The sequence below is a fragment of the Amycolatopsis sp. NPDC049252 genome, assembly GCF_043197175.1.
Lineage (GTDB): Bacteria > Actinomycetota > Actinomycetes > Mycobacteriales > Pseudonocardiaceae > Amycolatopsis.
This window is the reverse complement of the sequence record NZ_JBICSQ010000013.1, coordinates 1-166,609: the sequence shown is the minus strand read 5'-3', so window position 1 is coordinate 166,609 and position 166,609 is coordinate 1. Positions and strand designations below refer to the sequence as shown.

Sequence of the window (166,609 nt, the reverse complement as noted above, 5' to 3'; positions counted from 1 at the left end):
ACGCCTTGGGTGCACCGGAAGCAGCGGTTCCAGCCGCTCCCACAGCTGATCGGTCAGGACCTCCTCACGCATACCAACATTCTGGAAAGCTCTGCCTGTCAGGCAAGACGACACGCCGACTCATTCTGAACTGCCCCCTAAGCGGTCTTGCCCAGCTCTCCGGCTTCGTCGGCCGCTTCGGCGATCAGAGATCCGCCGGCTGTCTCGTAGCGGCTCGCGAACAGGGTCGGGTGCGCCGACCGGATGCCCTCGACCACGAGTTCGTACGGGAAGTCGTCAAAGTCGCCGTAGTCGTGCAGGAACTCCATGTACCTGCGGCCCTTGCTGTCGTACGGGTGCGACATGCTGTCCGCCGTGCCGTCGAACTCGAGGGGGGTGATGCCGTACAGCCGGCACAGCAGCTTGTTGAACACCGGCGTGGCGCGGACCCACTTGCCGTCCAGGTACACCGAGTTCAGCGCGTGGAAGCGGAACACGTCCCCGCCCACCAGCTCGCGCAGCCTCGGGGAGGCCAGGTGGTTGCGGACATCCGTCAGCGCGATGCGGCTCGGGACGCCCGCCGCTCGGCAGACCGCCGCGTACACGATCGACTTGTGCACGCAGAAACCCCGGCCCCGGCTGATGATCGCGCTGGCCTTGAGGCCGGTGCGGCTCAGTGCCGCGCCGTAGACCTCGTAGTGCAGCTTGTCGCGGACCGCGTAGTACAGCGCGACCGCCTTCTCGGTCTGGGTGCGCTCGGCTTCGCCGAGCGCCTGCTCGACGAACTCCCGCACGACCGGGTGGTGGTAGTCGAGGAACTGCGTTACCCCGAGCAGGTCTTGCGGGGGCGTCTCGGCCGCCATGTCGTCCTTCTTCCGGTTTCCGGCGCTGTCAGCGCACTCCGAGCATTCTGGCGACCTTGTCCCGCTGGACCTCCGACGTGCCCGAGTAGATCGTGCCGCCGGTGGCGTCGCGCAGTTCCTTCTCGATCCCGAACTCGCTGAGGTAGCCGCGACCGCCGAAGATCTGCACGGCGTTGGTCGCGGACCGGACGTTGGCCTCGCTGGCCAGCACCTTCGCCATGGCCACGTCGACCATCACGTCCTCGCCGGCCTCGAACCGCCGCGCGGTGTCGTAGAACCAGTTGCGGGTGGTCTCCAGGTCGATCTTCATTTCCACGATCTTGGCCGCGATCAGCTGGCAGGACGCGATCGGCGCCCCGAACTGCTTGCGGGTCTTCGCGTAGTCGATGCTCTGCTCCAGGCGGAACTCCATGGCGCCCAGGCTGATCGCGAAGGACAGGAGCACCTCCCACTTCATCACGTAGTCGAGCAGCAGGAAGCCCTTGCCCCGGCGGCCGACCATGTTCGCCGCCGGCACCACGCAGTCGGTGAACGTCAGGTTCCCCAGTGGCGACGTGCGCAGGCCCATCTTGTCGACCGGCGGGCCGGCCTCGAACCCCGGCGTGCCCCGCTCGACGGCGAACACGCTGATGCCGAGCGGGCCGGTGCCCGGCGACGTCCGGGCGTACACCAGGACGACGTCGGCGACGGGGCCGTTGGTGATGAAGGACTTCCGGCCGTTGATGACGTAGTCGTCGCCGCGGCGCTCCGCCGTGGTCTGCATGGCGGCCGCGTCGGAGCCACCGTGCGGCTCGGTGATCGCGTGCGCGCAGATCACCGAGCCGTCGACCACCCGCGGCAGGAACCGGTCCTTGACCTCCTGGCTCCCGAAGCGCTGGATCGGCACGCCGGTGCTGACCAGCTGGGTCGAGATGGAGAAGTTCAGCCCGCCGTCGCGGCAGTGGTAACCGAGGCCTTCCAGGGCGTGCATGGTGGTCGGCAGGTCGTGCCCGCCGCCACCGTGCTCGGGGCCGAAGGGCAGGCCGAACAGCCCCGACGCGCCGATCTCCGGCCAGAGCCCGCCGGCGAACTCCGCCTCGCGGTCGCGCCGGAGGTGGTCGGCGCCCCACGCCCGGAAGAGCTCGGTGTAGCCGTCCCGCAGCGCCTGCTGCTTGTCGGTCCACTGCTGCATCGGGGGAGCTCCGGGTCAGTAGTTGGAGTACTCGGACTCGAGGTCGTGCGATTCGTCGCCGATCAGGGCCGGCGTGAACACGCAGACCAGCACCATGTCCTCGTGCGGCGACGCGATCAGGTGGTGCGGGTCGTGCTTGTCGAGGGCGTAGATCGTGCCGACCTCGATGACGTGCTCGTCACCCGCGGAGTCGATGACCTTGCCGCTGCCGCCGATGCAGTAACACGCCTCGAGGTGGTTCCGGTACTCCAGCGCCGAGTCGCTGCCGGCCCGTACGACGGTGTGGGTGACGGTGTAGCCCATGCCGTCGCGCAGCGTGAGGAAGCGGTGGCTCAGGCCGTTGCCCCACTCGACGCCTTCGGTCTCGGAAAGTTTACGGATGATCACGGTTCAGGCCGCCTTTCCGAGATAGTCCACATCGGACCGACCGGCCGCCGAATGCAGCTCGACGAACCGGGTGATCGAGGTGAGGGAGGTGAAGTCCTGCTCGACGAGCTCGACCTCTTCCATCGGGATCTCGAACGTGGCCTCCAGCCAGGTGACCACGCGCAGCAGGCCCAGGCTGTCGATCACGCCGTTGGCGCGCAGGTCGTAGTCGTCCTCCAGCTCCTCGGGGCCGACGCCCGGCAGGAACTCGTCGAGGACGTACTGCTTGATCCGGTCGGAACAGCTCATGTCAGCTCCCGTTCAACAGGTCTCGGATGACGGCTTTGCGGTCGGTCTTGCCCGTCGACGTCGTGGGCAGCGGGTCGTCGACCACGCGGATCGTGGTGGGCAGCGCCGCCCGCACCAGCCGCTGACGGCAGAACTGCCGCAGCGCGAGCACCCCGAGCGGCTCGGTCGTGTCGCGGCGGACGACCGCGTGGATGACGAGCCCCGCGACGTCGTCGGGCACCGCGACCACCGCCGCGCCGGCGATCCGCTCGTGGCCGAGCAGGACCTGCTCGATCTCCTCGAGGTTGACCCGCACGCCGCGGACCTTGACCTGGGAGTCGTTGCGCCCCACGAGGGTGAACACGCCGTCGGCGTCGCGGTGGACGAGGTCACCCGACCGGAAGTAGACCCGGCCGTCGGCGCGTTCGACGAACTTGTCCGCGCCACCGCCGACGGCGTACCCGGCCGTCTGGAACGGCGTCGACACGAACAGCTCACCGGTGGCCGGGCCGTCGACGACCACGCCGTCGGCGTCGAGCACCAGCGCCTCGACGCCGGGCAGCGGACGGCCGATCGGCAGCGGGCCCGCGGCGGTCAGATCGCCGGTGATCTCGTGGATGAAACTGTCGTTGGTCTCGGTGGCGCCGTAGATGTTGTAGTACCGGGCGTTCGGGAACAGCCGCGGCAGCTCCGGCAGCAGCTTCGCCGGCATCTTGTCACCCGTCACGATCACGTGCCTCACCGTCTCGAACGGCTCGCCGTCGTAGGCGTCGGCCAAGAGCCGGTAGAGCATCGGGACGGACTGGACGACCTCGACGGACTCGGCGCGGATCAGCTCCGCGAGGTGCTTGCCGTTGGTCGCCCGCTCGGGCTCGACCAGCACCGTCGTACCGCCGGCCTTGAACGTCGCGCGCACGTCGAGCAGGCACAGGTCGAAGTTGAACGGCGCGTAGTTCAGCACCACGGTGCCCGGCCGGAGGCGGAACTTCGTGACCGCCCACTCGGTGAACCGTTCCACCGCCTGAAAACTCAGCGGCACCACCTTCGGCAGCCCGGTGGAGCCGGACGTCGTGAAGATGAACGACGTCGCGTCGGGGCTGACGTCGGGACCGGTGATGCCGTCGAGCCCGGCGAGGTCGCCGTCCGGCGGGACGGCGGTGGTGTCGATCTTGTGCACCCGCAGCCCACCGACGTCCGCGCCGGGCTCCGTGGTCAGCACGTCGGTGCAGTCCGCCTTCTCCAGCAGCTCTACCAGCGCCGTCGCACCGAGCTCGGTGGAGGGCAGCATGAACGGGCGGCGCGCGAGCAGGCAGGCGACGATCAGCGCGACGGTGCGCGGTGTCTTCGCGGCGTGCAGCGCGACGCGGGCGTCGGACGGCAGCTGCAGCGCCGTGAGCGCGTTGTAGGCCGACATCGTCATGGCGCACAGTTCGGCGTTCGACACCCGGTCGCCGCCCATGACCAGCGCGGCCGACTCCGGCCGGTTGCGGGCGAACTCGGCCAGACAGCCGAGCAGCGAACGCGAGTACGGCACAATGGTCTCCAACCCAGCCGGGCGCGCGGCGACCACCGTCACGCGCCAACCAGTCACCCCAGCTCCCCCACGGGGAGTCCACTTAGAACTCCGGCGGCGCCCGGCCCGGGCACCGCGTGGACACCACCGTAGCTTCGCGCCGGAGTGACTGGCTTCTCGCGCAGTGCGGCTCCGCTCGGCCCGGTGAAGTCCCGTGTAGACCGTCTGACCAGGAGTCCCGCCGCCCACGTCGAAGAGCAGTTCCGGGCGTTGCCGACGGTTTCCGTCGCGTCCCGGGATCACGGTTACCGATCAGGGTGCGGTCTTATCCCTCTTCTTCCCAACGCAGCATGGCCGGCATCGTCGCCAGCGTGACCAGTGCCGACAGCACGCCACCCACGATCCAGGGCGCGATCAGGCCGAATTCCTTCGCGATGAAGCCACCGCACAACGCGCCGAGCGGGATGGCGCCGAACGTCAGCATGCGGCTGGCGCTGGTCACCCGGCCCATCAGCGAGTCGGGGATCAGCCGCTGCCGCGCCGAGAGCGCCACGACGCTCCACAGGGAGATCGCGATCGAGAACGCGGTGAACAGCAGCACGACGGTCACCGGGTCCCGGCCCACCGTGCCGATGGCGATCCACGCCACCGGGCAGACGACCTGCGCGCCGATCGCCACCTGGCGGGCGCCGAACCACCGCACGACGCGCCCGCTGAGCAGGCCGCCGATGACACCGCCGATCGCCATGGCCCCGAGCAGGAGGCCGAAGCCCTGGTCGCCGAGGTGCAGCACCTGGCTGGAGAACAGCACCAGCACCGACAGCGCCATCCACTCGCAGAAGTTGCCGGCGCCGGCGCTCAGCGTGAGCACGCGTGGCAGGCGGTGCCGGACCAGCCAGCGCAGGCCCTCGCCGATCTCGTGTGCCATCGACCGCCGGCCGTCGCCCACCGGCGGGCCGACCCGCCGCATGCGGGAGATCAGCAGCACGGAGACGCCGAACGTCACGGCGTTGAGCCAGAACGGCAGTGGCACGGCGAACGCGAACAACGCACCGCCGATGGGTGGGCCCAGGAACTGCTTCGACACCGTCTGCGTCGTGATGAGCCGGCCGTTGGCCGCCTCGAGGTGCTCCCGGCCCACGACCGTCGGCACGAAGGCCTGGCTCGACGCGGTGAACAGCACCTCGGCCGCGCCGATGCCGAACGCCAGCAGGTACAGCATCCACAGCTCGGTCAGCCCGGTCGTGACGATGACGGCGATCAGGGCCACCAGGGCCATCTGCACCAGCTGCGCGCCGTTCATCAGCAGGCGGCGGTCGTGCCGGTCGACCACGACGCCGGCCACCAGCGCCAGCAGCCACGGCACGGTGCCCGCGGTGGCCACCCCCGCGATCAGCTGCGGGTCGTCGCTCAGCGACTTGGCCATCAGGGGCAGCGCGGCCAGCAGCACCCCGTCACCGAGCGTCGCGATCAGGCTCGCCGACCAGAGGAGGTGGAACTGACCGGGCAGCCTCGTCTTCGGACCGGGCCGAGGAGCCGTCTGCGTCATGAGGTCTCCCTGGTGTGGAAGACGCCCGCGGAACGGACGCTTCCGTTGGTGGTGAGCCCGATGACCGCGCTGCGCTCGATCGGCGCGACCCGGGCGTGGATGCCCGCGAAACCCGTTGGCGTGTAGTAGAACCCGTACACGGCGTGCCACGGCAGCTGCTCGCCGGTCGTCTCGTCGACGACGAGCTCGGTCCGGGGCACCACCCGGCGCTGGACGATGGCGGTCGTCGACGCCGACGCGCGGAGCGCCTCGTCCCACTCGTCTTCCGGCGTCTCCCAGCCGGGAACGACCCCGTGCCCGCCGAACAGGCCGGCGGGCTTGAGGATCAGCCGCTCCCGTTCCGCGCGGCACCGGTCGAGCAGGTCGGGGTCCGCCCGCAGCGACGGCTCGCTGAGCAGGCGCGTCCACGGGATCACCCGGTCGATCAGCGCCCGCTCCCCCGCCGAGAACGCGGCCGGGTCGTGGTCGGACAGCAGGGCCAGGCACCCCTTCTCAACGAAGAGGTTGGTCTCCAACGGAGTCCAGAGCACCACGTCGCCGGTCTCGTGCATCTTGAAGATCCGCTCGGCCAGCGCGAGCGCGTCCGGGTCGTCGACGATCTGGTCGGTGTCGAAGCACCGGTAGACGACGTCGACCCGGTCACCCTCGATGGACAACCGGCCGTCACGCACGCTGAGGTCGCCCAGCTCCCCCAGGTGGCAACGGATCCCGCAACCGCGAAGCGCGTCGCGCACCGGTTGCCACGCGCCGTTCAGCTCGGCGAGCGCGCCGGGTCCTTCGACCAGCGCGACGACCGGGTCGCCGCCGGCGAGCCGGCGCAGCTCACGCGCGAGCTCCGCCGGGCTGTAGGTGTAGTCGAGCCCGTGCTCCTCGGCGAACGCGGCGAACGCCCGGTCCCGCAGGAAGGCCCGCGGCACCTCGCCGCTGCGGTCCCAGCCGCCGTGGTCGCTGCCGATGCCGAACTCCAGCAGGCGGTAGGCATCGCCGTCGTGGTAGACGTCCGCGCGCCCGACCGAGGGCGGGGTCACCCCGAGCCGCCGCATGAGCGCGCCGCGCTCGCCGTCCACGCCGACGGCGGCGCCGAACCGTTCGAGGTCACCGTCGAACAGCCGCTCCGGCAGGCTGAGCAGCAGTCCGAGCAAGCCGTGCAGATCGTCGCCGAACGCCCGCATCTCGGCCCCGTCGACGAACAGCGGACGGTTGAGGAACTCTCCACCCCAGGCGGCCAGTGAGGCCGCGTTCCGCACCTGGGCCACGGCCTGCCCGAGCCGGGAACCCGGCTCGGCCGCGGCCGTCAGGTACGCACGAGTCGCGCGCTCCCATCGCATCCGGACATTATTGTCCACCGGGCACGATGCCGGTTCTCCCACGGTGCTCGATCACGGCCGGAGAAACGGTGCCCAGGCGTGCTCGTCGAGCGCGTCCGCCGTCACCGGAATGGCCTTCAACTTGGCGTAGCCGCCGGTGTTGTGCGCGCGGATCGCCTCGCCGGCGTCGGCGAGCACGCTGTCCTCGGTGAGGTCGACCAGCCACAGTGGACGGAGCCGCGCGCCGCGGATCGCCTTGGCGTCCTCGGCGTCCACCCCCGCGTGCAGCCACCGGATGCCGAGCTCGGCGGCGCACTGGATCTGCGCGTAGTAGCAGAGGGAGAAGTACTCGCGGCCGCCGACGAGCCGGTCGTAGTCGAGTCCGACCCACCGCAGGAAGGCCGTGTCCTGCCAGACGTAGTAGAGGCAGAACCCGACCAGCGCACCGTCCGAGCGGTACAAGAGCACGGTGCGTGCGGCGCCCCCCATCCGGACCGCGTGGTTGCGCAGCGACTTCAGCTCGATCTCGGGTGTGGTGTGGTGCCCGTACTTCCGTTGGGTCGCACTGGCGATCTCCCCCAGCCGCTCCCAGCACTCCGTCAGGAGCGTCTGTTCGACGCGGTAGCCGGCGCCCCGGAACTCGCGAACGTCGCGGCGCACCATCTTGCGCCGGTTCTTCGACAGCCCGGCCTCCCACGCCGACCAGTCGCTGTCCGGCACCTCGATCCACGCGTCCGCCTTGAGCAGGACCGGCGTCGTGGTGACGCCGGCACGACGCAACGCGAGCACGTCGTCCGTGGTGACGTACATGGCGACGCAGGGTTTTCCGCCGGCCGCCGTCCTCAGCTGGGCCACGACGTCGGCCACCTCGTCCGGGCTCGCCGTGGCCGCGCCGAGGAAGTGGGTCTGGTAGCCCTCGCGCGGGCCGACGAGAACGCCGTCGCCGTCCGGCGCCGGAAGACCGGCGGCGGCCAGCCTGTCGTGCCAGCGGTAGGAACCGAAGAGCGTCTCGCTCGTCCGCGCGTAAGGCACCGCGCACACCGGCTCGCCGTCGCGGTAGCCGACCGCCGCGGCGCTCTCCCCGCCGAAGTCGGCGGTGCAGAAGCCGAGCCAGTCGGCGGAGGAATAGAACCGAGACCCGGCGAAGGCGTCCCATCTCGCCGTGTCCAGACCGGCTAATCGCTGGTCGACGTCCGTGTCAATGCTCATAGCGCACTATCCCGGCAGCGCGGCGAAGGAGACTTCTCCTCCGTTGCCGATCCGGAACAGCACGAATGAAGACGGCTGCCACAAACAGGCAGAGCACTCTGGTGATTGACGAGTTCTACGCGAGCCAGGGACACGAAACCAGCGGCAAGACGGAGCACCATGACCGAGCCAGGTGATTTCCCGTCCGACGCGATCGACGCGCCGTCATGGCGCGCCGCGTTGTCGGAGTCGATCGAAGACGTTGTCGCGACGCAGGTCGCCGATCTGCGGGAGGGATTCGACACCTGCCTGCGGGAGCTGCGGGCCACCCGGCGGGAGATCGAGGCCTACGCCGCGTACTGCGCGCAGAACGACCTGCCGGTGGACGGTCTGGCCCTCGCGCACATGACGACGTCCGCGGAGCAGGTCTGGCTGCGGCTCACCAGAGCACAACGCATACTGGACGAAGTGTCCATCGCGGACTCGGCGGCGCAGCTGTCGGCCGCCGAGGCGGTGCTGCGGTTCGGCCTGTCCACGCTTTCCTACGTGCGCAACGGTCTGGAGTGGACGGCCAAGTCCTACGGCCAGTCGCGGCAGGTGCAGTTCTTCGGGACCCAGGAGGAGACCTGGCCCACGATGAACTACGACCGCAACGGCTCGCACGCGTCGGTCACCCGGGTGGAGCGCCAGCTGCTGGACGTGCTCGGCCTGTCGGACGAGGACTACGGCATCGGCGTCACGTCGTCCGGCATGGCGGCGTTCACGTGGATCGAGGCGTTCCTGCTGCGCTACCGGCTGAACGCCGGCGACAGCATCCTCCTGGCGCCCTACATCTACTACGAGGTGGCACAACAGCTGACCGCGCTGCCGCACATCAGGTCGGAGCGCGCCGGCGGCTACCTGGTCGAGGAGATCGTCGCCGACGTCGTGCGGCACCGGCCCAAGGTGGTCTTCGTCGACCCGCTGGCCAACAACGTGCGGCAGCGGATGTTCGACCTGCCGGAGCTCTACCGGCGCCTGCGCGAGGTGGTGACCGACCGCCTCACGGTCGTCGTCGACGGCACGATGATCGGCGCGTCACTGCAGACGGAGCTCTTCGCGAGCGACGACCGGCTCGAGATCATCTACTACGAGAGCTGCACCAAGTACCTCCAGCTGGGCATGGACTTCGCCCTCGGCGGGCTCGTGGTGTACCCCACGGAGCTGACCGAGCTGTTCGACATGCTCCGCCGCAACACCGGCGCGGTTCTGGCGCGGCACAACGCCGAGCTGTTCCCCCGGTACGAGACCGCCCTGCACCGACGCCGGATGCGCCGGATCTGGGCGAACGCCGAGCGGCTGGCCAAGCTGCTGCTGGCCGACCCCCGGGTCGCCGCGGCGGGTGAGGTGCACCATCCGGCGCTGGCGCATCACCCGGACGTGCTGCTCGCGCACAGCCTGCCCTACGGCAGCGGGATCGTGACGTTCCTTTACCACGAGCGGGACCGCAACGACTGGAACAACCTCAACGCGGTGGTCGACCAGATCCTCGTGCACGCGCAGAAGTCCGGGGTGCAGGTCACCAAGGGGGTCAGCTTCGGCTACTCCGTGCCGCGCGTCTGGGCGCAGGACGTGGGGACGACCGAGGCGGAGCGCAAGTACGTGCCGGCGACGGACGACGAGCCGCTGTTCCTCCGGCTCTACATCGGCGACCGGGCCGTCCAGCTCGCGGGCCTGGCCGACGCCATCGCCTCGGCAATCGCCGGCTGAGCAGCCAATTACCCGCGGGTGCCTGGCGCGCAGCGCCCGGCACCCGCTCGCCGTTTCGGGGTGACCTCCAGGGCAGTCAGGCGTCGACGGGCTCGCGTGTGGCGAGGAGCCTGCCCGGCAACTTGCGCAGCAGGGCGACGCCCACGGCCGAGACGGCCGCGACCACGGCCATGACGAGGAACGCGGGCGTGCCGAGGCCGGCGTACGCGACGGCGCCCAGCACCGGCCCGAGGATGAACCCGATGTCGGACACCAGGCCGAAGGCGCCGAACGCGCGCCCGAGCTGGTGCCTCGGCACGAGGTTCACGCCCTGCCGAGCCACCAGGTACAGCACGGGCTCGGCCGTCATGAACAGCAGCAGCCCGGCGCACATCGCCACCACGCCGTCGAACAGCCCGACCGCGGTCAGCCCGATCGCCTCGGCGCCGAACGCGTACGCCGAGATCACCAGCAGCGGCCGGGACTCCACGAACCGGGCGCACGTCATGGCCACGGTCATGAACACCGCCAACCCGGCGGTGTAGAGCACCGACGTGTAGGCGACGCCGTTGCCCGTCACGTCGTCGAGGTGCAGGGGAAGCACCGGCTCGAGGGCCGCGAACAACGCGTTGTTGACCAGGTCGACGACCGCGAACAGGCCGACCAGCACCACCAGCGTCCGCACGGCGCGACCACGGCCGGCCGGTACCGGCGGCGGAGCCACGGGCTCCGGGGCGACCCGCAGACCCAGCAACAGCACGCCGCCGGTCATGGTCACCGCCGCGCCGGCCAGGAAGACGCCCGTGAAGCCCAGGAACGGGTGCAGCAGGCCGACGACCGCGGGCCCCAGCACCATGCCGGCCGTGCAGCAGCCGCCGAACCAGCCCATGACCCTGGCCGTGCCGAACCGCGACCTGGCGCCCAGTGAGCTGGCCAGCTGGTACAGCACCGGCATCGTGAGGCCCTCGGCCACGCCCCACGCGAGCCGCCAGCTCAGCACCTGCCAGCCCGCGGTGGCGAAGGCCAGGCCGACCACCGTCACGGCTGTCAGGGTCAGGCCGACGAAGCCGATGACCTGCGGCCGGGACGTGCGGTCGACCAGGATGCCGCCGATGGGCTGCACCAGCGCCTTGGCCAGCGCGAACCCGCTGAAGGCCGCGGCGACCTCCAGTGCCGACATGTCGAACCGGCCGGTCAGTTCGGGCACCAGCGGCACCAGCATCGTGTACGCGACGTTCATCATCGCCGCGGACAGCAGCAGGGCCGCTGTTCCCGACTGCCGTGGGGCAGTCACGGCCGCTGCTCCAGCCCTTCGTAACCGGCCACGGTGACCAGGCCGTCGTGCACCGCCGTCAGCCGTGGGCCGTAGACCTCGACGTCGCCCGGCTCGGCCGAGTACCACAGGCCCCACAGATGCAGGCCGCCGAAGCCGTGCTGCTTCTTGAACCGGTCGTTGCCCCGGCCGAACTCGACGACGTCCCAGCCGCGGTCGACGCCCTGCGCGAGGATCTCGTACAACATGAACGGGTACGCACTGACCTCGCCGTACACGGACGGGTCCGTGCCGCCGGCCCACAGGTACAGCCTGCGGTCGTACTCCAGCGCGACGAACGCGCCGATCGTCGCGCCCTCCCACTCGGCGCGGATCACGCTGGCGTACGGCGTGGCCAGCACGGCCGCCAGCGTCGGGGCGTCGTACAGCCCGGGCCAGCCGTGCTTGACCGCCGAGCCGTTGCACAGTTCGAGCACCCGGTCGATGTGCGCGGCCGCGGCGGGACCGGTCTCCTCGACCAGCTTGACGTTCTTCTCCGTGGCCCGGCGCCAGCGGCGGCGCCAGTCGGTGCGCTTCCGGCCCGGCACCTCGCCCATCACCGGGTCCGGCCCGCTGCCCGGGTTCTTGTAGTACGCGGTGTCCAGCCGCGCGAAAACGTCCGGCCGGCGGACGGCGGCCCACTGGCGGGCCGGCTCGGGCGGCAGGTTGAACACCAGCACGCCGGCCGCGCCCAGGTCCCGTGCCTGCGCGCGGGCGTCATCGACCAGGGTCGCCACGGCGGCGCTGTCGCCGGCCAGGTACGCGGGGCCGTAGACCGAGTAGACCGAGCCGATCGTGAGGACCGGGCGGTCGAACACCAGCCCGCTCCCGGTCTCGTCCTCGTAGCCCTGCCAGAACGGGGAGTGCTCGAGCAGGTAACGCGGTGCGCGGCCGGGGTCGATCACGCGCTGCCGCTCGATGGTCGCCCGCGTCCACGCGTCCAGCCACTCTTCGGTGTCGAACACCGTGGGCGGATGCGGCTGGGCTTCAGGTTTCCGGGCGAGCGTCATCGAAGCTCCTCCGTGCGGCGGACATTCCTCATTCGACGGTAGGCCCGCACGGCATCCCGAGCGAGGGTTGACCCCAGGAACGCATTCTCGGAGAAGCGATGACAACCCGCACGATTAAAGGTGCCCAGACGTTCGATGGCCTGCGACGCTCGGCGCATGACGCGCTCCATCGCCTGGCAGGACGGCACCATCGAGGCCGTCGACCAGTGCGCGCTGCCGCACGAGTACCGGATGCTGCGACTATCCACTGTGGACGAGGTGATCGACGCGATCCAGCGCCTGGCGATCCGTGGCGCGCCCGCCATCGGCGTGGCCGGCGCCCTGGCCGTGGCGCTCTCGGCCCGTGCGCACACCCGCGCCGGCGTCTGCGACGAGATCGCGGTCCGTGCCGAGGCGCGGCGGATCGCCGACGCGCGGCCGACCGCGGTCAACCTGAGCTGGGCGGTGCGCCGGGTCGTCGCCAAGCTCGACGGCGGCGCGGACGCCGTGCTCGCCGAGGCCGTCGCCATCCTCGTCGAGGACGAGGAACGCAACCGTGCCGCGGCGGGCGAGGCCGCGAACCTCGTGCGGCGGTTGTGCGGGCCGGAGCCGCTGCGGCTGCTGACCCACTGCAACACCGGCAGGCTGGCCACGGTCGCCTGGGGCACCGCGCTGGGCGCCATTCGCCTGCTGGCCGGTGCAGGACACGTGACCGAGGTGCTGTTCGGCGAGACCCGGCCGCTGCTGCAGGGCGCGCGGCTCACGGCGTGGGAGCTGGCCGAGGCGGGCATCCCGCACCGGATGCTGGTCGACTCCGCCGGGCCGGCCGCGCTTGCCGCCGGCATGGTCGACTGCGTGCTGGTCGGCGCCGACCGCGTGTGCGCCAACGGCGACGTCGCCAACAAGATCGGCACCTACTCGCTGGCGCTGGCCGCGGCGCGGGCCGGGGTGCCGTTCGTGGTCGTCGCCCCGGAGTCCACTCTGGACACGACGTTGCGGAGCGGCGCGGACATCGTCATCGAGGAGCGCTCTCCGGCCGAGGTCACCGCGTTCGGCGGTATCGAGGTCGCCCCGCCGGGCACCGGGGTGTTCAACCCCGCGTTCGACGTCACACCCGCCGAGCTGGTGACCGCCGTGGTCACCGAGTCCGGCCTGTTCCGTCCTACCGGGACGCTCGAGGAGCGGGCGTCATGAGCGGCGCGGAGCTTGCCGAGACCGCCGCCGGGCTCTACGCGCGCGGCTGGCTGGAAGGGACCGCCGGGAACCTGTCGGTCCGGCTGCCCGGTGACCGCGCGTTGATCACCGCGAGCGGCGTCAGCAAGGGAAAGATCACCGCGGCCGACGTGGTCGAGGTCGGCATCGCCGACTCGCGGCCGGTGCGCGAAGGCGCGCCGCGTCCGTCCGCCGAGACCACGATCCACACGGCGCTGTACCGGTTGTCGCCCGGCTCGCACGCCGTCGTGCACGCGCATCCGCCCTACGCCACCGCGATCGCGATCCTGTCCGCGCGGCGCGGCGCCGGCACCGTGACGTTCACCGACCTCGAGATCATCAAGGGGCTCGGGCTGACCGATCCGTCCAAGGTGGTCGTTCCGGTCTTCGAGAACCACGCGCACGTGCCCGCCATCGCCGACGACGTCACCGAGCGGCTCACGGCCGACGCGCCACCCGTCATGCTCATCGGCAACCACGGTGCGACCACGTGGGGGCCGACGCTGGACATCGCCCGCAACCGCATGGAGTGCCTGGAAGCGTTGTGCCAGCTGACGTTGCTGGTCGACCGGACCATTCCCTGACAAGGAGACCACGATGACCCTGCTCCAGGTCATGCCGGCGAACGATGCCGCGAACGTGCTGGTGCGCACCGAGGACATCACCGAGATCGCCGCGGAGCTCGCCCCGCACGGCATCCGGCTCGAGCGGTGGGCGACCGTGCCGCTCGACGGCGAGGCCGGGCAGGAGGAGGTGCTCGCCGCCTACGCGTCCGAAGTGGAGCGTGTGTCGGCGGAAGGCTCGTACCCGCTCGTCGACGTCGTGCGGATCGTGCCGGACGACGCCGACCCGGAGTGGCCCGCCAAGGCCGAAGCGGCCCGGACGAAGTTCCTCGACGAGCACACCCACGACGAGGACGAGGTGCGGTTCTTCGTCGAGGGCAGCGGTTGCTTCTACCTGCACCTCACCGGCAAGGTGTACGCCGTGGTCTGCACCGCCGGCGACCTGATGTCCGTGCCGGCCGGCACGACGCACTGGTTCGACATGGGCACCAAGCCGTACTTCTGCGCCATCCGGTTCTTCCAGGAGGAGGACGGCTGGGTCGCCGGCTTCACCGGCGACCAGATCTCCGCCAGGATGCCGACGCTCGAAGAGCTCGTCGCACCGGAACCGAGCTCGTGACCCAGGCGGTCGTTCTCGACATCGAGGGCACGGTCAGCCCGCTGTCGGCCGTGCACGACGTGCTGTTTCCCTATGCGCGCGAACGTCTCGAGAGCTGGGTACGCCAGGAGCGGCCCGGCACGCAGGCCGTCGTCGACGGTGTGCGGGCGATGCTCGGCGGGCAGGCCGGTCTCGACGACGTGGTGCGGACTCTGCTCGAGTGGCACGACGACAACGCGAAGCACAGTCCACTCAAGACACTGCACGGACTCGTCTGGGAACGGGGTTTCCTCGGCGGCGAGCTGTCCGGCGTGGTATACCCGGACGTGCCACCGGCGCTGGCCGAATGGCGCCGGCGTGGGACACGGTGCTGGATCTACTCCTCCGGCTCGGTGCTCGCCCAGCGGCTGTGGTTCTCCCACAGCGACCACGGGGATCTCCGGGGTTACCTGGCCGGCCACTTCGACACCCTGACCGGCGGACCGAAGCGGGATCCCTTTTCCTACCACCGAATCGGGCGGGCGATCGGCACACCGGCCCGCGATGTCCGCTTCCTGTCCGACAGCCGGGCCGAGCTGGACGCCGCCAGGACCGCGGGCTGGGAGACCGTCGGCGTGCGCCGGCCGGGCTGCGCCACCGACTTCGGCACGCACCGGGTGATCGCCGACCTCGCCGAGTTCGGCACCGCACGGGAGGCGTCATGATCAGCGAGGACCCGCTCGTCGGAAAGTTCGCCCCGTTCCGCAGCACGATCTTCGCCGAGATGACCGCGCTCGCCCACCGCACCGGCGCGATCAACCTCGGCCAGGGGTTCCCGGACAGCGACGGGCCGCCGGAGCTGCTCGCCGCCGCCGCGGAGGCGGTGCTCTCCGGACACAACCAGTACCCGCCGCTGCCCGGCGTGCCCGCGCTGCGCACCGCCATCGCCGAGCAGCGTGCCGCCGACTACGGCACGCCGTACGACCCCGAGACCGAGATCCTCGTGACCGCGGGCGCGACCGAGGCGATCGCCGCCGCCATCGCCGCACTGGTCCCGGCCGGCGACGAGGTGCTGGTGTTCGAGCCGTACTACGACTCCTACGGCGCGGCCATCGCGCTCGCCGGCGCCGTCCGCCGGACCGTGCGGCTGCGCCCGGTCGGCGACCGGTTCACGTTCGACCCCGGTGAGCTGGCCGCCGCGGTGACGCCGCGTACGCGGGCGTTCCTGGTGAACACCCCGCACAACCCGACCGGAACGGTGCTGTCGGCCGCCGAACTGGCGGTCATCGCCGAGATCTGCGAGCGGCACGACCTGATCGCCATCACCGACGAGGTCTACGAGCACCTGGTCTTCGACGGGGTCCGGCACATCCCGCTGGCCTCGCTGCCCGGGATGGCGTCACGGACGCTCACGATCTCATCCGCCGGCAAGACCTTCAACGCCACCGGCTGGAAGGTCGGCTGGATCTGCGGGCCGGCGCCGATGGTCGCGGCCGTGCGGACGGTGAAGCAGTACCTCACGTTCGCCGGTGGCACGCCGTTCCAGCACGCCGTCGCGGCCGTGTTGCCCGACCGGCACCGGTGGCTGGACAGCCTGCGTGCCCGGCTGACCGCCGCCCGCGACACCCTGCGGGACACGCTCACCGCGACCGGCTGGCGGTGCTTCGCGTGCCAGGGGACGTACTTCCTGCAGGTGGACGCCAGGTCGGTCGGTTACGGCGACGGCACCGCACTGTGTCACGACCTGGCCACCCAGGCCCGGGTGGTCGCCATCCCCAGCGGGGCGTTCTACGCCGATCCGGCGAGCGGGCGGGAGCTCGTTCGCTTCGCGTTCTGCAAGAGTCCCGCGGTGATCGCCACCGCGGCCGGCCGGCTGGCCGGATTCGCCGCCAACACACATCGGGAAGGAGCGGCGTGATGGGCAACTCGCCAGTCGGGGTGATCGGTGGCAGCGGACTGTACGAACTGCTGGAGGACGCCTCGTTCGTCGACGTCTCGACGCCTTACGGTGAGCCGTCCGATTCGCTGGTGCGCGGGGCGGTCGGCGGGCGTGAGGTGGTGTTCCTGCCTCGGCACGGTCGCGGCCACCGGCATCCGGCGCATGTGATCAACTACCGGGCCAACATGTGGGCGTTGCGGTCGCTCGGGGTGCGGCAGGTGCTCGGGCCCTGCGCTGTCGGATCGCTCCAGGCCGCGCTTGGTCCGGGGACCTTTGTCGTGCCGGACCAGGTGGTCGACCGGACGTCCGGGCGGGTCTCGACGTACTTCGACACCGGGGCGGTGCATGTCGGGTTCGCCGACCCGTACTGCCCCGACGGGCGTGCGACCGTGGTGAAGACCGCCGGAGAGCTGGACCAGGCCGTGGTCGACGGCGGAACCATGGTGGTGATCAACGGGCCGCGGTTCTCCACCCGTGCGGAGTCGGTCTACTACGCTCGGCAGGGGTGGTCGTTGATCAACATGACCGGGTTGCCCGAAGCTGCGCTGGCCCGCGAGTTGGCCATGTGCTACACGTCCATCGCGCTCGTCACGGACCTGGACGCCGGGCTCGACGAGGAGACCGCGGTGGAGCAGGAGTCGGTGTTCCGGGTGTTCTCGGAGAACATCTCGCGGCTGCGGGAGCTTGTGCTGCGGACTGTTGCTTCACTGGGTGCGCAGGAGGACTGCCGGTGTGCGCACGCGCATGATGGGCTCGAGATCCCTACAGACCTGTTCTGAGGAGAATGTGTTGGACTACAGCCAGTTCGTCAAGAGTTTCGACATACCGGACGGGTCCGTGCCGGTCAAGCTGAGCTTCGAGGACATCGAAATTCGAGCGATAACCCGCGCGGACCTGTCCGAGGACGTGCGCGGGATCAACGCCAGCTTGGACATCATCCGCCGGACTCGGGGCGGAAAGTGGCCCACCGAGGCCGTCACCGAGGAGTTCAACTACGTCGATCTCGTGTGGCACGAGTGCGAGTTCCGGGACATGGGGTCTTTCGCCTACTGCATCTGGGATTCGGACAACAGGTACCTCGGGTGTTGTTACCTCTATCCCATGGGGCGGCGGACGAAGCTGACCGAGGAACTGCTCGGGTACGACGTGGACGTCAGCTGGTGGGTCACCCCGGATGCTTACGACAAGGGGTACTACGAGAAGTTGTACCGCGCGCTGAAGCAGTGGATGCCCGAGTTGCCGTTCAAGCAGCCCTACTACTCCAACAAGCAGATTCCTGAAGACTGAGCGGATCGGCCCCACCCCCTCCTCGGCTTCGCCGTTGGAGGAGGTGGGGTCTGTCTCTTGATCGGCGTTCCGGCCTTGTCGTTCACTAGGTTTCGGCCAGCGGTCCGTGCCGGTGCTGCGCTGGTTCCTGGACGACACCCGGATGCCGGCCCTGGCTGCACGGGACGCTGCCGTCGGCCAAGGCCGCCGTGGACCTCGGACGTGCGGCCCGGCCGCGAGCACGACACGCACTGGCGGACCTGGGCCACGATCGTGAACCTGACACGTTCACGATCGTGGCCCAAGACCAGCTACAGCCTAGTGATCGTTGAGGTAGTAGTGGTTGCTCAAGTGCTGGTGGTTCGGACCCAGGAAGACCGCGACGCCGATGCTCGCGTGTTCCGGGAGGTCGTGCGTGCCGCCATCAGAAGCCCTGGCCGTGGCGCAAGATCCCACCCCACCGGAGGCGACGAGCTGGTAATGGAGGTAGTAGGTGTTCGGAACCTCCTCGACGGAGATCTCGACCCGGGCGGCCAGTCCGTCGGCCGCCGAGTCGCAGACGGACACGACGTCGCCGTTCTCTTCGACGTAGACAGTGCCACCCTTGTTGGCGTCCGTGGTGGTCCACGTGTGGTCCCAGCTGCCGCCGGGCGGGTCCACAGTTGCCGACGCCGACGTCGCGGTCAGAAGGGTCCCGCCGGCGACGAACGCAGTCGTCGCGACCAAGGCCGCGATCTTGTTAGGCATCGTATGACTCCCATTCTCATACTCGCCCAGGAAAACCTGGGCGAGCTGTATTTGATTTCTGTCCGCCGCAGGTCGGCGCCATACGTCTCCGATGGGGTGGGTTCAGCACTCGGCAGGATCACTTCTTCACCGCGAAGAAATCCGTTTCCGTGCCGTTCGTCGCGGTGCCCCGTCTCGGTGCGAACGGCGCGGTTTCCTTCGCCAGGTCACGCAACAACAGAAGCGCGTCGGCGTGCAGGCGCCCGGTTCGTCGTCGACGGCGACGGCGAGGCGCGGTCACTCCGGCCTTGGTTCCTCGCCATCCAGTCTTCCGCCTTCCCCCGTGAATCAACCCCAGCTGCCGAGAGTGCCGGAATCGTCACTTCTGCCAACCCAATCGGGTGAGACGCTCTCGCCAGGCCGACCGTGCCAGGCGTGACTGGACGGGGTCAAGCGGCCCCGAAACGTTTTACCCCTGCCCGAAGGGTCTCTGAAAAGGGGAACCTCCGCGCGTTGTGCCGCGGCCTGCGAAGCCCGGTGCGCCGCCGCCGACCACCGATATCCGGCGATTGTCCACAATGGTGCAAGAGTCCGGCTGACTGCCACATCGTACGAAGCCCCTTCGTTGCAGCCTCTCTGGCTGGTCGGAGGGGGTTTCCGCGTTCCGGGTTCGCCCTCGGTGATCACCTTGGGACGTGATCTTGTGCTCCCGATGGGGCGAAACCGGACGCTTGGGGCGTTTCACCAGGCTTGATCCGCGTGTCGGGTCGGTTCTACTCTTCAGCGTCGATGATTGCCGAGGAGGACCCATGCGAGGCGTCAACCGTAGCCGTGGCCGTTTGGTGGTCATCTCCTGTGTGCTGTTCGGCGGTCTGCTGGCCGCGGGCAGCCCGGTGGCGGACGCCGCGCCGCGGTTCTCGCCCGGGGCGCCGGGTGCCGGGGATCCGTACTTTCCCGACATGGGCAACGGCGGGTACGACGTCGGCCACTACGACATCCGGCTGGCGTTCAGCCCCGCTACCCAGGCGATCGACGCGACCACGACGATTCTCGCCACGGCCACCCAGGATCTCTCCCGCTTCGACCTGGACTTCCAGGGGCCGCTGACGATCAGCAGGCTCACGGTGAACGGCCTGAACGCCGGCTTCACCCGCAGCGGCGCCCAGGAGCTGGTGATCACCCCGCCGTACGGGCTGCGGAAGGGCAGCCCGTTCGTCGTCTCGGTGTCCTACGCCGGCGTGCCGCAGAAGATCGACGACCCCGCGCTCGGCCTCTCCGGCTGGGTCGCCACCAAGGACGGCGCGGTCGCGCTCAACCAGCCGATCGGCGCGGCAACCTACTACCCGGTCAACGACACCACCGACGACAAGGCGACCTACACCCAGACCATCACCGTGCCGACCGGGCTCACCGTGCTGGCCAACGGCGAACCCGGGCCCACCACCACGCACGGTCACCAGACCACCTTCCGCTGGTCGATGAACCGGCCGATGGCCAGCGAGCTGAGCATGCTCGCGATCGGCGACTACGACGTCACCCGCGGCGTGGCGGCCGGCGGCCTGCCGAACATCACCGCCATCGGCAAGTCGATCGACACCAAGCCCGGTCAGGGCCAGGTGTTCAACCAGACCACGGCGCAGGTCATCCAGTGGGAATCCTCGGTGTACGGGCGGTACCCGTTCGACTCGACCGGCGGCATCATCGCCGACGTCGGCGTCGACTACGCCCTCGAGACGCAGAGCCGGCCGGTCTACGACCAGAGCACCAGCGACGTCGACGGCGACCTGCTCGCCCACGAGCTCGGCCACCAGTGGTTCGGCGACAGCCTCACCCCGGTGCACTGGTCGGACATCTGGCTCAACGAGGGCTTCGCGACCTACTCGGAGTGGCTCTACCAGGAGAAGTTCAACCACGTCCCGGTGCAGCAGACCTTCGCGAAGGTCTACGCCGACGAGCAGGACTGGACCGGCGAGGTCGCCGATCCCGGACGTGACCACATCTTCGACGACCTGGTCTACAACCGCGGCGCGATGGCCCTGCAGGCGCTGCGCACCAAGATCGGCGACCGCGCCTTCTTCGACGTGCTCACGCAGTGGCCGACGGCGCACCGCTACGGCAACGTCTCGACGCGGCAGTTCACCCAGTTCGTCGAGCGGCTGACCCGCCGCGACCTCGACTCGTTCTTCCAGACCTGGCTCTACCAGCCGGGCAAGCCGGCCCTCTGACCCCTCGGGCGGCGCTGTCCTACGGCCCCGGGTATTCCGCGTGGATCTCGCCGTCGAACAGTCTCCAGTAGAAGGCGTTCATCTTCGCGGCCGCCGGCGCGTGCCGGGCCAGGATCGCGGCTACGGCTGGTGGCACGTCGTCCGGAATGTGACCGGCGGCGCACTGACGGACGTACTCGTTGCGGGCGACCGGGCCGCCGCCGGCCGGTACCGGTACCCCGCACACCGCGGTCACCAGCCAGTTGACCAATCGCATGGCGGCGTAGCCTTCGTCGTGGGTCGCGTGGCGTTCGGCGAAGGCACGCTCGGCGGGCGACAGGTCGAAGTGCGGCGAGGTGGCCAGCCCGAAGTCGGTGAGGTGGATCCGCTTCCCGTCGGTGCGCATGTTGCCGAGGTGCCCGTCCATGTGCAGCAGCTGCCGGCCGCGCAGGAACGTCACGATCTCGGAAAACTGCCGCTCGACCGCGGTGGCCTTGCCCGCGGGGTTCTCGCCCAGCCAGTCCGGTACCGGGTACGGGATGTATTCGCTGAACAGCACCAGGCTGCACGAGGCCGCGGCCAGCGCTTCGAAACGGGCACGCACGGCCGCGCTGCCGCCCAGGGCGGCCACCGCCGTGTCGATGTCGGCGTGCTCGGCCGCGACCGGTGACCGGCCGGGCAGCACCCGCCAGTGGTGGAGCATCGGGAACGACTGCGTCTCGCCGGCCAGCACGGCGTCGGTGACGAGCACGTTCGCGGCCAGCTCGCGCCACGCGTTGAAGCCGGGGCTGACGACGCCGTACTGGCAGTACACCGGCAGGTCGAACAGGTTCGCGGTGGAGCCCGGGTGCGCGAGCTCGAGGTCGGTCAGCGGGACGCGCTTGGCGAACACCGGCTCGCCGTCGACGTCGAGGACAGCCGAGCCGCCACCCACACCCACGCTGGTGGCCTCCCCCGTGCCGACGAGCACGGCGAGCTCGTCAGCACTGTGGGACGCCAGGAAAGCCGAGAGTCTGCCATGACGGTCGTGCCTGGCCGTGCTCACCGCCCCTCCAGCTGCGTCCGGATCCGGGCGAAGTACAGGTGCGCGAGCGGGACGGGCGCGAGCGAGCCCACCAGCCCGACGAAGAACAAGGGCCACACCAGGTCCAGCGAGAAAAGCACGACACACGACGTGATCAGCACGGAGTACCAGCCCGCCATCGCGATCAGGAACCGGCGGAGCCCGCGTTGCGCCAACGCCGTCTGCTCGGGGTCCTCCGGGACGGGCGCCGCCGCGGGCTTCGCGGCGGTCCGCAGGTTCAGTGCGTAGGCCGGGACGGCGAAGGGCGGCTCACGCCAGCGTCCGTGGGGGAAGAGGACCACCATGTCGCGGTCGGTGCCGCCGATCCAGGCCCGCCGGTTCGGCTCGTGCTTCAGCGGCACCGAGCCGTGTGACGACGTGGCCGCGCGCAGCGTGATCCGGGTGCCGTCGCGGTAGGCGACCTCGATGTCCGGCATGTGCCTGCCCTTGCGGACCGGGTAGTCCGGCACCACGGTCACCGACGCGATCCGCCAGCCGGTGGCGGAAACCGCGCGGTGGCGGCGCCGCCAGTTCACCGCGGCGATGACCGAAAACACGAGCCCGCTCGCTCCGGCGATCATCCCGATCAACAGCACCCACAGCCAGGTCTCGTCGTCGTTGGTTTCGTCCGGCGTGCGCACCCGATCGGGGTCGGCCTGGTCGTAGACGACCGTGATCTGCTGCCCCTTGGTGTACTGCCGGCCGGAGTCCCAGACGATGTCGGCGTAGCGCAAGTGGCCGTCGCCCACTGGATAAGCCACGTAAATCGTGTCGCTGCTGCGCCTGTGCTGGTAGACGCCCAGCACCTCACCGGTCACGCGCGTCCCGGTCTTCAGCAGGTGATCGGCCGACGCTCTCATCGCGACGAAACCCGCGACCACCCCGGCGAGCACGGCCAGCCACACGAACGCGAGGCCGACCGAACGCAGTACCAACGGCCGCAACCGGGCGGTCTCGACGTCGAGGTCGACCTGCCCTCGGCCGCCGCGTTCGGCCGGCCCCGGCAGCCAGCGCTCGTGCTCGGCGACCAGAGCGGCGCGCCGCCGGTCGTGCCGCCGGCCGAGAGCCACGCAGCCGAGCACCAGGGCCGCGGCCAGGACGAAGGCCATGAGCTCGCCCGCGAACTCGCCGACCTCGAAGACGTGTCCGGGCGCGGTCAGCGCGAAGACCGTCCCCGCCGCGACACCGAGCGCGGCGAAGCCGAAGACGATCGCTCCCGCCAGAAAGGTGTTCTGCCACTGGCGATGCGTCGTCGTGTCCCGGTCCATCCCCAGCGTCATCGCGTCAGCGTAAACCCGGAAAACCCGCCGCAACATGCGATCAAGCAGACACCGGACGAAGGCAACCGACCGGGCTCGCCAAGCGTGCAAGCGAGCAATGCCACCACTGGTGGCGGTTCCTACTCCGGTGCCTGGAAGCCGCCGATCCGCCGTTCGAGCAGTTCGGCCAGCCGCAGCGGGGTGCGATCCTCGAACATCGGGCCGATGAGCTGCACTCCGACCGGCAGGCCCTCGGGGGACCGGCCGGCGGGCACGGCGGTGGCGGGCAGGCCGGGCATGGTGGCCAGGCCCGCCCAGACGAGCTGGTCGAAGTACGGGAATTCGACGCCGTCGATGGTGATGCGCCGCTCCAGCGGATGGGGGTTGTGGTCGTGCGGGAACGCGGGCGTCGGCGTGATCGGGCACACCACGGCGTCGAACTCGGCGAACAACCGCCGCCAGCCGTGGCGGTGGACCTCGCGGCGGCTGTTCGCCTCCAGCCAGTCACGGTGGCTGAACACCATGGCGCGCCACCGCTCGGCGTCCAGGCTCCGGTCGTCCGCGCCCAGTCCGGCGACGCGGGTCCGCAGCCGCTCGGGCGATTCGACGGGAAAACGTGCTACGGAGCCCGAAATCAGCAACCGCATGTAGAGCGTCGCGGCTTCGGTCAGGTCGGGCAGCAGCGGACTGTGCCGGACGACGCGGGCGCCGCCGTCGGCGAGGGCGGCGGCCACCCGGTGCACACCCGCCCGCACGGCAGCCCCGGTCGGGATGAGCGGATGCTCGTCGAGGACCAGGACCCGGAAGCCGGAGAGCCGCTCGTGGCGGGCGGGCGGCAGCGTCAAGCCGTACGCGACGCCGAGCGTCAGCGGGTCCGGCCCGGCCATCACGTCGAGCAGGAGCGTGAGGTCGCGGGCGGTGCGCGCCATCGGTCCGACGACGGCGAGGTCGAGGTCGGCCGGCAAGGTCGGCTCGGCCGGCGGGACCATGCCGCGGCTGGCCGCCAGTCCGAGGGTCGGCTTGTGCGCGTAGACGCCGCAGAAGTGCGCGGGGGTGCGCAGCGAGCCGGCGATGTCGGAGCCGAGAGACAGCGCGCCGAACCCGGACGCCAGGGCCGCCGCCGACCCGCCGGAGGACCCGCCCGGCGTGCGGCCGGGATCCCACGGGTTGGTGGTGGTGCCGTGGATCTCGTTGAAGCTCTGGATGTCCTGCAGCCCCAGCGGCACGTTGGTCTTGCCGAGCACCACCGCGCCCGCGGCCTTGACGCGCGACACCTGGACCGCGTCCTCGGCCGGTACGTGGTCCCGGTGCTGCGGCATGCCCCAGGTCGTGGGCAGCCCGGCGATGTTGTAAGACTCCTTGACCGTCACCGGAATCCCGAGCAGCGGCCGGTCCTCACCACGCGCGCGGGCCCGGTCGGCATCGTGGGCGGCGGCCCGCGCCCGGGCGAAGTCCGGCACGCAGATCGCGTTGACCACCTCGTCGTCTCGCTCGATACGGGCGATCGCCTCGTCGGTCAGTTCCACCGAGGTCACCGCACCGGCGCGCATCGCGGTCACGAGTTCTTCGGCCGATCGAAAGCTCCATTCCATGAATCCGAAGCTATCGGCATGCACCAGGGGGCACGAAATTCCTTTTCGTGCCACAGGATGGATGCTTGGATTCCTCGTCGCCAAGCGAGGCCGGCGGCGGTCCTCATCGGACTCGCCGCCGACCTCGCCGGGGTCAGCCCGCGAACGGGCTCGCGTCGATCGTGCAGGTCTTGCCCGCGGCCGGGAACGCGCCGGAAATCAGGTAGTCCCGCTTCACCTGCTCGGTGCACGTGCTCGGCACGTACATCGACGAATGCCCGTACCCCTCGGTCACGAACACCCGGGCCCGCGCCAGTTCCGCGGCACCGTCCCGCGCGCCGGGCAGCGGCGTCGACGGGTCGTAGTGGTTGTTCAGCACCAGGATCTCCGCCGACGTCGGGCGGTTCCACGGGCCGGTGTACCGGTCGGTGTCCTTCGCCTTCCAGAACGCGCAGCTCATCATGTCCAGCACCGCGATCCGGCCGAAGTACGGGACGCGCTGGTCCTCGGACTCCGCGTACCGGCTGTAGATCGCCGGGTCGGTCGGGACGTCACTGTCGCTGCACTGGATCGCGTTGAACGCCTCGGTCCGGTTGGACGTGTACGGCTCGCCCGCCTTGAACGCGGAAACCGCGCGGGGAGCGTCGTACAGGCGCTGCAGCAGCGACGCGATGTCCGGCCAGCCACGGGAGTCCGAGAGGTCGGCCGCCGCGTTGATGATCCCGGAGTAAGTCCAGGTTTCGCCGTCCACGGTGATCGGCGCCTGCTTGGCGCGGGCCGTCAGCGCGGCCCACTTCGCCTTCGGGTCGCCCGAAGAGAACGCGCACTTCGGGCCGGCTTCGGTGCACAGGCGCAGGAACTGGTCGAACGTCTGCGAGATGCCGGTGGCGACGTCCTGCCGGGTGTCCAGCGGAACGCTCTTGCCGCTGCCGTCGTGCCCGGTGGCGTTGCCGGCGAAGTCCATCGTGCCGTCGAACACCATGGCGCGGATGCGGTTCGGGAACAGGTTGGCGTACGTGGCGCCGAGCTGGGTCCCGTAGGAAATGCCGTGGTAGGTGAGCTTCGGGTCGCCGACCGCGCGGCGCAGCAGCTCCAGGTCCCGTGCGGTGTTGGCCGTCGAGACGTGCTCGAGGATCTCCCCGGCGTTCGCCGAGCAGCGGTCCGCGAGCTCCTTGGACTTGGCGTAGAAGGCCGCGTTGCCGCTCGGGTCGCCGGGCATCTCCGGGAACGAGCCGAAGAACGACTCCTGCTCGGCCAGCGTGCCGAAGCAGCGGACGGCGGTGCTGTTGCCGATCCCGCGCGGGTCCCAGGACACGACGTCGAACCGGGCGCGCAGCTGGTCGGAGAACAGCCACGGCCACTTCCCGCGCTCCCGCAGGCGTTGCAGGCCGGAGGCGCCCGGGCCGCCGAAGTTGACGAACAGCGTGCCGATCTTGTGCGCGGGATCGGTGGCGGGCTCCTTGATGAGCGCGAGGTCGATCTTCGCGCCGGCGGGCCGGTCGTAGTCCAGCGGCACCGACGCGGTGGAGCACTGGAACCCGTCCGCGCAGTCGGTCCAGCTCAGGTTCGGGGTGGGAACGCTGTCGACGGAGGCCGAGGCCACCGCCGGCGCCGCCACGACGGCCGTCGAGACCCCGAGCGCGACGACCAGGCCGCGCAGGAGACCCAGGTGGGGAACAGAACGCACGAATAGTCCTCACTGTGGTAGGGAAAGGGTGGTGGGGAAAAGGGTTACAGCAGGGCGGATTTGGTGCGCCAGGTGTCCCAGGAAACCGCCCAGTCGAAATAGTCGAACTCAGGGTTCCGCGTGCTCGCTTCGACGGTCTGCTCGCGGCCGATGGTGAACGACGCCGAGACGTCGTTCGCGCCGAACAGCCCACCGCCGAGGGAAACCCCGTACAGGTCGGCGACGACCTTCACCCGGGTGTCCGGCTGCCAGTACTCCTTGGGACGCCAGTGGACCGCGCTGTCGCTCAGCCACGCCCACGCCCCCTCGGCGGGCATGGAGGTCTCCACCTTCAGCGCTCGCTCGACCGACGCCTTGTCCTTGACGAAGACCTCCGCACCGGCCGAGTCCTGGAAGGACACCTTGATCGGTATCGCGACACCGTAGGCCGCGCCGTCGACGACGTTCACCTTCGCCTTCCGGGTACCTTTCGGTTGCACGGTGCCGAAAGAGCCGCTGAGGTGTGTCCGTTCTCCGTCGCGGCCGATCGCGGTGCCCGACCACGTGTAGGTCTGGCCGAAGCCCAGGTGCTCGCCGGCGGACCACGTCTTCCCGTCCCCGGACAGGGTCCCCTTGACCGTGACCTTCTCGCCGGTGAGCCGGACTTCGGTGAAGGTGCCGTCCTTCACGGACAGGACGATCGGGCCGCCCGGGTTCGCGTCGGTCACGCCGTTGGGAGGCTGCGCCGTCACGGACGGAGTGGTCGGCTCCGCGGTGCCCGGGAGAGGGCGGCCGTCCGCGCTGCACGCCGTCAGCCCCAGTGCCACGACGATCAGCGAAGCGGCAACGCGATTCCCTCTTTTCACAGCCTTCATGACGAAGGACGCACAGGGGACGTTGGCCGGCGGAGGTGCACCTCCGGACCTTTCGATCAGGAACGAAAGGTCCGGTGCCGAGCGAACCGCGGGGCTACTGCCTCGCGAGCGCCCACGGCATGAGCTTGCCGGCGAGCGCCCGGCTGTACGGGCGCACCAGGGCCTGCAGCTCGGTGCAGGCGGCCTCGCCGATGTGGGCGTAGGGGGTCACGCTGTTCTGGTCGGTCGCCTTCTCGAGCTCCGCTCGGCGAGCCGCGCCGGCCGGGGTGAACGTCGGGGCGGCATCGCCGGTGAGCCAGTCGCGCTCGCGGAGGCCGGTGACGGCCGCCGTCCAGTCGTCCTCGGGCCAGGCCCGGGACGTGCGCAGGGTTTCGGCGGGCACGGCGCCGGAGGCGGCGTGGGTGACGAGGGCTTCGATGCCGCTCAGGCCGGCCGTCAGCAGGGCGGCCACGTGGGCGTCGCCGCGGTACTCGCGCAGCAGGGTCTGCGCGTGCCACAGCACCAGGTGGGGCTCGGCCGGCCACGGCAGGGCCGTGTGGGCGGCGAAGAGCGGGCGGCCGGTGACGTCGTCGGCGACCGACTCGGCGGCCGCGCGGAGGAGGTCGGCGGCCCGGCGCATCCCGGGTGAGCCGATCGCGTCGCCCAGGATGCCACGCAGGGCCTGGTCGGCCGCGGCGTAGCGGGCGGCGAGGACCGCGGCCGGCTCGGTCACGGACCAGGCGGTGGTGATCGACTCCCGGACGAGCACCGGGTTGAAGTTGTAGAAGGTCGCGACCACCACCGGTGCCGGGACCGCGCCGAGCGCGGCCGACCTCGACGCGAAGTAGCCGGCGCGGCCGGTGAGACCGAGCTCCGCGTACGCGGCGGCGGCCTCCGGGGCGAAGTAGATCATTCCGTGGTACGGCTCAAGGAATCGCCAGGTCCGGTGCGCCTCTTCGATCACCGGCGCAACATACCATCCGGTCGGTACGGAGTGACCCGCTCGCGGCGGGCCGTGGATGGTTCGAGCAGGCGTCGGCCACCTTCTTGACGTGCGACGATACGGCGGCCGGCGGGGTCGGCCGTGTCTCGGCGAAAATTTCTTCGAGGCCGTGTCGATCCGCGGGCCGGCCGTTCGACCTGAGGGCGCACCAGGCCGAAAGACGGTCTCAGCGGACGAGGAGCACACGATGAAGTACATGCTGATCATGCGGGGCACCGACGAGTCGAACGCGGCCATGATGGCCGACATCGACGAGATGATGGTCACCAGCCGCCAGTTCATCGAGGACCTGTTCAAGGCCGGCGTCTACGTCGCGGCCGAAGGGCTGGACGACCCGAGCACCGGCGTCGTCGTCGACTTCAGCGGCGAAGCGCCGGTGGTCACCGACGGGCCGTACGGGGAGACCAAGGAGCTCTTCGGGGGCTTCTTCCTGATCGACGTCGCCTCGAAGGAAGAGGCGGTCGAGTGGGCCAAGCGGGTGCCGGCGGCTCCCGGGGCCAAGGTCGAGGTCCGGCGCGTGCCCGGTGCGGACGAAGTCCCGCCGGGCAGCGAGCGCAACTGATGGGTGCGGCCGACGTCGAGGCCGTCTGGCGGATCGAGTCGGCGCGGATCGTGGCCGCGCTGACCCGGTTCACCGGCGACTTCGGGCTGGCCGAGGACGCCGCCCAGGAGGCGGTGGCCGAGGCGCTGGTCTCGTGGGCGGTCACCCCACCGGCCGATCCGGCCGGCTGGCTGATGACCACGGCGCGGCGGCGGGCGATCGACGCGATCCGCCGCCGCGCGGCCCTCAAGGACCGGTACGCCCTGCTGGCGGCCGACGAGGAAGCCGCTCCGGAAGACGCCGACCCCGACCGGATCGACGACGACGTGCTCGCGCTGATGTTCGTCAGCTGCCACCCGGTGCTCTCCCGCGAGTCCCGGGTGGCGCTGACCCTGCGCGTCGTCGGCGGCCTGACCAGCGAGGAGATCGCGCGCGCGTTCCTCGTCCCGGTGCCGACCGTGCAGGCCCGCATCACCCGGGGCAAGAAGACGATCGCGGCGGCCGGGGTGCCGTTCGAGCTGCCGCCGGCCGCCGAGCGCCGGGAGCGGCTGGGCGGTGTGCTCAGCGTCCTCTACGTGATCTTCACCGAGGGGTCGACGGCCACGTCGGGTGATCGGCTGGTGCGTCCCGAAGTCGCGTACGAGGCGATCCGGCTGGCCCGGACGCTGGCCGCGCTGCTGCCGGACGAGCCGGAGGTGCACGGCCTGCTCGCGTTGTGCGAGCTGACGGCCGCGCGTTTCCCGGCCCGGACCGGCCCGGACGGCGAGCCGGTCCTGCTCGAGGACCAGGACCGGCGCCGCTGGGACGTCTCGGCGATCCGCCGCGGGCTGGACGCGCTGGCCAAGGCGTCGGCCCGCGGCCTCGGTCCCTACGGCCTGCAGGCCGCGATCGCCGCCACCCACGCGGCCGCCCCCTCGGTCGAGGAGACCGACTGGGACCGGATCGTGGTGCTCTACGAGGCACTGGGCCGGGTCGCGCCCTCCCCCGTGGTCGAGCTCAACCGGGCCGTCGCCGTCGCCATGGCTTCCGGTCCGGAGCCGGCTCTGGCCATGGTGGACGAACTGGTCGCGACGGACCGGCTCCCGGGTTCGCACCTGGTCCCGACCGTGCGCGGGGAGCTGCTGGCCCGCCTCGGACGGCACCAGGAGGCGCGCGCCGAGCTGGAGCTGGCCGCCCGGCTGTGCGCCAACCAGCGCGAACGCTCGGTGCTGCTGCGCAAGGCGGCCGCGCTGGGCTGACGCCTCAGTCGCCGCAGATGCCTTGTACCGCAGCCGGTCCCTGCCGGCCGCGTCTTCCGGCGCCGTCACCTGGGCCACCCGGAAGCCGACCCGCAGCCGGCGATCGTTCCCGGCGACAGCTCGAACGCGCCCGCCTCGTGGCTGCCGCGGCCACCGGGACAGGAGGCACACCGTGACACCGGCCGTCGACAACCCGGCGACCGCGGCGACCGGCGGTCCACTTCGGACGGCCGATCCCGTATGGGTGATCCCCTCGCGCCACGACACCGACCTGCGGTCCGTGCGGACGCGCGCCTGGTTAGGTCTGGCCCTTGGGCGGCCCGGGTGGGCCGCCTTTCGCCGGGAAGGGAACGGGCCGGGAACTCATGGCCGATCGGACATCGGTGCTCATCGCCGGCGCGGGGCCGGCGGGGCTGGTGCTGGGGAACCTGCTGCGCGCCGCCGGGATCGACACGCTCGTCCTCGAACGCGGCAGCCGGGAACAGGTGCAGGCCAGGGCACGGGCGGGCTTCCTCGGCGCGAACAGCGCGCGGGTGCTGACCGAGCACGGCCTCGGCGCCGGGATGCTGCGCGACGGCAGCACGCACGGCACCTGCGCCTTCCGCGACGAGGACGGCGAGTTCACCCTGCGCTACGACCGGCTCGGCCGCGGCGAGCAGCACACCGTCTACCCGCAGCAGCGGCTCGTCGGCGACCTCGTCGCCGAATACCTCGCCCGCGGCGGGGAACTGCGGTTCGGGGTGACGGTCACGGACGTCGACGCCGCCACGGCGTCCGTCGGCTATCGCGACGACCAGGGCCGCACCGGCCGGGTGGACGCCCGGTTCCTCGCGGGGTGCGACGGCAGCAACGGCGTCACCCGCCACGCCGTCCCGGCGCCGGCCCGCTGCGCCCGCGACCACGGCATCTCCTGGCTGGCCGTGCTCGCCGAGGCGCCGCCGAGCATGCCGGCGGTCACCTACGCCCTGCACGAGCGCGGGTTCGCCGGTCACATGGCGCGCAGCCCGCAGGTGACCCGCTACTACCTCCAGGTCCCGCCCGGCGACGACGCCGGCGCCTGGACCGACGAGCGGATCTGGACGGAGCTGGCCGTCCGGATGCGCACCGGGGAGTTCGGCGCGCTGCACCAGGGTCCGGTCACCGAACGCCGGATCGTGCGCCTGCGCTCCGACGTCGTCGATCCCCTGCGGCACGGCCGGTTGTTCCTCGTCGGCGACGCCGCCAGCCTGATCAGCCCGTCGGCTGCCAAGGGCGCCAACCTGGCGATCATGGCGGCCGAGGTGCTGGCCGCCGCGCTCGTCGACGCGCTGCGGCGGGACGACGAGCGCGGTCTCGCCGCGTACTCGCGCACCTGCCTGCCCCGCATCTGGCGGGCGCAGGAGTTCTCCCACTGGATGATCGGCCTGCTCCACGACCAGGCCGGCGCCGGGCCGTTCGGGTCCGCGCTGCGGCGCACCCGGCTCGGCAACCTGCGCGAATCCCGCGCGCACCAAGACTTCTTCGCCGAAAACTACGTCGGCATCTGATCAGCTGGAGTGCTCATGACCGCGACGATCGCCCCCGCGCTCGCCCCGGAGGACCTCGACCGTCTCACCACGGCGAGGGATCTCGTCCGCAGCAACGACACCGCCTCGGTGCTCGCGGCGGCCCTGCCCGCCCTGCCCGCCGCCGAGCGCGCGGCGTTGGCGGCGCACGCGCCCTTCTCCCACTTCGCGCTGCTCGTCTTCCCGAGCACCCTCGACGGGCTCGGCGAGGAACTTTCCCGCCACGGCCTCGAAACCGGGCTGATGAGTCCCAGCGTGGTCGTCCGGGCGCGGCTCGCCCGCCGCTACGGCGTGCCCGCCGAGGACCTGACGGCGGGCATCCTGCGCGCCCCGGTGACCGACCGCGCCGGGCGTCCGTGCGCGCTGGAGATCTTCGTCCTGGTCACGCCGCCGGAGCTGGCCCACATCGCCGCCGACGAACGCGAACACGGCCACGAGGACCACTTCGCGCTCGCGGTGCCCCGGGCCGACCCGATCGTCCTCAATGGACTGCGCACGGCGGTCGCCGGGCGGCTGCGCCCGGACGGTGGCGGGTACAACAACCACGAAAACGCCACGGTGCTGTACTTCCGCGACGCGCACGCCGCCCCGGCCTACCGGCGGCTGGAGCTGCTCTGCGCGGGTGCGTTCCCGCAGGTGCTCGCCGCGCACCAGCGGGCGTCCGAGCCCGGCACGGAACTGCTCGGGCTGCTGACCGGCGCGTGGGCCACGCAGGCCGTCGCCACGGCCGTCGAGCTGCGGCTGCCGGACCACCTGGCCACGACCGCCGACCTCGGTGCCCTGGCCGCGGCGACCGGCACCGACCGCGAGAGCCTGGGCCGGCTCCTGCGGTACCTGGCCACCCTGGGTGTCGTCCGCGCGACGGCCGCGGGGCACGTGCTCACCGAGGTGGGTGCGCTGCTGCGCTCGGACGTCGAAGGCGCCATGGGCGCGCTCGCCCTGATGTACGGCGGCCCGTTCTACCGCTCGTTTTCCGCGCTCACCGAGGCCGTCCGCACGGGTGAGGAGTCGTTCGCGAAGGTCTTCGGCGCGCACCACTTCGCCCACCTGGCCGCGAATCCCGAGCTGGCCGACCTGTTCCACCGGTCGATGGCGGCCAGCAACGCGATGTTCGCCGAGCTCACCCGCGTAGCCGACCTTTCGGCCGCCCGGGTCGTCGTCGACGTGGCCGGCGGCAACGGCGCGCTGCTGTCGTGCGTCCTCGACGCGCACCCGGCGGTCACCGGTGTGCTCATGGACCGCCCGGAGGCCCTGGCGGTCGCCGGGCCGGCGCTGGCGAAGCACGCGACGCGCTGCACCCTCGTGCCCGGTGACTTCACGAAGGGCGTCCCCGGCGGCGGCGACGTCTACCTGCTGTCCCGCGTCCTGCACGACTGGGACGACGAGCGGTGCCACACGATTCTCACGACCTGCGCGTCGGGCATGCCAGGCGGCGCGGAACTGCTGATCATCGAGCGCCTGCTGCCCGAGGAGAGCGGGACCGCGTCGCTGGCCGTGCCGTGGGACATCCACATGCTCTGCAACGTCGGCGGCCGTGAACGCACCGAGTCCCACTACCGGGCGCTGCTGGCGGGTGCGGGGTTCGCGCTGGTCGACGTGCGTCCGCTGGCGTTGGACGCCTTCGTGCTGCGTGCGGTCAGGCGCTGACCGGATTTCTGCATCGATCGATGCAGAAGAGGTACAGTGCCCGGATGGAGACCAGGCAGCGCCGTCCGGCCGGGCGGCCGCGGGGGTTCGACGTCGACGAAGCGCTCGAGCGCGCCCTGCTGGTGTTCTGGGAACAGGGCTACGAGGGGGCCAGCCTGGCCACCCTGACCGGCGCGATGGGCATCTCCACGGCCAGCATGTACGCCACCTTCGGCAACAAGGAAGAACTGTTCCGCAAGGCCCTCGAGCGCTACACGGAGGGCCCGAGCGCGTACCTGGCCCGCGCCCTGGACGAGCCCACCGCCCTCGGCGTCGCCACCGCGATCCTGGCCGGCACCATCCGGACCACCACGCGCCCGGCCGGCCCGAACGGGTGCCTGGGCGTCCAAGGGGCGCTGGCCACCGGCGACGCCGGCGCCGAGGCTCGTGACCTCCTCGTCGCGTGGCGCGACGACGGCTACACCGCCATCCGGGCCCGGTTCGAGCGGGCCGCCGACGACGGCGACCTGCCGGCGGAGGCCGACCCGGCGCTGGTCGCCCGCTACGTCACCGCCCTGGGTTACGGCATCGCCGTGCAGGCCGCCAGTGGCGTCGGCCGCGATGAGCTGCAGGACATGGCCGACGCCGCCCTGCGCGCCTGGCCGCCCGCCTGACATTTCTGAAGTGATCGATGCAGAACGTGCTACAGTCGAATTCTGCATCGATCACTTCAGAAAGGGGATCCGGTGTCCGACGGTGACCTGCGCGCGTTCTACCGGCGCTACCTCGAGGAGCTCAACGCCCACCGGTTCGACCGGATGGACGAGTTCATCGGCGACCGGACCACCCTGAACGGGGAGCCGGCCACCCGGGACGACCTCCTCGCCGTCCAGCAGGCCGACGTCGACGCGGTGCCGGATCTCCACTGGGAGCTCAAGGAACTGCTCTTCGACGGCGACCGCCTGGCCGCGCGCCTGGTCAACACGGGCACGCCGGCGAAGGAATGGCTCGGCGTGGCGCCGACCGGCGCGTCGTTCGAGATCGCCGAGTTCGCCGTCTACGAGGTCCACAATGGACGCTTTGTCCACATGACCGCGCTCCACGACGCCCGCGAGCTGCTGCGGCAGCTCACCGCGAAAGGAAACTCATGACCGTCACCCTGGTCACCGGCGCCAACAAGGGCATCGGATTCGAGACCGCCAAACAACTCCTGGCGCAGGGGCACACCGTCTACATCGGAGCGCGTGACGTCGAGCGGGGCGAGAAGGCCGCCGCGGACCTCGGCGCGCGGTTCGTGCGGCTCGACGTGACCGACGACGCCTCGGTGCGCGACGCGCTGGCCACGATCGGCTCGGCCGAAGGACGGCTCGACGTGCTGGTGCACAACGCGGGCGTCCTCGGCAGCGAAGCGCTCGACGGGCCGACGGCCCTGCGGGTCTTCGACACCAACGCCGTCGGGATCGTGCGCGTCACGGAAGCGGCGCTTCCCTTGCTGCGCAAGTCCTCGAACCCCACTGTGGTCACCGTTTCCAGCAGCGCCGGTTCGTTCTGGGCGGTGACCAACCCCGAGCGGCCGGAGTTCCAGCTGCCACTTGCGCTCTACTCCGCGTCCAAGGCGGCGGCCACCATGCTGACGGTCCAGTACGCCAAGGCCCAGCCGGGCATCAAGTTCAACGCCGTCGAGCCCGGCACCACCGCCACCGACATGACGGCGGCCTTCGGGATCGGCCGGTCACCGGAGGAGAGCGCCCGGACCGTGGTGGAGCTGGCCACGCTCGGCGTGGACGGCCCGACCGGCACCTTCCGCGACGAAACCGGCGAACTGCCCTGGTGACTCCGGCGATCGCCGGACGATCCGGCCCCGCCCGCCGACGCACCGCCGGCCCGGAAGCGTACGACCGGATCCGGCGCGGGCACCGGGCTCGGGACACGGACGGGAAGAGGTTTCCGTCGCGACCGAAGGATCAGCGCGGCGGTCGTCGAGACTGATGCCGAACGCTTCCGGAGCCGCCCTGAGCTGACAGCGCTTTCCCGAGTTGCTTGAACGCACAACCAGATGCGGGTACTAGTGGTGACAGGACCGGCACGGTCCGTCCACTCTCAGGGGAGTACTCCATGCGTCTTGGTTTCAGCCTTCCGGTGTTCGGCAAGGCGGCGGCCACACCGGGCGGGATCGCGCGGTTCGCGCGCGAGGCCGAACGGGCCGGGGCAGCCGGTCTGTGGGTCGGCGACCGGCTGCTCTCGCCGGTCGCGCCGGTCGTGCCCTACCCGGGTTACGAAACCATGCCCGAGGAGTTCCGGACCGTCCACGACCCGTTCGCCGCACTGGCCGTCGCCGCCGCGGTGACCGAGACCGCGGTCCTCGGTTCCAGCACGATCAACGCGACCCAGTACCAGCCCGCCAACCTGGCGCGGATGCTGACCAGCATCGACGTCGCGAGCAACGGCCGGCTCCTGTCGGGCCTGGGGATCGGCTGGTCGCCGGACGAGTACGCGGCGGTCGGCATCCCGATGTCCGAGCGCGGCAAGCGCCTCGACGACCTGCTCGACCTGCTGGACACCTGGTGGGGCAAGGACATCGTGGCGCACGAGGGCATCGGCTACACGATCGCGGAGTCCCACGTCGACCTCAAGCCCGTCCGCAGGCCACCGGTGTACCTGGCCGGCTTCGGCGAGAAGTCGCAGCGCCGGGTCTCCGAGCGCGCCGACGGCTGGCTGCCGGCCTGGTCGGTCCCCGAGGCGTTCCCGGCGGACGTCCTCACCACCACCCTCGCCAAGATCCGCGCGGACGCCGGGAAGGCCGGCCGCGACCCGCAGGCGCTGGGCGTGGCGCTGCGGGTGAACGCGAACCCGGGCACGGCTTTGGAGACCGTCGCCGAATCGGTGGTGAAGATCGTCGCGGCGCTCGAGCCGGACCACACGTTCGTGGACCTCAGCTACCTGGCCGGCAGTGTCGACGAACTGCTCGACCTCACGGGCCGGGTGCTCGAGCTGACCGCCAAGGGCTGAGGCCGGTCCGGACGCCTGGCCGCAGGTTCGGCCAGGCGTCCGGTCCGTCAGCCGGTGCCCAGAGTCCGCCCGAGCAGCGCCAGCAGGCGATCCCCATGCCGCCGCACACCCGCGGCGTCGTACGCGTCCGTGTCGGACATCGTGAAGCCGTGGACCGTGCCCGGGTAGATCTCCGTCGTGTGGCTGACTCCCGCGGCGTCCAACGCCCGGGTCAGCTCGCCCAAAGCCGCAGCCGACATGTCGTTCTCCGACAGCCCCAGGTGGACTTCGGCGGTGAGCCCGGCAAGCAGGCGGTGCGGGCTGTCGGGCGCGTCGGTGACCAGGAAGCCCGGGTGGAACCCGGCGACGGCGGCCACCCGGCCGGGGTTGGCCGCCGCCGTGCGCACGGCCAGGGCGCCGCCGATGCAGTAGCCCAGCACGCCGACCGGTCCGGCGCCTACCTCGGGCTGCGCGGTGAGAAAACCCAGGTAGGCGTCGGCGTCGCGCAGGATGCGCTCGGGGGTGTGCTCCTCCAGCAACGGCAGCAGCCCGGCGATGACCGCGGGCCGGACGTCTTCCCCGATGTGCTCGGGCAGGTCGGGCACCGGGGCCGGGCCGTGGCGGTAGTAGAGGTTCGGGACGAGCACGTAGTACCCGTGCCCGGCCAGCTCCTGGGCTTTCTTCTCCAGTTCGGGACGCACCCCGAACGCGTCCGGGTACAGCAGCACCCCCGGGTGCCGCGTGCCGTCGCCGGGGAAGGCGGCGTAGGCGTCGGCTCGGCCGTCGGCCGTCGGGATGTGCAGGGTCTTCGTGGGCATGATTCCTCCAGTCGTGGTTGACAACGAGTGATCAACCCGACCGGGCGGAGCCCGCGCGGCGCTCAGAAGAGCACCGGGTCACCGATCTGTGAGTGGCACAAGGCCGTCCCGGTAGTCATCACCGCCCAGCCTAGGCGACGCCGTCGCGGAGCGCGTCGAAAAGCCGCTCGAGACGCGAACTGTGGTCGTCCACCACACCATCACGGGGCTCTTCGGCGATGAGGCGGCGCGCGGTCTCCACCAGCACCGTCGTGTACCCCGCGATGAAGAACGCGGCGAGCAGCGTCCCGTCCCCCTCGAAGGCCGGGTCGTGGTCCAGTTCCTCGGCGAGGGTCCGCTGCAGCTCCGAGGCGATCTCCCGGGCGCGCGCGATCAGCGCGGGTGAGCCGGCGACGGTCCGGAAGAAGGGCACCGACCGGTCTTCGACGCCGGACAGCGGGTGCCGGACCTCGACGAGACCGCGCATCGCCTCGTGCAGTGACGCCAGTACGTCGACGCCGGCAGCACGATCACGCACCGACGAGCGCAGCAGCTCGGCGGCGTCGTCCGCGCGGTCCAGGAAGAGGTCCTCCTTGCGCGGGAAGTGCTTGAAGACCGTCACGCTCGAAACGCCCGCCTCCCGCGCGATCTCGGCGACCGTGACGTTCTCGAACCCGCGCTCGAGGAACAGCCCGCCCGCGACCTCCGCGATCCGCGCCCGCGTCTGCGGCCCGCCGCGCTCACTCGTCCTGGGCATCCACCCTCACTTCCTTGTGTAACTAAACTTAGTCAGTTAACCTAGTCTCATGTCCCTCACCCAGACCACCCCCATTGTCCGGTCTCCCGGCTCTCCCCGATCGCTGCGGGAGGCGTGGGTCGCCCTCGCCGGCCTGTCCGCCGTGTTCCTCTTCGAGATGCTGGACAACTCCATCCTCAACGTCGCGCTGCCCACGATCGGCCGCGAACTGCACGCCTCGACGACCGCGCTGCAGTGGGTCACCGGCGCGTACGCCGTCGTGTTCGGCGGCCTGATGCTGGCGTTCGGCGCGGTCGCCGACCGGTTCGGCCGCCGGCGGGTCATGCTCGCCGGGCTGGTCCTGCTCGGCGCCGCGAGCCTCGCGACCGCCTTCGTCGGCACCGCGACCGAGCTCATCGCCGTCCGGGTGGCGATGGGCGTCGCGGCCGCGATGACGACCCCCGGCTCGATGGCCCTGGCCTTCCGGCTCTTCGACGACGACGGCCTGCGCGTCCGGGCCACCACCCTCATCTCGACCGTCGGCCTGGTCGGGCTCGCGGTCGGCCCGACCGCGGGCGGGTTCGTGCTCGCGGTCGCGCCGTGGCAGCTCCTGCTGCTGGTGAACGTGCCGATCGCCGCGCTCGCCTTCGCCGGGGTGCGGGCCGGCATCACCGCCGACGACCCGGCCGACCTCCACCGCGATCCCGTCGACGTCCTCGGCGCGGTGCTGGGTACGGCGACGATCGTGCTCGCCCTCGTCGCGCCGACGCTGTTCGTGCACGAAGGCACCGGCTCCTGGACGCCCTGGGCGGCCACCGCCGCGGCCGTCGCGGCGGCGATCGCCTTCGTCCTGCGCGAGCGTTCGGCCACCTACCCGCTGCTCGACCTCAAGCTCCTCGCCCGCCCGCTCGTCTCCAGCGGCCTGGCCTACAAGGCCGCCGCCGGGCTGGCGACCGCCGGCCTCGGTTACCTGGTGACACTGCAGCTGCAGCTCGACTGGGGGTGGCCGCCCGCGCTCGCCGCCGCCGGGATGCTGCCGCAGGTCGTCGTCCTTGTCGCGGGCGGCTCGCTCGTCAGCCCCTTCGTCCGCCGGGTCGGGCTCGACCGGGCCGCCTGGCTCAGCTCCGCGGCCGTCGTGTCCGGGCTCGCCTGCTACGCCGCGCTGGGCCGGCTCGGCTACGCCTGGGTCGCGCTCGCCCTGGCGCTCGTGGCCGCCGGGCTGCGCGTGGTCGGCGTCGTCGCCGGGGTCAACGTGCTCCGCGGCCTGCCGGAGAACCGCACGACGATCGGCGCGGCGCTCGTCGACACCGCGTCCGAAGTCACCTCCGGAGCCGGCATCGCCGCCGCCGGCACCATCCTCGCCGCCCTGTTCACCGGCAGCATCGCGACGGCGCACTGGAGCGCCGCGCAGACCGCGCAGTTCCGGGACGCCGTCACGATCGCGGGTGTCACGCTGACCGTCGTGGCCGCGGCCCTCGTCGCCTTCGGGATCGTCCGGACCCGACGCGCCGCGTGAGGATCGCCGGTGTCAGGGCGGTGTCAGGTGCGTGTCAGGTCCGCCCCCGAAGGTGGTGACATCCACCGCGAAAGGACCTCCGATGACCCAGACCGTTCCCGTTCCGCAGGGCCTGCCCATGGAGCGCGACGCCGGCCCGTTCGACCCGCCCCGGGCGATCACCCGGCTGCGCGAGGCCCGCCCGGTCAGCCCGATGCTCTTCCCCGACGGGCACGAGGGCTGGCTCGTCACCGGCTACGACGCCGTCCGGCAGCTGCTGGCCGACACCCGGTTCAGCTCGCGGCAGGACATCGGCGTGCTGCACGTGCCGTACGAGACGCCCGGCATGCCCGCCGCCACCGAGCCGTCCCCGCAGCTGCCGGGCCTGTTCATCGCCATGGACCCGCCGGACCACGGCCGGCTGCGCAAGCGCCTCACCGGTGCGTTCACCGTCAAGCGCATGAAGCAGCTCGAGGCGCACATCGTCGACGTCGTCGAGCGGCAGCTGGACGCGATGGCGAAGCTGACGCCGCCGATCGACCTCGTCGCGGAGTTCGCGCTGCCGGTGCCCTCACTGGTGATCTGCGAGCTGCTCGGCGTCCCCTACGCCGACCGCGCGGAATTCCAGGCGAACTCCGCCCAGTTCATGGTCAAGGACCAGACGCTCGACCAGAAGATGGGCGCCTACCTCGCGCTGAACACCTACCTCGCCGAGCTGGTGACGCGCAAGCGCGCCGAGCCCGAGGACGACATCCTGTCCGACCTGGCCGTCCAGGAGGACCTCAGCATCGAGGAGCTGACCGGCGTCGCCTTCCTGCTGCTGCTGGCGGGCCACGAGACCACGGCCAACATGCTGTCGCTGGGCACCTTCGCCCTGCTGGAGCACCCCGGGCCGCGGGCCGAGCTGGCCGCCGATCCGGAGCTGCTGCCCGGGGCCGTCGAGGAACTGCTGCGCTACCTGTCCGTCGCCGACATCTTCTTCCGTTACGCCACCGAAGACATCGAACTCGGCGGCGAGACCATCCCCGCGGGGTCGACGGTCGTCATCTCGCTACTGGCCGCCAACCGCGACCCGAAGAAGTTCGAGAACCCCGACTCCCTCGACGTCCACCGCACGGCCCGCGGGCACCTGTCCTTCGGCCACGGCGTCCACCAGTGCCTCGGCCAGCAGCTGGCCCGCATCGAGATGCGTGCCGGTTTCGAGGCGCTGCTGCGCCGCTTCCCGACGCTGGAGCTCGCCGTCCCCGCGAGCGAAGTGAAGCTGCGGACCGACATGAACATCTACGGCGTCCACGAGCTGCCGGTGACCTGGACGGAGTCGGACCAGTGACGGCCATCGAGGTTTCCGGGCTGCGCAAGGCTTTCGGGGACAAGGTCGTGCTCGGCGGCGTCGACCTCGACGTCCCGGCCGGCACGGTCTTCTCCCTGCTCGGCCCGAACGGCGCGGGCAAGACGACAACGGTGAACGTGCTGACCACTTTGACGAAGGCCGACGCCGGGACGGTCCGGGTCGCCGGGCACGACGTCGCGGCCGAGGAGAAGGCGGTGCGCGCGGCGATCGGCGTCACCGGCCAGTTCGCGGCCGTGGACGAACTGCTGACGGGGCAGGAGAACCTGCAGCTGATGGTCGACCTCAACCGCGCGGACCGCCGGGTCGTCCCGGAGCTGCTGGAACGGTTCGACCTGGTGGAGTCGGCGCGGAAACCGGCGTCGACCTATTCCGGGGGCATGCGCCGGAAGCTGGACCTGGCGATGACGCTGGTCGGCGGCCCGCGCATCATCTTCCTCGACGAGCCGACGACCGGCCTGGACCCGCGCAGCCGCCGCACGATGTGGACGATCATCCGCGAGCTGGTGGCCGACGGCGTGACCGTCTTCCTCACCACCCAGTACCTCGAGGAGGCCGACCAGCTCGCCGATCGCGTCGCCGTCCTCGACCAGGGCCGGCTGGTCGCCGAGGGCACGCCGGACGAGCTCAAGCGCCGGCTGCCCGGCACCCACGTCCGCCTCCGGTTCACCACCGCCGCCGAGCTCGGCGCGGCCGCGCGGATCCTCCCCGAGGCCACGCGGGACGACGAGGCGCTGACCCTGCGGGTGCCCGGTGACGGCGGGACGAAATCCCTGCGGGCCCTGCTCGACCGGCTCGACGAGTACTCGCTCGCCGCCGACGAGTTCTCCGTCCACACCCCGGACCTCGACGACGTCTTCCTCGCCCTGACGGGCCACACCACGGAGGTGACCACGGTATGAACGCCCCCGCGCTGGTCATGCTGCGCCGCAACTTCAAGCACATCGCGAGGAACCCGACTTCGGTGTTCAACGCGGTCCTGATGCCGATCATCATCATGCTGATGTTCGTGTACATGATGGGAGACGCCTTCGACGTCGGTGTCGACTACATCGACTACGCGACACCGGGGTTGATCCTGCTGGCCGTCTGCTACGGGCTGGGCGCCACCGCGACGTCGGTGAACTCCGACATGACCAAGGGCATCATCAACCGGTTCAAGGTCATGGACGTCTCCCGCGGCGCGATCCTGTCCGGGCACGTCGTCGCGAGCCTGCTGACCAACGTGGTCGCCATCGCGGCCCTCGTCGGGGTGGCGTTCCTGCTGGGCTTCAGCCCGTCGGCGGGGTTCCTCGACTGGCTCGGCGTCGCGGGGATGGTGGTGCTGCTCGGTTTCGCGGCCGGCTGGCTCACGATCGCCCTGGGCCTGGCGGCGAAGTCCCCGGAGACGGCGGGGCTCGCGTCCGTGCCGCTGGTGATGCTGCCGTTCTTCAGCAGCGCGATCGTCCCGGCCGAGAAGATGGGGCCCGGGCTCCGGCAGTTCGCGGAGTACCAGCCCTTCACCCCGATCATCGAGACGATGCGCGGCCTGCTGCGCGGCGCACCGTCGGCCGGCACCGCGATCGCCGCGGTGGCGTGGTGCGCCGGCATCACCCTGGTCGGCTATCTGTGGGCCCGCTCGACGTTCAAGAAGCGAGCGTGACCTCGGCCGCTACCGGCCAGATCCGTGAAGGCCACCTTGAGGGACTCTGAGCCCCTCGAGGTGGCCTTCACGGCATCGTGCTCAGCGTGACCTCGGCCAGCTCGGTCCAGTCGGCCGCCGTGCCCGCCCGGGTCGCCTCGGCGTACCCCTCGTCGCCGAGGCTGTTCCGGGCTTCGCGCTCGATGCGGGCCACGTCCGGGTCGGAGCGGTCGCGCAGCCCGCGTACCCCGGCGCTCGCGGCGAGCAGGCGTGCGGCCTGGCCGGGTTCTCCCCGCCGCAGCGCCAGATCCGCGAGCCCGACGAGGGCCTGGGCGATCGTCGGCGGGTGGCCCACCTCGGACGCCGCCCGGAAGGCCGCGAGGCGGTGCTCGCGGGATTCGCCGAGGTCCTCGGCGAGGTAACCGAGCAGGTTCTGCGTCATCGCGCGGAAACTCGGCAGCGCGGCGTCCTCGCCCAGCATCGCCGTCGTGACGCCGAGCTGCCGGGACGCCTGCTCGACGTCGCCGCGCCAGCGGGCCAGCTCCATCCGGGACAGGGCCAGCTCGGCCAGGGCGCTCGGCCAGGCGACGCGTTCCGCGTGCCGCTGGGCCTCCGCCATGGCGGCCGCGCTCGCCTCGTCGTCGCCCGACAGCCAGTACAGCTGGGCCTGCCGCGACCGCATCGGCACGACGTCGTCGAGGGCCCCGGCCTCGGTGACGACCGCGATCGCCTGTTCGTAGTGCTCGCACGCGAGGGCGAACTCGCCGCGCACGGCGATCCGGTTCGCCAGCTCCATCAGGGCGAACGAGATCCCCCACCGTTCCCCGAGCGCGCGGAACTCCGCGAGCGCCTGCTCGAGGTCCGCGTCCGCCTCCCGCCCGTCACGGCCGAGGTCGATCGCCCGCTTGCCGATGTGCAGGCGGGCCAGGGCGCGCACCCACGGGTCCTCGTCGTCCAGCAGCGGTTCCCACACCGGTGCCGAAGGGTCCCGCAGCAGCCGTTCCAGCGCGGCGACGACACCCCACACCGGATGCCGGCGCTTTCCGCGCAGCGTGAACTCGTACGCCTGGTGGATCCACTCCTCCGCCCGGTACTGGTCACCGCTGCGCCCGGAGCTCAGGAACATGGTGGCGTACCCGTACACCGTGGCCTTGACGTCGTCGGCCACCTCGCCGGGCAGCGCGACGGCCGCCATGATCAGCTCGTTGCTCTCGGCCTTGTGCCCGCCGAACCACCAGTACCAGGCGGCGCCCGCCGCGAGCCGCATCGCGCCCTGCGCCTCGCCCGCCGCGATCGCGCCGCGCATCGCGGCGGTGATGTTGTCGTGCTCGGCCGCAAGCGTGGCGAGCCAGTCCAGCTGCTCGGCGCGGCGGAGGTGCGGGTCCGCGGTTTCGGCCAGCTCGGTGAAGTACGCGAGGTGCGCGTGACGCGCCCGTTCCGTCTCCCCCGCCTCGGCGAGCCGGTCCGCGGCGTACTCCTTGATCGTGCCGAGCATCCGGTAGCGCGGCGCGCCGCTGTCTTCGGTGACCACCAAGGACTTCTCGGTCAGCGCGGTCAGCAGCTCGAGCACTTCGTACGGCTCGACGGGGTCGCCCGCGCAGACCCGCTCGGCCGCGTCCAGGCTCGCTCCGCCCGCGAAGACCGAGAGCCGGCGCAGGACCGTGCGTTCGGCGTCGCTCAGCAGCTCCCAGCTCCAGTCGACCACCGCCCGCAGGGTCTTGTGCCGCGGCAACGCCGTCCGGCTGCCGCCGGTCAGCAGGCGGAACCGGTCGTCGAGCCGGTCGGCGAGCTGGTCGAGGGACATCGTGCGCAGCCGGGCGGCGGCGAGCTCGATGGCCAGCGGCATCCCGTCCAGCGCCCGGCAGACGCGCGCCAGGGTCGACGACGTGCGCGCGTCGGTCCCGAGGTCCTTGCGCATCGCGCCGGCCCGGTCCCGCAGCAGCCGGACGGCCGGCGCGGCCTCGATCGCGCCGGGCTCGGCGTCGGCCGCGGGCAGGACCAGCGGCGCGACCGGCCACAGTTCCTCGCCGGTGATGCCGAGGGGTTCGCGGCTCGTCGCGAGGATCCGGAGCCGGCGGCACTCCCCGAGCACCCGGTGGGCGAACGCCGCCGCCGACTCGATCACGTGCTCGCAGTTGTCCAGGACCAGCACCAGTTCCCGCTCGCGGACGGCGGCGATCACCCGGTCCACGGGCTCCGCGTCCGGCGAGTCGCCGAGCAGCGCGTCCCGCAGCCGCAGCGCGGCGAACGCCGCCTGCGCGACGTCCCCCTCCGCGCCGATCGCCGCCAGCTCCACCAGCCAGACGCCGTCCGGCACGTCGCCGAGCAGAGTGCGCGCGGTTTCCGTGGCCAGCCGGGTCTTTCCCGAGCCGCCCGGGCCGATCAGCGTGGTGAGCCGGTTCGCGGTGACGAGCTCGCGGACCGCGGCGACGTCGGCGTCTTTGCCGACGTAGCTGCTCAGCTCGGCGCGCAGGTTGGTCTTGCGGGTTTCCTCCCGCCCGCCCAGCTCGCCCCGCAGCAGCGCGACGTGCACCGCGGCCAGCTCCGGCGACGGGTCGACACCCAGCGTGTCGACCAGGGCCTCCCGCGTGCGCTGGTAGACGAGCAGCGCCTCGGAGTCGCGCCCGGCCGCGACGAGGGAGCGCATCAACGCGGCGACGAGCCGTTCGCGCAGCGGGTGCGCGGCCACCAGGTCGGTCAGTTCCGTGACCAGCTCCGCGCCGCCGGTATCCGTGTCGAAGCGGTCTTCCAGGGCGGCCAGGCGCAGGCCTTCGAGCCGGGTGACCGCGGCGTCGAGGGCCATGCTGTCCGGCAGGCCGACGTCCTGCAGGGCCGCACCGCGCCACAGGCCGAGGGCCTCGCGCAGCAGCCGCGGATCCTCGCGGGCGCGGGCGACGAGGCGTTCGAACCGCACGGCGTCGACGTCGTCGGGCGCGACCCGCAGCCGGTAGCCGTCCGGCTGGCCATCGACCACCCCGTCCGGCAGCGCTTTCCGCAGCCGGGAAACCAGGCGCTGCAAGGCGTTCGCCGCCTCCGCGGGCGGGTTCTCACCCCAGATCCAGTCGACGAGGGTCGCCTTCGCGACGACGTTCCCCGGTTCGAGCGCGAGGGCGGCCAGCAGCCCGCGCAACCGCGCGCCCGGCACGTCGGCGAGGGCACCGTCGTCGGTGCGCACCTCGAACGGCCCCAGTATCCCGATCTGCACGCCGCCGATTCTGTCACGGGTGATCAGCGGGCGTCCTGGGGTTTGCCCGGCTCGCCGCACCCGCCGCCGCGAGCAGCGCGACGGCGAACAGCAGGTAGGAGGCGAACAGCCCGCCGGCCGAACTCAGCGCGCCGCCGACGGCACGGCCCAGCAACTGCCCGACGCACTCGGCCGTGATGACCGCGGTGGCCAGCTCCGCGGCGGTGAACCCGCTCGAACCCGCGGTGGTGGCGCTGATGTACAGCCCGGGATAGGCGAGCCCGACGCCGATCCCGGCCACGGCCCACGCGACGAGCACCACGGCGAACGGGCCGTCCGTGACGAGTTCGGCCGCCAGCACGGCCGTGCCGACGGCCGTCATGCCCAGCCCCGTCACGGGAAAGCGCTTCGAGGTGAGCCGGGTGGCCAGCAGGCTCGTCACGGCCCACCCCAGCGGGGCGGCGCTCAGCACGATCGCCGCCTGCCCGAGGCCCAGCCGGAACCCGCTCGTCAGCAGCACGGTGATGAGACTGTCCGCGCCGAAATAGCCCACCGCGAACAGCACCATCGCCCCGAGCGCCGCGGGTGTCCCCCGCCGCAGGCGCGCGGTTCCCGCGGGCAGGATCGAGATCGTCCCCGCCACGGTGAGTACCGCGCCGGCCACCGCGAGCGGCCAGAATCCCGCGCTCAGCACGACACCCGCGGCACCGAGGGGCACCAGCAGCGTCCGGCCCAGCGGCCGGGGCGCTTCCCGGCCGGCCGGGTCGGCACCGGCGGCGCGCACGACCAGGAACCGTCCGAAAAGGACGAACGGCACCGGCACCAGCAAGGTCCACCGCCACCCGACGAGGTGCGCCAAGCCGAGGGTCGCGGCCGGGCCGACCAGGGCCGGCACGATCCACATCGCGGACGACGCCGCGACGACCCGGATGCGCAGCCGTTCGTCGAGGTGCCGGATCGCCGAGCTGATCCCGAAAACGGCGAGCAGCCCACCGGCGAGCCCGCCGGCGAACTGGCCCAGCGCGAACATCCACGCCGTCCGCGCGGAGGCGGCCAGCGCCAGGCCGCCGAGGTAGGCGGCCATCCCGGCGGCCAGCGTGCCCCGCGCGCCCAGCCGGTCGACCACCCGGCTCGCGAGCGGCAGCGCAACGAACAGCCCGAGCGTCGAGCCGGCGATCAGGAGGCCCAGCTCGCCGCACGCGTCCAGGTCACCGGCGACGATCGGCAGCAGGGTGGAGGCGACGAAGCCGGTGACGGCGGCCGCGAACTCGAGCGCGACGATCCCGGTCGCGAGGACCAGGGGCCGGCCACCGCTCACGTGTACAGCTCTCGGTCGTACCGGTTGATCTGCACCCACACGCCGTCCGGGTCCCGGACGCGCAGCGAGTACCCGAAACCCTCGTCGGTCGGCGGCCCCGGCGCGAACCCGGCCTCCCGCAGCCGCGCCGCGACGTCCTCCAGGGGTTCGTCGGTTTCGAACGCCAGCTCGCACCGGCCGGCGTCCTCGGGCGACCCACGGTGGACGGCCAGCACACCGCCGTCGGCGGGCAGCTCGACCCAGCCGCCGGGGCGGGACACCGGCCCGGCCCGCAGGCCGAGCACCCGGTAGAACCGCGTCACGGCCTCGACGTCCTGGCTGTAACGGATCGGCAGCACGCGCATCACGGTCGTTCCTCACTGGGGGTTTCGCTGCGGCGCAGGTGGTCCTCGAGCGCGCGCTCGACGAACGACGAGAGCGACTCGTCGGCGTCGACGGACGCGTGCTTGACCCGCCTGATGAGCTCGACCGGCAGGTAGACGCTGAACTGCCGCTTGGCGGGCTGGGTCATGCCCGCATGCTAGCAAACAGGCATGCCCGCTTGCACGCATCGCCGGGTCAGCGGCGCGGTTCCCAGCGGAAGAGCCGGGTGGCCAGCGCGACCGCGACGACCACCCAGGCCAGGGTGGGCGCGAGCAGGATCAGGGAGTCGCCCAGGGCGACCCCGCCGTTCCAGGCGTTGAGGATCAGTTCGGTGGCCGAGCCACCGGGGAGCAGGCGCTTGAGCAGCGTGAGCTTCTCGGTGCCGGTGGCGCCGACCCAGCCGGCCACCGCGACGACGCCGACGGTCACCGGCAGCGTGGTGACCTGGGCGTGCTCCGGGGAGTTCGTCAGGCCGGCCGTGGCCAGGCCCAGCGCGAGCATCATGACGATCGTCGAGACGACCGCCACCACCAGCAGGAGCGGGTTGTCGGGCCGGTCGGTGACCGCGGCCAGCACGCCCAGGATCACGCCGACCTGGACCAGCGTGAGCACGGTGATCGGCACCAGCAGCCCGGTGAGGATGCCGACGTCACCGGCCGCGGTGGAGCGCAGGCGCTTGAGGAAGAGGTTCTGGCGGCGGGACGCGAGCGTCGTCACCGAGGTCGTGTACAGCCCGATGCTCACCACGAAGAACAGGGCGAGCGCCGCGATGTAGCCGAGGCTGCCCACCTCGGTGAACAGCTCGTGCTTGCTGATGAGGAACACGCTGAACGCGGCCGGCAGGAGCAGGGCGGTGACCAGGACCAGCCGGTTGCGGAAGATCTGGATCAGCTCGCCGCGAGCGATCGAAAGCATGGGATTCCCTTTCTCAGGAGTTGCTGATGGCGCGGAAGACGTCGTCGAGGCGGGTCGGGCCGGCTTCGAGCCCGTGCAGCTCGACCGCGTGGTCCTGCGCCCAGGCGAGCACGGTGTGGAGGTCCTTCTGCAGGCCGAACGTTTCGACGAGGAACCGGCCGTCGTGCTCGCGTGTGGCCTGCAACGGCGGCGCCGGCGCGTGCGGCGGGAGGGCGAAGTGGATGGTCGAGGGCAGCGTCCGCGTCAGCTCGGCGACGGTGCCCTCCCGGTGGAAGGTGCCCTCGTGCATCAGCCCGATGCGGTCGGCGCGCTGCTGCGCCTCTTCCAGGTAGTGCGTGGTGAGCACGATGGTCGAGCCGTCCTCGCGCAGCCGGTCGACGGCGTCCCAGAGCGCGTCGCGGGACTGGATGTCCAGGCCGGTGGTGGGCTCGTCGAGGAAGATCAGCTCGGGCGTCCCGTAGACGGCGGTGGCGAAGTCCAGCCGCCGCTTCTCACCGCCGGAAAGCTGGGACACCTTCGTCCCGGCCTTCCGCGTGAGGCCGACGATGCCGAGCACCCGCTCGACGCTGTCGGTCCGCTCGGTGAGGCGCCCGATCAGCCGGACGGACTCGCGCACGGTCAGGTCGGGGGAGAACCCGCTCTCCTGCAGCATGATCCCCATCCGGGGCCGCACCGCGGCGCGGTCGCGCGGGCTCTTCCCGAACACCCGCACGGCGCCGGAGGTGGGCGCGCGGTGGCCCTCGACGGTCTCGAGGGTCGAGGTCTTGCCGGCGCCGTTCGTGCCGAGCAGGGCGTACAGCTCCCCGCGCTCGACCTGGAACGAGAGGTCCCGGACGGCGTGGAAGTCGCCGTAGGTGAGGTTCAGGTGGTCGACGTCGATGACTGGTGTCGTGGACATGCTCCGATTCCAGCCTCGTTCGCGCCCCGGCGGCAGTGTGGCCACGTCACCACCGGACATGACGTGGTGTCACTGGTGGTGTCCGCTGTGCCCGTTACGCTCGGATCCATGGAGGTGACCACGCTCGCGCGCCGGGCGACCTGGACCGGCGGGGCGGTGCAGGAACGGCTGCGGCGGCTCAACCTCATCACGACGGTGCCGCCGCTGGCGTTCGTCGGGGTGCTGCTGGTGGTGCTCACCGCCCGTACCTGGTGGCACGTCGTCCTGCAGGTCGTGGGGCTGGCCGCGGCGCTGGCGACCGCGGAGCGCTGGACCGCGGGCGACTTCATCCGCGTCGCGCGGCCCTGCGTGGCCATCACCGCGGTGGTCTGGCTCGCCGGGGCGATGACCGACGACTCCTCCTCGTTCTACGGCCTGTGCGTCGTCGGCTCGTTCACCATCCCGCCGCTGCCGCGGCACCGCATCGCGGCCCTGCTGGGGCTGGGCGTGCTGGTCGCCGCGCTGGGCTCGACGAACCTCCTCGTGCACTCCGGCCACGGCGTCGGGCGGCTGCTGCAGTTCGTCGTCATCCCGGCCGTCTCCGTCGTGGTGTCGACGGCGTTCACGTTCGTCAGCCAGCGGTTCTACGACCTGGTGGCGGAGCTGGAACAGTCCCGCGACCGCGAGGCGGAGCTGGCCGTCATCCGCGAACGCATGCGGTTCGCCAGCGACCTGCACGACATCCAGGGCCACACGCTGCACGTCGTCAAGCTGAAGGTCGCGCTGGCCGAGAAGCTGCTGCGCAGCGACGTCGACCGGGCCCAGGAGGAGCTGAAGGAAGTGCACACCCTGGTCGGCGACACCATCGTCCAGACCAAGGAGCTGGCCTACGCCCAGCGGCGACTCAACCTGTCCGCGGAGCTGGAGAACGCGAAGAACCTCTTCGAGGCCGCGGGCATCCACGTGCGCGTCGACCGCGAGGCCGAGGTCGACGCACGCGCGGGCGAGCTGCTCGGCCAGGTCCTGCGCGAGACGACGACGAACATCCTGCGCCACGCCCAGGCGAAGCAGGTGCGGATCACGCTCGCGGAGTCCGGGATCACCATCGTCAACGACGGCGCGCCGGAGGACGGACAGCCCGAGCTCAACGGGCTCGCCACCCTGCGCCAGCGGCTGGCGGACAACGGGGGTGAGCTGAAGGTGGACCGGCAGGACGGCCGGTTCCTGACGGCGGCCGCCTTCCCGCGACGGGAGGACGTCCGATGACGACCGTGGTGCTCGCCGACGACGAAGCGTTGCTGCGCAAGGCGTTGGCGGCGTTGCTGCCCCTCGAAGGTGAGATCACCGTGCTCGCCGAAGCCGAAGACGGTGAACAGGCCGTGCGGGCCACCCTGGAGCACCGGCCCGACGTGCTCGTGATCGACCTCGAAATGCCCAACGTGGACGGCCTCGGCGCCGTCGCCGAGATCCGCCGCACGCGGCCGGACCAGGTGATCCTCATGCTCACCCGGCACGCCCGGCCCGGCGTGCTGCGCAAGGCCCTGAAACTCGGCGTCCAGGGCTTCGTCAGCAAGTCGGCGGAACCGGCGCACATCACGTCGGTGATCAGGACCCTGCACGAGGGCAAGCGCTGGATCGACCCGGACGTCTCCGCGCTGGCCGTCGTCGACGACTGCCCGCTCACCGACCGCGAGATCGACGTCCTGCGCGCGACCCGTGAGGGGTTCGCGGTCGCCGACATCGCGCTCCAGCTGCACCTCGCGGAGGGCACGGTCCGCAACTACCTCTCGAACGCGATGCAGAAGACCCAGACCCGCACCCGCCACGAAGCCGCTCGTTACGCCCGCGAGCACGACTGGCTCTAGACCACCTTTTCCGCCCACGCCACGATCTCCGCGACGACCTCGGCGCGGTTCGTCTCGTTGAGGATCTCGTGCCGGGCACCCGGGTAGACCTTGGCCGTCAGGTCCTTGATGCCGGCGTCCCGGTACCGCCGCACGAGGACGTCGAACAGCGGGAGGTTGCCGTTCACCGGGTCCTGGTCGCCCACGGCCAGGTACATCGGCAGGTCCTCGCGCATCCCGCGCACCGCCGCCGGGTCCGCGAGCCGCCGCGCGCCCGCGAACATGGCCTTCGTGTTCTCCGCGTCGATCCCGAAGCCGCACAACGGGTCCGCGACGTAGGCGTCCACTTCGGACTCGTCACGGCTGAGCCAGTCGTAGTCCGTGCGCTGCGGCTGGAACGGCGCGTTGAACATCGCCAGGTCCAGCGGCTGGTCGAGGTCCAGCGCCGGCTCCAGGACGTCGAGCGCGGCGGTGCCGGTCAGGATCACCGCGTCCACGTCCGCGGAGTGGTCGAGCAGGTACTGCTGCGCCGCGAACGAGCCCATGCTGTGCGCGAGCAGCACGACCGGCAGGCCCGGCCGCTCCTCGCGGATCCTCGACGTCAACACGCCGATGTCGGCCACCAGGGCAGGCCAGCCGTCCGGGCCGAGGTCGCCGGGCACGTCCCGGATGGACGCCCCGTGACCGCGGTGGTCCTGGCCGTAGACGGCGAACCCGCGATCGGTGAACGCGCGGGCGACGCGGTCGTAGCGGAGCGCGTGCTCCCCCATGCCGTGGGTCAGCTGCAGCACCGCGACCGGCGGCCCCACCGGGTCCCAGCGGTACGCCGTCACGGCTCCGGGCAGGGTGAACGTCTCATCGGGCATCGTCGCCTCCTCACCACCGCCCACCCTGCCCCACGCGGCGCGAAGGTTCCACCCCCGGCGCGGGGATAATCGGCTCGTGTCCGACGTACCTTGGTGGCGCCTCGCCCTGGCGGCGGCCGCGGTGAGCGTCGCCGCGTTCGCCTGGGAGCAGCCCTTCGTGGCCCTGTTCGGCGTGCTCCCGACCCTCGTCTGGTGCGTGCTGGCGAAGGCGGCGCGGACCGGGCTGGTCGTCGGGCTGGTCCTCCTGGTGCTGCTGGCCTGGTTCACCGTGCCGCGCGGGCTCGGGCTGACCGGGCCGTGGGTGCCCGCCTCGATCGAGGTCTACTGGTTCCACACGACACTGGCGGCGGTGGTGTGCGCCGTCGGCACGCTGGTGGAACGGGAGCGTCCCAGTGCCCTGCTGCCCACGCTGGTGGTCGCCGGGTTCGTGGCGGCGGGCGGCGTCCTGGCCCTGCACTGGGACGCGCCGCCTGGGGACGAAGGCGTCGCGCCCGGGCCGTCACAGCTGACGGTCGCCCGGGACTACGCCTGCGGGTCCGGCAACTGCTGGGGTGTCCTGGAGGCCACCGGCGACCACGCCCCGGACGTCATGCGCGAGTACCTCGTGCCCCACGGCTTCACGCCCGCGCGCGAGATCAGCGGGGTGCCGCGGCTCTGCCGGCGGACGGGCGTGCTGGTGACGCACGAGGTGTGCGCCGAGCTGCGGACACTCTCGGCGACCGCCGTCCGGGTCGAGTGGTACGTGAACCGGTAGGCGGCGGCCGGGAGCGTCCGCGGTTCGGTCAGGCCGGAGCCACCGCGCGGCCCGTCTGCGGCGAGATCATCCCCGCGCACAGCCCACGGGACGCGAGACCCTGCGCGATGCGCGGGATCGCGGCCCGGGTGTTCGCCGGCCACTCGTGCATGAGGATGATCTGCCCGTTCTGGAGCCGGGCGTTGGCGGCGACGATCGCGTCCACGCTCGCGCCGTTCCAGTCCTGCGAATCGACGTCCCAGATGATCTGGGTGAGGCCGTACTTCGCCTCCACCGTCCGGAGTGTCGCGTTCGTCTCGCCGTACGGCGGCCGGAACAGCCGCGGGGTGCCGCCGCCGGCGTTGGCGATCGCCTGCTGCGTCCGCGAGACCTCGGAGTCCACTTGGGACTGGCTCTGCTGGATCAGGTGCGGGTGCGTGTAACTGTGGTTGCCGACCCACATCCCGGCACTCACCTCGGCACGCACCTGGGCCGGGTACGCGGCGGCGTATTGGCCCTCGTTGAACACCGTCGCCCGCAACCCGCTCTGCCGCAACGCGTTCAGCAGCGCCGGGGTGTTGGCGTTCGAGGGGCCGTCGTCGAAGGTGAGGCCGACGTACCCGGAACAAGCGGCCGCTTGGGCCGGTCCCGCGACGGAGATCGTGCTCGCCGCGGCCAGTATGGCGGCGGCCACCAGGGATTTGCGCATCGCTCAGCCCACCGTCAGGTTGGAGTTGCCACTGCTCTGGTAACCCTCGGTCGCGAGGATCATGTAGTAGCTGAAGTTCCCGAGCCGCATGCCGTAACGGGCCCAGGCGTCGAAGTGGTTACCGGTGGTGATGGTGCCGCCGGTCCGCTTCTGCTGCCGGACGCTCCAGTATTGGTTGAAGGTCTTGGTCCCCTCGACGGATGGCGCGTTGTACCGCGTGGTCTGGTAGATGTCGTAGGTGCCGCCGTCGCTGGTGACGGTGCCCTTGTAGGTGCCGGTCGGCCTGTAGGTGCCCCAGTTGTCGACGATGTAGTACTCGACGAGCGGGTTGGACGTCCAGCCGTAGAGGGAGAGATAGCCGTTGCCGGAGGGGTTGAAGCTCCCGGAGTAGTTCACGTTCCGGCGGCTCCCGTTGCTCCACCCCTTGCCGGCGACGAAGTTCCCGACGTTGCTCCACTGGGTGCGGTAGTTCCCCCCGGACCCGAGCGTCATGGAAACCGAGCCGCCACCGTCGGTCCAGAAGGAGTAGTAGTAGCCGTTGCTGGTACCGGTCTGGCTGGTGGTGATGACGGTATCGGCATGGGCGACACCCGGAGTGAGCGCCGCGGCCAGCGCCACGGCCAACCCGCCGACAAGCACCCTGACCCGACTCGTCCTGCGCATGTTTCCTCCTCGCTGAGGATGATCCGACACAGCGAGTATTGGTCCGATTTCGCCGAGGTGTCAACGATTCTCGAAACCTTTCGACATGCGTTTCGGCGGCGAAAGTTTCGGGGGTTTTCGAAACTTTCGCCGAGGTTCAGGCGGGTCTCCGGGGCCGGAGAATCGACGGCGCCGCAAGCCCGATCGCGACGGCCATGAGGATCGCGACCCCAGCCCAGATGAAGCGGGGTTTGGCAGCGCTCAAGCAAACCTGGCTGTTCTGGGTCTCGCGGTCCTGCCGGGCACGCTGCGCCTCTTCGGTGTCTTGCGCCGGCTCTTTCTGCCGATCGCCTTCGTTGACCACCTCGGGGTGCAGCATGACTTCGAGTGGGCTGTCGGACGACGCCCCAGGCCCGCAGTACAGGGGTCCCGCAAGGACTCCGACGTCCTGCGGCGGCAGCGGGAGCACCATCAACAAGACGGCAGCGAGCAGCCCGAGCAAGCCTGCACCCGCACACACGAACCGGAAGATGCGGAACCTCGAGTCCGACACGTTGTCCGTTCCTGTATCGCCGGGATCGACCACCACGACTACAGCACCTACGCCGAGCCTGTTCCGGATATCGCACGCAAGCCCTCGAACGTAACGGCACGCCGTGAAGGCCACATTGAGGGACGCTGAGTCCCTCAATGTGGCCTTCACGGACATCTGAACCGGCTGAGCTACTCCCGCAGTCCGATGGCATCGATCGGCCGGGCCCGCAGCGCGACCCGGGTCGACAGACCCATCGACAGCACCCCGAGCAACACCGCACCGGCGATGATTCCCAAGTAGACGGTCGGCGACCCCGAAGGCAACAGCGTCCCACGCAGCCCGAGGTTCAGCAAAGCCAACGGCACCAACGGAACCACCGTCCCGACCACCACCGCGACGAAGACCGTCGCCAGCGCCTCCAGGCGCATCATCCGGATCACCTGGCCGCGGGTCGTGCCGATCAGGCGCAGCAACGCGAACTCGCGGCCTCGCTGGGCCGTGCTCATCACCAGCGTGTTGGCCACCGAAATCGCCACGTAACCGATCAGGACGCCGACCGCCACCAGGTTCAGGTAGAACTGCGCCTGACGCTCGCCGCCGGTTTCCGGGGCCGCGGAAGGGGCCACGACCAGGCCCGGGTAGCCCGACACCGCTGAGTGCAGAGCGGCGGACACCGCCGCCGCGTCCGCACCGGGGGAACGGCGGACCAGTACCGAGTCGTCCAGCTGGTCTCCGGTGTGGAGCCGGGCCAGGGAAACCGGCAGGACGAAGTCGCCGAAGGCCAGATCGTGCGTGTACGTCGCGACCAGGCGGAGCGAGGCCGGAACTCCGTCGCCGTAATAAAACTCGACCTGGTCGCCGAGCTTCTTGCCCAGCCAGCTCGCCTCCGAGCTGCTCAATGCCACCGTGTCGCCCGTCAGGTCCTCGAGACGGCCGGCCGAGACGCCCAGGTCCAGCGTCGCCCCGGTCTGCTCGGCGGCCAAGCCCTGGGCCGGCAGCCGCTGGACGTCGATGTCTTCGCCCATCGGAGTCGAGACGATCACCTGGGTGCGGACCACCGGGTTCGCGGCCACCACGCCCGGCACCCGCCGGGCGGCTTCGGCGACCTCCGGCGAGATGCCGCCCGCCGGGCTGGTGAGGACGTAGTCGGCCGTCGTCGAACGCGCCGTCTGCTGCGCGGCGGCCGCCGCGCTCGACGTCTGGCTGTAGAACATCGACAGGGCGAACGCGACCGCCAGCATCAGCGGGGTCACCGCCGCCGCGAGGCGCCGGGTGTTGGCCTGGCTGTTCGCCGCGGCCAGGTAGCCGCTGATCCGCGACACCCGCGACACGACCGGCGCCAGCACCCGCACCATCAGCCCGACCACCTGCGGCCCGACGACCGAAAGCCCGATGACCGCGACGAGCGTCGCCATCGACGACGCCGCCAGCCCCGCGTCGCCGTGCACGAACAGCGGGACCGCCGCGCCGCCCAGCCCCACCAGGACCAGCGCCCAGCCCGTGATCAGGCGGACCTTGCCGAGTTCGCGTCGTTCCACCGCCGCCTCGCCGAGCGCCTCGACCGGCCGGATCGTCGACGGCCTCCGCGACGCCGACCAGGCCGCCAGCCGCGCCGCGCCCAGGCCGAGAACCACCGCGGCCACCAGCGGCAGCGGGCCGATCGCCAGGCCGAAGTCCGCCGGGACGACGCCGATCGCGGCGAACGCGTCGCGCATCCCGCCGGCGACCGCCAGCCCCAGGAAGCTGCCGAGCACGCCGGCGACCAGCGCGACGATCGTCGTCTCGACGCCGATGAGCCTGCGGATCTGCTTGGGCGTCGCCGCGACGGCACGCAGCAGCGCGAACTCGCGCCGCCGCTGGTTGATGGTGAGCGCGAGGGTGCTCGCCACCACGAAGACCGCCACCATCAGCGCGAACCCGCCGAACGAACCGGCGATCGCGAGCAGCAGCGTGCGGGTCTGGCTGACGTCGAGGAACTCGACGGTGCTGCGCTCGATGCCGCTGGTGACCTCGACCGGCGCCCCGGCCGTCGCGGCCCGGACGCGGTCGGCGAGCGCGTCCGGGGACACGCCGGGATCGGCCAGGACGCCGATCGCGTGCACCTGGCCGGGACGGCCGGCCAGCAGCGCGGCCTCGGACGGCGTGAAGAACAACGCCGACTGCCGGGACAGGTCGGCCGCGGTCGCGATGCCGACGACCTGGAACGGTGACGGCACCGAGCGGGTCATCACCCGCACCTCCCCGCCGACGCCGACCCCGGCGCGGTGGGCCAGGTCGGCGTCGAGCACCACTTCACCGTTCGCCGTGGGCGCCCGCCCCGCGCTCAGCGTGAACGGCGCCAGGACCGCCGCGTCCCAGTTGTGGCCCAGCGACGGGACACCGGTCAGCACCTGCCCGTCGCCGGTCACCACCTGCGCCGGGAAGCTCTCCTCCGCCACCGCCGCGCGGACGCCGGGGACCGCGGCGAGCCGGCCGGCCAGGTCCGCGGGCACCGTGGCCTGCTCGCCGACCTGCTCGGACGACAGCGCGTCCGCGCCGGGCGGGTGCACCGACTGGGCGCCGCCGACGACGACGGCCGTGTCGGCGTACCGCTGCGTCGGCACTCCGGCGCGCAGGCCGGACTCCATGAGGACCCCGCACGCGGCCACCAGGGCCGTGCCGCACAGGATCGCGACGAACGCGCCGGCGAACCCGCCGAGCCGCGTCCGGATCGTCTGCCAGGCCAGCGTCAGCACGCTCACCACTCCCCGAGGTGTGTCATCCGCTCCGCCACGCGCTCGGGCGTGGGGTGCGTGAGGTGGCCGGCGAGCTTGCCGTCGGCCAGGAACAGGATGCTGTGCGCGGCCGAGGCCGCGACCGGGTCGTGCGTGACCATCAGGACGGTCTGCCCCATCCCCTCGACGATCGCGCGGAGCAGGTCGAGCACCTGCCGTCCGGTGCGGGTGTCGAGGGCGCCGGTCGGCTCGTCGGCCAGCACGACCTCGGGCCGGGTGACGAGCGCCCGCGCGATCGCGACGCGCTGCTGCTGCCCGCCGGACAGCTCCGACGGCCGGGCTTCCAGCTTCTTCGCGATGCCGACGCCTTCGACGATTTCCCGCAGCCACTGCGGGTCCGGCTTCCGGCCGGCCAGGCGCATCGGCAGCGTGATGTTCTGCAGCACGTTCAGCGACGGCAGCAGGTTGTAGGCCTGGAAGACGAACCCGACGCGGGTGCGCCGCAGCTGCGTGAGCGCGGTTTCCTTCAGCTTGCCGATCTCGGTGTCGCCCAGCAGCACCCGGCCCGACGTCGGCCGGTCGAGGCCGGCCGCGCAGTGCAGGAACGTGCTCTTCCCCGAGCCGGACGGCCCCATCACGGCGGTGAACGTCCCGCGCGGCACCCCCACGGACACCCCGTCGAGCGCGGTGACGGCGCCGTCGCCGCGGCCGTACACCTTCCGCACCCCGGCCAGCTCCAGCGCATACCCTGTGGTCATCACGATCCCTTTCGTTCTGTACCACCAAAACTAGGATCGTGGCGGCGTCCGATCGATCCCGTGGGGAGGTGGATCGGGGGTAGCGCCAGCACCACCACGCCGGTGGGGTGTGCCCTGGTGGGAGACTTGTCACGTGACGACCCGCTTGCGCGCTTGCTGGTCGGCGGTGCGCTACCTGGTGGTCGGGGCGGCGACGTCGATGTTGTCGATCTTCGCCCTCATCGGGCTGCTCGTTGTGCTTGTGCTGTGCCCGTTCGGCATCGGGATCCCGTCGGTCGCGCCCGCGATCCGGTTGTCGCGCAAGGTGGTCGGGTTCGACCGCCGCCGCGCCGCCCGCGCGCTGGGCGAGCCGATCCCCGAGCCCTACCGCGACGGCAATCCCGTGACCGATCCGGCGACGCGCCGCGACGTCGCGTGGCTGGCGATCCACGCGGCGACCGGGCTGCTCCTCGGCGCACTGGCCTTCGGCCTGCCGCTGGGCGCGGTCCAGCAGGTCGTCACGGCCGCCGTCTGGCCGGCAGTGCCCGGTGGGCTCGAAGGGTCCATGGGGATCGTCGTGACGTCGTGGCCGACCGCCGGGCTGGCCGTGCTCAGCGGCGTCGCGATGGCCGGGGTGACGTTGTTCCTCGCGCCGGTCGCCGCGCGCTGGCAGGCGCGCACCGCGCGGTCGCTGCTCAAGCCCGGACCGGGTGTCGTGCTCGCCGACCGCGTCGCCGAACTGACGGCGACCCGGGCCGCCGCGCTGGAGGCGCACGGCGCCGAGCTGCGCCGCATCGAGCGTGACCTGCACGACGGGACGCAGGCGCGGATCGCCGCCGTCGTGCTGCAGCTCGGGATCGCCGGGCAGCTCTACGAGCGTGACCCCGAAACCGTGCGGGACCTGCTGGTCAAGGCGCAGGACACCGCGACCGACGCGCTGGCCGAGCTGCGGACGGTCGTGCGCAGCATCTACCCACCGCTGCTGAGCGAACGCGGGCTGGCCGGCGCGGTGCGTGCCCTCGGCGAACGCAGCCCGGTGCCGGTCGCGCTCACCGTCGAGGACGACAGCGGACGCCCGGCCGCGGTCGAGGCCGCCGCGTACTTCGTCGTGGCCGAGGCGCTGGCCAACGTGACCAAGCACGCCGACGCGTCGAAGGTCGAGATCACCCTCGGCGGCACCCCGGGCCTGCTGACCATCGACATCCGCGACGACGGCCGCGGCGGCGCCGAAGAGACCGGCGGCAGCGGGCTCGCCGGGATCCGGCGGCGCGCCGAGGCCTTCGACGGGACCCTCACCCTGACCAGCCCACCCGGTGGGCCGACCGAGCTGCGAGTGGAGCTGCCATGCGGGTCGTGATCGCCGAGGACGACGCCCTGTTGCGCGAAGGGCTGTCGCTGCTGCTGAAGACGTCGGGCATCGAGGTGGCCGCGTCGTTCGACAACGCGGAAGACTTCCTCGAGTTCGTCGAGAAGGACCGGCCGGACGCCGTCGTGATGGACGTCCGCATGCCGCCGACGCACCGCGACGAGGGCCTGCGCGCCGCCGTCCGGGCCCGCGAAATCCACCCCGGCCTGCCGGTGCTGGTGCTCTCGGCCCACGTCGAGACGAGCTACGCGGTCGAGCTGCTGGCCGACGGCGTCGGCGCGGTCGGGTACCTGCTCAAGGAGCGCGTCGGGAAGGTCGAGCGGTTCCTCGACGCGCTGCAGCGGGTCGCCAAGGGCGGCACCGCGATGGACCCCGAGGTGATCGGCCAGCTGATGTCCCGCAGCCGCGCCGCCGACCCGCTGGCCGCGCTCACCGCGCGCGAGCGCGAGGTGCTGGCGCTGATGGCCGAGGGCTACAACAACGGCACCATCGCCGAGCTGCTGGTCGTCAGCGACGGCGCCGTGCTCAAGCACATCCGCAACATCTTCCAGAAGCTCGACCTGCCCTCGGACGAGGGCGGCCACCGGCGGGTGCTGGCCGTGCTCGCCTACCTCGGCCGCGACAGCTGACGCCCTCGGGTAGTGCTGGCGCTACCCCGTTTCCGGGTGCGCGGGCCATCGAAGCGGCCGCCACGGGGTTCTAGCGTTCCGGCCATGGAAAACAACACCATCACCTCCGCCCGCACGATCGCCCCGGTCCTCTGGGTGGTCCTCGTCATCAGTGCCGGCGTCAACGGCATCGGGTCCGCGACGGGACTGGATTTCACCCTCCGCATGATCGCGGGCTCGGTCGCCCTCGTCTGCACCGTCCTGCTGATCACCTATTACGTGCGTCGCCGCAAGGCCAGGTAGTCGCCGAGCCGGGCCGCCGCGTCGAGCATCGCGACGCCCCGGGCCGTGATCCTCGCCTGCCAGTCGGCCAGGGCCCGCGACAGCTCCTCCGTGCCACCGGCCGTCCGGATCTGCTCGACCACCGCCGTGATCTGCTCCAGCGGGTGACCGCCACGCCGGAGCAGGTGGGCGAGCTCGGCGTCGCGGACGTCTTCCGCGCGGTAGACGCGGTAGCCCGTGGCCGCGTCGCGCGAAGGCGTCAGGATGCCGGCGTCCTCCCAGTTCCGCAGGGTCGCCGGCGTGACGCGCAGCCGGTGCGCGAGTTCGCCGATCGTCCGGGTGCCGGGGTCCGGCGCGGGTTCGCCGGGCAGGTCGCCGACCGCCCGCCGCACCGAGTCGAGGGTTTCGCGGTCGCGCAGCAGCTGCCCGTGGCCGCGGTCGATGACGAGCAGGGCGTCGTCGAGGTGGTCCTCGTGGACCGCGAGCATGACGCGGCCCGCCGTCGGGTGGCCGTAGCCCCTGATCAGGGCCAGGTAAGCGCGCAGCGCGGCCGCGTGCGCGGCGGTGTAGAGCCGGTAGCCGCTCGGGGTGCGGTCCGCGGGCGGCAGGAAGCCGTCCGCCTCGTAGTTGCGGACCGCCTGCGTGGACAGCCCGTGCTCCCGGGCGAGGTCGGCGGGTCTCATTGAGTTGAGACTTTACCGGGTTCTTCTTCGGTGGAGTCTCAACCGTTCTTTCAACGATACGGTTGAGTCTCATGAGTCAGGACATCCGAGACTTCGCCCCCGCCTCGTGCACCCTGCTGGGTTACGGCGAGCCGTCGCACCAGGAACCGGCGTTTCCCTTGCGGCGCAACGCACTCTTCGCCCGGCTGGCCGAACACGGCTTCCGGTCGATCGCCCTCGAGACCGACCGCGTGGCCGCCCTCACCGTCGACGCCTTCGTCCGCGACGGCGTCGGCACCCTCGACGCCGCGATGAAGGAAGGCTTCTCGCACACCTTCGGCGAGCTGGACGCCAACCGGCGCCTGGTCGCCTGGATGCGGGACCACAACGAGCACCTCCCGGCCGCGGACCGCCTGGCGTTCCACGGATTCGACGCGTCCACCGAGATGATGAGCGCGCCCAGCCCGCGGCGCTACCTCGAACACGCCCGCGACTACCTGGGCCTCGACGTCGACATCGCGACCCTGGCCGGAGACGACGAGCGGTGGAGCCGCACGGAGGCCGTCATGGACCCGGCGGCCTCGCCCGGCGCCACGCCGGAGGCCGACGCCCTGCGTGCGATCGCCGACGACCTGCTGACCACGCTCCACAGCCGCGCGCCGGAGCGGATCGCGGCGACGTCGCGCGCCGAGTGGGTCCGCGCCCGGACCTACCTGACCGCTGGGCTCGGCCTGCTGCGCTACCACAAGCAGGCGGCGATCGACGGCGCCGAACGGTATTCACGCCTCAGCGGCACCCGCGACGCGATCATGGCGCTCAACCTGCTCGACATCCGCGACCTCGAGGCCCGGCGCGGCCCGACGATGGTGTTCGCCCACAACGGCCACCTGCAGCGGAGCACGAGTACCTGGAGTTCGGCGCTGGCGAACCTGGTGTGGTCCGGCGCCGGTTCCATCGTGGGTTCGCTGCTGGGTGAGCAGTACGTCTTCATCGCCGGGAGCGTCGGACGCAGCGAGGCGCTCCGGCTCGGCGAGCCCGAGCCGGAGACCTACGAGGCCGCGCTGCAGGACCGCGTCGACGGCTGGGGCCTGGTCCGCGCGGTCGAGCCCGCCCGCACCCGCACCGACACCATCCCGGAGACGGGCTACTTCCCGCTCACCCCCGAGATCCTGGACGGCGCCGACGCGGTCCTGCACATCAGCGCAACGACCTGATTCGGGACGAGGGCCGCCCGATCAAGGCAGCGTCGATCCAGACCGTCGCCGCCACCGCCCCGAACACCGGCCCGGCGGCGGCGCCGACGTTCAGCGCCGCCGCCAGCGCAACTGATTCCCACGCCGAACAATCAGGGCCACCAAGGCCACAGCCATCCACACCGGCGCCACCACCGCTCCAAACACCGGCACCGACCTTCAACGCCACCGCCAGCGCAACTCGATTCCCACGCCGAAAAACCAGGGCCACCACCAAGGCCGCGGCCATCCAAACCGGCGCCACCACCGCACCCAGCACCGGCCCGACGGCGGCGCCGACGTTCAGCGCCGCTGCCGAAACCCGAGTCCCACGGCAAGAACGAGAGCCACCGCCACCAAGGCCACAGCCATCCACACCGGCGCCACCACCGCCCCGAACACCGACCCCGCGACGGCACCGACCTTCAACGCCGCCGCGACCTAAGTCCCACAGCAAGAACGAGAGCCACCGCCACCAAGGCCACAGCCAGCCACACCGGCGCCACCACCGCCCCGAGCACCGGCCCAGCGGCCGCGCCGACGTTCAGCGCCGCCGTCGCGTACGAGCCCGCCATCGTCGGCGCGCCCGGGGCCAGCCGCAGGATCCGCGCGATCACCGTGCCCCCGACGGCGAACGACAACGCGCCCTGGGGGAAGGCCAGGACGGGCAACGCGGCCGGGACCAGCGCCAGCACGACCCAGCCCGCGAGCAGCAGGAGCCCGCCGATCACGACGACCCGGCCGGGCCACCGGTCCGCGAGCCGGCCCGCCGCGCTCACCCCGGCGAAGCAGCCGACGCCGAAGAGCGCGAGGACCAGCGGCACCGGTGCGAGCCCGGCGGCCAGCGGTGCCAGGTAGGTGAAAACGCCGAACGTGGCCGCGTTGACCAGGGCGCCGAGCAGGAGCGTCCCGGCGAGCAGCGGACGTCGCAGCTCGGCGAGTTCGGTCCGCAGACCGAACGGCTTCGCGGTCACCGGAGGATCGGGAAGCCCCACGACCGCGGTCACGCACAGCAGCGCGACGGCCCAGAACGCCGCCCGCCAGCCGAACGCGGCGCCGAGCAGCGCGCCGCCGGGAATGCCGACGACGCAGGCGATGGTCGTGCCGCCGAGCAGCACGGCCAGCGCGCGGCCCGTCCGCTCCGGCGGCACGAGCTCGGCCGCGGCGGTCAGCGCGACGGCGAGGAACCCCGCGTAAGCCACCGCGGCCGGCAACCGCGTCACCAGCAACACCGCGAACGACTCGGTGAGGCCCCCGACGATGTGCATCACACCGAAGGCCGCGAGGAAGCACAACAACGCCGTGCGGCGCCGCCAAGACCGGGTCACAGCGGCCATCAGCGGCGCGCCGACGACCAGTCCGGCGGCGAACGCGGACGTCAGAAGTCCGGCCTGCGCCAGGGAAACCCCCAGCGAGCCGGCGATCTGGGGCACCAGCCCGGCGAGCATGAACTCGGACGTGCCCATGGCGAACACCGCCAGGGCGAGGAAAAAGACAGGAACGGGCACAGAAGGCTCCAGGGATCACGAGATCGGCAACGACTTCGTGGTCACCCGGGGACCCGGGCGCGTGGCCCGTGAAAGAGCGAGCTACCGGGCTGCCGGGACGACCGACAGCCCGGTCCTGGACGCTTCGGGGCTCGACACGCGTCCGACGATACCGTGGGTCACCGCGAAGGCGGGGGCTGCCCGCCGACCGCGGCCCACCACGCCACCAGCCGGTCGGCCATCCGGTCCGAATCCAGGGCCGCGGGATCGCTCAGCCCGAAGTGATCGGTGAGCTCGTACCAGAGGAACTCGCCGACCTCGGCGCGGCCGGCCCCGGCGGCCAGCCGCGACAGCAGCGGCGCGATCAAGCAGTCGTACTCGTCGTCCACTTCGTCCGCGACACCGATCGGATCCCACCGGTTCAGCAGGTATCGCACGTTGTCCTGGGCGTCCTCGGGCCGCACTCGCCTGGGGGTCAACGGAAACTCGCCCGGTAGGCGTGCGGGCTCGTCCCGACGATCCGCTTGAACCGCTCCCGGAACGCCGTGGGTGATCCGAACCCGGCCTCGCCGGCGATGCGGTCCACCGGGTACGCCGTCGCCTCCAGCAGGTGCTGGGCCCGCCGGACCCGGACCCGCAGCAGCCACTGCAGCGGCGTCGTCCCGGTCTGCTCGCGGAAGCGGCGGTTGAGCGTCCGGGTGCTCATCCCGGCGTACGCGGCGACGTCCTCGAGCGTCAGCTCCTTCGCGCAGTTCTCCTCCATCCACGTCAGCACCGGCTCCAGCACCGAGCCGCGCGGGGTCGGGGGCTGGTCGTGGACGATGAACTGGGCCTGGCCGCCTTCGCGCTCCAGCGGCATGACCGACAGCCGGGCCGCGTCGGCCGCCACCGCGGAACCGTGGTCGCGGCGGATCAGGTACAGGCACAGGTCGAGGCCGGCCGCCGCGCCCGCCGACGTCAGGAACTGGCCGTTGTCGACGTAGAGGACGTCCGGGTCGACGTCGATCGCGGGGTGCCGCCGGGCCAGCTCCGCCGCGCCGGCCCAGTGCGTGGTCGCGCGGAGGCCGTCGAGCAGCCCGGTCTCGGCGAGGATGAACGCGCCCGAGCAGATCGACGCGATCCGCACGCCCCTCGCGGCGGCCCGGCGCAGCGCGTCGAGGACCTCGACGGGCACCGGTGGGTTCGTGTCGCGGCCCGGCACGATGATCGTGTCCGCGTCGTCGAGACCACCGAGGCCGAACGGCGGCCGCAACGTGAACGCGCCGGTGTCGATCTCGGGACTCGCGCCGCAGATCCGGACCTCGTACCCGGGACGTCCGCTCGGCAGCAGCGTCCGGGAGAACACCTCGATCGGGGTCGCCAGGTCGAAGGGCACGACCCGGTCCAGCGCGAGGACGGCCACGATGTGCATGCCACCACGATAGGCCCGGCCTACCCGGCCGTCGGCGGCTCCGGGCGGAGGCTGCGCAGCATCAGGTTGGCGAAGTGCTCCCCCACCTGCTCGCCGGACAGCTCGCCGTCGGCGTGGTACCACATGTGGAGCCGGTGGATCGCGCCGTAGTGGTAGTTGATCACCAGGTCGGCGGGGACGTCGACGCGGAAGACGCCCGAACGCTGGCCTTCCTCGACGAGGTCGCGCACCCGCTCGTGGTAACGCCGGCGTTCGGCACGCACCTGGACCTGTTTGGACTTTTCGAGCAGCGGGAACGACTGGAAGAACACGGTCGCCGCGTCGAGGTCCGCAATGGACGTCACCACGACGTCGGCGATGATGGCGTGCAACCGTTCCGGCAGCGGCAGGTCCGATTCGGCGATGGTCCGCATCCGCTGGGTCTGCATCCGCAGCATCGCGGTGTAGATCTCCAGGAGCAGGTCCTCCTTGGACTCGAAATAGTGGTACAGGCCACCTTTGGTGACGCCGGCCGTCTCGACGATCTCGCGGACCGTCGTGGCCCCGAACCCCTTCTCGGCGAACAACCGCACCGCGGCCCGCACGACCTTTTCCCTGACCGCCATGTCTTCACCTTAAGTGAGGGGTGGGCCGGCTCGCGCGGCGCCGCGCGCCGGCCCACGTCTTCTCACTTCCCCAGCAGGTTCACCTGGTCGGGGGTGGCGCGTTCGCCGCTGTACGGCGTGATCGCGCCGGTACCCCGGTCGGTGACCGCCGGTGGCTGGATCACCGTCGTGGTCGTGTCCGGGTTGATCTTGAACACGTACCCGCCGGTGTAACCCGAGTGCGAGTCCTTCGAGAATCCGAACGGCGTCAGGCCCGGTCCTTTGAGGGAACCGGAACTCATGGCTTCGACGATCTTCTGCCGCGTCGGGTCGGGCCCGGAGGCCTTGAGCGCCTGCGCGAACGTGTAGGCCAGCACCATGCCGTAGAACAGCGTGTTGGTGAGCTGCTCCTTGGGGATGTACTTGTCGTGGATGCCCTTGAAGTAGGCGACCCACGGGTCGGACGTCTGCGCGACGTCAGGCAGGTAGCCGGTGCCGATCAGCCCGTTGAGCAGCTGCGCGCTCGACACGCTCGCGCCGCCGCGCTTGGCGAAGTCCTGCAGCAGCCCGGAAAGCGTCGCCGGGTCGGCGCCGATGCTGCTGACGACGAACTGCGGCTTGTAGCCGATCTTCGCCGCGGCCAGGATGGACAGCGCGGTGAACGCCGGGATGCACTCGCACACCACGACCTCCGCGCCGGCCGCCTTGAGCGCGGACAGCTGCGGCGTGACGTCGGTGTTGGCGCTGTCGTAGCCCTGCTTGGCCACCGTCTGGTCCTTGACGAACTGGTCGAGCCCGGCCTGGGTGTCCCGGCCGACGTCGTCGTTCTGGGTGAAGTACCCGACCTTCTTGCCCGCGAAGTTGTCCTTGATGTACTTGCCCTGGATCTTGCCCTCACGCGTGTAGTCCAGTTGGTACCCGAAGGTCATCGGCGCCTTCTGCGGGTTGTCCCAGGCGAGCGCGCCTGACGACACCAGCAGGTCCGGCACTCCTTCGGTGTTCAGGTAGTCGACCACTTTGGAGTGCGTCGGCGTGCCGAGCCCGCCGACGATCGCGAACACCTTGTCCTGCAGCACGAGCTTCTTGACGACCTCGACGGTCTTCGTCGGGTTGTAGCCGTCGTCCTCGACGCGATAGTCGATCTTGCGGCCGTTGATCCCGCCGCCGTCGTTGATCGCCTGGAACACCGCGCGAGCGCCGACGGAGATCTTGCTGTACCCGGGCGCGGCCGGGCCGGTGAGCGGCTGGTGGGTGCCGATCACGACGGAGTCCTTGGTGACGCCGACGGCCGAGTCCGCGGCCTGCGTGCCACTGGTGTCGGACTCCCCCGCACCGCCGCACGCACTCAGCGCCAAGGCCAGGACCGCGATTCCCGCGACGGTTCTACTGCTTCTCATGGGTCTCCTTCTGCTCGGCGGATCGACGGAGAAGTCCTCGTAGCCGCTGGAAGCCGCCCTGGATGCCGCGCGGGAAGGCGAGCACGACGACGATGAGGATCACGCCGTACACCGCGAGGGGGAGGTTGTTGGCGACGTCGGTGTTCAGGTGCAGGGCGTCGGCGAGGTCCTCCGACCACGCCTGGAAGTAGACGAGCGCGATCGCGCCCCACAGCGCGCCCCAGAGCGACCCGAGCCCGCCGAGCACCACGGCGGCCAGCAGGCTCAGCGACAGCGCGGGCGTGAACGAACCGGGCGCGGCGGTGCCGAGCAGGTACGCCTGCAGGCCACCGGCGAGCCCGCCGCACACCGCGCTGACGAGGAACGCCAGGATCTTCGTGCGCCCGACGTGGATCCCGCTCAGCGCGGCGGCGACCTCGTCGTCGCGGACGGCGCGGAAGGTCCGGCCGAGCTTGCCGCGCACGATGTTCACCACGAACACCAGCGCGACGAGCACGCTGAGCCAGACGATCCAGGTCTGCCACCGCAGTTCCGGGACCACGCCGGCCAGGCCGGCCGGTCTGCTGTGGACGGTGAAGTTCAGCCCGTTGCTGCCGCCCAGGAAGTCCTGGAACCGGCGGGTCAGCGCGGGCAGGCCGACGGCCAGCGCGAGCGTCGCCCCGGCCAGGTACGGCCCGCGCAGCCGGGCGGCGGCGGCCCCGGCCAGCAAGCCGCCGAGACCGCCGGCGGCCGCGGCGAGCAGGAGGTCGGCCCACAGCGGGAACGTCGGGACGCGGCGCACCAGCAGCGCGACGGTGTACGCGCCGATGAACATGAACGCGCCGTGGCCCAGGGAAACCTGCCCGGTGAGTCCGGTCAGCAGGGTCAGCCCGGCCACCGCGATCAGGTAGTAGCCGACGGTCGCGATCCGCAGGTTGGTGAACTCGTCGGTGACCAGGGTGAGCAGCACGACGACGGCCAGCGCGCCCAGCGCGGCCAGGATGTGCAGGACCAGGGGCGGCAGCCGGCGCTTCCCCGTACTGGCGGGCGAACCGGCCGGGGCCTCCGGGAGACTCGTGCGCACGCTCACACCCGCCTCGCCTTCGCCCGGCCGAACAACCCGGCGGGCCGCAGCGTCAGCACGATCACCAGGATCACCAGCGCGGCGATCGTCACCGTCTCCGGTCCGAAGTAGCCGGACACATAGGACAGTCCGACGCCGAGCAGGAATCCACCGGCGATGGTGCCCAGCGGGTTGTCGAGCCCGCCGAGCACGGCCGCGGTGAGCGCGTAGACGAAGACGCCGTCCAGCACGTTCGGGAAGAGGAACGGCGGGGTGGCCAGCAGTCCGGCCAGCGACCCGACGGCCGCCGCCATCCCCCAGCCGACGGTGAGCATCAGCCCGACCCGCACGCCGAGGGTGCGCGCGACGTCCGGGGCGAACGCGGCCGCCCGCATCCGCAGGCCGAGCGGGGTGTACTTGAACACCACCAGCACGAGCGCGGCGATCGCGAGCACCACCAGCACCACGAACAGGTCGTTGGCGGAGAACCGGCCGACGAAGTCGAAGGCATACGGGTACGCCAGCGGTTCGTTGGACCAGATCATCCCGGCGACCGCCTGCAGCACCAGCAGCAGCCCGAGGGTGACGATGATCGAGCTGAGCTCGGAGCGGTGGCGCAGCGGGCGGATCAGCAGCCGTTCGGTCACCACGCCCAGCAGCGTCCCGGCGACGATCGCGACGGCGAAGCCGAGCCAGTAGCTGCCGGTCCCCTTGGTCACCGAGTACGCGAGGTACGTCGAGATCAGGGCGAGCGCGGGCTGCGCGAAGTTCACCACCCGGGTGGCCCGGTAGATGATGACCAGCGCGAGCCCGAGGGCCGCGTAGACCGCACCGGCGGAGATCCCGCCGAGGGTCAGGTCGAGGAATTCCTGCATACCGGACCGTTCACCTCCCGTTTGATCAGCGTCAGAAGCCGAGATAGGCGTGGCGGAGGCCGTCGTCGGCCAGCAGTTCCGCCGCGGTGTCGACCGCCACCACGCTGCCGAGCGCGAGGACGTACCCGTTGTCCGCGATGGACAGTGCACTGTGGGCGTTCTGCTCGACGAGCACCACGGTGAGCCCGGTCGAGGCCCGCAGGTCGCGCAGGATCCGCATAATGCGCGCGGTGATCAGCGGTGCGAGCCCGAGCGACGGCTCGTCCAGCAGCAGCAGCTCGGGACGGCTCATCAGGGCCCGGCCGATGGCCAGCATCTGCCGCTCGCCCCCGGAGAGCGTCGCGGCGAGTTTGGCCGAACGTTCCTCCAGCGGCGGGAAAAGCTCGTACACCTCGCGTTTCGCGGCGGCGCGGTCGGCGCGGTCACGCCGCCACAGCGCGCCGAGGCGGAGGTTCTCCTCGACGGTCAGCTCGGTGATCACCCCGCCGCCTTCGGGTACGTGCGCGACACCGCCGCGGGCGATGCGGTCGGGCGCCCGGCCGGTCAGTTCCGTGCCGTCCCAGGTGATCCGGCCCTCGCGAGCCGGGTGCAGGCCGCTGATCGTGCGCAGCAGGGTGGTCTTGCCGGCGCCGTTCGCGCCGAGCACGGCGGTGATGCCCCCGCGGTCGACGGTCAGGCTGACGCCGTCGAGCGCGCGGACGGCGCCGTAGGCCACGGAAAGCCCTTCGATCTCAAGCACCGATCGCCTCCTCGGCGGGGAGCGCGTCGACGTCGAGCACCGGACGGCGCCTCGGCCGGATCGCGGGAGCACGTCCCGGCCACCCGGGGTCGGCCAGGCCGGCGGCCAGGCCGTCGAGCACCCGGCAGCGCCCCGGCCGGACTGCGTTGTGCGCCAAGGAAAAGTCCTTCACCTCAAGCACCGGGCGCCTCCTCGGCGGGGTCACCGAGGTAGGCCTCGGCCACGCGGGGGTCGGCCTGGATCTCGGCCGGGCTGCCCGCGGCGATCACCTCGCCGAAGTTCAGCACCACGACGCGGTCGCAGACCTGCATCACCAGGTCCATGTGGTGCTCGACCAGCACCACCGCCATGTGCCGCCGCAGCGACAGGATCAGCGTCGAGAGCTCGATCAGCTCGGCGGCCGAAAGCCCGCTCGCGGGTTCGTCGAGCAGCAGCAGATCGGGCTCGGCGACCAGCGCCCTGGCCAGCGCGACACGTTTGCGCACGCCGTAGGGCAGCACGCCGGGCAGGCGGCCGGCGAGGTCGGCGATGCCCAGCTCCGCCAGGGTCGCCCGGGCCCGGTGGGCGAGGTCGGCCTCGTCGCGGGCCGAGCGGCCGGCTCCGGCGAGCGCCGGGAGCACGCCGGAGCGAGCGTGGCGGCCCGCGCCGGCCATCACGTTCTCCAGCACGGTCAGCCCGGCGAAGAGGCCGAGTCCCTGCAGCGTCCGGACGATCCCGAGCCCGGCGAGCTGCTCGGGGCGGTGGCGGACCAGCGGCGCCCCGCGCCACAGGACGCGCCCGGACTGGGGGCGGACGAACCCGCAGACGACGTTGAACAGCGTCGTCTTCCCGGCGCCGTTCGGGCCGATGACGCCGACGACCGTGCCCTCGTCGACGCTCAGCCGGACGTCGCGCAACGCGGTGAGACCACCGAAACGCACGGTGAGGCCGTCGACCACGAGCAGGCCCTCGCCGGGAAGTGTCATCGATGACCCCTCAAGTTCTCACCATGTGGACCAGTCCGTACCGCGCGGTCGGTATGAAGAGGGTGGTGCGCGGGGCCAGCCGTGTCAAGGTGCGAACCGGCACCATCCGGATCTTCCGGGCCGGTCCGAAAATTTCGCGAAGGCGCCCCGCCGGGGCAAGCGCTGACGTCCGCGAAACGGCCGAAGGCGGGTGCGCAGAGTGCGCACCCGCCTTCGGCCGTTCGTACCCCTGGGCTCAGCCCCGGATCAGCCGCTGCTGGACTGCGGCGCGATCATCTCCGAGGCGTCGATCTTCGTCTGGATGATGCCCAGCTGCTGCAGCAGGTCCGGCACCCGCTGGATGCGGCGGGCGTCCAACGTGGACCCGAACGCGGGCATCACCATCAGGCTCGCGATGTCCTGGTCGACGCGGGCGTTGCGCACGACCAGCGGCTCGATCCGGCCGCGGTCCGCCGAGTCGCGGGTGGCGGCGAGCATCGCGCGCTGGAACGCCGCCATCGTCTTGGGGTGGTCCTTGACCCACTTGCCGGTGGCGCCGAACCCGGTCAGGGGGAACGCCTGACTGCTCCCGCTGGCGGCGTCGACGACCGGGTACGCCCCGGCCAGCTTGGCGGACTGGGTGAGAAAGGGCTCCGGCTGGTACGCGGCGTCGACCTTGCCCTGCGCCAGGGCGGCCCCCATCTCCGGCAACGGCATCGGGACCCACTGCACCTTGGTGTAGTCGACGCCGTGGTCGCGCATCACCGAGCGGGTCAGGATGTCCGAAGCGGCGTTCTTCGAGCTGATCGCGATCCGCTTGCCTCCCAGGTCGTTCACGGTCTTGACCAGCGAGTTCGGCACGGTGACAACCTCGTTGCTGCCCGGGCTCGCCGAAGTCGCGTCGGCCACCAGCTGGACGTCGGCGGTGCCACTGCTCTTGGCCAGGAAGAACAGCGTGTACGTCGACAGCGCGATGTCGTCCTGCCCCTTGGTCATGCGGGTCAGCGACTCCTGCCCGCTGGCGGCGACGTCGGTCTGCACGTCGAGCCCTTCAGCCTTGAAGTAGCCACCCTGCTGGGCGAGCCACAGGGTCGCGAGGTCGACAGCGGTGAAGATGGCGACCCGGATGGCCGGCTTCTCGACGTTTCCCCCCGCGGAACCGCTTCCTCCGGCCTGGTTGCACCCGGCCAGCAACAGCGTGGCGGAAAAGAGCACGGCGGATCGCCGTAGAAAGGCGCGTCGGAACATGACACTCCCGGAAAACACTGGACAGATCAGGGAAACCGGCCGGTATGGCCGAGATCTGCGGGACTGTAGATGACGCTTTCCGGAGTCGCAAATGTGTTGCCCACAAAGGAGAACACGTTATTTCAGGAAAAGATCCACCGGACACCGTTCAGGGCGGGGAACGCAAGCAACCCACCGGTACACAGCCCTGGAAATGAGCAACGGCAAATTGCAGAAGGGTTTTTACCGTCGAGGACGATCCCGATGCGCGCGCGGTCCGTCATCGGCGAACTCGCGGCTGACGCAGTCGCCGCGTCCACCGGGCGACCAGCCGGGCGAGGCGCTCCTCGGCCAGGCGGCGGTCCCGCTCGCTCTGGTGGGTGACGGTCGACAGCTGGCTGATCGGGATCATGACGGCTCCTCGTGTCGGGGGTGTTTCCGACAGGACGACGCCGCGGTCCGCCCGGATCGACAGGTCGCCGGAAAAACTTCCGGGAGCCTGTCGATTCCGGCCCGCGGCGGCGTCGGGTGGGTGAGAAGCTGCACCGGACGACCAGGAGGAGCCTTGCGGTACATGCTGATGATCTGCGACGACGGCGCGGAGCTGTTCAGCCCGCCCGAGATCGACGCCCTGCCCGAGTTCGTCGCCTGGCTGCGCGACGTCGAAGCGCGCGGCGCCACCCACGCCGGGACCCTGCTGCGGCCGCCCGCCGAAGCCGTCACCGTGCGGGTGCGCGACGGGCAGCGGCTGACGTCGGACGGCCCGTTCGCCGAGACGAAGGAATGGGTCGCCGGCTGCGAGGTCGTCGAGTGCGCGGACCTCGACGAGGCCATCGCGATCGCGGCCGCACACCCGTCCGCCGGGCGGTTCCCCATCGAGATCCGGCCGTTCTGGGAGGAGTGAGTCATGAAGTTCCTGATGTGGGTGTGCGTCGACCCCGAGCTCGTCGGCACCGCGGAAGACGCCCCGGACGACTGGGTCGCCTTGGCCGGAAGCCGCCGTCTCGAAGGCAGCCGGCTGCGGCCGGTCAGCGACGCGACGACGGTGTGGCCGCGTGACGGCGGCACGTTCGTCTCGGACGGCCCGTTCGCCGAGACGAAGGAGCAGATCGCCGGGTACGACATCCTCGAGTGCGCCGACCTGGCCGAGGCGATCGACGTCGCCGCGGCGCACCCGGTCGCGAAGTTCGGGGCGATCGAACTGCGGCCCGTGTGGGAGTAGCCGAAGCGGTCGACGAGGCGTTCCGCACCGAGTGGGGCCGTGTCGTCGCCACCCTGATCCGGGTCACCGGCGACTGGGACCTGGCCGAGGAGTGCGCCCAGGAGGCGTTCGCCAAGGCGCTGGCCACCTGGCCCCGGGACGGCGTGCCGCGCCGTCCCGGGGCGTGGCTGACGACCACCGCCCGCAACCGGGCCCTCGACAAGCTGCGGCGCGGCGCCGCGGAGGCGAACCGGCTGCGTGACCTGGCCGTCACGACGCCGGACGACGAGCCGGCACCGGAACCCGACGACGTCCCCGACGACCGGCTGCGGCTGATGTTCACCTGCTGCCACCCGGCGCTGCCGCTGGAGGCGCAGGTGGCGCTGACGCTGCGGACGCTCGCCGGGCTGACCACCCCGGAGATCGCCCGCGCGTTCCTGGTGCCCGAACCGACGATGGCGCAGCGGATCGTGCGGGCCAAGCGCAAGATCCGCAATGCCCGCATCCCTTACCGCGTCCCGCCCGCCGAGCTGCTGCCCGAGCGGACGTCGGGCGTGCTCGGCGTGCTCTACCTGCTGTTCAACGAGGGCTACTCGGCCAGCGCGGGCGCCGACCTGGTCCGCCAAGCGCTGACGGCCGAGGCGATCCGGCTCGCGCGTGTCGTCGTCCGGCTGCTGCCGGACGCGCCGGAAGCGGGCGGCCTGCTGGCCCTGATGCTGTTCCACGACGCGCGCCGCGCGACCCGCACCGACGACGCCGGTGACCTCGTCACCCTCGCCGACCAGGACCGCACCCGCTGGGACCGCGCGTCGATCGACGAGGGGGTCGGCGTCCTGGACGCCGCGCTCGCGCTCGGCAGGCCCGGCCCGTACCAGCTCCAGGCGGCGATCGCCGCGTGCCACGCGACAGCGAAACGCGCCGAGGAGACGGACTGGGCCCGGATCGCCCGGCTGTACGAGCTGGTCGCGCGCCTGAACCCGTCGCCGGTGGTCGAGCTGAACCGCGCGGTCGCGGTGGCGATGGCCGAAGGCCCGTCGGCCGGCTTGGCGCTGGCCGACGCCCTCGCGGAGCGCGGTGACCTGGCGGGCTACCACCTGCTGCCGGCCACCCGGGCCGACTTCCTGCGCCGCCTCGACCGGGCCGAAGAGGCGGTGGCGGCGTACCGGGAGGCGCTGGAACTCGCGCCGACCGACGCGGAGCGTCGTTATCTGTCGCGGCGAATCGGCGAACTCCAGTAACAAACCACCCCGCCGGGGAGACTCTGGCCGCGAATCGTGACGCGGAAGAGGGTGGGAACGATGACCGATTCCTGGAAGTACCGGCCGCCGCTGCTGTCGCCCCGGTTCGCCCACGAGGTGGCGCGCGCCGGCGACGACCTCTTCGTCATCGGCGGGACCGACGGGACCACCGCCCACGGCTCGGTGGAGACCCGCAAGGTGACGGGCAGCGGCGAGTGGCGCCACGCCAGCCCGATGCCCGTCCCGCGCGCCGCTCTCGCCGTCGGCGTGGCCGGCGGGAAGGTCTACGCCGCCGGCGGCACCGTCGGCGAGAGCGCCAGCGACGTCGTCGACCGCTACGACCCGCTGCTCGACGAGTGGAGCCCGGCGCCGCCCCTGCCCGCCCCGCTCGTCTCGGCGTCGGCCGCCGGTCTCGGCGGAAAGCTCTACGTCGCGGGCGGTAACGGCGCCGACGACCACGCCACGGACGCGGTGCTCGGCTACGACCCGGAGGAGAAGCGCTGGGACCCGGTGGCCCCGATGCGCACCCCGCGAGCCCGGTTCCGGCTGCTGGCGACGGAAACCCACCTGTACGCCATCGGCGGGCTCTCCGGCGGGCCGCGGGACGTGCTCGACGCGGTGGAGCGGTATTCCCCCGAGACGGACACCTGGGAACCCGTGGCCCCGATGCACAAACGGCGCGCGCTTCCCGGCGTGGCGCTGCTCGGCGACCGGATCGTGGTCGTCGGCGGCGCGCCGGCGGCCGAGGACCCGGGCGCGCGCGACCGCACGACCGAGGTCCTCGACCTGGGCACGGGAGCGTGGCACCTGCTCGGCACCCTGCTCCCCCACGGCCGGTCGTCGGTGGCCTGCGTCGCCGGCCCGCCGCACCGGGTCCTGGCGATCGGCGGCCGCGCGAACCTCTTCGGCCGTCAGGCCACGGTGTCCGACGTGCTCTCGCTGAAGGTGCCCTGACTCAGCAGAACCAGCCGGACTGGACCCAGCCCCTCTTGTTGACGTTCCCCATGGCGTACCCCTCGGCCCAGTCGCCGCTGGGCGAGTACCGCGACAGCTCGAAGTGGTCGCCGCGGTAGAGCGTGCCGACGATGACGCCGGCGGGCTGCGTCCGGACGTAGAGGTCCGTGGCGCAGATTTCCTTGACGGTCCCCGCCGAGGCGGCGGGGGCGAGCGTGATCGCCGCGGACACGGCGAGTACCGCGGCGGCGATGCGTGCCTTGGTCATGTCTTCCTCCCGGTCAGTCGAGGGAAAAGCAGCTGCGGAGCAGGAAGCCCCACTTGCTCGCGCCGTGCCAGAAGACGTCGGCCGAGTAGTGGTCCGACGTGATGTACCGGACGCCGATGTAGTTGCCCTGCACGAGCGTGTCGATCGGGTCGGAGTGCCCCTGCCCGGCGGTGTAGTTGCCGAAGAGCGTGGCGGTCGAGCAGGTGATGTGCGCGGCCCGGGTCGGCACCCACGGATCATCGATCGTGCCGGATCCACTTTGGACGGTCGCGGCCCCGGCGGGCGCGACGGTGAGCCCGCCCACCGCGACGGCCAACACCGCGGCCGCGCAGGCGCGTTTGACGCTGGTCAACGTCATCATGGTCCTTTCCTCAGCGGTTTCTCCGCTTCCCGGAAAAGAAGTACCGAGTTTTTTTGACCGGCGGAAGAGCGCGTCGTGACCAGGCGTGCACGGTTCGTGTCCTCTTGTGCAGCCGCCCAGGTCGGACGGCTCGACTTCGCCCATCGCCGAGCAGTCCGTCGAGGGCGCGCGGACGCGAGCTTGGGAACGGCTGTTCACCGGTTACCGCGCGGCCGCGGACGCCGCCGTCGCGCTTGTTCGGCGCAGGGATCGTGACGCCGCCCCGCGACTACCTCCTGCCGTCGTCTTCGAGGACGCCGTGGCCTGGCGACGCGCTGCGGCGGTTCTTCCACGACCACGGGCGGCGCGCGGAGCGGCTGGAACTCGCGCCGATCGTGCTGCGCGCGGCGCAGGACCACGGCGCCCGGCCCGCCGAAGCGCTGGTGCACCTGTCGATCGGCGGTGCGTACTTCCGCGAGGGCCGGCACGAGGAGGGCATCCGGCACTCGGCCAAGGCGGTGCCGGCCGGCCGCGCCTGCGGGTGGCGCGAGCGCGAGGCGACGGCCGTCGCGCACCTCGGGTCGATGCTCGACTGGACGGGCCGGCTGCCGGAGGCCGTCGAACACAGCCGTCGGGCGATCCAGCGCTGTCGGGCACGCGACCGGAGCCGCATTCGCCGACCGGTTCCTCGACGGGTTTGCCGCGCGGGCCACGGGTTGAGCCGAGCGCCGCAGGGCTGACCGGCCGCGCCACCCGCGCGGCGGCGGAAGCCGAGCACACCGCGAGGCCGACCGGCCCACGCCAGAGGCTGACCGAACTGTGCCGGCGGCCAAGCCACCCACGCCGCGGGGTGAACCGAGCGCCGCTGGGCTGAACGGCCGCGCCGGCAGCTGACCGCCACCGCTAAGCCAGGCTCGCCGCAGGCTAAACCACCCGCGCCGCCGGCCGAGCCGAGCACACCGCGGGCAGCGCGGCCGCGCCAACAACTGACCGAGCGGCAGCACCAGCCCAGACCACCCGCGTGGCGCGCTGAACCGAGTGCGCCGCAGCTGAGCCGAGCACGCCGTGGTCCGAAGAATCACCCGCGCCGCCAGCTGAACCGGGCACGCCGCAGGCAGAGCGGCCGCACCGACAACTGCCAAGCCACCCGTGCGGCGGGCTGAACCGGAAGCGTAACGAGACAAGCCGCACCACCCGCCGAACCGAACACCCGCGTCACGAGCCACCGGCCAAACAACCCACGCCACCCGGCTGAAGCCGAGCGTGGGTGTTACGTCACCCGGCGTGGCGCGACATACTGAAGGCATGCCCCGTCCCAAGCACGTCCCCGCGAGCGATCTTCGGCTCCCGGACGCACTGGAGCCGGGGCGGCCGAAAGGCGACCAGCTCCGCGAGATCATCGAAAGCGTCGCCACCGAGGCGGGGCCGGGGCGGCTGATGCCGTCCGAGCGGTTCCTCGCCGAGCACTTCCAGGTGGCCCGCGGCACCGTGCGGCAGGAGATCAATCGCCTGGTCGCCGACGGTGTGCTCTACCGCCAGCACGGCACCGCGACCTTCACCGCGCAGCGGCAGGCGGCGCACATCGACATGCTGACGTCGTTCACCGAGGACATGCAGGCCCGGGGCGTCGTCCCCAAGACGAAGGTGCTGCACGCCGAGGTGGAGAGCGCGGGCCCGCGCATCGCCGGGCGGCTGAACGTGCCGCCGGGGGCGCGGGTGTTCCGGCTGGAGCGGCTGCGCTACGTGGAGGACGAGCCGTTCGCGGTCGAACGCACCAACCTGTCGGTCGACCGGTTCCCGGACATCGAGCTGTTCGACTGGGAGACCCAGTCCCTGCACCGCACGCTCGAGGAACGCTGGGGCGTCCGGGCGGACTGGAACGACACGGCGATCTCCGCGGCCCTGCCCACCAGCCACGACGCCGGGTTGCTGGGCATCGAGGCCACCCAGCCGTGCCTGATCATCCAGGGCACGCTGCACGACCAGAGCGGCGGCGTGATCGAAGCGGGCCGCTCGCTGTACCGCGCCGACCGCTACACGGTCTTCACCCAGGCCCGGCGCAACGGCAGCTAGGCGTGGTGGCTCCGGAGCAGCTTCAGGCCGTGCTCCACCAGCGCGTCGGCCGCGTCCGGGGCGAACAGGGTCACGTACGACTCGTAGATGCCGTCCCGGTGCCCGGCCGCGTCCGGCAGGTAGCCCAGGTAACCGTCCGTGTAGCCGATCACCCGGGTGTGGCGGAACGGGCTGCCGCGGCGGATGCGCAGGCCCAGGGACGCGAACAGCTCGAACGGCGTGTGCAGCCAGGCGATCTCCCCCAGTGACACGACGCTGACCGGCACCTCCGCGCAGCCCGTCGGGCGGTCGGTGGCCGCCATCGCGGCGAGCATCGCGCACCCTTCGTAGCGGGTCTGGGCGATCCGGACGGCCGGGTGGTCCTCGCCGTGCCGGGCGAGTTCGCGCCGCCACTCGCCTTCGGCCGCCCGGCGCAGTTCCAGACTGTCCTCTATGGACGGTACGTCGCGGTAGGGCAGGTGCAGCGACGAGCGGGTCAGCCGGACCGGGCCGGTGGCCGCCGACGAGGACGCCGCCGCCAGGGCCTGGGCGATCGACGTCGCGAGGTGGCCGCCCAGGGTGGCGACCTCGTCGTGGTCACGGCCGCGCCGGACGAACCGGGAGCTCGCGTCACCCGCCGCGCCCTGCAGGAACGCCGCGACCGGACGGCCGATCAGCGCCGCCAGCTCGCGGCGGGTCGCGCCCGGCCAGTCCGCGGACCAGGTCAGGTTGTCCGGGCCCAGCACCGTGGGGTGGCTGGCGTAGTCGAACAGCAACGCGGCCGGGGTGTCGTCGTCACGCCGGAGCTCGAGCACGCCGAACGACGTGTCGTGCGGGCCGTCGGGGTCGTAGCGGTTGCTGCCGACGGCCTCGGACTCCCCCGCGTGCCAGCGGGCCCGGACGCGTCTTCGGCAGGCGCGCAGCAGGGCCGCGGCGCCGGTGATCTTCTCCGTCATGTGGTCGACCAGGCCGTTGTCCCGCTGCCCCGGCAGCCCGGGGTGCAGCTGGCCGGTCCAGCCTTCGGGCCCGGAATGGGTGTGCGACGCGCAGACGAGCACGCGCTGCGGGGCGATGCCGACGGCCTCGGCGACGGCGCCGGCCAGCGTTCGGGTGAGCCCGGCGTCCACGGCCAGCGCGTCCAGCGCCACCCACAGCACCCCGGGGTCGTCTTCGGTGGACAGCCAGATCAGCGACGCCTCGAGGTCGTCGTGGGTGCCGGTCGCGACGCCGTGGCGGGCGAGGTAGCCGCCGAGCGGGTGCCCGGGACCCGGCGTGATCCGCACGTCCTGCGCGGCGAGCAGGAGCGAGGCGGTCACCAGGTGGACTCCAGGACGTCGACGACGCCGTCGCGGCCGGCGGCGCGTGCCACCCCGGCCAGCTCGGTCACGTCGCCGGTGGTGTGCAGCAGGACCTCCAGCAGCATCGGCAGGTTCAGCCCGGACACCAGCTCGATGCGGGCCGGTCCCCGCGCGGCGAGCACGCGGACGGCGTTGAACGGCGAGCCGCCGTGCAGGTCGGCCAGCACGAGCAGCTCGGCGGCGTCGCCGGCCAGCGCGTCCAGCCGGGCGCCGAAGTCCTCCGGGCGGTCGCTCGGGTTCAGCTCGCAGACCTGCAGCCGCGACTGCGGGCCGAGGATCATCTCGGCCGCCTCGCCGACACCCGAAGGCAGGCTGCCGTGCCCCGCGAGAATGATCGGGATCGACATGACGGGCTCCTAACTCTTCGCCGGCCCGGCGGGTGCGAACCAGCCGAGCCACCCCAGTGCGACGCCGACGACCATGACGACCGCGATGATCCAGATCGGCCGCATCCGCGCCTTCGCCGCGAGCAGGTACACCCCCGCCGTCACCAGCACCGGCAGCAGGAACGGCACCAGCTCGTCGAGCCGGTCCTGGATCGCCACCGCCTGCGTCACTGCCTGTCCCTGGACGGTGGTGGTCTGCCGGTAGGTCAGCGTGGTGACAACCTTGACGATCGACGGGATGAAGCCGCCGAGCACCACGAACCCGAGCACCGTCGCACCCTGCGCGACGCGGGCCAGCGCGCCGGCCGCGAGGTGCCCGGCCAGCCGTTTCCCTTCACGGTACGCGAACCCGAACTGCCACCGCCGGATGAGCGCGTAGGGCACCAGCACCATGACGGCGGCGAACACCGGGCCGAGCCAGTTGCCCTGCAGCGCCCACGACGCGCCCATGGTGAAGATGATGCTGTTGTACATCGCGAAAACAAGGGTGTCGCCGATGCCCGCGAGCGGGCCCATCAGGGCGACCTTCGTGCCGGCGGCCGACGTCGGGGTGCCCGCTTCTTCCAGGGCGACGGCGGAGCCCAGGATCAGGGGCCCGCCGACGAGCACGGAGGTGTTGAAGAACTGCATGTGCCGCTGCAGCCCGGCGGCGTAGTCGGCCTTGTCCGGGTAGAGCCGGCGCAGCACCGGTTCCATCGAGTACGCGAACCCGAGCGCCTGCATCCGCTCGTAGTTCCACGAGATCTGGCTCGACCAGAAGTACCGGCGGTAGGCGCGGCGCAGGTCCTGCTTCGTCAGCCGGTGGTCCACAGTGGACTCTTCGTCCGCCGGAGCGGCCTCCGGCACGACCGCCGGTTCCTCGCGCTTGAACGTCACGAACAGCATCGCCACCGCGACGCCGACCAGCGCGACGCCCAGCACCGGCAGGTGCAGGTAGGCGAACCCGACGAACCCGATGAGCAGCAGGTACCAGTACTTCCGCAGCTCCATCATGCCGAGCAGCAGCGCGAACCCGACCGCGGGCAGCAGCGAACCGGCCAGCGTCATGCCGTTCACGAACCCGGTGGGGATGTTCGCCGTGATGTCCTTGACCAGCCCGCCGGACGCGGCGAGCGCGGCGAGGAACGTCGGGATCGCGCGCACCGCGACCCACGGGATGAGGCTGCCCCAGTGGATCATCGCCATCCCGCGCGCGTTGCCGTCGGCGGCGTAGGAGTCGGCGCGGTGCACCAGGCCGGTCGTCACCATCTTGCCGACCGGGTCCAGCGCGGACAGCAGGACCGCCGCCGGCAGCCCCACCCCGAGCCCGACCGCGACCTGCGCGGACGTGCCGCCGGCGGCGCCCGCGGCCAGCGCGGTGCCGACGATCGCGCCGGTCTGGTAGTCCGGGATCGTCGCCCCGCCGTAGGTGTAGACGCCGAGCGCGGCCAGCTCCAGCGTCGCGCCGATCAGCAGGCCGAGCAGCGGGTTGCCGGTGATCAGGCCGGCGACCGAACCGGCGATGAGCGGGCGCTGGGCGTAGATGAGGAACGGGCCGAGCCCGTCGTAGGTGCAGTAGACGGCCCAGACGGTCAGGGCCAGAGCGACGAGCATTCCGGGCTCACAGCCCCTTTCGATCGAGCAGCGCGACGAAGTCGGCGGCCTTGTCCTGGGGCATGAGCTGGGTGACGACCGGGACGCCGGCCGCGGCCAGCTTCCGGTAGCCGGCGGCCTCGTCCGCGGTGACCGCGATCGAGCGGGTGACCATGGTGTAGCCGCGGCCCGGCCGGGGCGCGGCGTTGCCGACGTTGACGACCTCCGGCCGCAGCCCGCCCTCGACGAGGCGGAAGAGGTCTTCGGGGTGCTTGGTGATGATCATGACGTCCGCGCCGGCGGGCGCGAGGAGCGTGTCGGCCACCGACAGCACCTCGGTGGGCAGCCCGCGAGCGGCTTGCGGGAGCAGGACCCGCTGCAGGTCGTCGGCGGCGACCTCGTCGTTGCACACGAGCAGCCGGCGCACGCCGAGACGGCGGGTCCAGGCGACGGTGACCTGCCCGTGAACCAGCCGGTTGTCGATCCGGACGTGCGCCCCCGCCATGTTTCTCCTCCCCAGTGGCAGGAGACATCCTGGTTCGTGCCAGTAGCGGTGTCAATACTGCGTGTGACCGGACACTCTTCGACCGCGAGGCAGCTCCGCGCGAGCCGACGGCAGGACCCCTCAGACCTCCCGTCGGCCCCGTGCGCGCGAAGCCCCCTCTTGGTACCCCGGATGGAAATTCCCGGACCCTCCCATAAAGGTATATACCAGTATGGACCGTCTAGATCGACTGTCAAGACCCGTACCGCTCAGCGGACCACGACGATCTTGACCGGGCGCCGGCTCGTGGGCGGTTCACCCCAAGCTGTCCGTTCCTGTCAGTGACAGCCATCGGCACCCCCTCCTATCATTCCGAGTGGTCTAGACCGCCTGCGTACTTCTCGTCCACTGCCGCTTCGGGAAGGCGGAATCGTCGTGACCGCAAGAACCTGGCGCCTCGCCGCGCTCAGCACCGCCCTCGTGTTCGCCACCGCGTTGCTCCCGTCCGCCGGGGCCGCCGGCAACGATGGCACCGAACAGCTCCCCGGCCACCTCCGGACACTGTCCAGCACGATCGCCACCCCGCGGTCGACCGTCTGTGACGGCGACGGCACCAGCGGTAAGCGCGTTCAGGCGCCACCGTCGCGAACGTGACGATCGCGCAGGGCGACATGGCGACCGTCGACACGATCACCAACGCCATCAAGGCGCAGGGCTACAACCGGGCCGACCGCAAGTACGTCGTCTGGTACGACAAGGACGGCTGCGGCCTCGCGTTCGGCAACGGCGGCAACGACAGCCCGGGCGCGAGCAACCCGTACAACGCCGGCCCGCACTACGCCACGGTCGGCACCGGCTGCTGGTCGTGGCAGGCGACCGGCCACGAGCTACTGCACACCCTCGGCGCCGTCCAGGGCAGCGCGCCGCACTCGACGCCGTACGGCCATTGCTGGGACGACGAGGACATCATGTGTTACGACGACGGCGGCATCCCGAACCCGCCGGGCGGCCTGGTGAAGGTCTGCCCGGGCGCGCCGGAGAACCAGATCGACTGCCTGGGCGACGACTACTTCAACACCAACCCGCCGGCCGGCAGTTACCTGGCGACGCACTGGAACGTCGCGAACAGCGCGTACCTGATCACGACCGGCACCGCGAACCCTTCGGGCGCGATCACCGGGATCGGCGGCAAGTGCGTCGACGTCAGCGCGTCCGGCACCGCCAACGGCACCGCGATCCAGCTGTGGACCTGCAACAACACCGGCGCCCAGCGGTGGACCGTGCAGAGCGGGACGCTGCGCGCGCTCGGCAAGTGCCTGGACGTCGCCTCGAGCGGCACCGCGGACGGCACGCTCGTGCAGCTGTGGGACTGCAACGGCACCGGCGCCCAGACGTGGCAGGCGCGGTCCGACGGCTCGCTGCTCAACCCGCAGTCGGGCAAGTGCCTCGACGCGACGGGCGGTGCGTCGGCCGACGGCACCCGGCTGGAGATCTGGACGTGCGCGGGCACGGCGAACCAGCGATGGCAGGTGCCGGCCTGACGCGAAGGTGATTTTCTCCGAAAAGAGGTTCCCATTCGGAGGGAAACTGGCAGAATGCCCGATGACCTGCCGGTTTCCCTCCTCGTCCAGAAGCGATCCAGACCTCGCCGGGAACCCGGCGAAATGCCGGCAGAAAGCGCGCAACCTGGCCGCGCCCACGTCGTTAAGCGCATCGCCGGACGTTCCCGCTCAGGCGGGGCCGCCGGCACGCTGCGAAGCCGGGCCGTTACGGCTTCGCTCAGGGAGGGAAAGCAATGCCGGCCGTCACCGCGAACATCGTCCCGCTCCGGCACGCGCGCCCGGGGGTCGTGGCGTACGTGAAGAGCCCGGACGAATGGTTCGTCGCCAACAGCGGGTGGATCCAGGGCAGTGAGGGCGTCGCGCTGATCGACACGTGCGGCACCGAGCAGGCCACGCTGGAGCTCGTGCGGGACGTCCGCAAGTACGCGCCGGAAAGCGCGAAGCAACTCACCGTGGTCGTGACGCACGCGCACGGTGAGCACCACAACGGCGTCGGGGTCGCGCTGCGCGACGGCGGGACGGTGCTCGCCGCGCCCGCGAGCGTCGAGGTCGTCAAGGCCGGGCCGCAGACCTACGGCAACGTCTTCACCTGCACCCAGTGGGGCGTGCTGGAGCCGCCGGAGCCGGCGGCGGTCCGCCCGGTCGTCGGCTGGCGGCGGATCGACCTCGGTGACGCGGTCGCCGACGTCGTCGCCGTGCCGGGCACCGCGCACACCGCGGGTGACCTCGTGGTGCACGAACCGCGGTCGGGCACGCTGTTCACCGGTGACCTGGTGTTCATCGGCAGCACGCCGATGGCGGTGCACGGCTCGATCCCCGGCTGGCTCGACGCACTCGACTGGCTGCAGGACACGTTCCGCCCGCGGACCCTGGTGCCGGGCCACGGCCCGGTCGCGAACCCGGGCCACAGCGCCGTGCACGCGATGCGCGTCTACCTGGAGTGGCTGCTCGAGGCGACCGCGCGCAGCCACGACTTCTCCAAGCTCGCGACCCAGGCGTCGCTGCGCTGGCCGACGTGGACCAACCCGGAGCGCCACATCGGCAACCTGATGCGCGCCTACGCCGACCAGCACGGCCGCAAGCTGGACGTGGACCTGGCGATCGACGCGGTGATCGCGGCCGCGGGCGGGCGCATCGACCTGGACTACCTGCTGGGCGCCGAACCGGCCCGCCAGATCTCCTGAGCCCCCGCACCGGACCGCTCGGCGACGGACGCTGGGCCGGACGGCGGCTAATAACCATCAGCCTTTGACAAGGTCTCCACGCCTCGCCGACTCTGAAGTGGTCTGAACAACTTGTGATCACCGGCCCTCGACGAGGAGGCGCCCCGTGCGTACGAGACTTCCCTTCCGACGGCGGTTCGGAGCCATGGCCGCGGCGCTCGCCGTCGCCGCCGGGCTCGCGACCGCCCTCGCCCCCGCGGCCGACGCGGTCCCGGCCACCATCCCCTTGAAGATCACCAACAACTCCGGGCGCGGCGACCAGGTCTACGTCTACGACCTGGGCACGAACCTGGCGACCGGGCAGCAGGGCTGGGCCGACGCCAACGGCACGTTCCACGCCTGGCCGGCCGGCGGCAACCCGCCGACCCCGGCGCCGGACGCGTCGATCCCCGGGCCCGCCAACGGCGGCTCGGCCACCATCCGGATCCCGAAGTTCTCCGGCCGGATCTACTTCTCCTACGGGCAGAAGCTGGTGTTCAAGCTGACGACCGGCGGCCTGGTGCAGCCGGCGATCCAGAACCCGTCCGACCCGAACGTCAACATCCTCTTCAACTGGTCCGAGTACACGCTCAACGACAGCGGGCTCTGGATCAACAGCACGCAGGTGGACATGTTCTCCGCGCCGTACGCGGTCGGCGTGCAGCCCGTCGGCGGCACCACGAAGAGCACCGGGCACCTGAAAGCGGGCGGCTACAACGGTTTCTACACCGCGCTGCGCGGCCAGCCGGGCGGCTGGGCCAACCTGATCCGGACGCGCTCGGACGGCACGGTCCTGCGCGCGCTCGCCCCGAGCCACGGCATCGAGCTGGGCGTGCTGCCCGCGACCGTGCTGCAGGACTACATCAACCGCGTCTGGACGAAGTACAGCTCGTCGACGCTGACGGTGACGCCGGTGGCCGACCAGCCGAGCGTGAAGTACTCCGGCCGGGTCTCGGGCAACGTCATGAACTTCACCAACACCTCCGGCGGGTTCGTGACGGCGTTCCAGAAACCCGACTCCGACAGCGTTTTCGGCTGTTACAAGAACCTGGACGCGCCGAACGACGTCCGCGGCCAGATCTCGCGCACGCTCTGCGCGGGCTTCAACCGCTCGACGTTGCTCACCAACGCCAACCAGCCCGACACGAGCTCGGCCGGGTTCTACCTGGACGCCGTAACGAACCACTACGCGCGCAAGATCCACGCGCAGATGGCGGACGGCAAGGCGTACGCGTTCGCCTTCGACGACGTCGGCCACTTCGAATCCCTGGTCAACGACGGCAACCCGGCGACCGCTTACCTGACGCTCGACCCGTTCGACTAAAGCCGGACGCAGTCCGTTTCCGGCGCCACCGGAGTCTGCCCGAGCACGTCCAGCCCGGGCAGGGTGCGCGCCGGAACGGGTTGCGCGGTGCCGACTTCGACCACCACCACCGGCTGGCCGCACGCGGCCAGATCGAGCACCAGCAACGGCACAACGAGCATCGTGGTACGTATCCGCATGACGGCTCACCCCGTTTTTGCTCCACCACTCCCATGGAGAACACGGGGGGTGGAGCACCGCGGTTCAGGCGTCACTTGGCGACGTAGGCCGCCAGGTGCTCGCCGGTCAGCGTCGACTTCGCCGCCACCAGTTCCGCCGGTGTGCCTTCGAAGACGACCGTGCCACCGTCGTGACCGGCGCCGGGGCCGAGGTCGATGATCCAGTCCGCGTGCGCCATCACCGCCTGGTGGTGCTCGATGACGATCACCGACTTGCCCGCGTCGACCAGCCGGTCCAGCAGGCCGAGCAGTTGCTCGACGTCGGCCAGGTGCAGGCCGGTGGTCGGCTCGTCGAGGACGTACACGTCGCCCGCCGCCCCCATCTGCGTGGCCAGCTTGACCCGCTGGCGCTCGCCGCCGGACAGTGTGGTGAGCGGCTGGCCGAGCCGGAGGTAGCCGAGGCCGACGTCGGCGAGGCGCTGCAGGATCTTGTGCGCCGCCGGGAGCTTGGCCGCGCCGTCGCCGAAGAACTCCTCCGCCGTGGCCACCGACATCGACAGGACCTCGCTGATGTCCTTGCCGCCGAACTTGTAGTCGAGCACCTCGGCCTGGAACCGCTTGCCCTCGCAGACTTCGCACGGTGTCGCGACGCCGGCCATCATCCCGAGGTCGCTGTAGATCACGCCGGCGCCGTTGCAGTTGGGGCAGGCGCCTTCGGAGTTGGCGCTGAACAACGCGGGCTTGACGCCGTTCTCCTTCGCGAAGGCCTTGCGGATCGGTTCGAGCAGCCCGGTGTAGGTCGCGGGGTTGCTGCGCCGCGAACCGCGGATCGCGCCCTGGTCGATCGAGACGACCCCCTCGGCGCCCTCGACCGAACCGCGGATCAGTGACGACTTCCCGGAGCCCGCCACACCGGTGATGACCACGAGCACGCCGAGCGGGATGTCGACGTCGACGTCACGCAGGTTGTGCGTGCCGGCGCCGCGGACCTCCAGCGCGCCCTCGGACTTCCGGACCTCGTCCTTGAGCGCGGCCCGGTCGTCGAGGTGACGGCCGGTGATCGTGTCGCTCGCTCGCAGGCCCTCGACGGTGCCCTCGAAGACGACCTCGCCGCCTTCGGAACCGGCCTTCGGGCCGAGGTCGACCACGTGGTCGGCGATCGCGATGGCCTCCGGTTTGTGCTCCACGACGAGCACCGTGTTGCCCTTGTTCCGCAGCTGCAGCAGCAGTTCGTTCATCCGCTGGATGTCGTGCGGGTGCAGGCCGATCGTCGGCTCGTCGAAGACGTAGGTGACGTCGGTGAGCGACGACCCGAGGTGCCGGATCATCTTGGTGCGCTGGGCTTCCCCGCCCGACAGCGTGCCGGCCGGCCGGTCGAGCGAGAGGTATCCGAGCCCGATCTCGACGAACGAGTCGAGGGTGTGGCTCAGCGCCTCCAGCAGCGGCGCCACCGACGGGGCCTTCAGGCCGCCGACCCACTTGGCGAGGTCGGTGATCTGCATCGCGCAGGCGTCGGCGATGTTCACCTTGCCGATCTTCGACGACCGGGCCTCCGGGCCGAGCCGCGTCCCGTCGCACTCCGGGCAGGTGGTGAAGGTGACCGCCCGCTCGACGAACGCGCGGATGTGCGGCTGCATCGAGTCGACGTCCTTGGCGAGCATCGACTTCTGGATCGACGGCACCAGCCCCTGGTACGTCAGGTTGATGCCCTCGACCTTGATCTTGGTCGGCTCCTTGTAGAGCAGGTCGTCGAGCTGGCGCTTGGTGAACTTCTTGATCGGCTTGTCCGGGTCGAAGAAGCCGCAGCCGCGGAAGATGCGGCCGTGCCAGCCCTCCATGCTGTAGCCGGGGATGGTGATCGCGCCCTCGTTGATCGACTTCGTCTCGTCGTAGAGCTGGGTGAGGTCCATGTCGTTGACCGCGCCCCGGCCCTCGCAACGCGGGCACATGCCGCCGAGGATGGTGAAGCTGCGGCGCTCCTTCGTGGTGCGGCCGCCCTTCTCGAGGGTGACCGCACCGGCACCGCTGATCGAGGCGACGTTGAAGGAGAACGCCTGGGGCGAGCCGATGTGCGGCTTCCCCAGCCGGCTGAACAGGATCCGCAGCATCGCGTTGGCGTCGGTCGCGGTGCCGACCGTGGAGCGCGGGTCGCTGCCCATCCGCTCCTGGTCGACGATGATCGCGGTCGTCAGCCCGTCGAGGACGTCGACGTCGGGGCGCGCCAGCGTCGGCATGAACCCCTGCACGAACGCGCTGTAGGTCTCGTTGATCAGCCGCTGGGACTCCGCGGCGATCGTGCCGAACACCAGCGAGCTCTTGCCCGAACCGGAGACCCCGGTGAACACGGTCAGCCGGCGCTTCGGCAGCTCGACCGTGACGTCCTTGAGGTTGTTCACGCGCGCGCCGTGCACCCGGATCAGGTCGTGGCTGTCGGCTTCGTGCGGCGCCTTGCTCATCGTGTCTCCATGGTCTTCGGGTCGGTCGTTCCGGTCGGTCAGCGGTCCTGGTAGAGGCCGAGCACGTTGCCGTCGGGGTCGGTGAAGGTGGCCACCACCCGGCCGCCGCCGACCTCCTTCGGGGCCTCCTTGACGGTGCCACCGGCCGCGGTCAGCTCGGCGAGCTTCGCCTCGATGTCCGGCACGGGCCAGTAGGTCACCGGGCCGGTCATGCCCTGTTCCGCGCCGCCCGGCACCAGCCCGATGTGCTGCCCCTCGACGTCGAACCCGACGTAGTAGTCCGAGTCGGCCGTCGGCTCGGCCCCGAGCAGGGTGGCGTAGACGGTCTTGGCCTTCGCCAGGTCGGTGACGGGGTGCAGAACGGTGATGGTCATGTTCACTCCTGGTTGTCGTCGCTGCTGCCGGTCACGCTACGGCCGCGTCGATGACCTGCGCTTCTCGATTCCTGATCGGTACCGCAAGGCATGATGGAGACATGCGGATCACGGCCTGGTGGCGCGGCATCAGCCCGCGACGGCGCCTGATGCTGAGCGGCGTCGCCGTCGCCGTGGTGCTCGCGGTCGTCGTGGCCGTCGTCGTCACGTCCGGCACCAGCGCCGCACCGCAGGCCGGGACGCCCGACCAGGACCAGCCCGGGCCAGTGCTGCTGGTGCCCGGTTACGGCGGTGGCCAGGGCGCGCTGAACGAGCTGGCGGCGCGGATCCGGCAGACCACTGGGCGGACGGCCGAGGTGCTCACCCTGGCCGGCGACGGCACCGGTGACCTGCTCGAACAGGTCGCCGTCCTGTCCGACGCCGTCGAGCGGGCCTATGCGGAAGGCGCGCCTTCGGTCGACGTCATCGGCTACTCCGCGGGCGGCGTCGTGGCCCGGCTGTGGGTCGGCCGCGACGGCGGTGAGCACCAGGCCCGCCGCGTCGTCACGCTCGGCGCGCCGATGCACGGCACCGGCCTGGCGACGGCGGGCGGCGCGCTCGTCCCGGGCGCCTGCCCGACCGCGTGCGTCCAGCTGGCGCCGGGCAGCGCGCTGCTGCAGGAGATGGCGAAGGACCCGATCCCGTCGACGCTCCCGTGGCTGTCACTGTGGACCGAACGCGACGAGACGGTCACCCCACCGGACTCGGCCCGGGTCGACGGCGCGGTCAACGTCGCGCTGCAGCAGGTCTGCCCCGGCAACCAGGCCGGCCACGGCGACCTGCCCACCGACCCCGCCGTCACCGAGCTGGTCCTGCAGGCCCTCGGCACCACCCCGCTCGAAGCACCGGCGGAGTGCCTCAGCTCGTGACGTCCTTCGTCGCGAAGTTCGCCCAGGCCGCTCCGAAGAACACCACGATGTAGCCGGCCTGCAGCAGCAGGCCGTGGTCGATGTTGCGCCAGAGCACCGGGTCCCGGAAGAAGTCGATCCACGACAGCCAGTAGTGCGTCGGCAGGTAGGGCTTGACGGACGCGGCCGCGTCCAGCGTCTCCAGCACCGAGCTGGTGATCAGCACGGCCAGGCCGCCCAGGGCCGCGCCGAGCGAGGAGACGGTGACCGTCGAGAGGAACACCGTGATCGCGGCGAAGCCGAGCATCGACACGACGATGTAGGTCACCGCGCCGAGCAGCCGCAGGCCCAGCCCGGACGAGCTGAGCGACTGCCCCGACAACGACGTCACCCCGGCGGGCTGCCCGCCCGGGCCCGCGACGCCGGGGGTGCCGCCGGTGCCGAACAGGATCACGCCGAGCACCAGCGACGTCAGCACGACGATCACGATCGCGGCGGTGACGTACACCGCGATGGCGATCATCTTGGCGCCGAGCAGCCGCGTCCGGCCGACCGGGCGCACCAGCAGGTAGCGCAGGGTGCCGCCGGCCGCCTCGCCCGCGACCGAGTCCCCCGCGACGACGGCGACCGCGATCGGCAGGAAGAGCGGCAGGACCAGGGCGAGCGCGGCCGCCGGGTAGAGCGCGCCGTCGTTCACCACGGCCGACAGGAACGCCCCGCCCTGCCCGGGCGGCGGCGCGAAGTCGGCCGTCGCCAGGAAGACCCCGACGATCGCGGGGAGCAGGCACAGCAGCAGCACGCTGACCCAGATCCGCGGCCGCAGCACGAGTTTCCGCAGTTCGACGCCGATCACCCGGCCGCCACCTCCCCGAACCGGTCCGAGCCGGGGCCGGTGAACTCGAGCACCACCTGTTCGAGGGTCCGCCGCTCGGCGTCGATGGACGCCACGCGCACGCCGGCTTCGACGAGCATCGCGTTCAGCGCGGCCGGGTCCTCGTGCCGGATGACCAGGCGATCGCCGTCGCGGGACTCGAGCTGCCCGTCGAGGACCGCGGCCGCCGCGGCCGCGTCCGGCGTGCCGACGAGCACCCGGCCGGTCAGCGCCCGCAGCGACGTCAGGTCCTCCTCCAGCACCAGCCGGCCGCGGTCGACGACGCCGACCCGGGTGCACAGCTGCTCGACCTCGGCCAGCAGGTGGCTGGACAGGAACACCGTGGTCCCGCCCGCGTTCAGCGCGACCAGCAGCTCGCGGATCTCCTTGATGCCCTGCGGGTCGAGCCCGTTGGTCGGCTCGTCGAGGATCAGCAGGCGCGGCTTGCGCAGCAGCGCCCCGGCCAGCCCGAGCCGCTGCCGCATGCCCAGCGAGTACGCCTTGACCGGCCGCTGGTCGACCGCGCCCAGCCCGACCTGCTCCAGGGCGTCGTCGACGCGACGCTTCCGGGTGCGCCGGCCGCCGCCGCGCCCGGAGGCGTCGAGCAGCGCGAGGTTCCGGCGCCCGGACAGGTGCGGGTAGGCGGCCGGGCCCTCGACGAGCGCGCCGACCTCCGGCAGCACCTCGGCGACCCGCTTCGGCACCGGCTTCCCGAGGACCTCGATCTCGCCACTCGTCGCGTAGACCAGGCCGAGCAGCATCCGGACCAGCGTGGTCTTGCCCGAGCCGTTGGGGCCGAGGAAGCCGTACCGGTCGCCTTCGCGCACGTCCAGGTCGACGGCGTCGACGGCGAGCACCCGGCCGTAGCGCTTGGTGAGCCCGCGGGTGACGATCATCGGCCGCTCCGGCGCAGCCGCGACAGCTCGTCCGCGACCGTCCGCAGCACCTGCGGCGTCACCGTCCCGGCCAGCAGGTACGAGCGGCGGGAGAACGTCGAGCGGACGATCGCCAGCGACAACGGCGTGATCGACAGCTGCACCACGGTCCCCGCCGCCAGTTTGGCCTCCACGCCGCCTGCCTTCCCGGCCGCGTCGCTCGCGGCGTTCCCGACGTTGCGCGGCACGGCGATCACGGCGAAGGCCGCCAGCCCGGTGCCGTAGAGCGCGGCGCCGGAGACGCCGCCGAAGCTCGACGACGCCAGCGGCCGCCCGCCGAGGGTGGTCGGCAGCACGGCCTGGCCCAGCGCGCCGAGCGCGTCCGTGACGTCCGGGGCGCTGGCGACCGAGAACCCGGAGCCGAGCACCGGCCGGGGCGCCTCGACGGCCGGCCTCGTCTGCTCGACCTGCTGAAACGCGGTGCTGAGGATCGGCGCCTGCTGCCCGCGCGCGGTCACCTCGACCCGCACCGGCAGCCCGGACACCGGGTCGGCCCAGAGGTCCACCTGACCGATCGTGGTGTCCTGGTCGGCCGGGACCAGCCGCAGCCCGGACGCGTCGACCCCGGCGACGCGCCGCGCGGGCAGCGCGGTCACCGGATCGTTCTTCGCGGCCGCCAGCACCCGCCGCGCGAGCTCGGGCGGCAGCAGGTCCCCGGCGCGCGGCAGCCGCACGCTCGGTTCGCCGATCAGCTCGGTCAGCGCGTTGGCGCCGTAGTCCCAGGTGTATTCACCGTCGGGCAGCCGGTAGACGTCGTGCTCGCCCGCGGTGCCGATGACGTCGAAGCGGTAGCGATCCGGGCCTGCGTACCAGGCTCGCATCCGCGTCGTCCCGGCGAAGAGCGCGGCGACGTCGGCGAGGTTCGGCAGCTCCGGCAGGGCGAGCGAGCCGGCGCTTTCGGCGTACCCCTGGTACGGCCGCCCGGCCGAGGCCAGCACGAGGGCGCGCAGGCGGGCCGGGTCGATCGACTCCCCCGCGGACGGCAGCGCGGCCACGACGGCGGGCACCGCAACGAGGGCAAGGGTCACCGCGGCGACCACCGCCCACCGGCGCCGCTTTTCGTGCCGCACCACCGAGGGCGTCATCCGGCATCACCTCTGTCGTCCTTTCTACGCCATGAACTCGGGCCTCAGTCCTTACGAGGGGCTGTGAATCCGGGGCTAGAGTCAGGGGGTGACGACTCCCGTTCACGCTGCCGCCGTGCGCTAGTTCCCCGCGGTCCGTCCCGATCACCCGCCTACCCCGCGGGTCCCCGTCGTGCCCGCAGCAGGAACGGAACCCCCTTCCCATGGCTCACCTCGTCATGCCCGGCGAACCCCGCCGGACGCTCTTCTCACCACCCTCGCGCCCCGCGGTCTTCGCCGACGAACAGCTCTCGGCCGATGCCGCCCTGCGCACGATGTCGGCCGGCGTCGCGCTGCTCTGGCGCGGCGGCTACCCGGCGGCGCGGCAGCTGCTCGACGCCCTGTCACGGCGGCTCCCGCCACCGCCGTCGGACGGCTACGCCGCCTATCGGGCCCATCGCGCGCAGCGGGCCCGGCTGCTCTCGCTGCTGTACGTGCCGCTGGATCCCGGCCACATCGTCCCGCTGCGGCGGGCGCCGGACGTCCGCACCGCCTGCGCCGCGGTCCACGGCCCGCTCGACGTGCCGGCGGCGATTCCCCTGCGGGAGCTGCTCGGCGCCCTCGGCGCGGCCGAATGGCGCCGGAGGGGGATCGCCGTCCCCGCGCTCGGCGCGCGGATCCACCCGCACCACGGCGTTTTCGCGCCGGTGCGCCAGGAGTACGTCCGGCTGGTCGCGGAAACGCCGCTGCCCGCCGCGGACCTCGCGTTCGACGTCGGAACCGGGACCGGGGTGCTCGCCGCGGTGCTCGCCCGTCGCGGGGTGGCGCGGGTGGTCGCGACGGACACCGAGCCCCGCGCCGTCGCGTGCGCGGCGGAAAACCTGGCCCGGCTGGGATTCGGCGCGCGCACCGAGGTCGTGCGGACGGACCTGTTCCCGCCCGGCCGGGCGGGGCTGGTGGTCGGCAACCCGCCGTGGCTGCCGGGTCGCGCCCGCACGGCGCTCGACCACGCCGTGTACGACCCGGGCAGCCGCGTGCTGCGCGGATTCCTCGACCGGCTGCCCCGCCACCTCACCCCGGCCGGGGAAGGGTGGCTGGTGCTGTCGGATCTCGCCGAGCACCTGGGGCTGCGCACGCGCGCCGACCTGCTCGGCTGGATCGCGACGGCGGGCCTCGAGGTCGCCGGCCGGCTCGACACGGCACCGGAGCACCCCCGCGCCGCCGACCCCGGCGACCCGCTGCACCGGGCCCGCGCCGCGGAGGTCACGTCCCTCTGGCGGCTGCGTCCGGCCTGAGCGAGCCGTACGGTCACGGCTCGGTCCGTTACCCCGGATCCGGGCCGTGACCCGGCTATTCTCTCGCCAGGAACACGACTAGGGGGATGACGTGAGCACGACCGGCGAGGGCACACCGCAGAGCAACGCCGAGGCGATGATCGCCGAGGCCAAACGCGCCTTGTGGGTGATGGTGGGCCTGCTCGCCGTCCTGTGGGCGCTGCAGATCGTCAACTCCCTCGACGACTACGGCCTGAGCCACGAGTTCGGCATCGAGGCGCGCGAACCGGCGTCGCTGCCGGAGATCTTCAGCGCGCCGTTCCTGCACCTCGGCTGGGACCACATCGAGGCGAACTCCGGCCCGCTGTTCGTCTTCGGCTTCCTCGCGGCCTACCGCGGCGTGAAGAAGTGGCTCGGCGTGAGCGTGCTGATCATCGTCGCGAGCGGGCTCGGCGTCTGGTTCATCTCGCCGTCGACCTCGGTCACCGTCGGCGCCAGCGGCCTGGTGTTCGGCTACTTCGGCTACATCATCGTGCGCGGCCTGTTCGATCGGCACCCGATCGACATCGTGATCGGGCTCGTCATGGCGTTGTGCTTCGCCTACCAGTTCTCGTCGCTGCTGCCGACCGACGAGCAGGTCAGCTGGCAGGGCCACATGTTCGGCTTCGTCGGCGGCATCGTCGGCGGCTGGCTCTTCCGCGACCGCCGCGCCAAGGCCGTCGCCGGACCGGACGCCACCGACCCGGCGACCGTCCTGCTCCCGAAGGACCTCAGCTAGGCGGCTCGAGCCAGGCGTCGACGACGATCCGCACGTACCGGCCGATCATCAGGCGCGGCGCGCGCACGCCGAGCGGCGCCCGGTCCAGCGTTCCCGTCGCCCGCACGCGCACCCCGCCGGGCCCGCCGCCGGTGGGCGGCGCGACGGTGAGCGTCAGCGGGCAGGACGTCCCACGCAGCTTCAGCGTTCCGGTCACCTCCCAGCCCTCGTGCCGCCGGATCCCGGTGGCCTCGAAGACCAGCTCGGGGCAGGCGGCGCTGTCCAGCAGCTGCGGCTTCCGCAGGTCGGCGTCGCGGCGCGGGTTCTCGGTGTCGAGCGCGCCGAGGTCGAGCGTGGCCGCGACGGCCGTCACCCCGCCGCCGGTCACCTCGACGGTGCCGGCGGTGACCGGAATCGTGCCGCGGACGCGGTTGAAGCCGAAGTTGCGGACCTCGAACGCGGCCGACGTCCGGCTGCTCAGGACGGTCCAGGTACCGGTGCGCAACGCGGGCGCGGCAGGCGGCTTCATCGCGCGACCGCCGTCTCCGGCAGGTCCGCGCGCACCACGCGGTACAGGTCGATCCGGTCCGGCCCGGGCAGCAGCGCGGGGTCCTCACCCGGCAGCAGCTCGGTGCTCATGATCGCCCGCTGCGTCGCCTCGATCGTCTCGATCGAAGCGGCGAAGCCGACGATCACCGTCGCGCGGTCCTGCGCCGTCAGGATGTAGGACGGTCCGATGCCCTCGACGTCCCGGATCGCGGGCCAGATCCGCTCGGTGCTCGCCCGCCGCTCGGCGGCCGCCTGGTCGGCGGTGCGCGGGCCGTCGAACCAGCTGAGCTGGGCGAACCGCGGCTCGGCGGCGGTGGTCCGGACGTCGGCGACCTCGTAGACGCCGCTGTCGAGCCAGGTCGTCCCGGCCGGCTGCCGGGCCCCGGCGGCGGCCGCGGCGTCGGGCCAGAAGGCGACGACGGCGCCGTTCAGGCCGCCGACCTGGGTGAGCGCGCAGGTGCCGAGCGGGCCCGGGAGCAGCTCCCCGAGCGAGCCTCGGAACTGGTGGACGGTGGCGTACATGGTGGTTCCTTTCCGCTGGTCATCGCGTTGGGAACGACTCTCGGCCGGAACCCGCCACCGGACATCAGTGCCAGTACGGAGCACGGCACTGAAACCGGGCACGCAGGGGATACTGCTCGGGTGACGCGCAGCGAACCGTTCGTCGGCCGGTCCGGTGCCGTGGCGGAGCTGCGGGCGCGGCTCGCGGCCGCGGCCGCCGGCACGGGCGCGCTGGTGCTCGTCGGCGGCCCGGCCGGAATCGGCAAGACCCGGCTGGTCGAGACCGTCGTGGGGGCCGACGCCGTCTGGGGCCGCTGCGTCGACGACCCCGGAGCCCCGCCGCTGTGGCCGTGGCGCCGGGTGCTGCAGGCGCTCCCGGCCGCCGGGGCCGAGGTCGCGCGGGCCCTGGCCGACCTCGACGGCCACGACGGCGCCGACCTGGTCGCGGCCCGGTTCCGGTTCGTCGCGCTGGCCGCCGACGCCCTGGTCGCGGCGGCCGAGCCGAGCGGTCTCGTGGTGGTCCTGGAGGACCTGCACTGGGCCGACGAGGCGTCACTGCGGCTGCTGCGGCACCTCGCGGGCGAGATCCGCCGCTCCCGGCTCACCGTCATCGCGACCTACCGCGACACCTCGTTCGATGCCGGCCTGCTCGGCCGCCCGGGCACGGAAAGCCTCCACCTCGAGCCGCTCACCGAGCCCGACGTCCGCGCCTACCTGGCCGGGATCGGCCGGTCCGGCGAGGACGTCCGGGACGTGCTGCGGCGCTCGGGCGGGAACCCGCTCTACCTCAAGGCGGTCGCGCGGTCGTCGGCCACCGACGGCGGCCGCGCCGAGCTGCGCCACCTGGTCCGCACCGCCGTCGCCGCGCTCGACGCCGGCGCGCGGGAGCTGCTGGCGATCGCGTCGGTGCTCGGCGAGGACGTCGACGCGCACGTCGTCGCCGAGGTGGCCGGACAGGCGGTCGACGACGTCGTCCCGGCGCTCGACCGGGCGGCGCGCGCCGGGGTGCTCGCGCCCGGGGTCGCCGGGACCCGGCGCTTCGCCCACGCCGTCGTGCGCGACGGGATCTACGCGGACCTCGACCAGGGCGTCCGCGAGGACCTGCACGCCCGGACGGCGGCCGCCCTGGAGCGCGAACCGGCGCTCGCCGGGGTGGTGGCCGGGCACTGGCTGCGGTCCGCGGCCACCCCGGACGCGCTCGCCCGCGCGGCGCGCTGGGCCGAGGTCGCGGCGCGGGACGCGACCCGGTCGCTCGCGTTCACCGAAGCCGCCCGGTTCCTGGCCTTGGCCGTCGACTCCCGGCGCCGGGCCGGCGTCCACGAGGGTCTCGCCGCCCTGCTCGTCGAACTCGCGACGGCGGAGTACCGGGCCGGGCGGTTCGCGCAAAGCTTCGAACACGCGCGGGAGGCGGCCGGGCTGGCCCCCGAGCTGCTCGTTGCCGCGGCGCTGGTCGTCCGGGACGTCGCCGCACCCGATCTGCTGGCCGGGATGGCCGAGCTGACGGCGTCGGCGCTGGCCGCGGCCGGTCCCGACGCGGACCCGGTGCTCCGGGCGAAGCTGCTCGCACAGTCGGCGTCGATCGCGGCCGACCGCGGGCGGGGCGGCGAAGCGGTCAAGACCGCGGACGAGGCGCTGGCCCTCGCCGAGCAGGCCGATGACGAGGAAGCCCGGATCGACGCGGTCCGCGCCCGGCTGAAGGTCCGCCCGATGGGCCTGCCGCTGACCGAACGGCTGCGGCTCGGCGCCCTCGCCGTCTCCCTCGGGGGCACCGGGCGGCCGCTGGTGGCGTTGTGGGGGCACAAGTGGCGGGTGGACGCGGCGTTCGAGGTGGGCACGATGCCCGTGGTCGACGCCGAGCTGGCCGGGATCGCCGCCCTCGCGACGACGACCCGGCTCCCCCTGGTCCGCTGGCACTGCCTGCGGCTGCAGGCCGCCCTCGCGGCCTACCGCGGCGCGTTCGCCCGGTCCCGCGAGCTGAACCGGCTCGCGTCGGAGCTCGCCTGGGCCGAGCTCGCCGAAGACCGGTCCACGGTCGGCCTGACCTACGCGTTCGCGCTCCAGCTGGCCCTCATGGTCGGCGACCCGGCTGAGCTGCCGGAAGGCTACGAGGAGCTGTTGGCGATCGCGCCGCCGTTGCCGATCACGCTCATTTCGCGGCCGCTGTCGGCCCTCGTCCTCGGCCGTCGCGACGAGGCCCAAGCCGAGTACGACGCCCTGCGCCCTCTGCTGCGCGATCCCGACTTCCTCGGCCAGGCGCCCGGCGTCGGCGTCAACCTGGTGCCGTTGCTGGAGGAGTTCCGCGACCTCGAAACGGCCGAGTGGCTGGCCGAACGGTTCGACGCCGAACCCCCGTTCGCCTCGGGCGGCGCGGGCACCTTCTGCGGCGACTGCTCCAGCAGCTGGGCAGCGCGCCTGGCCGCCCTGCTGGAGCGCCACGAGGAGGCCATCCGGCTCTTCGAGGAGTCTCGCGTGGGACACCCGCCTCGGCGCCCGCCCGTACGTGGTCCACAACCGCGTCCGGCTGGCTTCGGTGCTCATCACCCGCGGCGACGTGCAGCGGGCGGAAACCCTGGCACGCCAAGCTTCGGAGGAGGCGCACAGGCTGGGCATGCCGGGCTGGCTGCGGGACGCGACGGCGTTGCTGAACCGCACCCGGCAAGCCGCCGATCCCCTGACGGGTCGCGAGCGCGAGATCGCCACGCTGGTCGCGGACGCCCTGAGCAACCGCCAGATCGCGCACCGGCTGGTGCTGTCCGAACGCACGGTGGAGAGCCACGTCCGCAGCGTGCTGGCCAAGCTCGGACTGACCAACCGGACGGAGATCGCGACCTGGGTGCACCGTCGCGGGCGGGCGTAAACTGTCCACAGTGGATTTCTGAGCGAGGACTTCTCCGGATGGCCATTGCCTACGATCTCGAGCTGGCGACCGCGCTGTCGCCGGAGCGGGTCGCTCGTCGGCTGCTCGACGTGGCGCGTCGCGAGCAGTTGTTCGACGCGCCGGTCACCCCGGAGCAGATCCGTCAGGACGGCGCGGTCACCCAACTGCGCACCTGGATCCGGGTCTACGAACGCCATCCCGCGGCCTGGGCGCCGGTGGTCACCGAGCTCGGCATCACCCCGACCGTCGCGGCCGGATTCAGTCTCTACAAGCACGACAAGATCGCCGAGCAGCAGGACGACATGATCCGTCTGGTGGCCGGCCTGCTGAAGGACGTTCCCGGCGACGCCCTGCTGTCCGGAATGGACACCATCTGGCTCCTGCGCCGCAACAGCGACCTCACCGTGAACGAGCAGGACGACATCTGGCCACCGCGCCGCCTGGCCGCGCTACCGCAGCTCTACCGCCGCGCCACCCAGACGTTCGCCGGGGACTGAATCCTGGGTCCCCGGTGTGAACCGCTGTGAGAACGCTGTGGATCGGTCCCGGCGAGATGCCGACCCGCCGCCGCTGTGGTGATCTGGATCGGTGGCGAACAAGTTTCTCCGGACCGCGGTCCTCGCGGGCGCGTCGTTGCTGGTCCTCGGGACCGGCGTGGCCGTCGGCGCGAACTCGACCGCCGACGACGCCTACGCCGCGAGCGCACCGGTCGCGACCAAGCAGACCACGCCGGCCACGTCGACCGCACCGGCCACGTCGGCCACCCCGACTCCGGCCCCGCGCTCGGCGCCGGATCCGGTCGGTGCGTTGTTCGCGAACGGGAGCCACTTCTGCAGCGCCAGCGTCGTGCACTCCGACGCCGGCGACCTCGTCCTGACCGCCGCGCACTGCGTCAAGGACGGGATGACCTTCGCGCCCGGCTACCACGACGGTGTCGCGCCGCTCGGAACGTGGACCGTGACGGGCGTGGCTGTCGCGGACGGCTGGACCTCGTCCGCCGATCCGGATCTCGACTTCGCGTTCCTCACCGTTTCGCAACCGGGAAACGCGGCTTCACTGGAAAGCCTGACCGGCGCGAACACCCTGGGAATCGCTCAGGGATTCGACCACGAAATCACTCTTACGGGTTACCCCGACACGACCGATTCCCCGGTCGTCTGCAGCGGGCGGACAACCCGTTCGGACACTTATCAGCAACGCGTCGCGTGCCCCGGTTTCCCGGACGGCACCAGTGGCGGGCCGTGGGTCACGAATGGCGTGGTCATCGGGGTGATCGGCGGTTACCAGCTCGGCGGCGACACCCCGGACGTCTCCTACAGCCCCTATTTCGACGACGACATCCAGAAGCTTTACGCCTCGGCCACCGGCTGAACGCGAACCGGGCCCGCGTCCCTGGCGGAGGACGCGAGCCCGGGTCGACCCCTCGTGAACCCTCAGCAGGTCACGATGAGCCCGGTGAGCGCCGAGCACGTCTTCGACGCGCTGTCGTTGGCGCTGGTCGGATCCGCCGGCGAGCTCGTGGTCTTCTGCACCGTCGTGGTGTACGAGCCGAGGGCGAGCAGGCCGCCGTTGACCGAGAACTTCGCCGTGGTCGACGCGCCGGAAGCCAGCGACGCGACGTCACAGTTCAGCGTCCGGGTGGTGCCGACGTGGGCACAGCCGGTCGAGCTGGCGTACGAGAGACCCGACGCATACGTTGCCACGACCCGGATCCCGGACGCGGCCGACGGGCCGGTGTTCGTCACGGTCAGCGTGTAGTCGATGCGCGCGTTGAGGCCGCCGTGGCCGGTCGCGGCGAGTGCGACCTTGACGTCGGCGTTGGTCGCCGGGTTGCCGATGGTGACGACCGGCCCGTCGAGGGTCTCGAACGCGAAGTTGTCGCCGACGAACTGGTGCTGCAGCGTGAACGAGCCCGGCGCGGCGGTGTCCTTGACGCGCAGCGTGAACACCGCGGTCCGGGTGCCGCCCGCCTCGAGGTCGCCGAACGGCGCGCGGTAGCTGCTGCCGGCCTGGAAGCAGCCGAGGTCCGTCACGCCGGTGCAGGACACGAGATCCGCGATGTCGGTGATCGGGGTGGGCGAGCCGTAAATGGCCGCCTTCGCGAATGTCACCGTGAAATCTTCGGGGTTGTAAACCGTTTCCGAGACGGTGAATGTCTGTCCCGGCAGCACCGTTGTCGGGCTGACATCGACAGAACTGGTGGGCGGTGCCGCGTTCGCGGCGGGCGCCACCGCGATGAACGCGGTGGCCAGTGCGGCCACCGAAGACAGAATCGTTGTCCGTCGCCAGCTTCTTCGCATAGTGGTGTTCTCGCCGTTCCGTCGAGGAATGCCGCTCTGACAATGCTGCTGTTCAGTCGTCGCGTCCCCGGAATTCGTTACCGCCATCCGGCGGCGCCCCGGCACCGCCGTCAGGACGGACGCCAGCGGCCGTTCATCTCACCCGGGCGCGGCGGTGGACCCGGCAGATCCGGGCCGTCACCCGACTCCAGCCCTTCGACGAGCATGGCGAGGTACCGCCGCCGCAGCTCACTGGTCCGCGCCGGGTCCTCGACGCGGATCGCCGCGCAGCACTCGAGGATCATCCCGACGTCCTCGGTGACGGCGTCGCGGCGCAGGCGCCCGCTCTCGTGCGCACGGGCGACGAGCCCCGCGGCGAGCTCGTTCGCGCGGCGGGCGTCCGCGCCCATCTCGTCCGTCGGGGTGAACGTGCCCGCGAGGTGGACGGTCAGCGAGTGCACGTCGGCCTCGACGACCCGGCCGAGGAAGCCGGTGAGGGCCGCCCAGGGGTCCGGCTCTTCGACCGAGGCCTCGGCTTCGGCGATGAACCGGCGGAGACCGTCGTGGCAGAGCCGACAGAGCAGGAACTCCTTGCTCGGGTACCGCCGGTAGAGGGCGCTGATCCCGACGCCGGCCCGCTCGGCGACGGCCGAGATCGGGGCCTTCGGGTCCAGCAGGAAGACGTCGCGGGCGGCGTCGAGGATCACGACGTCGTTGCGGGCGGCCTGGCCGCGGCGGCCGGGCAGGGCGGTCTCGCTCATGAACCGAGGGTAGCACTGGAACGGATCGTTCCGCTCTGCTACAGTTCGGAACGAAGCATTCCGTTCCAACGTTCTCGAGGAGTAGCCATGCCGGTCCCCGCCCTTCGCCCGTTCCGCGCCGAGGTCCCGCAGTCCGCCCTGGACGACCTGCGAGCGCGGCTCCAGCGCGCCCTCTGGCCGGACGACCTGCCCGCCGGGTACGGCGTCACGAACGAGCGGGTCCGCACGCTGGCCGAGTACTGGCTGGAGAAGTTCGACTGGCGGGCCTTCGAGGCGCGGCTCAACGCGCACCCGCAGTTCCGCACGGAAATCGACGGCGAGACGATCCACTTCCTGCACGTCCGCTCGTCCCGCGCGGACGCGACCCCGCTGCTGCTGACGCACGGCTGGCCGGGGTCGGTCGCCGAGTACCTCGACGTCATCGGCCCGCTGACCGAACCGGAGTCGCCCGCGGCGCCGGCGTTCCACCTGGTGATCCCGTCGCTGCCGGGCTTCGGCTTTTCGGGCCCGGTCAAGTCCGCGGGCTGGGGCACGCACCGCACCGCGGCGGCGTGGGCCGAGCTGATGAGCCGCCTGGGGTACGAGTCGTACGGCGCGGCGGGCAACGACGCCGGTTCGATGATCTCGCCGGAGATCGGCCGGCTGGCGCCGGAGAAGGTCGTCGGCGTGCACGTCACGCAGCTGTTCTCGTTCCCGTCGGGCGACCCGGCGGAAATGGCCGGCCTGAGCGAGGCCGACCAGGCCGGGCTGGCGCATCTGCAGTGGTTCTACGACAACATGTTCTCCTTCAACCAGCTGCACAGCCAGCAGCCGCACACGCTGGCGTTCGCGCTCGCCGACTCACCGCTGGGGCTGCTGGCGTGGAACGCGCAGCTGTTCGGCGAACATCTCGACGCGGACTTCGTCCTGGCGAACGTCGCGCTGTACTGGCTGACGGGCACGGGCGGCTCGTCGATCCGCTTCTACTACGAAGACGCGCACGCGACGTCGCACGCCGCGGAGCCGACCACGGTCCCGACGGCCCTGGCGATGTTCAAGGGCGACTTCCAGTCGATCCGCCGGTTCGCCGAGCGCGACCACGCGAACATCGTCAGCTGGAACGCCTACGACGCCGGCAGTGGTAGCGGAGGTCCGCGTGACGCGGCCGGACACTACGCGGCGCACGAAGCGCCCGACGTCCTGGTTGCCGACATCCGGCGGTTCTTCGCCGACCTGTCCCGCACCTGGCCGGTCCTGGAGCAGGCCCACGCCGCGCTGCGCTCGGCCGTCGCGGGAATCGAGGACTGGTCGGCGCCGACACCGTGCGCGGACTGGAACGTCACGCAGGTCTTCCAGCACGCGGCGGCTGACCAGCTGGGCTACGCGGCGTCCATCACGGGCGAGCCGGGCCCGGACTTCAACCCGTTCGCCCCGTCGGGCACCCTCACGGTCCCGGCGAGCGACTTCCTGGAGCCCAAGCTGGCGGCGGCGAAGGCCGCGTTCGCCACGGTGACCCCGGACACCGCCGCGGTCCCGACCCCCCTCCCCCAGGGCGCGTTGCCGGCCCAGGTGGCGGTCGGCGCGGCCGCCCTGGACGCGGCGGTCCACGCGTGGGACATCGCCACGGCAACGGGCGCGCGCTCGCCCCTGACCCCGGACCTGGCGGCGGCGTTGCTGCCGGTGGCCAAGGAACTGGCGGAGCCGTTGCGAGGCTTCGCGTACGCCCCAGCCCTACCCGCCAACGCAGCGGACGACGCGGTATCGACGCTGCTGCGCTACCTGGGCCGCGACCCGCACTGGACAGCCTGAACCCGCCCCTCCGCCACGGCGAGCCCCGGAGTCCTTGCGGGGCAAGACAAACCCGGTAACCCGCTTCCGCCAGCCCAACCCCGCTCGACCACGACCCGCACCAGACCGAGTCCCTGCTTTCGGTCGAGGCCAGCCCGAACCCACTCTTCGCGGCGAACCTCCACCGCGGTGTGGGAGGTTCCCTTCACCCCGGCGCCGGGGTGACCCGAGTTCGACATCGACCTGCCAACTGCCCGGCGCCGGACGCACCCAAGATCAGCACCGATCCTCGGACCGCCTCAGCTCACCTCTCACGGCACCCGGGGCCGAACCACTCGCCGCAGCGACTCCACAGCTGCGCGGTGCTTCCCTTCGCCAGCGACCGACCACACCCGGGTGCCGGCTGTACCCAAGATCGACGCCAACCCGCAACAGCCCCAAGCCCACCCCATCGCCGTAGCGCGCGGCCAAAACCACATCACCACAGCGAACTCCACAACCATGCGGCACGTGCCCATCACCGAGAACCGCCTTCACCCCAGCGCCAGAGGGACCCAATCCGCACCAACCGGCGAACAACCTCAACCCCGCCCCTCACCGCAACGCGCAGCCAAACCAGCTCACCGCAGCAAACCCACAACCGTGCGGCACCTTCCTTCGCCGCGACCGACATCACCCCGGCGACGGATGTAACCAAATCAGCGCCAATCCGCAACAGCCCCAAACCCACCCCATCGCCGCAGCGCGCGACCAAACCACATCACCGCAGCAAACTCCACAACCGTGCGGCACCTTCCTTCGCCACAACCGACTCACCCCGGCGACGGAGGTACCCAAATCAGCACCAGCCGGCAAACAGCCTCAACCCCGCCCCTCACCGCAACCCGCGGCCAAAACCAGCTCACCGCAGCAACTCCACAACCGTGCAGCACGTGCCCTTTACCGACGACCGACTTCACCCCGGCGCGGGTGTTCGATATCCACCGACCAAAAGCGCCAGAGGCCCGGCCCGAAAGCACCTCAGCCCGCCGGAAGCCTTCCACAGAACTATCCACAACGGACTCACCCGGGAAACCCAGAAAATCCGTTGCCTCGCAGGGAACCGCGATCCTAACCTCAACTCATGACGAACCGGCCCTTCCGTTGGGACCTCGTGCGTCCCGACCAGGTCGGGACGCTCCTCGACGACACCAAAGAACCTCGCCTCTGGTTCCTGACCGCGCTCACCGAGGCCACCGCCAAAGTCCTGGCCCGCTCCGGGAACGGCGAGCTGCACTTCGTCGGCCGCTCGCTCGACAGCATGCACGACCTCCTCGGCGGGGCCCTCGAACGCACCTCCTGGCACGACCGCGTCCACCAGCTGCCGATGTCCCTGAAACCGCGGCGGAACTTCACCGACCACGACACCGCTCTGTTGCGGGAACACCTCGCGGCCGCCGGGATCACTCCGCACCGGCTGGCGCGGGGGACGCGGCCCACCGTGTTCGTCGACCTCGTGCACGAAGGCGAGACCTTCACCGAGCTGTACCTGCAGCTGCGCCGGTGGATCGTCGAAGACCGGGAGGCCTGGACGGTGATCCGGCGGAAGCTGCGGTTCCTCGGCGTCACGCCCCGCCGGCTGTCCTGGCGGTGGCGCGACGACGCGGGCTGGCCGGCCGAACTGCCCGCGGCCGCGGTCCGGAACGTTTCCCTCGACCGCGACGTCTGGTACTACTTCGGCGACCACCAGCCGAAGCTCACGCCGTCGTTCCCGCGGCAGCGGTGGACCGACGAGAGCGTCCGGACCCCCGACCGCGGGAAGGCCACCCGCAGCGCCCTGGCCGAGGCGTTCGCGCTGGTCGACGCCGGGCGGCAGGCCGGGACCCGGGAGCAGCTCGTCCGGACCGTCACCCGGGAGCCCGCGATGGCCGAATCGTGGCTGCGGACGCTGGTCACGGAACTGCGTTACTGACTGAAGAGTCAGCAGACGGTACGGTGAGCCGCATGGCGCGGAAGGCGGTGTCGGTGCGGCGGGAGGAGATCGTCCTCGCCGCGCTCGAACAGGTCCGGGCCCGGGGCATCGCCGGGGTGCGGGCGGCTGACGTCGCCAAAGCGCTCGACGTCAGCACGGCCCTGATCTTCTACCACTTCGGCACGCTCGAAACCCTCATCATCGAGGCCTTCCGGCAGGCCGCCGAGAACAACCTCGCGGTCCTGCGCGCCGAGCTCGACCGCGGCGGCCCGGTCGGCGAACGACTGCGGGCCGTCCTGGCGCTCTACGGCCCCAGCGAACCCGCCCACGGCTGGACGCTGTGGATCGAGGCGAGCGCCGCGGCGATGCGGGACACCCAGCTGCGCGCCGTCCTGCAGCGGCTGGACCTGCGGTGGCGGGACGCCGTCGTCGCGCTGATCGCCGAGGGGGTCGGGGCCGGCGAGTTCCGGTGCCCGGACCCGCACGGCGCCGCCTGGCGGCTGACCGCGCTGCTCGACGGGCTCGCGGTGCAGGTCGTCGCGCGCGAAGGCACGGTCAGCGCGGCGGACTGCGCCGGCTGGGTCGAGCAGGCGATGACCCACGAACTGGGCTGCTACTGACTCACCGATCAGGAGGTGCGATGACCGAGCCGGGCTTGCTCGAGGTGGCGTGGACCGACCCCGTCACCGGGTGCCGGGGTTACCTGGTGATCGATCGCCTCGTCCGCGGCGTGGCCAGCGGCGGGCTGCGGATGCGCCGCGGCTGCACGCTCTTCGAGGTCCGCGGCCTGGCCCGGGGCATGACCCTCAAGGAGGGCCTGAACTACGACCCACGCGGCCGGTACGTCCCGCTCGGCGGCGCCAAGGGCGGCATCGACTTCGACCCGTACGACGACCGCGCCCGCGATGTCGTCGCGCGCTACCTGCACGCCATGCGGCCGCTGATCGAGCGCTACTGGACCATGGGCGAGGACCTGGGGCTGCGGCAGGACGTCATCGACGGCGTGCTCACCGAAATCGGCCTGCTCAGCTCGGTGCAGGCGGTCTACCCGCTGCTCGAAGACCGGGAGGCGGCGACCGCCCGGCTCGCCGACGCGTTCCGGATCGAGGTCGGCGGGCTGGGGCTCGACGAGCTGGTCGGCGGCCTCGGCGTCGCGCAGGCCGCGCTCACCGCCCTGGAGCTGCTCGGACTCGACGGCCCGAACCGGGTCGTCGTGCAGGGGTTCGGCTCGATGGGCGGCGCCACCGCGCGGTTCCTCGCCGAGGCCGGGCTGCAGGTGGTCGGCGTCTCGGACGTCCGCGGCGTCGTCACGAACCCGGGCGGCCTGGACGTCGAGAACCTGCTCCGGCACCGCGACCGGTTCGGCGGCATCGACCGCGACCACCTGAAACCCGGTGACGAGCTGCTGCCGCCGGAAGCGTGGCTGGACGTGCCGGCCGAGGTGCTGGTACCCGCAGCCGTCTCCTACTGCGTCGACGCCGACAACCAGGTCCGGATCGGCGCGAAGCTCGTCGTCGAGGCGGCGAACATGCCGGTGACCGCGGAGGCCGAGGAGCTGCTCGCCGCGCGCGGCATCCGCGTCGTCCCGGACTTCGTGGCCAACTCGGCGACCAACTCCTGGTGGTGGTGGACGCTCTTCGGCGACGTCGGCGCGGACGCCGGCGAGGCCTTCGGGAAGGTCCGCACCCGGATGCGCGAGCTGGTGACCGGCATGTTCGAGCGGGCGGAGCTCGACGGCCTCGGTCTGCGCGCCGCCGCGCTGGCCCTGTCGGAGAAGAACCTCGAGGCCATCCAGGCCCGGTTCGGGTGACGGGAACGAATCGACCCCGGAGATAGTTGAACGCTCTATGAAACTCGGCATCTACAGCTTCGGCGACCGGCCGCCGGACCCCCGCACCGGTGCACAGCTCTCCGTGGCCCAGCAGCTGGCCAACACGCTCGAGCGGATCAAGCTGGCCGACGAGCTGGGCCTGTCCTTCTACGGCCTCGGCGAACACCACCTCGACCAGTACGCCATCTCGAGCCCCGGCACGGTGCTGGCCGCGGCCGCGAGCGTCACGGACCAGATCACCCTCAGCTCCGCCGTCACCGTGCTGAGCACCGAGGACCCCGTCCGCGTCTACCAGCAGTTCACGACCCTCGACCAGCTCAGCCACGGCCGCGCCGAACTGCTCGCCGGGCGCGGGTCGTTCACCGAGTCGTTCCCGCTGTTCGGCAACGACCTCGGCGACTACGACGAGCTGTTCGAGGAGAAGCTCGCGCTGCTCCTGCGGATCGACCGCGAGGACCCGCTCACCTGGTCCGGCAAGTTCCGGCCGCCGCTCGACAACGTGCGGATCCTCCCCCGCCCGTACGGCAGGCGGCTGCGGATCTCGGTCGGCACCGGCGGCAACCCCGAGTCGTCGATCCGCGCGGGCCTGCTCGGCCTGCCCGTGGTCTACGCCGTGATCGGCGGCCGCCCGGAGCGGTTCGCGCCGCTGGTCGACCTGTACCGCCGGGCCGGCGAAGCGGGCGAGCACCAGCCCGAAGACCTGCACGTCACGATGAGCGCCATCGGCCTCATCGCGCCGAAGTCGCAGGACGCCAAGGAGACCTTCTACCCGTACTGGCTCGAGACGATGAAGTACGGCGCGAAGGCCCGCGGCTGGGCCGTCCCGACCCGAGCCGAGTACGACACCTACACGCGCGACGCGCAGGCCCTGTTCGTCGGCAGCCCGCAGGAGATCGCCGACCGGCTGATCTCCGTCGGCCAGCTCACCGGCGCCGAGCGGTACGCCCTGCAGATGGACTGGTCCGGCGTGCCGCACCAGGACGTCATGAAGGCCATCGAATTGCTCGGCACCGAGGTCAAACCGCTGGTGGACAAGGAGTTCTAGACGTCGTTCGCGGCGATGTAGCCGAACGTCATCGCCGGTCCGATGGTCGAGCCCGCGCCCGCGTAGCTGTGCCCCATCACGGCCGCGCTGGCGTTGCCCGCCGCGTAGAGGCCGGGGATGACCGAGCCGTCCGGGCGCAGCACGCGCGCCCGGGCGTCGGTGCGCATGCCGCCCTTCGTGCCGAGGTCGCCGGGGACGAGCTTGAGCGCGTAGAACGGCGGGGCCCACAGCGGCGCGAGGCAGGAGCTGGGCAGTACCAGCGGATCCGTGTAGTAGTGGTCGTACGCGCTGGCGCCGCGCCGGAAATCGCGGTCGACCCCGGCGAACGCGAAGCCGTTGAACCGGTTCACCGTGGACGTCAGCGCGGCCGGCGGCACGCCGATCGCCGAGCCGAGCGCCGGGATGCTCGACGCCTTGAAGACCGCACCCGCGCTGTACCAGGCGTCCGGGAACGGCAGGAGCGGCAGGATGTCGCGGAACAGGTACTTGTCCCGGTAATTCTGGTCGACGATGAGCCACGCGGGGATGTCCGGCGCCGACGGGTTCTTGTCGTACATCGTGTGCACGACGTCGCTGTAGGGCGCGGCCTCGTTGACGAACCGCTGCCCGGCCTGGTTGACGATCAGGCCGCCCGGAAGGGTCCGCTCGGCCAGGCAGAAGTACGGGTCGCCCGGCGTCGGGATGGCCGGGCCCCACCAGGCGTCGTCCATCAGGTCGAGCGCGGCGCCGGCGCGCTGGCCCGCGAGGTGGCCGTCACCGGTGTTCTCCTTCGCGCCGACCGTCCAGGCCGTGCCGATCGGCTGGCGCTGGTACTGCGCGCGCATGGCCGCGTTGTGCTCGAACCCGCCCGAGCCGACGATCACGCCGCGCCGCGCGCGGATCAGCCCCTGCGGCACCAGAATCCCGGTGACCGCGCCGTTTTCGACGTTCAGGTCGGTGAGCGGGGTGTTCAGCAGCACCGGGACGTTGGCGGCGAGCAACCCGGCCCGGAGCCCGGCGGCGAGCGCCTGTCCCATGGTGAGCGGCTTCTGCCCGGCGAGCGCGGCGGCCGTCCCCCGCGCGAGACAGGTGGCGGCGACGGCGGCGCCCTTGGCGTTCACCGCGGCGAGGTTCAGCCACTTGTAGTCGGCGCTGAACACGACGAGCCCCGGCGGGGTCGCGAGGTAGGCCGGGTTCAGGTTCGCCAGCTCGGCGCCGAGCAGGTTCCCGTCGAACTGGTCGGGTTCGATGGACCGCCCGTTGGGCAGGCCGCCCGGCAGTTCCGGGTAGTAGTCGCTGTAGCCCTCCATCCAGCGGAACCGCAGCGGGCTGTTGGCCATGACGGACGCGATCATCGCGGGTCCGTTGCGCAGGAACGCTTCCTGGCGCGCGGCCGGGACGTCCGGGCCGACGACGGCGGCGAGGTACTGCGCGGCCTTCGCCGGGGTGTCCGGCACGCCGGCGGCGAGCAGCACGGGGTTGTTCGGGATCCAGATGCCCGCGCCGGAGCGGGCGGCGGAGCCGCCGAACGTCGGCGCCTTCTCGACCACGACGACACTCAGCCCGCGCTTGGCCGCGGTCAGCGCGGCGGTCATCCCGGCGGCGCCGGAACCGACCACGACGACGTCGTACTCGCCCAGCAGCGTTGCCGCACTTGCGGAAGACGTCAGCCCGGACGTGACGGCGAAGCCCACGCCCGCCGCGGTGCCGCGCAGGATCTGGCGGCGGGTCAGGTCGGTTTCCATGGCGCACTCCTCGCTCGCGGAACGGCGAAGGTCATGGTGTCGGCACCGGCAGAAAACTGGAACATGTTCTACCCGCTTGGAGCAGCCCGCACCCTCCGGAATGGACCGGTGGCGCCAACCGGTGACGGCATTCGGCGCACGGACACCTAAGTTGACGAGACCCTCATCTTCTGACTAACTTGAGGACAGTCTCAAGTTTCTCTTCGAGGAGGTTCTCTTGGCGAAAGTGCTCGCCGTCCTGGGTGCCGGTCCCGGGCTCGGCCTGTCGATCGCGCACCGGTTCGGCCGCGAAGGCTTCACGACGGCGCTGGTCTCGCGCTCCGGCACGCGGCACGCGACCTACCGCGCTTCGCTCGCCGAAGCCGGCGTCACCGCACACACCTACACCGCCGACGTCACCGACGAAGCCCAGGTCCGCGCCGTCCTCGCGCGCATCACGGCCGACGCGGGCGAGCTCGACACCGTCTACTTCGGCCCGGCCGACCTCGGCGTCGGCACGGCCATCGCCCCGCTGACCGAAGCCGGGGCCGGGAACCTGCGCGTGCCGTTCGAGTCGATCGTGCTCCCGGCCGCGCAGCTGACCCAGGCGGTGCTGCCGCGGATGCTGGAGCGCGGTGCGGGCTCACTCCTGTTCGCCGGCGGCATCAGCGGCAAGTACCCGATCCCGCTGCTCGGCAGCTTCGCCCCGGCGGCCGCGGCGCTGCGCATGTACGTCCTGACTCTCAACGCCGCGTTGCGCGGCAAGGGTGTCTACGCCGGCACGCTCACCATCGGCGGCGTCATCGAGCGCGGCGACATCCACCGCATGTTCACCGCGCAGGCGCCCGAGTCCATGCCGGGCACGCTGGATCCCGACGACATCGCCGAACGCGCGTGGGCCCTGTACACCGAGCGCGACGAGGCCGAAGCGGAGTTCAACGCGCTCGTCGCCTAGCCTGGCGATCATGTACACCTCTGGGGAACGGAACCGCTTGCGGGACAAGCTGATCGAGGCCGCCCGTGCGGACGACCGCGTCACCGGGGCCGCGCTCACCGGTTCGGCCGCGCTCGACGCCGAGGACGCCTGGTCGGACATCGACCTCGCCTTCAGGACGACCGCGCCCGAGCCGGTGCTCGCGGACTTCACCACGCTGATGTACCGCGAACACGGTGCGCGCCACCACATGGACGTCGTGTTCGAACGGACCGTGTACCGCGTGTTCCTGCTGGAGAACACCCTCCAGGTCGACCTGTCCTTCTGGCCCGAAGCGGATTTCGGCGCGACCTCACCCAAGTTCCGGCTGCTCTTCGGCACCGCGAACGAGCGCGAGCAGGCAGCGCCGACCGACGCACGGCGGCTGGTCGACCTGGCGTGGCTGCACGCCCTGCACGCGCGGTCGAGCCTCCACCGCGGCCGCGGCTGGCAGGCCGAGTACATGGTCGGCCGGATTCGCGATCACGCCCTGGCGCTGGCCTGCATTCGGCACGACCTGCCCGCGGGCGAGGGCCGCGGCCTCGACCAACTGCCCGCCGCGATCCTGGCGGAGTTCGAGACGACCCTCCCGCGCGGACTCGAAGACCTCGCGCGGGCGTTCCGGGCTGTCACCGAACTCCTGGTCGCCGAGATCGAACGGGTCGACGCCGAACTGGCCGGACGCCTGGCCCCGCTACTGCGCGCGTTGACGTCCTAGGTACGCGAGTTCCGGGTGCGCGGCGACGTACCCGTCGAGCAGCCGGTGCGCCACGGACACCGAGTCGACCAGCGGGTGCAGGGCGAACGCCCGCAGCGCCGCTTCCCGTGAACCCGTCGCCGCCGCTTCGATCGCCGCCCGCTCGACGGCCTTCACCGACGTCACCAGCCCCAGTGCGTGGTCCGGGAGCGGCCCGGCGCCGAGCGGGTGCGCGCCGTCGGCGCCGACCACGCACGGCACCTCGACGACCGCGTCCGCCGGGACGCCCGGCAGCGCGGATCCGTTGCGGACGTTGAGGATCAGCGTTGTACGCTCGCCGCGCGCGAGGGCCCGCATCAACGCCAGCGCGACCTTCTCGTAGCCGCCGCCCTCGAGATCCTCGCGCTCGCCTTCACGCGTCTCGGCCATGTACGTCGCTTCGCGCTCCAAGCGCGTGCGCTCCCACGACGCCAGTGACGGTTCCGCGTAGAACGAGCGTTGCTGCTCCTGCAGGAAGGCCCCGCGGGAATCCGCACCGAGGGCCTCCCGCGCGAAGTAGTAATAGTGCAGGTACTCGTTCGGCACGGCGCCCAGCGCGCGCAGCCAGTCCGCGCCGAAGAGCTGGCCCTCCTCGAACGACTCCAGCCCGTCCACATCGGACAGCAGGCGCGGCAGGACGTCCTCGCCGCCGACGTGCACGGCCCGCAGCCAGCCGAGGTGGTTCAGCCCGGCGTAGTCGAACCGCGCGTCCGCCGGGTCGACGCCGAGGGCGCGCGCCACGCGGCGGCACAGCCCGACCGGCGAGTCGCAGATGCCGATCACGCGCTCGCCGAGCACCCCGGCCATCGCCTCGGTCACCATCCCGGCCGGGTTGGTGAAGTTGATGACCCACGCGCGCGGCGCCACCTCGGCGATCGTCCGGGCGAGCGCGACGGCGACGGGGACCGTCCGCAGCCCGTACGCGATCCCGCCCGCGCCCACGGTTTCCTGCCCCAGCACGCCTTCCGCGGCCGCGACCTGCTCGTCGAGCCGGCGCCCGCGCAGCCCGCCGACCCGGATCGCGGAGAACACGAAGTCCACATCGGACAGTGCGTCGCGCAGGTCCGTCGTGGTCCGCACCCGCGGCGCGCCGGCCACGCCGCGGGCCTGCTCGGCGAGGACCCGTTCGATCGCGGCGAGGCGCCCGGCGTCGACGTCGTGCAGGACCAGCTCGGTGACGTCGCCCCCGGCCGGCAGCGCGCCGTGCACCAGCGGTACGCGGAACCCGCCGCCGCCGAGCAGCGCCAGCCTCACCGCAGCACCTCGACGCCGGCCTCACCCAGGGCCGCACAGGTGGTTTCGTCGGCTCCGGCGCTGGTCACGACGACGTCGAGCGCGTCCGGCCCGCAGACCTTGGCCAGCCCGGTGCCCGGGAACTTGCCGGCGTCGGCGAGCAGCACCACGCGGTCGGCCGCGGCGACCATCGCCCGCTTCACCGGCACCTCGACCACGGTCGAGTCCATCACCTGGCCGTCGCACCGGACCCCGCTGGCGCCGAGGAAGACGGTGCCGGCCCGCACCTGGCGCAGCGCGTCCTCGGTGAGGAACCCGACCATCGAGTGGTAGCTGCGGCGCACCACCCCGCCGAGCAGCACGAGCTGGACGTCTTCGGCGTCCTTCAGCTCCTCGTAGACGGCGAGGCTGCTGGTGATCACGGTCAGCGCGCGGTCGCGCAGGTGCCGGGCCAGCCGGTGCGCGGTGGTGCCGATGTCGAGCAGGACGGTGTCACCGTCGGCGACCAACGCGGCCGCGCGCCGGGCAACGGCTTCCTTGGCGTCGGCGCGCTCGGCGGCGACCTGCGCGAACGGCTCGTCGTCGTCCGCGCACGCGACCGCGCCGCCGTAGACGCGGGTCAGCCGGCCTTCGCGGTCGAGAAGCCCCAGGTCACGCCGCACCGTCGCCGGGCTGACGCCGAGCCGCTCGGCCAGCACGCCGACCGGGGCCGGTCCCTCCGCGCGCAGGGTCCGCAGGATCAGGTCGTGCCGGCGCTGGGGCAGCATCCGGCGACGATAGCAGTCAAACTCGCTCATCACACGGACGAGTTTGCGCAGCTCTTGCAAAACCTGCGCGACTCAAGCAGTGTCGTGCGCAACCTTGCGCAGTGCTGGGAGGCGCCCGTGCCGGCTGAACCCGACGTCGACGTCTTCCTGTCCGGTCTGCTGTTCTTCGACCTCGTCTTCACGGGGCTGGAAAAGCCGCCTGCGCCGGGCGAAGAGGTGTGGACGGGCGGCATGGGCTCGGGGCCGGGCGGGATCGCGAACTTCGCCGTCGCGCTCAGCCGCCTCGGGCTGCGGACGTCGCTGGCGGCCGCGTTCGGCACCGACGTCTACGGCCGCTACTGCTGGGACGTGCTTTCGCGGCAGGAGCACATCGACCTCTCCCGGTCACAGCAGTTCCCGCGGTGGCACTCCCCCGTCACCGTTTCGCTCGCCTACGCCGGCGACCGCGCGATGATCACCCACGGCCACCCGCCGCCCGTGCCCGTCGCGGAGCTGGCGGGCTCGCCGCCGCCGAGCCGTGCGACCGTCGCGCACATCGGGCTCGACACCGCCGAGTGGGTCCACACGGCCCACCAGTCCGGCAGCCTGGTGTTCGCCGACGTCGGCTGGGACCCGTCGGAAGCCTGGTCGCGGGCGCTGCTCGACCAGCTCGCGTGCTGCCACGCGTTCCTGCCCAACGAGATCGAAGCCATGCGCTACACCCGCACGGACACGCCCGAAGCGGCGTTGTCGACGCTCGCCGACCTCGTGCCGATCGCCGTGATCACCCGCGGCGGCGCGGGCGTGCTGGCCGTCGACAGCACCACCGGCGAGACGGCGGACGTGCCCGCGCTGCCGGTCGACGTCCTCGACGCCACCGGCGCGGGCGACGTCTTCGGCGCCGGGTTCGTCGCCGCGACGCTGACCGGCTGGCCGCTGGCGGACCGGCTGCGGTTCGCGAGCCTGACCGCGAGCCTGTCGGTGCAGCACTTCGGCGGCGCGCTCGCCGCGCCGGGCTGGCACGAGATCGCCCAGTGGCACGCGCGCACCCGGCGCCGCGACTACGCCTTCCTCGACGAGGTGCTGCCCGCCGACACCGAGACCGGCACCTCCCGCCGCGGTCCGGTGACGCTCGGCTTCGGCACCGAGGACGGCTGGGGCTAGCCGTGCCGGATCGGGCCGCGCGCTACACGGCGTCCGGGCTGCGGACGTCGCTGCTGTCGGTGCCGGGCGCGGTCGGGGCCGAGGCGGTGGGGCTGCGGCCGATCGGCGAGGTGATGGGCTGCGTCGTCGAGCACGCCGGCGCCGACGATCCGGCGTCCACCCTGCGACGCGGTTACGCCACCGCGCTGGACCGGCTGCGAACGGAGGCCAGGGCCCTCGGCGCGGACGGCGTCCTCGGCATCCGGTGCACGGTGACGCGGGCCACCCGGACGCTGCGGGAGTTCGTCGTGCTGGGCACGGCCGTCCGCGCGACCGGCGGCAAGCGGCCCGCCCGGGTCTTCACGACGAGCCTGTCCGGGCCGGACGTCGCGAAGCTCCTGCCGGCGGGCTGGGTGCCGGTGACGCTGGCGATCGGCGTCGACGGCGGCACGGTGGACGACATCGCCATGCCGGCCCGCCCGGCCCGGGAGCTCGTGGCGCCGACGGAACTGGTGACCCGGGTCCGGGCCGCGGCCCGCGCGGAGTTCCTGGAGGCGGTACGTGCTTCCGGGGCCGACGGCGGCCTGGTGTCCGCGACGACGCTGAGCGCCTGGGCGCTCGGGCCGGCGGGCGCGGGGGCGGTGGCCGGCGTGTTCGGCACGGCGATCGCCCGCTGCGACGACGGTCCCGCGCCCCGGGACGCCTTGGCGGTGGTGCCGCTGGACCGCCGTACCTGACGCCGGGCCAGTGCCACGATGGATCGGCGCGTTCGAGGTGCCCAGGCAAGCCGGCGGAGTGCCTCCCGGGTGAAGACTCCCCGCCGAGGATGCCGGCGCCGTCGCGCGCCAGGTCGGCCGGAGCGGCTGGGCCGCCGACCGACCTGCCGGCGGCGACGGCGGTGCCGCCGTCACCGGCACGGCGACCGGCCGCTTCCGCGAAGGCCTCGAACCGGCCTCCTCGCTCACGTTCCGGCCGCTGAACCGGGACCTTCCGGACTGATCACCCCGGCCCCGCCGCCCCGGGCGCGGATCCGTGCCACGATGGCGGAGAGAGACCGGCGAAGGAGGTCCGCAGTGCCCGAATGGGACGGTCGTGGCCTGCCGCCCGTGGCGCAGGCCCGGGTCGACCGGTTCGCCGCCTCCGGGCTGAAGACGTCGTTGCTGAGCGTGCCCGGGGCCGTCGGCGCGGAGGTCGTCGGCTTCACCCCCGTCGGCGAGGTCATGGGCTGCGTCGTGCAGCAGGCCGGCTGGGTCGGGCCCGGCACCTGGGCCGCCGACCAGGTCAACCTGCTGTCCGGGATGCTGCGGCAGGGTTACGCCACCGCGCTCGACCGGCTCGCGCAGGAGGCGACCGCGCTCGGGGCCGACGGCGTCCTCGGCATCACCGTCACCATCACCGCGCTCGACGAGTCGAACCAGGAGTTCGTCGCGCTCGGCACCGCCGTGCGCGCCGAGACGAAGCAGCGGCCGCGGCGGCTGTTCACCACCGACCTGCCCGGCCAGGACGTCGCCAAGCTGATGCAGGCCGGCTGGGTGCCGGTGCGCGTCGCGGTCGGCGTCGCCGGGCGCGCGCAGTTCGACTACAACATGCAGTACCAGACCAACACCTGGGCCGGGAACACCGAAGTGGACGCGCCGACGCGGGTCGTGACCGAGGTCCGCGCCGCGGCCCGCGCCGAGTTCGGGCGCGCGATCCGGGACAGCGGCGCCGACGGCGGCATCGTCTCGGACATGCGGCTGCGGGCGTGGCCGGTCCAGGAGATCGGGGTGGTCGGGCTCGCGTCCGTCGTCGGCACCGCGATCGCCCGCTTCCACACCGGGCGCGCCGCCCCGACCAGCGCGCTCAAGATCCTGCCGTTGAACCGTTCCTGAGGAGGCTTCGTGACCACCGCGGATCCCGCCGCGCAGCACATCCCCGAGGATGCGATGCGCCGGCTCGCCGAGATGCGCCCGGGGCAGAAGACCAGCCTCTTCACCTCGGACCTGAGCGTCAACGAGTTCCTGCTCGTGCGCGAAGCCGGGTTCCGGCCGCTCGGGCTGGTGCTCGGGTCGAGCATCTACCACGTCGGCTTCCAGATGGGCCGGTGGAGCAAGAACCAGGAGCTGGACCGGCTTTCGCAGGCGATGTACCACGCCCGCGAGCTCGCGATGTCCCGGATGGAGGCGGAGGCCGACGTGCTGGGCGCGGACGGCATCGTCGCGGTCCGGCTCGAGATCGAGTTCAAGGAGTTCGGCAGCGACCTCGCCGAGTTCATCGCCGTCGGCACCGCGGTCAAGGCCGACGAACCCGGGGAATGGCGCAACAACACCGGGAAGCCGTTCACGTCCGACCTGTCCGGGCAGGACTTCTGGACGCTCGTGCAGGCCGGGTACGCGCCGCTGGGCATGGTGATGGGCACCTGCGTCTACCACATCGCGCACCAGCGGTTCCGGCAGATGATGGGCAACATCGGGCAGAACGTCGAGATCCCGCAGTACACCGAGGCGCTCTACGACGCGCGCGAACTCGCGATGTCGCGGATGCAGACCGAGGCGGAACAGCTCGAGGCGGAGGGCATCGTCGGCGTGCAGCTGCTTTCGCTGCCACACCGCTGGGGCGGGCACACGACGGAGTTCTTCGCCATCGGCACCGCGGTGAAACCGTTGCGGGACGACCACCACATCGCCAAGCCGCAGCTCGTGCTGCCGCTCACCGACTGATGGCCGGCGCGGAGCTGGAGTTCCACCTGCTGGTCGCGGCGCTGCGCACCGACCGGGCGGACGTCGAGTCGTACCACCGGGTCCTGTCGGAGACGCTGGGCGAAGCGCTCCCGCCGGGCATGGTCGAGGTGTCGCGGCGCAAGACGTTCGCCGACCGGGTGGCGGGCCGCGACGGGCAGGTGGTTGCGGTCCAGGTGACCACCCCGGACCGGGTTCTGGTGCTGAGCGCGGGCAAGCACGGCGGCGTGGCGGCGGAGATCCGCCAGGTCGTGCGCGGCGTGGTGATCAGCCGCAAGGAAGCCGCGGTGGACGACTGGCTGGCGGCGCTGGCCCAGGAGCTGACCACGCTGGCCGAGAAGGACGCGAAAGCCCGAGACGCGCTGTCGCGCCTCCTCGGCGGTTGAGCCTCGCCGTCTGACCGGGCCGCTGGGTCGCTAGGCTGCCGGGACCATTCAGCGAGGAGGGTCTCACGGTGAAGCTGCTGGTCACGGGTGGCGCGGGCTACATCGGGAGCGTCGTGACGCGAGCGCTCCAGGCATCCGGGCACGAGGTGGAGGTGCTGGACGACCTGTCGACCGGTCACCGCGCGAGCGTGCCGGACGGCGTGGTGTTCCACCGGATGTCCGTGCACGACGTGGCTTCGGTGCTGACTCCCGAAGCGGGCTTCGAAGGCGTGCTCCACTTCGCGGGACGGATCGAGGTCGCGGAGTCCGTGGCCCGGCCGGACCTCTACTGGGACGTCAACGTGCGCGGCTCCCTCGCCCTGCTGGAGGCGGCCCGCGCGGCGCACGTCCGGCGCCTGATCTTTTCGTCGACCGGTTCGATGTACCGGGGCGAGGGCGACGAGAAGCTCGCCGAAACCGCCAGGGTGGAACCGCGCAATCCCTATGCGGCCAGCAAGCTCATGGTCGACCTGATGTTGTCCGCGGAAGCCGCGGCGTTCGGCCTCGGTGCGACGAGCCTGCGTTATTTCAACGCGGCGGGCGCTGTCGGCGAGCTCGGTGAGCGCCACGACCCGGAGAGCCACCTCATCCCCATCGTGCTGCAGGTCGCGGCCGGCAAGCGCGAGCGGTTGCAGATGTACGGCAACGACTACCCGACCCCGGACGGCACCTGCGTGCGGGACTACATCCACGTCGCGGACCTGGCCACGGCGCACGTTCTCGCGCTGGAGGCGATCGAGCCCGGCCGGCACGAGATCTACAACCTGGGCAACGGCAGCGGTTACACCAACATGCAGGTCGTCGACGCGGCTCGCGAGGTCACCGGGCACCCCATCCCGGTGGTGCTCGCCCCGCGACGCGAAGGCGACGCGGTGATCACCGTCGCGAGCAGCGAGAAGGCCCGGAAGGACCTGGGGTGGCAGCCCGGCCGGCCCGCGCTGCACGACATCGTCGCCGACGCCTGGACCTTCCACACCCAGCACCACTGACGCGGGGGGCAAGACCCGAACACCTTGCCCCCCAAGGATTTCCGTCAGCTCAGCACCCGGCCGAGGAAGCCGCGGACGTACCCGGCGATGGCGTCCAGCTGCGTCTCCAGCGCGAAGTGGCCCGCGTCCAGCAGGTGGATCTCCGCGTCGGGCAGGTCGCGGGCGTACGCGCGGGCGCCGTCGGCGACGAAGATCTCGTCGTTGCCGCCCCACACCGCCAGCACCGGCACCTGGCTGGTGCGGAAGTACTCGTGGAACTTCGGGTACAGCCCGATGTTGTGGTGGTAGTCCGCGAGCAGCGCCATCTGGATCTCCGCCGCGCCCGGCCGGTCGAGCAGCGCCTGGTCGTGGATCCAGACGTCCGGGCTGACCAGCTCCGGGTCGGGCGAGCCGTCGAGGTACTGCCCCTTCGTGGCCTCGAGGGTGACCATCGCGCGCAGGTCGTCCTCGGTCAGGGCGCCGGCGGCGAGCTTCTGCGTCAGGCCGGCGCCGAGACCCTCGACGTAGGCGTTGCCGTTCTGGGTGACGATCGCCGTGACGCGGCCGGGGTTCGCGGTGGCGATCCGCAGGCCCACCGGTGAGCCGAAGTCCTGGATGTAGAGCGCGAACTCCGTCAGGCCGAGCTGGTCGAGCAGGCCGAGGGTGAGCTCGGCCAGCGCGTCGAAGGTGTAGGTGAACTCCCCCACCGGCGGCGCGTCGGAGGCGCCCGCGCCCAGGTAGTCCGGGGCGACGACGTGGTAGCGGTCGGCCAGGGCCGGGATGAGGTGCCGGTACATGTGCGAGCTCGTCGGGAACCCGTGCAGCAGCACGATCGTGGGGGCGTCGGCGGGTCCGGCCTCCCGGTAGAAGAGCCGGTGCCCGTTGACGGTGGCGTAGCGGTGGTGCACGGCGACCATGGTCACTCCCTCGAACGTCTCATGGATACTTTTTTATTTATCCATGAGACGCAGTACGCTGTCAACGGGTCGGGGAAACTGGAGCCCGGACTCGGGAGGCGAACGTGGTCACTGCGGCACCCGGCGAGGAACGCTCACTCGCGCTGGCACTGGTCAACACCCGGCGGGTGGGCGACGCCGACGACCTCGACGACCCCGGCACCTGGCTCCACGCGCACGGGTTCCGGGTGACGGCGGTGGACGACGTCACGCCGTTGACGGACCTCCGCGCCGCGGTCCGCGAGCTGCTGGCCGCGCTGGCCGAGGGCCGGGCGCCGGCCGCCGACGCCGTCGAGACGGTGAACGCGGCCGCCCGCGCCGACGCCGCCGCGCCGCAGCTCACCTGGGACGGCGGCCCGGGGCGCGCGTGGCGCAGCACCCGGCCGGGCAGCCTCGACGAGGCCGTGGCCGCCCTGGCCCGGGACGCGATCGACGTCGTCGGCGGCGATCTCGGGCAGCTGGTGCACCCCTGCGAGGCGCACGGCTGCGTCCGGTTCTTCCTCCGCGAGCACGCCCGCCGCCGCTGGTGCTCCACGACGTGCGGCGACCGGGTCCGCGCCGCGCGGCACCAGCGCCTGGTGGTCGAGCGGCGTACCGTGTGAGCCCGCCGACGAAGGGACGCCCGATGGACTGGACGCTCGAAGTGGTCGTGGTGCCGGTGTCCGATGTAGACCGCGCGAAGGCCTTCTACACCGACAAGCTCGGCTTCACCCTCGACCACGACGTCACGCCGGCCGAGGGGGTGCGGATCGTCCAGGTGACCCCGCCGGGCTCGGGCTGCTCGGTGGTGTTCGGCCGCGGCGCCGTGCCGGACATGCCGCCGGGCTCGCTGAAGGGGCTCCAGCTGGTCGTCAACGACCTGCCGAAGGCCCACTCGATGCTGGTCGAGCGCGGCGTCGACGTCGGTGACATCCAGGTCGTCGGCGCAGGCCCCTGGGACGGCGAAGCCGACCTGAACAACGAGGGCTTCGTGTTCTTCGCCGATCCCGACGGCAACGAGTGGGCGATCCAGCAGATCACCGCGCGCGGCTAGTCGACGAGGGCGCCGCAGCTGATGTTGACCGTGGACGCCGTCATCGAGCGCGCCCGGTCGGAGGCGACGAACGCCGCGACCGCGCCGACGTCGGCGAGCGTCGCCGCGCGGCCCAGCATCGTCTGGCCGTTGATGCTGTCCTCGATCACCTGGCGGGCTTCGAAGTCCGCGGGGAGCGTCTCCGGGATGCCGCCGGTCCGCAGCGTCACCGCGCGCACGCCGTGCGGCCCGAGTTCGGCGGCGATCTGGCGGCGCATGGCCTCGAGGGCGTGGAAGGCGACCTGCAGCCCGCCGACGGAGAACTCGCGCACGGGATCACCCGCGCCGCCGAAGAACAGCACGACCCCCGACCGCTGCTTGATCATGTGCCGCGCGGCGGCCCGTGCGGTGAGGAAGTTCGTCCGCACGGCGGTGACCACGGGCTGTTCGTAGTCGGCGAGCGACATGTCGACCAGCGGCGTGCCCTGCACGTCACCGTGGTTGACGAGGTTGAAGGAGACGTCGATCCCGCCCCGGGCGGCGACGGCCTCGGCGTGCTCGTCGACGGCCCGCTCGTCCAGCGCGTCGACCTCGGCGGTCTCGGCCTCCCCACCGGCCGCCCGGATCCGCTCGGCGACCACCTCGAGGCGGCCGAGCGTCCGCCCGGCCAGGAAGACACGAGCACCTTCCTCGGCGAAAGCGCTGGCCACGGCGCTGCCGATCCGGCCGCCTCCGCCGTAGACGATGGTGTTCTTGCCGGCGAGCAAGCTCATGGATACCTCCAGGGTTCGGGTGCGTTCACCCCTGCGTCGAACGGGCCCGGCCGGATTCGACCGCTCACGGCCGCGGGACGCCCATCGGGTTCGGCACCGGGACCAGGCCCGTGTCGACCACCGCGCGGCTCAGCGGGACCGCCAGCTCCAGCACCCGCGCCACCCCCGCCTCGCCGAGGGCCTCGACCGGGGCCGCGGCCAGGCGATCCGTATCGTTCTCGATGGCGCGGCGGAGCGCCACGCCGGCGTCGGTCAACCGGCCGCCGGCGTCGAGCACTCCCCGATCCCGCAGCCGGTCGGCCGCCTGCGTCCAGTCGTCGTCGGACCAGCCGCGGTGGGGCTGGACGTCGCCGCGGGTGAGGACGCCGTCGCCGATGTGGGTGAGCGTGGTCTCCAAGCCGGAGAGGCCCGCGTGCACCGCCGCGAGGACGTGGCCGTCGCCGCGGTGCTCGCGCAGGATCGTCGTGGCCAGCCACAGCCGGCCGAGCACGCCGGACGGGCGGGGCACCGCCGACCACGCCGCGGCCAGCGGACGGCCGTCGAACCGGCACGCGTCCGCCGCCCGCTCCAGCAACGAAGCCAGCTCCACGGCGTCGGGCACCACCTGGCCCAACGCCTCTTCGACGGCCTCGATGCGCGTCCGGAGGACATCCGCCGGAGAGGCGAACGACCACGCGTCCGGCAGGGCCCGCGCGACCATCGCCGGGGCGAAGCCGAACAGCATCGACGTCGCCGCCGCCGGGCCGATCGGGCCCAGCGGCGCGAGCCGTCCGGCGAAGTAGCCCATCCAGTAGCCCTGCAGGCCGACCGCTTTCGCCGCGGCCGCCGTCTCGGGCGCGAAGTACACCACGGCGTGCAGCGGCTCGACCGCGGCCCAGAGCCGGCGGGGCAGGGTCATCGCGGTCTCCTCACGGGGTCAGCCGGTGCAGGTCGCGCGGGAACAGCGTGACCTCCCGGACGTTCGCGACTCCGAGCAGCCGCGCCGTCCACCTTTCCAGGCCCAGCGCGAAACCGCCGTGGGGCGGCATGCCGTGCGCGAACACCGCCAGGTAGTCGCCATAGTCTTCGGCGTCGTCCCCGAGCGCCGCGAGGTAGTCCGCGTGCCGGTGCCGCCGCTGGCCGCCGGTCACCAGCTCCAGGCCGCGGAACAGCAGGTCGAAGCTGTTCGAGTACGCGGGCCGCGCCGGGTCCGGGTGCGTGTAGAACGGCCGTTTCGCCATCGGGTAGCCGGTGACGAACAGGAACTCCGACCCGTGCTCGCGGACCGCCCAGTCCGACAGCCACCGCTCGTCGGCGGGCGCCAGGTCGGGCTCGTCCTTCCCGAGCATCTTCTGGGCGTCCGCGAAGTGGAGCTCCGGGATCTCGGCGGGCACGTCCGGGACGGCGACACCGAGCGCCGCGACCGACCCGGCCATCCCGGCGAGCACCTCCCGCAGCACGGCCATGACGTCGTGGTGGTCCTCGATGAACCCGAGTTCGGCGTCGAGGCTGGTGTACTGCGCCAGGTGCCGCGCGGTGTCGTGCGGCTCGGCGCGGAAGACCGGGCCGACCTCGTAGACGCGCTCGAACACCCCGACCAGCGCCTGCTTGTAGAACTGCGGCGACTGCGCGAGGTACGCCTGACGGCCGAAGTAGTCGATGCCGAAGACGTTCGCGCCGGATTCGGTGGCCGACGAGACGATCTTCGGCGTGTGCGTCTCGGTGAACCCCAGGCCGTCCAAAGTGGACCGGAACCCGGCGACGGCGGCCGCGGACACGGCGAACCGTGCCTTCAGCAGCGGATGCCGCAGCGCGACCGGGGCGTGGTCGAGGATCGTCGGCAGGGACGCGGACACCGCGGGCCGGTAGAGGTCGAACGGCGGTGGCGAGGCCGGTTCCGACAGCGGAACGACGGTCGCCGAAGTCAGCTCGGCACCGCCGGGCGCGCGCGGGTTCGCCGTCACGGTCGCGTGCACCTCGACCACGGTCTCCTCGGGAGGCGACGCGACGTCGGAGCGGAGCACGACCTGCGCGGTGCCGGACCGGTCGCGCAGCACGAGGAACGTGACGGATTTCAGCCGGCGACGGCGGTGTACCCAGCCGGCGACGCGGACGTGGGCGCCGACGTGCCGGGGCAGGTCGGCGGTCAGGATTCGGGAGATCATCGTGGGCCCTTCGCAGGCGACGTGACCCCTTGGGAGTGCGGGCGATAAGGGAACTCGCGGTGCCACCGCACTTTCACCGCCCGAGGGCGGCCTCTGACGGCCCGATCACGGGGGCCGGCCGGCGGGGCATTTCCTCCCCGCACTCCGGAGGGTCTTCACCGCGGGGCACGGGACCGCCTTCCCAGCTGCCGGCGGCTCTCTGGACCCGTGCGCTCCCGGGGCTACTCGGCTCCATCAGCGCGTTGACCGGGACGTTAGCCCGGCCGCGGCAAAGGGCGCACGGCATTTTCGGGCGTGGCCGACGTCACGCCACTGTTGAATGAACGTTCAGTTGACACTGCTCCCAGGCGAGCTTACCGTCGCTGTTGAATGAGTACTCAGTTAAGAGAGGACTTCCCATGACCGGCAAAGTCTGGTTCGTCACCGGCTCGTCGCGCGGCCTCGGCCGGGAGATCGTCGACGCCGCCCTGGAGCGGGGCGACTCCGTCGTGGCCACCGCCCGCGACCCACGCAGCCTCGGCGACCTGCCCGCGGACCGCGCACTGGCCGTCGCGCTCGACGTCACCGACGAAGCCGCGGCCGACCGCGCCATCGCGGCGGCCGTCGAGCGGTTCGGCCGCATCGACGTCGTGGTCAACAACGCCGGCTACGCCGACTTCGGGTCCATTGAGGACACTCCGGCGGCGCAGTTCCGGGCCCAGATCGAAACGAACCTGATGGGCGTGGTGACGGTGACCCGCGCGGCGATCCCGGTGCTGCGCGAGCAGGGCCACGGCCACTTCATCCAGATCTCCACCGTCGGCGGCCGGATCGCGCCGGGCGTCGGCCTGGCCGCGTACTCGGCGGCGAAGCACGGCGTCGAAGGCTTTTCCGGGGTGCTGGCCAACGAGATGAAGCCGTTCGGGGTCAAGGTGACCATCGTCGAGCCGGGCGGGTTCCGCACCGACTGGGCCGGGTCGTCGATGTCGTTCATCGAGCCGAGCGAGGCCTACCAGCCCGTGCTGAACCCGATGATCGAGCACATCCGCGGCCCGGAGCAGCTCGCCACCGGCGACCCCGCCAAGGCCGGCCGGGTGATCACCGAGCTCGCCGACCTGGCCGAGCCGCCGCTGCGGCTGCCGCTGGGGTCCGACGCGGTCATGCTGATCCGCGCCACCGACGAGGCCAAGATCGCCGAGATCGACGCGTGGGCCGAGACGTCCCGCCGCACCGACGCCGACGACGCCGCGCAGCGGGACTTCAGCAGCCTCGCGCGAAACTAGGTCAGGAGCCGGTGGCGCCCGTCCCGGCTCCGGTGCCCTGGTAGCCGAACTTGATCGACCGCCCGGGCGCCAGGGCGCCGTTGAAGGTACGGAGACCGTGCAGTCGGCCCCGTCGTCCTCGACCGCGGCGGCAACCCCGGCCCGGCACCGTCAAGAAGGGCAGGTTCGGATTCCGGGGCGTCAGCCCCAGGCGACCGGCAGCTCGCGAACGCCGTAGACGAGCGTGTTGTGCTTGTACGCCAACGACTCCCGCGGCACCGCGAGCCGCAGGTCCGGCACCCGGCGGAACAACCGCGTCAACGCCTCCTGCAGTTCGACGCGCGCCAGCTGCTGGCCGATGCACTGGTGCGCGCCGAACCCGAAGGCGACGTGCGTGCGCGGCGATTCGCGGTGGAAGTCGAGCTTGTCGGCGGCCGGGAACAGCTCCTCGTCGCGGTTGGCCGAGTTCAGCGCGGCGACCAGCCACTCCCCCGCCTTCACCGCACGAGACCCGACCTGGACGTCTTCGGTGGCGTAGCGCAGCACCCCGAACTGCACGACCGACAGGTACCGCAGCAGCTCCTCGACGGCGCGTTCCGGTGCCGCCAGCACGACTTCGCGCTGCTGCGGGTGGTCCAGCAGCACGAGGGTGCTGAGCGCGATCATGTTGGCCGTCGTCTCGTGCCCGGCCACCAGGAGGCTGAGCCCGAGCATCACCAGCTCTTCCCGGTCGAGCGCGTCACCGGTCGCCGCACCGCGCGCGATCAGCCGGCTGAACAGGTCGTCCCGCGGGTTCTTCCGCTTGTCGGCGAACAACTCGGTCAGGAACCCGGCAAGCTCCTCGTAGGCTTGCTGTCCCTGTTCGCGCGTGGTGTCGGTGCTGACGAGCGTGCTGCTCTGGTGCTGGAACCGCTCGCGGTCGGCGTACGGGACGCCGAGCAGCTCGCAGATCACCAGCGACGGGATCGGCAACGCGAACTCCCGCACCAGATCGGCTTCGCCGGGCTTCGCGAGCATCGCATCGAGGTGACGCTCGACCAGCTCCTGGACGTAGGTGCGCATCGCCTCGATGCGCCGCACGGTGAACTCCGCGAGCACCATCTTGCGCAGCCGCGAGTGTTCCTGGCCGTCGAGCTGGATGATCGAGCCCGGGCTGACCTCCTGGTCGAGGTCGCCGCCGGCGTTCACGTGCACCGAAGACGCGCCGCGCGAGCTCATCGTGCGGTCGGCGAGCACCGCGCGAACGTCGCTGTAGCGCGTGACCAGCCAGGCGTCCATGCCCGCTGGGCAGCGCACCTGCGACGTCGGCTCGGCTTGGCGCAACGTCGCGTAGTTCTCGGGTGGGTCGTACGGGCATCCGGCCGGTCGCGTCGTCGGGAGGGCCGGGGTCTCGGACGCTGCCGTCACAGCGGATCACGCCTCTCTACCGGTGGTCTGGACACTTCCACCATGGAGACGTCCGGCGCCGTCGTGGGACGTCCGACCCACATCCGACCCGGATGGACCAGTCCGGACGGCGTTCGTTAGAGAACTTTACGAATAGGTCTTGACGCGCCGTCGCCGCACCGCGAACCTGGACGCACGCCGCCGTCATCGTCCGTCCAGTCCTCCCGGAGGCAGCATGACCCGGCGCGCTTTCGTGCTCGTCGTGACCCTTTTCCTCGCCTTGGCCGGCGCCCTCGCCGGCGGCACCCCGGCGAACGCGGAGACCACGCAGCCGACCTTCCTCACCTTCTACGGGTGGTGGGACAACACCCCGCCCGGCGGCGACATCGCCTACCCGCAGATCCACGACACGGCCGGCGGCAAGGGCACCTACGCCGACCCGATCACGTTCGCCACCAGCACGTCCGAGCTCAAGGCCGGCACCAAGGTCTGGGTCCCCCGGGTGAAGAAGTACTTCATCATGGAGGACGGCTGCGACGAGTGTTCCGACGACTGGAACGGCCAGGGCCCCAACGGCGGCCCCAACCTGCGCCACATCGACCTCTGGCTCGGCGGCCAGGGCGGCAGCGCCTTCGACGCGATCGACTGCGAAGACGCGCTGACGCACTACAACGCCGACAACACCCCGGTGCTCGAGCCGGTGGTCGTCGACCCGCCGTCGACCGAACCGTACGACTCGACGCCGATCTTCAACACCGGCACCGGCGCGTGTTACGGCGGCGCGCGGCCGAACACCACGGTCGGCCAGTACCGCAACAACTCCACCAGTACGTGCCTCGATGCGCCGAGCAGCGGGACCACGCTGAAGGTCGCCGCGTGCACCGGAAGCGACGCGCAGCGGTTCACCTTCCACGGCGCGTTCCTCGTGCACAACGACAGGTGCGCGGGCATCTCCGGCAGCTCGATCGTGCTGCAGACCTGCACCGGCGGCCCGGCCCAGCAGTGGTCGATCAACCCCGACGGCACCATTTCCGACATCCAGACGAGCAAGAAGTGCTTCCGCGCTTCGGGTACGACGCTCACCGCGGGCAGCTGCTCCGGCGACCAGGCCCGCTGGACGTTCACCGCGGCCGCCGGCCTCGGCGTGGCGCCGTCGGCCGTTTCGGTCGCGCCAGGTGGTACGACGACAGCAACCGTCACTTCCACGGACGCGGTCACGCTGTCCGCGAGCGGCGCTCCCGCGGGCGTCACCGTGTCCTTCTCCCCGGCGTCGGTGCCGGCCGGCGGCACCTCGACCGCCACGGTCACCGCCGCCGCGAACGCCGCCCCCGGCACGGTGACGATCACCATCACGGGCGGGACCAAGACCGCTTCACTGGGTGTCACCGTCACGGGTGGTGGTGGCGGCACCGAGACGCTGCTTTCGCAGGGCAAGACGGCCACGGCGTCGTCGACGGAGTCCTCGACCTACGCGGCGGGCAAGGCCTTCGACGGCAACCTGACCGGCACCCGCTGGGCCAGCGCCGAGACGGCGTCCGAGTGGCTGCTGGTCGACCTCGGCGCGACCAAGTCCGTCTCGCACGTCAAGCTGACCTGGGAGGCGGCGTACGGGAAGGCGTACAGCATCCAGACCTCGCCGGACGGCACGGCCTGGACGACGATCTACAGCACGACCACCGGCAACGGCGCCACGGACGATCTGACCGGGCTCTCCGGCACCGGCCGGTACGTGCGGATGAACGGCGTCACGCGCGGCACGGCGTACGGTTACTCCCTGTACGAAATGCAGGTGTACGGCCCCGCCTGAGTTGCCGAACCGGCAACTGGATTTGCCTTCTCGGGGACGTTCTCCGCATGGTGGGAGGACGTCCCCGAGGAGGAACCATGGCGCACACGCACGACGAGCCGATGACCGTCGAGAACATGCTCAAGCAGGAGTTCTGGGAAGCGCTCTACCAGCGCGACGAGCACCGGATCTGGAGCGGGAACGTCAACCGCAACCTGCGCGACGAGGTGACCGGGCTGAAACCCGGGCACGCCCTCGACCTCGGCTGCGGTGAAGGCGGTGACGCGATCTGGCTGGCCCAGGAGGGCTGGACGGTCGACGGCGCCGACATCTCGACCCTCGCGCTGGCCCGCGCCGAAGCGGCGGCCAAGGAGCAGGGCGTCGAGGTCCGCTGGCTGCACCGCGACATCCTCGACTGGCAGCCCGAGGAGACCTACGACCTGATCTCCGCGCAGTACATGCACCTGCCGCCGGAGCTGCGCAAGAACGTCTTCACCGCGGCCGCGGCGGCGATCCGGCCCGGCGGTTCACTGCTGATCGTCGGGCACTCGCCGAAAGCCATGCGGGAGTTCGACGGCCAGGCGCCGCCGCAGGAGCTGTTCTTCGAGCCGGAGGAGATCACCGGCTACCTCGGCGACGCGTGGGAGTGGGTCGTCGAGACCTGCGAGACGCGCGGCGAGGGCCACCACACCGACGCCGTCTACCGCGCGAAGCGCCTCTGAAATGCCGCGAGGGCCTCTTCACGCGCCCTCGACGCGTGTGAAGAGGCCCTCGCGGGTTTACCCACCGGAGTTGGATCAGGCGAGCAACAGGCCGTAGGACTGCAGCTCGAGGGTGAGCGGGTAGAAGTAGCTGGTCACGGTGTCGCCACCGGACAGCGTGCCGAGGCCCGTGGAACCGTCGTAGGCCGGGCCGCCCGAGTCACCGTGGTCGGTGTGCGCGGTGGTGCCGAACTCGTGGTTCAGGACGCCGACGTCGAAGTTGACCGACTCGTCGACCGAGGTGACCTCGCCGCTGCCGCCACCGGTGGTCGAGCCCTGCTTCTCCATCTGCTCACCGACCGTCGGCTCCGCCGCGCCGGTGATCGCCTGGCCGGTGTTGATCTCACCGGGGCCGGAGCCGTTCGGGCGGGTCAGCAGGCCGGAGTCGGCTCCCGGGCAGTCGCTCTCGACGACCTGCGCGCCGGAGACGTCGCCGCCGGCCCAGGTGCCGCCGAGGTTGGTGCAGTGGCCCGCGGTGAGCAGGAAGGGCGACCCGCCGCGCGTCACGTTGAAGCCGAGCGAGCAGCGGCCCTGGTCGTTCTGGATCGCGTCGCCGTCGGAGATGTAGAGCTCCAGCTTGCCGGTGCGGTGCTCGACCCGGACGCTGTCGCCGTACTGCGCGGCGGCCGCGGCGACCTTGTCGGAGGTGGCCTTGCTGGCCGCGTCGTAGACCTTCACCACGACCTGGTTGGTCTTGGTGTCGATGCCCCACGCGGTCTGCGGCACGTTCTTCACCGCGTCGAGCGAGTTCTTGACGCCGGTCAGCGCGGCGAAGGTGTGCTTGACCTTCTTCGCGGTGAGGCCGGCGGCCTCGACCTTCCGCACCGACGCGTCGTCGGTGACGTTCACGATCGCCTTGCCGTTCTCCAGGTAGATGCCGCCGGAGGTGGCACCGAGGGAGCTCGCCACCTGGGTGGCGTTGCTGACGGCGTTGGCCTGCATCTCGGCGAAGGCCAGTGGGGACGCAGTGGCCGCCGACGCGCACACGCCGGACGTCAGCGCGGCGGCCGACAAGACGGCGAAGGTCTTGAGGGCGGTCTTCCGGGGAGTCATCAACTTCCTCCAGTTAGCCGGTTCGAAGCCTGCGCCGGTCACTTTTGTTGCCGAGCAACCAACGCACCACCGACTAAGGTTGGTTAATAACCAGCAGAACCGGACATACCTCGCGACTCGGACCCGAAAGGCCCAGTGTCAGTGCTGCTTTCGGCGTAACAAACGCCTGGTGTGGCGAGCCGTCGCCCCAGGGGTTGCGGCGTTCGGCGCAGCGGACCGCAGCCGGCTCAGGCGCCGGCCAGCCGGGGTTCGCGTTCGGGGCGCTGTTGTCAATTCCGCACAGTCCGAGCGCACCCAGCCGTGCCCGCGCTCAGGCGCCGGAGCCAGACGGCCAACGGACGTGCGCCTCGTAGTCCGGGTGCTTCCGGAGGTACCCGGCGATGAACGGGCACACCGGCACGATCGTCCGGCCCTTCGCGACGACGTCGTCCAACGCACCCGCCGCCAGCACCTTGCCCAGGCCCTGCCCCGCGAAGGCGTCGTCGATCTCCGTGTGGGTGAACACGGTCAGCTCACCGCGCTGGTCGTACGCCGCGAAGCCCGCCAGTTTCTCGTCCGACCAGACCTCGTAACGGCTCTCCGCGGGGTTGTCGATCACCTTGTTCATGCGCACTCCTTCTCTCTGTGCGGTGGAACGCCGGACGGCCGTCCAGCCTTCCCCCATCGAGCGATGGGCGGACCCGGGCCGTGAAGGCGCACTGGGCCGCCCGGGGGACCTGCCCTGCTCGTTCGTGTGCAACCCGGCCACATCCCTTGGCTCGCCCAGCAACCTTTGGTTGCCTCATCGTGTCGGAAACCGCCAGCGCCGCAACGGAAAGGCCCCAGCCGCGTGCCGCAGCAGCCGTTCGTCCTCCCCGAGTTCTACATGCCCTACCCGGCGCGGCTGAACCCGCACCTGGAGGGCGCCCGCGAGCACAGCAAGGCCTGGGCGTACGCGATGGACATGATCGACGTCCCGCAGCACGGCACGGTGATCTGGGACGAGCACGACCTCGACTCCCACGACTACGCGCTGCTCTGCGCCTACACCCACCCGGACGCCGGCGCCGAAGAGCTCGACCTGATCACCGACTGGTACGTCTGGGTCTTCTACTTCGACGACCACTTCCTCGAGCTGTACAAGCGCACCGGCGACATCGACAGCGCGCGCACGTACCTCGACCGGCTCGACCTGTTCATGCCGCGCGAAGGCGCGATCACCGACACCCCGGAGAACCCGGTCGAACGCGGCCTGACCGATCTCTGGAACCGGACGATCCCGCACCGCTCCGACGGCTGGCGGCGCCGTTTCATCGAAAGCACCAAGGCGCTGCTCGAAGAGTCGCTCTGGGAACTCGCCAACATCAACGAAGGTCGGCTTTCCAACCCGATCGAGTACATCGAGATGCGCCGGAAGGTCGGCGGCGCGCCGTGGTCGGCGAACCTCGTCGAGCACTCGGTGCACGCCGAAGTGCCGGACGAGATCGCCGCGGCCCGGCCGATGGAGGTGCTGCGCGACTGCTTCGCCGACGGCGTCCACCTGCGCAACGACCTGTTCTCTTACCAGCGCGAGGTCGAGGACGAGGGCGAGCTGTCCAACGGCGTCCTCGTGTTCGAGAAGTTCCTGGACCTGACGACGCAGGAGGCGGCCGACGCCGTCAACGACCTGATCACCTCGCGGCTGCACCAGTTCGAGCACACCGCGCTGACCGAGGTCCCGGGGCTGTTCGACGAGCACGCCGTCGACCCGGCCGCGCGGCTGGCGACGTTCGCCTACGTCAAGGGCCTGCAGGACTGGCAGTCCGGCGGGCACGAGTGGCACCTGCGCTCGAGCCGGTACATGAACGAAGGCGCGCTGGAGTCCCGCGGCGGCCCGGAACTGGGCACGGCCACCGGGCTCGGGACGTCGGCCGCGCGCATCTTCTCGTCGGTGCTCGCGACCGCGCCGCAGCGGCTGCGGTCGTACTCGAGCACGCCGTTCCGCACGGTGAAGGTCGAGCGGCCGCCCGTCGAACTGCCGTTCCCGCTGCGGCTGAGCCCGCACCTGGACGCGTGCCGCGTCCGCAACGTCGACTGGGCGCGGCGGATGGGCTTCCTCGACGGTGTCGTGTGGGACGAGCGGAAGCTGCGCGCCACCGACCTCCCGCTGTGCGCGGCCGGCATCCACCCGGACGCCGACCCCGACCAGCTCGACGTCACCAGCGACTGGCTGACCTGGGGCACGTTCGCCGACGACTACTACCCGATCGTGTTCGGCGCGACCCGCGACCTCGCCGGGGCGAAGGCGTGCAACGCGCGGCTGTCGCTGTTCATGCCGGTGGACGGCGAACCCACGCCGGCGCCCGCCAACGCGCTGGAGGTGGGCCTGGCCGACGTCTGGCTGCGCACCACCGCCGGGATGGCGCCCGAAAACCGCCGCACGGTGCGGAAAGCCGTCGACACGATGACGTCGAGCTGGCTGTGGGAGCTGGTCAACCAGGCCCAGAACCGGATCCCGGACCCGATCGACTACGTCGAGATGCGGCGCCGGACGTTCGGGTCGGACCTCACGATGAGCCTGTCGCGCTTCTCGCACGGCCGCGAGGTGCCGCCGGAGCTGTACCGCACGCGGCCGGTGCAGGCGATCGAGCACTCGGCGACGGACTTCGCGTGCCTGGTCAACGACGTGTTCTCCTACCGCAAGGAGATCGAGTACGAGGGCGAGCTGCACAATGCCGTCCTGGTCGTGCAGAACTTCCTGAACTGCTCCGAGGAACGCGCGTTCGGCGTGGTCGACGACCTGATGAAGGCCCGCCTGGCGGAGTTCAAGCACGCGGCGGCGATCGAGCTGCCGGCGCTGTTCCGCGACTACGGCGTCGAGCCGGACGTCCAGGAGATGCTGCTGGAGTACGTCGAGGAGTTCCGCGACTGGATGGCGGGCATCGTCAACTGGCACGAGAAGGTCGGCCGCTACACCGAGCGCGAGCTGAACTACCACCCGATGGCGGCCACGGCCCTGCGCGGCCCGACGGGCATCGGCACGTCGTCCCTGCGCATCTCCGACCTCCTGCCGACCGGGCGGTGACGTGCCGGCCTCCCCGACGGCCAGGCAACGCGAAATCGCCCGGCTGCTCCGCGCGGTCGGCATGCACCACGAAGCCGAGCAGGCCCTCCGCACGGACCTCCGGGCCCGGCTGCGCCGAGGCCGCCGCCGCCTCAAAGTCCGCCTGATCCGCTCGTCCCGAAGGCTCCGCCATCGAGTCCGGGCGTGACGGAAACGCCGATTCGCGTGATTGACGGGTCGACACGGCGCCGTGCCGACCCTCTGATCACGTGTGTCGGCTCCTCGATCACACCGGGGGCGTCGTTCGTGCCACTCCGCCGGGCATTTGCTCCGCGAGAAGGTGATACTCAAGGACGTGAGCGGCTTCAACCTGCGTTTCCTCGGCCATTCGACGGTCCGGCTCGAGCTCGGTGACCGGGTCGTCCTCACCGATCCGGTGCTCACCGCCCGGGTCGGCGGGCTGACCCGGGTCGTGCCACCGCCCGAACCGGCCGCGTACGGCGGCGTTGATCTGGTGCTGCTGTCGCACCTGCACGGTGACCACCTGCACGTGCCGTCGCTGAAGCTGGTCGGCCGGCACACCCGGATCGTCGTGCCGCGCGGGGCCGGGAGCTGGCTCGCCAAGAAGGGCTTCACCGCCGTCGAGGAGATCGCGCCCGGCGAGACGTTCACCGACGGCGGCCTCACCATCACCGCGACCGCGGCCGTCCACTCCGGACACCGGTGGGGCCCGCGCCTCACCCACGGGCCGCAGAGCCCGGCCATCGGCCACCTGCTCAAGAGCGACCACGGCACGAGCGTCTACAACGCCGGCGACACCGACCTCTTCGACGGGATGGCCGCGTTCGGGCCGGTCGACGTCGCCCTGCTGCCCGTCTGGGGCTGGGGCCCGAACCTCGGGCCCGGCCACCTGAACCCGGCCCGCGCCGCCGAGGCCGCCGGGCTGCTGCAGGCCCGCGCGGTCGTGCCGGTGCACTGGGGCACGCTCGCCGTCCCCGGGCTGAAGCGCACCGCACGGATGCGGCGGCTGCTCGCCGACCCACCGCGGGAGTTCGCGGCCCACGTGCGGGCCGGCGCCATCGCCACCGAGGTCCTGTTCACCGAGCCCGGCGCCGACGTCGTGCTCCCCGCCTCGACGGACCGGGCGTGAACTGGACCGACCCGGCGGCCATCGGGTACCCGGCGCTGTTCGGCGGTGTGCTGCTCGGCTCGATCATCCCGATCGTGCCGACCGGCGCCGTGGTCGGCGCCGCGGCCGCCGTCGCCACCACCACCGACCACCTGTCGCTGCCGCTGGTGATCGTCCTGGCCACGCTCGGCGCGTTCGCCGGCGACGTCGTCACGTTCGGCGTCCCGCGCCTGGGCAGCGAAGCCGCGTTCCGCTGGATCAGCCGACGCCAGCCCGCCGACCGCCTCGAAAAGGCCCGCGAGCAGTTCACCCGCCGCGGCTGGCAGATCGTCGTGATCGGCCGGCTCGTCCCGGCCGGCCGGATCCCGGTGCTGCTCGCGGCCGCCGCGCTGAGCTACCCGTGGCGGCGGCTGCTGCCCGCCGCGCTCGTCGCGTGCGTGCTCTGGGCGGTGGCCTACAGCCTGCTCGGCATCGTCAGCGGGGGCATCTTCGACTCACCGCTGATCGCGACGCTGCTGGCGACGGTGCTGGTCCTGCTGGTCACCGTGCTGCTGAACCTGATCGCCCGCCGGCGGCGGAACAAAGCCGAGGCGAAGGAGAAGACGGGAGACCGAGCTTGACGACGACCGCGCCGAAGGGCCGGCTGCTGCGCGGCGGCCGGGTCGTCGCCCGCGTCCTGCTGGTGTGGGCGGCGGTGACCGGTGCGCTGCGCCTGCTCGACGTGCTGCTGCCGGAGTTCCGGATGACGCACTGGTGGCAGCCGACGGTGTGCGCGCTGCTGCTGGGGCTGCTGGTGGCGTTCGTCTGGCCGCTGGTCATGCGGATCGCCTACCCGCTGGCGTTCGTCACCTTCGGCCTCTTCGGGTTCCTGCTGCTCGGCGCGGGCACGCTCGCGGTGTTCAAGAGCGTGCCCGGCGTCGAGATCGTCGGCTTCCGGACGGCGGTGATCGTCACCGTCGCCACGGCCGGGGTCGGCGCCCTCATCTCCAGCCTGCTCGCGATCGACGAGGACGAGATCTTCTTCCGCCGCGCCAACCGCCGTCGCCGCCGGCACGCCGCCGCACCCGGCGACCCCGAGCTGCCGCCGGGGGTGCTGTTCCTGCAGATCGACGGCCTCGGGTACGACACCGTCCGCCGCGCGATCCGCGACGGCGACATGCCGACGTTCGCCGCGTGGCTCGCCGAGGACAGCCACGCGCTGACGCAGTGGCACACCGACTGGAGCTCGCAGACCGGCGCGAGCGTCTGCGGCATCCTGCACGGCTCCAACCACGACATCCTCGGGTTCCGCTGGTACGAAAAGGACCGCGACCACGTGATGGCGTGCGCGCACCCGACCGACGCGGCCGAGATCGAACGCCGCCACTCCGACGGGCGCGGTCTGCTTTCGGGTGACGGCGCGAGCCGCGGCAACCTGTTCTCCGGCGACGCCGGCCACGTCAGCTTCACCATGAGCTCGATCCCGGTGCTGGTGCCGAAGGGCCTGCGCCACCGGCGCCGCGACCGCCTCGGCGCGGGCTACTACGCCTACTTCGCGAACCCGGTCAACGCGCTGCGGACGCTCGTCGTCGCCCTGGTCGACGTCTTCCGCGAGATCAACGCCTCGGTCCGCCAGCGCCGCGCCGGCGTCGTGCCGCGGATCCCGCGCGGCGGCTGGTACCCGCTGGCCCGGCCGGGCACGACGGTGATCGCGCGCGACGTCGTCGTCTCGGCCATCCTCGGCGACATGCTGGCCGGGCGCCCAGTCGTCTACGCGGACTTCCTCGGCTACGACGAGGTCGCCCACCACTCCGGCATCGAGCGGTTCGACACGCTGTCGGTGCTGCGCTCGATCGACCAGCAGATCGCGCGGCTGCACCGGGCGAGCCGGCTGGCGCCGCGCCGCTACCACGTCGTCGCGCTGTCGGACCACGGCCAGACCCAGGGCCAGGCGTTCTCGCAGCGGTTCGGCGAGACGATCGAGGCGTACGTCGGCCGGCTGTGCGGCGGCTCGCCGTCGCCGGCGAGCGGCAAGCGGCGGCAGGCCGAAAGCTGGCAGATCAACGCCGCGCTGGCCGAGGCCACCCAGGGCGGCGGGCTGATCGCCCGCCGGCTGCGGGGCCGCGTCGAGAACGCCGAGGCCGGGAGCGACCGGCCCCGCACCGAGTCCGGCTCGCCCGGCGCGGTCACGCGGGTGGCGCCCGGTGTGGTGGCGGTCGTGTCCGGGCACGTCGCGATGGTGTCGTTCACCGAGCACGAGGGCCGCGTCGAACTGGAGACGATCGAGCGCGAGTTCCCCGACCTGCTCCCGTCGCTGGTGGACCACCCGGGCGTCGGGTTCCTGCTGGTGCGCAGCCGCGAGTTCGGCCCGGTGGTGCTGGGCCGCGACGGCCTGCACCGGCTCGCCACCGGCGTCGTCATCGGCGAGGACCCGCTGCTGCGCTACGGCCCGCACGCCGCGGACCTGGTCCGCCGCGTCGACACGTTCCCGCACTGCGCCGACGTGATGATCAACAGCAACTACGACCCGGAGACGGACCAGTCGTCGCCGTTCGAGACGCACGTCGGCTCGCACGGTGGTCTCGGCGGCCCGCAGCAGCGCGGGTTCGTCGTGCACCCGCGTGAGTTCCCGCCGCCCGGCGACGTCGTCGGCGCGGAGGCCCTGCACCGCGTGTTCCGCGGCTGGCTCACGCACCTGGGCCACCCCGCGCCCGCTCCCTCTTCCGTGGAATCCGCCGTTTCGGAGGTTGTTTCGTGAAGTTGACGGTCTACGGCGCGAGCTGGTGCCCGGACGTGAAGCGCAGCCGCGCGTTGCTCGACCGCGAAGGCGTCGAGTACTCCTATGTGGACGTCGAGGAGGACGCCGACGCCGAGCAGCGGGTCCGCGCGTTGCAGGACGGCGAGCGCCGGATTCCCACTATCGTGTGGGACGACGGCACCTTCCTGGTCGAGCCGTCGGATGCCGAGCTGAGCGGGCGGCTTTGAAACTGTTGCGGGAGTTGCCGATCGGCACGCGGGTCGTGGTCCGGTACCGGATCGAAGGCGGCTTCACCGATGCGCTCGGCCCGCTGGTCGCACGCGACGAATCGACGTGCACGGTGGAGACCCGGCGCGGCCCGGTCGTGGTGGACTTCGACACCGTCGCCCTGGCCAAGCCGGTGCCGCCCGCGCCGGTGCGGAAATCTGCTGGCGGTCCCCCGGCGTCCCTATGACGATCGGGCCATGACGAGCTTCGACGACCTGGTGGCTGAGGCCGACGCGGTGTCGGTCGACGGCTGGGACTTCTCGTGGCTCGACGGCCGGGCTTCGGAACAGCGCCCGTCGTGGGGCTACCAGCGGCTGCTGGGCGAACGCCTCGGCGGCGTCCACGCGGCCCTCGACCTGGAAACCGGCGGCGGCGAGGTACTCGACGGCTGCCCGTCCCTGCCGCCGCTGATGGCGGCGACGGAGTCGTGGCCGCCGAACGTCGCGGTGGCCTCGGAGTTGCTGCGACCTCGGGGAGTCGTGGTGGTGGCGAGTGCGGACGAACCGCCGCTGCCGTTCGCGGACGGGCTGTTCGACCTCGTCTCCAGCCGCCACCCGGTGCGGACGTGGTGGGCCGAGATCGCCCGCGTCCTGCGCCCGGGCGGCACGTACTTCTCCCAGCAGGTCGGCCCGGCGAGCGTGTTCGAGCTGGTCGAGTTCTTCCTGGGGCCGCAACCGGCGTCGTCACGCGAAGGCCGGCACCCGGACCACGCCGCCGCGGCGGCGACGGAGGCGGGCCTCGAGGTCGTCGACCTGCGCTCGGAGTCACTGCGCACCGAGTTCCGCGATATCGGCGCGGTGGTCTACTTCCTGCGCAAGGTGATCTGGATGGTCCCGGGCTTCACGGTCGAGCAGTACCGGCCGCGGCTGCGGGAGCTGCACGACCTGATCGAGCGCGACGGCCCGTTCCTCGCCCACACCACCCGGTACCTGATCGAGGCTAGGAAGCCCTGACGATCGCCGCCTCGACGCCGTCCAGCAGCAGCTCCAGGCCGGCTTCGAACGACAGCCGCGCCTCGCGTTCCAGGTAGGGCTCGCCGTCCGGGACCGAGGTCATGTCCGCACCGAGGGCGGACACCGTCGGGAAGCGGGCCGGGAGGTCCGGGACCAGCTCGCCGAGCAACGCCGACCGGGCGTACCACCAGTCCTCTTCGGACTGCCCCGTCTCGCGCGACGCCTGGCGGGACTCCGCCGCCGACTGGACCGAGCCGCGGACGACGTTGAACAGCGCCGACACCACCCAGCGCACCCGCAGCAGCGGCAGGCCCGTCTCCGCCAGCACGCGCAGCAGCGTCTCCTGCACGTGGAACTCCCCCGGCCCGAGCACCGGGCGCGCCGGGGAGACCTGCAGCAGCCACGGGTGCCGCAGGTGCAGGTCCCACAGCTCGTCGGCCAGGGCCAGCGCCGCCGCCCGCCAGCCGGCCGCCAGGTCCTGGTCGGCGGCCAGCTCGCCGAGCGTCCGGTCGTACATCAGGTCGACGAGCTCGGTCTTGCCCGGCACGTACGTGTAGAGCGCCATCGCCGTGCGGCCCAGCCGTTCGCCGACCGAGCGCATGGACAGCGCCGCCATGCCGTCGGCGTCGGCGATCTCGATCGCCGCGGCGACGATCGCCTCGACGCTCAGCCCCGGCTTGGGCCCGGGACCGGTGCGCGGGGCGCCGACGCGCGGGCCCCACAGCAGCTCCATGGACCGCCGGGCGTCGCCCTGACCGGCGAAGACGACCACCTTGCCGACTCCTTACAGCCTAAAGTAATGTAACCTGGACAATCACTTTACAGCCTAAACTATCAAGAAGGACGGTATGACCTCACCCAGGCGGGCCGCCGACACCCACGACGTGATCGAGGTCCGGGGCGCCCGGGAGAACAACCTCACCGGCATCGACCTGGACATCCCGAAACGCCGGCTGACGGTGTTCACGGGCGTGTCCGGCTCCGGCAAGTCGTCCCTCGTCTTCGGCACCATCGCGGCCGAGTCGCAGCGCATGATCAACGAGACCTACAGCGCCTTCCTCCAATCGTTCATGCCGAACCTTTCGCGCCCGGACGTCGACCTGCTCGAGAACCTGAGCGCCGCCATCGTCGTCGACCAGGAGCGGATGGGGGCCAACTCCCGCTCGACCGTCGGCACCGCGACGGACGCCCACACCATGCTGCGGATCGCCTTCTCCCGGCTCGGCGAACCGCATGTCGGCACCTCCGGCGCGTTCAGCTTCAACCTGCCCGAGGGCATGTGCCCGGCGTGCGAAGGCCTCGGCCGGGTGTCCGACCTCGACGTTACCGCGCTGCTCGACTTCGACAGGTCCTTGCACGACGGCGCGATCCTCGTGCCCGGCTTCACCCCGGACAACTGGTACGTGCAGACCTACCTCGTGTCCGGGTTCTTCGACCCGGACGCCAAGATCCGCGACTACACCCCGCAGCAGCTCGACGACCTGCTCCACAAGGACTCCTGCAAGGTGAAGCTGGGCAAGACCAACGTCACCTACGAAGGCCTCGCGGTGAAGGTCAAGCGGCTCTACCTCCACAAGGACAAGGAGTCGCTGCAGCCGCGCCTGCGCGCGTTCGTCGACAAGGCGGCGACGTTCAGCACCTGCGCCGTGTGCGGTGGCGCCCGCCTCAACCAGGCCGCGCTGTCGGCGAAGATCGACGGGCGGAACATCGCCGACTGCTCGGCCATGCAGATCAGCGATCTCGCCGAGTTCGTCCGGAAGCTCGACGAGCCGTCGATCGCGCCGCTGCTGGGCAACCTGCGCGACACGCTCGACTCCCTGGTCGAGATCGGCCTCGGTTACCTCTCGCTCGACCGCGAGTCGGGCACGCTGTCCGGTGGCGAGGCGCAGCGCGTGAAGATGGTGCGCCACCTCGGTTCGAGCCTCACCGACGTCACCTACGTCTTCGACGAGCCGACCGTCGGCCTGCACCCGCACGACATCGAGCGGATGAACAACCTCCTTCTCTGCTTGCGGGACAAGGGGAACACGATCCTGGTCGTCGAGCACAAGCCGGAGACGATCCGGATCGCCGACCACGTCGTCGACCTCGGCCCCGGCGCCGGCAAGGCCGGCGGCCGGCTCTGCTACACCGGCGACCTCGACGGCCTCCGCGCGTCCGGCACGCTCACCGGCCGCCACCTCGACCACCGCGTCACGCTGCGCCCGGAGGTGCGCACACCTACCGGACAGCTCCGGATCACCGGCGCCAGCCTGCACAACCTGCGTGACGTCAGTGTCGACGTCCCGCTCGGCGTGCTGACCGTGGTCACCGGGGTCGCCGGGTCCGGGAAGTCGTCGCTGATCCACGGCTCGCTGACGCACCGCGACGGTGTCGTGGTGGTCGACCAGTCGGCGATCCGCGGTTCCCGGCGCTCGAACCCGGCCACCTACACCGGCGTGCTCGACCCGATCCGGACGGCGTTCGCCAAGGCCAACGGTGTCAAGGCGAGCCTGTTCAGCGCCAACTCCGAAGGCGCGTGCCCGAAGTGCAAGGGGCTCGGGCTCGTCTACACGGACCTGGCGATGATGGCCGGCGTCGCGTCGGTCTGCGAGGAGTGCGAAGGCAAGCGGTTCACCCCGGACGTCCTGACCTACACCTTGCGGGGCAAGAACATCAGCGAGGTCCTGGCGATGCCGGTCACCGAGGCACGCGAGTTCTTCCCGTCCGGCAACGCCCGGGCGGTGCTGAACCGCCTGGCCGACGTCGGTCTCGGCTACCTGACGCTCGGGCAGCCGCTGACCACGCTGTCCGGCGGTGAGCGGCAGCGGCTGAAGCTGGCGATCCGGATGGCCGAGCACGGCTCGACGTACATCCTCGACGAGCCGACGACCGGCCTGCACCTGGCCGACGTCGACCAGCTGCTGGCGCTGCTCGACCGGATCGTCGACGCGGGCAACACGGTGATCGTCATCGAGCACCACCAGGCCGTGATGGCCCACGCCGACTGGCTGATCGACCTCGGCCCGGGCGCCGGCCACGACGGCGGCCGGGTGGTCTTCGAGGGCACGCCGGCGTCGCTGGTCGCCGACGCCACCACCCTGACCGCCCGCCACCTGCGCGAGTACCTGGAGAAGCGATGACGGGCCTGCTCGAGGTGACGGCGGTCCGTCGGGTGACCCCGCAGACCGTGCGCGTCACCTTCACCGGCGAGGGCTTGGAGGGCTTGGAGGCGTGGCCGGACCAGCAGCTGAAGCTGATGTTCCCGCCGCCGGGACGCCCGGTGCGGCTGCCTTCCGCCGACGGTGACGTCATGCGCTGGTACCAGGCGTACCTCGCGATCCCTGCCGAGGAACGTCCCGTGATGCGCAGCTACACGGTGCGCGACCGGCGCCCGGCCCTCGCCGAAATCGACGTCGACTTCGTGCTGCACGGGGAAACCGCGGGCCTGGCCACCAGCTGGGCCCGCACGGCGGCCCCCGGTCTGGTGATCGGCCGGTACGGGCCGGACGCCGCCTACCGCCGTCCGGTTCCTGCGGCCGACACGGTGCTGCTGGCCGGGGACGAGACGGCGATCCCCGCGGTCTGGTCGTTGCTGTCCGAAGTGGACAATGCGGTGGTGTTCCTGGAGGTCCCGGACGCGGCGGAGGAGCAGCCGCTGCCGGGCGAGGTCCGCTGGCTGCACCGGGACGGCGCCCCGCACGGGACGAAGCTGCTCGAAGCCGTGCGCTTGGCGGAGGTCGAGGGGACGGTGGCTGCGTGGCTGGCCGGGGAGGCAGGGATGGTGCGGGCGCTGCGCCGCCATCTGGTGGGTGAGCGCGGGGTCGACAAGGAGGCCATCGAGTTCACCGGGTACTGGCGGCGCCAGCTGACCCAGGACGACGCGCCCACGCCCGAGGATCTGGCGGACGCCGCGGAGAAGCTCGGCGGCAGCTGAGCGGGGCCCCACAGCCGGCGCGACGTCACCAAGCGCGCCATTGAGTTGACCGGTTACCAGCGACGCCAGCTCACTCAAGACGACGCACCCACGCCCGAAGACCTGGCGGACGCCGCCGAGAAGCTCGGCGGCGGCTGACCCCAGCCGGAGGCGGACGGTTCTGCTTGCGACTGCGCTCGGCGTTGGGTGCGCCGTGTTCCCTCGGCCGGCGATGACCTCGAAGGCCTTCCGCGGGGCACCGGCGTGAGAGCCGGGCATGTACGCCGACCGGGGAACGAGGCAGGTGACCGAAAAGGCGGCGACCAACGGGCCCACGGTTCCGTCTGCGGCGGCCGCTGCGCTCCACGTTGGGTGCACTGGGTTCCCTCGGCCGGCGATGGCGTCGAAAGCCATCCGCGGGGCACCGGCGTGAGAGCCGGGCATGTACGCCGATCGGGGGACGAGGCAGGTGACCGAAAAGGCGGCGGCCAACGAGCCCACGGTTCTGCCTGCGACTGCGCTCGGCGCTGGGTGCGCCGTGTTCCCTCGGCCGGCGATGACGTCGAACGGCATCCGCGGGGCACCGGGGTCGAGGCCCGCGGGTTGGCCGATCGAGAACTGGGCCGGATGGCCGAGGAGAGCGGCGGCCGAGGGGAGTGCGGTGGCAGACTCCTTCCGGTGCGTACGGAAACCGCGGCGGCGCTGGCCTCGTCGGGCATCGACCCGGCGTTGGTCGTGTCCGCCGAAGACGTGGGTGGGGGTACCTACAACACCGCCACGCGGCTGACGCTGGCCGACGGCAGGCGGCTCGTGCTCAAGATCGCGCCGAAGGCCGCCGGGCTGGCCTACGAGCACGACCTGCTCGCGACCGAGGCCGAGTACTACCGCCTCGCCTCCGGGCCGCTGCCGTCGGTTGCCGGCGCCGGGCCGGGGTTTCTGCTGATGACGGAGCTGCCCGGCACGACCTGGGACGTCGCCGACGAAGACCGGCCGCGGGTGCGGGCCGAGCTGGGCGCGATCGTCGCGCGGCTGCACGACGCGACGGGCGAGACGTTCGGCTACCCGCAGGATCCACCGCACCGGACGTGGGCCTCGGCGTTCACGGCCATGACGGACGCGGTGCTCGCGGACGCCCTGCACTACAAGATCCGGTTGCCGTGCCCGGCCGCCGAGATCGCGCACCTGGTCCGCCGCCACCGGCCGCTCCTGGACCTGGTGACGACGCCGGTGCTGGTGCACTTCGACCTGTGGCCGGGCAACATCCTCGTCGACGGCGGGCACGTCAGCGGCATCATCGACGCCGAGCGCGCGTTCTGGGGCGACCCGGTGGCCGAGTTCGTTTCGCTGACGTTGTTCCGCGACCTGGACCGAGAACTGGTCGACGGCTACCGCGCGGCGGGCGGCCCGGCGCCGTTCGATCCACCCGCCGCGCGGCGGCTCACGTTGTACCGCGTCTACCTGGACCTGATCATGCTCGTGGAAATGGTGCCACGGCGGGACACCGACGCAGGCCGCGCCGAGTTCCTCCACGGCTACCTGGCCGCGGACCTCGACGCGGCGCAGCGAGCGCTCTGACCGAGCGAGACGCAGGAACACACGAGTTGTCGTCACGCATTCCACGTTACCGAACACGTGTGCGAACACCATCGCTAAATCGGGTGATCCACACCAGCACGGCAAGAAACGCGATTTCCGTTGCAACGCCAGCGATTCAGGAGCGCTAGCGCGACAAGATGCCCCCGAATTCCAGGCTACCGGTGAGCACCGACAAAACCGGAATCGTCACCACGCGACCGGCAGCGAATGGACGCCGTAGACCAGCATGTCGTGCTTGAACTCCAGTTCCTCCAGCGGAACCGCCAGCCGCAGCGAGGGAATCCTGCGGTACAGCGTCCCGTAGACCACCTGCAGCTCGACCCGGGCCAGCGTCTGGCCGAGGCACTGGTGCACGCCGTAGCCGAACGCCACGTGGTGGCGGGCTCCGCGCGTGACGTCCAGCTCGTCCGGCGACTCGAACACCGAGCCGTCGCGGTTGGCGACGTCCGAGGCGCCGATGATGCCGTCGCCCGCGTGAATCGTCTGGCCACCGAGTTCGAAGTCTTCGACGGCGACCCGGCGGCGTCCGGAGTGCGTGATGTTCAAGTACCGCAACAGCTCTTCGACCGCGCTGCGCAGCAACGCCTCGTCGCCCAAGCGGACCAGGTCCAGCTGCGCCGGGTTCTCCAGCAGCGCCACCGTGCCGAGCGCGATCATGTTCGCCGTCGTCTCGTGGCCCGCGACCAGCAGCAGCTGGCCCATCCCGGCGATCTGCTCGGCGGTCATCGTGCCCAGCTGCGAAACCGCCAGGCGGCTCAGGACGTCGTCGCCCGGCGAGACCGCTTTCCGCTCCACCAGGCCGGAAAGGTAGGCCAGCAGCTCATCGGTGGCCTTCACCGCTTCCTCGGGTGTCGCGTCCATCGCGATCATCACCTTCGTGATGTCCTGGAAGAACGCGCGGTCCTCGTACGGCACTCCGAGCAGCTCGCAGATCACCAGCGACGGCACCGGCAGCGCGAACGACGTCACGAGGTCGGCCGGGTTGGGGCCCGCCAGCAGGCCGTCGATCAGGTCGTCGACGATCCGCTGAATGGCCGGCCGCAGCGCCTCCATCTTCTTCACCAGGAAATCGCCGGTCAGCAGCTTGCGCTGGGCCGCGTGCTCCGCGCCGTCCATGTTGATGAACGACTTCACGCGGTTGCGGCGGGCGGCCGAAGCCGCGCTCTGGTGCGGGTAACCGGGCCGGTCGGAGTCGGCGCTCACCCGCGGGTCGCGCAGGATCGTGCGCACGTCTTCGAAGCGCGTCACCAGCCACGGCGTGCTGCCGTTCCACAGCTTGACGCGGGAAACCGGTTCGTCACGCTGCAGTTCCCCGAGCTCGGCCGGCGGGTCGAAGGGACACCGCCGGGTCATCGGAAACGCCGGCACACCGTCCGCCATGAGGACCTCCCGAAGTCGCCGCACAGTTCGACAAGGAATTACATAGCTATGCTAAGCATCTTCCCGCGACTCCGCCACACTCCGTTCAGGCGACGGTCACAAGATCACTCGAATACGAGTGACAGCAGCTCGTCGACGAACGGTTCGACCAGCTCGGCGCCGGTCCGGTGCAGCACGCTGTGGAACAGGGCGACCCGCCCGTGCGCGCCGACGAACACCACGGCGGCCGCCCGGCCCGGCGAAACCCGCAGCGGGTGACCGGCTTCGACGCACCGTTCGAACCCCGCGGTCAGGCTGTCGATCACGTCCAGCAGCGGCCCCTCCGCCCGCCCCTCCGGATCGGGCTTGGACGCGCCGTTCGCGAGCATCAGCCGGTAGTGCCCGGGATTCTCCATGGCGAACGCGCAATAGGCGTGGATCTGCGCCCGGATCCGGCCGACGACGTCGGCCTCGCCGTACGACTCCTCCGCGGCGCGCATGGATTCCCGCAGCCGCCCGTATTCGTGGTCCAGCAGTCCCTGCACGAGCTCCGCGCGGTCGGCGAAGTGCTGGTAGATGCTCGCCGGGGCGATGCCGACCGCGCGGGCGACCCCGCGGATCGTCAGTCCGTCCTCGCCGCCGAGTTCGGCAAGCAGCCGGGCGGCGGCCGCCAGGATCTCCCCGCGCAGTCGTTCGCCTTCACCCCAACGATTCCTGGTGCGGCCGGTTCCGGCGTTGTCCGCCACCCGGGTATTCATACGCCCGGGGCCGCCACGGGTGTGTTCCGGGGGTCCCGGAATGACCATGGCGGCCCCGAACAGTCCTCTGTGGACTCAGGCGGTCAGGCTCGGGTACAGCCCGGTCAGGTCGCCGGCCAGCCCCGCGCGGACGTTGCGGCTGAGGTCGTCGACGAGCACCTCGAAGCGGCCTTGTTCGACAGCTTCGATTCCGAGGCCGGCCGCGAACGCCGGGTCGACCTTCGGGCCGTCGACGTGCTTGGCCATGTCCGTGTCCATGTACCCGACGTGCAGCGCGGTCACCTGCGTCTTCTGCGGCGCCAGTTCCAGGCGCAGCGCGTTGGTTAGCGACCAGGCCGCCGACTTCGCCGCGGAGTAGGCCCCGACCCGCGGCGTGGTGAACCACGACAGCACCGAAAGGACGTTGAGCACGGCCCCGCCGCCGTTGCGCTCCAGCACCGGCGCGAACTCGCGCGTCACGGCCAGGGTCCCGAAGTAGTGCGTGTCCATCTCCAGCCGGATGTCCTCGAGCGACCCGCCCAGCAGCGACGCGCCGGTGAACGACCCGGCGTTGTTGACCAGCAGCGTGACGTCCCCGGCGGCCGCGGCGGCCGCACGGATCGACTCCGGGTCCGTCACGTCGAGCCGGATCGGGATCACCCCCGGCAGGTCCACCGACTCCGGGTTGCGCGCGGCCGCGTAGACCTTCGCCGCTCCCCGTTCGACGAGGGCGGCTGCGAACTGACGGCCGAGCCCGCGGTTGGCTCCGGTGACCAGCGCCACCGCACCCTTGATCTCCATGTCGAGCTCCTCTCGCATCTGGCTTGCTCGTTGCAAGCTAGCTACGGCCGACAGTACGGCGTAAACTTGCTCCAAGCAAGCCAGCTCGAAGGGATCACACATGAGCCGCCGCATCACCTGGGAGGACGCCTCCTGCCCGATCGCCCGCGCCGCCGACGTCCTGGCCGAGCCGTGGACGCTGCTGATCCTGCGGAACGCCACCGCGGGCACGACCCGGTTCGAGGACTTCCGCAGCGATCTCGGCATCGCCGACAACGTGCTGACGACCCGGCTGGGCAAGCTCGTCGACCGTGGCCTGCTGACGAAACTCCCCTACCGCGACGGCGGCCGCACGCGACACGAGTACCGGCTCACCCAGGCCGGATCGGACGCGTTGCCTGTGCTGCACGCCCTCGGCGCGTGGGGTGACGCCCACACGGATTCGGCGCGCGCGTACGGCCCGATGAAGCTGGTCCACACCAGCTGCGGACAGCTCACCCGGCCGGGCGCGAACTGCGACAGCTGCGGAAAACCGCTGGTCAGGGACGATCTGGCGTGGCGCGGCTCATGGCTGTCCAAGGGCGAGATCCCGCTGGCCGAGCCGGTTTCCTGACCCGGGCGGCGCATCCTCGTATGCACTGTGGCGCATGTCAACACTGCGAAATGGTTGGTAAATCACCACTAAACACGCAGTACGAAAGTCGGGTCACAAGCCGGGTCCGGATCCGTAAATTCGGACCACAGCACACGCAAACCCGGCAAATTCCCCACAGCTGCCCCTATCGCGAGGAGCCGTCCCGATGTCCAGGAAGTACCTGCTGCCCGGAGCCGCTGTCGCACTGGCGATGATCGCCACCCCGATGACCGCCGCACCGGCCTTCGCGGCCCCGGCCCAGGCCGAAGCGGCCACGATCGTCTACTACGACACCTCGGACGCCCCCACCTTCCGCGACCAGATCAACGCCGGCGCGGCGAACTGGAACGCGGCGGTGTCGAACGTCAAGCTCCAGGAGAGTTCCTCGGGCGCCACGCTGCACTACACCGAAGGCAACGACCCGCAGGGCTCGTACGCCCAGACCGACGGCCACGGCAGCGGCACGATCTTCATCGACTACACGCAGGCCGAGCAGTACAACCAGACCCGCATCACGGCCCACGAGACCGGGCACGCGCTGGGCCTGCCGGACCACTACGCGGGCCCGTGCTCCGAGCTGATGTCAGGTGGTGGCCCCGGCCCGTCGTGCACCAACGCGAACCCGAACGCCGACGAGTCCGCTCAGGTGGAATCCCTGTGGGCCAACGGCTTCCGCGCCGCGGCCGCCACGCCGTCGCGCATCTACGAAGTGACCATGCCGGTCAAGTGACCCAGGTCTGACGTCGTCGGGGGAGGCCGCACCGGGTACGCCCGGTGCGGCCTTCGCACGTCAGAGGCGGGAGACCAGGCGATCCCGCGCGACCTCGAGGTGCGCCGTCATCGCCTTGCGGGCGCCCGCCGCGCTGCCCGCCACCAGGGCGTCCACGATCGTCCGGTGCTCGGCGATCGTCTGCTCGCCGAACGGCTGGTTGTAGTTCAGCCGGAAGAAGTGCAGGTGGCAGTGGGTGCGCGCGAACGCCTGCTCGACCGCGACGTTCCCGGCCAGGTGCAGGATCAGCTCGTGCAACCGGGCGTCGTGCGCGGTCAGGGCCTTGTAGTCGCTGTACGCGTCGTGGACCGGGGCCGCCGGGCACGTCGCCAGCTCGGCCTCCAGCGCGGCGACGCTCTCGTCCGACATCGCCGCCGCCGCCAGGGCCGCGGACGGCGGCTCCAGCAGCAGGCGCAGCGCGTACATGTCGTCGACTTCCTTGCGGTTCAGCAACTCCGTGACGCGGTAACCGCGCAACGGCAGCCGGCTGACCAGTTCCTCGGACTCCAGCCGCGCCAGTGCCTCGCGCACCGGCGTGCCGGAGACGCCGAGCTCGCGGGCGATCTCGTCGATGTTCACCCGCGCGCCCGGCTCGATGCCGTCGTTCATGATCAGCGCCCGGATCTGCTCGTAGACGCCGTCCGCCAGCACCTGCCTGCTCGGCAGCGCCTCGAGCCGTCGTCCGGAACTCACCCTGACTCCCCTCACCGGTAGTGACCAGGCTACTGCTTGCCCAGGACCTGGGCGCTCTTCCGCGCCATCTCCGCGCACACGTCGTCGTCGCGCTGGTGCGCGAAGTACGCCTCGAACAGCGGCCGTTCCGCGTCCTGCGGGGCCGTTGTTCCCGTTCGAATGGACAGCAGCGCCCGCTTCCCGGACGGCCCGAGCACCGTCGCCGCGATCCCGACCTTCACTCCGGGTAGCTTCGCGAACGTGCCGGCCGTCTCCATCGCCTCCTTGCCCGAGCCGGCGCGAACCCGCGGTCGGTCAGCACGCGCACCCAGCACATCGTCTTGGCGAACACCGGGTCGTCGTAGCCGAACTTCGCCGGCCAGGACTGCTTGTCGGCCAAGCGCCAGCCGGTGGTCACTTCCAGACGTCGGCCTGGCGGTGGCTCAGCGCCCAGGAGACGACGAACTCCATCGGGCGGCCGGCCTTGGCGATGGCCTTGTGTCAGGCCTCGATGTCTGTCGATCTTGCAGGCGGAGACCCAGCCGTTGGTCTTGCGCAGGTCGGGGTAGACGAGGTACTTGGTGTGGCAGTTCGTGGTGCCGGCGATCGGGGATTTGCCGTCGTTGTAGGCCTTGAGGTCCAGGCCGACCGAGTTTCAGGCCCTACTTGTGGACGTAGTCGGCGACGTACTTACTTCGTCGACTCGAGGCTCCAGCTGCTCCAGCCCAGGTAGGGCTTCTGCGCCACAGGCTTCTTTGGGAGGTCCGGTGCCGCTGCCGCCTCGGGCGCTGTGAGGAGGCCCGCGAGCACCGTCAAGCCGCCGAGGACACCCACTGTCGGGGGTGGCGGTTAGGTTCGGGGCATGTTGACCACGCTTGCCGTCGAGAACTACCGCTCGCTGCGCGACCTGGTGCTGCCGCTGTCCGGGCTGACCGTCGTCACCGGGCCGAACGGCAGCGGCAAGTCGAGCCTGTACCGGGCGCTGCGGCTGCTGGCGGACGCGTCCCGCAACGGCGCGGTGGCGGCGCTGGCCCGCGAGGGCGGCCTGCCGTCGACGCTGTGGGCCGGCCCGGAGACGATCGGGCGGTCGGTGCGCGAGGGGCGTACGCCGGTGCAGGGCACGGTGCGGACGAAGGCGCTCGGGCTGAAGCTGGGGTTCGCGGGTGACGAGTACGGCTACGCGCTGGACCTGGGCCTGCCGCAGCCCCTGGACACGATGTTCAACCGGGACCCGGAGTTCAAGCGCGAGGCGGTGTGGTCGGGCCCGGTCCTGCGCCCGTCGGCGCTGCTGGCCGACCGCGCGGGGCCGGTGGTCCGCACGCGCGTCGAGTCGGGCGAGTGGGGTTCCGATCGGTTCGAGATCCGGTTGACGGACAGCATGCTGAGCGAGTTCGCCGACCCGCGGGCGTGCCCGGAACTGCTGCTGGTCCGCGAGCGCATCCGCGGCTGGCGGTTCTACGACCACTTCCGCACGGACGCCCACGCGCCGGCCCGCCAGTCGCAGATCGGCACGCGCACGCCCGTGCTGTCCCACGACGGCGCCGACCTGGCGGCCGCGTTGCGCACGATCATCGAAATCGGCCGGGCGGCGGAGCTGGAGTCGATCGTCGACCAGGCGTTCCCGGGGTCGCGCTTGGAGGTGGTGGCGCCGGAAAGCCGGTTCACGGTCCGCTTCCACCAGCACGGCCTGCTGCGTCCGCTGGAGGCGGCGGAGCTGTCGGACGGCACGCTGCGGTTCATCCTCTGGGTGGCGGCACTGCTGACCCCGCGGCCGCCGGAGCTGCTGGTGCTGAACGAGCCGGAGACCAGCCTGCACCCGGATCTGTTGCCGGCGTTGGCCTCGCTGATCGCCGTCGCGGCGAAGGAGACCCAGGTCGTCGTGGTCTCGCACGCGCAGCTGCTGATCAGGGCCCTGTCGGAGATCGCGGAGGTGGGCGAGGTGGAGCTGGAGAAGGAGTACGGAGAGACGAAGCTGGTGGGGCAAGGGAGGTTGGACCGGCCTTCGTGGCACTGGCCCACCCGCTGACAGCGGCCGTGTCGTCCAGCCAGGTACGCGTGTCGTCCATCGCGGTCCACCTACGAGAATCTGCCAGCAGCACGCGGCGTACCCAGGCGGACGACACGCGTACCCAGGCGGACGACACGCGTACCCAGGCGGACGACACGCGTACTCAGGTGGACGACACGGCGGCGCCCTGCTGAACGTCAGCGGCCCTTGGTGCTTTCCCGGATCTCCAGGGCGAACGGGGTCTGGATGTCCTGCGGCGGAGCCGACTTCTCCCCCGTGATCCGACGGCTCACCAGGTCGATCGCCGCTTCCGCCAGCGCGGTCTTGTCCGGGGCGATCGTTGTCAACGCAGGCAACGAGAAGGCACTCTCCTCGTTGTTGTCGAACCCCACGATCGCCACGTCCTCCGGCACCCGCAGGCCCAGCTCGGCGACGGCCCGTAGCGCGCCGATCGCCAGCAGGTCGTTGAAACAAAAGACCGCGTCGGGCGGGGATGGCAACGCCAGCAACGACTTCATCGCCGCCGCCCCGTAACCGCGGTGCCACTTCTCGGCGGGGGCGACCAGGGAGTCCGAATAGGACAGACCCGCCTCCACCAAGGCCGAGCGGTAGCCGGCCAAGCGCTGGGACGACGTCCCACGGGCCGGGTTGCGGCCGATCGCCGCGATGCGCGTGCGCCCCAAGGACGCCAGGTGGGACACCGCCACGTGCGCGGCCAGGACGTTGTCGATCGCCACATGGTCGATCGGGACGTCGACCGCGTGCTCGCCCAGCATCACCAGGGGGATGCCGCCTGGTTCGTCCGGGAAGTCCGCCGCCTCCAACGCCTCCGGGTGGACCAGCGCGCCGTCGACCAGATGGGGGCCCAGCGAGGACAACGTCTTGCGCTCGCGCTCGCGGGTCCCCTGGGTCTGTTCGATCAAGACACTCCAGCCGCGCTTCTGGGCCGCCGTGATGACCAGGCCGGCCAGCTCGCCGAAGTACGGGATCGACAGCTCCGGCACCATCAGCGCCAGGAAACCGGTACGGCCGCGGCGGAGGTTGCGGGCGCCGACGTTCGGGCGGTAACCGGTCGCGGCCAGCGCTTCTTCGACGCGGCGGCGGTTCTCCGGCTTGACGAAGGCATAGCCGTTCACGACGTTCGACACCGTCTTCACCGATACTCCGGCAAGCGTGGCGACGTCCTTGAGCGTCACGGTCACGGGCGATCCCTTCACCTCAGCGTGAGGTCGAAGTGTAGCGACAATTTGCCGGTTTACAACGTTGTTCCAACGATGTAAAAAGTACCTCAAGGCTCCCGCGGTGACTCCGATCACCCCGGTGAGCGGGCCACCACCGTCGCTGCCCGAGGAGTCGCTGTGCCGCTGTCCACCCGTCCCCGTCTGGTCCTGGTCACCGCGGCCGCCGCCGCGCTCACCCTCACCTCCTGCACCGCCCGTGAGGAGACTCCGGCCGCACCGTCGAGCGGTGGCGGACCGGCCGCTTCCGCGTCCTCCGCCGCACCGTCCGCCGACGGCTGCACGCTGGCGAAGACCGGCTACCCCAAGATCGACCCGAAGACCGCGGTGATCGGCTTCTCGCAGTCCGAAAAGGAGGCCAACCCCTTCCGGATCGCCGAGACGCAGTCCATTCGCGACCAGGCGGCGAAGCTCGGCATCCCGGCCGACAAGCTGCTCGTCACCAACGCCCAGAGCGACCTCAACCGGCAGATCAGCGACATCAAGTCGCTGCTCGACCGGGGCGCCCAGCTGCTGATCGTCGCGCCGCTGAACTCCGACGGCCTCCAGCCGGCGCTCGACGCCGCGAAGGCCAAGAAGGTCCCGGTCGTCACCGTCGACCGCAAGGTGACGTCGGCGCCGTGCACCGACTACCTGACCTTCATCGGCTCCAACTTCGTCGAGCAGGGCAAGCGCGCGGCCGACGCGATGGTGAAGTCGACCGGAGGTAACGGCAAGGTTGCGATCCTCCTCGGCGCGTCGGGCAACAACGTGACGACCGACCGCACCTCGGGCTTCAAGGACGAGCTGGCCAAGACGCCGGGCCTGTCCGTGGTCGCCGAGCAGACCGGCGAGTTCGACCGGTCCAAGGGCCAGGCCGTGATGGAGCAGCTGATCCAGAGCCACCCGGACCTCACCGCCGTCTACGCCGAGAACGACGAGATGGGCATCGGCGCGGTCAACGCGCTGAAGACCGCGGGCAAGACGCCGGGCAAGGACGTCAAGGTCGTCTCGGTCGACGGCACGCGCAACGCCGTGCAGCTCATCGCCGACGGCAGCTACAACGCCGTCATCGAGTCCAACCCGCGCTTCGGCCAGCTCGCCTTCGACACGCTCCAGAAGTTCGCCGACGGCCAGCCGATCCCGGCCAGCATCGTGATCACCGACGACCAGTACGACGAGACCAACGCGGCGCAGAAGGTCGGGAACGCGTACTGATGACGGCAGCCACCGAAGAGGACGTCGCCATGACGACCGCACCGGTGCTCGAGGTGGCCGGGGTGACCAAGCGGTTCCCCGGCACCCTCGCGCTCGACGACGTCAGCTTCCGGCTCGCCCCCGGCGAGGTGCACGCCCTCGTCGGGGAGAACGGCGCCGGCAAGTCGACGCTGATCAAGGTCATCACCGGCGTCTACCAGCCCGACGAGGGCGAGGTGCGCCACCTCGGCGAGCCGGTGACGTTCAAGCAGCCGATCGAGGCGCAGCGGGCCGGGATCTCCACGATCTACCAGGAGGTCAACCTCGTCCCGCTGATGAGCATCGCCAGCAACGTCTTCCTCGGCCGCGAACCGCGCACCCGCGCCGGGCTCGTGGACTGGTCCAAGATGTACGCCGACGCCCGCGAGCTGCTCAAGGGGTACGGCATCCACGACGACGTCAAGCGCCCGCTGCACACCCTGGGTGTCGGCGCGCAGCAGATGGTCGCCCTCGCCCGCGCGGTGTCGACCGACGCGAAGGTCGTCATCATGGACGAGCCGACGTCGTCGCTCGAACCGCGTGAGGTCGAGACGCTCTTCGAGGTGCTGAACCGGTTGCACGCCGAAGGCATCGCGATCGTCTACGTCAGCCACCGGATGGACGAGCTGTACCGGGTCTGCGACAGCGTCACCGTGCTGCGCGACGGCCGGGTCGTCCACAGTGGACCGCTGGCCAAGCTCCCGCGCATCGAGCTGGTGTCCCTGATGCTCGGCCGCGAGATCCGCCAGATCCGCGAAGAGGGCGTCACGGCGTTCGGCGAGGAACACGACGTCGACCGCGAACCGCTGCTGAAGGCCGAGCACCTGGCCGGGATGCGGCGGCTGCACGACGTTTCGGTGAGCATCCGGCCCGGCGAGGTCGTCGGCCTGGCCGGGCTGCTCGGCTCCGGGCGCAGCGAAACCGCGCGGGCCATCGTCGGCGCGTTCCCGCTCGACGGCGGAAGTGTCCTGCTCGCGGGGAAACCGCTCAAGAAGGGCAAGATCGCGGCGGCCATGCGCGCCGGGATCGCGCTGCTGGCCGAGGACCGCAAGACCGACGGGATCATCCCGAACCTGTCGGTGCGCGAGAACATCGTGCTCGCCGCGCTGCCGACGCTCTCGCCGTTCGGCCTGGTCAGCAAGGCCAAGCAGGACAGGGTCGTGAAGATCTTCATGGAGCGCCTGCGGATCAAGGCTTCGAGCCCCGAGCAGAAGGTGTCCGAGCTGTCCGGCGGCAACCAGCAGAAGGTGCTGCTCGCCCGCTGGCTGGCCACCGGCCCGAAGATCCTGCTGCTCGACGAGCCGACCCGCGGGATCGACGTCGGCGCCAAGGCCGAGGTCCAGGCGCTGATCGACGAACTCGCGAAGGAAGGCCTCGGCGTGCTGCTCATCTCGTCCGAGCTGGAGGAGCTGATCGACGGCTCGGACCGCGTCGTCGTGCTCCGTGACGGCTCGGCCGTCGGTGAGCTGACGGGTGACGGCATCACCGAGGAAAACGTCCTGGCCGCGATCGCAGCGGAAGGTGACAACGATGTCTAGCGCCACCCTGACCCGAACGCCCGACCGGGCCACGGTCACCGCGTGGCTGCAGAACTACGGCGTCTACCTGGCCGTTGTCGTGCTGCTGCTGTTCAACGTCTTCTTCACCGAGAACTTCCTGTCCGCGGCCAACTTCCGGACGCAGCTGGTGCAGGCCGCGCCGGTCTGCATCGTCGCGCTCGGCATGGCGCTGGTGATCGGCACCGAGGGCATCGACCTGTCGGTCGGCTCGGCGATGTCGATCGCCGCCGCGCTCATCCCGCTCTACCTCGGCGCCGGGCCGATGACGGCCGTCATCGTCGCGGTGATCGCGGGCATCCTGTCCGGCCTGTTCAGCGGCTACCTGGTGGCCTACCTGGGGATCCAGCCGATCATCGCGACACTGGCACTGCTCGTCGGCGGCCGCGGGCTCGCACTCGTCATCGCCCACGGCCAGCTCGTCCAGCTGCACAACCAGGACTTCCTGGAGCTGGGCACGGGTGACGTCCTCGGCGTGCCGATCATGGTCATCGTCGCGGGGGTGCTCGCGGTGCTGGCCGGGCTGGTCGTCCAGCGCACGACGTTCGGGCGGCAGCTGGTCGCCGTGGGCGGCAACCGGGCCGCCAGCTCGCTGGCCGGGCTCCCGGTGAAGCGCGTGCTCGTCGGCGTCTACGTCATCTCCGGGGCGCTGGCCGCGGTGGCCGGCGTGCTCGCGACGTCGAGGCTGGGCGCCAGCGACCCGAACGACCTGGGCCTGCTGATGGAGCTGTCGGCGATCACCGCGGTCGTCGTCGGCGGCACGCCGCTGACCGGCGGCCGGGTCCGGGTGCTCGGCACCGTGTTCGGCGCGCTGCTGATGCAGCTGGTGCACGCCACCCTGATCAAGCACAACCTGCCGGACTCGACCGCGCAGATGGTCCAGGCGGCCATCATCGTCGTAGCCGTGTACGTCGCTCGTGAGCGGAGCCGCAAATGACCGCGACCCAGACCACCGCGCGCAACGCGGCGTTCGCCGGGGTCCTGCAGCGGCAGGGCGCGGCCGTCGTGCTCGTCATCGGCCTCATCGTGGCGTGGTTCGCGTTCCCGCGCTTCGGGTCCGCGGACAACCTGCGCGACCTCGCGCTGCAGGGCTCGTTCCTCGCGGTGATCGCGCTCGGCATGACGTTCGTGATCATCTCCGGCGGCATCGACCTGTCGGTCGGCTCGAACTACGCGCTCGGCGGCGTGCTCGCCGCGTACGGCTCCCAGTACGGCTTCTTCGTGGCGATCCTGCTGCCGCTGGTCGTGTGCTCGGCGATCGGGCTGATCAACGGCCTGCTCATCGCGCGCACCGGGATGGCGCCGTTCATCGTGACGCTGGCGACGCTGCTGTTCGCCCGCGGCCTGCTGCTCGCCATCACCTCCGAAGGCGCGACGACGTTCAAGATCGAGCCCGGCTCGGCGATCCTCTGGCTCGGCCAGGGCACGATCTTCGGCGTCGGCGTGCCGGTGTACCTGACGCTCGTGCTGTTCGCGCTCGGCGGGCTCCTGTTGCGGCGCACCGGGTTCGGCCAGTCGGTGTTCGCCATCGGCGGCGCCGAGCAGTCGGCGCTGCTGATGGGCCTGCCGGTGGTCCGCACGAAGATCACGCTCTACACGCTGAGCGGCGCGCTCGCCGGCTTCGCCGGCATCCTCACCGCCGCGTACCTGCAGTCCGGCGTCACGGTGATCGGCGTCGGCACCGAACTGGACGCGATCTCGGTCGTCGTCATCGGCGGCACGCTGCTCACCGGCGGTGCCGGGACGATCGTCGGCACGCTCGTCGGCGTGCTGCTGCGGGTGCTGATCCAGAACGTCATCAACCAGGTCGGCACCCTCGACTCCAACTACCAGACGGTGGTGAGCGGGGCCTTCCTGCTCATCGTCGTGGTGATCCAGCGTCTGCTGGCGCGGTCCCGAACCCGCTGAGCCCACGCCCCGATCAGGAGGTCTCAACGATGTTTCGTCCTGCCCGCAGAACCCGCCGGTGGCTCACCGCCACCGCCGCGTTCGCCGTCGCGGTCGCCGGCCTCGGCACCGCACCCGCGGCGAGCGCCGCGGACACACCCCAGTGGCAACGCCTGACCCCACCGCTGTCGACCCCGTGGACGAAGGACGTCTCGCCCACGAACGCCCTCCCGGACTACCCGCGGCCGCAGCTGACCCGCGACCAGTGGCAGAACCTCAACGGCGTCTGGGAGTTCGCCAAGGCGACCCCGGGTGAGGCCGCGCCGGTCGGGAAGACGCTCGGCGAGCGGATCCTCGTGCCGTACCCGGTCGAGTCCGCGCTGTCCGGGATCATGCGCCACGAGACGAACATGTGGTACCGCCGCACGTTCGAGGTGCCCAAGAACTGGCAGATCGGCAAGGGACAGCGGCTGCAGCTGCACTTCCAGGCCGTCGACTACGACGCCACGGTGATCGTCAACGGCAAGACCGTCGGCCGCCACACCGGCGGGTACGACGCGTGGTCCGTCGACGTCACCGACGCGTTGACCACCAAGAAGACCCAGGAGATCGTCGTCGGCGTCGCCGACCCGAACGACCAGGGCGGGCAGCCGATCGGCAAGCAGCGCCAGCCCGGCGACGGCATCTTCTACACGCCGTCCTCCGGCATCTGGCAGACCGTCTGGATGGAGCCGGTCGCCTCGGCGCACATCGACCGCCTCGACACCACCCCGGACGCCGCGACCGGGACGGTCACGATCAACGCCGTGGTCGGCGGGCCGGTCAAGCAGCGGGTCGAAGCGACCGCCTACGACCACGGCCGGCCGGTCGGGCACGTCACCGGTGACGCGAACAAGCCGTTGAAGCTCAAGGTGGACCGGCCACACCTGTGGACCCCGGACGACCCGTTCCTCTACGACCTGCGCGTCAAGCTGTCGGGCGGAGACGAGGTCGGCTCGTACTTCGGCATCCGGACGATCAGCGTCGGCAAGACCGCCGACGGCAAGCAGCGGATGCTGCTCAACGGCAAGTTCGTCATGCAGGTCGGCCCGCTGGACCAGGGTTTCTGGCCGGACGGCATCTACACCGCGCCGACCGACGCCGCGCTGAAGTTCGACCTGCAGCAGGAGAAGGCGCTCGGCTTCAACATGGTGCGCAAGCACATCAAGGTCGAGCCGGACCGCTGGTACTACTACGCCGACAAGCTCGGTCTGATGGTCTGGCAGGACATGCCGGCGATGAAGGACGACGTCGAGCCGACGCCCGCGTCGCGCGTCAACTACGAGTCCGAGATGCACCGGATGATCGACCAGCACTCGAGCTTCCCGTCGATCGTCACGTGGGTGCCGTTCAACGAGGGCTGGGGCGACTACGAGGTCGGCCGGATCGCCGACGAGGTCAAGTCGTGGGATCCCTCCCGGCTGGTCAACGCCGAATCCGGCGTCAACTGCTGCCGGTCCGAACCGGACAGCGGCAAGGGTGACATCTACGACGACCACACCTACACCGGGCCGGGAACGCCGGTGCAGACCGGCACCCGCGCGGCCGTCGACGGTGAGTACGGCGGCCTCGGCCTCAAGGTCGACGGTCACCAGTTCGACCCGGCCGGCAGCTTCGCCTACGAGATGGAGCCCGACAGCGCGACGCTGACCCGGCGCTACGGCGAACTCCAGCAGCGCCTGCTGCTGGTCGCCCAGCGGTGCGGTGTCTCGGCCGGGGTCTACACGCAGACCACCGACGTCGAGAAGGAGGTCAACGGCTTCTTCACCTACGACAGGCAGGTGAAGAAGATGGACTTCGCGGCGGTCCGCGCGGCCAACGAGGCGGTCATCAAGGGCGCCACGGGCAAGCCGGTGGCCGGGCCTTCGGTGCCCGCGGGCACGCCGGGGATCGACGGCATCGCCGCCTACCCGTTCGACGAGAACACCGGCACGGTGGCGAAGGACGTCGTCGGCAGCCACGACGCGACGCTCGTCGGCGGCGCGTCCTGGACCGCGGGCAAGAGCGGTTCGGCGCTGGCCACCAACGGTTCCGGCCAGTACGCCGACACGGGTGCGGCACTCGTCAACACCGAGGGCAGCTACAGCGCGGCGGCGTGGGTCAAGTTCAACCAGGTCGGCGACGGCTTCCAGACGGTGGTGAGCCAGGACGGCGACAGCACCAGCGCGTTCTTCCTGCAGTACTCGGGCGCGGACCACCGGCTGGCGATGAGCTTCGTCGGCACGCGGGCCCTGGCGCCCGCCGCACCGGAAGCGAACCGCTGGTACCACGTCGTCGGTGTCCGCGACGCCGCTTCGGGCACGCTGAAGCTGTACGTGGACGGCCAGCTGGCGGCCACGAAGAGCGTCTGCCTCGGCGACGCCTCGACGGGTCACACGGTGATCGGCCGCGGCAAGTACGGCGGCGGCCCGGTGGACTACCTGGACGGCGCGGTCGACCAGGTGCACGTCTACGACCGGGCGCTGTCCGACGCGGACGTGAGCGCGTTGTACGCCAGCGGCAAGTAACAGGTAACCAGCCGGAACTCGGGGCGGTCGAAGAAATTCGGCCGCCCTGAGCCCGTTTCGGGGCGACTGCTCACTCCCCCCGGACGTGTGCGGTGAAGTCCACCCTTCGTGGTGGCCGTCACGGTTGCCCTGGAGCGCGCTCCAGCCCCTAGCGTCGATCGGGTCAACGACCGCCGGGGAAAGGAACCGACATGACCGACGAGCGCTTCGAGCGTGGCCTGAAGACCCTGACCGAGATCGACGGCGAGGCCGGGCACCGGGTGCTCGACGCGCTCGCCGACGTCGCCCCCGCGCTGGGCGAGGCCGTCGTCTCGTGGGGGTTCGGGGAGATCTACGCGCGGCCCGGGCTGGCGCCGCGCGACCGGCAGCTCGTCACCCTCGGCATGCTCACCGCCCTCGGTGGCTGCGAGCCGCAGCTGGACGTGCACGTCAACGCGGCGCTCAACGTCGGCCTGACGCCGGCGGAGATCGTCGAAGCGCTCCTGCACTCGGCCGTCTACTGTGGATTCCCGAAGGCGCTGAACGCGACCTTCGCGGCCAAGAAGGTCTTCGGCGAACGCGGGTTGCTGCCGGTGACCGCGGAATAGGGGTGGGCTCGTGCGGGTGGTCCTGTTCGGCGCGACCGGGATGGTCGGGCGAGGCGTGCTGCGGGAGTGTCTGCTGGACGAGCGGGTCGAGGCGGTGCTGGCCGTGGGCCGGGCACCGGTCGGCACCACCCATCCGAAGCTGACGGAGCTGGTGCGCGAGGACCTGTTCGCCCTCGAGCCGATCACCGGATACGACACGTGTTTGTTCTGCCTCGGCCTGTCGTCGATCGGGGTCGCGGCCGACGAGTACGAGCGGATCACTTACCAGCTCACGCTTTCGGTCGCCGTGAAGCTGCCGGAGCACACCACGTTCGTGTACGTCTCGGGCGCGAGCACCGACAGCACCGAACGCGGCCGGGTGCGCTGGGCCCGGGTCAAGGGCGCGACGGAGAACGCGCTGGCGAAGCTGCCGCTGCGGACGTTCTTCTTCCGGCCCGGCTACATCCAGCCGCTGCACGGGATCACGTCGAAGACGACCCTGTACCGGGTGCTCTACCGCGTCGTCGCGCCGCTGTACCCGGTGCTCCGGCGGCTGGCGCCGCGCGCGGTGACGACCACGGAGGAGATCGGCCGCGCGATGCTGGAGGTCGCGGCGCACGGGTACGAGCGGCAGATCCTGGAGAACACCGACATCACGGCGGCCGCGCACCGCTGAGGCGTCACCGGCCGCGCGCGACCAGCCCGGCGAGCAGGTTCGCCAGCCCCTCGGCCAGCGCCGTCGTGAACAGCTCGTCCGGCGGTGGGCCGCCCAGCTCGGCGGACGCGACGGCGACGGCCTCGGTCGGGTTGGCGTACGGCCACAGGCCCGACACCACCACGACCACGGCGCTCGCGAAGTGCCCCGCGCCTTCGACCGACAGCTCGGGGATCCGCTTCCGGACCAGTGTGCCGAGCCGTTCGGTGTTCGCGGCCGCGCGGCGCTTGAAGCTCCGGGCGAACTCGAGGGAGATGTTGCGCTCCAGCACCGAGCCCATCGAGCTGACCAGGTCGCACAGCAGCGGACGCCCGGCCAGCGACGTCGCGAGCGTCCCGGCGAGCCGTTCTTCGCGGGCGAAGCCGGGTTTGGCCGGCCCGGGGTCGGCGAGGGTTTCTTCCAGGTCGCCGAGCCAGTCCGTCCAGGTGACGTCCAGGACCTCGAGGAAGATCGCCTCGCGGCTGTCGAAGTAGCGGAGCACGTTCGACTTCGCGAGCCCCACCCGGCAGCTGAGCTCCCGCAGGCTGATCTCGGCGACCGGCCGCTCGGCGAGCAGCTCGCGCGCGGCGGCGAGGATCGCGGCACGGCGTGCCTCGATCTGCTCCGGCCGCCGGGCGCGCTGGAATCCGCCGCTCATGAGGCCGAGGTTACCGCTCGACCGGATCGCACTGAACGTTCGTTCAACTAGAATCGGGGCATGGCCACCCGGGATCCCGCCGCGAAGCGCCGCCAGCTGCTCGACGCCGCGCTGGCGGAGTTCGCCGCGCACGGCATCGCCGGGGCCCGGATGGACCGGATCGCCACGCGCGCGCAGTGCAGCGCCGGCCTCGTCTACACCTACTTCGGCAGCAAGGACGACCTGTTCGACGCGGTCTTCGACACGATCGTCGAGCGCACCCTCACCGAGACGCCGATCACCGCCGACGACCTGCCCGGGTACGCCGGACGGCTGTTCGACAACTACGTCGCCTACCCCGAGGTGGCCCGGATCTCCGCCTGGTACCGCCTCGAGCGCGCCGGCACCGGCCGCACGATCCAGGCGATCACGGACTCGGCCAAGAGCAAGGTCGACGCCATCCGCGCGGCCCAGGAGGCCGGCACGGTCTCGGACCGCTTCGAGCCGGAACAGCTGCTGATGATGGTGGTCAGCCTGGCGTCGATGTGGTCGGCCCAGACCGTGGAGATGATCAACGTGGCCCCGGACGACCAGGCCTACCGCCGCGCGACGGTCACCGAAGCGGTCCGCCGGCTGGTCAGCTGACCGCCTTCTCCTTCCGGCGGGACTTGACCCGGCGGTAGCTCCAGATCAGCAGCGCGAACAGGATCACCGACGACAGGATCAGGCTCGATCCGGTGCTCCAGCCGCTGAACGGCAGGGACTTCACCGAGCCCCAGACGATGCCCGCGGCCAGCAGCGCGAGGCCGGCCAGCACCGAGCCCGCGATCCGCAGCGGGGACGACACGCTGTCCTCGGCCGCCTTCATCGCGCGGTCGCGGACCGGGTCGACGTACCGCTCCAGCGCCGGGAACTCCGAGGCGAGCAGCAGCAACCCCGCGAGCACCAGCAGCAGGCCCGGCCCGGGCAGAACCAGCAGCAGCACGCCGACCACCAGCAGGATCGCCCCCGCCGCCGTGATCAGGATGCGCTTGGCCTGTTTACCGATCCCCACTCGGCCACTCCCCTCGTTCGGTCCGATTCTTCCTGGTTGTGCCCCCGAGTGCCACTCGCGAGTACCCGGACCCGCGCCGCGGAGACCACGAGCCCGCCGAGCGTGGCCACGCCCAGCCAGACCACGACGCCCGGCCAGACGTACAGGATCTGCCCGAACGTGCCCTGGCGCCCGGCGAACACGACGCTCATCAGCTCCGGCAGCAGCACCAGGACCAGCGCCGGGAGCAGGCACGGCACCGACCGCAGCCCGGCCCGCCACCACGACGTCCGGCGCGCCGCCCACCGGCGCGCGTGGACGACGCCGAGCACGGCGAGCACCACCGAGAGCAGGATCAGCCCGGCCAGCACCCGGTCCGCGACCACCCCGGCGGGCAGCGCGAGCTCCGGGGTCCCGCCCTGGACGAGGGTCGCGAGGCCCTGCGCCAGCGACTCGGCGTCGTTGTCCAGGGCCAGCCCGGTCGTGGCGAGCACCGTGACGCCGTAACCGCCGGGCAGCAGGATCTGGGCCGCGGTGTGGCTGAACCACTCGCCGTTGTGGGACAGCTGCCCCGGCCGGTAGGCGCCCCAGCCGAACGCGTAGTCGTGGCCGGGCGCCGGGGTGTGCGCCAGCGCGACCGAGGCCGGCGACAGCACGCCTCCGCCGTCGCGCTGGGCGATCAGCCAGCGGGTCAGGTCGGTCGCGGTGCTCAGCACGCCGTGGCTGCCGCCGGTGAACCAGTCCGGTTCGGTCACCGGGACGGCGAACCCGAACGCCCGCACGTACCCCGGCGAGAGGTCCGCGGGCGGACTGTCCACAGTGGAGGTGGCCGGCATGCCGAGCGGCCGGAACAGCCGGGTGCGCAGGTACTCGGGGAACGGCTGCCCGGCGACGACCTCGACGATCCGGGCGGCCACCTCGTAGTTCGGGTTGTGGTAGTGGAACGTCGTGCCCGGATTGTCCGCCAGGCCCGCGTCCCGCAGCCGCGAGACGGCTTCGGCGAGGGTGTGCGGCTGCGGCAGCGTCAGGTCGGGGAACGCCGAGTCGGCCATCCCGGACGTCTGGTCCAGCAGCATCCGCACGGTGATCCGCGCGCCGCGCGGGTCGGCGAGCCGGAACTCCGGCAGGTACCGCGTCACCGGCTCGTCGAGCCCGACGCGGCCGGCGTCGACGAGCTGGAGCACGGCGAACGCCGTCATCGACTTGCTCAGCGACGCGATCGGCAGCCGGGTGGACGCGGTGATCGGCACGCCCGCCGCGTCGTGGCCGTAACCGGCGACACGCACGACTTCGGCGCCGTGCGTGACGGCGACCGCGGCGCCGGGCAGGCCGGTGTGGTCGAGGTAGGCGCGGACGTAGTCGTCGACGCCGTCACCCGCGGGAGCGGCGGAAGCCGGGGTCGCCAGCAGGACGAAAAGCGCGCCGAGCAGCGCGAACAGCCTGGTCATGGCGCAAAGGTAGGCAGCGGACCCACCCGCCGTCGGCTGCCGGACGGCGCGAGCCACCCCCTGCTTTCGGCACCTTCTTGACGCCGTGCCGGGCCCGGCCTACATTCAACACATCGGTTGATAAACAGATTGGTTGATAAAGATGACGGTTGACGAGGAGGCGCTGGACCGGGCGTTCACCGCCCTCGGCGACCCGGTGCGCCGCGCGCTGGTCGCCCGGCTCTCCCGCGGCGAGGCGACGGTCAACGAGCTGGCCGAGCCCTTCGCGATCACGAAGCAGGCGGTCTCCCGGCACATCCAGGTCCTCGAGCAGGCCGGGTTGATCACGCGAAGCCGCGACGGCCAGCGCCGGCCGTGCCACCTCGTGCCCGCCGCCCTCGAAGCGCTCACCGGCTGGATCGACACCTATCGGCTGGCCACCGAGCGCACCTACCGGCGGCTCGACGCCGTACTGGAATCCCTGGAGGAAACCGAATGAGCACCACGATCACCGCGCCGCCCGGCACCCCGTTCATCGAGGTCACCCGCGAGTTCGCCGCGCCACCGGCTGCCGTGTTCCGCGCGCACCGGGAGCCCGACCTGGTCAAGCGGTGGCTCGGCCCGGCCGACCTGGAGATGGAGATCTTCGAGTACGACGTCCGGTCCGGCGGGAGCCACCGGTACGCGCACCGGGCCGAGCGCGGCGAGTTCTTCTTCCGCGGCGTGTTCCACAGCGTCGAAGACGGCTCCCGGATCGTGCAGACCTTCGAGTTCGAGGGCGCGCCGGGTGAGGTCAGCCTGGACGTGATGACCTTCACCGGCCTCGGCGACGGCCGGACGCGGATGCACAACCGCTCGGTCTTCCCGTCCGTCGAGGCGCGGGACGCGGCCCTCGCGAACGGCATGGAGGGCGGCATCACCGAGTCGTACGACCGGCTCGGCACCCTGCTCGAAGAAGAGAGCTGACATGCCGGTGGTGGCGAGCTTCTGCATGTCCCTCGACGGCTTCGTGGCCCGCCCCGACAACAGCGTGGGACCGCTCTTCGACTGGTACGAGGGCGGCGACGTCGCAGTGCCGATGGTCGGTTACCCGATCACGTTCCACGTCGCCGAAGCGAGCGCCGGCTACCTCCGGCGGCACCTGGCGCAGGCCGAGCACAGCGCGTTCGTCTGCGGCCGCACCGTGTTCGAGTACACCCACGGCTGGGGCGGCCACCCGCCCGGCGGCGGCGCGGCGTTCGTCGTGACGCATCGCCCGCCGCCCGCGGACTGGCCGGAAGAGCACCTGGCGCCGTTCACCTTCTGCCCGGACGTCGCGACGGCGATCGAGCGGGCGAAGGCGGCCGGGGACGGCACCGTCGGCGTCTCCGGGCCCAGCATCGCCCGGCAGTGCCTGAACCTCGGGCTGCTCGACGAACTGAAGATCGACCTCGTGCCGGTCTTCCTCGGCGAGGGCGTCCGCTACTTCGAAAACCTCGACGCCGGCAAGGCCGAGCTGGAGCGGTCCGAGGTCGTCGCGGGCGACGGCGTCACGCACCTGAGCTACCGGGTGCGCTACCGGTCCTGAGCGGACACTTCCGCCAGCAGCTGGTCGAAGGGGACGAAGGACGGCGCCGCGGCCACCGCGGGACGACCGGCGGCCAGCGACGCCAGCTCGGCGCCCGCCCGCTCGATCCGCCGTTGCAGCGCGCCTTCACCGCTGCCCCAGTCCGAAGAAGCCGCGTACACGCCCGTCGCGACCGGGTCCGCCTTCAGGTACCCGAACAGCGGCCGCAGCTGGTAGTCGAGCACCAGCGAGTGCCGCTCGGTGCCGCCGGTCGCGCCGAGCAGCACCGGCTTGCCCACCAGCGACTCCGCGTCCAGGACGTCGAAGAACGACTTGAACAGGCCGCTGTAGCCGGCGGTGAACACGGGCGTGACGGCGATCAGCGCGTCCGCACCGGTCACCGTCTCGATGGCCGCGCGCAGGTCCGGGCTCGGGAAGCCGGTGAGCAGGTTCTTCGTGACGTCGAGCGCGATGTCGCGCAGCTCGACGACTTCGACGTCGACCGGTGACCCGGCCGCGACCCCGTTGACGGTCGCCGCGGCCAGCCGGTCGGCCAGCAACCGGGTCGAGGACGGCACGGACAGCCCGGCCGTCACCACCGCGAGCTTCATGCCGGGCTCCCCACCAACGTCGCGGCCTTCAGGGATTCGTGCGTCGGCGCGTCCGGCACGTGCGCCGGGCGCATCGCATCGAGTTCCTTGCGCAGCACCGGGACCACGTGCTCACCGAGCAGGTCGAGCTGCTCCAGGACGACCTTCAGCGGCAGGCCGGCGTGGTCCATCAGGAACAGCTGGCGCTGGTAGTCGCCGAAGTGCTCGCGGAAGGTCAGGGTCTTGTCGATGACCTCCTGCGGGCTGCCGACGGTCAGCGGCGTCTGGTCGGTGAACTCCTCCAGCGACGGGCCGTGCCCGTACACCGGCGCGTTGTCGAAGTACGGCCGGAACTCGTTCCACGCGTCCTGCGACTTCGGCCGGATGAACGCCTGGCCGCCGAGCCCGACGATGGCCTGGTCGGCCTGGCCGTGGCCGTAGTGCTCGAAGCGCTGGCGGTAGAAGGCGATGAGCTGCTGGAAGTGCTCCTTCGGCCAGAAGATGTGGTTGGCGAAGAAGCCGTCACCGTAGAAGGCGGCCTGCTCGGCGATCTCCGGGCTGCGGATGGAGCCGTGCCAGACGAACGGCGGGACGTCGTCGAGCGGGCGCGGCGTGGACGTGAAGCCCTGCAGCGGGGTGCGGAACTTGCCCTCCCAGTCGACCACGTCCTCACGCCAGAGCCGGCGCAGCAGCGCGTACTTCTCGATGGCCAGCGGGATGCCCTGGCGGATGTCCTCGCCGAACCACGGGTAGACCGGGCCGGTGTTGCCGCGGCCCATCATGAGGTCGACGCGGCCGTCGGCCAGGTGCTGCAGCATCGCGAAGTCCTCGGCGATCTTCACCGGGTCGTTCGTGGTGATCAGCGTCGTCGACGTCGAGAGGATCAGCTTGGACGTCCGCGCGGCGATGTGGCCGAGCATCGTCGTGGGCGACGACGGCACGAACGGCGGGTTGTGGTGCTCGCCGGTCGCGAACACGTCGAGACCGACCTCTTCGGCCTTGAGCGCGATCCGGACCATCGCCTTGATCCGCTCGTGCTCGCTCGGCGTGGTGCCGGTCGTGGGGTCCGTCGTGACGTCGCCCACCGTGAAGATTCCGAACTGCATGACCTGCTCCCTTTCCGAAGGCGCACCGTCGACCTTACATGCGCGTTCAACTACTTCCAAGCAAGAGATATTCCGGCCGACAACCCCTGAGGGGCCACCAGCTAAGGTCAAAGGCATGGACGCGGAGTTCGCTCGGCTGGGTTTGGCAGAACGTTCGGTACGACTTCTCACCGGCCGCGACATCTGGGCCTCGATCACCCCACTGCTCAGCCCACGCCGGAACCTGGTGGCCGCCTTCGGTCACGTCGGTCCCGGCGCGGCCGCCCTGCTGCCGTTGCAGCCGGGCGACACGCTGATCACCGACGCGGGCCTCGACTCGGTGCTCGCCGGCACGACGAGCCCGCACGCCCTGCTGCACTGGGTGAAGGCCGGCGTGGCCGTGCACTCGCTGCGCGGGCTGAACGCGAAGCTGGTGATCGCCGAGGACGACCCGGCGTTCGTCGTGGTCGGCTCGGCCGACGTCACGGCCGCCGGCCCGCGGCAGCTGTTCGAGGCCGTCACGCTCTCGACGGAGAAGCACACCGTCGAGGAGGCCCAGGAGGCCTGGCTCGAGTGGGCCGACCTCGCCGGGCCGTCCCTGACCGCCGGTGAC

Annotated in this window: 170 protein-coding genes and 2 pseudogenes; 88 read left to right on the top strand and 84 right to left on the bottom strand. The window is 71.5% G+C overall.

What is annotated here, in order from left to right; genetic code table 11:
* Nucleotides 1–137 precede the first annotated feature (137 nt).
* From ACGFMK_RS18265 to ACGFMK_RS18230, 8 genes are all read right to left on the bottom strand, one after another.
* The gene (locus ACGFMK_RS18265) at nt 138–842 is read right to left on the bottom strand and encodes a transglutaminase family protein (protein ID WP_392764127.1); all 705 of its coding nucleotides are present in this window, start codon (nt 840–842) and stop codon (nt 138–140) included.
* A 28-nt stretch (nt 843–870) separates the two neighbouring features.
* The gene (locus tag ACGFMK_RS18260; protein WP_392764124.1) at nt 871–2,013 is read right to left on the bottom strand and encodes an acyl-CoA dehydrogenase family protein; all 1,143 of its coding nucleotides are present in this window, start codon (nt 2,011–2,013) and stop codon (nt 871–873) included.
* Between the two features lie 15 nt (nt 2,014–2,028).
* Nucleotides 2,029–2,400: an ectoine synthase gene (locus tag ACGFMK_RS18255; protein WP_392764121.1), complete on the bottom strand. Its 372-nt coding sequence runs from the start codon at nt 2,398–2,400 to the stop codon at nt 2,029–2,031.
* A gap of 3 nt (nt 2,401–2,403) precedes the next feature.
* Complete coding sequence (locus tag ACGFMK_RS18250; RefSeq protein ID WP_392764118.1) at nt 2,404–2,688, bottom strand: phosphopantetheine-binding protein; 285 nt, start codon at nt 2,686–2,688, stop codon at nt 2,404–2,406.
* A 1-nt stretch (nt 2,689) separates the two neighbouring features.
* Nucleotides 2,690–4,258 (bottom strand): AMP-binding protein, encoded by a 1,569-nt coding sequence (locus ACGFMK_RS18245; protein ID WP_392764115.1) that lies wholly within the window; start codon nt 4,256–4,258, stop codon nt 2,690–2,692.
* 247 nt (nt 4,259–4,505) lie between these two features.
* Entirely contained in the window at nt 4,506–5,729 is a 1,224-nt protein-coding gene (locus ACGFMK_RS18240) for an MFS transporter (RefSeq protein WP_392764112.1), read from the bottom strand.
* Nucleotides 5,726–7,057 (bottom strand): hypothetical protein, encoded by a 1,332-nt coding sequence (locus ACGFMK_RS18235; RefSeq protein WP_392764109.1) that lies wholly within the window; start codon nt 7,055–7,057, stop codon nt 5,726–5,728. The genes ACGFMK_RS18240 and ACGFMK_RS18235 overlap by 4 nt, the downstream gene beginning before the upstream one ends.
* A 51-nt stretch (nt 7,058–7,108) precedes the next feature.
* Entirely contained in the window at nt 7,109–8,245 is a 1,137-nt protein-coding gene (locus ACGFMK_RS18230) for a GNAT family N-acetyltransferase (protein WP_392764107.1), read from the bottom strand.
* A 159-nt stretch (nt 8,246–8,404) separates the two neighbouring features.
* Here ACGFMK_RS18230 and ACGFMK_RS18225 point away from each other — a divergent pair, with 159 nt between their 5' ends.
* Nucleotides 8,405–9,973 carry a PLP-dependent transferase gene (locus ACGFMK_RS18225; RefSeq protein ID WP_392764105.1) on the top strand — a complete coding sequence of 523 codons (1,569 nt, stop codon included), beginning with the start codon at nt 8,405–8,407 and terminating at the stop codon, nt 9,971–9,973.
* 76 nt (nt 9,974–10,049) lie between these two features.
* Here ACGFMK_RS18225 and ACGFMK_RS18220 read toward each other — a convergent pair whose 3' ends face one another.
* A complete protein-coding gene (locus tag ACGFMK_RS18220) occupies nt 10,050–11,246 on the bottom strand; it encodes an MFS transporter (RefSeq protein ID WP_392764102.1) in 1,197 nt (398 codons plus the stop codon).
* Nucleotides 11,243–12,274, bottom strand: a complete 1,032-nt coding sequence (locus tag ACGFMK_RS18215) for a GNAT family N-acetyltransferase (RefSeq protein WP_392764099.1) — start codon at nt 12,272–12,274, stop codon at nt 11,243–11,245. Before ACGFMK_RS18215 ends, ACGFMK_RS18220 begins: the two co-directional genes overlap by 4 nt.
* Nucleotides 12,275–12,430: 156 nt before the next feature.
* Here ACGFMK_RS18215 and mtnA point away from each other — a divergent pair, with 156 nt between their 5' ends.
* The 7 genes from mtnA to ACGFMK_RS18180 are packed head-to-tail and all read left to right on the top strand — an operon-like array spanning nt 12,431 to nt 17,831.
* Entirely contained in the window at nt 12,431–13,447 is a 1,017-nt protein-coding gene (gene mtnA, locus ACGFMK_RS18210) for an S-methyl-5-thioribose-1-phosphate isomerase (RefSeq protein ID WP_392764097.1), read from the top strand.
* Nucleotides 13,444–14,049 (top strand): methylthioribulose 1-phosphate dehydratase, encoded by a 606-nt coding sequence (mtnB, locus tag ACGFMK_RS18205; RefSeq protein WP_392764094.1) that lies wholly within the window; start codon nt 13,444–13,446, stop codon nt 14,047–14,049. The genes mtnA and mtnB overlap by 4 nt, the downstream gene beginning before the upstream one ends.
* Before the next feature lie 13 nt (nt 14,050–14,062).
* Entirely contained in the window at nt 14,063–14,647 is a 585-nt protein-coding gene (locus tag ACGFMK_RS18200) for an acireductone dioxygenase (RefSeq protein ID WP_392764091.1), read from the top strand.
* Nucleotides 14,644–15,330 (top strand): acireductone synthase, encoded by a 687-nt coding sequence (mtnC, locus tag ACGFMK_RS18195; RefSeq protein WP_392764088.1) that lies wholly within the window; start codon nt 14,644–14,646, stop codon nt 15,328–15,330. The genes ACGFMK_RS18200 and mtnC overlap by 4 nt, the downstream gene beginning before the upstream one ends.
* A complete protein-coding gene (locus ACGFMK_RS18190) occupies nt 15,327–16,523 on the top strand; it encodes a pyridoxal phosphate-dependent aminotransferase (RefSeq protein ID WP_392764086.1) in 1,197 nt (398 codons plus the stop codon). The genes mtnC and ACGFMK_RS18190 overlap by 4 nt, the downstream gene beginning before the upstream one ends.
* A complete protein-coding gene (locus ACGFMK_RS18185; RefSeq protein WP_392764152.1) occupies nt 16,523–17,323 on the top strand; it encodes an S-methyl-5'-thioadenosine phosphorylase in 801 nt (266 codons plus the stop codon). The genes ACGFMK_RS18190 and ACGFMK_RS18185 overlap by 1 nt, the downstream gene beginning before the upstream one ends.
* 10 nt (nt 17,324–17,333) lie before the next feature.
* Nucleotides 17,334–17,831: a GNAT family N-acetyltransferase gene (locus ACGFMK_RS18180; protein ID WP_392764083.1), complete on the top strand. Its 498-nt coding sequence runs from the start codon at nt 17,334–17,336 to the stop codon at nt 17,829–17,831.
* A 297-nt stretch (nt 17,832–18,128) separates the two neighbouring features.
* Here ACGFMK_RS18180 and ACGFMK_RS18175 read toward each other — a convergent pair whose 3' ends face one another.
* Together ACGFMK_RS18175 and ACGFMK_RS18170 are read right to left on the bottom strand one after the other, a co-directional pair.
* Nucleotides 18,129–18,557 (bottom strand): hypothetical protein, encoded by a 429-nt coding sequence (locus ACGFMK_RS18175; RefSeq protein ID WP_392764081.1) that lies wholly within the window; start codon nt 18,555–18,557, stop codon nt 18,129–18,131.
* Nucleotides 18,558–18,675: 118 nt separating this feature from the next.
* Nucleotides 18,676–18,837: a hypothetical protein gene (locus ACGFMK_RS18170; protein ID WP_392764079.1), complete on the bottom strand. Its 162-nt coding sequence runs from the start codon at nt 18,835–18,837 to the stop codon at nt 18,676–18,678.
* 508 nt (nt 18,838–19,345) lie between these two features.
* Here ACGFMK_RS18170 and ACGFMK_RS18165 point away from each other — a divergent pair.
* On the top strand, nt 19,346–20,761 hold the full coding sequence (locus tag ACGFMK_RS18165) for a M1 family metallopeptidase (RefSeq protein WP_392764076.1): 1,416 nt from the start codon (nt 19,346–19,348) through the stop codon (nt 20,759–20,761).
* Between the two features lie 19 nt (nt 20,762–20,780).
* Here ACGFMK_RS18165 and ACGFMK_RS18160 read toward each other — a convergent pair whose 3' ends face one another.
* From ACGFMK_RS18160 to ACGFMK_RS18135, 6 genes are all read right to left on the bottom strand, one after another.
* The gene (locus ACGFMK_RS18160; protein ID WP_392764073.1) at nt 20,781–21,785 is read right to left on the bottom strand and encodes a serine/threonine protein phosphatase; all 1,005 of its coding nucleotides are present in this window, start codon (nt 21,783–21,785) and stop codon (nt 20,781–20,783) included.
* Complete coding sequence (locus tag ACGFMK_RS18155; RefSeq protein ID WP_392764070.1) at nt 21,782–23,083, bottom strand: DUF3592 domain-containing protein; 1,302 nt, start codon at nt 23,081–23,083, stop codon at nt 21,782–21,784. Before ACGFMK_RS18155 ends, ACGFMK_RS18160 begins: the two co-directional genes overlap by 4 nt.
* A gap of 119 nt (nt 23,084–23,202) precedes the next feature.
* Complete coding sequence (locus ACGFMK_RS18150; RefSeq protein ID WP_392764068.1) at nt 23,203–24,654, bottom strand: amidase; 1,452 nt, start codon at nt 24,652–24,654, stop codon at nt 23,203–23,205.
* A 133-nt stretch (nt 24,655–24,787) separates the two neighbouring features.
* Nucleotides 24,788–26,293 (bottom strand): alpha/beta fold hydrolase, encoded by a 1,506-nt coding sequence (locus ACGFMK_RS18145; RefSeq protein ID WP_392764149.1) that lies wholly within the window; start codon nt 26,291–26,293, stop codon nt 24,788–24,790.
* Nucleotides 26,294–26,364: 71 nt separating this feature from the next.
* Nucleotides 26,365–27,051, bottom strand: coding sequence for an Ig-like domain-containing protein (locus ACGFMK_RS18140; RefSeq protein ID WP_392764065.1), 687 nt, complete (start codon nt 27,049–27,051; stop codon nt 26,365–26,367).
* Nucleotides 27,052–27,268: 217 nt separating this feature from the next.
* Nucleotides 27,269–28,117, bottom strand: coding sequence for a hypothetical protein (locus ACGFMK_RS18135; RefSeq protein WP_392764062.1), 849 nt, complete (start codon nt 28,115–28,117; stop codon nt 27,269–27,271).
* A 226-nt stretch (nt 28,118–28,343) separates the two neighbouring features.
* Between ACGFMK_RS18135 and ACGFMK_RS18130 the strand changes: the two genes are divergently transcribed.
* The 8 genes from ACGFMK_RS18130 (at nt 28,344) to ACGFMK_RS18095 (ending at nt 36,114) form a co-directional block, all read left to right on the top strand.
* Complete coding sequence (locus ACGFMK_RS18130) at nt 28,344–28,718, top strand: YciI family protein (protein ID WP_392764060.1); 375 nt, start codon at nt 28,344–28,346, stop codon at nt 28,716–28,718.
* Complete coding sequence (locus ACGFMK_RS18125; protein ID WP_392764057.1) at nt 28,718–29,935, top strand: RNA polymerase sigma factor; 1,218 nt, start codon at nt 28,718–28,720, stop codon at nt 29,933–29,935. Before ACGFMK_RS18130 ends, ACGFMK_RS18125 begins: the two co-directional genes overlap by 1 nt.
* Before the next feature lie 365 nt (nt 29,936–30,300).
* Nucleotides 30,301–31,461: a 4-hydroxybenzoate 3-monooxygenase gene (locus ACGFMK_RS18120; RefSeq protein ID WP_392764055.1), complete on the top strand. Its 1,161-nt coding sequence runs from the start codon at nt 30,301–30,303 to the stop codon at nt 31,459–31,461.
* 15 nt (nt 31,462–31,476) lie between these two features.
* Nucleotides 31,477–33,126, top strand: a complete 1,650-nt coding sequence (locus ACGFMK_RS18115) for a methyltransferase (protein ID WP_392764052.1) — start codon at nt 31,477–31,479, stop codon at nt 33,124–33,126.
* 44 nt (nt 33,127–33,170) lie between these two features.
* Complete coding sequence (locus ACGFMK_RS18110; protein ID WP_392764049.1) at nt 33,171–33,779, top strand: TetR/AcrR family transcriptional regulator; 609 nt, start codon at nt 33,171–33,173, stop codon at nt 33,777–33,779.
* Nucleotides 33,780–33,851: 72 nt separating this feature from the next.
* Nucleotides 33,852–34,256, top strand: a complete 405-nt coding sequence (locus ACGFMK_RS18105) for an ester cyclase (RefSeq protein ID WP_392764046.1) — start codon at nt 33,852–33,854, stop codon at nt 34,254–34,256.
* The gene (locus ACGFMK_RS18100) at nt 34,253–34,939 is read left to right on the top strand and encodes an SDR family NAD(P)-dependent oxidoreductase (RefSeq protein WP_392764043.1); all 687 of its coding nucleotides are present in this window, start codon (nt 34,253–34,255) and stop codon (nt 34,937–34,939) included. Before ACGFMK_RS18105 ends, ACGFMK_RS18100 begins: the two co-directional genes overlap by 4 nt.
* A gap of 281 nt (nt 34,940–35,220) precedes the next feature.
* Nucleotides 35,221–36,114 (top strand): TIGR03619 family F420-dependent LLM class oxidoreductase, encoded by an 894-nt coding sequence (locus ACGFMK_RS18095; RefSeq protein ID WP_392764040.1) that lies wholly within the window; start codon nt 35,221–35,223, stop codon nt 36,112–36,114.
* Nucleotides 36,115–36,161: 47 nt separating this feature from the next.
* On the opposite strand, the gene ACGFMK_RS18090 is transcribed toward ACGFMK_RS18095, so the two are convergent.
* Both ACGFMK_RS18090 and ACGFMK_RS18085 read right to left on the bottom strand, forming a co-directional pair.
* A complete protein-coding gene (locus ACGFMK_RS18090; protein ID WP_392764036.1) occupies nt 36,162–36,911 on the bottom strand; it encodes a dienelactone hydrolase family protein in 750 nt (249 codons plus the stop codon).
* Between the two features lie 130 nt (nt 36,912–37,041).
* Nucleotides 37,042–37,647, bottom strand: coding sequence for a TetR/AcrR family transcriptional regulator (locus tag ACGFMK_RS18085; protein ID WP_392764033.1), 606 nt, complete (start codon nt 37,645–37,647; stop codon nt 37,042–37,044).
* A 49-nt stretch (nt 37,648–37,696) separates the two neighbouring features.
* On the opposite strand from ACGFMK_RS18085, the gene ACGFMK_RS18080 reads away from it, so the two are divergent.
* From ACGFMK_RS18080 to ACGFMK_RS18065, 4 genes are all read left to right on the top strand, one after another.
* Nucleotides 37,697–39,142, top strand: a complete 1,446-nt coding sequence (locus ACGFMK_RS18080) for an MFS transporter (protein WP_392764030.1) — start codon at nt 37,697–37,699, stop codon at nt 39,140–39,142.
* Nucleotides 39,143–39,224: 82 nt separating this feature from the next.
* A complete protein-coding gene (locus ACGFMK_RS18075; RefSeq protein WP_392764027.1) occupies nt 39,225–40,451 on the top strand; it encodes a cytochrome P450 in 1,227 nt (408 codons plus the stop codon).
* Entirely contained in the window at nt 40,448–41,371 is a 924-nt protein-coding gene (locus tag ACGFMK_RS18070; RefSeq protein WP_392764024.1) for an ATP-binding cassette domain-containing protein, read from the top strand. The genes ACGFMK_RS18075 and ACGFMK_RS18070 overlap by 4 nt, the downstream gene beginning before the upstream one ends.
* Nucleotides 41,368–42,111, top strand: coding sequence for an ABC transporter permease (locus ACGFMK_RS18065; RefSeq protein WP_392764022.1), 744 nt, complete (start codon nt 41,368–41,370; stop codon nt 42,109–42,111). The genes ACGFMK_RS18070 and ACGFMK_RS18065 overlap by 4 nt, the downstream gene beginning before the upstream one ends.
* A 67-nt stretch (nt 42,112–42,178) precedes the next feature.
* Here the strand turns inward: ACGFMK_RS18065 and ACGFMK_RS18060 are convergent, their stop codons facing one another.
* The 6 genes from ACGFMK_RS18060 to ACGFMK_RS18035 are packed head-to-tail and all read right to left on the bottom strand — an operon-like array spanning nt 42,179 to nt 48,768.
* Entirely contained in the window at nt 42,179–45,295 is a 3,117-nt protein-coding gene (locus ACGFMK_RS18060; RefSeq protein WP_392764020.1) for a BTAD domain-containing putative transcriptional regulator, read from the bottom strand.
* 13 nt (nt 45,296–45,308) lie between these two features.
* Nucleotides 45,309–46,592: an MFS transporter gene (locus tag ACGFMK_RS18055; protein ID WP_392764018.1), complete on the bottom strand. Its 1,284-nt coding sequence runs from the start codon at nt 46,590–46,592 to the stop codon at nt 45,309–45,311.
* Nucleotides 46,589–46,936: a VOC family protein gene (locus ACGFMK_RS18050; RefSeq protein ID WP_392764016.1), complete on the bottom strand. Its 348-nt coding sequence runs from the start codon at nt 46,934–46,936 to the stop codon at nt 46,589–46,591. Before ACGFMK_RS18050 ends, ACGFMK_RS18055 begins: the two co-directional genes overlap by 4 nt.
* Nucleotides 46,936–47,103: a CopG family transcriptional regulator gene (locus tag ACGFMK_RS18045; protein ID WP_392764014.1), complete on the bottom strand. Its 168-nt coding sequence runs from the start codon at nt 47,101–47,103 to the stop codon at nt 46,936–46,938. Before ACGFMK_RS18045 ends, ACGFMK_RS18050 begins: the two co-directional genes overlap by 1 nt.
* A gap of 47 nt (nt 47,104–47,150) precedes the next feature.
* Nucleotides 47,151–47,870, bottom strand: a complete 720-nt coding sequence (locus ACGFMK_RS18040; RefSeq protein WP_392764012.1) for an ABC transporter permease — start codon at nt 47,868–47,870, stop codon at nt 47,151–47,153.
* A gap of 13 nt (nt 47,871–47,883) precedes the next feature.
* Nucleotides 47,884–48,768 carry an ABC transporter ATP-binding protein gene (locus tag ACGFMK_RS18035; protein WP_392764010.1) on the bottom strand — a complete coding sequence of 295 codons (885 nt, stop codon included), beginning with the start codon at nt 48,766–48,768 and terminating at the stop codon, nt 47,884–47,886.
* A 108-nt stretch (nt 48,769–48,876) separates the two neighbouring features.
* Here ACGFMK_RS18035 and ACGFMK_RS18030 point away from each other — a divergent pair, with 108 nt between their 5' ends.
* Nucleotides 48,877–50,013 (top strand): sensor histidine kinase, encoded by a 1,137-nt coding sequence (locus ACGFMK_RS18030; protein WP_392764008.1) that lies wholly within the window; start codon nt 48,877–48,879, stop codon nt 50,011–50,013.
* Nucleotides 50,010–50,612 (top strand): response regulator, encoded by a 603-nt coding sequence (locus ACGFMK_RS18025; protein ID WP_392764005.1) that lies wholly within the window; start codon nt 50,010–50,012, stop codon nt 50,610–50,612. The genes ACGFMK_RS18030 and ACGFMK_RS18025 overlap by 4 nt, the downstream gene beginning before the upstream one ends.
* Here the strand turns inward: ACGFMK_RS18025 and ACGFMK_RS18020 are convergent.
* Nucleotides 50,609–51,457, bottom strand: a complete 849-nt coding sequence (locus ACGFMK_RS18020) for an alpha/beta fold hydrolase (RefSeq protein ID WP_392764002.1) — start codon at nt 51,455–51,457, stop codon at nt 50,609–50,611. The two genes, ACGFMK_RS18025 and ACGFMK_RS18020, sit on opposite strands and share 4 nt — an antisense overlap.
* A gap of 76 nt (nt 51,458–51,533) precedes the next feature.
* Here ACGFMK_RS18020 and ACGFMK_RS18015 point away from each other — a divergent pair, with 76 nt between their 5' ends.
* Nucleotides 51,534–52,211, top strand: coding sequence for a hypothetical protein (locus ACGFMK_RS18015; protein ID WP_392763999.1), 678 nt, complete (start codon nt 51,534–51,536; stop codon nt 52,209–52,211).
* A 28-nt stretch (nt 52,212–52,239) separates the two neighbouring features.
* Here ACGFMK_RS18015 and ACGFMK_RS18010 read toward each other — a convergent pair whose 3' ends face one another.
* The 5 genes from ACGFMK_RS18010 to ACGFMK_RS17990 form a co-directional block, all read right to left on the bottom strand.
* The gene (locus ACGFMK_RS18010; RefSeq protein ID WP_392763997.1) at nt 52,240–52,899 is read right to left on the bottom strand and encodes a polysaccharide deacetylase family protein; all 660 of its coding nucleotides are present in this window, start codon (nt 52,897–52,899) and stop codon (nt 52,240–52,242) included.
* A gap of 3 nt (nt 52,900–52,902) precedes the next feature.
* Nucleotides 52,903–53,562: a glycoside hydrolase family 11 protein gene (locus tag ACGFMK_RS18005; protein ID WP_392763994.1), complete on the bottom strand. Its 660-nt coding sequence runs from the start codon at nt 53,560–53,562 to the stop codon at nt 52,903–52,905.
* 136 nt (nt 53,563–53,698) lie between these two features.
* The gene (locus ACGFMK_RS18000; protein ID WP_392763991.1) at nt 53,699–54,130 is read right to left on the bottom strand and encodes a hypothetical protein; all 432 of its coding nucleotides are present in this window, start codon (nt 54,128–54,130) and stop codon (nt 53,699–53,701) included.
* A 134-nt stretch (nt 54,131–54,264) separates the two neighbouring features.
* Nucleotides 54,265–56,811 (bottom strand): ABC transporter permease, encoded by a 2,547-nt coding sequence (locus tag ACGFMK_RS17995; RefSeq protein WP_392764147.1) that lies wholly within the window; start codon nt 56,809–56,811, stop codon nt 54,265–54,267.
* A gap of 2 nt (nt 56,812–56,813) precedes the next feature.
* Nucleotides 56,814–57,548, bottom strand: coding sequence for an ABC transporter ATP-binding protein (locus tag ACGFMK_RS17990; RefSeq protein ID WP_323332210.1), 735 nt, complete (start codon nt 57,546–57,548; stop codon nt 56,814–56,816).
* A 133-nt stretch (nt 57,549–57,681) separates the two neighbouring features.
* Here ACGFMK_RS17990 and ACGFMK_RS17985 point away from each other — a divergent pair, with 133 nt between their 5' ends.
* The 3 genes from ACGFMK_RS17985 (at nt 57,682) to ACGFMK_RS17975 (ending at nt 59,804) form a co-directional block, all read left to right on the top strand.
* Complete coding sequence (locus ACGFMK_RS17985) at nt 57,682–58,884, top strand: sensor histidine kinase (RefSeq protein ID WP_392763988.1); 1,203 nt, start codon at nt 57,682–57,684, stop codon at nt 58,882–58,884.
* The gene (locus ACGFMK_RS17980) at nt 58,872–59,522 is read left to right on the top strand and encodes a response regulator (protein WP_392763985.1); all 651 of its coding nucleotides are present in this window, start codon (nt 58,872–58,874) and stop codon (nt 59,520–59,522) included. Before ACGFMK_RS17985 ends, ACGFMK_RS17980 begins: the two co-directional genes overlap by 13 nt.
* Before the next feature lie 84 nt (nt 59,523–59,606).
* Nucleotides 59,607–59,804, top strand: coding sequence for a hypothetical protein (locus ACGFMK_RS17975; RefSeq protein WP_392763982.1), 198 nt, complete (start codon nt 59,607–59,609; stop codon nt 59,802–59,804).
* Here the strand turns inward: ACGFMK_RS17975 and ACGFMK_RS17970 are convergent.
* Nucleotides 59,777–60,466: a TioE family transcriptional regulator gene (locus ACGFMK_RS17970; RefSeq protein WP_392763979.1), complete on the bottom strand. Its 690-nt coding sequence runs from the start codon at nt 60,464–60,466 to the stop codon at nt 59,777–59,779. The two genes, ACGFMK_RS17975 and ACGFMK_RS17970, sit on opposite strands and share 28 nt — an antisense overlap.
* 71 nt (nt 60,467–60,537) lie before the next feature.
* Here ACGFMK_RS17970 and ACGFMK_RS17965 point away from each other — a divergent pair, with 71 nt between their 5' ends.
* Nucleotides 60,538–61,659 carry an erythromycin esterase family protein gene (locus ACGFMK_RS17965; RefSeq protein ID WP_392763977.1) on the top strand — a complete coding sequence of 374 codons (1,122 nt, stop codon included), beginning with the start codon at nt 60,538–60,540 and terminating at the stop codon, nt 61,657–61,659.
* 443 nt (nt 61,660–62,102) lie between these two features.
* Here the strand turns inward: ACGFMK_RS17965 and ACGFMK_RS17960 are convergent, their stop codons facing one another.
* The 12 genes from ACGFMK_RS17960 to ACGFMK_RS17905 all read right to left on the bottom strand — a co-directional run bounded on the left by ACGFMK_RS17960 (nt 62,103) and on the right by ACGFMK_RS17905 (nt 71,795).
* Nucleotides 62,103–63,185 carry a Cmx/CmrA family chloramphenicol efflux MFS transporter gene (locus ACGFMK_RS17960; protein ID WP_392763974.1) on the bottom strand — a complete coding sequence of 361 codons (1,083 nt, stop codon included), beginning with the start codon at nt 63,183–63,185 and terminating at the stop codon, nt 62,103–62,105.
* Nucleotides 63,186–63,343: 158 nt separating this feature from the next.
* On the bottom strand, nt 63,344–63,643 hold the full coding sequence (locus ACGFMK_RS17955) for a hypothetical protein (protein ID WP_392763971.1): 300 nt from the start codon (nt 63,641–63,643) through the stop codon (nt 63,344–63,346).
* On the bottom strand, nt 63,640–64,575 hold the full coding sequence (locus ACGFMK_RS17950; protein WP_392763968.1) for a GlxA family transcriptional regulator: 936 nt from the start codon (nt 64,573–64,575) through the stop codon (nt 63,640–63,642). Before ACGFMK_RS17950 ends, ACGFMK_RS17955 begins: the two co-directional genes overlap by 4 nt.
* Before the next feature lie 20 nt (nt 64,576–64,595).
* On the bottom strand, nt 64,596–65,180 hold the full coding sequence (locus ACGFMK_RS17945) for a TetR/AcrR family transcriptional regulator (RefSeq protein WP_392763966.1): 585 nt from the start codon (nt 65,178–65,180) through the stop codon (nt 64,596–64,598).
* Nucleotides 65,181–65,242: 62 nt separating this feature from the next.
* Entirely contained in the window at nt 65,243–66,556 is a 1,314-nt protein-coding gene (locus ACGFMK_RS17940; protein ID WP_392763963.1) for an ABC transporter substrate-binding protein, read from the bottom strand.
* Nucleotides 66,543–67,619: a branched-chain amino acid ABC transporter permease gene (locus tag ACGFMK_RS17935; protein ID WP_392763961.1), complete on the bottom strand. Its 1,077-nt coding sequence runs from the start codon at nt 67,617–67,619 to the stop codon at nt 66,543–66,545. Before ACGFMK_RS17935 ends, ACGFMK_RS17940 begins: the two co-directional genes overlap by 14 nt.
* Nucleotides 67,620–67,621: 2 nt before the next feature.
* Nucleotides 67,622–68,473 carry a branched-chain amino acid ABC transporter permease gene (locus ACGFMK_RS17930; protein WP_392763958.1) on the bottom strand — a complete coding sequence of 284 codons (852 nt, stop codon included), beginning with the start codon at nt 68,471–68,473 and terminating at the stop codon, nt 67,622–67,624.
* 31 nt (nt 68,474–68,504) lie between these two features.
* A complete protein-coding gene (locus ACGFMK_RS17925; protein ID WP_392763955.1) occupies nt 68,505–69,212 on the bottom strand; it encodes an ABC transporter ATP-binding protein in 708 nt (235 codons plus the stop codon).
* Complete coding sequence (locus ACGFMK_RS17920; RefSeq protein ID WP_392763952.1) at nt 69,205–69,369, bottom strand: hypothetical protein; 165 nt, start codon at nt 69,367–69,369, stop codon at nt 69,205–69,207. The genes ACGFMK_RS17925 and ACGFMK_RS17920 overlap by 8 nt, the downstream gene beginning before the upstream one ends.
* 16 nt (nt 69,370–69,385) lie before the next feature.
* Nucleotides 69,386–70,177 (bottom strand): ABC transporter ATP-binding protein, encoded by a 792-nt coding sequence (locus ACGFMK_RS17915; RefSeq protein WP_392763950.1) that lies wholly within the window; start codon nt 70,175–70,177, stop codon nt 69,386–69,388.
* A gap of 246 nt (nt 70,178–70,423) precedes the next feature.
* On the bottom strand, nt 70,424–71,404 hold the full coding sequence (locus ACGFMK_RS17910; RefSeq protein ID WP_392763947.1) for an ABC transporter substrate-binding protein: 981 nt from the start codon (nt 71,402–71,404) through the stop codon (nt 70,424–70,426).
* A gap of 259 nt (nt 71,405–71,663) precedes the next feature.
* The gene (locus ACGFMK_RS17905) at nt 71,664–71,795 is read right to left on the bottom strand and encodes a hypothetical protein (protein WP_392763944.1); all 132 of its coding nucleotides are present in this window, start codon (nt 71,793–71,795) and stop codon (nt 71,664–71,666) included.
* Between the two features lie 153 nt (nt 71,796–71,948).
* On the opposite strand from ACGFMK_RS17905, the gene ACGFMK_RS17900 reads away from it, so the two are divergent.
* Genes ACGFMK_RS17900 through ACGFMK_RS17885 form a run of 4 tightly spaced genes read left to right on the top strand, consistent with a single transcriptional unit; the run spans nt 71,949 to nt 74,776 of the window.
* Entirely contained in the window at nt 71,949–72,287 is a 339-nt protein-coding gene (locus tag ACGFMK_RS17900) for a YciI family protein (protein ID WP_392763941.1), read from the top strand.
* A 3-nt stretch (nt 72,288–72,290) separates the two neighbouring features.
* Nucleotides 72,291–72,605, top strand: a complete 315-nt coding sequence (locus tag ACGFMK_RS17895; RefSeq protein WP_392763938.1) for a YciI family protein — start codon at nt 72,291–72,293, stop codon at nt 72,603–72,605.
* Entirely contained in the window at nt 72,596–73,822 is a 1,227-nt protein-coding gene (locus tag ACGFMK_RS17890) for an RNA polymerase sigma factor (protein ID WP_392763936.1), read from the top strand. The genes ACGFMK_RS17895 and ACGFMK_RS17890 overlap by 10 nt, the downstream gene beginning before the upstream one ends.
* A gap of 60 nt (nt 73,823–73,882) precedes the next feature.
* A complete protein-coding gene (locus ACGFMK_RS17885) occupies nt 73,883–74,776 on the top strand; it encodes a Kelch repeat-containing protein (protein WP_392763933.1) in 894 nt (297 codons plus the stop codon).
* Between the two features lies 1 nt (nt 74,777).
* Here ACGFMK_RS17885 and ACGFMK_RS17880 read toward each other — a convergent pair whose 3' ends face one another.
* Both ACGFMK_RS17880 and ACGFMK_RS17875 read right to left on the bottom strand, forming a co-directional pair.
* Nucleotides 74,778–75,044, bottom strand: coding sequence for a hypothetical protein (locus ACGFMK_RS17880; RefSeq protein WP_392763931.1), 267 nt, complete (start codon nt 75,042–75,044; stop codon nt 74,778–74,780).
* 13 nt (nt 75,045–75,057) lie between these two features.
* Nucleotides 75,058–75,405 (bottom strand): hypothetical protein, encoded by a 348-nt coding sequence (locus tag ACGFMK_RS17875; protein WP_392763928.1) that lies wholly within the window; start codon nt 75,403–75,405, stop codon nt 75,058–75,060.
* Between the two features lie 251 nt (nt 75,406–75,656).
* On the opposite strand from ACGFMK_RS17875, the gene ACGFMK_RS17870 reads away from it, so the two are divergent.
* Complete coding sequence (locus ACGFMK_RS17870; RefSeq protein WP_392763925.1) at nt 75,657–76,124, top strand: hypothetical protein; 468 nt, start codon at nt 75,657–75,659, stop codon at nt 76,122–76,124.
* A gap of 565 nt (nt 76,125–76,689) precedes the next feature.
* Nucleotides 76,690–77,457, top strand: coding sequence for a GntR family transcriptional regulator (locus ACGFMK_RS17865; protein ID WP_323332174.1), 768 nt, complete (start codon nt 76,690–76,692; stop codon nt 77,455–77,457).
* Here the strand turns inward: ACGFMK_RS17865 and ACGFMK_RS17860 are convergent.
* From ACGFMK_RS17860 to ACGFMK_RS17845, 4 genes are read right to left on the bottom strand one after another with little or no spacing between them, the layout of a single operon-like run.
* The gene (locus tag ACGFMK_RS17860) at nt 77,454–78,752 is read right to left on the bottom strand and encodes a hypothetical protein (protein ID WP_392763922.1); all 1,299 of its coding nucleotides are present in this window, start codon (nt 78,750–78,752) and stop codon (nt 77,454–77,456) included. The genes ACGFMK_RS17865 and ACGFMK_RS17860 overlap by 4 nt on opposite strands.
* Nucleotides 78,749–79,141 (bottom strand): PTS sugar transporter subunit IIA, encoded by a 393-nt coding sequence (locus tag ACGFMK_RS17855; protein ID WP_392763919.1) that lies wholly within the window; start codon nt 79,139–79,141, stop codon nt 78,749–78,751. Before ACGFMK_RS17855 ends, ACGFMK_RS17860 begins: the two co-directional genes overlap by 4 nt.
* Before the next feature lie 9 nt (nt 79,142–79,150).
* Nucleotides 79,151–80,773, bottom strand: coding sequence for a PTS system mannose/fructose/sorbose family transporter subunit IID (locus ACGFMK_RS17850; protein ID WP_392763916.1), 1,623 nt, complete (start codon nt 80,771–80,773; stop codon nt 79,151–79,153).
* Nucleotides 80,774–80,780: 7 nt separating this feature from the next.
* Entirely contained in the window at nt 80,781–81,257 is a 477-nt protein-coding gene (locus tag ACGFMK_RS17845; protein WP_392763913.1) for a PTS system mannose/fructose/N-acetylgalactosamine-transporter subunit IIB, read from the bottom strand.
* 414 nt (nt 81,258–81,671) lie between these two features.
* On the opposite strand from ACGFMK_RS17845, the gene ACGFMK_RS17840 reads away from it, so the two are divergent.
* From ACGFMK_RS17840 to ACGFMK_RS17825, 4 genes are all read left to right on the top strand, one after another.
* Nucleotides 81,672–81,890, top strand: coding sequence for a hypothetical protein (locus ACGFMK_RS17840; RefSeq protein ID WP_392763910.1), 219 nt, complete (start codon nt 81,672–81,674; stop codon nt 81,888–81,890).
* Nucleotides 81,887–82,777 carry a ricin-type beta-trefoil lectin domain protein gene (locus tag ACGFMK_RS17835; protein ID WP_392763908.1) on the top strand — a complete coding sequence of 297 codons (891 nt, stop codon included), beginning with the start codon at nt 81,887–81,889 and terminating at the stop codon, nt 82,775–82,777. Before ACGFMK_RS17840 ends, ACGFMK_RS17835 begins: the two co-directional genes overlap by 4 nt.
* 254 nt (nt 82,778–83,031) lie before the next feature.
* Entirely contained in the window at nt 83,032–83,982 is a 951-nt protein-coding gene (locus tag ACGFMK_RS17830) for an MBL fold metallo-hydrolase (protein ID WP_392763905.1), read from the top strand.
* Nucleotides 83,983–84,166: 184 nt separating this feature from the next.
* Complete coding sequence (locus ACGFMK_RS17825; protein ID WP_392763902.1) at nt 84,167–85,324, top strand: glycoside hydrolase family 64 protein; 1,158 nt, start codon at nt 84,167–84,169, stop codon at nt 85,322–85,324.
* On the opposite strand, the gene ACGFMK_RS17820 is transcribed toward ACGFMK_RS17825, so the two are convergent.
* The 3 genes from ACGFMK_RS17820 to ACGFMK_RS17810 form a co-directional block, all read right to left on the bottom strand.
* Nucleotides 85,321–85,503: a hypothetical protein gene (locus ACGFMK_RS17820; protein ID WP_392763899.1), complete on the bottom strand. Its 183-nt coding sequence runs from the start codon at nt 85,501–85,503 to the stop codon at nt 85,321–85,323. The two genes, ACGFMK_RS17825 and ACGFMK_RS17820, sit on opposite strands and share 4 nt — an antisense overlap.
* 71 nt (nt 85,504–85,574) lie before the next feature.
* On the bottom strand, nt 85,575–87,938 hold the full coding sequence (locus tag ACGFMK_RS17815) for an ATP-binding cassette domain-containing protein (protein WP_392763897.1): 2,364 nt from the start codon (nt 87,936–87,938) through the stop codon (nt 85,575–85,577).
* Nucleotides 87,939–87,976: 38 nt separating this feature from the next.
* A complete protein-coding gene (locus ACGFMK_RS17810) occupies nt 87,977–88,312 on the bottom strand; it encodes a VOC family protein (protein WP_392763895.1) in 336 nt (111 codons plus the stop codon).
* A gap of 101 nt (nt 88,313–88,413) precedes the next feature.
* Between ACGFMK_RS17810 and ACGFMK_RS17805 the strand changes: the two genes are divergently transcribed.
* Nucleotides 88,414–89,220 carry an esterase/lipase family protein gene (locus ACGFMK_RS17805; RefSeq protein ID WP_392763892.1) on the top strand — a complete coding sequence of 269 codons (807 nt, stop codon included), beginning with the start codon at nt 88,414–88,416 and terminating at the stop codon, nt 89,218–89,220.
* Here ACGFMK_RS17805 and ACGFMK_RS17800 read toward each other — a convergent pair.
* The 3 genes from ACGFMK_RS17800 to ACGFMK_RS17790 are packed head-to-tail and all read right to left on the bottom strand — an operon-like array spanning nt 89,210 to nt 92,090.
* Nucleotides 89,210–90,052, bottom strand: coding sequence for an ABC transporter permease (locus ACGFMK_RS17800; protein WP_392763890.1), 843 nt, complete (start codon nt 90,050–90,052; stop codon nt 89,210–89,212). The two genes, ACGFMK_RS17805 and ACGFMK_RS17800, sit on opposite strands and share 11 nt — an antisense overlap.
* Nucleotides 90,049–90,966 carry an ABC transporter ATP-binding protein gene (locus ACGFMK_RS17795; RefSeq protein WP_392763888.1) on the bottom strand — a complete coding sequence of 306 codons (918 nt, stop codon included), beginning with the start codon at nt 90,964–90,966 and terminating at the stop codon, nt 90,049–90,051. Before ACGFMK_RS17795 ends, ACGFMK_RS17800 begins: the two co-directional genes overlap by 4 nt.
* Entirely contained in the window at nt 90,963–92,090 is a 1,128-nt protein-coding gene (locus ACGFMK_RS17790) for a hypothetical protein (protein WP_392763886.1), read from the bottom strand. Before ACGFMK_RS17790 ends, ACGFMK_RS17795 begins: the two co-directional genes overlap by 4 nt.
* 203 nt (nt 92,091–92,293) lie before the next feature.
* Here ACGFMK_RS17790 and ACGFMK_RS17785 point away from each other — a divergent pair, with 203 nt between their 5' ends.
* The gene (locus ACGFMK_RS17785) at nt 92,294–93,364 is read left to right on the top strand and encodes a methyltransferase (protein ID WP_392763883.1); all 1,071 of its coding nucleotides are present in this window, start codon (nt 92,294–92,296) and stop codon (nt 93,362–93,364) included.
* Between the two features lie 136 nt (nt 93,365–93,500).
* On the top strand, nt 93,501–94,121 hold the full coding sequence (locus ACGFMK_RS17780) for a rhomboid family intramembrane serine protease (RefSeq protein WP_392764144.1): 621 nt from the start codon (nt 93,501–93,503) through the stop codon (nt 94,119–94,121).
* Here ACGFMK_RS17780 and ACGFMK_RS17775 read toward each other — a convergent pair.
* Nucleotides 94,114–94,629 (bottom strand): YceI family protein, encoded by a 516-nt coding sequence (locus ACGFMK_RS17775; RefSeq protein WP_392763880.1) that lies wholly within the window; start codon nt 94,627–94,629, stop codon nt 94,114–94,116. The genes ACGFMK_RS17780 and ACGFMK_RS17775 overlap by 8 nt on opposite strands.
* Nucleotides 94,626–95,171, bottom strand: coding sequence for a hypothetical protein (locus ACGFMK_RS17770; RefSeq protein WP_392763878.1), 546 nt, complete (start codon nt 95,169–95,171; stop codon nt 94,626–94,628). Before ACGFMK_RS17770 ends, ACGFMK_RS17775 begins: the two co-directional genes overlap by 4 nt.
* Between ACGFMK_RS17770 and ACGFMK_RS17765 the strand changes: the two are divergent.
* The 4 genes and pseudogenes from ACGFMK_RS17765 to ACGFMK_RS17750 all read left to right on the top strand — a co-directional run.
* A pseudogene (locus ACGFMK_RS17765) lies at nt 95,154–95,702 on the top strand (AAA family ATPase); the annotation flags it as partial. The gene ACGFMK_RS17770 and the pseudogene ACGFMK_RS17765 sit on opposite strands and share 18 nt — an antisense overlap.
* Nucleotides 95,703–97,758: 2,056 nt before the next feature.
* Entirely contained in the window at nt 97,759–98,007 is a 249-nt protein-coding gene (locus ACGFMK_RS17760) for a response regulator transcription factor (protein WP_392764142.1), read from the top strand.
* 38 nt (nt 98,008–98,045) lie between these two features.
* The gene (locus ACGFMK_RS17755; protein WP_392764140.1) at nt 98,046–98,525 is read left to right on the top strand and encodes a SitI3 family protein; all 480 of its coding nucleotides are present in this window, start codon (nt 98,046–98,048) and stop codon (nt 98,523–98,525) included.
* Nucleotides 98,526–98,616: 91 nt separating this feature from the next.
* Entirely contained in the window at nt 98,617–99,399 is a 783-nt protein-coding gene (locus ACGFMK_RS17750; RefSeq protein WP_392763875.1) for a trypsin-like serine peptidase, read from the top strand.
* A 62-nt stretch (nt 99,400–99,461) separates the two neighbouring features.
* On the opposite strand, the gene ACGFMK_RS17745 is transcribed toward ACGFMK_RS17750, so the two are convergent.
* Both ACGFMK_RS17745 and ACGFMK_RS17740 read right to left on the bottom strand, forming a co-directional pair.
* Nucleotides 99,462–100,289 carry a hypothetical protein gene (locus ACGFMK_RS17745; protein ID WP_392763871.1) on the bottom strand — a complete coding sequence of 276 codons (828 nt, stop codon included), beginning with the start codon at nt 100,287–100,289 and terminating at the stop codon, nt 99,462–99,464.
* 149 nt (nt 100,290–100,438) lie between these two features.
* A complete protein-coding gene (locus ACGFMK_RS17740; protein ID WP_392763868.1) occupies nt 100,439–101,068 on the bottom strand; it encodes a TetR/AcrR family transcriptional regulator in 630 nt (209 codons plus the stop codon).
* Between the two features lie 87 nt (nt 101,069–101,155).
* On the opposite strand from ACGFMK_RS17740, the gene ACGFMK_RS17735 reads away from it, so the two are divergent.
* The 5 genes from ACGFMK_RS17735 (at nt 101,156) to ACGFMK_RS17715 (ending at nt 107,662) form a co-directional block, all read left to right on the top strand.
* Nucleotides 101,156–102,856: a TIGR03086 family metal-binding protein gene (locus ACGFMK_RS17735; RefSeq protein WP_392763866.1), complete on the top strand. Its 1,701-nt coding sequence runs from the start codon at nt 101,156–101,158 to the stop codon at nt 102,854–102,856.
* Nucleotides 102,857–103,958: 1,102 nt separating this feature from the next.
* On the top strand, nt 103,959–104,786 hold the full coding sequence (locus ACGFMK_RS17730) for a hypothetical protein (protein ID WP_392763863.1): 828 nt from the start codon (nt 103,959–103,961) through the stop codon (nt 104,784–104,786).
* A gap of 32 nt (nt 104,787–104,818) precedes the next feature.
* Nucleotides 104,819–105,406 (top strand): TetR/AcrR family transcriptional regulator, encoded by a 588-nt coding sequence (locus ACGFMK_RS17725; RefSeq protein WP_392763860.1) that lies wholly within the window; start codon nt 104,819–104,821, stop codon nt 105,404–105,406.
* Nucleotides 105,407–105,426: 20 nt separating this feature from the next.
* Nucleotides 105,427–106,596, top strand: coding sequence for a Glu/Leu/Phe/Val dehydrogenase dimerization domain-containing protein (locus ACGFMK_RS17720; protein WP_392763858.1), 1,170 nt, complete (start codon nt 105,427–105,429; stop codon nt 106,594–106,596).
* A gap of 37 nt (nt 106,597–106,633) precedes the next feature.
* Entirely contained in the window at nt 106,634–107,662 is a 1,029-nt protein-coding gene (locus tag ACGFMK_RS17715) for an LLM class flavin-dependent oxidoreductase (RefSeq protein ID WP_392763855.1), read from the top strand.
* Here ACGFMK_RS17715 and kstD read toward each other — a convergent pair.
* Complete coding sequence (kstD, locus tag ACGFMK_RS17710) at nt 107,659–109,386, bottom strand: 3-oxosteroid 1-dehydrogenase (RefSeq protein ID WP_392763852.1); 1,728 nt, start codon at nt 109,384–109,386, stop codon at nt 107,659–107,661. The genes ACGFMK_RS17715 and kstD overlap by 4 nt on opposite strands.
* A 226-nt stretch (nt 109,387–109,612) precedes the next feature.
* Here kstD and ACGFMK_RS17705 point away from each other — a divergent pair, with 226 nt between their 5' ends.
* Nucleotides 109,613–110,320 (top strand): SDR family NAD(P)-dependent oxidoreductase, encoded by a 708-nt coding sequence (locus ACGFMK_RS17705; RefSeq protein WP_392764137.1) that lies wholly within the window; start codon nt 109,613–109,615, stop codon nt 110,318–110,320.
* A 10-nt stretch (nt 110,321–110,330) separates the two neighbouring features.
* Entirely contained in the window at nt 110,331–111,056 is a 726-nt protein-coding gene (locus ACGFMK_RS17700) for a nucleotidyltransferase domain-containing protein (RefSeq protein ID WP_392763849.1), read from the top strand.
* Here ACGFMK_RS17700 and ACGFMK_RS17695 read toward each other — a convergent pair.
* Together ACGFMK_RS17695 and ACGFMK_RS17690 are read right to left on the bottom strand one after the other, a co-directional pair.
* Nucleotides 111,033–112,328, bottom strand: coding sequence for a 6-phospho-beta-glucosidase (locus tag ACGFMK_RS17695; protein WP_392763847.1), 1,296 nt, complete (start codon nt 112,326–112,328; stop codon nt 111,033–111,035). The genes ACGFMK_RS17700 and ACGFMK_RS17695 overlap by 24 nt on opposite strands.
* Entirely contained in the window at nt 112,325–113,074 is a 750-nt protein-coding gene (locus ACGFMK_RS17690) for a DeoR/GlpR family DNA-binding transcription regulator (RefSeq protein ID WP_392763844.1), read from the bottom strand. The genes ACGFMK_RS17695 and ACGFMK_RS17690 overlap by 4 nt, the downstream gene beginning before the upstream one ends.
* A 117-nt stretch (nt 113,075–113,191) precedes the next feature.
* On the opposite strand from ACGFMK_RS17690, the gene ACGFMK_RS17685 reads away from it, so the two are divergent.
* The 6 genes from ACGFMK_RS17685 (at nt 113,192) to galE (ending at nt 118,327) form a co-directional block, all read left to right on the top strand.
* Nucleotides 113,192–114,217, top strand: a complete 1,026-nt coding sequence (locus ACGFMK_RS17685) for a carbohydrate kinase family protein (RefSeq protein ID WP_392763842.1) — start codon at nt 113,192–113,194, stop codon at nt 114,215–114,217.
* A 2-nt stretch (nt 114,218–114,219) separates the two neighbouring features.
* Entirely contained in the window at nt 114,220–114,933 is a 714-nt protein-coding gene (locus tag ACGFMK_RS17680) for a heavy metal-binding domain-containing protein (RefSeq protein ID WP_392763839.1), read from the top strand.
* Between the two features lie 336 nt (nt 114,934–115,269).
* Nucleotides 115,270–116,067 carry a heavy metal-binding domain-containing protein gene (locus ACGFMK_RS17675; protein ID WP_392763837.1) on the top strand — a complete coding sequence of 266 codons (798 nt, stop codon included), beginning with the start codon at nt 115,270–115,272 and terminating at the stop codon, nt 116,065–116,067.
* Between the two features lie 9 nt (nt 116,068–116,076).
* A complete protein-coding gene (locus tag ACGFMK_RS17670) occupies nt 116,077–116,895 on the top strand; it encodes a heavy metal-binding domain-containing protein (protein ID WP_392763835.1) in 819 nt (272 codons plus the stop codon).
* Nucleotides 116,895–117,299: a hypothetical protein gene (locus ACGFMK_RS17665; RefSeq protein WP_392763832.1), complete on the top strand. Its 405-nt coding sequence runs from the start codon at nt 116,895–116,897 to the stop codon at nt 117,297–117,299. The genes ACGFMK_RS17670 and ACGFMK_RS17665 overlap by 1 nt, the downstream gene beginning before the upstream one ends.
* A 68-nt stretch (nt 117,300–117,367) precedes the next feature.
* Nucleotides 117,368–118,327 (top strand): UDP-glucose 4-epimerase GalE, encoded by a 960-nt coding sequence (galE, locus tag ACGFMK_RS17660; RefSeq protein ID WP_392763830.1) that lies wholly within the window; start codon nt 117,368–117,370, stop codon nt 118,325–118,327.
* A gap of 44 nt (nt 118,328–118,371) precedes the next feature.
* Here galE and ACGFMK_RS17655 read toward each other — a convergent pair whose 3' ends face one another.
* Nucleotides 118,372–119,223: an alpha/beta fold hydrolase gene (locus ACGFMK_RS17655; protein ID WP_392763827.1), complete on the bottom strand. Its 852-nt coding sequence runs from the start codon at nt 119,221–119,223 to the stop codon at nt 118,372–118,374.
* Nucleotides 119,224–119,327: 104 nt separating this feature from the next.
* On the opposite strand from ACGFMK_RS17655, the gene ACGFMK_RS17650 reads away from it, so the two are divergent.
* Together ACGFMK_RS17650 and ACGFMK_RS17645 are read left to right on the top strand one after the other, a co-directional pair.
* On the top strand, nt 119,328–119,864 hold the full coding sequence (locus ACGFMK_RS17650) for a CGNR zinc finger domain-containing protein (RefSeq protein ID WP_392763825.1): 537 nt from the start codon (nt 119,328–119,330) through the stop codon (nt 119,862–119,864).
* 23 nt (nt 119,865–119,887) lie between these two features.
* Nucleotides 119,888–120,295, top strand: a complete 408-nt coding sequence (locus tag ACGFMK_RS17645; protein WP_392763822.1) for a VOC family protein — start codon at nt 119,888–119,890, stop codon at nt 120,293–120,295.
* Here ACGFMK_RS17645 and ACGFMK_RS17640 read toward each other — a convergent pair.
* From ACGFMK_RS17640 to aspS, 3 genes are all read right to left on the bottom strand, one after another.
* Nucleotides 120,292–121,047: an SDR family NAD(P)-dependent oxidoreductase gene (locus ACGFMK_RS17640; protein ID WP_392763819.1), complete on the bottom strand. Its 756-nt coding sequence runs from the start codon at nt 121,045–121,047 to the stop codon at nt 120,292–120,294. The two genes, ACGFMK_RS17645 and ACGFMK_RS17640, sit on opposite strands and share 4 nt — an antisense overlap.
* Nucleotides 121,048–121,111: 64 nt before the next feature.
* Complete coding sequence (locus ACGFMK_RS17635) at nt 121,112–121,945, bottom strand: hypothetical protein (RefSeq protein WP_392763817.1); 834 nt, start codon at nt 121,943–121,945, stop codon at nt 121,112–121,114.
* Between the two features lie 10 nt (nt 121,946–121,955).
* Nucleotides 121,956–123,191 carry an aspartate--tRNA(Asn) ligase gene (aspS, locus tag ACGFMK_RS17630; RefSeq protein ID WP_392763814.1) on the bottom strand — a complete coding sequence of 412 codons (1,236 nt, stop codon included), beginning with the start codon at nt 123,189–123,191 and terminating at the stop codon, nt 121,956–121,958.
* A 398-nt stretch (nt 123,192–123,589) separates the two neighbouring features.
* Between aspS and ACGFMK_RS17625 the strand changes: the two genes are divergently transcribed.
* Entirely contained in the window at nt 123,590–124,453 is an 864-nt protein-coding gene (locus tag ACGFMK_RS17625) for an SDR family NAD(P)-dependent oxidoreductase (RefSeq protein ID WP_392763811.1), read from the top strand.
* 180 nt (nt 124,454–124,633) lie between these two features.
* On the opposite strand, the gene ACGFMK_RS17620 is transcribed toward ACGFMK_RS17625, so the two are convergent.
* Nucleotides 124,634–125,839: a cytochrome P450 gene (locus ACGFMK_RS17620; RefSeq protein WP_392763808.1), complete on the bottom strand. Its 1,206-nt coding sequence runs from the start codon at nt 125,837–125,839 to the stop codon at nt 124,634–124,636.
* A gap of 214 nt (nt 125,840–126,053) precedes the next feature.
* Here ACGFMK_RS17620 and ACGFMK_RS17615 point away from each other — a divergent pair, with 214 nt between their 5' ends.
* Entirely contained in the window at nt 126,054–127,625 is a 1,572-nt protein-coding gene (locus ACGFMK_RS17615; protein WP_392763805.1) for a discoidin domain-containing protein, read from the top strand.
* A gap of 77 nt (nt 127,626–127,702) precedes the next feature.
* Nucleotides 127,703–128,326: an SAM-dependent methyltransferase gene (locus ACGFMK_RS17610; protein WP_392763802.1), complete on the top strand. Its 624-nt coding sequence runs from the start codon at nt 127,703–127,705 to the stop codon at nt 128,324–128,326.
* A gap of 75 nt (nt 128,327–128,401) precedes the next feature.
* Here ACGFMK_RS17610 and ACGFMK_RS17605 read toward each other — a convergent pair whose 3' ends face one another.
* The gene (locus ACGFMK_RS17605) at nt 128,402–129,418 is read right to left on the bottom strand and encodes a S1 family peptidase (protein ID WP_392763800.1); all 1,017 of its coding nucleotides are present in this window, start codon (nt 129,416–129,418) and stop codon (nt 128,402–128,404) included.
* Between the two features lie 310 nt (nt 129,419–129,728).
* Nucleotides 129,729–130,025, bottom strand: a complete 297-nt coding sequence (locus ACGFMK_RS17600) for a GNAT family N-acetyltransferase (protein ID WP_392763798.1) — start codon at nt 130,023–130,025, stop codon at nt 129,729–129,731.
* A gap of 258 nt (nt 130,026–130,283) precedes the next feature.
* Here ACGFMK_RS17600 and ACGFMK_RS17595 point away from each other — a divergent pair, with 258 nt between their 5' ends.
* From ACGFMK_RS17595 to ACGFMK_RS17565, 7 genes are all read left to right on the top strand, one after another.
* Nucleotides 130,284–132,461, top strand: a complete 2,178-nt coding sequence (locus ACGFMK_RS17595) for a germacradienol/geosmin synthase (RefSeq protein WP_392764134.1) — start codon at nt 130,284–130,286, stop codon at nt 132,459–132,461.
* Between the two features lie 334 nt (nt 132,462–132,795).
* Nucleotides 132,796–133,590 carry an MBL fold metallo-hydrolase gene (locus ACGFMK_RS17590; protein WP_392763795.1) on the top strand — a complete coding sequence of 265 codons (795 nt, stop codon included), beginning with the start codon at nt 132,796–132,798 and terminating at the stop codon, nt 133,588–133,590.
* Entirely contained in the window at nt 133,587–134,189 is a 603-nt protein-coding gene (locus ACGFMK_RS17585) for a DedA family protein (protein WP_392763793.1), read from the top strand. The genes ACGFMK_RS17590 and ACGFMK_RS17585 overlap by 4 nt, the downstream gene beginning before the upstream one ends.
* Nucleotides 134,186–136,306: a phage holin family protein gene (locus tag ACGFMK_RS17580; protein WP_392763790.1), complete on the top strand. Its 2,121-nt coding sequence runs from the start codon at nt 134,186–134,188 to the stop codon at nt 136,304–136,306. Before ACGFMK_RS17585 ends, ACGFMK_RS17580 begins: the two co-directional genes overlap by 4 nt.
* Nucleotides 136,303–136,533: a glutaredoxin domain-containing protein gene (locus ACGFMK_RS17575; RefSeq protein WP_392763788.1), complete on the top strand. Its 231-nt coding sequence runs from the start codon at nt 136,303–136,305 to the stop codon at nt 136,531–136,533. The genes ACGFMK_RS17580 and ACGFMK_RS17575 overlap by 4 nt, the downstream gene beginning before the upstream one ends.
* Nucleotides 136,530–136,760 carry a ferrous iron transport protein A gene (locus ACGFMK_RS17570; protein WP_392763786.1) on the top strand — a complete coding sequence of 77 codons (231 nt, stop codon included), beginning with the start codon at nt 136,530–136,532 and terminating at the stop codon, nt 136,758–136,760. The genes ACGFMK_RS17575 and ACGFMK_RS17570 overlap by 4 nt, the downstream gene beginning before the upstream one ends.
* A gap of 10 nt (nt 136,761–136,770) precedes the next feature.
* On the top strand, nt 136,771–137,526 hold the full coding sequence (locus tag ACGFMK_RS17565) for a methyltransferase domain-containing protein (RefSeq protein ID WP_392763783.1): 756 nt from the start codon (nt 136,771–136,773) through the stop codon (nt 137,524–137,526).
* Here ACGFMK_RS17565 and ACGFMK_RS17560 read toward each other — a convergent pair.
* The gene (locus tag ACGFMK_RS17560) at nt 137,513–138,298 is read right to left on the bottom strand and encodes a TetR/AcrR family transcriptional regulator (RefSeq protein WP_392763780.1); all 786 of its coding nucleotides are present in this window, start codon (nt 138,296–138,298) and stop codon (nt 137,513–137,515) included. The two genes, ACGFMK_RS17565 and ACGFMK_RS17560, sit on opposite strands and share 14 nt — an antisense overlap.
* A gap of 76 nt (nt 138,299–138,374) precedes the next feature.
* Between ACGFMK_RS17560 and ACGFMK_RS17555 the strand changes: the two genes are divergently transcribed.
* The 3 genes from ACGFMK_RS17555 (at nt 138,375) to ACGFMK_RS17545 (ending at nt 142,996) form a co-directional block, all read left to right on the top strand.
* Nucleotides 138,375–140,648, top strand: a complete 2,274-nt coding sequence (locus ACGFMK_RS17555) for an ATP-binding cassette domain-containing protein (RefSeq protein ID WP_392763777.1) — start codon at nt 138,375–138,377, stop codon at nt 140,646–140,648.
* The gene (locus tag ACGFMK_RS17550; protein WP_392763774.1) at nt 140,645–141,442 is read left to right on the top strand and encodes a siderophore-interacting protein; all 798 of its coding nucleotides are present in this window, start codon (nt 140,645–140,647) and stop codon (nt 141,440–141,442) included. The genes ACGFMK_RS17555 and ACGFMK_RS17550 overlap by 4 nt, the downstream gene beginning before the upstream one ends.
* A 657-nt stretch (nt 141,443–142,099) precedes the next feature.
* Complete coding sequence (locus tag ACGFMK_RS17545; protein ID WP_392763771.1) at nt 142,100–142,996, top strand: phosphotransferase; 897 nt, start codon at nt 142,100–142,102, stop codon at nt 142,994–142,996.
* 207 nt (nt 142,997–143,203) lie between these two features.
* On the opposite strand, the gene ACGFMK_RS17540 is transcribed toward ACGFMK_RS17545, so the two are convergent.
* The 3 genes from ACGFMK_RS17540 to ACGFMK_RS17530 all read right to left on the bottom strand — a co-directional run bounded on the left by ACGFMK_RS17540 (nt 143,204) and on the right by ACGFMK_RS17530 (nt 145,914).
* Nucleotides 143,204–144,397 carry a cytochrome P450 gene (locus tag ACGFMK_RS17540; RefSeq protein ID WP_392763769.1) on the bottom strand — a complete coding sequence of 398 codons (1,194 nt, stop codon included), beginning with the start codon at nt 144,395–144,397 and terminating at the stop codon, nt 143,204–143,206.
* 104 nt (nt 144,398–144,501) lie between these two features.
* Nucleotides 144,502–145,065, bottom strand: a complete 564-nt coding sequence (locus tag ACGFMK_RS17535; RefSeq protein WP_392764132.1) for a TetR/AcrR family transcriptional regulator — start codon at nt 145,063–145,065, stop codon at nt 144,502–144,504.
* Nucleotides 145,066–145,209: 144 nt separating this feature from the next.
* Nucleotides 145,210–145,914 carry an SDR family oxidoreductase gene (locus ACGFMK_RS17530; RefSeq protein WP_392764130.1) on the bottom strand — a complete coding sequence of 235 codons (705 nt, stop codon included), beginning with the start codon at nt 145,912–145,914 and terminating at the stop codon, nt 145,210–145,212.
* A 100-nt stretch (nt 145,915–146,014) separates the two neighbouring features.
* Between ACGFMK_RS17530 and ACGFMK_RS17525 the strand changes: the two genes are divergently transcribed.
* Nucleotides 146,015–146,506, top strand: coding sequence for a winged helix-turn-helix transcriptional regulator (locus ACGFMK_RS17525; RefSeq protein WP_392763767.1), 492 nt, complete (start codon nt 146,015–146,017; stop codon nt 146,504–146,506).
* A gap of 187 nt (nt 146,507–146,693) precedes the next feature.
* On the top strand, nt 146,694–147,257 hold the full coding sequence (locus ACGFMK_RS17520; protein ID WP_392763765.1) for a snapalysin family zinc-dependent metalloprotease: 564 nt from the start codon (nt 146,694–146,696) through the stop codon (nt 147,255–147,257).
* Nucleotides 147,258–147,317: 60 nt separating this feature from the next.
* Here ACGFMK_RS17520 and ACGFMK_RS17515 read toward each other — a convergent pair whose 3' ends face one another.
* From ACGFMK_RS17515 to ACGFMK_RS17505, 3 genes are read right to left on the bottom strand one after another with little or no spacing between them, the layout of a single operon-like run.
* Nucleotides 147,318–147,989 carry a GntR family transcriptional regulator gene (locus ACGFMK_RS17515; RefSeq protein ID WP_392763762.1) on the bottom strand — a complete coding sequence of 224 codons (672 nt, stop codon included), beginning with the start codon at nt 147,987–147,989 and terminating at the stop codon, nt 147,318–147,320.
* Between the two features lie 29 nt (nt 147,990–148,018).
* Nucleotides 148,019–148,210 (bottom strand): hypothetical protein, encoded by a 192-nt coding sequence (locus ACGFMK_RS17510; protein WP_392763761.1) that lies wholly within the window; start codon nt 148,208–148,210, stop codon nt 148,019–148,021.
* Nucleotides 148,207–148,386, bottom strand: coding sequence for a hypothetical protein (locus ACGFMK_RS17505; RefSeq protein WP_392763758.1), 180 nt, complete (start codon nt 148,384–148,386; stop codon nt 148,207–148,209). Before ACGFMK_RS17505 ends, ACGFMK_RS17510 begins: the two co-directional genes overlap by 4 nt.
* Before the next feature lie 444 nt (nt 148,387–148,830).
* Here ACGFMK_RS17505 and ACGFMK_RS17500 point away from each other — a divergent pair, with 444 nt between their 5' ends.
* Entirely contained in the window at nt 148,831–149,994 is a 1,164-nt protein-coding gene (locus tag ACGFMK_RS17500; protein WP_392763756.1) for an AAA family ATPase, read from the top strand.
* A gap of 179 nt (nt 149,995–150,173) precedes the next feature.
* Here ACGFMK_RS17500 and ACGFMK_RS17495 read toward each other — a convergent pair whose 3' ends face one another.
* Nucleotides 150,174–151,178, bottom strand: a complete 1,005-nt coding sequence (locus tag ACGFMK_RS17495; protein ID WP_392763753.1) for a LacI family DNA-binding transcriptional regulator — start codon at nt 151,176–151,178, stop codon at nt 150,174–150,176.
* Between the two features lie 156 nt (nt 151,179–151,334).
* Here ACGFMK_RS17495 and ACGFMK_RS17490 point away from each other — a divergent pair, with 156 nt between their 5' ends.
* From ACGFMK_RS17490 to ACGFMK_RS17460, 7 genes are all read left to right on the top strand, one after another.
* Complete coding sequence (locus ACGFMK_RS17490) at nt 151,335–152,411, top strand: ABC transporter substrate-binding protein (RefSeq protein WP_392763751.1); 1,077 nt, start codon at nt 151,335–151,337, stop codon at nt 152,409–152,411.
* Nucleotides 152,411–153,967: a sugar ABC transporter ATP-binding protein gene (locus ACGFMK_RS17485; protein WP_392763748.1), complete on the top strand. Its 1,557-nt coding sequence runs from the start codon at nt 152,411–152,413 to the stop codon at nt 153,965–153,967. Before ACGFMK_RS17490 ends, ACGFMK_RS17485 begins: the two co-directional genes overlap by 1 nt.
* On the top strand, nt 153,960–154,922 hold the full coding sequence (locus ACGFMK_RS17480; protein ID WP_392763745.1) for an ABC transporter permease: 963 nt from the start codon (nt 153,960–153,962) through the stop codon (nt 154,920–154,922). The genes ACGFMK_RS17485 and ACGFMK_RS17480 overlap by 8 nt, the downstream gene beginning before the upstream one ends.
* Nucleotides 154,919–155,893 carry an ABC transporter permease gene (locus ACGFMK_RS17475; protein WP_392763742.1) on the top strand — a complete coding sequence of 325 codons (975 nt, stop codon included), beginning with the start codon at nt 154,919–154,921 and terminating at the stop codon, nt 155,891–155,893. The genes ACGFMK_RS17480 and ACGFMK_RS17475 overlap by 4 nt, the downstream gene beginning before the upstream one ends.
* Nucleotides 155,894–155,922: 29 nt before the next feature.
* Entirely contained in the window at nt 155,923–158,418 is a 2,496-nt protein-coding gene (locus ACGFMK_RS17470) for a LamG-like jellyroll fold domain-containing protein (RefSeq protein ID WP_392763739.1), read from the top strand.
* Between the two features lie 191 nt (nt 158,419–158,609).
* Complete coding sequence (locus ACGFMK_RS17465) at nt 158,610–159,005, top strand: carboxymuconolactone decarboxylase family protein (protein ID WP_392763736.1); 396 nt, start codon at nt 158,610–158,612, stop codon at nt 159,003–159,005.
* A gap of 10 nt (nt 159,006–159,015) precedes the next feature.
* Nucleotides 159,016–159,660: an epimerase gene (locus tag ACGFMK_RS17460; protein ID WP_392763733.1), complete on the top strand. Its 645-nt coding sequence runs from the start codon at nt 159,016–159,018 to the stop codon at nt 159,658–159,660.
* A 4-nt stretch (nt 159,661–159,664) separates the two neighbouring features.
* On the opposite strand, the gene ACGFMK_RS17455 is transcribed toward ACGFMK_RS17460, so the two are convergent.
* Nucleotides 159,665–160,336, bottom strand: a complete 672-nt coding sequence (locus tag ACGFMK_RS17455) for a TetR/AcrR family transcriptional regulator (RefSeq protein WP_392763730.1) — start codon at nt 160,334–160,336, stop codon at nt 159,665–159,667.
* A gap of 60 nt (nt 160,337–160,396) precedes the next feature.
* Here ACGFMK_RS17455 and ACGFMK_RS17450 point away from each other — a divergent pair, with 60 nt between their 5' ends.
* Nucleotides 160,397–160,960 (top strand): TetR family transcriptional regulator, encoded by a 564-nt coding sequence (locus tag ACGFMK_RS17450; protein ID WP_392763727.1) that lies wholly within the window; start codon nt 160,397–160,399, stop codon nt 160,958–160,960.
* On the opposite strand, the gene ACGFMK_RS17445 is transcribed toward ACGFMK_RS17450, so the two are convergent.
* Nucleotides 160,953–161,369: a PGPGW domain-containing protein gene (locus ACGFMK_RS17445; protein WP_392763724.1), complete on the bottom strand. Its 417-nt coding sequence runs from the start codon at nt 161,367–161,369 to the stop codon at nt 160,953–160,955. The genes ACGFMK_RS17450 and ACGFMK_RS17445 overlap by 8 nt on opposite strands.
* Nucleotides 161,336–162,796 (bottom strand): serine hydrolase domain-containing protein, encoded by a 1,461-nt coding sequence (locus ACGFMK_RS17440; protein ID WP_392763721.1) that lies wholly within the window; start codon nt 162,794–162,796, stop codon nt 161,336–161,338. Before ACGFMK_RS17440 ends, ACGFMK_RS17445 begins: the two co-directional genes overlap by 34 nt.
* A 142-nt stretch (nt 162,797–162,938) precedes the next feature.
* On the opposite strand from ACGFMK_RS17440, the gene ACGFMK_RS17435 reads away from it, so the two are divergent.
* Genes ACGFMK_RS17435 through ACGFMK_RS17425 form a run of 3 tightly spaced genes read left to right on the top strand, consistent with a single transcriptional unit; the run spans nt 162,939 to nt 164,342 of the window.
* A complete protein-coding gene (locus ACGFMK_RS17435) occupies nt 162,939–163,274 on the top strand; it encodes an ArsR/SmtB family transcription factor (protein WP_392763718.1) in 336 nt (111 codons plus the stop codon).
* A complete protein-coding gene (locus ACGFMK_RS17430; RefSeq protein ID WP_392763711.1) occupies nt 163,271–163,741 on the top strand; it encodes an SRPBCC family protein in 471 nt (156 codons plus the stop codon). Before ACGFMK_RS17435 ends, ACGFMK_RS17430 begins: the two co-directional genes overlap by 4 nt.
* A gap of 1 nt (nt 163,742) precedes the next feature.
* Complete coding sequence (locus tag ACGFMK_RS17425; RefSeq protein ID WP_392763708.1) at nt 163,743–164,342, top strand: dihydrofolate reductase family protein; 600 nt, start codon at nt 163,743–163,745, stop codon at nt 164,340–164,342.
* On the opposite strand, the gene ACGFMK_RS17420 is transcribed toward ACGFMK_RS17425, so the two are convergent.
* Both ACGFMK_RS17420 and ACGFMK_RS17415 read right to left on the bottom strand, forming a co-directional pair.
* Nucleotides 164,330–164,932, bottom strand: a complete 603-nt coding sequence (locus ACGFMK_RS17420) for an FMN reductase (protein WP_392763705.1) — start codon at nt 164,930–164,932, stop codon at nt 164,330–164,332. The two genes, ACGFMK_RS17425 and ACGFMK_RS17420, sit on opposite strands and share 13 nt — an antisense overlap.
* Nucleotides 164,929–166,017 carry an LLM class flavin-dependent oxidoreductase gene (locus ACGFMK_RS17415; protein WP_392763702.1) on the bottom strand — a complete coding sequence of 363 codons (1,089 nt, stop codon included), beginning with the start codon at nt 166,015–166,017 and terminating at the stop codon, nt 164,929–164,931. Before ACGFMK_RS17415 ends, ACGFMK_RS17420 begins: the two co-directional genes overlap by 4 nt.
* 115 nt (nt 166,018–166,132) lie before the next feature.
* On the opposite strand from ACGFMK_RS17415, the pseudogene ACGFMK_RS17410 reads away from it, so the two are divergent.
* Nucleotides 166,133–166,609: pseudogene (locus tag ACGFMK_RS17410) on the top strand (hypothetical protein); the annotation flags it as partial.

Coding starts and splice junctions, on each gene's coding strand:
- ACGFMK_RS18265 (WP_392764127.1), bottom strand. CDS start 842: ATGGCGGCCGAGACGCCCCCGCAAGACCTGCTCGGGGTAACGCAGTTC.
- ACGFMK_RS18260 (WP_392764124.1), bottom strand. CDS start 2,013: ATGCAGCAGTGGACCGACAAGCAGCAGGCGCTGCGGGACGGCTACACC.
- ACGFMK_RS18250 (WP_392764118.1), bottom strand. CDS start 2,688: ATGAGCTGTTCCGACCGGATCAAGCAGTACGTCCTCGACGAGTTCCTG.
- ACGFMK_RS18240 (WP_392764112.1), bottom strand. CDS start 5,729: ATGACGCAGACGGCTCCTCGGCCCGGTCCGAAGACGAGGCTGCCCGGT.
- ACGFMK_RS18235 (WP_392764109.1), bottom strand. CDS start 7,057: ATGCGATGGGAGCGCGCGACTCGTGCGTACCTGACGGCCGCGGCCGAG.
- ACGFMK_RS18230 (WP_392764107.1), bottom strand. CDS start 8,245: ATGAGCATTGACACGGACGTCGACCAGCGATTAGCCGGTCTGGACACG.
- ACGFMK_RS18225 (WP_392764105.1), top strand. CDS start 8,405: ATGACCGAGCCAGGTGATTTCCCGTCCGACGCGATCGACGCGCCGTCA.
- ACGFMK_RS18215 (WP_392764099.1), bottom strand. CDS start 12,274: ATGACGCTCGCCCGGAAACCTGAAGCCCAGCCGCATCCGCCCACGGTG.
- mtnA (WP_392764097.1), top strand. CDS start 12,431: ATGACGCGCTCCATCGCCTGGCAGGACGGCACCATCGAGGCCGTCGAC.
- mtnB (WP_392764094.1), top strand. CDS start 13,444: ATGAGCGGCGCGGAGCTTGCCGAGACCGCCGCCGGGCTCTACGCGCGC.
- ACGFMK_RS18200 (WP_392764091.1), top strand. CDS start 14,063: ATGACCCTGCTCCAGGTCATGCCGGCGAACGATGCCGCGAACGTGCTG.
- ACGFMK_RS18190 (WP_392764086.1), top strand. CDS start 15,327: ATGATCAGCGAGGACCCGCTCGTCGGAAAGTTCGCCCCGTTCCGCAGC.
- ACGFMK_RS18185 (WP_392764152.1), top strand. CDS start 16,523: ATGGGCAACTCGCCAGTCGGGGTGATCGGTGGCAGCGGACTGTACGAA.
- ACGFMK_RS18175 (WP_392764081.1), bottom strand. CDS start 18,557: ATGCCTAACAAGATCGCGGCCTTGGTCGCGACGACTGCGTTCGTCGCC.
- ACGFMK_RS18165 (WP_392764076.1), top strand. CDS start 19,346: ATGCGAGGCGTCAACCGTAGCCGTGGCCGTTTGGTGGTCATCTCCTGT.
- ACGFMK_RS18155 (WP_392764070.1), bottom strand. CDS start 23,083: ATGACGCTGGGGATGGACCGGGACACGACGACGCATCGCCAGTGGCAG.
- ACGFMK_RS18150 (WP_392764068.1), bottom strand. CDS start 24,654: ATGGAATGGAGCTTTCGATCGGCCGAAGAACTCGTGACCGCGATGCGC.
- ACGFMK_RS18130 (WP_392764060.1), top strand. CDS start 28,344: ATGAAGTACATGCTGATCATGCGGGGCACCGACGAGTCGAACGCGGCC.
- ACGFMK_RS18125 (WP_392764057.1), top strand. CDS start 28,718: ATGGGTGCGGCCGACGTCGAGGCCGTCTGGCGGATCGAGTCGGCGCGG.
- ACGFMK_RS18120 (WP_392764055.1), top strand. CDS start 30,301: ATGGCCGATCGGACATCGGTGCTCATCGCCGGCGCGGGGCCGGCGGGG.
- ACGFMK_RS18115 (WP_392764052.1), top strand. CDS start 31,477: ATGACCGCGACGATCGCCCCCGCGCTCGCCCCGGAGGACCTCGACCGT.
- ACGFMK_RS18110 (WP_392764049.1), top strand. CDS start 33,171: ATGGAGACCAGGCAGCGCCGTCCGGCCGGGCGGCCGCGGGGGTTCGAC.
- ACGFMK_RS18100 (WP_392764043.1), top strand. CDS start 34,253: ATGACCGTCACCCTGGTCACCGGCGCCAACAAGGGCATCGGATTCGAG.
- ACGFMK_RS18095 (WP_392764040.1), top strand. CDS start 35,221: ATGCGTCTTGGTTTCAGCCTTCCGGTGTTCGGCAAGGCGGCGGCCACA.
- ACGFMK_RS18090 (WP_392764036.1), bottom strand. CDS start 36,911: ATGCCCACGAAGACCCTGCACATCCCGACGGCCGACGGCCGAGCCGAC.
- ACGFMK_RS18085 (WP_392764033.1), bottom strand. CDS start 37,647: ATGCCCAGGACGAGTGAGCGCGGCGGGCCGCAGACGCGGGCGCGGATC.
- ACGFMK_RS18080 (WP_392764030.1), top strand. CDS start 37,697: ATGTCCCTCACCCAGACCACCCCCATTGTCCGGTCTCCCGGCTCTCCC.
- ACGFMK_RS18075 (WP_392764027.1), top strand. CDS start 39,225: ATGACCCAGACCGTTCCCGTTCCGCAGGGCCTGCCCATGGAGCGCGAC.
- ACGFMK_RS18065 (WP_392764022.1), top strand. CDS start 41,368: ATGAACGCCCCCGCGCTGGTCATGCTGCGCCGCAACTTCAAGCACATC.
- ACGFMK_RS18050 (WP_392764016.1), bottom strand. CDS start 46,936: ATGCGCGTGCTGCCGATCCGTTACAGCCAGGACGTCGAGGCCGTGACG.
- ACGFMK_RS18045 (WP_392764014.1), bottom strand. CDS start 47,103: ATGACCCAGCCCGCCAAGCGGCAGTTCAGCGTCTACCTGCCGGTCGAG.
- ACGFMK_RS18040 (WP_392764012.1), bottom strand. CDS start 47,870: ATGCTTTCGATCGCTCGCGGCGAGCTGATCCAGATCTTCCGCAACCGG.
- ACGFMK_RS18035 (WP_392764010.1), bottom strand. CDS start 48,768: ATGTCCACGACACCAGTCATCGACGTCGACCACCTGAACCTCACCTAC.
- ACGFMK_RS18030 (WP_392764008.1), top strand. CDS start 48,877: ATGGAGGTGACCACGCTCGCGCGCCGGGCGACCTGGACCGGCGGGGCG.
- ACGFMK_RS18025 (WP_392764005.1), top strand. CDS start 50,010: ATGACGACCGTGGTGCTCGCCGACGACGAAGCGTTGCTGCGCAAGGCG.
- ACGFMK_RS18020 (WP_392764002.1), bottom strand. CDS start 51,457: ATGCCCGATGAGACGTTCACCCTGCCCGGAGCCGTGACGGCGTACCGC.
- ACGFMK_RS18010 (WP_392763997.1), bottom strand. CDS start 52,899: ATGCGCAAATCCCTGGTGGCCGCCGCCATACTGGCCGCGGCGAGCACG.
- ACGFMK_RS18005 (WP_392763994.1), bottom strand. CDS start 53,562: ATGCGCAGGACGAGTCGGGTCAGGGTGCTTGTCGGCGGGTTGGCCGTG.
- ACGFMK_RS17990 (WP_323332210.1), bottom strand. CDS start 57,548: ATGACCACAGGGTATGCGCTGGAGCTGGCCGGGGTGCGGAAGGTGTAC.
- ACGFMK_RS17980 (WP_392763985.1), top strand. CDS start 58,872: ATGCGGGTCGTGATCGCCGAGGACGACGCCCTGTTGCGCGAAGGGCTG.
- ACGFMK_RS17975 (WP_392763982.1), top strand. CDS start 59,607: ATGGAAAACAACACCATCACCTCCGCCCGCACGATCGCCCCGGTCCTC.
- ACGFMK_RS17970 (WP_392763979.1), bottom strand. CDS start 60,466: ATGAGACCCGCCGACCTCGCCCGGGAGCACGGGCTGTCCACGCAGGCG.
- ACGFMK_RS17965 (WP_392763977.1), top strand. CDS start 60,538: ATGAGTCAGGACATCCGAGACTTCGCCCCCGCCTCGTGCACCCTGCTG.
- ACGFMK_RS17950 (WP_392763968.1), bottom strand. CDS start 64,575: ATGCACATCGTGGCCGTCCTCGCGCTGGACCGGGTCGTGCCCTTCGAC.
- ACGFMK_RS17945 (WP_392763966.1), bottom strand. CDS start 65,180: ATGGCGGTCAGGGAAAAGGTCGTGCGGGCCGCGGTGCGGTTGTTCGCC.
- ACGFMK_RS17940 (WP_392763963.1), bottom strand. CDS start 66,556: ATGAGAAGCAGTAGAACCGTCGCGGGAATCGCGGTCCTGGCCTTGGCG.
- ACGFMK_RS17930 (WP_392763958.1), bottom strand. CDS start 68,473: ATGCAGGAATTCCTCGACCTGACCCTCGGCGGGATCTCCGCCGGTGCG.
- ACGFMK_RS17915 (WP_392763950.1), bottom strand. CDS start 70,177: ATGACACTTCCCGGCGAGGGCCTGCTCGTGGTCGACGGCCTCACCGTG.
- ACGFMK_RS17910 (WP_392763947.1), bottom strand. CDS start 71,404: ATGTTCCGACGCGCCTTTCTACGGCGATCCGCCGTGCTCTTTTCCGCC.
- ACGFMK_RS17905 (WP_392763944.1), bottom strand. CDS start 71,795: ATGATCCCGATCAGCCAGCTGTCGACCGTCACCCACCAGAGCGAGCGG.
- ACGFMK_RS17895 (WP_392763938.1), top strand. CDS start 72,291: ATGAAGTTCCTGATGTGGGTGTGCGTCGACCCCGAGCTCGTCGGCACC.
- ACGFMK_RS17885 (WP_392763933.1), top strand. CDS start 73,883: ATGACCGATTCCTGGAAGTACCGGCCGCCGCTGCTGTCGCCCCGGTTC.
- ACGFMK_RS17880 (WP_392763931.1), bottom strand. CDS start 75,044: ATGACCAAGGCACGCATCGCCGCCGCGGTACTCGCCGTGTCCGCGGCG.
- ACGFMK_RS17875 (WP_392763928.1), bottom strand. CDS start 75,405: ATGATGACGTTGACCAGCGTCAAACGCGCCTGCGCGGCCGCGGTGTTG.
- ACGFMK_RS17865 (WP_323332174.1), top strand. CDS start 76,690: ATGCCCCGTCCCAAGCACGTCCCCGCGAGCGATCTTCGGCTCCCGGAC.
- ACGFMK_RS17855 (WP_392763919.1), bottom strand. CDS start 79,141: ATGTCGATCCCGATCATTCTCGCGGGGCACGGCAGCCTGCCTTCGGGT.
- ACGFMK_RS17850 (WP_392763916.1), bottom strand. CDS start 80,773: ATGCTCGTCGCTCTGGCCCTGACCGTCTGGGCCGTCTACTGCACCTAC.
- ACGFMK_RS17845 (WP_392763913.1), bottom strand. CDS start 81,257: ATGGCGGGGGCGCACGTCCGGATCGACAACCGGCTGGTTCACGGGCAG.
- ACGFMK_RS17830 (WP_392763905.1), top strand. CDS start 83,032: ATGCCGGCCGTCACCGCGAACATCGTCCCGCTCCGGCACGCGCGCCCG.
- ACGFMK_RS17825 (WP_392763902.1), top strand. CDS start 84,167: ATGGCCGCGGCGCTCGCCGTCGCCGCCGGGCTCGCGACCGCCCTCGCC.
- ACGFMK_RS17820 (WP_392763899.1), bottom strand. CDS start 85,503: ATGCGGATACGTACCACGATGCTCGTTGTGCCGTTGCTGGTGCTCGAT.
- ACGFMK_RS17815 (WP_392763897.1), bottom strand. CDS start 87,938: ATGAGCAAGGCGCCGCACGAAGCCGACAGCCACGACCTGATCCGGGTG.
- ACGFMK_RS17810 (WP_392763895.1), bottom strand. CDS start 88,312: ATGACCATCACCGTTCTGCACCCCGTCACCGACCTGGCGAAGGCCAAG.
- ACGFMK_RS17805 (WP_392763892.1), top strand. CDS start 88,414: ATGCGGATCACGGCCTGGTGGCGCGGCATCAGCCCGCGACGGCGCCTG.
- ACGFMK_RS17795 (WP_392763888.1), bottom strand. CDS start 90,966: ATGATCGTCACCCGCGGGCTCACCAAGCGCTACGGCCGGGTGCTCGCC.
- ACGFMK_RS17790 (WP_392763886.1), bottom strand. CDS start 92,090: ATGACGCCCTCGGTGGTGCGGCACGAAAAGCGGCGCCGGTGGGCGGTG.
- ACGFMK_RS17785 (WP_392763883.1), top strand. CDS start 92,294: ATGGCTCACCTCGTCATGCCCGGCGAACCCCGCCGGACGCTCTTCTCA.
- ACGFMK_RS17780 (WP_392764144.1), top strand. CDS start 93,501: ATGATCGCCGAGGCCAAACGCGCCTTGTGGGTGATGGTGGGCCTGCTC.
- ACGFMK_RS17775 (WP_392763880.1), bottom strand. CDS start 94,629: ATGAAGCCGCCTGCCGCGCCCGCGTTGCGCACCGGTACCTGGACCGTC.
- ACGFMK_RS17770 (WP_392763878.1), bottom strand. CDS start 95,171: ATGTACGCCACCGTCCACCAGTTCCGAGGCTCGCTCGGGGAGCTGCTC.
- ACGFMK_RS17760 (WP_392764142.1), top strand. CDS start 97,759: ATGCCGGGCTGGCTGCGGGACGCGACGGCGTTGCTGAACCGCACCCGG.
- ACGFMK_RS17755 (WP_392764140.1), top strand. CDS start 98,046: ATGGCCATTGCCTACGATCTCGAGCTGGCGACCGCGCTGTCGCCGGAG.
- ACGFMK_RS17740 (WP_392763868.1), bottom strand. CDS start 101,068: ATGAGCGAGACCGCCCTGCCCGGCCGCCGCGGCCAGGCCGCCCGCAAC.
- ACGFMK_RS17735 (WP_392763866.1), top strand. CDS start 101,156: ATGCCGGTCCCCGCCCTTCGCCCGTTCCGCGCCGAGGTCCCGCAGTCC.
- ACGFMK_RS17730 (WP_392763863.1), top strand. CDS start 103,959: ATGACGAACCGGCCCTTCCGTTGGGACCTCGTGCGTCCCGACCAGGTC.
- ACGFMK_RS17725 (WP_392763860.1), top strand. CDS start 104,819: ATGGCGCGGAAGGCGGTGTCGGTGCGGCGGGAGGAGATCGTCCTCGCC.
- ACGFMK_RS17720 (WP_392763858.1), top strand. CDS start 105,427: ATGACCGAGCCGGGCTTGCTCGAGGTGGCGTGGACCGACCCCGTCACC.
- ACGFMK_RS17715 (WP_392763855.1), top strand. CDS start 106,634: ATGAAACTCGGCATCTACAGCTTCGGCGACCGGCCGCCGGACCCCCGC.
- kstD (WP_392763852.1), bottom strand. CDS start 109,386: ATGGAAACCGACCTGACCCGCCGCCAGATCCTGCGCGGCACCGCGGCG.
- ACGFMK_RS17700 (WP_392763849.1), top strand. CDS start 110,331: ATGTACACCTCTGGGGAACGGAACCGCTTGCGGGACAAGCTGATCGAG.
- ACGFMK_RS17690 (WP_392763844.1), bottom strand. CDS start 113,074: ATGCTGCCCCAGCGCCGGCACGACCTGATCCTGCGGACCCTGCGCGCG.
- ACGFMK_RS17665 (WP_392763832.1), top strand. CDS start 116,895: ATGGCCGGCGCGGAGCTGGAGTTCCACCTGCTGGTCGCGGCGCTGCGC.
- ACGFMK_RS17655 (WP_392763827.1), bottom strand. CDS start 119,223: ATGGTCGCCGTGCACCACCGCTACGCCACCGTCAACGGGCACCGGCTC.
- ACGFMK_RS17645 (WP_392763822.1), top strand. CDS start 119,888: ATGGACTGGACGCTCGAAGTGGTCGTGGTGCCGGTGTCCGATGTAGAC.
- ACGFMK_RS17640 (WP_392763819.1), bottom strand. CDS start 121,047: ATGAGCTTGCTCGCCGGCAAGAACACCATCGTCTACGGCGGAGGCGGC.
- ACGFMK_RS17635 (WP_392763817.1), bottom strand. CDS start 121,945: ATGACCCTGCCCCGCCGGCTCTGGGCCGCGGTCGAGCCGCTGCACGCC.
- aspS (WP_392763814.1), bottom strand. CDS start 123,191: ATGATCTCCCGAATCCTGACCGCCGACCTGCCCCGGCACGTCGGCGCC.
- ACGFMK_RS17625 (WP_392763811.1), top strand. CDS start 123,590: ATGACCGGCAAAGTCTGGTTCGTCACCGGCTCGTCGCGCGGCCTCGGC.
- ACGFMK_RS17615 (WP_392763805.1), top strand. CDS start 126,054: ATGACCCGGCGCGCTTTCGTGCTCGTCGTGACCCTTTTCCTCGCCTTG.
- ACGFMK_RS17610 (WP_392763802.1), top strand. CDS start 127,703: ATGGCGCACACGCACGACGAGCCGATGACCGTCGAGAACATGCTCAAG.
- ACGFMK_RS17605 (WP_392763800.1), bottom strand. CDS start 129,418: ATGACTCCCCGGAAGACCGCCCTCAAGACCTTCGCCGTCTTGTCGGCC.
- ACGFMK_RS17600 (WP_392763798.1), bottom strand. CDS start 130,025: ATGAACAAGGTGATCGACAACCCCGCGGAGAGCCGTTACGAGGTCTGG.
- ACGFMK_RS17595 (WP_392764134.1), top strand. CDS start 130,284: ATGCCCTACCCGGCGCGGCTGAACCCGCACCTGGAGGGCGCCCGCGAG.
- ACGFMK_RS17565 (WP_392763783.1), top strand. CDS start 136,771: ATGACGAGCTTCGACGACCTGGTGGCTGAGGCCGACGCGGTGTCGGTC.
- ACGFMK_RS17555 (WP_392763777.1), top strand. CDS start 138,375: ATGACCTCACCCAGGCGGGCCGCCGACACCCACGACGTGATCGAGGTC.
- ACGFMK_RS17550 (WP_392763774.1), top strand. CDS start 140,645: ATGACGGGCCTGCTCGAGGTGACGGCGGTCCGTCGGGTGACCCCGCAG.
- ACGFMK_RS17540 (WP_392763769.1), bottom strand. CDS start 144,397: ATGGCGGACGGTGTGCCGGCGTTTCCGATGACCCGGCGGTGTCCCTTC.
- ACGFMK_RS17530 (WP_392764130.1), bottom strand. CDS start 145,914: ATGGAGATCAAGGGTGCGGTGGCGCTGGTCACCGGAGCCAACCGCGGG.
- ACGFMK_RS17525 (WP_392763767.1), top strand. CDS start 146,015: ATGAGCCGCCGCATCACCTGGGAGGACGCCTCCTGCCCGATCGCCCGC.
- ACGFMK_RS17520 (WP_392763765.1), top strand. CDS start 146,694: ATGTCCAGGAAGTACCTGCTGCCCGGAGCCGCTGTCGCACTGGCGATG.
- ACGFMK_RS17500 (WP_392763756.1), top strand. CDS start 148,831: ATGTTGACCACGCTTGCCGTCGAGAACTACCGCTCGCTGCGCGACCTG.
- ACGFMK_RS17485 (WP_392763748.1), top strand. CDS start 152,411: ATGACGGCAGCCACCGAAGAGGACGTCGCCATGACGACCGCACCGGTG.
- ACGFMK_RS17480 (WP_392763745.1), top strand. CDS start 153,960: ATGTCTAGCGCCACCCTGACCCGAACGCCCGACCGGGCCACGGTCACC.
- ACGFMK_RS17475 (WP_392763742.1), top strand. CDS start 154,919: ATGACCGCGACCCAGACCACCGCGCGCAACGCGGCGTTCGCCGGGGTC.
- ACGFMK_RS17470 (WP_392763739.1), top strand. CDS start 155,923: ATGTTTCGTCCTGCCCGCAGAACCCGCCGGTGGCTCACCGCCACCGCC.
- ACGFMK_RS17465 (WP_392763736.1), top strand. CDS start 158,610: ATGACCGACGAGCGCTTCGAGCGTGGCCTGAAGACCCTGACCGAGATC.
- ACGFMK_RS17455 (WP_392763730.1), bottom strand. CDS start 160,336: ATGAGCGGCGGATTCCAGCGCGCCCGGCGGCCGGAGCAGATCGAGGCA.
- ACGFMK_RS17450 (WP_392763727.1), top strand. CDS start 160,397: ATGGCCACCCGGGATCCCGCCGCGAAGCGCCGCCAGCTGCTCGACGCC.
- ACGFMK_RS17440 (WP_392763721.1), bottom strand. CDS start 162,796: ATGACCAGGCTGTTCGCGCTGCTCGGCGCGCTTTTCGTCCTGCTGGCG.
- ACGFMK_RS17435 (WP_392763718.1), top strand. CDS start 162,939: ATGACGGTTGACGAGGAGGCGCTGGACCGGGCGTTCACCGCCCTCGGC.
- ACGFMK_RS17430 (WP_392763711.1), top strand. CDS start 163,271: ATGAGCACCACGATCACCGCGCCGCCCGGCACCCCGTTCATCGAGGTC.
- ACGFMK_RS17425 (WP_392763708.1), top strand. CDS start 163,743: ATGCCGGTGGTGGCGAGCTTCTGCATGTCCCTCGACGGCTTCGTGGCC.
- ACGFMK_RS17420 (WP_392763705.1), bottom strand. CDS start 164,932: ATGAAGCTCGCGGTGGTGACGGCCGGGCTGTCCGTGCCGTCCTCGACC.
- ACGFMK_RS17415 (WP_392763702.1), bottom strand. CDS start 166,017: ATGCAGTTCGGAATCTTCACGGTGGGCGACGTCACGACGGACCCCACG.